Source organism: Pseudomonas sp. Irchel s3b5, assembly GCF_900187435.1.
GTDB lineage: Bacteria > Pseudomonadota > Gammaproteobacteria > Pseudomonadales > Pseudomonadaceae > Aquipseudomonas.
In genome coordinates this window covers 115,344-299,240 of sequence record NZ_FYDY01000005.1, presented here as the reverse complement: position 1 = coordinate 299,240, position 183,897 = coordinate 115,344, and the positions used below count along the sequence as shown (strand labels likewise).

The following is a 183,897-nucleotide window of genomic DNA, read 5'->3' as shown; positions in this document are numbered from 1 at the left end:
GGTACAGATACACTTTTTCGACTTTGGCATCGGGTCGCATCATGGCGAGCTGGCTCCTGAAGGAATCGGGAGCACAGCATCCGGGATCAGCTAAGCGCTTTGAATGTGGGGTTTATGGAGCGCTTACGCTTTGTCCACCCTGGAGGCCTGGAGAAAGCAGGGCGACCCGACTGGCTACCTCTTCCCCAGCCAAGACGGTAAGCGCATGACCGATGTGAAGACCGCTTGGCTGGAACTGTTGAAGAATGCCGCCGTGGAGGACTTCCGCTGGCACGATATGCGCCACGACTTCGCGTCTCGCTTGGTGATGGCCGGCGTGCCATTGAACACCGTTCGGGAGTTGCTGGGACACACGGATATCAAGATGACCTTGCGCTATTCGCACCTAGCTCCTGATAGCAAAGCAGCGGCAGTTGAACTTATATAGCTTATTGAAACTCTGCCCCCTCGACCAACCTCCTCAGATTTTCCTTCTGATCTTCGAGAGCACCTAAAGAAGAGATATGCACTTTACCTAGAATTTGACCGTTCAAAGCCTTGAGAAGCAGATAACCATTTTTACCGGCAGCCCCCCTAAACTCAAATGCGCCATCCCTTCTGACATTTGTTCTTACCGACTCAACTCCATGTAATGCTGATTCTTTATTGGAGTATGTCTCACTAACCAGAACAACCTCTCCATTTGACGCCACCAGATCAAACTGATACTTACCGTCAGCTCGTTTATTTAACCTAAAAGACCCACCCCCTCCGTGCCTATAAGCATCTGCTTGCCCATCACCCAGCGAGTCTTCTCTAGGTAGCATCTCCTTATATTGAGAGTAACTGACAACAAGCGGTTTATTATTAAGAAGGAATTCCGCATAACCATTCAACTTGTCCCACTCCTCCTTGACCAACTCCAAATTCAAATTTCTTATCCTAAGTGCATCCGGACAATCTGCCGCCTGCCTTGTGTACTCAAAAATATCATCTTCACCGAGGAAATAATTGTTCTCCCACACTTCACTACACGCCAGAAAACCCGGTTCATCCAAGTAATCACTTCCCAACTGAGCAAGTCGTAATCGATAGATTATTGGATCATTCGACCAAACCAGGGACATCAGTCGATTGAGCGTTATCCGCTCATCTGCGTATTTTTTCTCTACCTTGCTTTCCCAAAATGGGTTCTCAACAAAGATTCCGTCAGCAGCTTCCTGAATCAGGATTTCCAACGTTTCGACAATCTTGCGGTTCTTCAGCCGTGCCAAGACATCTAGGGCGTCCTTTAGATAAGGCTCAACCCTGACTGATAGCACCACCTTTTTCGATCTGTTGGCCATGACGGACCCTCCTCAATGTGGCGAAGGGTAAGCCACCGACCAATTCACCGCAAGGAATGCTTGCAGAACGTGTTACTTACAACTAGTATCCTTACATACGCTACCGCACACAACTGGCCAGGAGAATCACGATGACCCAAGCAGCAACCACCGCACCGCTCGCTGTTGGCCCTGAAGAGGCTGGCCGCATGACCGGGCACACCCGTTCCGCAATCTATGAAGCGATCGCGAAGGGCGAACTGGATTCGTTCAAGTCCGGCAAGCGCCGATTGATCCTGGTTAAGCAGCTGGAAGCCTGGCTTAACCGCTTGGCCAAGGAGTAATCCCGATGAGCAATAGCACGCACACGATTCGACTGCCGGCCCACGCGACCCGAGCAATTGGGGCGCTGGTCATGGAGTGCAAAGCCGGTTGTAGGAATCGGGGACGGAAGAGAATGCGCAAGGAAGCAGCAAGAGAGAGTGCCCAAAGCGGAGGTGGAACTCCGCTTGGGCAAGACACATTGGCAAGCACCAAGTGAGATATGAACTATGACATCACATTCGTCTAATGAGCAAGACCGCAAGATGATGGAGGCGCTGCGCAGTGGCCCCATCACGACCCTCGAGGCGGCCAACGATCTGGATATCGTCCACCCGCCAAACACGATCCGCCGCCTTCGCAATCGTGGGCACGTGATCATTACGTACTGGACCTATCAGGCTACTGAACCGGGGCGTCCTTTCCATCGCGTGGCCAAATACGTTTTGCTGCGAGAAGCGTCCTGATCGTAACCTAGGAGCGGGCTCCGGCCCGCTTTTTAAAACCTGCGAGGTTATCCAGTGAGCCAAGGAAATTTCTTTGCCGTAGGGGCTGACGAGTTTATGGCGGCGTGTGAGATAGGGATAAACGCGGCCGTAACACTTTTGATTTTGGCAAGAGGCACTGGACGGGACAATGCTACGACCGCCTGGAGCGCTCTGTCTGTTTTCAAGTATTCGGGAATGGCACGCCGGCGTGCCAAAGATGCAATAACCGCTTTGGCCAATGCGAAACTCGTTGAAGTTCTCCAGACCGGAAAAAAACCACGCTACAAGCTTCAAAAGCCAGAAGACGATGCGTCGTTACTGTGGCTGCCGAATGAGCTGATTGATGGGGCAGATGAGGAAATCCCGCCGATTACCAAGCTGCGAGAGGCGGGGAAGCTGGAACTGTTGGAGAAGTTCATCCGGTTATACGGATTACAGGACCTGGATAACGAGGGGGGATTACCTCGAGCTATCGCGATAACAACGTTTGAGCGAAAAATTATCTGCCCCATTGCTCACTCCGTACTCTATGGATTCACTGAAACGAAAACTACGTCAATAGCCTCCGGCTTGTTCGCCGAGTATGCGGGGCGCATCGATGACAAGGGCAATAAAGGGGCATGGATGGTGCTCAGTCCACTCCTTAGGTTTGGGCTACTGGAGCAGGTCTATTACATGGCGGAGTCTGGCGACCACGATGCAGAATTGATCTATCCAATCAACGATGACGTAGAGCGCGCGCATCAGGGTTTGACTATCTGGCTCGAAGATCGTGACGGCAAAGGTTTCGCCATGGAAGCCCAATCTTCCGATCATATTGGCATAGCAGGGGAACACATCGAGAATGCCACCATGGTAGGTCTGCTGCGGCTACGATACCGGCCAAAAACCGGCAAGACCGCAAGATGGTGGGCATTAGATCGAGAAAAAACCGAAGCGATCGTAAAGACCATCAACACCATTTGTTTCCCGTACGAATCAGAGTTTGTTCATATCAAGGCATCTCAAGGCTTTTAAAGGCGTTTCAAGGTGCCTAAGTGTTCATATCAAGGTTCATCAAGGGACGTAAGTGCAGGTGCATTGCTCCGCAACGCACACGACACAATGCAACATTCGATCATGAAATCACTGATTCATTACTAAGCAAGTCTCAAAGCTCGATAACCAAAAAAAGCCGCCGATCAGGACGAGCACCCTACCGCCCCTTCACAATGATCGGCGAGCTGATGATTCATACCGAAGTCTTGGTTGAAGCCGAAATACGATGGCCTGACTCGAAGTTCGAGTGACGCTGAGCCCGGATAACTACTGGGATTTATACTTTTTACACAGTTGATTTTCTCCCTGAAGTATTTGCTGCTAGCCACGACCTCAACGCGAGAGTTCATTGCCAGCGGCAGGTAGGGCTTGACTCAGTGCATCGCCCAGCCCTACCTGATTGCGCCTAGGTGGATGCCGCGCACCTCGCCGTGGAGCATGCGCACCTTGGTGCTCGGCGCTACGGCGTAGCGGGCGATGGGTACGTTGTCGTACCCTCTGATTATGTACTGTTCGGCACCCAGCTCGGCTAGGTAATCCGCGAGGCCCTGGTACTGGGCGAAGAGTCCGCGCGTGGTTGCCTCCTGACTACTTGATCACTGCTTTTGTTTTGGCGTAGATTTGCTCTTGTCGTTTCCCTGAGGGGCGATGTTGGGCCAGTTCGAGTAAGTCGACTGGTACCGTTTCCTGCCTTTAGGCACAGCGGACTTCCTTATTCATACAGGAGGCTGCTATGGCCCATAAATCTTTTATCAAACTTCGTTCCGCTGCCTTCGATCGCCAAGATGGCCGCTGCTATTACTGCGGCTATCAGATGTGGCGCGATACTCCTGAGACCTTCGCCCATCTCCACGGCCTTTCCCTTCGCCATGCTAAGCGTTTTCAGTGCACAGCCGAGCATCTGGTCGCTAGGCAGGATGGCGGGAGAGATACCCAATCCAACATTGCTGCCGCCTGCCGGCTGTGCAATCAGCGCCGTCATAAGCGCAAGGAAGCGCCTGAGCCGCAGGAGTACAAAGATCTAGTGCAGAAGCGGCTGAGCAAAGGTGGCTGGCACCCGCTCCCGGCAGGTATCCATTTGTCACCCTGATTACCAAGGCAGCCCTGGCTGGCCTGGAACGCGTCTATCTGGAAGGAAACGCCTACAGCAAAGCCGTGGTGCTACTACTCAGCGTATACCCGTACAACGAATGCACCCGCCCCCTCGCCCCAGTGCAACCTGCGAGGTTAGCCGGGTGATGGGTGGACTCGACCAGATCAACAGCGAGTGGGTTAGAGGAACAATCCGCCCGGACCGGTTACAGATCGCGCCGGGCAGGAGGATGCGCGGGAACTAATGAGCCAAAGCCATACGACGAGGCAGGACCAGCTATGGCTGGTCGGGGCGCGCCAGGTAGAAAACGGCCAATAACTGCCATTCGTGATCGGCAGCTATCGGCTAAAAGCAGTTCGAGGAGGAGAAGGTTTTAATCACACTTACCTGCTGGAGTCACGAGCGACTTCAGTACCAGTGGAATCAAAAACAACGCCGTTGACCTGTTTCATTAGCTTCCCTTGTTCGATCAGCAAATTGATCGCTTTACTTACTCGCACTGGCTTGACTTCGAGCAGACTTGCTAACTCTACATGGATATTTGACTTCCAAGGCTGAGCGGGAAGCTTTTCTAGGACAGAAAGCAAAAAATCTTCGCTTTCGCGGTAAACTTCGACCTCTGCTTTCAAAGGTCTTTGAATTTCACGCCTACCATCAGATAGCAGCCCACCTACGTTCCAGCTTGAGCTTACCGCATCAATAACCTTGAGCATAACAGCTTCACTTATCTTGACGGATTTTTGACGTCCGGGAACTAAAGCAATACAGTTCCAACACTCATCCATAAAAGTGTCGCTAAGAATAGATAACTCTATTGAAATAAGATTACGATGTTCAAAAGCAAACGTTCCCAGCGCCCGAGACGCAGCAACATAAGCTAAGGGGCCTCGCCAAGCTGATATGACTCCCGTATGAGCGCCACGCTTTCTCTGACCCCTTATTATTGCTAGCTCAGCACTCCTCATTAACACTGCTATGACGGGCCAAGCATTAAGTGGGAAGGACTCAGAGTAAACTGACTGATAGGCTTCAGGGCGTCGAATGGCTTTTTGTTTCAATTTCGATGCGCTAACAGGGTTTTTTAGTAGTAGGGCTACAGCCCCTGCAGCCATTAAGAGAGGAGAAACTATTCGACCCTCAGGCTTCCCTTCATTTTTATAAAAATTGGTTCGACGCTCATAGAACCAGTCATGTTGAAGCAATATCTCTTCGATGCTACGTTGAATCCTCTCTGTCGCATGAAGAGCTGCGGGTTCAACGGCGCTTTGATTGTTAGTGGCGCGAATCACTTGGTCGCGAACATTCTCGTCTTGGGACACAATCACTTTTACCAGCAGGGTTCTTGCGTCACCCTCTGACTCTGCTGTTGAAGAAAAATGCTTATATATTGATTCTGTGGTTTGTAGGCCATTAACGATCTGAATGTCACGTAATTTTAGCGTTTTCCCTACAAGAGAAGCGCTCGTCGCAAGAATCGTAACTCCATTGTTTAACCACCAAAAATTAGGACCTGAATTATCATCTAGGGTATTGCGAATATCAGCATTTACAAGGTTTTTTCCCAAGTAAGCCCTTACATTTGAATCGAAAAGATATCGTCGAAGATTTTTGCTTTCATCTTTAACAAAAGTACTGTAATCCCTTAATTTGGCGAGGACGACATACCCTTCCTGTCCAGCAGTCAGACATTCTTGCACAGGTAAATCTAATGCAAAGCTGCGCACTTGGCGGTAGTGCTCAACCAGCTCTGCCGCGCCCAGCGCATTGAATACTGACGTTGAAGCACTGAAGTAAGAATTTAATAGAGTAGTAAGCTGCTGCGCCCGCGCCTTTATGCTCGCACCGAGCAGCTCAGTATTTCCCCGGGACGCATAGACAACTTCAAATGAAATTGTTGGCCTATAAAGTGATAGTTGCTTAAATGCAGCAATAAATAAATCGCGACACTGCTTAATTTTCGCTGAGTACTTTCCAGAAAGCTCAGAATTTGACAGCGAAAGATCGAAAATATCTTGGGCTGTTGCGAGCAGCGAATCCAGCGGGGCTTGCTGGAATGTTTCGTGATGCTTGCAGGTTATTATGAAAACCTTTATCTCCGCTCCAGTTCTTGGCCAGGAAAAATCTGTGGAGTCGGTTAGTAAACGCCCATTTATGAGAATGTAAAAACCATCGATTCCACCATCCAGCGAACCGTCAGTCCATCCAAAATCCATTTCTTCTGTTGAAAGATCGAAACTCTTGAGTATCTGATCTAAAGCAAATCTCTCAAAAATATCACCAATTTCACCAGGCGTTTCTTTTTGCATTTGCTGTAGTAACGAGTCCACAAGGATGGTGTCGTTCTTAGCCATGGTCAAAAGTCTCGATTTTAATAGAATTAACCTCTTGGCTTTGGTAGCGCCTCTCGAAAATAGTCCCCATCACACATCTAATTCGGTTTCAAAGGGAACGGTGTACTGTATCGCGGATTTGGTGGGAGGGTGTCAACTAGCCATTATCCAATTTTTACCTCAGCTCGCTCTTCTCTGTGAGCGTCCGCTTTTGGCTGAAGCGGCCGTTCACGGTTGACCCTTTACGGCCGGAAGCGGTCAATAACATGCGAATACCTACCTTCGCTTAAGCGAGCAGTTTCAGCGACACGGTACCCAACCGCAATCACACTACGCAGAAGCAGGGTATAGCGTCAGTCAGCAGAACTGGCCGATGGACGGCGAAGGATTGTGCGGTTAGAACGTCTTCATTGGTTCGTCGATGGAGCGAATGCGAAAACAGTCGTCGCAGAGTCGAAGCGTCCCTGGTCCAGCCGCTGGAATACTCAAGAGGACAAAATCGCGGACTGGCTCATCTGCACAGACAGTGCATACACCCAAACTTCCCGTTGCCCTAATGGCCGCTTCCGTCATTGCAGCCTGCTTGGGATTCCATTCGCGCAGCGAAGCAAACCATTCCGGCGTGTGCGGACGGAGCAACGTGGGAGGTGCGGGCTCGAGCAGTCCCTTACGCTCAAGCCAAGTAGTTGCCGCCCTAATGCGCCGAGCATGAAACTGCGTCAGAAGCTCGTACAGCTCTATCTTCAGGGCGAAGTATTGGCGAGGGTGCAACGCGTTAACAGTCACGTAGCCCGCGTGGTTCAGGATAAAACGGTTTTGGCCCAACTTCTCGCTCGCTAGCAGCTCTTCGCAGTACCTCTGCTTGCGTTTCGACGAGCGATTGTGCCCCTCCATGAAGGCGACGTGGTATTGCCAGGCATTCCTTTCGAACTCATCTTTCCACAACTCCAGATACCTCGAAGTTCGCAGAGCTTGCACTAGGTGAGCGTCTGCCTCCTGATGCTCCACCAGGTAGGCATCTATGTCATTGAGTGACTCAATCTCAGACGACAGCTTGCGGGCCTCCCGAAGCAAGACGTTGGTTGAGTCGCGCATAGCCTGAACGTTGTCAATATCCTCACGCCAGTCAGCCTCTTCTTCTGTACTGAGATTTCTAAGCACATTAGGGACCTCAACTAGCGCCGCGCTCTTCAGGAACTCCCCGGGATGGCAGAAGTCCGCATCCGACACGAGGTTCACGCCGGCATGACGATAAGCCTGCGCGACCAAACGCGAGCAGAACTGCCTCCGGCCGGCCACGAAACCAGCTAACACACTCTTGGCGGCACCGGTTTTAGAGTATCGAGTACCGACCGCAGCTCTGGCGAAGGAGATGGCGGAGTGCAGTTGGTCAGTCGTCAATGGCTTCGCAGGTCGAAGCACATAACCAGCGCAGCCCGGCTCAAGAATGAGCCGCTCGAGGTTGCGCGCATGAACCCCGTCGCCGGTTGATTCGATCACACTCGACTTACCCACACAAATCATAGCGTGAGAGATATCCGCGCCGATGACCTTACGAATCGTTTGGCTCATTGGGTCGGGCGTGGTTGTCAGTACAATATCGCCGAGCTGGATGAGGTCGGAGACGAATACCCGAGGCCGCAGTTCCGATTCATTCATCTCTGCTTCCATATTGATCACTTCTCCGGTTTGTGTTCTGAACGATGAGGTCGATTGCTATCTGCCCTAAAGGCCAGCCTTCGACGCATAGCTAGCGTTTTCCAGCGACTGCTTTCGGCCCAGAGTGTGTAAAAACGCAGACACCGTTTGGAAATCTGCGTTGCTCCGTAAAATCTGCCAGCGCTTGGCTAGTCAGCCAGACCTGAAATTTGCGCAGGAACGCGATTTTCGTTCTGGTTCTGTCAGTCAAACCTGCTCTAAAACGTTTTTACACAGCCTCGGCCAGATGCGGACGCTCGAACAAGGGCCGATTTCGGCCAGAAGCAGACCGTAGACAATATGACTGGTACTCAGTAATGTCATTTTGTTTCATGTCGCTTCCTCCCCCGCAGCATTCCGCTTCTAGCACGATACACAGCCGATCAAGAGGTTATGCATAAACAAGGAACGTTATCAGACACAAATGGCGAAAAACGTTGCTCCGTTTGCGTCTTCTACTCAATTGGTTGGCAGAACATTAATGCAGCTCAGTCCGAAAATCCGACGCTTCTTCATTCTCGCTTGGGCCGTAGTAAAAGGCTTTTTTTTGCCAGTTGCGCTGGCGGTTTGCATCGTTGCCTATGGTGCGTTTGCGCCTTGGCAGCCACCGGCAGAAATAAAAGGCGCCTTAAGCACTTTCTTTGCCGTTTTGTTCTTCATCATGTTCTTTTTTGGCCAATACAAACGGGTCGAAAAACAATCAGATGACAAGGACTCGTTTAAGGCTGTCAACGATCAGCTTCTATCGCTGCACGACTTAGTCCTCAAGATACGGCCTACCCATAGCGCTGCGGCGCCTACACGGGTGGCTGTTAGTGACTCAGGAACACTCATGGAAGAGTCGAGAACGCTGCTGAAATCAGGACATCCGCTCGCGGCGCTGCTGCAAGGCGGCGTAGCTTTCGAGCACGCTGTACGCGCTTTCGCTCGTCATTTTAAAGGTGATGAAACAGCAAATGCACCTCTGCATGCTCTCATAAGCCGTATTGCCCCGGACGGATTGGAGGGCGAATTGCATGCACTCCGACAGATCAGAAATCGAGTGACACACATTTCAGAGGCGGAGCTATCTGACCTTCCAGATGCCGACAGAGTGCTAGCGGGATACCAATGGGCAGTGGAAACACTTACAGGCATTGTGAAGCGCGACAGTGCTGCTGAACCCAGCGTGATCAGCTGAATTGGAAAATTGCAGTAGATTGGTATACGTTCCAGCTTAACTTTGGGATACGCCGCCCTCGGCTTTTACCTGTCAGTTCGCTTAAATATTATTTTCCTATAGAGCTAAACACATGAAATTAATTTTTTTGCTATTGGCACTAATTGCCTCCAGCACGTCATTTGCAGCTGACCTTCCACTCAATTCACACCCTAATATTCTTGGGAACGGTTGGGATTGTGATCGAGGATTTTACAAGGCCGGACAGGCGTGCGCGAAAGTCGTCATTCCTGAGAACGCAAGCATCGACGTTTACGGTAGTGGATGGGCATGCAATAGAGGGTATTTCAAGGCCGGACAAGCGTGCACGAAAGTCGTCATTCCTGAGAACGCAAGCATCGACGTTTACGGTAGTGGATGGGCATGCAATAGAGGGTATTTCAAGGCCGGACAAGCGTGCACGAAAGTCGTCATTCCTGAGAACGCGAGCATCGACATTTACGGTAGTGGATGGGCATGCAATAGAGGGTATTTCAAGGCCGGACAAGTCTGCACGAAAGTTGTCGTTCCTGAGAACGCGAGCATCGACATTTACGGTAGTGGATGGGCATGCAATAGAGGATATTACAAAGCCGGGCAAGCGTGCGCGAAAGTTGTCGTTCCTGAGAACGCAAGCATCGACGTTTATGGAAGCGGATGGACGTGTAATAGTGGATTCAAGAAAAACGGTTCATCTTGCACCCCTATGACTCAACAGGAGGTCAGCAAACAAAAAGAGCTTAACAAAGCCATAGCCGCTGAAGTCCAACGCCGAAAAGACCAAAGAGCAAGCGAAGCAGTTTGTGAAACGGAATATAAAACTAATGCTAAAGTTTGCGTTTCAATTTCACAAGCAAGCCTGGATTGCAATCAGAGCTATTCAGGGGACTATTACCGTGATTGCGATGCAACGTTGAGTTATGATCTTACTACGAACTATAGTGGAGGCGCATTCCTTGATGTGGAAGTAGAGTGTACCTTAGACATCGAATACAAAGGACGACAAACATTTTCGACACAGACAGACTCCGAATCTTCAGACGAATCACACAACCTCTACGCTAACGGTAGCGATAGCAACTCAATGGAGTTTAATTTTTCTTTCACTTCATATCAAGAAGTGGTAAGTGTAAAAGCAAGTTCCGCTCGCTGTGAAATAAATAATGTAAACCTGTACTAAGCCATCACAAAGTGTGATGGGCAGAATTACAGCTATACGCATTTGAAAAATGCAGGTTAATTTCACCTTCATCGCCAACGACTCGATTGCTGCACTTCTCTAGAGGCAGCAACTGGCCGATTCTGTTGAAAAAGTCGACCATGGTTTTCGCAGCAGAAAAGTATGCGTCCGAGATTGAAATCTTTACTTTCGGCAGAGGCTTCCGGACTCAGATTTCACGTAGCAGCGTGCAAAAAAGGCGTTTTAACCAGTCAATGACCAGGCCGTTTGGGCGAACCGACTTTTTCAACAGAATCGGCCAAAAGCAGACAGTGAAATGGAGGGTTTTGGCATGCGTGCCGATGGGGCGGCCATAATGACAAGCGCATCTTCGAGTCAGTTTATCGATCAATCGGCGAGATCGTCTGAACCCATTCGATGAATCAAAGATGCAGATTAAACTTAGCCCCCCATTATGAATATCTTATTCATAACACCTAAGCATCGTCTGACTTTTAACTGGATATCCACAAAGCCGACATCTTTGTCATTAAGATACTTATCTAGTTCGGCCAACTTTCGCTCAAGCTCCGCCAGGTTCTCCATGCCATCTTTCACTATATCGGCAGCCCTATGCTTATTCTTTACATGGAGCACGCCATTGGGTGGAAAATCCAAACCCAATACCTGCAGATTAATCCCATTAATGAGAGTCATTGCAGACAAAACTATAATCTGCCGAAGGTGAGCAGAGTTATCACCAACACCAATCTTACTTCTAAAAATAGAAGCCATTCTCGGGATGATGTACTCGACAAATCCAAAGACCTCAGAGTTGTCATTGTAATGCGTTTCCATGCCGTCAAAGTAAGCGTAGGAATCTGTATACGCATCCATCAGCACCGTCATAAATACGAGGCACTCATCATCTAAAAACAACTGATGCTCATGGAACAACGATACCAACTCATGATACTCATCTCGCGGAACAGAGCTATACAACCCCTCTTGCGGATCATAACCTTCAGTCCACTTGTCATTCACCTCAACTGTTTTTTTAATGATTGCTGCAAACGCATTCCTCTGGTGATCAAAAAATAGAGACGTTCTAAGCTGACTAACTTGGTTGTAATGCTTTGCTCTCTCAAGTTGTACATTAAGTTCCGACCTGAGCCTTTCTAGCTCTTGGGAGTACTCATGCTTATGCTGCTCTAGCTTCCGAGAGTACTCATGGCCAATTGATTGTTTCAAACGTTCTGAGATCCAGCTTTTGGAGAGCCATACCAATACTGCCCCACTGACCCCGCCTGATAACAAACTCAAAAGATATTCCATCATTCTCTCCCTGTTAAACCCATCTTAGCTTTATCACCGATAGCCATCCGCTCGTATGCCGCTCCAGGTAGAACCGGATAAACAAGTTTATCAAAGTCCAGGCGTTCGGGAGCCAGACCGTGGATGCTTTCGGTTCTGCTTCTCATCCCCAGGCAATACTGGGTTGAGTCGCCCCTAATTTAGTAGATCGATCTGATTGGCTGTTTCTTGTCGATTGTAGGCCTTCATGATCGGCAGAAAACCGCTAATTTCTATCGATACCGACCGGCAGCTATGGGTCGATTTTAGCCTTTCGCGATAGGCAGAAATCGGCCAGAAGTGGACACTCGCGCCTGCTGTGAATAGTTAGATTTTTGGCGCAATAAATCTATACTTATTTGCCACGTATTTCGCTGAACTTTCGATGTAAGGAAAGACAGTGCTTTCATTAATGTTAAGTCGATCGAGCTCAGCCAATATCCCAGCTTTATTTGAAACAGATATTCTTATTACCTTAATATCTTCTGACCCACTCTCATCCAAGACCGCATCCAAGCCAAACAACAAAAAAGCCCCTGATTGCGAGTGAATACGCGCATTGTTTTTCTTGCTCTTAACGCACACAATGTCCTTCAGGTGAGAAGGCACAATTTCTGGTTCAAAGAACGGCTTCTCCCCTCTGATAAAATGCGTAAGGCGCTTTATAGATAGCTGCTCATTAAAGGTGACACTATCAGAAACACTGAAGTCGATAGCGTCTTTTTCTGTCTTCGGAAGGCGAGCCAAATTCGCAATGCAACTTGCCTTATCAGAGTCGAAGTATTTGATGTAGTTCGCAGAAACTGAAAACACGACAACCTCGCCTTCAACCTCCCCCTCATACTTCCCACTTTTCAACTCTCCATATTTCGACTTGCACGCGAAATACAGCGCAATAAGCGGATTTGATGTTATATCCAGCAGGCGCGTCGGAAGGGAATAATGCTGCATTCTAACTAGACGATCTAGTGTGTGGTGATCTGCGTCAAAATCATCTGCGTTGGATACGATTAACTCTCGATAAAGAATATGCTCATTGTGAAGATAGGTGTAGTTTCCGCGATCATCCTTCCGAAACAGAGACGGCTCTAGCTTGTACTTTCTCCTATCGGAGTGCCCTCTATAGAAGACCTCTGCTCCGTTGCTTTCAATTTCCGTAAGGACTTTTTTGATGAAGCCAGCGACTGTGCTTACCCGAGATGTTTGGCTTTTTGTTTCCGATGGCTGCCGCTTTGATAACGCGCTTTGCGGCCAATCCTGAGTGTTTCTGTGAGCCAATCCTGACGACCTCAGGCGTTCAAAAAGATTCTCATCTTTAATTGCCCAGTGTGTACGATTCATCTCCCACTTTCGGATATCAAGAAGCGCGGATATTTGCTCAATTCGCTCATGCGTGATGGCCTGAATCCGTGGATGAAATTCGTATCCGATGACGATGGTCTTTCCTCGCTCACGGATATCCGTTAGGCGCCCTATCTTCACGCCGCCCCTAAAACCCTCGTACGTAAATAGGCAGGGAATATTTTTCAGATATTCAATTTGCTCTGCGCCAAGAGTCTTGAACTTCTCAGCTAGCGATTCGTTCGTGTATTCAAGAAACCTACTACGGTCGTACTCGTAGCTTGGCGACTCCCACGCACCATCTTGCGCTGTAACAAACAGGTTGTACATCTGCCTGCCCTCCAAAAATCAAACGTTTGAATTGAGCCGAGCCTCGAAGCAGCGTTGGCTTGAATGAATTGTTATGCGCCGCCGTCAATCGTGACCGTAATCATGCTTCTGATCTGATTGACGATATAGGTAGGCGCCAGCATGAATAGCAACATCTCAAGTTTATAAGGGCGTCGCGAGTCTTCAAATACAGCTATGTTGAGCTGGCGAATGAGGTCGCAGTAGCTGTGGTAGGCCGTCTTAAACGAATGATACTGAACCTTCGGATTGTGCAGTTCGAAGATCGTTTTGCAGTCGATGCTAGCAACCTCAGAGTTTCGCCCGCTCGGCTGTGGATATAAAGGCAAGTGGTTGGCATACAGATAGATCAGCCAATTCAGGCTGTAAATGGCACGCGAGTCGTAGATTACGTAGTTGGTTGGCTCAAGGAAGGAGGCAACCTTTGAGAGCGATGAGATACGTTCAAAACTAGCTTTGCGAAATCTTCCCTCGCCAAGCTGACCTTTGAGCACTTTGAGTAAGGCATCGTTCTTTTCTGTTCGCTTGAACGAGCCTATTCCTCCCCACTGGTTTATTACCCAGTAGAGATGGTCATTGTTTAGATGACCCAAGCTGGACGCAAAATTGTCCTTCAAGTACTCGTTCCGATTGTAACTTCCTGTGATTTCGGCAGGAATTTTAACTGGACAGTTATCAGGTATTTCCCAAGTGAAATTTTCGAGCGGCGTTGCAGTGGCGAGCGCTTTGAGATTTTCGATAAGGACGTTCATGGAGCTTCCTTACGATGCATAATTTTACTTGTCCATGTATAAGCCCTTTAGCCAATTGAGTCGAATGCTAGAAACGCGACATGGGCCAAGGAGAAAAAGCGACAAGACCTGCCCCGAGGTTACGAAGTTGTCGGCAGATTGTCTATGGTCTGTTATGGGTTAAGCGCTCGCGCCCGTGAGTGCCAGCTTTCGGGCGGAGGGACCTTACACGAGCGTCTGCTTTTGGCTGTTTTTCTGCCTGTCGCGAATGATCGGTCTGGGTTGTGGATTCAACCGGTCGTTTTCGAGCCACATTTGATTCCTGCACTTTGATTGGATCAGTAGCTTAGTTTTCCAATGATTTCGCGTACAAGCAAACGGCCTCGCACAGCGCCTTCAGCCGCTCCAATGTGCCGTCATTGAGCGACACCTGACCGGCCGACTCCTTTACCGAAGGACCACCACCAGGTCCAACGGTGGGCATCTCTAATATGGGGTCAAACTCAGCACATAGCTCGCTGCGCTTACTCTTGCGCTCCTGCCAAAATCCTTTCGGAAAGGAGACTACGCGAATCGGTTCGCGCCGGAAGGCAAGCAAGTTGTGCTGTTCGCCGCCAGTCCCGGCATACTTGTACAACAGGGTCTTTGAGTTAGCCGAACCGTGAGGCTTGAGGCCATGCTTATCAAGGATGCTGAACAGCGCTGCATAGAGTTTTCCACCTGGCCTGGCCTTGAACTCCGCCACTAATTTCTCTGCGTAAACCACGTCATCCATTGCGTTTCCTCGGTATTCCAACCTGCAATTTTCGAAACGCCTCACAGCGCGAATGCATCATAGGCTAGCCGAATCGGGGGCTCCCAGCCGATTGACCAAGCTCATTTTTCACCTTGGCGACTTACCACTTCACGTACCGTACCGCCCTTGAGCATAGCGCTCGACCCAAAGAAAAAAGCGGTATTAGAGCTCATCAACGCGATGGTGGAGATGTCCTATGACCAAGGCGTGGCCGATGGCTTTGCGGCTGGCCAAAACGTCGGCTTCGTTGCTGGCGTAAACGCTTGAAAGGGGCATTAGCGTGCGGGCTGCGGCATGGAGCGCCTGAATGCGGCAAGGCCTTGGAAAGCTTCAAACGGCTTGGCCGGGAAGAGTAACCAACTGATAGGCCAAAGGACTGGCCTATCAGCGGTGTGAAATTGCACTCCACTTGACCACTCGCGTTTGGCTTCAAGTACGACGCGGCAGCGCTACGGCTCAACACAGATGGCATCTCTGGGCCATTCCAGCTCAGCCTCTAAAAAAAGTCGCTAATGTGAAAATGTATTTGCGCCTCGTTATTGTCGCTTTCTAATGCAGAAAGGTAACCCTCTATCCGCTCTAGAAGGCCGGTCTCCTTCACTGCTGAAAATGCAAGTACGTCCATGTGTGGCCTCATAAATTATGAGTTGGTCATGTCTTTTGGAGGGTTTTTTGTCAGCTGTGGTTCGCTGTTCTACTGGAGGGACGGACGCGCTGATCGAACCTTACCCAGCTGGCGCCCTTAAAGCGTAGCTTGGGTAATGATCGGTATTGAAATGCTTTGCGCTGTTTACTCACCCAAAGCCATAGTAGGGCAATGCAGTATGCAAACCGCTTCTAACGTTCTCGTTCAATAAAAATCTGACTCTGACCACGGACGACAATCGTCCCTATGCGGGTAATTCGAGGCTCGGCGCTGGGGCACTTACGCCAGGGCGTAGCGGATTGTTTGTTGATCCGTAACTCGCCATCGAGCAACGTGACCAGGACAGTTGATACTGCTTGATGAAGCCATATAGGGAGGGGGAAGGTCAAAAGTCTGGAGCCTTTGCCTCAATGACCGGTCCCGATTAACGCTTTAGATAAAAACGAACTTTTTAGGTAAATCGCCATGGAAGCACGCGGACAAAAGTCGGCTGCCTCGCTGGCGGTCGCTTCCCCGGCCTCTCTCTCAGTCCGAATCGCACCACCGGCCACGTTAACCCCAGCTCAAAAATCGGTTTGGGTGTCGGTCGTTAACGCCATGCCGGCCGACTGGTTCGGTGAAGAGCATGCGCCAATGCTCACTCAATGCTGCCGGCACAAGGTCACGTCTGACCTGATAGCACAGCAACAGGAAGCTTTCGACCCCGTCTGGTTCGCCGACGACGATGGGCTCAAGCGATTCGGCTTGCTTGCAACGGCGGCGGAGCGTGAAGCACGCTGCATCATCGCGCTGAGGCGCTCGATGCGGCTCACACATCAGTGCCTTATCCGCAAGGACAAGGTAGTTAAAAACCAAGGGAAAGGCCTGAAGCCGTGACAGATCGAAAACGACTGGCACACGGGGAGCGTAATTGCACGTGGATTGAAGGGCACTGCCGCATTTCCGAGGGCCGATTAGTTGGGCGCGCGGTCAAGTTGAGCAAGCATCAGCGCCGCTGGATGAAACGGCTTTACGATTCGCCGACGCGCACATTCATTTTTTCGATGGCGCGCAAGAATGCGAAGACCACATTCTCGGGGGTTCATCGTCCTGCTTCACTTGTACGACCCCGAGGCGCGCCCAAATTCGAAACTCTACGGCGCCGCGCAATCAAGCGATCAGGCCGCCGTGCTGCTGATGGCCGACTTGTACCTGAACCGCGATCGCCAAGCTGACCGCGTGCTGAGCGAAAAACCCGCCTATGTGCTGCTGCTCAACCCTTACCGTTCCATGATCGTGACGGCATGAACGCGGATCGCCTGCGCCACTCGCTGATCTTGCAGCGGCAGGAGTTGACTCTGGACGAGTTCGGCCAAATGAACGGTCAATGGATGGACGTGAGCCCGGAGTGGGCGAGCATTGAGGGCACGAGTTCCTGGCCGCCGGTACCGAGCATGCCGAAACTACCTACCGCTTCACCATTCGCCACCTTGACGAGATAGATCTAAGTTGGCGCCTAGTAGCTTGCAGCACCATCTATGCCATCGAGGCCATACTGCCGGGCAATCAGCCCGTGTGGCTGGTGCTGATGTGCAAGACGATATGCCCCCTGCCTAACACCGGGAACAAAAAAGCCCCTGCCAGTATGTATCTGCGCAGGGGCTTTCTGTTTGCTGGTGCTGTCACCTTGCTGTCACGGACGCTACTCGCTGTCACTATGAAAAGGCCAGAACCCTTTATTTGTATGGTGTCCCAGGGCAGGTTCGAACTGCCAACCTTCCCCTTAGGAGGGGGATGCTCTATCCAATTGAGCTACTGAGACACAGGTCGACCGCGGTGCGAAGCGTTGCGATAGACGGCGTGCATGTTAACGGGCAGGCCTGCTTTTGTCATGTCGTCCGTTGGCTTTTTAAGTGTAGGCAGGCGCCACTTTGGGGGGGCGAGTTGTTTACCGTGCAAATTGCATCAGCGCAAAAAGCCATCATTGCAAAATGCAAGATCGACACTTGGCAAAAATAACTTAATCCATTGTTTTTTAAGAAATTAATAACAGATAGACTCTGGCATGCGAGCTGCTTCAGCTGTTCTCACAGAACAATCGAGGCCAGCGTCATGAACCGCGCCCTTTTAATCTTGAATGCGATCGCGCTGACAATCTTGCTGGGTGGTCATTTTTTCACCCAGGACAGTGAGCCACAGGTGGCCGAGCGCATGCCGTATTACCTTCAGCTGCAAAAGTCGCCGCAACTGGCAGTGATCAACGATCAGCACGGATTTGTCGGCCAGGACGTTAGCCAGGAAAACATCGTGTTGCCGGCACCCTCTTCCGAACGCCTGGTCTTTTGAATGTCCCCCCTTGAGGAGCACAGCATGTCCAAATCAGCCGCAGGATTTTTTATCCTCGCCTTACTGAGCGGCATTCTTCATTTGTCGATGAGCCAGGACATGTCCTTCACCCTGCCGTTGATTGCCTGCGGAATATTCACCGCGCTATTCGTGCTGGCACTGATCGTCGGACGCAAGATCAAGTTTGACCCGGTACTGCGTTAACGCTGGTGGAAGGGACAGGCATCCATCCTGAACTTGCCCTGTAGAGACAACGCCCCTAGTAAATCGGCCATTTGCCACTATTCTGTATAAGCAAGGAACGTTGATCGAATTCGCATGTTCATTCCTTCAGGCACCGTTTGTCGGTCAGTGAGTGCAATCAGCGAATCGGGCGTGTCGAAGTTTTCAAACCAGTCCGCATTTCTGATAATTGGTGCTGGCAGAACGCCTTTATCCAGTTCAATATTTGTCACAGAATTGACGCCAAGGATCCGGCTCATTTGAGGCATGATGCGCGCCTCCATCAATTCAGGTTGAACATTTGGCCAGAGCGCTTGTCCTACCAGACATCCTGCGGCCGATCCCGAAAACCGCTCCCCTGAACTAAACCGGTTAAATATATGCGCCCATTGAAACAGGCAATTTATTCCAGCCGTACGGCTGACAAGTTCGTCGTACGTCTGCCAGACGGAATGCGTGAACGCATTGCCGAGGTGGCTCGCAATCATCATCGCAGCATGAACTCCGAAATCATTGCACGCCTTGAACAGAGTCTTATTCAGGAAGGCGCACTGGGCGAAGAGCTGAGCATGCGCCTGGACAGCCCGGAGCTTTCGTTGCACGAACGCGAGTTGCTGCAACGCTTCCGCCAACTTTCTCACCGTCAGCAGAACGCTCTTGTTTCGCTGATCGCTCATGACGCAGAAATGGCCTCCGACGCGTCCTGATACGCTCCGAAAGCCCAAGCCAGCCTGATCGCTGGCTTTTTTTTGCCTGAAATCCGGGCACAAAAAACCCGCCGGGCGGCGGGTTTCAGTGAACGTTGACTCAGAGCAGGAAAATGGTCGCCAGCCCCAGGAAGATGAAAAAACCACCGCTGTCGGTCATCGCGGTAATCATCACGCTGGCACCCATCGCAGGGTCTCGCCCAAGCCGCGCCAGCGTCATCGGGATCAAGACACCCATCAATGCCGCCAGCAACAGGTTAAGGATCATTGCAGCGGTCATCACCACGCCAAGCGACCAGCTGCCGTACAGCAGAAACGCGACGACACCGATCACACCACCCCAGATCACGCCATTGATCAAGGCAACCGCCAGCTCCTTGCGCATCAGCCGTGAGGTATTGCCGGTGCTGACCTGGTCCAGCGCCATGGCCCGCACAATCATGGTGATGGTCTGGTTGCCCGAGTTACCACCAATGCCCGCCACGATGGGCATCAATGCCGCGAGCGCCACGAGCTTCTCGATCGAACCCTCGAACAGACCGATCACCCGGGACGCCACAAACGCGGTAATCAGGTTGATCGCCAGCCAGGCCCAACGGTTACGCAGGGATTTCCAGACCGATGCGAAGATATCTTCTTCTTCGCGCAGACCCGCCATGTTGAGAACTTCGTTTTCACTCTCTTCACGAATGAGGTCGACCATCTCGTCGATGGTCAGACGGCCGATCAGCTTGCCGTTCTTGTCGACCACCGGCGCGGAGATCAAGTCATAACGCTCGAAGGCCTGGGCGGCGTCGTAGGCGTCTTCGTCCGGGTGAAAACTCACCGGATCGCTGGCCATCACTTCGGAAACCTGTTTGTCCGGGTCGTTGACCAACAAACGCTTGATCGGCAACACGCCCTTGAGGACGCCGTCGTAATCGACCACAAACAGTTTGTCGGTATGACTCGGCAGCTCCTTGAGACGACGAAGGTAACGCAAGACCACTTCAAGGCTGACATCCTCGCGGATCGTCACCATCTCGAAGTCCATCAGTGCGCCGACCTGCTCCTCGTCGTAGGACAGCGCCGAACGCACACGCTCGCGTTGTTGCTGGTCGAGGGTCTCCATCAGCTCGTGGACGACGTCTCGCGGCAGCTCGGAGGCCAGGTCAGCGAGTTCGTCGGCGTCCATGTCCTTGGCCGCAGCCAGGAGCTCGTGATCGTCCATGTCGGCGATCAGGGTTTCACGAACCGAATCGGATACTTCAAGCAGGATGTCGCCGTCACGATCGGCCTTGACCAGCTGCCAGAGCGTCAGACGATCGTCCACCGGCAAGGCTTCTAGGATGTAGGCAACGTCGGCGGAGTGCAGATCATCGAGCTTGCGTTGCAACTCGACGAGGTTCTGCCGGTGAACCAGGTTCTCGACCCGGTCATGATGCGGGCCTTCCTGGCGGTGAGTCAGGTCTTCGACAACTCGCTGGCGCTGCAGCAATTCAACCACCTGAGCCAGGCGGTCCTGCAAGCTTTCCTGCGTTTTCTTTACTTCAACTTCAGACATAGGCGAACTCCACTCCCAGCAGCGGGGCGCGCCGGAAGGATCAATCAGTCAATTCATGATTGGAAAAACGGGGTGCTGAGTAACTACTGGGTAAGTCCATGGAGGTAATCCAAAAGCCCCGGCGGGGCTGACGGGCGCAATGATACACCGCCTGACGGTTTAAAACGTTAAAAAATCGCGGCTGAAACAAGCGCTTGCGAAACAAACTTGAGCAGTGTCCTGACCCATGAAATTGCGACGACGCATCCTGAAAAGAAAACACACCGCCCTCGGAAATTGTTCCGGCTAACCTTCAGGCCAACCGTCATGGAGGACAATTGATGCGATCGAATGTGTCGTGCTTTTTACTGCTCGCCCTGCTCTGCCCGCCACCCCTGGCGCTCGCTACGACCGTGAACCGCTGCGAAGCCGTCGACGGACGCATTACCTTCACGACGCTGAGTTGCGCGAATGGAGAACAGCTTTCGCTACAGGATATCCGCACGTTTACACCAGGCAGCATCACGGCACTCATGCCGGAATCCGAAACGCGCGACACATCCAGTATGAAATCCACAAGGAGAGAACCGGTCGTGGTCGGTCAGCAGGAAGACAAGTGTGGAAACCTGCTCAATGCCAGGGAGCGTCGCGAAGCGATCATCAATCAGCGTGTGATCGCCGGCATGAGCCAACAAGACGTCGAAAGCACCCTCGGCAAGCCAGACAAGATCAGCATTCGAAACTCAGCCACGCGTTACCGTTACGACACCCAGCGAGGTCGCAGCGCACACATTGAATTCGACGAGAAGGGATGCACGAAAGGAAAAGCCAAATCCCAGACGGCAAAAAGCCCGCATTAAATGCGGGCTTTCTGTTGTATGGTGCACTCGACAGGATTCGAACCTGTGACCGCTCGGTTCGTAGCCGAGTACTCTATCCAGCTGAGCTACGAGTGCATTTTGTGTTTTTAGACCAGATCACAACTGGCTGAAGCTGAGTTACCTACATTACTGCAAATAACTCTTAAATGGTGCACTCGACAGGATTCGAACCTGTGACCGCTCGGTTCGTAGCCGAGTACTCTATCCAGCTGAGCTACGAGTGCATTTGTTGCCGCGCATTATAGGCCGTCTAATCTCTATGTCAAACACTTTTTCTAGTAATTTCAACAACTTACCGAAGAAGCCAGATTACAACGTACTACGCAAATAATGGCGGAGAACGGGGGATTCGAACCCCCGACACCCTTGTGAGGTGTACTCCCTTAGCAGGGGAGCGCCTTCGGCCACTCGGCCAGCTCTCCGCAACACGGGGCGTATATTAACCAGCTTCTTCCCCGTTTGCAAACATAAAAAACGATAAAAATTAATGGCTTGGTTCTTCGTCCTTCTCTTTCTTGATACGCAGGTAAATTTCTTCCCGGTGAACCGCCACCTCTTTGGGGGCGTTGACACCGATGCGCACTTGATTTCCTTTGACGCCGAGCACAGTCACGGTGATTTCGCCATCACCGATAATCAGGCTTTCTGCACACCGACGAGTCAGAATCAGCATACCTTTCTCCTCACGCAATTCATTTCAGGGACAACAGTCTGCAAAAAAAAGGCACTCGACCCACAACCGGAGCGGTCACAGCCCTACATGCCTGAGTATTGACCAGCGCGAGCAAAAGAACAGGCTCGGGTCTCGCCATTCAAAAAAACAAAAGGCGCGGTCAGACCGCGCCCTTTGGCAAACGCATCACTCGCCCTGTCGGGCCGGTGCGTCCAGTTCGAAAGCCGTGTGCAGCGCGCGCACAGCCAGTTCCAGGTACTTCTCTTCGATCACTACGGAGACTTTGATTTCCGAAGTCGAGATCATCTGGATGTTGATGCTTTCCTTGGCCAGGGATTCGAACATGCGGCTGGCGACGCCTGCGTGCGAACGCATGCCAACACCCACGATCGAGACCTTGGCGATCTTGGTGTCGCCAACCACTTCACGGGCACCCAGCTCGGCAGCGGTCTTTTCCAGCACCGCTTGCGCAGCCTGGTAGTCGTTGCGGTGCACGGTGAAGGTGAAGTCGGTGGTGTTATCGTGCGCAACGTTCTGCACGATCATGTCGACTTCGATGTTCGCGGCACTGATCGGGCCGAGAATCTTGAAGGCAACGCCCGGGATGTCTGGCACGCCACGGATGGTCAGCTTGGCTTCATCGCGGTTGAAAGCGATACCGGAAATGATCGGCTGCTCCATGGTTTCCTCTTCATCAATAGTAATGAGGGTGCCCGGACCCTCTTTGAAGCTGTGCAGAACGCGCAGCGGAACGTTGTACTTGCCGGCGAATTCGACCGCACGGATCTGCAACACCTTGGAACCGAGGCTGGCCATTTCCAGCATCTCTTCGAAGGTGATCTTGTCCAGGCGCTGCGCCACGGAGACCACACGCGGGTCGGTGGTGTAGACACCATCGACGTCGGTGTAGATCTGGCATTCGTCAGCCTTCAGGGCTGCCGCCAACGCCACGCCGGTGGTGTCGGAACCGCCACGACCGAGGGTGGTGATGTTGCCGTGCTCGTCGACGCCCTGGAAACCGGCGACAACCACCACGCGACCGGCCTTCAGGTCACCACGAATCTTCTGGTCGTCGATCTGCAAGATACGCGCTTTATTGTGCGCGCTGTCCGTCAGAATCCGCACCTGGTTGCCGGTGTAGGACACCGCTGGCACGCCACGCTTAATCAGCGCCATGGCCAACAGGGCAATCGTCACCTGCTCACCGGTGGAAACGATCACGTCCAGTTCACGGGGAACCGGTTGATCTTCGCCACTGATTTGCTTGGCCAGATCGATCAGACGGTTGGTTTCGCCGCTCATTGCAGACAGCACAACCACCAGGTCATCGCCGGCCTCGCGGAATTTCTTAACCTTGTCGGCGACCTGCTCGATTCTCTCGACAGTACCGACCGAGGTGCCTCCAAATTTCTGTACGATCAAAGCCATTTCAAAGCCGCCTCTGCCCATGAAGGGCGCCCAAATAATCACTCAAACAGCGTTCCGGCCCGCCACTAGACTGCGGACCGGAGGCGTTGCCTTATAAACCCTGCTCTACAAACGGAACGGTCAGGGCCAGTGCCGCGTCCAGTGCGCCAGCGTCGGTACCGCCGCCTTGCGCCATGTCTGGACGACCACCGCCCTTCCCGCCCACTGCCGCAGCGGCTTGCTTCATCAAATCACCGGCTTTGAGTTGGCCAGTCAGGTCTTTGGTTACGCCTGCAACCAGAACGACCTTTTCCTCATGGACACTGCCGAGCAGGATCACTGCGCGGCCGAGTTTGTTTTTCAGTTGATCGACCAGCGCCAGCAGCGCCTTGCCATCCTGACCGTCCAGACGCACGGCCAGCACTTTCACGCCTTTGACGTCCTGTGCCTGCGCCGACAGATCGTCGCCCGCCGCACTGGCTGCCTTGGCTTGCAACTGCTCGAGTTGCTTCTCCAGCAGACGGTTGCGCTCCAGCACAGCCGACAGCTTGTCGATCAGGTTGTCACGGCTGCCCTTGACCAGGCTGGCCGCTTCCTTGAGTTGTTCTTCCGCCGCGTTCAAGTACGCCAGCGCGGCTGCGCCGGTGACGGCTTCGATACGACGCACGCCCGACGCCACACCGCCTTCGCTGATGATTTTCAGCAGGCCGATGTCGCCGGTACGGTTGGCGTGGATGCCGCCGCACAGCTCGACGGAGAAATCGCCGCCCATGCTCAGCACGCGCACGTTGTCGCCGTACTTCTCGCCGAACAGCGCCATGGCGCCCTTTTGCTTGGCGGTTTCGATATCGGTTTCTTCGGTTTCAACGGCGGAGTTCTTGCGAATCTCGGCGTTGACGATGTCTTCCAGCGCTTTGATCTGCTCAGGCTTGATCGCTTCGAAGTGGCTGAAGTCGAAGCGCAGGCGCTGACTGTCGACCAACGAACCTTTCTGCTGCACGTGATCGCCCAACACTTTGCGCAATGCCGCGTGCAGCAAGTGCGTGGCCGAGTGGTTCAGCGAAGTGGCATGACGCACGTCAGCCTCGACGTGGGTCTCAACCGGCGCGCCAACGATCAGGCTGCCCGACGCCAGCACGCCGTGGTGCAGGAACGCGCCGCCGGTCTTGGTGGTGTCGCGTACGTCGAAACGGGCATTGCCGGCCTGCAGGTAACCGCAGTCGCCCACCTGGCCACCGGATTCGGCGTAGAACGGGGTCTTGTCGAGAACGATCACGCCCTCGTCGCCTTCGCTCAATACGTCGACCGACTGGCCGTTTTTGTACAGGGCAACGATTTTTGCCGAACCACGGGTGTCGGTGTAACCGGTGAACTCGGTCGCCACGTCAACCTTGACCAGGGTGTTGTAGTCCAGGCCGAACGAACTGGCCGAACGTGCACGCACGCGCTGGGCTTCCATCTCGCGCTCGAAACCGGCTTCGTCGATGGTCAGCTCGCGCTCACGGGCGATGTCGGCGGTCAGGTCCATCGGGAAACCGTAAGTGTCATACAGCTTGAACACTACGTCGCCCGGCACAACGGTGCCTTTGAGTTCCAGCAGATCCTGCTCGAGAATCTTCAGGCCGTGCTCCAGCGTCTTGGAGAACTGCTCTTCTTCGCCCTTGAGGACGCGCTCGATGTTGCTCTGCTGCGTTTTCAGTTCCGGGAAGGCTTCGCCCATCTCGGCGACCAGCGCCGCGACGATCTTGTAGAAGAAGCTACCGGTGGCGCCCAGCTTGTTACCGTGACGGCAGGCGCGACGGATGATCCGGCGCAGCACGTAACCACGGCCTTCGTTGGATGGCAGCACGCCGTCGGCGATCAGGAAACCGCACGAACGGATGTGGTCGGAAACCACTTTCAGCGAAGACTGATCGCCATTTTCGCAGCCGATCGCTTCGGCCGACGCGCTCAGCAGGTTCTTGAACAGGTCGATTTCGTAGTTGGAATTGACGTGCTGCATCACCGCACTGATCCGCTCCAGGCCCATGCCGGTGTCGACCGACGGTGCTGGCAACGGATGCAACACGCCATCGGCGGTGCGGTTGAACTGCATGAACACGTTGTTCCAGATCTCGATGTAGCGGTCGCCGTCTTCTTCCGGCGAGCCCGGTGGGCCGCCCCAGATGTGGTCGCCGTGATCGTAGAAAATTTCGGTGCATGGGCCGCACGGGCCGGTATCGCCCATGGTCCAGAAGTTGTCGGAAGCGTAAGGCGCGCCCTTGTTGTCGCCGATGCGGATCATGCGCTCGGCCGGGACGCCGATGTCCTGGGTCCAGATGTCGTATGCCTCGTCATCGGAGGCATAGACGGTCACCCAGAGCTTTTCCTTCGGCAGCATCAGCACGCCGGTCAGGAAGGTCCAGGCGTAGGTGATGGCATCACGCTTGAAGTAATCACCGAAGCTGAAGTTACCCAGCATTTCGAAAAAAGTGTGGTGACGAGCGGTATAACCGACGTTTTCCAGGTCGCTGTTCTTGCCGCCGGCGCGTACGCACTTCTGGCTGCTGGTGGCGCGGGTGTATGCGCGCTTTTCCTGGCCCAGGAAGCAGTCCTTGAACTGGTTCATCCCCGCGTTAGTGAACAGCAGGGTTGGGTCGTTGCCCGGAATCAAAGAGCTGGAGGCTACACGGGTGTGGCCTTGCTCTTCGAAGAAGCGAAGGAAGGCTTCACGGATTTCTGCGCTTTTCATTAGGTTCTTCCACGGAGGCTGTGGCCAAAGGCCTGTTCGAAACGTCAACAGACGAAACGACGGCAAAGGGCCGCATTATATCGGCCCTGCGCGCGCGGTACAGCGTGTTTATACGATAGAAACGGTCAAATGGACCGCTAACCCTATCACTTGCGAGAAAAGTCGACGAATGTCGCGACGACCTGCTCGATTTGCCCGCGGCTGACGTCCATGTGCGTGACCATGCGCAGACGAGCGGCAGCGCTGAGCTTGATACCACGTTCGGCGGCAAATGCCTTGATCGCCTCGGCTTTATCACCCATCGCCACGTAAACCATGTTGGTCTGCACCGGCTCGACCTCAAAACCCGCTGCGCGCAGGCCTTCGGCCAACAACTGTGCATTGGCGTGGTCGTCGGCCAGGCGCTGGACGTTGTGATCCAGTGCATACAAGCCTGCCGCCGCCAGAATCCCGGCCTGACGCATGCCGCCACCGACCATCTTGCGCAAACGGCGTGCCTTGCCGATCAACGCCTCGGAACCGCACAGCACCGAACCGATCGGCGCGCCCAGGCCTTTGGACAGGCACACCGAGACCGAATCGAAATACTGGGTGATTTCCCGGGCATCGACACCCAGCTTGACCGCTGCGTTGTACAACCGAGCGCCGTCCAGATGCAGCTGCAGGCCATGTTCGCGGGTAAAGCTGCGCGCCCGCGCCAGGTACTCCAGCGGCAGGACCTTGCCCTGCATGGTGTTTTCCAGCGCCAGCAAACGCGTGCGAGCGAAGTGGAAGTCATCCGGTTTGATCGCGGCGGCAACCTGCGCCAGGTCAAGCGAACCGTCCGCCTGCACGTCCAGTGGTTGCGGCTGGATCGAACCGAGCACCGCCGCCCCGCCACCTTCATATTTATAGGTGTGAGCCTGTTGACCGACGATGTACTCATCACCGCGCTCGCAATGAGCCATCAGCCCCAGCAAGTTGCTCATGGTGCCGGTCGGCACGAACAGCGCGGCGGCAAAGCCCAGGCGCTTGGCCAGTTCGGCTTCCAGGTGATTGACCGTCGGGTCTTCGCCATACACATCGTCACCCGTGGCGGCTTTGGCCATCGCGTCGAGCATTGCGGCGGAGGGTTGGGTGACGGTGTCGCTGCGAAGATCGATAACGCTCATGAATCTGGCCTCGGTAAGCAGGGGGAAATCCCTTTCGGAAGATTTACTGCGGGCATGGCGATGAATATTCAACCCTTGAGCCCGGATAATGCCCGCTAATACAACGAAATACTCGATAACAATCATCCAAAAGCAACGATGCGAACGCAGGAAATATGTGGTAAAAACGCTGCGCCGCCACACTTTTAAGGCGGCAAAAACGTTCTCAGGGCGGGGTGCAACTCCCCACCGGCGGTAATTGCGCGCAATGCGCATAGCCCGCGAGCGCTTGGTGGCAGCACGGCTTCGGCGGTGACTGGCGACAAGGTCAGCAGACCCGGTGTGATCCCGGGGCCGACGGTCATAGTCCGGATGAAGAGAGAACGGGATTGGCACCAAAGGGCCGTCCGCAGGCATTCGTGCAGGCGCGTACCCTTAAATCCCCTTCGATTCATAACGCCCTGTTTTTCACACAAACAGGAGTCAGAACATGCAACCCACCGCAATCGACAGCAAAAGCAAACACCATCATGGCGAGCGCGTAGCGTTCATCCAGGCCTGCTGGCACAAGGATATAGTCGATCAAAGCCGTAAAGGCTTCCTCGCTGAAATGATTGCCCAGGGTTATCAGGAATCCGACATCGATTTCTTTGAAGTCGGCGGTGCCTTTGAAATGCCCCTGCACGCCAAGCTGCTGGCCAAGACCGGTCGTTATTCCGGCATCGTCGCGGCAGCCCTGGTGGTGGACGGCGGCATCTACCGTCACGACTTCGTCGCCCAGTCGGTGGTCAGCGGCCTGATGCAGGTTCAGCTGGAAACTGAAGTGCCGGTGTTCTCAGTGTCCCTGACCCCGCACCACTTCCATGCGGGCGAAGAACTGCATCACAAGTTCTTCTTCGATCACTTCGTGCACAAAGGCCAGGAAGCGGCGAAGACGTGTGCCGATACGCTGCACAAAATCCGCGCCCTGCGCCGCTCGGAGCCGCGTGCACTAGCGGTCTAAACACCGCAAAACCTGTAGGAGCCGGCTTGCTGGCGATAGCGGTGGGTCAGTCAACAGTTCGTTAACTGGCAGTACGCAATCGCCAGCAAGCCGGCTCCTACAGGGGTTGTGTCAGGCCAGGTTTTCGTCGGTGGTCGGCACGACCAGGATGCCGGCGCGCAGGCCGTTCTTCACCTTGGGGTTCGGGAAGATGATCCGGGCGCCCTCCTCCTCGATGATCCAGCGGGTATTGGCGATGTCTTCCGCCAACAGATAACCCACTTCCAGCTCCGAAAAATTCTCGATGTCCACTGGCAGGTTCAGGCGGAAGCTGTCGCTGTGCTTGATGATTTCCCGTGCCACGCTATACAACTGCAAACCGTCCAGCGCCGCATCGGTCATTTCCGGCTCGGTGCCTTCGATGATCTGCTTGAGTCGGGTTTCCAGCAGGGACACATTGACCCCGTCGTTCTGCCCGAACGGCCGCGCCTTGCCCAGCTCCAGGGTGAAGGCCTCGGCGCCGAGTTTGTCGTAGGTGTACGAACTGAACACGATGGACGGCTTGTTCTGCAGCAGCACCGCCTCCATGCCCGCAGCACGCAAACGAGCCAGTTCCTGGCGCGAGTGCTGGCGGCCTTCCTTCCACGGGTACAAGGCGAACTGTTCGATTTTCGAACCGCGAATCGCGGTGTGCAGGTCGTAATGCAGACGCTGACGATCCGGCAGGCTGAAGAAACTCGCGGCCAGCCGCTCCAGCTCACAAGCACGCAGGGCTTCGGAACCGCTGCTTTGTTCGTGACGGCCGTTGAACAGCCGATTGACGTCCTGCTCGACGAAACGCTCGCCTTTGCGAATCGCTTCGGGGTTGCCGAACAGGAACAGAATACGGGCGCGCGGTTTCAGGTCACCGCGAGCGATGTCATGCAACAGGCGATCGAGCAGCTCGATCGGCGCTGTTTCGTTGCCGTGGATACCGGCCGAGAGCAGCAGGTCCAGGCCATTGTCGCGAGCTTCAGGTGGCCGGACTTCCAGCGCACCTTCGCTCAACCAGCGCATGCGCACGCCTTCGACAGTCAGTTGAGTCTTCTCCGCCGGTTCACGGCCGGCGAGGGTCAGTTCAAGCAGTTTGCCGAGGGCGAGCATAGAGCGGTTTCCTTAGTGGTCGTGGTTGCAGTCCGGACCGTGGACGTGATCCTCGTCGTCGAGGTCAGCCGGTTCCATCTCCAGTTGCAGACTTACCAGATTAGTCGCCAATGGGCGCAACAGCAGGTTGGCGTACTCGGCGTCACCTTCTTCGACGTCCACGCCGATCAACAGTTGGCCGCGGCCGTCCTGCTGGATCCACAGCTCTTTGCCTTGCCACAGGACCGCGACGCGGGTGCAGGTAGTTTCCAGTTGCGTGCCGTCGGTGTCTTCAAGGATCAGCTGCAGGGAATCGCTCATGTTTTACGCTCTCATTTGAGATGAAGCGGTGCGCCGTCTTCTTGGACAGCGCACCGTCGATCAATTGATCTGGAATGGATAAACCGCGCCCAGTTTAAGGATTTGCGTCAGTTCATCCAGTGCCGTCCGGCACTCAAGCAGCAACTGCGGGTCCGCCAGATCGTTTTCGGTCATGCGGTCGCGGTAGTGCTTGTCGACCCATTCGGTCAGTGAGCCGTACAACGGTGCGGTCATGATAACCCCTGGGTTGACCGCCGCCAGTTCGGTTTCGTTGAGCGCGACGCGTAGTCGCAGGCAAGCCGGGCCACCGCCGTTCTGCATGCTCTGCTTGAGATCGAAAACCTTCACTTCGCGGATCAGGCCGCCGGAGCTGGTCAAACCTTGCAGGTAGTTCCAGACACGTTCGTTACCACGGCACTCTTCCGGCACGATCAACAGCATGGAGCCGTCAGGGCGCGACAGAAGCTGGCTATTGAACAGGTAGGAGCGAACCGCGTCCTCCACGGAGACCGCGGAACGCGGCACACACACCGACTGAAATTTCCCACCGACCTTGGCGAGTTTGCTCTGCAACTCAGCGAGCATCTTCTCGGTCTCGAGGAACGCGTCCTCGTGATAGAACAGCACTTCGCCATTGCCCACGGCGATCACGTCATTGTGGAAAACGCCCTGGTCGATCACTGACGGATTCTGCTGGGCGTAGACCACGCCGTCATCGCTCAAGCCGTGCAGACGGGCGACCGCCTGGGACGCTTCGAGAGTCTGGCGCGCCGGGTATTTCTGCGGTGCCGGGTAGCGGGTGTCGAACGCGCTGCGACCGAACACGAAGAACTCGACACCGGCTTCGCCGTACTCACGGCAGAAACGCGTGTGGTTGGCCGCGCCTTCATCGCCGAACTGCGCCACGGCCGGCAACGCGGCGTGGTGGGCGAAGTGTTGCTGGTCAGCGAACATCGCGCCCAGCACACGGCTGGTGGTCGGGTGTTCAATGCTGCGGTGGTATTTGCAGTTGAGGTTGGCGGCGGTGAAATGCACGCGGCCATCCGCGGTGTCGGCGCTCGGGCTGACGGTGGCAGCGTTGGCCACCCACATGCTCGACGCCGAGCAACTGGCGACCAGCAGCGGCATCGCTTCCTTGGCGGCGCGCTCGATCACTTGAGCGTCGGTGCCGCTGAAGCCCAGACGACGCAGGGCTGCCACGTCCGGGCGCTCTTGCGGTGCCAGCACGCCTTGCTGGAAACCCATTTCCATCAGCGCTTTCATCTTCGCCAGGCCTTGTAGCGCGGCTTCCTTCGGGTTGGAAGACTGCTGACTGTTGCTCTGGGACGCGACGTTGCCGTAGGACAGACCGCCGTAGTTATGGGTCGGCCCCACTAGACCGTCAAAATTGACTTCATAGGATTTCATCAGCGAGGCTCCACGAGAATCTGTTGTTATAGGCTTCAGTAACCAATTTTTGAGACCGCAGCGCGGCCATCGCCAGCAGGCTGGCTCCCACAGTGATTGAGTCTTGCGAACTCAGCCGAACCTGTGGGAGCTGGCTTGCCAGCGATGGGCATCACGCCATCTTCACGCCAGGCGTCAAGGTGGCAGGCATCACCAGGCTCGGTGTTTCCAGCGAGGCCACCGGGTACGCGCAGTAATCCGCCGCGTAGTAAGCGCTGGCGCGATGGTTACCCGAGGCGCCCACACCGCCGAATGGCGCGCTGCTCGCGGCGCCCGTCAGTTGCTTGTTCCAGTTGACGATACCCGCGCGACTCTCAAGCCAGAACTGCTGGTAACGCGCCTCGGAATCCGACAGCAGACCGGCCGCGAGACCGTAAGCGGTGTCATTGGCTTCAGCGATAGCCGCTTCAAAATCAGCGTAGCGGATCACTTGCAGCAACGGGCCGAAGAGTTCTTCGTCAGGACGATTGGCCACGGCCGTCACGTCCAGAATGCCGGGGGTCAGCAAGGCCGATTGAGCCTGAGGCTGCGTCATATCCAACAGCGCCACAGCGCCATTGGCCAGCAGATGTTCTTGCGCATCCATCAACGCTTTCGCAGCGCCAAGGGAAACCACCGAGCCCATGAACGGCGCCGGTTGCTGATCGAAAGCACCGACTTCAATCGTCGAGCTGACGGCCACCAGACGCGCCAGCAACGAGTCGCCCCACGCACCTTGCGGCACCAACAAGCGACGGGCGCAAGTGCAGCGCTGACCGGCCGAAATGAACGCCGATTGAATGATGGTGTAAACCGCGGCATCAAGATCAGCGACTTGATCGACCACCAGCGGGTTGTTGCCGCCCATTTCCAGCGCAAGGATCTTGTCCGGACGACCGGCGAATTGCTGATGCAGGTGATTGCCGGTGCGGCTGGAACCGGTGAAGAACAGACCGTCGATGCCCGGGTTCGCCGCAAGGGCGATACCGGTTTCGCGAGCGCCTTGCAGCAGGTTCAACACACCGGCCGGCAGCCCCGCCTCGATCCAGCACTTGACCGTCAGCTCGGCGACTTTCGGCGTCAGTTCGCTTGGCTTGAACAGCACGCTATTACCGGCCAGCAGCGCCGGCACGATGTGGCCGTTCGGCAGGTGACCCGGGAAGTTGTAAGGGCCGAACACCGCCACCACACCGTGAGGTTTGTGGCGCAGTACGGCGGTGGCGTCGCCCAGCGGGCCGCTCTTCTCGCCGGTACGTTCGCGGTAGCTCTGCACCGAGATCGCAATCTTGTTGACCATGCTGGTGACTTCGGTCGCGGCTTCCCACAGGGGTTTGCCGGTTTCTTCGCCGATGGTATGCGCCAGTTCGTCAGCATGGCTCTTCAGCGCAGCGGCAAAGGCTTCCAGAATCGAAATACGTTCTTCCAGGGTCCGACGAGCCCAACCCGGGAACGCCTGACGTGCAGCTTGCACCGCCGACTCAACCTGATCAGTGGTGGCACCGGTCCCGGACCACAGCACTTGCTGGGTCACCGGGTTCAGCGATTCAAAGGCTTCGCCCTGACCGGCCAGCCATTCACCTGCAACGTATAGCGACTTCATTATTTCGACTCCCGGGCAGCGGACAACGCGACGGCGCGCACTTGGTCGCCAGCGTTGAGTTGAAGACGTTTGGCGGTCAGCGGGTCGACCACCAGCGTACCGGCGGCCAGACGTGCCGGTGCAGCAGTGATGCGGCAGTCATCGCGTTTACGGTTATGAATGATGAATGGCGTTGCGTCGTCGCCCGGAGTGCCAACGGCCAGCACCAGTGCCTGACTGTCGCGCACGGCGCGGATCTTGCCGGTTTCACACTCGATGGCCGGACCGGCGTCGAAGATGTCGACGTAACCCTGATAGCTGAAGCCTTCGCTTTTGAGCATGGCCAGCGCCGGTTCGGTGTCCGGGTGTACCTGACCGATCACGTTGCGCGCATCCGGCGACAGGAAGCAGGTGTACAGCGGGAATTTCGGCATCAGCTCGGCGATGAAGGCCTTGTTGCCTACACCGGTCAGGTAGTCAGCCTGGCTGAATTCCATTTTGAAGAAGTGCCGACCCAGGCTTTCCCAGAACGGCGAACGCCCGGCTTCGTCGGAGACACCGCGCATTTCGGCAATGATCTTGTTACCGAACAGCTGCGGGAACTCGGCGATGAAGAGCATCCGCGCCTTGGACAGCATGCGACCGTTGAGACCGGTACGGTAATCGGCGTGCAGGAACAACGAGCAAAGCTCGGAGTTGCCAGTCAGGTCGTTGGCCAGGAACAGCGTCGGGATTTCGCGATAGATGTTCAGCTCTTGCGAGGCACTGACGGTCAGACCGACGCGGAAGTTGTACCACGGCTCACGCAGGCCGACAGCACCGGCAATGGCGGAAATACCGACCACGCGACCGTCGTCGTCTTCGAGCACGAACAGGTAGTCCGCATCGCCCCGCCCGGCTTCGCCGCGAAAGGTCTTCTCAGCCCAGCCGACCCGATGGGCCAGACGTTCTTCGTTGGCCGGCAAGGTGGTCAGGCCGGTGCCGGTGCTGCGGGCCAGGTCGATCAGAGCGGGTAAATCGCTGCTGCGTACGGGACGAACGATCATGCTATCTCCTCAAACGGGCCGCTTGCGCCACCCGTGAAACTTCGCTGCTTACTAGGCATCAATTGCGACGTTAAACCGCTACCAGGCGCACGCTTGCACCTTCACCGACGCCCAGGGCTTCGGCTGTTTCCAGATCCAGGGTCACGGGTTTGCCCGGCGCGTAGTCGAGTTCGAGCATGACCGCGCGGTAATCCTGCAACTGGGCATTGGCCACCAGGTATTGACGACCGACGCCTTTGACCGGCTCGCCGATTTTCACCGGCACCACGCGGCTCTGGGCGATCGAACGGATCCCCGAGACGCGGGCGTGCAAGGTCGGGCCGCCGTCGAAGATGTCAATGTAATGATCGGTCTCGAAGCCTTCGCGCATCAGGATGTCGAAGGTGATCTGCGCACGCGGATGCACCTGGCCCATCGCTTCTTGCGCGGAGTCCGGCAGCAACGGCACGTAGATCGGGTAATGCGGCATCAGTTCGGCGAGGAACGTACGGCTCTTGAGCCCGCACAGGCGCTCGGCCTCAGCGTAGTTGAGGTCGAAGAAGTTGCGGCCGATGGCATCCCAGAATGGCGAGTCGCCGTTTTCATCGCTGTAACCGACGATCTCGGTCACCACGGAATCAGCGAAGCGTTCCGGATGGCTGGCGACGAACAGCAAGCGGCCACGGGAATTCAGTTCAGCCCAAGGCGAACCCACCAGCTCGCGCTGCACGTAGAAACTGGTCAGCAAGCTGTTGCCGGTCAGGTCATGGCACTGCGAGAGCACGTGGATCTTGTTGTGAATCTTCAGCTCGCGGGAGGCGTGCACGAAGGTTTCGTTGCGGAAACTGTAGAACGGCTCGGAATAACCGGCCGAGGCCACGATGGCCGAGCAGCCCACCAGTTTGCCGGTGGTCGAGTCTTCAAGAACGAAGAAATAGCTCTCTTCACCGTTGAAGCTCACTTCGGCGGCGAACGAAGCTTCGCTCGCGGCGATCTTGTCGCTCAGGCGTTCAACGTCATCCGGCAAGGAAGTGACACCAATCGGGCTGTCCGCAGCCAGACGCTGTACCTCGCCCAGATCAGCCATTTGCGCGGGGCGCATCACCAGCATGGTGTCACTCCTTATCGTAAAACTCTTATAGGAAAAAACACCGGATTCAACTTGAAACACCCTTTGTAGGAGCCGGCTTGCTGGCGATGGCGGCAGGTTGATCGCCGCAAGGCTTGAGGGCCTCATCGCCAGCAAGCCGGCTCCTACAGGTGTGGTGAGTCAGAGCGGATCCGGCATCAAAATTGGGTTCGACACCTGAAAGCTCAGGCGTCGAAGGGTCTATCAGGCTTGTGTCAGTTTTGCAGCAGCACGCTCGAAGCGGTCCAGACCGGCGTCGATATCGGCATCTTCCACCACCAGGCTCGGGGCGAAACGCACCACGTCCGGGCCGGCTTGCAGAACCATCAGGCCTTCTTGCTCAGCGGCGTTGAAGATGTCCTTGGCCTTGCCTTTCCAGGCATCGCTCAGCACGCAACCGATCAGCAGGCCCATACCGCGAACCTTGGTGAACAGGCCGTACTTCTCGCCGATCTGCTCAAGGCGCGCCTTGAACTTGTCGTGCTTGGCGTTGACGCCGGCCAGCACTTCAGGGGTGTTGATCACATCGATCACGGCTTCGGCGACAGCACACGCCAGCGGGTTGCCGCCGTAAGTGGTGCCGTGGGTGCCGACGACCAGGTGCTTGGCCAGGTCTTCGGTGGTCAGCATCGCCGCGATCGGGAAACCTCCGCCCAGGCTCTTGGCGCTGGTCAGGATGTCCGGGATCACCCCGTAATGCTGGTAGGCGAACAGATGACCGGTACGGCCCATGCCGGTTTGCACTTCGTCGAAGACCAGCAGCGCGTTGTTCGCGGTGCAGAGCTCGCGAGCGCCTTGCAGGTATTCGAGTTCAGCCGGGATCACACCGCTTTCGCCCTGGATCGGTTCCAGCACCACAGCGCACGTCTTGTCGGAAATGGCGGCTTTCAGCGCGGCCAGATCGTTGTACGGCACGTGGGTGATACCGGTGATTTTCGGACCGAAGCCGTCGGAGTACTTCGACTGGCCACCGACGTTCACGGTGAACAGGGTGCGGCCGTGGAAGCTGTTGAGCGCGGCGATGATCTCGTACTTCTCGCTGCCGAAACGGTCGAACGCGACACGACGGGCCAGCTTGAAGGCGGCCTCGTTGGCTTCGGCGCCGGAGTTGCAGAAGAAGGCGCGGTCGGCAAACGTGGCGTCGATCAGCTTATGGGCCAGGCGCAGGGCCGGCTCATTGGTGAACACGTTGGACACGTGCCACAGCTTGTTCGCCTGCTCGGTCAAGGCACCGACCAGCGCCGGGTGCGCGTGGCCCAATACGTTGACGGCAATCCCGCCGGCGAAGTCGATCAGCTCGCGGCCAGACTGGTCCCAAACGCGGGAACCGGCGCCACGCACAGGAATGAATGCGGCAGGCGCATAGTTGGGAACCATTACCTGATCGAAATCGGCGCGTTGTACCGCAGCGTGCTCAACGGACATCGGAGTCTCCTGAAGAGAAAACACTCGCCTGAAACTGGCGAGCTTGGTGAGGATTGTAAGGACAGTTTTCAGCCCGGCCTTGCCGCCAAGCGACAACTTCTTATAGCGCAAACCCCGGATTTTCCCGGGTTTACGGCAATGCGACATATAGGGTCGCAAAGGCGCAGTTTAACTGGCGGAGGACGTTTGCGGCAGGCTTGCTCAGTTGTATCGCATGCCGAATTGCCGAGTGCGGTAACTATGTACCGCACGTCGCCCTCCTTGCCGGGTTTTTCTAGGGCTTTCAATAGCCGACGAACACCCTTCGCCATGAACACCGAACCTACCGACATAGTTGCATCCGATGCTTTGCGGCCGGACATCCATTATCAGCCACTGATCGACGGCATTCCGGCCTGGCTCCGCCATTCGTCCGCCCAACGGCGTGAAGCGCTGGGTAACATCAAACCGATCATGCCCGCGACGCTCAAAGACGCGCCGGCGCATCATCACGCAGAACTGGGCAAACTGATCGCTCGCCACACCGTCAGCCAGAATCGAGTCGATCAGGTCCTGGCGCAGTTGAAAAATCCCGCTGACTTCGCAGCACCATTGCTCAAGGCTGAACTCAAGACACGTTTCGGGCTGGACCTGGACGTTCGCAACACCTTTCTACGCCTTTACATTCCAGCCCATATTCCCTGGCTGCGGCTGAAGTCCGGGGCTGCACGTACGTGGAGCGTGTCATTGCTGGACGCGGCGCTGCATAACTTCGAAAGTTCGGAAACCGAAACCGACGCCTTCGAGCCCGCCTCAACCTACATCACAACGCCTTCTGCCGACGGGCTATTCAATGTCCTGCCGAACATCCTGGAAAAAATGCCCATTACCGCGTTCACCGGTCTGTGCCGGGAACTGGACATCGGCGAGCGCTACAAATCCTATCTGCACGATAATCTGGGGATCAGCAATCCGCTGGTTGCAGCGACCCTTCGAACCAACGTCAGTGAAAGTCAGAAAGCGGCAATGACCGCTGCCTTGCAAATGGCGCAGATGCAAAAACTGCTGAGCGCCGACGTCCATCGCCTGATCCTCGGCCTGCTCGACAACCTGCCCTATCTACGCTTGCGCGGTCAGCCGTGGGGCTATCACGACCTGACGATCATGAACGCCCGCCTGACCGGCATCGTGCTGTTCGCCCCGGACCTGGAAGCGGCGCGGGAAGCGGTCAGGGTGGTCGCCTACATTCCCGACGACCCCGAGCACCCGATAAAAGAGTACGCCTCGTCGGCAGCATTCGCCGAGGAGCTGGGGCGGCGCTTGCGAAAACCTGACTATCAGCAGTTTTTCAGTCGATTTATCGACCATGAGGATCGCGGTCACTTTTTCGCTCAATTGAACAACCAGCTCGCGCCCATTACCTGGCAACCGATTCAACCGGGAGATTCAAGACCGACATGGCGAGAATCACCCAACCAGCGCCCCGAACTACGCATCGCCTGCATGCCGATCAAGGGCGAACTGCTGCCCCATCTCTATCAGAGCAAACTGAACAAGATCCTGAATGATGCGCGAGTGATTGCAGTCCCCACCGCGACGGTCGATCAGCGAGCCCGTTGGGCGCTGTGGGATTCCTTCGCCGAAATAGCATCGACGCTGCTGAACATTGCGGCTTTTATCGCCCTGCCCTTCGTGCCGTTCCTCGGCGAGTTGATGCTCGCCTACATGGCTTACCAGTTACTCGACGAAACCTTCGAAGGCGTGATCGACTGGGCCGAAGGCAAGGCAACCGAAGCTTTGGAGCACCTCATGGGTGTGGTTGAATCCGCCCTGCTACTGGGCGGCTTTGCAGTGGGTGGAGTGATCGCGGCGAGTGAGTTTCGGGCAATTTTGCCCAAGGAGATTGTGCAATTCATCGACCGCTTGAATGCAGTGAAAACGCCTCGTGGGCCAACCCGCTACTGGCAGCCCGATCTGAGACCCTACGAACACCCCGTCGTACTGCCCAAGGACCTCAAACCGGATGCGCTCGGACTTTACCCGCATGAAGGCAAAACCCTGCTGGCACTGGAAAACAATCGCTACGCGGTCAGCAAAGACGCGCGGACAGGCCAGTATCGAATTGACCATCCTTCGCGAGCCGACGCTTACAAGCCTGCGTTAAAACACAATGACGAGGGCGCCTGGCAGACCGAACTGGATCAACCGTTGAGCTGGGATCAAGCCACGCTGCTCCAACGCATCGGTCCGCAGATGGAGGAGTTTTCCCCAAGCGAGCGCGAACGCATGCTCACCGTCAGCGGCTGTCACGAAAATGTGCTGCGCAAAATGCACGTCCATAACGAGCAACTTCCACCGTTGCTGTCCGACACCCTCAAGCGCTTCAAGATAGAACAGGACATTCAAACGTTCATCGAGCGCATCGGCAGCGAGCATGCACACGACTATCTCAAGGCCGACCCCGTTACGCAGTTCGAACTGCTATACGAAACTCGCGGCTGGCCAGATCACAAAGTGCTGCAATTGATTGATGGCGATGGGCAGGTCCTCTGGAGCCAGCCCGACGCCAAGGGTCAAGCCGTGACCATTGATATCACTGGACACGACGGAGACGTAATCAAGACGTTGCTGCTGACACTCGATGAAGGGGAAATCAAAGCGATATTGGGGGAAGCCTTCGGCGAGCCACCTTCAAGCATGGACAGTCGCGCACGCAAACTGCGCCAAACATTGGCGGGTATTGCCGAGCGCAAAAGAACCACACTGTTCGGCGAACGCTACCGCCAACTCGAACGCGCCAATCGTCCACTGGCACAAACCATTATCGATGCTGAACCGGGACTGCCGAAGGTCTTGGCTGAAGCCATACTCGACACCACCAGCGAAAAGGAGCTGCAACAACTGCAACGCGGCACGCTCTCCCAACGTCTTGCAGACCTGACGCAAGAAGCTCGGCTACAAGTGCGGATTTCACGCGCCTACGAAGGCCTTGATCTGATATCCACCGCCGAAAACCCTGACACCCACCGCCTTGCCCTGCATACGCTGGAAAGCCTGCCCGGCTGGTCCGGACGCGTGCGCGTGGAGATTCGCCAGTATTCCCACGAAGGTCCTGTGTTCGACAGCATCGGAGGTGCCGAGGCCCCGGAACAGAAAGTCCTTGTGCTGGATGAAGAGGGATCGTTTCAAGCCTTCGACCAAACGGGCCTTGAGCTCGGCGGCACAGGTTCTTTTTATCGTTGCTTGCTGCAGGCCCTGCCAGACAGTGAACGTCGCGGCATGAACCTGCAAATCAGCGACCAGACAAAGCTGCATCAATCGATACGCCAGCATGCCATCCACCGCCAGGACCTGCGTTCCATACTGGTACAAAACCCGACCTCAAAGCCTGCTTACGATCCGGCCGTCATGCGCCTGCTGGGCGGAACGGACGGTTACCTTCGCACCCCACCCGCCGCATCGACCCTTCAGGTCCGAACCCATGCGCTATTTCCGCATCTGTCGCCGGAGCAATTGGAACGTTTTGTCGAGCAATTGCAGCGGCACCCCAACGGGCCGCGCGCAGAACTGACCCGGTTGTATGCCGAACACACACAATTGTTCGAAGACCTGCAAAGCTGGATCGCCGACGTACCGCAGTTTGCGCCGCAGACCTTACGCCGATACAGCCCCGAACAATTAGCGATTCAACGACGCAACCGGATAAATCTGGCGGGCGAGTTACAGAACTGCTGGCGCCGAGAAATGACTTTTTCGATTGCTGACCAAACACCCATGGAGCTGTATTCGTCGCCCATTGCAGGGCACCTTCCACAGTTGAATCACTCATTTTCCAATGTGAGTCGACTCGCATTCGAGGGGCATCCTGCCTCCAGCGGCATGAATGATTTTCTGAGCCACTTTCCCGGATTGCGACGCTTGGCGCTGCGCGATTTCAGGCTCGACAGTTTCCCGGAGGCCATCGCCCGGTGTACCGACATCGACGAGTTGATCCTCAGCGATTGCGGTATCACCCTGACGCCCGAAAGCCACACAACACTGTCGTCATTTCAAAAGCTCAAGATCCTGGATCTGTACAAAAACCCGCTCGGCCTAATCCCTGATCTCGGCAATATGCCGGACCTGAACTATATAGATCTGTCTGAAACAGGTATCTCAGCGTTCCCGAGCGGGTTGTGGTCCCGACCGAAGCTGCGAACCACCTTGCTCAATGGCAACCAGATACGAGAGCTGCCAAGGGATTTGTTCCTCTTGCCGGAGGACGTTCAGGCGGGAATCGATTTGGGAGAAAACCCGATTAACCAAGCTGATCGCGAGCGCATAAAACAACATTACGCCAGCACGAATCACGACCTCGGCATCTATGCCGAGCAAGCGGATATCCAACGAGCGCAACGACTCTATCCCCTGCTCGATCAAGAGCAAGCCAGCCAATTCATCTATCGCTTGCCCGGCACCCTGATTGAAGGCAAAGCAGAATTGACGCGCCTGGAAAACGAGCTCGAAAGCCTGACCAATAATCTTGCAACCTGGACGGCTGACATCCCACCGATCCACCCAATGACCGGTGCTCCATTCACTGATCAGCAACTGACGCTGGAACAATGGACCCGGGATGAATTCAAGAATCTCGTGGAACGTTGCTGGCGGCGGACCACCGTTCCGTATGAATACGATGAGGATCTTCAACCCGGTTATGAACTGGTGCTATCGATGACCATCACCGGCGATCTGCCAACCCTGAACGCCGACTTCAGCCATGTGAGCCTTTTACATCTACAGAGCAACGGCGGCCTGACTTCAGGCGCCGGGCGTTTCATCGAGAGTTTCCCTCGCCTGAAAAGCCTGGCCATCCATGACTTCCGACTGGGCAGCATTCCTGACGCGGTGTTTAGAATGGAGGACCTGTCGGTTCTGGCGCTTGAGCATTGCAACGTCACACTCACGCCGCAATCCGCCCTTCAACTGGCCCAAATGGAGAAACTCGATTACTTGAATCTGAGCAATAACCCGCTGGGACAATCGCCCGACCTCAGTCAGATGCCAAACATAGCGACACTCATGTTGAGCAACACAGGCATCACCGAATTACCCGCAGGTTTGTTGCAGCTCAGGCAGTTGGATTTGGCGGACTTAAGCGCAAATGCGATCACCCACATCCCCCACGACTTATTGGAACTCCCCATGGAGATCGGGGAAAGCATCATTCTGAGAGGAAATCCGGTATCCGAAGAAAGCCTGCAAATTCTGCTCGCCTACTTTGATCGGACCACCGTCGACTTTGGGCTGCAACAGGTGATCGAGCGAGCAGAACTGCAGGCTTCCGATTCCGAGGACTCAGCCATCGAAGACTGATCGAACTTAACCGCGTTCGGAAGGCACCGACGACAATTCGAACGGGCTGCTGCTGCGTCGCTGATTGCGATCTTCCCGCGGCGTGGCGCCGAAGAAGTTGCGGTAAGCGCTGGAGAAATGCGGCCCCGAGGAGAAGCCACACGACAGGCCGATCTGGATGATCGACTTGCTGGTTTGCATCAACATCTGCCGGGCCTTGTTCAGGCGCAGTTCCAGGTAGTACTGGCTCGGCACGCGGTTGAGGTATTGCTTGAAAATGCGCTCCAGCTGCCGACGGGACACGCACACGTGCTGGGCGATTTCGTCGGTGGTCAGCGGCTCTTCGATGTTGGCTTCCATCAACAACACCGCTTGGGTGAGTTTTGGGTGGCTGGAACCGAGGCGGTTTTGCAGTGGAATGCGCTGGCGCTCGCCGCCTTCACGAATACGCTCGACCACCAGCTCTTCGGACACGGCTCCGGCCAGCTCGGCGCCGTGATCACGGGCCAGCACGGCCAGCAGCAAGTCGAGTACCGACATGCCGCCGCACGCGGTCAGGCGATCGCGGTCCCAGTCGAACAGATGGCTGGTGGCGATGACTTTCGGGAAGCGCTCGGCGAAATCGTCCTGCCAGCGCCAGTGCACGGCAGCGCGATAGCCGTCGAGCAAACCAAGCTGAGCCAACGGATACACACCGGCCGACAGACCACCGATCACGCAACCGGCGCGCACCAGTTGCTTGAGCGCACTGCTGAGTGCCGGCGTAATGGCCGTCGGTGGCTCGTCGGCGAGCAGGAACAGTTTCTGGAAGTTTTCGAGCTTGCCGGTCCACGCCTCACCAGGTAATTGCCAGGCGCCTTCGGTCGACGGTTCGGCCTGCAAGAACGTCAGTTCGTAGACCACGTCCGGATGCACACGCTGAGCAACACGCAAGGCCTCCTCAGCCAGCGCAAGCGTCAGTGCTTTAGTGCTGGGCCAAATCAGGAAACCAATTCGATGGGCAGTCATTGTGGGCTATCCGAAGCGAAAAACAGTGATGAAGGCATGGGCCAATGCTAGCCCCTAAATGAACGCAAATCTTAAAACCAGCAACGATCAAACCTGGGACCTGACCTGCTCGCCCCCCCCCTGTAGGAGCTGTCGAGTGAAACGAGGCTGCGATCTTTTGATTTGAACAATCAAGATCAAAAGATCGCAGCCAGCGACAGCGCCTACAGGGGATTGGGGCCGGCCTCTAAGTTGCGAAGCATGCACGATCCCGGTGCACAACGGCAGTCTTGATTATTTCAAGCTGCCGGACAGGAATTGCTGCAAACGCTCGGACTGCGGGTTCACCAGCACTTCACGCGGGTTGCCGCTTTCTTCGACAATACCTTTGTGCAGGAACACCAATTGGTTCGACACTTCACGGGCGAAGCCCATTTCGTGGGTCACCACGACCATGGTCCGGCCTTCCTGAGCCAGGGCCTGCATGACTTTCAGCACGTCGCCGACCAGCTCCGGATCGAGGGCCGAGGTCGGTTCGTCGAACAGCATCACTTCAGGTTCCATCGCCAGCGCACGGGCAATCGCCACACGCTGTTGTTCGCCACCGGACATATGGCCCGGGTACGCGTCTTTGCGATGGGCCACACCGACCTTGTTCAGGTAGTGCTCGGCTTTCTCACGCGCCTCAGCTTTCGATATGCCGAGCACGTGAACCGGCGCTTCCATGATGTTTTCCAGCGCGGTCATGTGCGACCACAGGTTGAAATGCTGGAACACCATCGACAGGCGCGAGCGCATGCGTTGCAGCTGTTTCGGGTCGGCAGCCTTCAGCGCGCCGTCCTTGTTCGCCACCAGCTTCAACTCTTCGTTGTTGAGCAGGATCTTGCCCGCGTGCGGCTGCTCCAGCAGGTTGATGCAGCGCAGGAAAGTACTTTTGCCAGAGCCACTGGAGCCGATGATGCTGATCACATCGCCGGCCGCCGCTTTCAGGGACACGCCCTTGAGCACTTCGTGACTGCCGTAGCGTTTATGCAGGTCTTGGACTTCAAGTTTGTACATGCGGTCGGTTCTCACAAAAACAGTCAGTCAGTCGTTGAGCAAGCGCCCGTGACGCAGCGCTTCGCGCCCCGCCACCTTGGCCAGCCAGAAACCGGGTTGGGCATAACGCAGCCGTTCAATGGCAAACAGCACCCCGGACGTACCAGCACACACCGTGCTGACCCGATCCGCCAGCGGATCGATCACTTCAAAAATCTCGTCACCCGCCTCAACCCATTCGCCGGGTTTACGCAGGAAACTCACCACACCGGGGTGCGGCGCGAACAGCAATTCAGTGCCCTCGAACGGCAGGCCTTCGCAAGGGTCTTGCGCAGGTTTTGGCCATTCGCCGCTGATCAGGCCTTGCTCGGCAAGGAACGCCAGAATGCCCTCGGCGTACGCTTGGGCCTCGGCACGACCGGTATCGGCCTGACCGCCTAATTCAATGGTAGTCGCCAGGCACGCCAGTGGAATCTGTGCATCGGGGAACAGACGCGACAGACGCAACCACGGCAGCGAACAGGCTTCGTCAAACGAACTGCCGCCAGAATCTTCCGCCAGCAAACCGACCCGCACGTTCAGGTGCGCGGCCAGCGAGCGCCACTGCGGCCAATGCTGCGGCAAGGCATACATGTGCAGCGCCGCCTCGGCGTCGCAATGCAGATCCAGCACGACATCAGCGGTGCAGGCGTGACTGAGCAGCACGCGCTGCATGCCCTGCAACTGGCTGCTCGCCGGTGGCAACGCGGCCAGATGATCGCTCATGGCCTGGCGGATCAATCGAACATTGGCGTGCGGGTCATCGCCCAGATGTCCATCAAGCTGCGCGGCAATCGGCCCGCTCAGCTCGACGAAATCACGGTTGAAGTTCTTACCGCTGCCCGCCTCGAAACGCCCTTGATGATTACCCTGAAGCAATTGACTGAGGCCCAGCGGGTTCGCCACCGGCACCAGTTCGATCACACCGTTGAGCAAGCCTTGGGCTTCAAGTTCGGTCAGGCGCTTTTTCAGCTCGAACGCCGTGCGCATGCCCGGCAGTTCATCGGCGTGGAGGCTGGCCTGGATGTAAGCCTTGCGCTCACCACTGCCGAAACGGAACACCGAAATCTGGCGCTCGCTGCCCAGGTGGCTCCACGGCAAAGCATGATCGATGCGTTCCATATCAGTGCTTCCGCGGAGCCAGGTAGCCCAGCCAACGACGCTCGGCCAGCTTGAACAGCTTCACCAGAATAAAGGTCAGGCACAGGTAGAAAACGCCCGCGGTGATGTACGCCTCGAACGGCAAGTAGTATTGCGCGTTGACCGTACGCGCCGCGCCGGTGATGTCGATCAGGGTCACGATGGACGCCAGACTGGTGGTCTGCAGCATCATGATCACTTCGTTGCTGTACTGCGGCAGCGCCCGGCGCAGGGCCGACGGCAGCAAAATGCGCTTGTACAATTTGAAGCGCGACATGCCCATGGCTTTCGCCGCTTCAATCTCGCCATTCGGCGTGGCCCGCAGGCTGCCGGCGATGATCTCGGCGGTGTAGGCGCTGGTATTGATCGCGAACGCCAGACACGCACAGAACGTGGCGCTGGACAGCCACGGCCAGAGGAAGCTTTCACGCACCGCTTCGAATTGCGCCAGACCGTAGTAAATCAGGAACAACTGCACCAGCATCGGCGTGCCGCGAATCACGTAGGTGTAGAGCCAGGCCGAAATGTTGACGACGGCGTTTTTCGAAACGCGCATCAAGCCCAGGGGCAACGCGCACAGCAGGCCGAAAAACAACGACAGCCCGAGCAATTTGAGGGTAGTCAGCAGACCGCCGAGGTACAGCGGCAACGACTCCCAAATGACGTTGTAGTCGAAGATCATAGATCAGCCGCCCTTACGCCTACCGAGTAGCGCTTCTCAAGGTGACGCAATGCCAACAACGAGACGCTGGTGATCACCAGGTACATCGCCGCCACTGCGAGGAAGAAGGTGAAAGGTTCGCGGGTAGCATCCGCCGCCTGCTTGGCCTTGAACATCATGTCTTGCAGGCCCACCACCGAAATCAGCGCGGTGGCCTTGGTCAGTACCAGCCAGTTGTTGGTGAAGCCCGGAATCGCCAGACGAATCATCTGCGGCACCAACACCCGGAAGAACACCTGAAAACTGCTCATGCCGTACGCCATGCCCGCCTCAGCCTGACCTTTGGGGATCGCCATGAACGCGCCACGGAAGGTTTCCGACAGGTACGCACCGAAGATGAAACCCAGGGTGCCGATACCGGCGGCCAATGGATTCAGGTCGATGTACTCGTCGAAACCGAGCAGCGGTGCGACACGGTTGAGCAGGTCCTGACCACCGTAGAAAATCAGCAGGATCAGCACCAGGTCGGGAATACCGCGGATCACCGTGGAGTACAGATCGCCCAGCCACGCCAGCCAACGCACTGGCGAAAGACGCAGTGCCACGCCGATCAGGCCCAGAACAATGGCCAGGACCATGGACGACAAGGCGAGCTGAAGCGTCAGCCAAGCGCCATCGAGGATGACAGCCCCGTAGCCTTTCAACATGATTCAGGTCCTCGAAAGTTGGGATGAAAAAATGGCGCAAACCTCAGAGATCCTGTTGCTTGCGCCATTTCGGACTTGTCGCTTGGACGTGTTACTTGCCGTAGATATCGAAGGCGAAGTACTTGTCCTGGATTTGCTTGTATTTGCCGTTCTCGCGAATGGCCGCGATCGCGGTGTTGATCTTGTCTTTCAGCGCGTCACCCTTGCGAACTGCGATACCTACGCCGTCGCCGAAGTATTTGACGTCGGTGAATGCCGGGCCGACGAACGCGAAGCCTTTACCGGCGTCGGTCTTCAGGAAGCCGTCATCCAAAAGCGTAGCGTCTGCCACGGTGCCGTCGAGACGGCCGGCAGCCACGTCGAGGTAAATTTCGTTCTGCGAACCGTATGGCTTGATCTCGGCACCCAGCGGGGCCAGGACTTCGCGGGCGAAACGCTCGTGGATCGAACCGCGCTGCACGCCGATGTTCTTGCCCTTGAGCTCGGTCAGGCCATCGCTGACCTGGGTGCCGGCCTTCATGACCAGACGCGCCGGGGTGTTGTAGTACTTGTTGGTGAAGTCCACGGACTTCTTGCGATCTTCAGTGATCGACATGGACGACAGGACCGCGTCGATCTTGCGCACTTTGAGTGCCGGGATCAGACCGTCGAACTCTTGCTCGACCCATACGCACTTGACCTTCATCTCTTCACACAGCGCGTTGCCGATGTCGTAGTCGAAACCGACGATGCTGCCGTCCGGCGCTTTGGACGCGAACGGAGGGTAAGCCGCTTCGATACCGATTTTCAGAGGCTTTTCATCGGCAAAGGTTGGCAGGGACAGCACGGACAGTGCCAGGGCGCCAAGCAGCACGAGTTTCTTCATCTTGGGACTCCATCGGTAAAGGGCTAAAACGGCAGAGTGAGCAGGAGCCCAATATGCGAATGAGTGAACCGGAAAGCGTTGCTGCGTCCTAGGAAGCGAGCGTTGAAATTCAACACGGGCAACGACGAGCGAGTGATCGGCATTCTAACGACAGGCCGTAAGCCGATATTTCTTCAATGCGACAACTAATTACAGAAGCACCGAGAAAGCCGTTTGAGCGCGTTGACAGCCCTGCAAAATCATGCAAGAGCAAAAGACATTGAACCGATCTATGTAGCAAATTGCGGGCCTATTATTGGCAAACCCTTCTAATCCGGCAAGCGCAGTGTAATGGCTTATTTTTTTGAGGTGTATTTTTGGCCCGGATTTGAGCCCCAGCGTTTCCCAATGCCCCGTCTTGGCGCGATGCGGTTACACATTCAGTAACCTGAAAGATCTCAGGTAACAGTAGGAAACCTCCTTCAGAGGAAGCCGATAATTATTGGTTGAAATTCCAAAGATCGCAGCCTTCGGCAGCTCCTACAGTGGAACGCGACTCATGTAGGAGCTGCCGAAGGCTGCGATCTTTTGATCTTCAAAAACAAAAAGCCCCGCCAGGCTCAACACCTGACGGGGCTTTCAGTGACTCAGAATCAGCGCTTACGCCACATTCATCGTCTTGTGCGTATCAATCAAATGCTGCACCACGCTCGGATCGGCCAGGGTGGAAATGTCGCCCAACCCATCGTACTCAGCCGTCGCGATCTTGCGCAGAATCCGGCGCATGATCTTGCCCGAACGCGTCTTCGGCAGCCCCGGCGCCCACTGGATCACATCCGGCGAAGCAATCGGACCGATCTCTTTGCGCACCCAGTTTTTCAGTTCCAGGCGCAGTTGCTCGTTCGGCTCTTCGCCATTCTTGAGGGTGACGTAGACATAAATGCCCTGCCCCTTGATGTCGTGCGGCACACCGACCACAGCCGCTTCGGCGACTTTCGGGTGGGCGACCATCGCGCTTTCGATCTCGGCGGTGCCCATGCGGTGGCCGGACACGTTGAGCACGTCGTCCACGCGACCGGTGATCCAGTAGTAACCATCGGCATCGCGACGGGCGCCGTCACCGGTGAAGTACATGCCACGGAAAGTCTTGAAGTAGGTATCAACGAAGCGGTCGTGGTCGCCAAACAGCGTCCGCGCCTGGCCTGGCCACGAATCGAGAATCACCAGGTTGCCCTCGGCCTCGCCCTCGATGATGTTGCCCAGATTGTCCACCAGGGCCGGCACCACGCCGAAGAACGGACGCGCCGCAGAACCCGGCTTGAGCGCATGAGCGCCCGGCAGCGGGCTCATCATGTTGCCGCCGGTTTCGGTCTGCCACCAGGTATCGACGATCGGGCAACGGGACTTGCCGACATTCTTGTAGTACCAATCCCACGCTTCCGGGTTGATCGGCTCGCCGACCGAACCCAACAGACGCAGGCTGCTGCCATCGGCGCCTTCCACAGCGGCTTGGCCCGAAGCCATCATTGCGCGGATCGCGGTCGGTGCGGTGTAGAGGATGTTGACCTTGTGCTTGTCGACGATCTTCGCCACCCGGGTGATGTCCGGATAGTTCGGCACGCCTTCGAACAGCAACGTGGTCGCGCCGTTGGCCAGCGGGCCGTAGACGATGTAACTGTGGCCGGTGACCCAGCCGACGTCGGCGGTGCACCAGTAGACCTCACCCGGACGGTAGTCGAACACGCGCTCGTGGGTCATGGCGGCGTACAGCAAGTAGCCGCCAGTGGTGTGCTGCACGCCCTTCGGCTTGCCGGTCGAGCCCGAGGTATAAAGGATGAACAGCGCTTCTTCGGCGCCCATCTCTTTCGGCGCACACACGGTGCCCGCCACTTTCATCAGGTCTTCAAACCAGATATCGCGATGCTGGTTCCACTTGATCTCGCCACCGGTGCGCTGGCACACAATGACTTTCTGGATGCTGCTGGTTTCCGGGTTGGTCAGCGCGTCGTCGACGTTGGCCTTGAGCGGGATCTTCTTGCCAGCACGAATGCCTTCGTCAGCGGTGATCACCACTTTGGATTTGCAGTCGATGATGCGACCGGCCAGGGCTTCCGGCGAGAACCCACCGAACACCACCGAGTGAATCGCGCCGATCCGGGTACAGGCCAGCATGGCGACCACGGCTTCGGGGATCATCGGCATATAGATAGTCACCACGTCGCCGCGGTGCACGTCCTGACCACGCAGGGCGTTGGCGAATTTGCACACTTGTTCGTGCAGTTCGCGGTAGGTGATGTTGCGGCTTTCGGCAGGGTCATCGCCCTCCCAGATGATTGCCACTTGATCGCCGCGCTCGGCCAGATGACGGTCGAGGCAGTTGTAAGAAACGTTCAGCGTGCCGTCGGCGAACCATTTGATGTCGACATGGTGATCGTCGAAAGACGTCTGTTTCACCGTGGTGAAAGGCTTGATCCAGTCGAGGCGCTTGGCTTGCTCGCGCCAGAAGCCGTCGGGGTTGACGACCGACTGCTGGTACATCGCCTTGTAGGTCGCCTCGTCGGTCAGCGTGTTAGCCAGAACCTCGGGACGAACGGGATACAGGGAAGCCGCACTCATCTTTCTTACCTCGGTGGAATAGTTGTTTTTGTATGGCCCCAGTTGTAGCCGGGCCGGCCCTATAGAACCATTCGACGATGGTAGTAACAAGTCCCTACAAATTGCCCTGATAAGCCCTCAAACCCTCTAACACCGCGGTACCTGCAGGAGCGAGCCTGCTCGCGATGGTCGTCAACGATAACGCGCCCAATCTGAAACCCCACGGTGCTCTCTGGCTCATCGCGAGCAAGCTCGCTCCTACAAAAGAAGAGGCTATTCAGGGATTGTTACAGGATCTGTCAAAAGTGTTTATCAAAACCACGGCTATATGGACGAGTCGCGCCCACCTAAAATCCACCTCGCCAACAAGGCAACCTGATTAACCCAGTTGCAGCCCCCACGAAGGCAGTTAATCAAAACCCCTGATACCGAAGCTCCACACGCAATCCCAAAAAGATTGCGTGCTCCCTTTCGACCTCCAAAAGGTAAATCCGAAATGAAAGCTTTATTAGTTCTGGCCCTCAGCAGTCTGTGCGCAACCGCCATGGCCAACGAGGTCCCGACTGATGTCGCGCAGCAACAACCGGCCATAGAGGAATACACCTACTCCACCCACCTGGATATCGCCAAAGTGATCTCCATGAGCGAAGCGCCAAATGTGTGTGAAGTGGTCCCGATGAAAATGGAATACGAAGACTCCCAAGGCCAACGGCATATCCTGCGTTACAGCATGATGGGCAACGGTTGCTCCAACGGCTGATCTCCCGCTTCACCCCTCCCTCCAAAAGGTTCGACCCACCTGCCGCGATCAGACAGATGCAGTGTCGAACCTTAACGATCGATTTTGTCGATTGCTTTAAGCATTTATTTGCGCTTTTTAATCGAATTAGTCGGCGTAGTATCAACTGCAACCCAACACAAACAACGCTTACGAAACTGGAGCAACGACCATGAAAACCCAACTGATCCTCGCCCTGACCCTCTCCGTCCTGGCTGCCAACACCTTCGCTGCCGATGGATACGACCGCACCGGCTCGGCTGCTTACACCACTGAAGCGGCTGTCGCTTCCGACGGTTCTGACCATACCGGCGCCGCCCGCCTCGCTGCCGATGGTGCTGATCACGTCGGTGCAGGCAAACTCGCCTCCGACGGCTCTGACCACACCGGCGCCGCCCGCCTCGCCGCCGATGGCGCTGATCACGTCGGTGCCGCTCGCCTGAGCTGATCCGCCGGCGTGACTTCACAGCCCGACTTCGGTCGGGCTTAGTTGTGTCTGGAGCCTGAGAAAACCCCACCGAAACACAAGATGTAGTGAAAAATGCCTTTTTTGGTTATTTCTTGAACAAAAATTATCCGCGGCAAAAAATTAAGAAAAAAAATCTTCCCCCACCAACCTCGTGCAAAGCCCTGTAAACCCTCACTCCGATCGAAAAACCGTCCTCGTCAACCGTTTTGTGAGCCATTTCGCCGCACCACAGCCGGCAAAACTTCCCTATAATGCGGCCTTAAACGGGCCTGCAATATCCCCTTACAGGGATGAATAGCCAGTCTGAAGCCCCGCACAAGCGATCAACGCTTGCTGCGCCCATCAGAGGCTCTCGGAACCCCGTACAAAATTCTGTTTGATGCCTGCGTATAGCTGCCGCAAAAAACGATTCCTTTAGATCCAACGCGGCCAGTACGGCCGTGTGAAAAACCAACCATCCATTTTCACACGGGCACACTGGCCCTCACGCAGGAGACGACACGTCATGCTGAGCTGGGACGAATTCGACAAAGAAGACACGGAAGTAGCAATCAAGGGCACTAACGCTGGCCACGCCACCGAAGCCAACATGGACCGTCTCGACAGCGCCGGCGGTGCCGCCGCCCTGGAAGCCCGCGCCGTAACCGCGTCTGACTCCGCCGCCGTTGCCCGCGCCAAAGCTGCACTGGATTCCCTCGACGTCGCCGAAGGTCTGGCCGAACTCGAAGGCGCCTCCGCCCGTGTCGCCGTTGACGAAAAGCGCATGATCAACTGCCGCGCCGACCTCAACCAACTCGTGCCCTTCAAGTACGACTGGGCCTGGCAGAAGTACCTGGACGGTTGCGCAAACCACTGGATGCCGCAAGAAGTCAACATGACCGCCGACATCGCCCTCTGGAAAAACCCGGAAGGCCTGACCGACGACGAGCGCCGCATCGTGATGCGCAACCTCGGCTTCTTCTCCACCGCCGACTCCCTGGTTGCCAACAACCTGGTCCTGGCCGTGTACCGCCTGATCACCAACCCGGAATGCCGCCAGTACATCCTGCGCCAGGCCTTCGAAGAGGCGATCCACACCCACGCCTACCAGTACTGCATCGAATCGTTGGCCATGGATGAAGGCGAAATCTTCAACATGTACCACGAGATCCCATCGGTCGCGAAAAAAGCCACCTGGGGCCTGAAATACACCCGCTCGATCTCCGATCCGAAGTTCGAAACCGGCACCGTCGAAACCGACAAAGAACTGCTGCGCAACCTGATCGCCTACTACTGCGTTCTGGAAGGCATCTTCTTCTACTGCGGCTTCACCCAGATCCTCTCCATGGGCCGCCGCAACAAAATGACCGGCGTCGCCGAGCAGTTCCAATACATCCTGCGCGACGAATCCATGCACCTGAACTTCGGCATCGACGTGATCAACCAGATCAAAATCGAAAACCCACACCTGTGGGATGCCGAAATGAAGGAAGAAGCTTCGCAGATGATCCTGCAGGGCACTCAACTGGAAATCGAATACGCCCGCGACACCATGCCTCGCGGCGTGCTGGGCATGAACGCGGCGATGATGGAGGACTACCTCAAGTTCATCGCTAACCGGCGTTTGTCGCAGATTGGTCTTAAAGAAGAGTATCCTGGGACGACTAACCCGTTCCCTTGGATGAGTGAGATCATGGACTTGAAGAAAGAGAAGAATTTCTTTGAGACGCGAGTGATTGAGTATCAGACTGGTGGTGCGCTTAGCTGGGATTGATTCCCGAGCATGCCGAGATTTGACGACTTGAGTCGACGAATCGAAAACCGAAAAGCCCCGATCTGATCGGGGCTTTTTTGTGGAGTAGGAAAGCTCTTACTCGCCATTTCAGTAGTAACTAAATCTCCTACATGTATTTCAGCACGTTCTGTATTGAGAGCCATTCCAAACGGCCCTAAGCTCTACTGCAGGTGCCTAAGAAACGCCCAACGTAGAAAGCTAGCCAATTACTCAGACGAGGAGTCACCCTTGGTGATTTATCGTACGGCTGTGTGAGGCTTTTGCTCGTTGGAGCTTCTTATGTCCGATCTACGTTGGGGTCAGTGCCCACCAAAGTCCAAACGTAGAGGTAATGGATATGCCTGAACGCAAGCTTCTCGTCACTCTCCGCCCCCTGGAGATCGGCCATGTCTGATCTCTTCTCTGTAACAGTCTTCACCCGCCACAACCTCCCTCTCCACGCCCTCCTCCTAGAAAACCAGCCATGGTTCTGCGCCCGCGATATCGGCCGCTTGATGGGTTTCCATTTGAGTGAACGCATGGTCAACAAGCTAGACAAAGACCAACACCGCACGTTGTGGATTGAGTATTACCGACAACCGGAATGAACGAGCCCCATGAAAGACAGGACACCGTTTGCAGCATCACTTACATCCGCGACCCTGAAGTCAGAGCCTGGATTCGACAGAATGCCAAAGGCATCTGTGAAGGCTGTGATCAGCCCGCACCGTTTGAAAAGGACGGCTCGCCGTTTCTTGAGGTTCACCACGTTAAGCATTTGGCGCATAAAGGTTCTGATCGGACGAGCAATGCCGTTGCGCTGTGCCCGAACTGTCATCGTCGCTGTCATCATTCGGGTGATAAAGATGCGTTCACCGTGTTTTTGTATGAGAAGGTGAAACGGCTGGAACGTGAGAAATAGCAGTCTGTTGCTAGGCGTAACTCCGTTCGTTGAGATCGTTGGAGCCAAGGCTGGCGCCATCGCTAGCAGGCTCGCTCCTACAGGGGGTAGCGGTGGGTTTGAAAAACCTCAGTGCCCTCACAACTTTGCCGAAACCACCCGAACCCCATACTGCGGAATAATCCCGTCCGCTGTGACCAGCTCCAGCCCTTCCGCCTGGGCTTGGGCAATCAACATCCGATCAAACGGGTCGCGATGAATCTCTGGTAACTTGCCCGCCTGCTGTCCATGAAACAGCGAAATCGGCAGTTTGGTAAAACCTTCGTCCTCAACGAGCACTTCAAGATCCGCTGGAGCCTCCAGCATTCCTTTAGCCTGTTTGATCGATATCTCCCAGATCGAAGCGGCGCTTACCAGTACCTGATTACGCGGCTCACTCATAATCTGTCGAGCTTCTGCACCCAGTGCTGGGTCATCGGACAACCACCAAAGAAACGCATGGGTATCCAACAGCAAGCGCCTCATAGGCTGCCCTCGAATCCATCAATGATGTCCTCAGGGGTTTTGTCGAAATCAGCTGACATCCGGATTTTCCCTTTCAAACGCCCAGGCTTGCGCGCCCGAGGCGTTTCGACATGAGGAAGAAGATCCAGATAAGGTTTACCTGCCTTGGCAATTACCACTTTGTCACCACGCCATACACGTTCGGCGAGTTGCGAAAGCTGGGACTTGGCCTCGTGCATATTTACCTGCACCACTTCATTCATAGGACACCTCCAAAAGATTAGCTAAGCTAGCCTAAGCTGGCGATTTTCGATAGGCAAGGTAACGAGATGACCGTCTGTCAAAAATGGCCTTTCAAAAGTGGTACAAGTGATTTCGTAGGTCTCCAGACAACCATCCCTCAACGCCCCTCCTCCCCCTCCTCATAACCCACCCCATAATTCGCCACATAACTATCCACCGCCGTCCCAATCGTAGGAAAAAACGCCGTCTCCCCCAACCGTGCAAACAACCCGAACCGCTTCAGCTTGTCCTTCACCGGGTCTTTCATTTCGGCAATACACAACTCAATACCCGCCGCATGCAACGTGTCGTCCAGCTCAGCCAGCATGTCGGCGGAGGTGACGTCGACGCTGGTGACCGGTTCGGCGGCGACTACCAGCCAGCGTACGGGTGTGGGGGATGCGGCGACGGCGTCCAGGACTCGGTCGTTGAATTGTTCGGCGTTGGCGAAAAACAGTGGGGCGTCCCAGCGGAACAGGACCAGGCCGGGGATTCGGCGGGCGTCGGGGTAGCGTTTGATGTCGTGGTAGCCCTTTACGCCATCGGCGCGGCCCAGTACGGCGGAGTACGGGCGCCAGGCGTCCCAGAGGAATTCGATGATCGCGATCACGATGGCCAGGCCGATGCCTTCGATGGCGCCGAACACGGCCACGCCGACGGTGCAGACGATCGACAGCCAGCATTCCCAGCGCTGAATGCGGTAGATCCGGCGCAGGTCGCTGATCTCGATCAGGCCGATGGCCGAGGCGATCACCACGGCGGCCAGTGCGCTGGACGGTAGATGTTGCAGCAGGTCCGGGGCGACCACCAACAGCAAGGCAACCGCCAGTGCGCCGACCACGCCGGTCAGTTGGGTTTTGGCGCCAGCGGCTTCGGCCACGGGGGTTCGGGACGAGCTGCTGCTGATGGGGAAGCCCTGGAACAAACCGGCGGCGAGGTTCGCGACGCCGAGGCCCACCATTTCCTGATTCGGGTTGACGTAGGTGCGGGTCCGCGCCGCATAAACGCGGGAGAGCACGCTGGTGTCGGCGAACGAGACGAGGGCGACGGCGCAACCGCCGATCAACACCGGGACGATGTCGGCGCGGGTGATCCAGGGGATGGCGAACCCGGGCAAGCCTTGCGGAAGTGAGCCGAGAACCGACACACCGGCGCGCGTCGCCAGGTCGAGGACGCCCACGGCGATGGTGGCGCCAACGACGGCGATCAGGATGCCCGGTAGTCGCGGCCAGCGTTTGAGTAGCAGGATGACCGCGAGGGTGAGCGCGCCCACAATAAAGGTGGTCCAGTTGGTTTTTCCGTCCATCACCGCTGTCACGATGGCCCAGATGTTTCTCAATGGGCCGTCGGACTCAATCGAGAAACCGAACATTTTCGGCATTTGGCTGATCAATACGGTCAGCGCGATGCCGTTCATGTAGCCATAGCGGATCGGTTTGGAGAGCAGCTCGGTGATGAATCCCAGACGCGCCAGACCGGCCAGGATGCACACCGCTCCCGAGACCAGCGCCATCATGCCCGCCAAGGCAACGGCGCGCTGCGGGTCGCCCCCGGAGAGTGGAATGATGACCGCCAGGATGACCGCAACGAGGGAGGAATCCGGCCCCATCACCAGAATGCGGCTGGGGCCGAACAAGGCGTAGGCCAGCAGCGGAACGATGGTCGCGTACAGGCCATAAATGCCGGGCACGCCCGAGGCTACCGCATAGGCGATGCCGACGGGCACCAGCATCGTGGTCAGCACCAGACCGGCCACGATGTCGTAACGCAACCAACTCAATTGGTATTCGCGCAGCATGATCAGCCCCGGCAGCCAACGGCGCCAACCGGTCTGTTCATCCCTGCGGGCTATCCGGCCCGGTTCCGGGAGTGGAGGCGAATCATCTGTCTGGCTCATGGTTTCGCCCTTAATAATCAGTGTGTGATGCCGCAACCGTGCACAGCGGCGGCGAAATGACCTGAGTGTAGCTATTGCCCGGAGCGCGCCATATATCTGATCACTTAAAGGACAAAGAACCCCACCATGAAACTCGACCTCGCCTACTGCCTCAGCCTCAACGACAAGCTGTCGATCTATGACGTACGTGATCTGAATTTTGACGAAACGGTGGCGTTCGACTCGGCCAAGGAACACTTCCAGTGCCCCAATGATACCTGTCGCTCAGCCTTCGATGCGGCGAATACGTTGGGGACGTTCAACGCCAAGAATGTGAATTACGTGCGCACGCCACACTTCAAGAACCTGCCGAGTACGCGGCATGTCGAGGGCTGTCCTTATGTCAGCCTGAAGGCGCCGGCGTCGGGTGTGGAGGCGGAAACGGATGACAGTCGCGAGGAACATTTCCCGTCGGAATTGTTACTGACTCGGCGTGAATATGTACGTAAGCCGTCCAGTCCGGTGGAAGGTGCAGACGCTCAACGGGATAAGCCAGTGGTTCCTTCGGCGATCAGCAACGCCGATCAGCCAAGCCGCGACTCAGCCCCCGACAAGACCAGCGTCTTCGCCCACCCGGTGGAATGCTTCGTGTCGAATTTCGAAGACAAGGAACTGCTCAAGCGCATGCCGCTGAAGATTGGTGAGCACACAGCGCCCTATGCCTCGTTCTTCAAGAAAATCGAGTATCTGCAAGACAACAAGGGCCTGATTTACTGGGGCAAGATCAAGCAGATCAAGGACTACACCCAAAGCTTTCGCATCGATTTCGAGAAGAAGGTCTGGTTCGAGAAGAAGCCCTATTCGGTCAATGTTTACCTGAGCAAGAAGCTGATCGACACCTACCGCAAGCGCAAGGCGTTCCTCGAGGAGATCAAGCACGCGATCGAGAGCGGGCAGGCGTTGTATTGCTTTTTCTATGGGGTAACACCGGAGTTGAAGCAGGTGCCGAGCAAGAAAAACCCCGAGCAGACGTTCGGGGTGTTCAGCGCCAATATCGAGAATCTGGATCACTTTATCGTGCGGGAGGCGCAGGGGTTGGCGGACAAATAAGCGCCGTGCCGTTTGTCTGGCTGAAAAGACAAATCAAAAATTGCATTTGATTCGGGCTCAAAACAACTGTACAAAAACACAGTATATTTTGAATCAACACTCTCGAGCCCGGAGAACACCATGGCCTCTCAAGCGATGAAAATCACCCTGGAACGTATCGCCCTCTTCCAATTCACCCCGGCCCACTGCGCCCAGGCCCGAGCGATGCTGGGCTGGAGCGTGGAAACGTTGTCGCGGGAGTCCGGGGTTTCGGCGGATGCGATTGAGCGTTTCGAGGCGCGTCAGGACGTGCTGGATGTCACGCGGTTGACGCTGGCCTATCGGTTTGAATCGGAGGGGTTGGTGTTCTTCCCGGGGTTTGCACCGGGGCGCGGGATGAATGTGAGAGGGTCTACGCCGAACCCGGTTGGGCGGGCGGATTTTGCGATGGTGGAATGAGCGCGTTGCGCGGGCCGCTAAACAGCAAGCGGCCCGATGCAGTACCTCACGTGTTCTGCACCACCACCCGTTCACTCTCCTCTTCCATCGCTAACCACCAAGCCTCACCACGCTTTGGATGCATCAGGTTGAACGCCTCGCCCATCTGCGGTGTGGTGATTGATACGTTGCGTTCCCAGGCCAAAGCCAGGATGCGGTCGAAGGGTTCGTACCAGGCGTGGGTCGACAGGTCGAACGTGCCGTTGTGGATCGGAAACAGCCAGCGGCCCTTGAGGTCGAGGTGGGCTTGCAGGGTTTGTTCGGGTTGCATGTGCACGTGCGGCCAGTCGACGTTGTAGGCGCCGGTTTCCATCAGGGTCAGGTCGAACGGGCCGTACTGTTCACCGATGCGTTTGAAGCCATCGAAGTAGCCGCTGTCGCCGCTGAAGAAAATACGCGTGTCGTCGTCGATCATTACCCACGACGCCCAGAGGGTGCTGTTGCCATCGAACAGGCCACGGCCGGAAAAGTGTTGTGACGGCGTGGCGATGAATTGGATGCCATCGATTTCTGTGCCTTGCCACCAATCGAATTGACGGACTTTGCTGGCGTCGATGCCCCATTTGATCAAGGTGTCGCCCACGCCCAGCGGTGTCAGGAAGTGTTGGGTCTTGTCCGCCAGTTTCAACACGGCCGCATGATCCAGGTGATCGTAGTGGTCGTGGGACAGGATCACCGCTTCGATCGGTGGTAAGTCTTCCAGGCTGATGGGCGGCTGGTGGAAACGCTTGGGGCCGGCCCATTGAATCGGTGAGGCGCGCTCAGCGAAGACCGGGTCGGTGATCCAGAACTTGTCGCGCAGCTTGAGCAATACCGTGGAATGGCCGAGTCGGTAGACGCTGTGGTTTGGCGCAGCGATCAGTGCCGCTTGAGTCAGGGGTTGTACCGGCACCGGCGCGCTCGGGCGAGTGTTGCGCGGTTTGTTGAAAATGGCGTTCCACAGGATGCTCATGGTTTTGCCGAAACTCAAACGCCGAATCGGCGTGTGGTTTTGGTATTGCCCTTGAGCCTGTCGGGAGGCTTCTGGTGGGGAGGCGTTTTCCGCCGGGGACGTTGAATTGGCCATGACTGAATGACTCCAGAAAAACCGCACGCAACACGATTTTCCGTTTGGGACGATAAATGGCCAAAGCACGCACGCATCAGCCGAACACTCTATTTTTGCTGGGCTGGATTAACAAAACATTACACTGCCCAGTGTAGTTTCAAGGTTGCATCAAAGCCGATGCCAAGTAAACTTCCGAGTGTAATTTTCATGTTCCTCCTGCCGAAGCGTATTTATGACAGCTCCACAGCGCCTCACTGACCGAAAACGCGAAGCCATCATTCAGGCGGCGATTGCCGAGTTCCGCGACAACGGTTTCGAAACCACCAGCATGGACAAGATTGCTGCCACGGCCGGCGTGTCGAAGCGCACGGTGTACAACCACTTCCCCAGCAAGGAAGAGTTGTTTGCCGAAATCCTCAATCAGTTATGGATACGGGTGACAGCAAAACAGGAGACGTCCTACCGCCCGGACGTGCCACTGCGCGACCAGTTACGCCAACGGCTGATGGAAAAGCTGCAGATGTTGAGCGACGACAACTTTCTCGATCTGGCACGGGTAGCGATTGCGGCGACGATCCATTCCCCTGAACGTGCCCAGAACATGGTGGCGCGCATGGGCGAGCGGGAAGAAGGCCTGACCGTATGGATTCGCGCCGCCCAAGCCGATGGGCGCTTGAAAGCGATTGCCCCCGAATTTGCTGCGCAGCAAGTTCAGGGGCTGCTCAAATCCTTTGCATTCTGGCCACAGATTTCCATGGGAATGCCCAGCTTGTCGGCTGAGATGCAAAGCACGGTGGTGGAGTCGGCGCTGGATATGTTTCTGGCCTGTTACCAGCAGTGATAAATGACAAGTTCGCAGCTGAATAAAGCGGCCGTGACTCTCAAGTTTACCGTTGCAATGTATTTCAGAGCGGGCCGCCATCGCTAGCAGGCTAGCTTCCACAGGGGATATATGAGCGCCACAGATCCAGTGTGGGAGCTAGCCTGCTAGCGATGAGGCCCGTCCAATTACCACAAAACCTCAGCCCCGCACCAAACTCCGCACCGCTGAAATCTCCGGCACATCCCGACGATTCATGTACACGCGTAAAGGTTCGGTGATGTTGATCCGGTCATCGATGTTCTGGTCCAGCAGCAGTTGAATCAAATCGCGTTTGAGGGTCATCGACTGCGACGGGCCGGCAGCCCAGACAAATTCGCTGGTGGGGATGATGCCGTCATCCGCCACGTCCATGCCGAACGAATCTTCGCTGAAGCGCACGATGTAATGGCCGGTCTTGCGGTTGAGGCCGACGAAACCTTTGAGTTCGTCGGCAGCCTGGCAGATGAGCTGGGAAGTGATGCGCATGGTAAACCTCACAGGGGTGATCGTTGGTTTACACGCAGAGCAGGCATGGCGATGTCCCTCTGCCGGGGACGTTGCGCACAAGCGTACTGCAAACAAGCGCACAAAAGCGCTGACGAAAATCAGCTTTAAGCACGTTTATGTCAGTCTCGCGATAGCGCCCGCAACACTCAGTTGTTAAAAGGGACGTCTTTGAAAATCATCGCGAAAGGATCTCGACCATGTCTGCAACCTTCACTAAAAGCGCCCTGTTCCTGGGTTTGCTGCTTGGCCTCAGTCAGGCTCAGGCGGCCAGCGAGCCAAGTCCTACGGCTCTGGCCTCTGGTTTGGGCATCCCGCACCCGGCGGTGATCGCCCACCGTGGCGCGTCTTTCGATGCACCGGAATCCACCGCCGCCGCATACAAACTCGCACGCGACCTGGGTGCCGATTACCTGGAACTGGACCTGCAACGCAGCAAGGACGGCGTGCTGTTCGCCCTGCACGATAACAACCTGCAACGTACCACTGACGTCGCCAGCAAATTCCCCGAGCGCAAGGACAGCCCGGCCAACGCGTTTACCATGGCCGAGCTGAAAACCCTCGATGCTGGCAGTTGGTTCAACACCGCGTACCCGGATCGCGCTCGCCCGTCCTACGCCGGCCTGAAAATTCTGACCCTCGATGAAATTATCGACATCGCCCAAGGCAACTCGCAGCACAAGCCCGGCCTGTACATCGAAACCAAGGAGCCTAAGCAATTTCCTGGCATCGAACATGATCTGAAACAGAAACTGCAAACCCGTGGCTGGCTCAGCCCGGCAGGTTCGAAGCTGGCGAAAAGCGAGCTTGCAGTCGGTCAAGGCAAAGGCAAGGTGATCCTGCAAACCTTCGAGAAAAACAGCCTCGAACTGCTGCAAAAGGAAATGCCGCAAGTGCCGAAAATCCTGTTGTTGTGGGTCGGCGAAGGCAGCATCGAACCGCAATCGACGGTCTCGTTTGCCCAGTCCGGCGAGAAAGACAAAGCCGCCTACTACGCCAAACAGCAACCCAAGGACAAAGCCGAGTTCCAGCGCTGGGTCGATTACGCCAAGACCCAGGGCGCCATCGGCACCGGCCCGTCCGCTGCGCTCACCCAAGGTGGCGATCAGAGTTACTCGGACCTGGTGCAACCGTGGATGAACCAGTACACCCACGATCAGGGCCTGCTGGTGCACGTCTACACCATCGACGAGGTGGTTGATTATCAGAAAGTCATGGACGCCGGTGTCGACGGCATCTTCACCAACCGCGCCAGCGAACTGCTGAAGTTCTACAAACGCTCGGCCCCCGCCAGCGTGGCGCAAGTCCTGCAGAACAACGGTTTCTAAACGCAGACGTAAAACCTGTGAGCGTGGCTTGCCCGCGATAGCGCAATGTCAGTCAACATTGATGTTGGAGCTGACGGCCTCTTCGCGGGCAGCCACGTTCCCACAGAAGTTGATGCAAGACATGTAGAAGAATTTAAGGGTGGATTAAGTTACACCGGCTAACCTGATTTCACTTAAACAGCTCAACAAGGAAAGACATCATGAAGACTCTGACTGCCCTGTTCACCGCCGCTGCCCTGACCCTCACCACTGGTTTGGCCCAGGCCGATGTTCCTGTCGACCAGATTCCTCAGTTGGTCAAGGACGGCAAGATCAAGCCGCTGGAAGAGCTGAACCAGATCGTCCTGAAGCTGCACCCGGGCGCCACCATTACCGACAGCGACCTGGACAACCACTTCAACGGTTTCGAGTACGAAGTCGAACTCAAAGACGCCAAAGGCGTTGAATGGGACGTTGATCTGAACGCCGCCACCGGCGAAGTTCTGAAGAACAAAAAAGACGACTGATGCACAGCGCTTTGTAGGAGCCTGCTTGCTGGCGATGAACGATGACGCGATCAACTTGAAGACCGCGTTGCCTGGATCGCCAGCAAGCCGGCTCCTACAAGGTCTGGAAGATGTGATTTTGTCACACAACAAAAAGCCGCACGATTTTCGGATCCTGCGGCTTTTTTGCGCCTGCGCGATCGTTCAGCTCATCACGCGCTCAGTCGTGCCGTCACTTCATTCAACTGCCCCGACAAGCCATGCAGATTATGGCTCGCCGCTTCGGTGCGCTGCACGTTGTCCAGGTTGGTGCTGGCGATGCTGCCAGAGCGGTTCTTGAGGAATAACCGACGTCCCTACCGCAACCGTTCGCAGTTATTTTTCAGTCACAAAAACGTCATCCTCGCTTGCGATGATGCCGCTCACGTGAACCTGTAAATCCTGCGACAGGCGTTTCCCTTTGCGAGCTCTCATGAACCACAGCATCGATCAAAGCCATCGCGACCCGGATCTGTTCGGCCTGCTTTACGGGTTCAGTTTTCGCCCCGGCGAACGCGGCCGGGAGATCGATTCGGCCGAGGCGTTGCGATGCCTGCAACATCCGGAAGACGACGAGCAATTTCTGTGGCTGCACCTGAACCTCGCCCATGCCGCGTGCGAGCGCTGGATGAAGAGTCATCTGGAGTTACCCAATGAGTTTTTCGAAGCGCTGCATGAGGGCTCGCGTTCGACGCGCATCGAGCACGTCGACTCGACGCTGCTGGCGGTGGTCAACGACGTGGTGTTCAACCTCAGCAGCATGGTCTCCTCCGACGTCTCGACGTTGTGGGTGTGCGCCCGTCGTCGGCTGATCATCAGCGCCCGCCTGCAACCGCTGCACTCGGTGGACAAATTGCGCTCGTCGGTGAAGGCCGGTGAACGCTTTCGTTCGCCGCTGGAATTGCTGGTGCATCTGCTGCGCGACCAGGGCGAGGTGCTGACCCAGATCGTGCGCAAGACCAGCCTGAGCGTGGATCAGATCGAAGACGAATTGCTGTCCTCGCGACTGTCGAACAACCGCGCAGAGCTAGGCGCCAATCGACGGGTGTTGGTGCGCCTGCAACGCCTGCTGGCGCTGGAGCCGGGCTCGTTGCTGCGCCTGCTCAACCGTCCACCGCAATGGCTGCAAAAAGAGGACGTGAAGGAGTTGCGCAAATCTACCGAGGAGTTTGCGCTGATCATCAACGACCTCACGGCGCTGGGTGAGCGGATCAAGCTGTTGCAGGAAGAAATCGCCGCCAACCTCAACGAACAAAGTAACCGCACACTGTTTACCCTGACAGTGGTGACGGTGCTGGCCTTGCCGATTAACATCATCGCCGGTTTCTTCGGCATGAACGTCGGCGGCGTACCGCTTTCCCAGGATCCGGAAGGCTTTTGGATTCTGGTGGCGCTGGTGGCGACGTTCACCGTGATTGCCGGACGCTGGGCATTTCGCAAGCGACAGGATTACTAAACGCCGGAGTATTCTGTAGGAGCGAGCTTGCTCCCATAGGGCTCCATGTCACACGGCAGATCTAATCACCTCCCCCAACCAAACCATGAACACCCTTACCCGCAGCGGCAAATGCCGTTGCCGGGCATAAAGCAACGACACCCCCAATGACGGTGCGTTGAACTGCGGCAACACCTCCACCAACTCACCGCGGCGCAAATACTTTTGCATGCCCATCCTCGGCGCCTGGATCAAACCGAATCCCCCCAGACACGCTGACTCATAGGCATCGGTGCTGTTGACCGTGACGCTGCCAATCATCGGCACTCGCTGCACCTGGCTTTCGTCCACGTAGACAAAACCTTCCGAGCGCGAGCCCAGCACGCCGACGTAATGCACCAGTCGATGCTGCGCCAGGTCTTCAAGTCGTTGCGGCATGCCATGACGCCGCAAGTATTCCGGGCTGGCGCAATTGATCATGCCCAAGTCACACAGATGCCGCGCCACCACCGATTGATCCGGTTGCGCACCGATCCGCAGCACGCAATCAAACCCTTCGGCGAGCAAGTCGACCCGGCGATCGGTGCTGCTGATTTCCAGCTCAAGCAGCGGATGACGCTCCATGAATTCCGGCAGGCGCGGCATCACCAAACGACGGGCCAGAATATTCGGCAGGTCGATACGAATCCGACCAACCAGCGACGCCTCGTCCTGACGAAACAGGCCCTCGATTTCATCCATGTGCGACAGCAGATCCTTGCTGCGCTCGTACAACACCAGACCATCCTGCGTCGCCTGGACCTTGCGCGTGGTGCGTTGCAGCAGACGGGCACCGAGCAACGCTTCCAGCGCCTGCACATGCTCTGAGACCGTTGACCGAGGCAAGCCAAGACTTTCTCCAGCCAACGTGAAACTCGACATTTCGCTGACCCGGACAAAGGTGCGCAACAGTTCCAGTTTGTTCATGGTTCGCCCTGCAATTGTTCGGATTATCCGACCAGTGATTCCGATTTCACCCTGTTTATCACCCCTCAGCGGATAAATAAACTTCCTCACATCAACCGCCCACTGCAAAAGAGGAAGCCCCATGAACCGTAAAATCGCACTGATCACCGGCGCCAGCCGCGGCCTCGGCAAGAATGCCGCCCTGCACCTGGTCACCCAGGGCATCGACATCATCGGCACCTACAACAGCCGTGCCGATGAAGCACGGGCGCTGGTGGCGGAAGTTGAAAGCCTTGGTGGTCGCGCCGTGATGCTGCAACTGGATGTCGGCCAGAGTGAAAGCTTCGCGGCCTTCAGCAGCGAGGTCGCGCAGGTCTTGCGCAATCATTTCGACCGCAAGCACTTCGATTTCCTGATCAACAACGCCGGGATCGGACTGCATGCGAACTTCGTCGACACCACCGTCGAACAGTTCGATTTGCTGGTGAACATCCAATTCAAGGGACCGTTCTTCCTCACGCAAAATTTGTTGCCATTGATCAATGACGGTGGACGCATCATCAACATTTCCAGCGGCCTCGCCCGTTTCAGCCTGCCGGGTCATAGCGCCTATGCAGCGATGAAGGGTGCGATGGAAGTGCTGACGCGTTACCAGGCCAAGGAACTCGGTGCCCGCAACATCACGGCGAACATCCTGGCACCCGGTGCGATCGAAACGGATTTCGGTGGTGGAGCGGTTCGGGACAACTCCGCGCTGAACACCCTCGTGGCGAACAACACCGCGCTGGGTCGCGCCGGTTTGCCGGATGACATTGGTGCCGCGATTGCGCTGCTGTTGGCGCCGGGAAGCCAGTGGATCAATGGGCAGCGCGTGGAAGCGTCAGGCGGGATGTTTTTGTAAACATGAACACGGCATAAAACCCTGTGGCGAGGGAGCTTGCTCCCGCTGGAGCGCAAAGCGGTCCCTTTTCCCGACTACTTTGCAATCGAACGGGAGCAAGCTCCCTCGCCACAAACATACAACTCAGCAAACTTCGCGAACCACCAACATCCGCTCCCGCACCACGTCATACACCCAGTGATAGATGTAGGTGTACGGCAGGAAGAACAGCAACACGCCGATGTCCAGCAAAAATGCCTGCCACAGGCTGACACTCAGCCACCAGGCAATCAGCGGCACACCCATCGCCACCAAGCCGCCTTCAAATAGCAATGCATGCACAACGCGGGTCCAGGCGTTATGGGCAATGGCAAAGCGTTTGAGCGCACGGTCGAACATCCCGTTGAACACCACGTTCCAGCCCAGTGCCAGGGCGGCAATGAGGACGGTCACCATTCCCATTTCCAGCATGGGTTTGTCCATGATCCACGCCAGCAGCGGCGTACAAATGAGGATGGCCAGCAGTTCAAAGCCGATGGCCTGGAAAATTCGTTCGGTGATGGATTTGTTGGCGCTCATGGCCTGACTCCTTGAACAACTTGATGACTGACTGTGGTTGTCATGATCCGTCATCACACCGATACTTCATAACCAATAACCATCGATCAAGGCGATAGTTCATGGCCTCCCACGAAGTACTGCTGGCGTTTGTCGAAGCCGCGACCCAAGGCTCGTTCTCCGCTGCGGCGCGCAAACTGGGCCGCAGTCAGTCGACCATCAGCGCGGCAGTTGCCAGCCTGGAGATCGATCTGAACCTGACCCTGTTCGACCGCAGCAGCCGCAAGCCCAGCCTGACACCGGCCGGGCACGTCATGTTGCAACGGGCCGAAGAGATTCTTGCGGCCACCAGCCGGCTGGAAATGACCGCCAGCCAACTGTCCCAAGGGGTCGAGCCCAAATTGACCGTGGCACTTTCCGACACCTATCAGTCGGACCGCTTCGAAGACGCGCTCAGTGCTTTCGAGCAGCGTTACCCGGACCTTGAACTCGAATGCCTGATCGCTGAATGCGAGGACCTTGTGGCCCTTGTGCAAAGCGGCCGGGCGCACGTGGCATTCGCCGAAATGCAGGACAGTTATCCACCGGACCTGGTCAGCTCGACGGTAGACGAGCGCACTGAATTTGCCTTGTTCGCGTCTCCCCGGCACCCGCTGGCGACGCAGAAAAACATCAATCAGGACCTGCTGTATCAGCACCGCGAGTTGCGTCTGGCGACCATCGTCAATCCGTATGAAAGTCGGGCGAAGGGCCGCGTCTGGTCGGCGCCAAGTTATCTGATGCTGCTGGAAATGGCCCAGGGCGGGTTCGGCTGGGCGCCATTGCCGCGCTGGCTGGTGGAGCGCTTCGGCCCGGGCACGTTGCAGGAACTGGACGTCCGCGGCTGGCCGAAAACGGTGTCGGTCGGGGCGCTGTGGTCGCGCTTGAACCCGCCAGGCCCGGCGGGGAGCTGGTTGCTCGGCAAAATGCTGGAATAACGCTGCAGCCAATCGCGGGTTATCATGCCCGCCTCCGTCCCGCCGCGATTCCAGACCATGACTTACAGCGTTTCCCCCATCGGCTTCGTGCACTCCTGCTTCAAGGAAAAGTTTGCGATTCCGCGCCAGCCGCAACTGGCACCGGCCGCACGTGGCGTCCTGGAATTGGTGGCGCCTTTTGATCAGGGGGATGCAGTGCAGGGGCTGGAACAGGTCAGCCATGTCTGGCTGTTGTTTCTGTTCCATCAGGCTCTGGAAGAAAAACCACGCTTGAAGGTGCGCCCACCTCGCCTCGGCGGCAACAAATCCATGGGGGTGTTCGCTACGCGCGCGACGCATCGCCCCAATGGCATCGGGCAGTCTGTGGTCAAACTGGACAAGGTCGAAGCCAATCGTCTGTGGATTTCCGGGATCGACCTGTTGGACGGCACTCCCGTGCTCGACATCAAACCCTACGTGCCCTACGCCGACATCATCGATTCGGCCTCCAACAGCATCGCCAGCGCGGCACCGCAGTTGATTACCGTGCATTGGGCAGACTCAGCGCTGCAACAGGCTCACGAACACGCTCAGCGTCTTGGTGAACCATTGGTTGAGCTGATTGAACAATGCCTGGCGCAAGACCCGCGGCCGGCGTACCAGACACCCGCACCGGAAAGAGAATACGGCGCGCAACTCTGGGACGTGGATGTGCGGTGGCATTACCCGACACCGGAGTTGATTAGGGTGCTTGAGGTCATCCCCGCAAACGCATAATCCGCAAAAACGAAAAAGCCCGCGCTGCCTTCTCAGGCTGCGCGGGCTTTCTTGTTGTGTCCTGTAGGAGCGCGATAACGGTCTGATTTCAGCACCGATGTCGACGGAACGAACGCCATCGCTGGCAAGCCAGCGCCTACAGGTGACCTTCGGTCACTTCTCGACGAACGCACGCTCGATCAGGTAATCACCCGGCTCGCGCATCCGCGGCGAGACTTTCAGACCGAAGCTGTTCAGTACTTCGCTGGTCTCGTCGAGCATGCTCGGGCTGCCGCACAACATGGCGCGGTCGTCCTGCGGGTTGATCGGCGGCAGGCCGATGTCGCTGAACAGCTTGCCACTGCGCATCAGGTCGGTCAGGCGACCTTCGTTCTCGAACGGCTCACGGGTAACGGTCGGGTAGTAGATCAACTTGTCACGCAGCGCATCACCGAAGAACTCGTTCTGCGGCAGGTGCTCGGTGATGAACTCGCGGTAGGCGACTTCGTTGACGTAACGCACGCCGTGGCACAGGATCACTTTTTCGAAACGCTCGTAGGTTTCCGGATCCTGGATGACGCTCATGAACGGCGCCAGACCGGTACCGGTGCTGAGCAGGTACAAGTGTTTGCCAGGCTTCAAGTCATCCAGCACCAGCGTGCCGGTAGGCTTCTTGCTGATGATGATCTCGTCGCCTTCCTTCAGGTGCTGCAACTGGGAAGTCAGCGGACCATCCGGCACCTTAATGCTGAAGAACTCGAGATGCTCTTCCCAGTTCGGGCTGGCAATCGAGTAAGCGCGCATAAGCGGGCGGCCGTTGGGCTGTTGCAGGCCGATCATCACGAACTGACCGTTCTCGAAGCGCAGGCCCGGATCGCGGGTGCACTTGAAGCTGAACAGAGTGTCGTTCCAGTGATGAACACTGAGGACACGCTCGTGGTTCATGTTGCTCATGTACGTGGGACTCCTGGAGATTAGGTCTGCGCTAGCTCATTCGGACGAGCGCTGCGGCGCGCAATTGCATCGCATTCTAATAGCGACGACAATATCTGTTAACTGGATTATTAAGATAAGGGTTATCGGTTATATCGATATGCGATTTACTCTTCGTCAACTACAAGTCTTCGTCGCCGTCGCCCAGCAGGAGAGCGTATCCCGTGCTGCGGGCCTGCTCAACCTCTCGCAATCGGCGGCGAGCACCTCGATCACCGAACTGGAGCGCCAATGCAGCTGCCAGTTGTTCGACCGTGCCGGCAAACGACTGAGCCTCAACGCGCTGGGCAAGCAATTGCTGCCGCAAGCTGTCGCCCTGCTGGACCAGGCCAAGGAAATCGAGGACCTGCTCAATGGCAAATCGGGTTTCGGCTCACTGGCGGTGGGCGCGACGCTGACCATCGGCAACTACCTGGCGACCCTGCTGATCGGCAGCTTCATGCAGCGCCATCCGGAAAGCCAGGTAAAGCTGCACGTGCAGAACACTGCCAATATCGTGCAACAAGTGGCTCACTATGAAATTGATCTGGGTCTAATCGAGGGCGATTGCAGCCACCCGGACATCGAAGTACAGAGCTGGGTCGAAGACGAATTGGTGGTGTTTTGCGCCCCGCAGCATCCGCTGGCCAAGCGTGGCACGGCGACCATGGACGAACTGAGCCACGAAGCATGGATTTTGCGAGAGCAAGGTTCGGGCACGCGGCTGACTTTCGACCAAGCCATGCGCCACCATCGCAGCGCGTTGAATGTCCGCCTGGAGCTGGAGCACACCGAAGCGATCAAGCGCGCGGTGGAGTCTGGTTTGGGGATTGGCTGTATTTCGCGGCTGGCGTTACGCGATGCATTCCGCCGCGGCAGTCTCGTCGCGGTGGAAACGCCGGATCTGGACCTGTCGCGGCAGTTCTACTTCATCTGGCACAAACAGAAATACCAGACCTCGGCGATGCGCGAGTTCCTCGATCTGTGCCGCGCCTTCACCGCCGGGGTCCAGCGCAGCGACGAGATCGTGTTGCCGACCATCGCTTAAAGCAGAATAACGGCCCACACCAGCGCGATCATGCTCAACGCCACGAATTGGGCGGCACTGCCCATGTCCTTGGCATTCTTGGACAGCGGGTGCAATTCAAGGGAAATACGGTCGATGGCCGCTTCCACTGCCGAATTAAGCAACTCGACGATCAACGCCAGCAGACAGACCGCAATCAGCAACGCCTGCTCGACTCGACTGACGTTCAGGAAGAACGACAACGGAATCAGGATGGCATTGAGCAACACCAGTTGCCGAAAAGCGGCTTCACCGGTGAAAGCGGCGCGCAGGCCGTCCAGCGAGTAGCCGGAAGCGTTGAGAATACGTTTAAGGCCGGTCTGGCCTTTGAAAGGTGACATAGAGTAGGCAACTGACTTAGAGAAGTGGGAAAGCTAGATTAACCAAAGTCAAAAAAGCGTGAAGCCGCCAACCATCAATGGCTGGAAATTGACTCAAGTTGTTGCAAGAGCAGCGCGGCCTGGGTACGGGTCCGCACATTCAGCTTACGGAAAATCGCAGTCACGTGCGCCTTGATGGTCGCCTCGGAAACACTCAATTCATAAGCAATCTGTTTGTTCAGCAAGCCTTCGCAAACCATGGTCAGCACCCGGAATTGCTGGGGTGTCAGGCTGGCAAGCCCTTCACTGGCAGCCTTGGCTTCATCGGAAACGCTGACCGCTTCGAACGCCTGCGGAGGCCAGAAAACGTCGCCGTCGAGTACGGCACGCACGGCTTTCTGAATGACCCCAAGATCGCTGGATTTTGGAATAAAACCGCTGGCGCCGAACTCACGGGATTTGACCATGATGGTCGCCTCTTCCTGAGCCGAGACCATGACCACCGGAATCTGTGGGTACTGACCACGCAACAGGACCAGCCCGGAAAAACCGTAGGCGCCCGGCATGTTCAGGTCCAGCAGCACCAGATCCCAATCGGCTTTTTCGGTGAGGCGGGTTTCCAGTTCGGCAATGCTCGCCACCTCCACCAGACGGACATCCGGCCCAAGGCCCAACGTCAGCGCTTGATGCAAGGCACTTCGAAAAAGTGGGTGGTCATCGGCAATCAGGATTTCGTATGTGGCCATTGTTCAAATGATCCTGTTTTTCATGGAAAGCCCGATGCATTCGGGCCTCGCCAAAGCAACGCCAGGCACAGCCACGCAGCTGCACTGACAAGGCACGCTCAACGCCAAAAACGGCGTTGAAAACTCTGGTCGTACCTAATCGGCGCCAAGCATGCCCAGCGAAGCCGGGGTGGTCAAGCAGCATGGCCACTACACTTTATTGCAGTATGCGCGACAATCAGTCCAGCACTGGGGTTGTCGACTGAACATAGGGCATCAACTCGGCATGGGCCGGGGTCGAGACGTTCATTTCAAGCTGATGCTTGGCATCGAGATAATGCTGGCTGAACACGTCGAAATAGGCGTCCAGCGCTGAAGCCGCGTCCGTATCGCCGGCAAGATCAAGGCACAACGCCGCGACTTCCGCCGTACACAGGTGCTCGCTTCGCGTGGACCGGCGCAACCGGTAGCGGGACAGTTTTTCGGGCAGCAGACTGAGTATCGGCAATCCATCGAAATACGGACTTTTTCGGAAAATCTTCCGTGCTTCAGTCCAGGTCGCATCCAACAGGATGAAGAGCGGGCGTTTATCACTGTCAACATCAACGCTGTTGGTCACGCGCTCCGGCGCAACATACTCACCCGGGAACACCAGATAAGGCTGCCATTGCGGATCGGACAATAACGCCAGCAATTGCGGATCGATTTCGGTGCGAGACCAGATGAACGCATGGTTGTCAGCGACCACATCAGCGATCAGCCAACCGGTATTGCTCGGCTTGAACACTTCCTTGTTGGTCATGATCAGGCAAACCCCGGAGCGAGACTGGACCTTGGGGCGCCAGGCACACAGGCAATGGCTGAGGATGACCCGACAGTCGTGGCAACGCGGTGCCCGCCAGCCACGGGCCTGAATCGGCTTGATCCCTTCTTCTTCGCGCTGGTCACGCAGGCGGGCTACGGCGTTGGGGGCATGACTCATCGCAGGCAACACCGGCGGGGAAGGAAAATCGACACGAAAAACACTCGGCAGGGTAAATAGAGTGGGCAGTTTACCAGACCGTTTAGCGCAAGCCTGTACCGTCCGGGCCTGCTCTCCTATAATTCGCCGCCACTGAACGCACAGTCACGTGATAGGTCAAACCACCCATCACCGCCCCAGGAGAGTTTCATGCTGCGCCTTATCGTTCCCACCGCTGCCATTCTGCTGGCGTCGTCCTTCAACGCTCAGGCCGCATCCTTGAGTGAGCAGAATCTGAACAGAGAGCTGCGAAACGTTGCCGCACAAAGCAGCGTCGGCACTCCACGGGCCATCAATGAAGACATTCTCGATCAGGGCTACACCGTCGAAGGCAACACATTGATCAACCACTTGAGCGTACAAAGCAGCCACGCCGACAAGATGCGCGCCGACCCGAAGGCCGTGTACTTCCAGCTTGGCGCTTCTGTCTGCAACAACCCGTCCTACCGCAAGTTGATGGCCAAGGGCGCAGTGATGCGTTACGACTTCACCGAGGTCAAGACCAACCGTGCGGTCGGTTCGGCCAGCTACCAGGAATCGGATTGCCCGAAAGCGGCGCCGAAGAAAAAGTAGTCAATTGGAATTGGCGCGTCGCTGTTCATCCTCGGCGCGCAGTTCTGCCAGCAATGCCTGCAAGTAATGCGATCGATGCTCACTGCTCTGCAAACGTCGGTAGCACTCCTCTTCGAGGCTCAAATGATGGGTCTCGGCTGATGACTTCAGCAATTGATACAGCTGTGTATCAATTTCCAGAATGACTCTGGTCATGGCTTCCCGCCTCCCTGCACGTTCACTCGTATCGAGCGATAAATCCTTGAACCACTTGTGTCGTGCGCCCTGCCGTTGACGCAAAGTTGTCGCGTGACACTTGTAACTTAGTAAACCAGAGTGGCAGACACCCGCCGCGGGTTCAGACGAGCGGTGAAACCACGTTGCAAATAGTCATTAAGCGGTTGCCAGGAAAGACTTTGTGGCGCAATGATCAAGGCAGCGAAAATCACTGCAAGGGTCTAGTTTTCAGAGTGTCCCGTTCACTTTTCGAGACCGGAAAGAGTCCCTCTAACGCAACATGTTGTGCGAACGTTTCTTTCATTCCAGGGAATAACAGAGCCTGTATGGATGACCCGACGTGCCATTCGGGTCGAGTGGATCGCCCAGGCATGGGCCTGGGCAGACAGCGACACATGAAGTGTCGTGGCATCGACGCAGCTTGTCGGGGCCAAAGGTTCTGTGCAGAAGGAGAAGTTGAATGCCTTACCAACCAAATGACCTCCTGAGCCGTCATTTCGAAGAAAGCGGCCACGACCTCATCAGCAAGGTTGAAGAGCAACTCAACCTTGTTTCACCCAACAGCCCGAACATTCCGATTTACCGCGACATGATCCTGACCGTGCTGCGCATGGCCCAGGAAGACCATAACCGCTGGAACGCCAAGATCACCCTGCAAGCCCTGCGCGAACTGGAGCATGCGTTTCGTGTACTCGAACAGTTCAGGGGGCGACGCAAAGTGACTGTTTTCGGTTCGGCACGCACCCCGGTCGAACATCCGTTGTACGCGATGGCCCGAGAGCTTGGCGCCGCCCTGGCACGCTCCGACCTGATGGTCATTACCGGTGCCGGTGGCGGCATCATGGCCGCAGCACATGAAGGAGCCGGCCTGACCCACAGCCTGGGATTCAACATCACCTTGCCCTTCGAACAACACGCCAACCCGACCGTCAACGGCACGACCAACCTGCTGCCCTTCCACTTCTTCTTTACCCGCAAGCTGTTCTTCGTCAAGGAAGCCGATGCGCTGGTGCTGTGTCCCGGAGGTTTCGGCACACTGGATGAAGCGCTGGAAGTGCTGACACTGATCCAGACCGGCAAGAGCCCGCTGGTACCGGTGGTTTTGCTGGACGCACCCGGCGGCAAATTCTGGCAAGGGGCGCTGGACTTCATTCACCAGCAACTGGAGGAAAACAGTTACATCCTGCCAACCGACATGAAGCTGGTCAGACTGGTCTACAGCGTGGAAGAAGCGGTTGATCACATCAATCAGTTCTACAGTAACTTCCACTCCAGCCGCTGGCTCAAGCATCAGTACTTGATTCGCATGAACCACACACTCAGCGAGCGCGCACTCGAACACATGCAGGAAGCGTTTGCCGACCTGTGCCTGAGCGAGCATTTCCATCAGCATGCCTACAACGGCGAAGAACACGACGAAGCGCAGTTCAGTCACCTGGTGCGCCTGGCCTTCAACTTCAATGCTCGTAACCATGGTCGACTGCGTGAACTGGTGGACTACATCAACCTGCCGGAAAACTGGGTACAAACCAAACCCCAGGGGCAAGAACGTACACGGGAGTCATCGAAAGTTACGTGAAGGCATAAAAAAACGGCCCGCTATCAAGTAGCGAGCCGTTTCATTCAATCGTCCATCCCTCGACCGCTGAGTAGGCGGCTGATCATTTCCATGGAATATCCCCGATACGCCAGAAACCTGCCTTGTTTGGCGCGTTCTCGCACGTCTACCGGTATTTCACCGGAAAACTTGCGTCGCCAGGTATCCGTCAGTTGCGCCTGCCAGTCGATACCGCTTTCGCGCAAGGCGAGTTCGATGTCGCTACGTTGCAGGCCGCGCTGGCTCAACTCTTCACGAATACGCAAAGGGCCGTAACCAGAACGGGCGCGGTAGGAAACAAAGCTTTCGAGATAACGGGTTTCGGACAACAGGCCCTCTTCCGTCAAGCGGTCGAGTGCTGTTTCGATCATTTCAGGGAGGGCGCCGCGCTGACGCAGTTTACGCGTCAGCTCGACTCGACCGTGCTCGCGTCGCGCGAGCAGGTCCATTGCGGTTCGCCGCACCGCGACGAGTGTATCCAGTACGGCGGTCATCGCTTCGATCAGATATCAGCGTCAGCCAGATCGACTTCGGTCTCTTTGACCGCAGAGGCTTTAGCGTCTGCTACCGACGAAGGGGACAGCAGCTTGTCACGCAGTTGCTTCTCGAGGGTGGCCGCGATATCCGGGTTATCCGCCAGGTACTTGGCCGAGTTGGCCTTGCCCTGACCGATCTTGGTGCCGTTGTAGGCATACCAGGCACCGGACTTCTCGACGAAACCGTGCAGAACACCCAGGTCGATCATCTCACCGTTGAGATAGATACCCTTGCCGTAAAGAATCTGGAACTCGGCCTGACGGAACGGCGAAGCGACCTTGTTCTTCACAACCTTGACGCGGGTTTCGCTACCGACGACTTCATCACCTTCTTTCACCGCGCCAGTGCGGCGGATGTCCAGACGAACCGATGCATAGAACTTCAGCGCGTTACCACCGGTGGTGGTTTCCGGGCTGCCGAACATCACGCCGATTTTCATACGGATCTGGTTGATGAAGATCACCAGGCAGTTGGCGTTCTTGATGTTACCGGTGATTTTACGCAGCGCCTGGGACATCAGACGGGCTTGCAGGCCCACGTGCATGTCACCCATTTCGCCTTCGATTTCAGCCTTTGGCACCAGGGCGGCCACGGAGTCGACGATGATCACGTCGACCGCGTTGGAACGCACCAGCATGTCGGTGATTTCGAGGGCCTGTTCGCCGGTGTCCGGCTGGGACACCAGCAGGTCGTCGACGTTGACGCCCAGCTTGCCGGCGTATTCAGGGTCGAGGGCGTGTTCGGCGTCGACGAATGCGCAAGTCGCGCCGGCTTTTTGAGCCTGGGCGATCACGGACAAGGTCAGTGTGGTTTTACCGGAAGATTCAGGACCGTAGATTTCAACAATACGGCCTTTTGGCAGACCGCCGATGCCGAGAGCAATGTCCAGCCCCAGAGAGCCAGTGGAAATGGCCGGGATCGCCTGACGGTCCTGATCGCCCATACGCATTACGGCACCCTTGCCGAATTGACGTTCGATCTGACCCAGGGCCGCAGCCAAGGCTTTCTTCTTGTTGTCGTCCATTAAAGTCCTCACGTAATCAATAAGGCCTTACGGCCAACACCTGTATAAGTAGCCAGTATTATTCCACAGCGATTCGGTATCGCCTACCCCTGATTTGAGATTTCTGCCGCGGCATAGCGAAGCAACCCCTCTAGCGCGGCCTTCACCGTTTGTCGGCGGACATCATCACGGTTACCGGGGAAGTGCTGCCTCTCGCTGAACACCTCATCCCCCACGCCCCAGGCCAGCCACACCGTGCCGACCGGCTTGTTCGCCGTTCCACCATCCGGCCCGGCGATGCCACTGACGGCCACGGAAAAATACGCGCTGTTTTTTTTCTGCGCCCCCCGGACCATGGCCTCGACCACTTCACGACTGACCGCCCCGACCGTGGTGAACAACTCCACCGGGACATCGAGTTGCAGGGTTTTCTGTCGGTTGGAGTAGGTGACATAACCGGCCTCGAACCATGCCGAACTCCCCGGTATACGGGTGATTGCCTCAGCAATGCCGCCACCGGTGCAAGACTCGGCCGTGGTGACGTGAGCATTGAGAACCTGCAGGTGTCGGCCGAGTTCAGCGGCCAGTTGGGTGATCTCTTTCACAGTCATCTCCTGATCGGGCGGAATGAGGTTAACCGTACACGAGCAAACCGCACTTGCAAGCTGCAGGGTCAATCAAAATGTGAGGAATCGGAGGCTCTGGCAAAAGGTCTCGCGGGTGATCAATCCGCCGTGTCACGGGATGAACGATCAGGAACACCTATACGCTTGGCGGCCCAACGCTCATAAAGCCCGATAACGACGTCCGTTCCGGCCATTGCGGTCAGACAGCCGCCCGCACAAACGGCCCAGATCGAGACATTCGCGGCGTGCAGCAACATGATCGCAGACACGCCGCAAATCATACTGGAGCCCGACCGCAAGGTCAGGCGACGGACAAGGGGCCAACCCCTCACACCTTCTTTATCGGCACGCCACATTTCACCGGCGACGCCACCAAGAAGTGGCAGAGTGATGACCAGCCAAAGAGGCATATCCAACAACGCATACTGCTCTGCGGTCATTTCGAGCCTCCCTGGATAACCGGTGAAAAATCAGATCTGTCGTCGCCAACTCTCGTCAGACAGGCAACAAGAATATGCACCAATGCATACTCAGTCAATGCGCAAGCGCATATAACCGATAAGCCAATGCTTTCCCCAGACGAAAAAAAACCGCACAAGCGGCGGTTTTATCCAAGCATCTGCACAGGCTAGCGGGCGTACATACCCCACCAGAAAACGTGGCCGAGGATGACGATTGGCTCCTCCTGGATATCCTGAAACGTGTAATCCTCGTCGGGATGCTCATCCCGATTGAAGCTGCGCAGTCGAATCCCGGTCGGCAGGCGGTACAGCTGTTTCACCCGCAATTGACCATTGTGATTGATCGCATACAGGTCGCCGTCAACGATATCGCCAATGCCACACTTGCCGGCATTCACACCGACCGTGGCGCCATCGCGCAGGACAGGCAGCATGCTGTTACCGCGCACCGTCACGCATTTGGCCTGATCGAACTGCACACCGTTATGACGCAGGCTGCGCTTGCCGAAACGCAGACTAGAGCGCTCGCTCTCTTCAATGACGAAGCGTCCGGACCCTGCGGCCAATTCAACCTCACGAAGAAAGGGCACCGATACCTCGTCGTCATCGACCGGGGTGTCGTCGTCCCACAGGCTTATGTCCTTGAGCTCCGAGTGCAGCTGACTGCGCCCGGCAGTGTTGGCCGCCGTGATATCCACCCGCCCCCGCAATTGGTCGGTGCTCACACAAAAATACTCGGCGATCTTCGAGATGTGTTTATCCGACGGATCGACAATCTTCCCGCCGAGAATCCGCGAGAGCGTGGATTGAGGCACGCCGGTGCGACGGTGAAGCTCCGTGGGGGAGATCCCGTGCTGATCGAGCAGCGCTCTCAGGACAGTAGAAACATTGCGTTTTTGCATAAACGAATAGTGCGTGTTCTCTTCAGAGAAGACAAATGCTCAATTGCATAACAATGCATAAAGCCGTTGAAACACACCACAGGGCGTTCGCGCCTGCGTCCGGCAGACCGCCCATGGTAATCTTGCGTCCATTGCGCAAAAGCCGGGCCGATGTCCCTCCTTTGCCCTACACCTTTCAACGAGTTTTCCAGATTACCAATGAATAAAGCCCTCTCCGACCTGTCCTCCCACACCCCGATGATGCAGCAGTACTGGCGCCTGAAGAACCAGCACCCGGACCAGCTGATGTTCTACCGCATGGGTGACTTCTACGAGATCTTCTACGAGGACGCGAAGAAGGCCGCCAAGTTGCTGGACATCACCCTGACCGCCCGTGGGCAGTCGGCAGGTCAGGCGATTCCGATGTGCGGGATTCCTTATCACGCCGCCGAAGGCTACCTGGCGAAACTGGTGAAGCTCGGTGAGTCGGTGGTGATCTGCGAACAAGTCGGCGACCCGGCCACCAGTAAAGGGCCGGTCGAGCGGCAGGTCGTGCGGATCATCACACCGGGGACAGTGAGTGACGAAGCGCTGCTGGATGAACGCCGGGACAACCTGATCGCCGCGGTACTGGGCGATGAGCGCCTGTTCGGTCTGGCAGTGCTGGACATCACCAGCGGCAACTTCAGCGTGCTGGAAATCAAGGGCTGGGAAAACCTGCTGGCAGAGCTGGAGCGGGTCAACCCGGTTGAGTTGTTGATCCCGGACGATTGGCCGAAGGATCTACCAGCGGAAAAACGCCGTGGGGTTCGTCGCCGTGCGCCGTGGGATTTTGAGCGCGATTCGGCGCTGAAAAGTCTTTGTCAGCAATTCTCCACCCAGGACCTCAAAGGTTTTGGCTGCGAAAACCTGACCCTGGCCATCGGTGCCGCCGGTTGCCTGCTGGCTTATGCGAAGGAAACCCAGCGCACCGCCCTGCCGCACTTGCGCAGCCTGCGCCATGAACGCCTGGACGATACGGTGGTGCTGGACGGCGCCAGCCGTCGTAACCTGGAACTCGATACCAACCTGGCGGGCGGTCGCGACAACACGCTGCAATCGGTGGTTGATCGTTGCCAGACGGCCATGGGCAGCCGCCTGCTGACCCGCTGGTTGAATCGCCCACTGCGAGACTTGACCGTTCTGCTGGCTCGTCAGACCTCGATCACGTGCCTGCTCGACCGCTATCGCTTCGAGCAACTGCAACCCCAGCTCAAGGAAATCGGCGATATCGAGCGGATTCTCGCGCGAATCGGCCTGCGCAATGCACGTCCGCGCGACCTTGCACGCCTGCGAGATGCCCTCGGCGCCCTGCCACAACTGCAAGTGGCAATGACCGAGCTCGAGGCGCCGCACCTCCAGCAATTGGCAACCACCACCAGCACCTACCCGGAACTGGCGGCGCTGCTGGAAAAAGCCATCGTCGACAATCCACCGGCGGTCATCCGTGACGGCGGCGTGCTGAAGACCGGTTACGACAGCGAACTCGATGAACTGCAATCGCTCAGCGAAAACGCCGGGCAATTCCTGATCGACCTCGAAGCACGGGAGAAGGCCCGCACTGGCCTGTCCCATCTGAAGGTCGGTTACAACCGCATCCACGGTTACTTCATCGAATTGCCAAGCAAGCAGGCCGAATCAGCACCGGCCGACTATATCCGCCGTCAGACCCTCAAGGGTGCCGAGCGCTTTATCACCCCGGAACTCAAGGCGTTCGAAGACAAGGCGCTGTCCGCCAAGAGTCGTGCCCTGGCCCGCGAAAAGATGCTGTACGAGGCATTGCTCGAAGACTTGATCAGCCAACTTCCACCGCTGCAAGACACGGCTGGCGCGCTGGCTGAGCTGGACGTGCTGAGCAACCTGGCCGAACGCGCGCTGAACCTCGACCTGAACTGCCCGCGCTTCGTCAGCGAGCCGTGCATGCGCATCAGTCAAGGTCGTCACCCAGTGGTTGAGCAGGTATTGACCACGCCGTTCGTGGCCAACGACCTGAGCCTGGACGACAACACGCGCATGCTGGTCATTACCGGTCCGAACATGGGCGGTAAATCCACCTACATGCGCCAGACTGCGCTGATCGTGTTGTTGGCACATATCGGCAGCTTTGTACCGGCCGCCAGTTGCGAACTGTCGCTGGTCGACCGGATCTTCACCCGCATCGGCTCCAGCGATGACCTGGCCGGTGGGCGATCGACCTTCATGGTCGAGATGAGCGAAACCGCGAACATTCTGCACAACGCCACCGAGCGCAGCCTGGTGCTGATGGACGAAGTCGGTCGCGGCACCAGCACCTTCGACGGCCTCTCCCTGGCGTGGGCTGCCGCCGAACGCCTGGCGTATCTGCGCGCTTACACGCTGTTCGCCACCCACTACTTCGAACTGACCGTGTTGCCTGAGGCTCAACCGCTGGTGGCCAACGTGCATCTCAATGCCACCGAGCACAACGAACGCATCGTGTTCCTCCACCACGTATTGCCGGGGCCGGCCAGTCAGAGCTACGGCCTGGCTGTTGCCCAGCTGGCTGGCGTGCCAACTGAAGTGATTGCGCGCGCCCGTGAGCATTTGAGCCGCCTGGAAGATACCGCCCTGCCCCACGAAGCGCCCCAGCCAGCCAAAGGCAAACCGGCCGCGCCGCAGCAAAGCGATCTGTTCGCCAGCCTGCCGCATCCGGTGCTGGACGATCTCGCCAAGCTGGATCTGGACGATATGACGCCCCGTCGTGCTCTCGAAATGCTCTATACACTAAAGACACGGATCTAACGCACACGCTTGCAAGCTGTTAGAATCTCGCGCGGTTTGGGATGCTGTGGGCTATTAGCCTGACCTGCAGACTATCGCTCCCAAACCTGGCGACCCCTACGTGAAGGGGCGCAGCAAGCCGCGCCTGAGGAGAAAATTAGAAATGACCTTCGTCGTCACCGACAACTGCATCAAGTGCAAGTACACCGACTGCGTAGAAGTGTGTCCGGTGGACTGCTTTTACGAAGGCCCGAATTTCCTGGTGATTCACCCGGATGAGTGCATCGACTGCGCACTGTGCGAACCTGAATGCCCGGCTGTGGCCATCTTCTCCGAAGATGAAGTGCCTGCTGGAATGGAACACTTCATTGCGTTGAACACGGAGTTGGCCGAGATCTGGCCGAACATCACTGAACGCAAAGATCCACTGCCAGACTCCGAAGAGTGGGATGGCAAGAAAGACAAGTTCGAACACCTCGAACGCTGATTACCCCCGCGTTCTCTGAAAAGGCCCCACAAGGGCCTTTTTGCTTTTCTGCAGGCAAAAAAAGGGGCGGTTTGACCCGCCCACATTTTTTCCCTATTCCCTGTGTTCCTTTTCATCGTCCTGATGAATCGCATCCTGCGATATCCCTTTCCCTCATCCTTGAAAGACGTGCCTGTCCGTCGGCACACGCTGAATACTAGAGCTTTCTTCACCTGGATCAATCGACCTACTAATGGCGGCGACGACTGCCACATGCAGTTAACTTTTATTTTTATCCTTATAAATCAAGTAGATAAAAATACAACCCACTCAAAATAGTCGCCTGACCAGGTTAAAAAATACGAACACTTACGCAAGAGTAAGCCAGGGCTTACAACGCAAAACAAAAAACCAAAATCAGACTTCGTCAAAAAGCGGGCAATAAAAACCCCGAGCCAGTCGGGGTTTTTTAACGCCATCGCAACGAATGCCTTATTGAAACAGCGATTCGCTCGACAGGCCGTTTTTCTCCAGGATTTCGCGTAGTCGCTTCAATCCTTCCACCTGAATCTGTCTGACCCGTTCCCGGGTCAGGCCAATTTCCAGGCCTACGTCTTCGAGGGTACTGCTTTCATGACCGCGCAGGCCGAAGCGGCGAATGACCACCTCGCGTTGCTTGTCGGTCAGCTCCGAGAGCCATTGATCGATGCTTTGCGACAGGTCATCGTCCTGCAGCAGCTCGCATGGATCGGTAGGTCGGTCGTCGGTAAGGGTGTCCAGCAGGGTTTTATCCGAATCCGGCCCCAGCGAGACATCGACTGAAGATACCCGCTCGTTCAGGCCGAGCATGCGCTTGACCTCTCCCACCGGTTTTTCCAGCAGGTTGGCGATTTCTTCGGGTGAGGGTTCGTGGTCGAGTTTTTGCGTCAGCTCCCGTGCAGCCCGCAGGTACACGTTCAGCTCTTTGACCACATGAATCGGCAACCGGATGGTGCGGGTCTGATTCATGATTGCGCGTTCGATGGTCTGACGAATCCACCAGGTCGCGTAGGTCGAAAAGCGGAAACCGCGCTCGGGGTCGAACTTCTCCACTGCCCGGATCAAGCCGAGGTTGCCCTCTTCAATCAGATCGAGCAGCGACAAGCCACGATTGACATAGCGCCGGGCGATTTTCACCACCAGCCGCAGGTTGCTTTCAATCATGCGTTTGCGCCCGGCCGGATCGCCACTTTGCGACAAGCGCGCAAAATGAACTTCTTCTTCGGGGGATAACAGGGGGGAAAAGCCGATTTCATTGAGATACAGCTGCGTGGCATCAAGCGCCCGCGTGTAGTCAATGTACTTGTGTTGCTTCAACGAAGCGGAGTGTTTGGATTTCGCGCGAACGGAAGGTGGAGCCGCCCCTTCATCATTCGACATCGAATCCGTATCGATAACGGCCTCCATAAGGAGAACCTCATCGTCGATGTCAAACTCCGGCACTTCTTTACTGAGAGCCATTGTTATAGTCCTTTGGTGAGTTCGACCTCAAGCTCAAGCGACGCCTTTATCCTTGGCAACGCTGGAGCCTGTCCCCTCTACGCGACGGAACAGGCTGGTAGCGATCAACGGCGTGGCAGGAATTGCAGCGGATCTACTGGTTTACCTTGGCGGCGAATCTCAAAATGCAGTTTCACCCGGTCTGTCCCCGTTGACCCCATTTCCGCAATTGTCTGTCCGACCTTGACCTGCTGCCCCTCCCGGACCAACAGCCTGCGGTTATGTCCGTAGGCACTGACGTAGGTTTCGCTGTGTTTGATGATGACTAATTCGCCGTAGCCCCTTAAGCCACTCCCGGCGTATACCACCGTCCCATCAGACGCAGCTAAAACAGGCTGTCCCAAATCTCCGGCGATATCAATTCCTTTATTCAAACTGCCGTTTGAAGAGAATTTTCCAATAAGAATGCCATTAGAAGGCCATCCCCAGCCGGTCGGGGCTGGGCCTGCTGGAGGCATCGGCGCGGGGGCTGGTTTGCTCGCGACGGACGGTACAGCCGTCGTTGTGGTCGTGGTCGAACCGTTTGCCGCTCGACGTACAACCGTGGTTTTGCTCGACGACGAAGGCGATGAACCGGACGAACTTGCCACGTTTGTCGATGTTGAACCGGTGCGCCCATCGAAGCGAATCGTCTGACCCGGCCGGATCGTGTAAGGCGCTGGAATGTTGTTTCGTGCCGCGAGGGCCTTGTAGTCCCAGCCGTAGCGAAAAGCGATGGAGAACAGGGTGTCTTTTGGCCGAACGACGTATTGCCCCGTTGTCACTGCCGGGCGCTGCGCGGCGGCATTTCGGTCAACAACACGTGCGTCGCTGGATTTGTTGCTGGAGCAACCGACCAGCAAGGTGCTCAAGACAAGGCCAGTCACCAGGCGCTGAAAGCTCGTTTTACCCATACGCTGCGCAATGACTGTGAGACTCACCCGCCGCTCCCTCTGTGGTGGCTGAAAATGTGAAATACCGGATTCCGGCGCGAAATGTCGCAAGTATAACGGGCCGTGCAGGCTTTACCCTTAATGAAGCGAAATAGCTTGGCGCACACGTTTGCGGTCTGGCAAAACAACCCGTTTAACCATTCGATGCCGCTGTAAGACAGAGGCAATCGAAGAGAATTCAGCGGACTGAAACAAATGCTCAGGCCAGTGGCCCATTGAGCAGTGGAACGAAGCGCACATTGCCCAGAACACGCCGGGAAAACCCTTGCTCTTCACGGATGATCAACATCAATTGCTGGACTTCACCGGCGCCGACCGGAATCACCAGACGCCCGCCTGGCGCCAGCTGATCCAGCAATGCCTGTGGCACATCTGTCGCCACGGCGGTCACGATGATGCCGTTGTACGGAGCCAGTGCAGGCCAGCCTTCCCAGCCATCACCCCAGCGGAACACCACGTTGCGCAGGTTGAGTTCGACCAGGCGTTCCTTGGCCCGATCCTGCAAGACCTTGATGCGCTCGACCGAAAATACCCGCTCGACCAGTTGCGACAGCACCGCCGTTTGATAGCCCGAGCCGGTGCCGATCTCCATCACTTTGTCCAGCGGCCCTGCTTCCAGCAGCAACTCGCTCATGCGAGCCACCATATACGGCTGGGAGATGGTCTGGTTGTTCCCGATCGGCAACGCGGTGTCTTCGTAGGCACGGTGTGCCAGCGCCTCATCGACAAACAGGTGTCGCGGTGTACGGCGAATGACTTCCAGCACCTTGGCGTTGGAGATGCCTTCTTCATACAGGCGCTGAATGAGGCGTTCGCGGGTGCGTTGAGAAGTCATTCCGATGCCGCGACGCAGCATATCGTCTTGTTCACGCCCCATTAGCGCAGCCCCTCCAGCCAGCCTTCGAGACTTGCGAAGGCATCGTTGAAGGTACGATCCAGTTGCAACGGAGTGATCGAAACATAACCTTGCATCACCGCATGAAAATCGGTGCCCGGGCCGCCGTCCTCGGCATCCCCCGCCGCCGCAATCCAGTATCCGGACTTGCCTCGTGGATCTACCACCTTCACCGGCGCAGCCGCGCGGGCGCGATGACCGAGACGGGTCAGTTGGATACCGCGGATGCGGTCAAGCGGCAGATTGGGAATGTTCACGTTCAGCACCGTACGCGGTGGCAAGTCGAGACCGGCGTGCGCCTCGACCAGCTTGCGTGCGAAATAGGCTGCTGTAGGAAGATTCTCGACCTGTCGAGAGACCAACGAAAAAGCAAACGAAGGACACTTCAGGAAACGCCCTTCAAGGGCTGCCGCCACCGTGCCGGAATACAAAACATCGTCCCCCAGGTTCGCGCCCAGGTTGATGCCGGAAACCACCATGTCCACTTCATGCTCCAGCAAGCCGTTAAGGCCCAGGTGCACGCAATCGGTGGGCGTGCCATTGATGCTGATAAAGCCATTGGCAAGGGTTTGCGGGTGCAACGGACGGTCGAGCGTCAGCGAACTGCTGGCGCCGCTTTTGTCCTGGTCCGGGGCGATAACCACGCATTCGGTGTAATCCGCCAGCGCAGCATAAAGCGCGGCAAGACCGGGTGCGGTTACCCCATCATCGTTCGAAATCAGAATACGCATGGGCTGTCCGTCTGCCCCACCGGCACCAGATCAACAAGCTCGCGCACTAATACAGTGGCAAAGCATCCGGCCGGCAGGACGAATTCCAGTTGCAGAATGTCAGGCTCGGGATAATGCCACGTCAACCCGCCAATGGGCAGCCGCAGGATGCGACGTTCGTGGCTCATTCCGGCGTTAATCAACCAATCGCGCAAATCTGCTTCGCGCGCGGCGATTGCCTGCTCCAGTTCATGGACTGCGCCCGCGGTCGGCGAGTCACCTTCGCCCCACTGCGGCCCGGTCGGGTGCAGATCAAGAATCGCCAGACGCGGGTCGCTGCACTCGGCCTCACCGGCTGGAAAGAAACTGCGGCTGTCAGTGAACGCGAGCAAATCACCGACCTGGGCACGTTGCCAGGTGCCATCGGCAACCCGCGCCGCCAGCACCTGGTTGAACAGAAAACTGCGGGCCGTGGAAAGCAGGCGCGAACGCACGTTGCGCTGCTCCGGCAGTGCCTTGCGTGCGGCCCAGGCGCGGGCGTCGACCACGTTGCCGCCGTCATGCCCGAAACGCTGGGTACCGAAGTAATTCGGAATGCCTTGTTTAACGATCTGCTGCAGGCGTTCGTCGATGGCGGCCTTGTCACCCGCGAATTGCGTCAGGCGCAAAGTGAACCCGTTGGCCGAGTGGGCACCGCGTTGCAGCTTGCGCTTGTGACGGCTGGTCTTGAGGATTTTCAGCGTGTCGTTTTCTGCGGCCGACAGATCCGGATCGGCCTTGCCCGGCAGTTGCACGCTGAACCACTGACGCGTCAACGCCTGACGGTCCTTGAGCCCGGCATAACTGACGGTACGCAAGGGGACGCCTGCCGCTTTGGCGATTCGCCGTGCCGCTTCTTCCGTGTTCAAGCCACGCTTTTCCACCCAGATCCACAGGTGCTCGCCGTCGCCACTGAGCGGAATATCCAGGACTTCATCGACCTGAAAATCTTCCGCGATGGCTTTCAGTACCGCGCAGCCCAGGGGCTCGCCGTATGCACGGGGGCCAAGCAATTGCAGTTCGTTCATGCGCGCAACAACAAGGCAACGGAATGCACGGCGATGCCTTCTTCGCGACCGACAAAGCCGAGCTTTTCGGTGGTGGTAGCTTTAACGTTCACTTGATCCAACTCAACTTGAAGATCCGCGGCAATCAGCGCGCGCATCGATTCGATATGCGGGGCCATTTTCGGCGCCTGGGCGACGATGGTGTTGTCGACGTTGCCGACCTTCCAGCCTTTGGCGTGGATCAGGGCAACGACATGACGCAACAGCACACGGCTGTCGGCGCCTTTGAATTGTGGATCGGTATCCGGAAAATGCTTGCCGATATCACCCAGCGCAGCAGCGCCGAGCAAGGCATCGCTCAAGGCGTGCAGCAGGACGTCACCGTCGGAATGAGCGAGCAGCCCGAAGCTGTGTGCGATACGCACGCCGCCCAGAGTAATGAAATCGCCTTCAGCGAAACGGTGCACATCATAGCCGTGGCCAATACGCATAAAAAAACGCCCCGATTTTTGTCAGGGCGTGATTCTACCTGCATTAGGCACCTAGAGCATGCGCGTGATGCCGCAAGTGGTCCTCGATGAAACTGGCGATGAAGAAATAGCTGTGGTCGTAGCCCGGTTGCAGGCGCAACGTCAGCGGATAACCGGCCAGTTTGCTGGCCTGTTGCAAGGCTTCCGGCTTGAGCTGGGTGGCAAGGAAGTCATCGCGATCGCCTTGATCGACCAGTAACGGCAACTTCTCGTCAGCCTCGGCGATCAACGCACAGGCATCCCATTCACGCCATTTCGAACGGTCTTCTCCCAGGTAACGAGAGAAAGCCTTATGCCCCCATGGGCAATCCATCGGATTGTTGATCGGCGAGAGCGCCGACACCGAGCGATAACGCCCCGGATTGCGCAGCGCACAGACCAATGCACCGTGACCGCCCATGGAATGTCCGCTGATGCCGCGCTTGTCCGATGCGGGGAAATGGGCTTCGACCAATGCCGGCAATTCCTGCACGACATAGTCATGCATCCGATAATGCCGCGACCAGGGTTCCTGAGTGGCATTCAAATAGAAACCGGCGCCGAGACCGAAGTCCCAGGCACCCTCCGGATCACCCGGCACATCAGGACCGCGCGGGCTGGTGTCCGGCGCGACGATGATCAGCCCCAGTTCGGCGGCCATGCGCAGGGCACCGGCCTTGTGCATGAAGTTCTCGTCGGTGCAGGTCAGGCCGGACAGCCAGTACAGCACCGGCAACGTGCCACCCTGCTCCGCTTGCGGCGGCAGGTACACGGCGAACACCATGTCGCAGCCGAGCACTTCGGACCGATGACGGTAGCGTTTGTGCCAGCCGCCGAAGCTTTTCTGGCAGGAGATGTTTTCCAGGCTCATGGCGGACCTCAGAAATGGATGACGGAGCGGATGCTTTTTCCTTCGTGCATCAGGTCAAACGCCTTGTTGATATCTTCCAGGCCCATGGTGTGGGTGATGAAAGTATCCAGCGGGATTTCGCCGGTCTCGGCCATTTCCACATAGCTTGGCAACTCGGTACGGCCGCGCACGCCACCGAACGCCGAACCGCGCCAGACGCGACCGGTGACCAGCTGGAACGGACGGGTCGAGATTTCCTGGCCGGCACCGGCAACGCCGATAATGACCGACTCGCCCCAACCCTTGTGGCAGCATTCCAGCGCCGCGCGCATCAGTTGCACATTACCGATGCACTCGAAGGAAAAGTCGACGCCGCCATCGGTCATGTCGACGATGACTTCCTGGATCGGGCGATCGAAGTCTTTCGGGTTCACACAATCGGTTGCACCCAGTTGCTTGGCGATCTCGAATTTGGCCGGGTTGATGTCGATGGCAATGATGCGCGCAGCCTTGGCTTTCACCGCGCCGATGACCGCGGACAAACCGATGCCGCCGAGGCCGAAAATGGCCACGGTGTCACCCGGTTTTACCTTGGCAGTGTTAAGCACCGCACCGATGCCGGTGGTGACACCGCAGCCCAGCAGGCAGACTTTTTCCAGCGGTGCTTCTTTGGCAATTTTGGCGACGGAGATTTCCGGCAACACGGTGTACTCGGAGAACGTCGAGGTCCCCATGTAGTGGAAAATCGGTTGGCCTTTGTAGGAAAAACGCGAAGTGCCGTCAGGCATCAGGCCTTTACCCTGGGTCGCACGAATCGCCTGACACAGGTTGGTCTTGCCCGACAGGCAGAATTTGCACTGGCGGCATTCCGGGGTGTACAGCGGGATTACATGATCACCGACCGCAACAGACGTCACGCCCTCGCCAATTGCCTCGACAATCGCCCCGCCTTCGTGACCGAGAATCGACGGGAAGATGCCTTCCGGGTCGGCGCCCGACAGGGTGTAGGCATCGGTATGGCAGACACCGGAAGCCACCACGCGCAACAACACTTCACCGGCCTTGGGCATGGCGACATCGACTTCAACGATCTCCAGAGGCTTCTTGGCCTCGAAGGCAACGGCGGCGCGCGACTTGATCATGGTGACTCTCCAGTGAATTAAAACGAGACCGTGAGTGTAATACAGCGCCACACAGTGAATAATCCGGACAAAAGCAAAACATTATTGCCATGCAGGGATAATCATCGATGTCCGACAATCGCTGGGAAGGCATTGACGAGTTCGTCGCCGTTGCCGAATGCAGCCAGTTCACCGCGGCGGCGGAGCGACTGGGGGTTTCTTCCTCCCATGTCAGTCGACAAATCGTACGCCTTGAAGAACGTTTGCAGACTCGTCTGCTCTACCGCAGTACCCGCCGGGTCACGCTGACCGAAGCCGGGCAAACCTTCCTGCAACATTGCCAGCGCTTGCAGGATGGCCGGGAAGAAGCGCTGCGTGCAGTCGGCGACTTGACCAGCGAACCCAAGGGCATGCTGCGCATGACCTGCGCCGTGGCCTACGGCGAGCGCTTCATCGTGCCGCTGGTGACCCGTTTCATGGGGCTGTATCCGCAACTGCGCATCGACATCGAACTGACCAATCGCCAACTCGACCTGGTGCACGAGGGCTTGGACCTGGCGATCCGCCTCGGCCGTTTGCAGGACTCGAGACTGGTCGCCACACGCCTCGCGCCGCGTCGGATGTTTCTCTGCGCATCCCCTTCCTACATAGAACGCTATGGTCGGCCACACAGTCTGTCGGAACTCAATCGGCACAATTGCCTGATCGGTAGCTCGGACGTCTGGCAGCTGGAACAGAACGGGCGGGAGTTTTCGCAACGGGTGCAGGGAAACTGGCGTTGCAACAGTGGGCAAGCGGTGCTGGACGCGGCGCTGCAAGGTGTCGGGCTGTGTCAGTTGCCGGATTATTACGTACTGGAGCATTTGAACAGCGGCGGGTTGATTTCACTGCTGGAGGCGCATCAACCACCGAATACCGCCGTGTGGGCGCTGTATCCGCAGCAGCGGCATCTGTCACCGAAGGTGCGCAAGTTGGTGGATTACTTGAAGGAGGGGTTGGCTGAAAGGCCGGAGTACAGGATTTAAGATCAAAAGATCGCAGCCTGCGGCAGCTCCTACAGGACCTCAGGTGATACGCAATCGATCTTTTAGCGGCGATTAGCCCAACGCTGTCTCAACCATTCAAGATCCTCAGGACGCGTCACCTTGAGGTTATCGGATCGCCCTTCGATCAGGCGTGGCGCCAAGCCGGCCCACTCCATCGCCGAGGCTTCATCGGTGACCACGGCATCTGCCACCAGGCTGTCAGCCAATGCCCGATGCAATGCGCCAAGGCGAAACATCTGCGGTGTGTAGGCCTGCCAGATCACACTACGATCAACGGTTTCTACCACACGACCGTGCTTGTCGACCCGTTTGAGGGTATCCCGCGCCGGAACCGCCAGCAGTCCACCGACAGGATCGTCAGCCAGCTCAGCCAGCAATTTGTCCAGATCGTCACGACTGAGGTTCGGCCGTGCGGCATCGTGGACCAGTACCCAATCCTCATCGTCGGCACCCTGCGCATGCAGATGCAACAACGCATTGAGCACCGAGCCGGACCGCTCGGAGCCGCCCTCGACCCGCGCAATACGTGTATCGCCGGCACACGCCAGGTTCGGCCAATAAGGATCATCAACAGCAAGACTGACCACCAGGCCTTTCAGGCAAGGATGATCAAGGAAACAGCCGAGGCTGTGTTCGAGAATTGTGCGCCCGCCCAGTTGCAAGTATTGCTTGGGACGGTCCGCGGCCATACGGGCACCGACGCCCGCGGCAGGAATCACGGCCCAGAAGGCCGGTAACGTCTGGTTCATTGCGCTAACTGGTAAAGTGTTTCACCGTCCTTGACCATGCCCAACTCGTGGCGAGCCCGTTCTTCGACGGTCTCCATGCCCTTCTTCAACTCGCTGACTTCAGCGTCCATCACCCGATTGCGTTCCAGCAAGATCTGGTTCTCAGCTTGCTGATCGGCAATCTGCTGAGTCAACTCGGCCACTTGCGCCAGACTGCCATTTCCCACCCACAGGCGGTACTGCAGGCCAGCCAGCAGCAGGAGCAAGACGAGGAACAACCAATTGGGACTGCGCATCGAATATCAGGTATCCAGTGAAAAAAAACAGCCACACCAAAACATGAAGCTACTGATAGCACGAAGCCTGGAAGAACCAGGCTTGTGCTCATAAGGCATCAGATTAGTGGCAAAAACGTCGCTGTAGCGATTTTTCCGACACAATCCGGTGTCTTTTTTACCACGTACTGCTTAGCCGCGGAATTCGCTGCGGCCGTTGTACTTGGCTTTGCCGTTCAACTGCTCTTCGATACGCAGCAGTTGGTTGTACTTGGACACGCGGTCGGAACGGCACAGGGAGCCGGTCTTGATCTGGCCAGCCGCAGTACCCACAGCCAGGTCGGCAATGGTCGAATCTTCGGTTTCGCCGGAGCGGTGCGAGATCACGGCGGTGTAACCGGCAGCCTTGGCCATCTGGATGGCTTCCAGGGTTTCGGTCAGGGTGCCGATCTGGTTGAACTTGATCAGGATCGAGTTGGCGATCTTTTTATCGATGCCTTCTTTCAGAATCTTGGTGTTGGTCACGAACAGGTCGTCGCCTACCAGTTGGGTCTTCTCGCCGATCTTGTCGGTGAGGATTTTCCAGCCAGCCCAGTCGGACTCGTCCAGGCCATCTTCAATGGAGATGATCGGGTAACGCTCGGTCAGACCTTTCAGGTAATCGGCGAAACCTTCAGCGGTGAACACCTGGCCTTCGCCGGACAGGTTGTACTTGCCGTCTTCGTAGAATTCGCTGGCGGCGCAGTCCAGTGCTAGGGTCACGTCGGTGCCCAGCTTGTAGCCAGCGTTGGCCACGGCTTCGGAGATCACTTTCAGTGCATCTTCGTTGGACGCCAGGTTCGGTGCGAAACCACCTTCGTCACCCACGGCAGTGCTCAGGCCACGGGCCTTCAACACAGCTTTGAGGTGATGGAAAATCTCGGTGCCCATGCGCAGACCTTCCGAGAAAGACTTGGCGCCAACCGGCTGAACCATGAATTCCTGGATGTCGACGTTGTTATCGGCGTGCTCGCCACCGTTGATGATGTTCATCATCGGAACCGGCATCGAGTAAACACCCGGGGTGCCGTTCAGGTTGGCGATGTGAGCGTACAGCGGCAGGTCCTGGTCCTGTGCTGCTGCCTTGGCCGCGGCCAGGGAAACGGCGAGGATCGCGTTGGCGCCCAGGGAACCTTTGTTTTCAGTACCGTCGAGCTTGATCATTGCCAGATCGAGCGCTTTCTGGTCGCTTGGGTCCATGCCTTTCAACAGGTCGCGGATCGGACCGTTGATGTTGGCGACGGCCTTCAGAACACCTTTGCCCAGGTAACGGCTCTTGTCGCCATCACGCAGCTCGAGCGCTTCACGCGAGCCAGTGGAAGCACCGGACGGCGCGCAGGCACTGCCGATGATGCCGTTGTCGAGAAGCACATCCGCTTCCACGGTGGGATTGCCCCGGGAGTCGAGAACTTCACGACCTTTGATGTCGACGATTTTAGCCATTGCTGTAAACACTCCAAAGTTGACGAAAAAGCTTTGTACCGCTCGATTTATAACTTGTAGGTCACATCTGCAGGAGCCGGCTTGCTGGCGATAGCACCCTCAGGGCACCCATCGCCAGCAAGCCGGCTCCTCCAACCGGATTCAAATGTTACGCGGTTTCTACCGTCGGAAAACTCTTCACCAGATCGTCCAGAGCTTTGAGCTGGGCCAGGAATGGCTCGAGCTTGTCCAGACGCAAGGCGCAAGGGCCATCGCACTTGGCATTGTCCGGATCCGGGTGAGCTTCGAGGAACAAGCCCGCCAAGGACTGGCTCATGCCAGCTTTTGCCAGGTCGAGGACCTGGGCGCGACGACCGCCCGCGGAATCGGAGCGACCGCCTGGCATTTGCAGCGCATGGGTCACGTCGAAGAACACCGGGTATTCGAACTGCTTCATGATGCCGAAGCCGAGCATGTCCACAACCAGGTTGTTGTAGCCGAAGCTCGAACCGCGCTCGCAGAGGATCAACTGATCGTTACCCGCTTCCACGCATTTGTTCAGGATGTGTTTCATTTCCTGAGGCGCGAGGAACTGGGCTTTCTTGATGTTGATCACCGCGCCGGTCTTGGCCATCGCGACCACGAGGTCGGTCTGGCGCGACAGGAAGGCCGGCAACTGGATGATGTCGCAGACTTCAGCAACGACCACGGCCTGATCCGGCTCGTGGACGTCGGTGATGATCGGCACGCCGAAGGCTTGCTTGATGTCCTGGAAAATCCGCATGCCTTCTTCCAGGCCCGGGCCACGGTAAGAGGTCACGGAGGAGCGGTTGGCCTTGTCGAAGCTGGCCTTGAACACATAAGGGATACCGAGTTTCTCGGTAACCTTGACGTACTCTTCGCAGACCTGCATCGCCATGTCACGGCTTTCCAGCACGTTCATGCCACCAAACAGCACCATTGGCTTGTCGTTGGCAATCTCGATATCGCCGACGCGGATAATCTTCTGGGCCATCAGGTTTTATGCCTTCTTCTGGTGTTGAGCCAAAGCCGCTTTAACAAAACCGCTGAACAACGGGTGACCGTCGCGAGGCGTCGAGGTGAACTCCGGGTGGAACTGGCAAGCCACGAACCATGGATGATCCGGCGCTTCAACCACTTCAACCAGCGCGCCATCACCGGAACGACCGGAGATCTTCAGGCCGGCTTCCATGATTTGCGGCAGCAGGTTGTTGTTCACTTCATAGCGATGACGGTGACGCTCGACGATCACGTCCTTGCCGTAGCAGCCATGAACCAGGGAACCCGGCTCCAGCAGGCAATCCTGCGCGCCGAGGCGCATGGTGCCGCCCAGGTCGGAGGTTTCGGTACGGGTTTCGACGGCGCCGGTGGCATCTTCCCACTCGGTGATCAGACCCACGACCGGGTGACCGCTTGCACGATCGAACTCGGTGGAGTTGGCGTCTTTCCAGCCCAGCACGTTACGAGCGAACTCGATCACGGCCACTTGCATGCCCAGGCAGATGCCCAGGTATGGAACCTTGTTTTCACGAGCGAATTGAACGGCAGTGATCTTGCCTTCCACGCCGCGCAGACCGAAACCACCAGGAACCAGAATCGCGTCCACACCTTCCAGCAGCGCGGTGCCCTGGTTTTCGATGTCTTCGGAATCGATGTAGCGCAGGTTGACCTTGGTGCGGTTGCTGATGCCGGCGTGACTCATCGCTTCGATCAGCGACTTGTAGGCGTCCAGCAGTTCCATGTACTTGCCGACCATGGCGATGGTGACTTCGTGCTCAGGGTTGAGCTTGGCGTCGACAACGGCTTCCCACTCGGACAGGTCGGCACCGCCGCACTGCAAGCCGAAGCGCTCGACCACAAAATCGTCCAGACCCTGGGAGTGCAGGATGCCCGGGATCTTGTAGATGGTGTCGGCGTCTTCCAGCGCGATCACCGCACGTTCTTCAACGTTGGTGAACTGGGCGATCTTGCGACGCGAGGAAATATCGATCGGGTGATCGGAGCGGCACACCAGCACGTCAGGTTGCAGACCGATGGAACGCAGTTCCTTCACCGAATGCTGGGTTGGCTTGGTTTTGGTTTCACCGGCAGTGGCGATGTACGGCACCAGCGTCAGGTGCATCAGCATCGCGCGCTTGGCGCCAACTTCGAAACGCAGCTGGCGGATGGCCTCGAGGAACGGTTGCGATTCGATGTCACCCACGGTGCCACCGATTTCGACCATCGCCACGTCGGCATCGCCTGCACCCTTGATGATGCGGCGCTTGATTTCGTCGGTGATATGCGGGATCACCTGGATGGTTGCACCCAGGTAGTCACCACGGCGCTCTTTGCGCAGCACGTGCTCGTAGACACGCCCCGTGGTGAAGTTGTTGTTCTGGGTCATGGTCGTGCGGATGAACCGCTCGTAGTGGCCCAGGTCCAGGTCGGTCTCGGCGCCGTCATGGGTGACGAACACCTCACCGTGCTGGAACGGGCTCATGGTGCCCGGGTCGACGTTGATGTACGGGTCCAGCTTCAGCATGGTGACCTTAAGTCCCCGCGCCTCCAGGATGGCCGCCAATGATGCCGATGCAATGCCTTTCCCCAAAGAAGAAACAACACCGCCCGTGACGAATATGTAGCGCGTCATGAAAAACCCTAGAAGTCTGCGTTAAAGCGGTCCGAGCCGCCGGGGGAAGCGAAGGAAGGCCGAAGCCCCCGATCACCTGCATTAATCACAGTGCACCTTTCAAAAAAACCGCCGCGTTGGGACAGACCGGGAGATGAAACACCGGTACGTTGCTCGCTACACATTTTTTGGAATCGCCCAGCAAAGACTGCTTGGTAATCGGCAACTCCTGCAATTCAGGCGAATCCACAGAAGTTGTATCAAGAAGGGAGCGTAGTCTACCGGAAAGCCCCTTTCAGCTCAAACCTTGATCTTCGATCGATGGCCGCCAATGCAAATGCCAGCCGCCGATCTCATCGCCGTCCAGCCCCCGAAGGTTCGCCACCGCCAGCAATTGCCCGTCTTTGTAGAGCAGCGGCAATCTGCCGCGCACGAATGACGGTACCCCGCGCTCATTAAGCAAACGCTTCAGGTCCCGATGGCCACGCCCCGGCAACGTCATCACCTCTCCCCCTTCACGATAGCGGATCTGCAACGGGCCATCGGGGATTTGTCCATTGAAGGTGAGCACACCGTTGTCCGCCAGAACCAGCGGCGCAGCAGGATTCAACCAGGCTCCAGCGGCAGGCACGGCGCGCAGCCAGCAACCGGACAGCCACCAGATGCGCCCGCCCGCCCGATGCAATTCTCCATCAGCCAACCGCCACACCGGGGAGGCATCACTGGTGGCATCACGTAAATTCGCCCAACCCGACCAATGGTCAGTGTCCGGCAGGCGAGTCAGCGGTTCGAGCCAGTGACTCAAGGCATTTCGCTGCCGGGCAGCGGAGAGTGCCGCGAGGGGAGCCAATGCCAGCGAGGGCAATCGCAACCAATCGAAGTCACTCGCCGAACCGGAGCAAGCCAGATCGATTTGCGCCAACTCATCGAGCAGTTCCTGCGCTTCACGCAGATGCGCAGCACTGCGGGCCATGGTCATCACCGCTTGGGGCCAACGCGCAGTCAGTAGCGGAAACACCTGATGACGCAGATAGTTGCGCGAGTGTTGTCGATCCTGATTCGAAGGATCTTCGATCCAGCTCAAACCCTGCTCGGTGGCGTAGGCCTCCAGTTCGGCCCGGGTGATGTCGAGTAATGGCCTTGAAAGGTATCCCTGCCCCAACACACGCTGATGCGGCATCCCCGACATCCCGCGCACGCCGGCACCCCGCAACAGTCGAAACAACAGGGTTTCTGCCTGATCGTCACGGTGCTGGGCAGTCAACAGCACTTCGTTGCACTGAAGGGCTTCTGTGAAGGCCTGATAACGCGCCTCCCGGGCCGCCCGCTCAAGACTGGCGCCCGACTGGACCTGCACCCGCACGACTTGCAGCGGCACACCCAACGCCGCACACACCGAATGGCAATGTTCAGGCCACGCATCCGCAGCGGCTTGAAGGCCGTGATGGACATGGATGGCGTTGAGCGCCGGCAGGGATTCGGTTTTGCAGAGTGTTGCCAGAAGGTGCAGCAGGACGGTGGAGTCGAGGCCACCGGAGAGGGCGATGTGCCAGGCTGTGGCGTTGCGCCAAGGCTCAAGATTCAACAAAAGCCGGGAACACAGATCACTCTTCGAAGGAGTCATAGAGATTGATCGTCCCTCATAAACCACTGCAGGCGCTGCCGCAGACTGCGGCAGCGCCTACAAGGGTATTGCGTTCAGTCGACTTACAGACCGTAGCTCATCAGTCGATCGTAACGGCGCTTGAGCAACGCTTCGTTGTCGAACTTCTTCAGCATCTTCAGTTGCGAGCTCAGCTCGGCACGGATCGACGCTGCGGCTGCGGCCGGATCACGGTGCGCGCCACCCAGTGGCTCGCCGATCACTTTATCCACAATACCCAGGCCTTTGAGGCGCTCGGCGGTGATGCCCATGGCTTCAGCGGCATCCGGCGCTTTCTCGGCGGTTTTCCACAGAATCGAAGCGCAACCTTCCGGCGAAATCACCGCGTAGGTCGAGTACTCCAGCATGTTCAGCTGATCGCAAACGCCAATGGCCAACGCACCACCGGAACCACCCTCACCGATCACGGTGGCGATGATTGGGGTTTTCAGGCGGGCCATGACACGCAGGTTCCAGGCAATCGCTTCGCTTTGGTTACGCTCTTCAGCGTCGATGCCAGGGTAGGCGCCCGGGGTATCGATGAAGGTCAGGATCGGCATCTTGAAGCGTTCGGCCATTTCCATCAGGCGGCACGCCTTGCGGTAGCCTTCCGGACGAGGCATGCCGAAGTTGCGGCGAACTTTTTCGCGCACTTCACGGCCTTTCTGGTGACCGATGATCATCACCGGCTGGTTGTCCAGGCGGGCAATACCGCCGACGATGGCAGCGTCGTCGGAGAAGTGACGGTCACCGTGCAATTCATCGAACTCGGTGAAGATGTGTTCGATGTAGTCCAGGGTGTACGGACGCTTCGGGTGGCGCGCCAGACGTGCGATCTGCCAGCTGGTCAGCTTGCCGAAAATGTCTTCGGTCAGCGTCTTGCTCTTGTCCTGCAGGCGGGAGATCTCATCGCCGATATTCAGCGAATTGTCATTACCGACCAAGCGCAACTCTTCGATCTTGGCTTGCAGGTCGGCGATCGGCTGTTCGAAATCTAGAAAATTCGGGTTCATAGGCGTCCGTCTTGGGTCGAGTCCCAAGTGATCTTGGGCCGGCCGGTTGTCTATTCGCGCCCTACCTTAAGGGAGAGGCGCGTTGAGGTCGAGATTAAAAATTCTGGTCATGCTCAGGATGCGTGATGGCACCCTGACCGTTAACGGTATTGGAGGAAGACGTTGTCTCGCCCGAACTGGTCACGCAAGGCTTGAATCAACGCATCCGCCGGATCGATTCTCCAGCCTTCGCCGAACTGCAGCATGGCCTTCGCATCGGGGCTGGTGTAGTCCATGGTGATCGGACAGGCACCGCGATGACGCTTCAACAAATCACCCAGCCAGCGAAGCTGATCGCCCTTGAGGTCCTTGGCGTGCAGCTTCAAACGCAGACTCTCGGCCAGGTTGGTGCGCGCATCCTCCATGCTCATCACTCGCTTGACTCGAAGGCGCAGCCCACCGGAGAAGTCGTCATTACTGACCTCGCCTTCGACCACCACCATCGCATCGGTCTGCAAGAGTGACTGCGCGGAGTGGAACGCATCGGCAAACAGCGACGCCTCGATCCGGCCAGAGCGGTCGTCAAGGGTGATGAACCCCATCTTGTCGCCTTTTTTATTCTTCATGACCCGCAGGGCGATGATCATGCCCGCAACGGTCTGCGTATCGCGGGCCGGTTTCAGGTCGATGATGCGCTGACGGGCGAAACGGCGGATTTCGCCTTCATATTCGTCGATCGGGTGACCGGTCAGATACAGGCCAAGCGTGTCTTTCTCGCCCTTGAGCCGTTCCTTGAGCGTCAGCTCCTTGGCTTTGCGATGGTTGCCGTAGACATCGGCGTCTTCCTCAACGAACAGGCCACCAAACAGGTCGGCGTGGCCGCTGTCGTGGGTGCGGGCGGTTTGTTCGGCGGCCTTGATCGCTTCTTCCATCGCGGTCAGCAGGACGGCGCGGTTGCGGTCGATGTTGGCCTGATAGGCTTTTTGTTCATCGTGGAAGTAAGGGCCGAGACGGTCCAGCGCGCCGCTGCGGATCAAGCCGTCGAGGGTCCGCTTGTTGATGCGCTTGAGGTCGACCCGGGCGCAGAAGTCGAACAGATCCTTGAACGGACCGTCCTGACGCGCCTCGGTGATCGCCTCGACCGGCCCCTCGCCGACGCCCTTGATGGCACCCAGACCGTAAATGATCCGGCCTTCGTCGTTCACCGTGAACTTGAACTCCGAGGTGTTCACATCCGGCGCGTCGAGGCGCAGCTTCATGGTGCGAATTTCTTCGATCAAGGTCACGACCTTGTCGGTGTTGTGCATGTCCGCCGACAGTACCGCAGCCATGAATGGCGCCGGGTAATGGGTTTTCAACCAGGCGGTCTGGTAGGAAACCAGACCGTATGCGGCGGAGTGAGACTTGTTAAAGCCGTAACCGGCGAATTTTTCTACCAGGTCGAAAATGTTACCGGCAAGGTCGGCGTCGATATTGTTGGTCTTGCAACCGTCAATGAAACCGCCGCGTTGCTTGGCCATTTCTTCGGGTTTTTTCTTACCCATGGCTCGACGCAACATGTCCGCGCCGCCGAGGGTGTAACCGGCCATCACCTGGGCAATCTGCATCACCTGTTCCTGATACAGGATGATGCCGTAAGTCGGCGCCAATACAGGTTTCAAGCCTTCGTACTGGTAGTCCGAGTGCGGGTACGCCAATTCGGCGCGACCATGCTTACGGTTGATAAAGTCGTCAACCATGCCGGACTGCAGCGGGCCCGGGCGGAACAGAGCTACCAGTGCGATCAAGTCTTCCAGGCAGTCGGGCTTGAGCTTTTTGATCAGCTCTTTCATGCCGCGCGATTCAAGCTGGAACACCGCCGTGGTTTCAGCTTTTTGCAGCAACGTGTACGTCGGTTTGTCGTCGAGCGGGATGAACGCGATGTCCAGCGGTGGCTCGTCGACCTTGGCGCGGTCGCGATTGATGGTCTTCAGCGCCCAGTCGATCACCGTCAACGTCCGCAGACCGAGGAAGTCGAACTTCACCAGACCGGCCGCTTCAACGTCATCCTTGTCGAACTGGGTTACCAGACCGTCACCGGCTTCGTCGCAATAAATCGGCGAGAAGTCGGTCAATTTGGTCGGCGCGATGACCACACCACCGGCGTGCTTGCCGACGTTACGCACAACACCTTCGAGCTTGCGGGCCATCTCCCAGATTTCCGCAGCCTCTTCATCGACCTTGATGAAGTCGCGCAGGATCTCTTCCTGCTCGTAGGCTTTTTCCAGGGTCATGCCGACTTCGAACGGAATCATCTTCGACAGACGATCCGCCAGGCCATAAGACTTGCCCTGCACCCGCGCCACGTCACGCACCACGGCTTTTGCCGCCATGGAACCGAAGGTGATGATCTGGCTTACCGCGTTGCGGCCATACTTCTCGGCCACGTAGTCGATCACCCGGTCACGACCATCCATGCAGAAGTCGACGTCGAAGTCGGGCATCGATACCCGTTCCGGGTTGAGGAAACGTTCGAACAGCAGGTCATATTCCAGCGGGTCGAGGTCGGTGATCTTCTGTACGTAGGCCACCAGCGATCCGGCACCCGACCCCCGGCCAGGACCAACCGGCACGCCGTTGCTCTTGGCCCACTGGATGAAGTCCATCACGATCAGGAAGTAACCCGGGAAGCCCATCTGGATGATGATATCCAGTTCGAAATTCAGCCGGTCGACATAGACCTGACGCTTGGCTTCGTAGTCTTCGGTGGTGTCCTTGGGCAGCAGAACGCTAAGCCGCTCCTCCAGACCATCAAAGGACACCTTGCGGAAATACTCGTCGATGGTCATGCCATCGGGGATCGGGAAGTTGGGCAGGAAGTGCGTACCCAGCTTCACTTCGATATTGCAGCGCTTGGCGATCTCGACGGTGTTTTCCAGCGCTTCGGGAATATCGCTGAACAGCTCAGCCATTTCATCGGCGCTTTTGAGGTACTGCTGATCGCTGTAGTTCTTCGAGCGTCGCGGATCGTCGAGGGCGCGGCCCTCACCGATGCACACGCGGGTTTCGTGGGCGGCGAAGTCTTCCTGCTTGATGAAGCGCACATCGTTGGTGGCCACGAGCGGCGCACCGAGCTTCTCGGCCAGGGCCACGGCGCCGTGCAGTTGCTCTTCATCGTTAGGGCGGTTGGTGCGCTGGATTTCCAGATAAAAACGATCCGGGAACACGGCCATCCACTCGCGAGCCAGGGTTTCGGCTTCGTCCGGATTGCCGCTGAGCATGGCCTGGCCGATTTCGCCCTCTTTGGCCGCCGACAGCATGATCAAGCCTGCGCTGGCTTCGGCCACCCACTCGCGCTCGATGATGACCGCGCCATTGCGCTGACCGTCGATAAAGCCGCGGGAAATCAGTTCGGTGAGGTTGCGATAGCCTTCGGCGTTCATCACCAGCAGGCTGATCCGGCTCAGTGCGTTGTCCGGATCCTTGTTCGACAGCCACAGGTCGGCGCCGCAGATCGGCTTGATCCCGGCACCCATGGCGTTTTTATAGAATTTGACCAGGGAACACATGTTGTTCTGATCGGTGACCGCTACGGCAGGCATGTTCATGCCGACCAGGGTCTTGACCAGCGGTTTGATCCGCACCAGACCGTCGACCAGGGAGTATTCAGTGTGCAGGCGTAGATGAACGAATGAAGCCGGCATAGTGATCCTGTCTGTGAACGTGAAGACAACAAGGCCCGGATTGTACCGGGCCTTGGTAGAAAAAATCAGCCTTGCAACTAACTCTCGATGAGACCTTCTCGCGCTTCATACGCCAGCCGCACCGGGGCAAACGAACGCCGGTGAATCGGGGTTGGGCCGAGACGGGCGAGCGCTTCCAGATGAACGGGTGTCGGATAGCCTTTGTGACCGCCAATGCCGTAACCCGGGTAGATCAATTCGAACGCGGCCATTTCCCGGTCTCGACTGACCTTGGCCAGAATCGATGCGGCGGCGATGGCTGGAACCTTGCTATCGCCCTTGACCACGGCCTCGGAGCGCATCGGCAGTTTCGGGCAACGGTTGCCGTCAATCATCGCCAGCTTCGGCTGAATGTGCAGACCGGCGATCGCGCGCTGCATGGCCAGCATGGTGGCGTGCAGGATATTCAGCTCGTCGATTTCTTCGACTTCGGCACGGGCGATACACCAGCTCAGGGCTTTTTCGCAGATTTCGTCGTAGAGCTTTTCGCGACGGGCTTCGGTGAGTTTTTTCGAGTCGTTCAAGCCAAGAATCGGACGGTTCGGATCAAGAATCACCGCCGCCGTGACCACGGCGCCACAGAGTGGGCCCCGCCCCACTTCATCAACACCGGCAACCAACTCTTCGACTTCGGCGACCAAGGTGAAATCCAGCCCCATCTGCATGCTTGTTTTACTCATTGTACTTGGCCGATCAAGTTCAGCACTGCGTCCGCAGCCTGGTTGGAGGCATCCCGACGCAAGGTCCGGTGAATTTCATCAAAGCCGCGGGTCTGCTCTTCACCACCATCAATCAGGGGCGACAGGGTCTGGGCCAACGCTTCGACCGTCGCATCATCCTGTAGCAACTCAGGCACCAGCAGGCGCTGGGCCAACAGGTTCGGCAAGGAGACGTAGGGGCTTTTCACCATGCGCTTGAGAATCCAGAACGTCAGTGGCGCCAGACGGTAGGCAACCACCATCGGCCGCTTGTACAGCAATGCCTCAAGCGTTGCGGTTCCGGAGGCAATCAGCACGGCATCGCAAGCGGCCAGGGCCAGATGGGACTTGCCATCGAGCAAGGTCAGCGGCAGATCACGGCCGGCCAACAACTCTTCAAGCTGCGCCCGCCGCTGAGGGCTGGCGCAAGGCATGACGAACCGCACACCGGGGCGCATGGCTCGCAAGCGCTGGGCAGTATCGAGAAACAATGCGCCGAGTCGACTGACTTCGCCGCCACGACTGCCCGGCATTAGCGCCACCAACGGTCCGTCGGGCAAGCCCAGTTCTGCCCGTGCAGCGCAGCGATCAGCTTCGAGCGGTATCGTATCGGCCAACGAGTGCCCGACGAACCGTACCGGCACGCCTTTCTCTTCGTAGAATTTCGCTTCGAACGGCAGCAGCGTCAGCATCAAGTCGCAACCCTCGCGAATCTTCAGCACCCGCTTCTGCCGCCAGGCCCATACCGACGGGCTGACGTAATGCACGGTTTTGATTCCGGCCTGACGCAGCTTGAGTTCGATATTGAGGTTGAAGTCCGGCGCGTCGATACCGATGAACACATCGGGTTTCGCGGCGATCAGGTCGGCGACCAGCTTCTTGCGCCGCGCGAGCAGTTCGCGCAACCGGCCCAGCACTTCCACCAGGCCCATGACGGACAGACGCTCCATCGGAAAATAAGACGTCAGGCCCTCGGCCTGCATCAACGGACCACCGACACCGATGAATTCGACAGCCGGGTGGCGAGCCTTGAGCGCGCGCATGAGACCCGCGCCAAGGATGTCGCCGGAAGCCTCGCCCGCTACCAGCGCTATACGCAGACTGGCCATGATTAGCGGGTGATGCCGCGGGTCGAAGACAGGATGGAGTCGCGGAATACGGCCACTTCCGGAAACTGCGCAGAAGGTTCGACCAGTTCGTTGAGCGCCTGCTCGACGGTCAGACCCTGGCGGTAAACCACCTTGTAGGCTCGACGCAACGCATGGATGGCGTCCTCACTGAAACCACGACGACGCATGCCTTCGAAGTTCATGCTGCGGGCTTCGGCAGGGTTTCCGAACACCGTGACATACGCAGGGACGTCCTTGCCAATGGCCGTGCCCATGCCGGAAAAGCTGTGGGCGCCAATGTTGCAGTACTGGTGAACCAGGGTGAAACCGGACAGGATCGCCCAGTCTTCCACGTGCACATGGCCAGCCAGCGCAGTGTTGTTGACCAGAATGCAATGGTTGCCAATGACGCTGTCGTGACCGATATGGGCATAGGCCATGATCAGGTTGTGATCGCCAAGGGTAGTTTCCGAGCGATCCTGAACGGTGCCACGGTGGATGGTCACGCCTTCGCGGATGACGTTGTGATCACCAATGACCAGGCGGGTTTCTTCGCCTTTGTATTTCAAGTCAGGTGTGTCTTCGCCCACCGAGGAAAACTGGTAGATGCGATTATGCTTACCGATTCGGGTCGGGCCTTTGAGGATCACGTGCGGCCCGATGACTGTACCCTCGCCGATTTCCACACCTGCGCCGATGATCGACCAAGGGCCGACCTCGACGCCGTCGGCCAGAACGGCCGTCGGATCGATGATTGCGCGAGAGTCAATCAAACTCATAGCTTGCGTTCCGCACAGATGATTTCAGCCGAGCAGACCGGTTTGCCATCGACCGAAGCCTGGCATTCGAACTTCCAGATCTGGCGCTTGCAGCTCAGGAACTTGGCTTCGAGAATCAACTGATCACCCGGCAGTACCGGCTGACGGAAGCGCAGCTTGTCGGAGCCTACGAAGTAGTAGAGCGTGCCATCGGCCGGCTTTACGTCGAGCATTTTGAATCCAAGGATCCCGGCAGCCTGAGCCATCGCCTCGATGATCAACACGCCCGGCATGATTGGATGCGCAGGGAAGTGACCATTGAAGAATGGTTCGTTGATGCTGACATTCTTGTAGGCGCGAATGCGCTTGCCTTCCACATCCAGATCCACGACCCGGTCCACCAGCAGGAACGGGTAACGGTGAGGCAGGTATTCGCGAATCTCGTTGATGTCCATCATTTCGGGGGGAAGCCTATGTAAAGATTGGGAGCGCGCGACTGATGCGCACTCCTCTAGCAAATCAAGGGAGGCAGTCTAGCGGCTGTGCACACTTGATATGGAAATGGTATCAGCCATCTGATGAAGCATTACCGTCAGGGGTCACTTCCCCTACTTGCTTTTCCAGCTGTCGCAGACGTCGCGCGATATCATCGAGCTGACGAAGGCGGGCCGCGCTTTTGCGCCACTCGGCTGCCGGCTGCATGGCCGTACCGGATGAGTAAGCGCCCGCCTCGGTAATCGAATGGGTCACCATGGTCATGCCGGTGATGAAAACGTTGTCGCAAACTTCGATGTGCCCTACCAGCCCGACACCACCGGCCAGCATGCAGTGCTTGCCGATTTTGGTACTGCCGGAGATGCCCACGCACGCCGCCATGGCAGTGTGGTCACCCACCTGAACGTTGTGGGCAATCTGGATCTGGTTGTCGAGCTTCACGCCATTGCCAATGATGGTATCGGCCAATGCACCGCGGTCAATGGCGGTGTTCACGCCAATTTCCACATCATCGCCAATCAATACACCACCGATCTGGGCGATTTTCTGCCAGATACCTTTCTCGTTGGCAAAACCGAAACCTTCGCCACCGAGTACTGCACCCGACTGAATCACCACACGCTTGCCGACACGAACGTCGTGATACAGCGTGACACGCGGCGCAAGCCAACCACCTTCACCGATTTCACTCCGCGCGCCGATAAAGCAGTGCGCGCCTACAGTGACACCGGCTGCAATACGCGCCGAACCTTCAATGACCGCAAAGGCCCCGACGCTCGCCGTTGGGTCAACCACCGCATCCGCCGCAATCACCGCTGACGGGTGAATACCCGCAGCTGCCTTGGGCTTGGGATCGAACAGATGAGAAACACGGGCGTAGGCTGCGTACGGATCAGGCACCACCAGCGCATTACCGGCAAATCCTTCGGCATCAGCGGCTTTCAGCAACAAAGCTGCGGCCTGACTGCCTGCCAGGTATTTACGGTACTGGGGGTTTGCAAGAAAGCTCAACTGAGCTGGGCCAGCCTCCTGCAAGGTGGCTAGCCCAGTGATTTCTTTCTCCGGGTCACCACGCAATGTGGCGCCGAGGAACTCGGCCAACTGGCCGAGTTTAATAGTCGCGGTCATGGATTACTTCAGCTGATTCATGCGCTCGATAACCTGGCGCGTGATGTCGTATTGAGGCTTGACATCAATTACTGCGCCACGCTCGAAGACCAGGTCAAAAGCACCTTTCTTGATGACTTCTTCCACAGCGCTGTCCAGTTTCGGCTTGAGCTGCTTCAGCATTTCACGGTCGGCAACGGCTTTTGCTTCGTTCAATTCTTTGGACTGGAACTGGAAGTCACGGGCCTTTTGCTTGAACTCAAGCTCCAGACGCTCGCGCTCGCCTTGCTGCATTTTGTCACCGCCAGCCATCAGACGATCCTGAATACCCTTGGCGCTGCTTTCCAGCGTCTTGAGTTTGGTCAGTTGAGGACCGAACTTCTTCTCGGCATCCACGGCGTACTTCTTGGCTGCGTCGGACTCCAGCAACGCCATCTGATAGTTCAGAACGGCGATTTTCATGTCGGCAAATGCCGGACCTGCTACCAGTACGGAAGCGAGGAGAACCAATTGAGTCAACTTACGCACGATGCACTCCTACAAAATCCATTGTCGTTATCTTGGGTCAGACGCTTAGAACGTCTGGCCGAGGGAGAATTGGAACACTTGAGTTTCAGCGTCATCCGGTTCCTTGACTGGCATTGCCAGGGCGAAACTCAGAGGACCCAGTGCGGTGACCCAGGTCACACCCACACCGACGGAACTGGCCATATTACTCAGGCTGATGTCATTGCATTGGGTGTTGGACTTCGTGCCATCCGCTCTGACGGTATCCGAGCAAGATGAATCGAATACGTTACCCACATCCCAGAACAGCGAGGTACGCAGCGAACGCTGATCCTTGATGAACGGCAGCGGGAACAGAACCTCCACACCCCCCTGGATCAGGACATTACCGCCGAACGGCAGCGGATCCTGGTCCGGGTCGAGCTGCGTGCCAGGGTTCTTGCCGGTACTTGGCGTACTGCGCGGCCCCAGGGTGCTGTCCTTGAAGCCACGTACCGAGTTGAAACCACCAGCATAGTAGTTTTCGTAGAATGGCAAGCCATCGGTCGAACCGTAACCGTCGCCATACCCCAGCTCAGTGTGCAGGCGCATGGTGTAGTTCTCGCTCAATGGCTGGAACAACTGGCCACGGTAATCGAGCTTGAAGAATGACAGGTCGCTGCCTGGTGTAGTCGTTTCCAGCACCAGGCTTTGGGAGTGACCGCGCGTTGCGAGCACGCCCTTGTTCAGGGTGGACTCGGACCAACCGGCCGAGGCCTTGAAGTTCAGGTACTTGTCGCCTTCCTGCTCAACGAAGTCGAAGATCTCGTCAACGGTGTACACACCCGTCTTGATCTCGTCCTGCTGCGCGGTCAGACCGAAGGTCAGACGCGAAGTCTCGCTGATCGGGTAACCAACGCTCACACCCGCGCCCAAGCTGTCTACGGAGTAGCTCGCTACGTCGACATCGAGGTCGTCATAGTCGGTGGTGCGGTAGAACACGTTGTAACCCAGGCTCACGCCATCAGCGGTCCAGTAGGGGTCGACATAACCGAAGTTATAGCGGCTCTGGTATTCGCTTTTGGTCAAGCCGACGCTGACCTTGTTACCGGTACCCAGGAAGTTGTTCTGAGTGATCGAACCACCCAGGATCAAACCGGCGCTCTGGGCAAAACCGACGCTCGCGGTGATCGAACCGGAAGCCTGCTCTTCAACGCTGTAGTTAACGTCAACCTGGTCATCGACACCCGGTACGGCCGGGGTTTCGACGTTGACTTCCTTGAAGAAGCCCAGACGCTCCAGACGGGTCTTGGACTGGTCGATCAGGTAGGTCGAAGCCCAGCCGCCTTCCATTTGACGCATTTCACGACGCAGCACTTCGTCTTCGGACTTGGTGTTGCCACGGAAGTTGATGCGATTCACATAAGCACGCTTGCCAGGATCGACTGCAAACGTGATGTCTACCGTATGGTCGTCATCGTGCGGTTGAGGTACACCGTTGACGTTGGCGAAGGTATAGCCTTCGTTACCCAGTCGACGAGTGATCAGCTCGGAGGTCGTGGTCATCAGCTTGCGCGAGAACACCTGACCCTTTTGCACCAGCAGCAAGGACTTGACCTGGTCTTCAGGGACTTTCAGGTCGCCACTCAGCTTCACGTCACGAACGGTGTATTTCTCGCCTTCGTTGACGTTGACGGTGATGTAGACGTGTTTCTTGTCCGGCGTGATGGACACCTGGGTCGAAGCGATATCCATGTTGATATAGCCACGGTCCAGGTAGTAGGAACGCAGACGCTCCAGGTCACCGGACAGCTTTTCACGTGCGTACTTGTCATCGTTCTTGAAGAACGACAACCAGTTGGTGGTCTTGAGTTCGAACAGGTCGATCAGGTCTTCGTCGGGGAAGACGGTGTTGCCCACCACGTTGATGTGCTGGATCGCGGCAACGGTACCTTCGTTGATATTGACCTTCAGCGCGACGCGGTTGCGCGGCTGCGGTACCACTTCGGTATCGACGGTAGCCGAGTAGCGGCCCTGAGCGACGTACTGACGTTGCAGTTCGTTACGCACACCTTCAAGCGTCGCGCGCTGGAAGATCTCGCCTTCGGCCAGACCGGATTGTTTGAGGCCTTTCATCAGGTCTTCGGTAGAGATCGCCTTGTTACCTTCGATCTCGATACTGGCGACCGACGGGCGCTCGACTACCGTGATGACAAGGACATTGCCGTCACGGCCCAGCTGGATATCTTGAAAGAAACCGGTTTTGAACAACGCACGAGTGGATTCCACCAGGCGACGATCATCCGCCTGTTCACCGACGTTCAACGGCAAAGCACCAAAGACACTACCCGCGGAGACCCGCTGGAGGCCATTGACGCGAATATCAGAGATAGTGAAGGACTCGGCGTGAACTTCGGCGATCATCAATACGGTGAGAACCGCAGTTAGCAGCAGACGTTTCATGAAGTCCTTTCTTATTCCAACTGGCAATAAACAAACTGCCGCAAAATGCGGCAGATTCGCAATTCAGCGAAGCGTTACAGTCGACCCAGATCATTGACCAGAGCAAGCAACATCACCCCGATCACCAAACTGATACCGATCTGTATCCCCCAACCCTGCACCCGATCTGACAAGGGACGACCACGCGCCCACTCGATCAGATAAAACAACAAATGTCCCCCATCCAGTACCGGAATGGGCAACAGATTCAGAACCCCCAGGCTAATACTCAGATAAGCAAGGAAATTCAGGAAATCAGCAACACCCGACTGGGCCGAAGCGCCCGCCACTTTAGCAATGGTTATCGGTCCACTCAAGTTTTTTACCGAGAGCTCACCGAACAACATTTTCTTGAGCGAATCAAGGGTCAGCACACTCATGGTCCAAGTGCGTCGAGCGCCTTCGCCGATTGCGGCCAATGGGCCGTAGCTGACTTCGCGAATCATCTCCGGCGGCCACTCAACCGCTTTTACTCCAGCCCCCAGATAGCCACTGGGTGCTTTGCTCTGACCACGAGAAGCCAATGTCACCGGGACGTCGATTTGAGCACCGTCACGCTCGACCCGCAGCATGATCTTGCTATCAGGCTGTTTGCGGACGGTATCCACCACCTGCTGCCAATCATCCAGCGAGCGACCATCGAGAGCCAGCAAACGGTCACCGGTTTTCAGCCCGGCAGCCTGAGCAGGGCCCTTTGGATCGAGCTCAGCCAACACGGGCGGCAATGCCGGACGCCATGGGCGGATACCCAACGAATGGATCGGATCAGGCTCATCAGCGCCCTTGAGCCATTTATTCAGCACCAGCTCACGGGGCGTGTCGACCGTAGAACCTTGCTCGCGAACCACAATTTGCAGCGAACCGCTTTCCCCCAGACGGCGGACCAACTGCAAATTCACCGCTCCCCAGCCGGAAGTCGCCTCACCATCAATGGCCACGATTTCCTGGCCCGGGTTCAACCCTGCCTTGGCCGCAATGCTGCCAGACTCGACAGCACCAATGACCGGACGCACCTGGTCGCTGCCAAGCATTGCCAACACCCAGAAAAACACCAGGGCCAGCAGGAAGTTGGCAATCGGCCCCGCCGCTACGATAGCGATGCGCTGACGGACGGTTTTGCGGTTGAAGGATTGATCGATCTGATCGAGCGGCACTTCGCCTTCGCGCTCGTCGAGCATCTTCACGTAGCCACCCAGAGGGATGGCTGCCACCACAAACTCGGTGCCTTGCTTGTCATGCCAGCGCAGAAGCGGCATGCCAAAGCCTACGGAGAAACGCAGCACTTTGACCCCACAGCGACGCGCGACCCAAAAATGGCCGAACTCGTGGAAGGTAACCAGCACACCCAGTGCGACCAGGGTGCCGACAATCATATAGAGCGCGCTCATCTACTTTCTCCGCAATCCTATCCGCTGCTGCCTCGCCCAATGCATACGGGCATTTACCGCCCGTGACGGCTCAGCCATTGCCCGGCCAACTGTCGCGCCCTCGCGTCGGCGATGAACACCGCCTCAAGATCGTCGACCGCGACTACGGCTTCCAGATTCAATACTTCCTCGATAATACTCGCGATTTCCGGGTAACGAACCCGTCCATCGAGAAATGCTGTCACCGCCACTTCATTCGCTGCATTGAGCATGGCGGGAGCACTATTACCGGCTTCAGCCGCTTGTCGCGCTAATCGCAGGCACGGGAAGCGCTCTTCGTCGGGCGTCTGGAAATCCAGGCGCGCAATGGCAAACAGGTCCAGCGGCGCAACCCCCGAATCAATTCGTTCGGGCCAGGCCAGCGCGTTGGCAATGGGTGTACGCATGTCCGGATTGCCCAACTGCGCCAATACCGAACCGTCGATATAGTCGACCAGCGAGTGAATCACGCTCTGCGGATGAATCACCACTTCTACCTGCGACGGCTTGGCATCGAACAACCAGCAGGCTTCGATCAACTCAAGGCCCTTGTTCATCATGCTGGCCGAATCCACGGAAATCTTGCGACCCATGGACCAGTTCGGGTGCGCACACGCCTGCTCAGGGGAAACATGCGCCAACTCGGCCAGGGGTGTCTGTCGGAACGGACCACCGGAGGCTGTCAGCAAAATACGACGCACGCCCACATTGCTTAGACCACGAGAAAAATCCAGCGGCATGCACTGGAAAATCGCGTTGTGCTCACTGTCGATCGGCAGCAACACCGATCCACTTTTGCGTACGGCCTGCATGAACAAAGCGCCGGACATGACCAGCGCTTCTTTGTTGGCCAGAAGAATTTTCTTGCCAGCCTCGACCGCCGCCAGGGTCGGGCGCAACCCCGCCGCACCGACAATAGCCGCCATGACTGCATCGACTTCAGGATCGGAAGCCACCTGACACAGCCCTTCCTCGCCGACCAGCACACGGGTCGAAAGGCCCGCAGCAAGCAGATCATCCTGCAAGCGCCGAGCAGCACCGGCCTCGGGCACCACGGCAAACCGTGGCGAGTGACGCACACAAAGCGCAAGCAGTTCACTCAAACGAGTGAACCCACTCAGGGCAAACACTTGATAACGCGCTGGATGCCGCGCAATAACGTCGAGGGTGCTCAGGCCAATCGAACCCGTAGCCCCCAAAACGGTAATCTGCTGTGGGCAACTCATGGCGCCGCCATCCACAGCAGCACGGCAAACACCGGAATGGCTGCTGTCAGGCTATCGATCCGATCCAGCACACCACCGTGACCCGGCAGCAGGTTACTGCTGTCCTTGATCCCGGACTGGCGCTTGAACATGCTTTCCGTGAGGTCGCCCACCACCGAAACAAACACGATGACGGCCGCGCCGACCAGCCCCATCAGCAGCTCTGCGAAACTCCAGTCACGTGAAACACCGACGATTGCAGTGATGACCAGGCTCAACAACAAGCCGCCATACACCCCTTCCCAGCTTTTGCCGGGACTGACTTGCGGGGCCAGCTTGCGCTTACCGAAGGCCCGGCCGGAAAAGTACGCACCGATATCGGCGCCCCAGACCAGTACCATCACCGCCATGATCAACCAGTTACCCAACGGTTCCTGCTTGATCTGCACCAGCCCTTGCCAGGCCGGCAGTAAAATCAGCAGCCCGATGACCAGCTTGCACGCTGCACTGGCCCAGTGCTCGCTGCTGCGGGGGTACGTCAGCACCAGATACGTCGCCACACCCCACCAGAGCACCGACGCGCCCAACACCCAAGGTGCCAGGCCCGGCAAGATATGCATGACAAACAGTATTGCCGCGACAACCACAGCGTACGCGACCCGAATCGGCTGAGCGGTAAAGCCTGCCAAACGAGCCCATTCCCAGGCACCAAGGGTCACGACCAGACCGATAAACAGCGCAAAACCGGACCCCTCCAGCAGGAAAAACCCGCAGAGGGCAATCGGCAGCAGGATCAGCGCGGTGATGATTCGTTGTTTAAGCATTAAACCCGGGCTCCAGCCTCGACCTGCTCGCTCGTTTTACCGAAGCGACGCTGGCGGGATGCGAAATCGGCCAGCGCGTTACGCATGGCATCGTGTTTGAAGTCCGGCCAGAACAGGTCGGAAAAGTACAACTCGGCGTAGGCCAGCTGCCACAGCAGGAAGTTGCTGATGCGGTGCTCGCCACCGGTGCGGATGCACAGATCCGGCAACGGCAGGTCGCCGGTTGCCAGGCAGGTCTGCAGCAACTCCGGCGTGATGTCTTCCGGACGCAGGTGCCCAGCCTGAACTTCTCGAGCCAGTCGCTGCGCGGCTTGCGCGATATCCCACTGACCGCCGTAGTTGGCGGCGATCTGCAGAACGAAACGATTGGCACCGGCCGTCATGGTCTCGGCCTCACGCATGGCTGCCTGAAGCTCGGGATGGAAGCGCGAACGATCACCAATGATGCGTAAACTGATGTTGTTGTCGTTGAGGCGCTTGGCCTCACGACGCAACGCCTTGAAGAACAAATCCATCAATGCACTGACTTCATCGGCCGGGCGCTGCCAGTTCTCACTGGAAAACGCGAACAGGGTCAATACTTCGACCCCGGACTCAGCACACACCTCAATGACCGCGCGAACCGCGTCCACGCCCGCCTTATGCCCGGCAACGCCTGGCATAAAGCGTTTTTTTGCCCAGCGATTATTACCATCCATGATGATCGCGACATGACGCGGCACTGATGCCGGCGCAGTCTTCTTGGTCTTTTCCATGAAAGCTCGACCCTTATACGGCCATCAGGTCTTTTTCTTTCTGCGCCAAATCCGCGTCGATTTTTGCCACGAATTTCTTGGTCAGATCGTCGATTTCGCCCGTAGCGCGACGCTCTTCGTCTTCACTGATGGCCTTTTCCTTGACCAGATCCTTGAGCTGGCTGTTCGCATCGCGACGGATGTTGCGCACGGCAACACGAGCGTCTTCAGCAACATCACGGGCCTGCTTGGTGAAGCCCTTGCGGGTTTCTTCGGTCAGGGCCGGCATGGAGATCAGCAGCAGTTCGCCAAGGTTGGTCGGGTTCAGGTTCAAACCTGCGCTACCGATGGCCTTGTCGACGGCACCCAGCATGTTGCGTTCAAAGGCAACCACTTGCAGGGTACGGGCGTCCTTAACGGTGATGTTGGCCACTTGCTTGATCGGGGTGTCGGAGCCGTAGTACGGCACCATCACACCTTCCAGAATGCTTGGGTGCGCCTGGCCGGTACGAATACGGCCGAAGTTGTGCGCCAGCGATTCGACGGATTTCTGCATGCGCTCTTGAGCGTCTTTCTTGATTTCGTTGATCATTGTTGGCCTTCCTCGATCAGGGTCCCTTCAGCGCCGCCATGCACGATGTTCAGCAGGGCGCCGGGCTTGTTCATGTTAAATACGCGCAGCGGCATCTTGTGGTCGCGGCACAGACAAATGGCCGTCAGATCCATCACGCCCAGCTTGCGATCCAGCACTTCATCGTAGGTCAGATGATCGAACTTCTCGGCATGCGGGTCTTTGAATGGGTCCGCGGTGTAAACGCCATCGACCTTGGTCGCCTTGAGCACGACATCGGCATCGATTTCGATTGCACGCAGGCAAGCTGCCGAATCCGTGGTGAAGAACGGATTACCGGTACCCGCCGCGAAAATCACGACTTCCTTGGCGTTCAGGTGACGCATGGCTTTGCGACGATCATAGTGATCGGTCACACCCACCATGGAAATGGCCGACATCACGATGGCCGAGATATTGGCACGTTCCAGCGCGTCGCGCATGGCCAGGGCGTTCATCACAGTGGCCAGCATGCCCATGTGGTCGCCTGTCACCCGATCCATGCCTGCTGCGCTCAGCGCTGCACCACGGAACAGGTTGCCGCCGCCGATGACCAGACCGACCTGAACGCCGATACCGACCAACTGGCCAACTTCCAGTGCCATGCGATCCAGAACTTTCGGGTCGATCCCGAACTCTTCCGAGCCCATCAGGGCCTCGCCGCTAAGCTTGAGTAGAATGCGTTTATAGCGAGCCTGATAACCACTGCCCTGCTGAGCCATTGCGAATCTCTCCTGCGGCGTATTTTAAAAATTCTTTGCGAGCTGTTTACAGCTGGCGTTCACTCTAACTGGCGCTGCGTCAGCGCCATCGGAACATGGCTTTGTAAGCCAGTTCCCAACGGAAACCAATAAAAAACTGGTCCCCATCTGAAAAGAGGCTGCGCGCGTGAGCGGGCAGCCTCTTCAGGGCGACAGTTAAAAAACCGTCTTATTGCTTGGCAGCAGCCAGTTGAGCAGCAACTTCTTCAGCGAAGTTATCAACTGGTTTCTCGATGCCTTCGCCTACTTTGAAGTAGGTGAAGGATACGATTTCAGCGCCGGCTTTCTTGGCCAATGCACCCACGGTGATTTCCGGGTTCATGACGAAAGCTTGCTCAACCAGGCTGGCTTCAGCCAGGAACTTGGTGATACGGCCAGCGATCATCTTCTCGACGATTTCAGCTGGCTTGCCTTTCATCTTGTCTTCGTTCAGCGACAGGAAAACGGCTTTCTCACGCTCGATGGCTTCTGGCGAAACCTGCGATGGCAGCAGGAACTCAGGGTTGCTTGCAGCCACGTGCATGGCGATCTCTTTGGCCAGCTGAACATCGCCGCCCTTGAGAACAACAGCAACACCGATCTTGTTACCGTGCAGGTAGGTGCCGACAACGTCGCCCTCTACGCGTACCAGGCGACGAATGTTGACGTTTTCGCCAACTTTGGCCACCAGGGCTTCACGAGCCGATTCCTGAGCGGCGATCAGCGGAGCTGCGTCGGTCAGTTTTTCGTCGAAAGCTTTTTCTACGCTGGCAGCAACGAAGTTTTTGAAGTCGTCTTGCAGGGCCAGGAAGTCGGTCTGCGAGTTGACTTCCAGCAGCACGGCTACCTTGTCGTCAGCCTTGATGGCGATAGCGCCTTCAGCGGCAACGTTGCCCGCCTTCTTGGCAGCCTTGATGGCGCCCGAAGCACGCATGTCATCAATGGCTTTCTCGATGTCGCCGCCGGCCTTGGTCAAGGCCTTTTTGCAATCCATCATGCCTTCGCCGGTACGCTCGCGCAGTTCTTTGACCAACGCTGCAGTAATCTCTGCCATTTCAAAATCCTCTTGGATAGGTTTTCAACCATTCCACCCGATCGAACGGGCGTTCAATTCTTCCCGAACCACCCTTGTTAGCTGCCACACGTTACAAATAGAACAGTGGGCGCCGACAAATGGTTTTCGAGGTGGCAAAAAGGGGGCCAAGCCCCCTTTTTGCTTACTGAGTCAACGCCAAGGCGTCAATTACTCAGCTGCAGCCTGAGTTTCTTCAGCTGCGAACTCTACAGTGCCGCCGGAAACATTGTTGCGACCACGGATAACAGCGTCAGCCATCGAACCCATGTACAGCTGGATAGCGCGGATTGCGTCATCGTTGCCTGGGATGATGTAGTCAACGCCTTCCGGGCTGCTGTTGGTATCGACTACGCCGATAACCGGGATGCCCAGCTTGTTGGCTTCGGTGATCGCGATGCGCTCGTGATCAACGTCGATAACGAACAGAGCGTCTGGCAGACCGCCCATGTCCTTGATACCACCCAGGGAACGATCCAGCTTTTCCAGGTCACGGGAGCGCATCAGCGCTTCTTTCTTGGTCAGCTTGGCGAAAGTACCGTCTTCGGCTTGTACTTCAAGGTCACGCAGACGCTTGATGGAAGCACGGATGGTTTTGAAGTTGGTCAGCATGCCGCCCAACCAGCGGTGATCGACGTACGGCGAACCGCAACGTGCTGCTTCTTCAGCAACGATCTTGCCAGCGGAACGCTTGGTGCCGACGAACAGAATCTTGTTTTTGCCCTGGGCCAGACGCTCTACGAAAGTCAAAGCTTCGTTGAACATTGGCAGGGTTTTTTCAAGGTTGATGATGTGGATCTTGTTACGCGCGCCGAAAATGTATTTACCCATTTTCGGGTTCCAGTAACGGGTCTGGTGACCGAAGTGCACACCGGCCTTCAGCATATCGCGCATGTTGACTTGGGACATGATAGTTCCTTAATAAGTCGGGTTTGGCCTCCACGTATCCCAATGACCAACCAGCAGCTTCAGCTGAAGGCACCCAGGTCATCGTGTCGACACGTGTGTGGATTTAGGCTTTTCGGGGCATCCCCGGAAAGCGGCGCATTTTATATCATAAGACAGGGGAAAACGGAACCCGGATTCTGAAATCCCGGCAGGCGCTTTGCGCAGTCCCTTGGAATCAGCCAAGAATGCACCATTCTATAGAGAGAAGCGATGCACTCAGGCGCAGATTTGCGCTGATCGTCTGGTAGAATCGCATTTTTCAGGGCTGCGAAGTTCGATCGCGCAACGCCCTTTCCGTTTAAAAAGCGCCATTGAGCGCAGAGAGAGCCTGTATGACCGTCAACCTCAAAACCCCCGAGGACATCGCAAAAATGCGTGTCGCCGGCAAACTGGCCGCCGATGTGCTGGAAATGATTGCTGAATACGTCAAGCCCGGCATAACCACTGATCAGTTGAACCAGATCTGCCATGACTACATCGTCAACGAGCAGAAGGCCATCCCTGCCCCGCTCAACTACAAGGGCTACCCAAAGTCGATCTGCACGTCGATCAACCATGTGGTCTGCCACGGCATCCCGAACGACAAGCCGTTGAAGGATGGCGACACCCTGAACATCGACGTCACGGTCATCAAGGATGGCTACCACGGCGATACCAGCCGCATGTTCCACGTCGGCAGCGTGCCGGTCTGGGCCGAGCGCCTGTCCCAAGTGACCCAGGAATGCATGTACAAGGCGATTGAAATCGTCAAACCCGGCTGCCGCCTGGGTGACATCGGCGAAATCATTCAGAAGCACGCTGAAAAGAACGGTTTCTCGGTGGTTCGCGAATTCTGCGGCCATGGCATTGGCAAGGTGTTCCACGAAGAGCCGCAAATCCTGCATTACGGTCGTGCCGGCACCGGTATGGAGCTGAAAGCGGGCATGACCTTCACCATCGAACCGATGATCAACCAGGGCCGCGCCGACACCAAAGTGCTGGGCGACGGTTGGACCGCGATCACCAAGGACCGCAAGCTGTCGGCCCAATGGGAACACACCCTGCTGGTCACCGAAACCGGCTACGAGATCTTCACCCTGCGCAGCGATGACACCATCCCCCGCGTTTCGGCCTGATCCCGACACCGACTACAGCCTATAGAAAGGAAAGCCAATCGATGCCGCAGGTGGATCCCGAACTCTTCGACCGCGGCCAGTTCCAGGCTGAACTGGCTCTGAAGGCAAGCCCCATCGCTGCCTTCAAGAAGGCGATCCGCCAGGCCCGCGAAGTGCTCGACGCACGCTTTCGCAGCGGCCGGGATATTCGTCGGCTGATCGAGGATCGCGCCTGGTTCGTCGATAACATCCTGCAAAAGGCCTGGGATCAGTTCAACTGGAGCGAGGACGCCGACATTGCGCTGGTCGCGGTCGGCGGCTACGGTCGCGGTGAATTGCACCCTTATTCCGACATCGATTTGCTGATCCTGCTGGACAGCGCCGACCACGAAGTTTTCCGCGATTCCATCGAGCGTTTTCTGACGCTGTTGTGGGACATTGGTCTGGAAGTCGGCCAGAGCGTTCGCTCGGTCGATGAATGCGCCGTCGAGGCCCGTGCCGACCTGACAGTCGTCACCAACCTGATGGAAAGCCGCACCATCGCCGGCCCCGAACGCTTGCGCCAGCGCATGCTGGATGTCACCAACACCGGCCACATGTGGCCAAGCAAGGACTTTTTTCTGGCCAAACGCGCCGAGCAGAAGGCCCGCCACCACAAATACAACGACACCGAGTACAACCTGGAACCCAACGTCAAAGGCTCGCCCGGCGGACTGCGGGATATCCAGACGATTTTGTGGGTGGCCCGTCGCGAATACGGCACCTTGAACCTGCGCGCACTGGCTGGCGAAGGCTTTCTGGTCGAGAGCGAAAACGCTTTGCTGGCGTCCTCACAGGAGTTTCTGTGGAAGGTTCGTTACGCCCTGCACATGCTCGCCGGGCGCTCCGAAGACCGCCTGCTGTTCGATCACCAGCGCACCATCGCCGGGCTGCTGGGTTTTGTTGGCGATGACGCCAAGCAAGCCATCGAAAACTTCATGCAGCAGTATTACCGGGTGGTGATGAGCATTGCCCAGCTCAGCGACCTGATCATCCAGCACTTCGAGGAAGTCATCCTCGCGCCGGAAGACGAAGCGCCGCCACAGCCGATCAACGCACGGTTCCAGCTGCATGACGGTTATATCGAGGCGCGCAACGACAACGTGTTCCGCCGCACGCCATTCGCCATGCTCGAAATTTTCGTGCTGATGGCCCAGCAGCCGGAAATCAAAGGCGTGCGCGCCGACACCATTCGCTTGCTGCGCGAGAACCGTCACCTGATCGATGACGACTTCCGCAATGACATACGCAACACCAGCCTGTTCATCGAACTGTTCAAATGCAAGTTCGGCATCCACCGCAACCTGCGTCGAATGAACCGTTACGGCATCCTCGGGCGTTATCTGCCGGAGTTCGGCTTTATTGTCGGGCAGATGCAACACGACCTGTTTCATATCTATACGGTCGATGCCCACACCCTGAACCTGATCAAACACCTGCGTAAGTTGCAGTACACCCAGGTGTCGGAAAAATTCCCGCTGGCCAGCAAAACCATGGGCAAGCTGCCCAAGCCCGAGCTGATTTACATGGCCGGCCTGTACCACGACATCGGCAAGGGACGGCACGGTGACCACTCGGACATCGGCGCAGTGGACGCCGAGGCCTTTTGCCAGCGTCATCAGCTACCCGCCTGGGATAGCCGCCTGATCGTGTGGCTGGTGCAAAACCACCTGATGATGTCGACCACCGCCCAGCGCAAGGACTTGTCCGACCCGCAGGTGATTCACGATTTCGCGCAGATTGTCGGCGATGAAGTCCATCTCGATTACCTGTACGTGCTGACTGTCTCCGATATCAACGCCACCAACCCGACGCTGTGGAATTCCTGGCGCGCCAGCCTGTTGCGCCAGCTCTACACCGAGACCAAGCGTGCATTGCGTCGCGGCCTGGAAAACCCTGTGGACCGCGAAGAGCAGATCCGTCAGACCCAGAGCGCCGCCCTGGACATCCTGGTGCGCGGCGGTACCGATCCGGACGATGTCGAGCAGTTGTGGGCGCAGCTGGGCGATGATTATTTCTTGCGCCACACCGCCGGTGACGTCGCCTGGCACACGGATGCGATCCTCCAGCAGCCGACCGACGGCGGGCCACTGGTGCTGATTAAGGAAACCACCCAGCGCGAGTTCGAGGGTGGCACACAGATTTTCATTTACGCACCGGACCAGCACGACTTTTTCGCCGTGACCGTGGCCGCGATGGATCAGCTCAACCTGAACATTCACGACGCCCGGGTCATCACGTCCAGCAGCCAGTTCACACTCGACACCTACATCGTGCTCGACACCGACGGCGACTCGATTGGCGACAACCCGGCGCGGGTCAAACAGATCCGCGAGGGCCTGACTGAAGCCCTGCGCAACCCGGATGACTACCCGACGATCATCCAGCGCCGGGTTCCGCGTCAGCTCAAGCATTTCGCCTTTGCACCCCAAGTGACGATCCACAACGACGCCCAGCGCCCGGTGACGGTCCTCGAACTTACTGCTCCCGACCGCCCGGGGTTGTTGGCGCGCATTGGCACGATCTTCCTGGAGTTCGACCTGTCGCTGCAGAACGCCAAGATCGCCACCCTCGGCGAACGGGTGGAAGACGTGTTCTTCATCACCGACGCGCATAACCAGCCGCTGTCCGATCCATTGCTGTGCAGTCGTTTGCAGGATGCGATCGTCGAGCAGCTGAGCGTCAACCACGAACCCAATATCAAACTGTCGCGCATCAGCATCTGAATCAATCCGGGGGGCGAACCTGCCCTTTGTAGGAGCTGGCTTGCCAGCGAAGGAATCAAAAGCGCCACGTTTACCCGGTAAGCAAGCGTTTTCGTTGACGCCCATCGCTGGCAAGCCAGCTCCTACAGGAACCAGGGCTTGCCCGCTCCTACACCGAACGAGATACATCGATGAACAACGCTCTGTCCCAGCTCCAGCCCTACCCTTTCGAGAAACTCCGCGCCCTGCTCGGCAGCGTGACGCCGAGCCCGGACAAGCGCCCGATTGCGCTGTCCATCGGCGAGCCGAAACACCGCTCCCCGAGCTTCGTCGCCGAAGCCCTGGCCAGCAATCTGGAAAAAATGGCGGTGTACCCGACCACCCTCGGCATCCCGGAGCTGCGTGAATCTATTGCGGCTTGGTGCGAGCGTCGTTTCGGCGTGCCGAACGGCTGGATCGACCCGGCGCGTAATGTGCTACCGGTCAACGGCACCCGCGAGGCGCTGTTCGCCTTCACCCAGACCGTGGTCAACCGTGGCGACGACGCGTTGGTGGTCAGCCCGAACCCGTTCTATCAGATCTACGAAGGTGCGGCGTTTCTGGCCGGGGCCAAGCCGCATTACCTGCCATGCCTGGACGAAAACGGTTTCAACCCGGATTTCGATGCCGTTTCACCGGACATCTGGAAGCGCTGCCAAATTCTTTTCCTGTGTTCACCAGGCAACCCGACCGGCGCCTTGATCCCGGTCGACACCCTGAAAAAGCTGATCGCCCTGGCCGACGAATACGACTTCGTGATTGCCGCCGATGAGTGCTACAGCGAATTGTATTTCGACGAACAAACCCCACCGCCGGGCCTGCTCAGCGCCTGTGTCGAACTGGGCCGCAAGGACTTCAAGCGTTGCGTGGTGTTCCACAGTCTGTCCAAGCGTTCCAACCTGCCAGGCTTGCGTTCAGGTTTTGTCGCGGGCGATGCCGACATCCTCAAAGGCTTCCTGCTTTACCGCACCTACCACGGCTGCGCGATGCCGGTTCAGACTCAACTGGCCAGCGTTGCCGCGTGGAACGACGAAGTGCATGTACGCGCCAACCGTGCGCTGTATCGCGAGAAGTTTGATGCCGTGCTGGAAATCCTCAGCCCGGTGCTGGACGTACAGCGCCCCGATGGCAGCTTCTACCTGTGGCCGAACGTAGCCGGGGACGACGCTGCGTTCTGCCGCGATCTGTTCGAGCAAGAGCATGTGACGGTGGTGCCGGGCTCTTATCTGTCGCGGGATGTTGATGGTGTTAATCCAGGCGCCGGCCGCATTCGCATGGCGCTGGTTGCGCCGTTGGCGGAGTGTGTTGAGGCTGCCGAGCGCATCCGTTCGTTCATCCAGCGCCGCCAGGGCTGAGGCCTATTTTACCTGGCCCAGCTTGGCTTCACTCAGATCCAGCTCCGCCAACACCTCTCGCAACACGTCATCACCAATCTGGTGATGACGGCTGAGGCTGTACAACTCCAGCCGCTGTGCCTTCAACGCCTTCAACCGCAAACGTCGCTCCAGCAAGTCCATCTGAAACGCCAACGCCTGGGCCTCTGCGGAATCGTTGAACACCTCCAGCTGATGGCGATATTCGGACATGATCCGCGCCTTCAGTTCGGCGGCCAATGCTGCCTCGGCCGCATCCTGGGCGCTGGCCTCTTCAACTTCCAGTGCATGAATAGCCGCTTCGGCGGTCTTGCGCCACGCCTCGCGCACTTCGTGGCGACGCTTGTTGTCCGGGCTGATATCGATACCGCGCAGCAACAGCGGCAAGGCGATACAGGCGGCGATCAGCGACAACAGGATCACGCCGGCGGCGATAAAGATCAGCAGGTCGCGCTCCGGAAATACTACCCCGCCCATCAGCAGCGGCACCGACATCACACCCGCCAGCGTCACCGCTCCGCGAACGCCGCCCACGGTCAGCAACCAGCAGGACCGCGCGGTCGGTACTTGCGTCATTTCGCCCTTGCCACGCAAGCGGCGCAGGAAAACCGACAACCGCCAGGTGCTCTGCACCCAAACGAACCGCAATAGCAGCAGCACCAGGAAGATGGCCACAACATCAAAACAGCGATACAACAGCGTCGGCCATAGCGACGTTTCATGACTGGCCACGGCCTTGATGATGTCCGGCAACTGCAAGCCCAACAGCAGAAAAATCAGACCGTTGAAAGCAAATTCCAGCAACGACCAGACGCTACGATTAAGCAGTCGGGTGCTGGTCTGACGCGGCAGCAGGTCGAGCCAGCTTTGCATCATCCCCGCCGCCACCGCCGACAGAATGCCCGATGCCCCAAGCCGTTCGGCCAGTACATACGCCGCAAACGGCAGCAACAACATGAAGACGACATGGGTGGCCGGATCATCCCAACCGCGATTGATCATCCACGCCCGCAGACGGCCGACCAGCCAGCTCAAGGCCACGCCGACAGCCAACCCTCCGACGGCGACCAGCACGAACGTGAGGCTGGCATTGGCCAGGGAGAACACACCGGTGACAGCCGCTACCAGCGCAAACTTGAATGTCACCAGGCCTGAGGCGTCGTTCATCAGCGCTTCGCCCTGCAACATGTGCATCAATGGCATCGGCAGCCGATTGCGCGCAATGGCCGAGACCGCCACCGCGTCCGTCGGTGACAACACCGCCGCCAGCGCGAACGCCACGGGCAGCGGCACACTGGGCAACAACCAGTGAATGAAGTAACCGGCGCCGACCACCGTAAACAACACCAGCCCCACCGCCAGGGTCAGGATCGGCCCGCGCAAGCGCCAGAGTTCACGCTTGGGCATGCGCCAGCCATCGGAAAACAACAGCGGCGGCAGGAACAGAAACAGGAACAACTCGGGATCGAGCGCCACATGCAGCCCCAATGTCGGCCAGGCGAGCAACGCACCGGCGGCAATTTGGACCAGCGGCAACGGCAGCGGGATCACCCGTCCGATCAGGCGTGACAAGCCGACCAGCATCAGCAGGATCAGAACGGTGTAAGCGGTTTGCATAAAGCGCGGTTCCCGGACAAGCGACAGCATTGAAGTGCCATATTAGCCGCTTAGACTATCGGTGGCCCTTGCACCTATGTCGCACCTGCAAACACCCCAGCCCTGTAGGCGCCGAGCTTGCTTGCGATGGCGACAGGTCAGTCGACATAGGTTTCGACTGCGATGCCCTCATCGCGAGCAAGCTTGCTCCCACAGGTTTTGGGTTTTAACTGAAAGGCCATGGCATAATCCGTCACCTTTTATTTACAGCACCTGCAAAAGGGGCAATTCCTTGACCGTTTCAAGCAAAACGTTGCACCTTTTTGGCATCAAAGCCTGCGACACCATGAAAAAGGCGCGCACCTGGCTCGATGAACACGCAGTCAGCTACGACTTCCATGATTACAAAACGGCCGGAATCGACCGTGAACACCTGACCCAATGGTGCAACGAGCACGGCTGGGAAGTGGTGTTGAACCGTGCAGGCACGACCTTTCGCAAACTCGATGACGAACGCAAAGCCGATCTCGACCAGTCGAAAGCCATCGAACTGATGCTCGCACAACCCTCGATGATCAAGCGCCCGGTGCTCGATCTCGGTGACCGAACCCTGATTGGCTTCAAGCCAGATATCTACGCGGCCGCACTCCAGTAAGCAGCCCGTACCATTTTAGAGGTATCAACATGTCTACTACCCTGTTCAGCCTGGCCTTCGGCGTCGGCACTCAAAACCGTCAAGGCGCGTGGCTGGAAGTGTTCTACGCGCAGCCATTGCTCAACCCTTCGGCCGAACTGGTCGCTGCCATCGCGCCGGTTTTGGGCTACACCGACGGTAACCAGGCCATCGCGTTCAGCACTGCCCAGGCCTCGCAACTGGCTGAAGCGCTCAAAGGCGTCGACGCTGCCCAGGCAGCCCTGCTGACCCGTCTGGCCGAGAGCCACAAGCCGCTGGTCGCGACCCTGTTGGCTGAAGATGCCCAGCTGTCGTCCACCCCCGAGGCTTACCTCAAGCTGCACCTGCTGTCCCATCGTCTGGTCAAGCCACACGGCCTGAACCTGGCGGGCATTTTCCCGTTGCTGCCGAACGTGGCCTGGACCAGCCAGGGCGCCATCGACCTGAGCGAACTGGCCGAGCATCAACTGGAAGCGCGCCTGCGTGGCGAGCTGCTGGAAGTGTTCTCGGTGGACAAGTTCCCGAAAATGACCGACTACGTGGTTCCGGCCGGCGTACGTATCGCTGACGCGGCGCGCATTCGTCTGGGTGCTTACGTCGGTGAAGGCACCACCGTGATGCACGAAGGTTTCGTCAACTTCAACGCCGGCACCGAAGGCCCGGGCATGATCGAAGGTCGCGTATCGGCTGGCGTGTTCGTCGGCAAAGGTTCGGACCTGGGCGGCGGTTGCTCGACCATGGGCACCCTGTCGGGCGGCGGTAACATCGTGATCAAGGTCGGCGAAGGCTGCCTGATCGGCGCCAACGCCGGTATCGGTATTCCGTTGGGCGACCGCAACACCGTTGAGTCCGGTCTGTACGTCACCGCTGGCACCAAAGTGGCGCTGCTGGACGAGAACAACAAGCTGGTCAAAGTCGTGAAAGCCCGTGAACTGGCCGGTCAGCCTGACCTGTTGTTCCGTCGCAATTCGGAAACCGGCGCCGTGGAATGCAAAACCCACAAATCGGCCATCGAACTGAACGAAGCACTGCACGCTCACAACTAAGCCACACGACCACCCGCACCTCTGTAGGAGCGAGCTTGCTCGCGATGGACGTCAACGATAACGCGCGGCATCAGACAGCCCGTGTTGTCCACGCGTCCATCGCGAGCAAGCTCGCTCCTACAAGGGGCAGGCGTACAGGCGAACAACATGATGATTCTCTCCCCCTGGCGCGCCGATTTTCCGGCCATCGCCGCGCTGCAACGGCAAGGCCAGACCTATCTGGACAACGCCGCCACCACGCAAAAACCTCAAGCCTTGCTGGATGCGCTGGCGCATTACTACGCCAACGGCGCGGCCAACGTGCATCGGGCGCAACACTTGCCCGGCGCCCATGCCACCCAGGCGTTCGAGGACAGCCGCCGCAAAGTCGCGCAATGGCTGAATGTTGGCGATAGCGGTCAGATCATCTTCACCCACGGCGCGACCTCCGCGCTGAATCTCCTGGCCTATGGCCTGGAACACCTATTCCAACCGGGCGATGAGATTGTCATCAGCGCCCTGGAGCATCACGCCAACCTGCTGCCGTGGCAGCAACTGGCACACCGTCGCGACGTGAAACTGGTGATTTTGCCGCTGGACGCCGACGGCGTGATCGACCTTGAAGTAGCCGCAGGCTTGATCGGTCCGCGTACGCGCCTGCTGGCTGTCAGTCAGCTGTCCAACGTGATGGGTGCCTGGCAACCGTTGCCCGAGCTGTTGACGATGGCCAAGGCACATAACGCTTTGACCGTGATCGACGGCGCCCAAGGCGTGGTCCATGGCCGCCACGACGTGCAAGCGCTGGGCTGCGATTTCTATGTATTTTCCAGCCATAAACTCTACGGCCCCGATGGGCTGGGCGTGCTGTTCGGGCGCAATGACGCGCTGCAACAGCTGCGTCCCTGGCAGTTCGGTGGCGAGATGGTGCTGGACGCCAATTATCACGACGCACGCTTCCGCCCGGCGCCACTGGGTTTTGAGGCCGGCACGCCGCCGATTGCCAGCGTGATTGGTCTGGGCGCGACCCTGGACTATCTCTCGGGACTCGACCAGAACGCCGTGTCCACTCACGAAGCCGCGTTGCATGACTGTCTGCTCAAAGGTCTTGCGGCCCGCAACGGCATTCGCCTGCTGGGCAAGCCGCAACTGGCGCTGGCCAGTTTTACCGTCGAGGGTGTGCATAACTCGGATCTGGCGCATTTGCTGACCGAACAAGGGATCGCGGTACGTGCCGGTCATCACTGCGCCATGCCGCTGCTCAAAAGCTTCGAACTGGCCGGGGCGATTCGCGTGTCGTTGGCGTTGTACAACGACTCCGAAGACCTGGAACGGTTCTTTAAAGCCCTGGACCAGGCGCTGGAGTTATTGCGATGAGCTTGCCTGCCGACGCCGTCAACGCGCTTGAAGTCTTTCAGGCAGCCGCTGGCTGGGAACAACGCGCACGACTGTTGATGCAGTGGGGCGAGCGCTTGCCAGCCTTGGATGATGCGCAAATGTGCGACGCCAACCGGGTGCACGGCTGTGAAAGCCAGGTGTGGCTGGTGGGTGAGTTGCGCGATGGCCATTGGCAGTTCCACGCCAACAGCGATGCGCGGTTGATTCGCGGATTGGTGGCGCTGTTGCTGGCGCGGGTCAACGGGTTGTCGGCGGCCGAGTTGCAGCAGGTGGACTTGGCGGATTGGTTCAATCAGTTGGGATTGGGGCGGCAGTTATCCGAGTCGCGCAGTAATGGCTTGAATGCGGTGCTTCAGCGGATGCGGGAAATATCCTTGTAGGAGCCGGCTTGCTGGCGATCCGCGCACCGCGGGGTATCAGGACTGCCGCCATCGCTGGCAAGCCAGCTCCTACAGGGGATACATTTTAAACCTGCGGCTTGACCCGCTCCGCCGGCCGCCGAACGCCCGCCACAATCTTATCCACAGCCTTGGTCGCAGCGACCATGCCGAACGTCGCCGTCACCATCATCACCGCGCCAAACCCACCGGCGCAGTCGAGCTTCACACCGTCCCCGACAAAACTCTTCTGCAAGCAAATGCTCCCATCCGGTTTCGGGTAGCGCAGTTGTTCGGTGGAAAACACGCACGGCACGCTGTAATGACGGGTCACTGTGCGGGAGAAGCCGTAATCACGGCGCAGCGTCGAGCGCACTTTCGAAGCCAGCGGGTCGTTGAACGTACGGTTCAAATCGCACACTTGAATCAGCGTCGGATCAATCTGCCCTCCCGCCCCGCCCGTGGTGATGATCTGGATCTTGCGGCGTTTGCACCAAGCGATCAGTGCCGCTTTCGCGTTGACGCTGTCGATGCAGTCAATCACGCAATCGATGTTCGGCGTGATGTACTCGGCCATGGTGTCGCGGGTGACGAAGTCCGGCACCGCATGCACCGTGCAATCCGGGTTGATACCGCGCAGACGCTCGGCCATCACCTCGACCTTGGGCTTGCCGACCGTACTGTCCAGCGCGTGCAGTTGACGGTTGGCGTTGCTGACACAGACGTCGTCGAGGTCGAACAGCGAAATCTCGCCCACGCCGCAACGGGCCATGGCTTCCGCCGCCCAGGAACCGACGCCGCCCACGCCGACGATGGCCACATGAGCGGCTTTCAAGCGCTCAAGGCCTTCGATGCCATACAAACGGGCGATGCCAGCAAACCGGGGATCTTCTGTACTCATGACCAACACCTCAAAAACCGGCGCGCATTATAGGGCCGTCAGCGGCCAAGAGCATCATTACGCTATGAACGGGCATCTACCACGAAAACTACATCGAACGAAGATTTGCCCTACACGCTCTAACGAAAGAACTTAAATCGACTTGGATTGCCCAACGTCCGGCAATTCCCTGTCCGCTGTACGTTCAGAGAATGCCCGGTGTAGGATGCGCGCCCCTTGGCGACGGCCAACCGTTCCTCCGTTCCACAGTCTTTGGAACCCGAAATAACTATGTCATCGCGTAAATTTGGACTCAACCTGGTGGTGGTGCTCGCCATCTCTGCCTTGTTTACCGGCTTCTGGGCGCTGATCAATCGCCCGGTCACCGCCCCCAACTGGCCTGAACAGATCTCCGGATTCTCGTACTCGCCATTCCAGCAGGGGCAATTCCCACAAAAAGAACAGTACCCAACCGACGATCAAATGCGTCGCGACCTGGAGATCATGAGCAAGCTGACGGACAACATCCGTACTTACTCGGTCGACGGCACGCTGGAGAACATCCCCAAACTGGCGGAAGAGTTCGGCCTGCGGGTGACGCTGGGGATCTGGATCAGCCCGGATCAGGAACGCAACGAACGGGAAATCACCCGCGCCATCGAAATCGCCAATTCCTCGCGCAGCGTGGTTCGCGTAGTCGTAGGCAACGAGGCAATCTTCCGTAAGGAAATTACCGCCCAGGAACTCAGCGTCTTGCTGGACCGAGTTCGTGCCGCCGTGAAGGTGCCCGTGACCACGTCCGAGCAATGGCACGTCTGGGAAGAACACCCGGAACTGGCCAAGCACGTCGACCTGATCGCCGCGCACGTACTGCCGTACTGGGAATTCATCCCGATGGACAAGGCCGGGCAGTTCGTCCTCGACCGCGCCCGCGACCTGAAAAAAATGTTCCCGAAAAAACCGCTGCTGCTGTCCGAAGTGGGCTGGCCGAGCAACGGTCGCATGCGCGGTGGCGCCGATGCGTCGCCGGCAGACCAGGCAATCTACCTGCGCACACTGGTCAACAAGCTCAACCGCCAGGGCTTCAACTACTTCGTGATCGAAGCGTTTGACCAGCCATGGAAAGTCAGTGACGAAGGTTCGGTGGGCGCGTATTGGGGCGTGTTCAACGCTGCGCGCCAGCAGAAATTCAACTTCGAAGGCCCGGTGGTGGCGATTCCGCAATGGCGCGTATTGGCCATCGGTTCGGTCGTGTTGGCATTACTGTCGCTGACCTTGCTGATGATCGACGGCTCGGCCCTGCGCCAGCGTGGCCGTACCTTCCTGACGTTCATCGCCTTCCTGTGTGGTTCGGTGCTGGTGTGGATCGGTTACGACTACAGCCAGCAATACAGCACCTGGTTCAGCCTCACGGTCGGCTTTTTGCTCGCCCTCGGCGCGCTCGGGGTGTTTATCGTATTGCTGACCGAAGCCCACGAACTGGCCGAAGCCGTGTGGGTACACAAGCGTCGTCGTGAATTCCTGCCCGTAGTGGGCGATTCTACGTACCGCCCGAAAGTGTCGATCCACGTGCCTTGCTACAACGAGCCGCCGGAGATGGTCAAACAGACCCTCAACGCCCTGGCCAACCTCGACTATCCGGATTTCGAAGTCCTGATCATCGACAACAACACCAAGGACCCGGCCGTGTGGGAACCGGTGCGCGACTACTGCGAAACCCTCGGCCCGCGCTTCAAGTTCTTCCACGTCGCACCGCTCGCCGGTTTCAAGGGTGGCGCGCTGAACTACCTGATTCCGCACACCGCCAAGGACGCCGAAGTGATCGCGGTGATCGACTCGGACTACTGCGTACACCCGAACTGGCTCAAGCACATGGTCCCGCACTTCGCCGACCCGAAAATCGCCGTGGTGCAGTCGCCGCAGGATTACCGCGACCAGAACGAAAGCACCTTCAAGAAGCTCTGCTACGCGGAATACAAAGGCTTCTTCCACATCGGCATGGTCACCCGCAACGACCGCGATGCGATCATCCAGCACGGCACCATGACCATGACCCGCCGTTCGGTGCTCGAAGAACTGGGCTGGGCCGACTGGTGCATCTGTGAAGACGCCGAACTGGGTCTGCGCGTGTTCGAAAAAGGCCTGTCGGCGGCGTATTACCACGACAGCTACGGCAAAGGCCTGATGCCCGATACCTTTATCGACTTCAAGAAGCAGCGTTTCCGCTGGGCCTACGGGGCGATTCAGATCATCAAGCGTCACACCGCCAGCCTGCTGCGCGGCAAGGACACCGAACTGACCCGCGGCCAGCGTTACCACTTCCTCGCGGGCTGGCTGCCATGGGTCGCGGACGGCATGAACATCTTCTTCACCGTCGGCGCCCTGCTGTGGTCGGCGGCCATGATCATCGTGCCGCAACGGGTCGATCCGCCGCTGCTGATCTTCGCAATCCCGCCGTTGGCGCTGTTCGTGTTCAAGGTCGGCAAGATCATCTTCCTGTACCGCCGCGCAGTGGGCGTGAACCTGAAAGATGCGTTCTGCGCGGCTCTGGCCGGGCTGGCGCTGTCGCACACCATCGCCAAAGCGGTGCTGTACGGTTTCTTCACCAGCAACATTCCGTTCTTCCGCACGCCGAAAAACGCCGATAACCACGGCTTCTGGGTGGCGATTTCGGAGGCCCGTGAAGAGATGTTCATCATGCTGCTGTTGTGGAGCGCCGCGCTGGGGATCTACCTGGTGAATGGCCTGCCGAGCAACGACATGCGCTTCTGGGTCACCATGCTGCTGGTGCAGTCGCTGCCGTACGTCGCGGCGCTGATCATGGCGTTCCTGTCGTCGCTGCCTAAACCTTCGGTCGAGACTGAAACGGCACCAGCGGTCTAAATCTTTGCCGATGCACTAAACGGCGGCCAATGGTCGCCGTTTTGCTTTAAGATAACCGCCATTTTGCGCGCGCCACCCCAACACTGTAGGAGCTGGCTTGCCAGCGATCAAAACCACGCGGTTCGCCTGATACACCGCTATCGCCGGCAAGCCGGCTCCTACAAAATGCCTTGCACCGGAGTTTTCCCATGACGGCCTACGCCGACCTTTCGCCGACCCTCCAACTCGCCATCGACCTGATCCGCCGTCCGTCCGTGACGCCGATCGACGCCGATTGCCAGAAGCAGATGATGCAGCGCCTGGGCGATGCCGGTTTCACACTGGAGCCGATGCGCATCGAAGATGTGGATAACTTCTGGGCGACCCACGGCAAACACGACGGCCCGGTGCTGTGCTTCGCCGGTCACACCGACGTGGTCCCGACCGGTCCGGTCGCCGCCTGGCAGATCGAGCCGTTCAACGCGCTGATTGACGAGCACGGCATGCTCTGTGGTCGTGGCGCCGCCGACATGAAAGGCAGCCTCGCCTCCATGACCGTCGCCGCCGAACGCTTCGTCGCTGACTACCCGGATCACAAGGGCAAGGTCGCGTTCCTGATCACCAGTGACGAAGAAGGTCCGGCGCATCACGGGACCAAGGCTGTGGTTGAGCGCCTCGTCGCGCGCAAGGAACGTCTGGACTGGTGCATCGTCGGCGAACCGTCGAGCACCACGCTGGTGGGTGACGTGGTCAAGAACGGCCGTCGCGGCTCCCTCGGCGCCAAGCTGACCGTCAAAGGTGTGCAAGGTCATGTGGCCTACCCGCACCTGGCCAAGAACCCGATCCACCTCGCCGCCCCGGCCCTGGCCGAATTGGCCGCCGAGCATTGGGACCACGGCAACGATTTCTTCCCGCCGACCAGCTTCCAGATTTCCAACGTGAACTCCGGCACTGGCGCGACCAACGTCATCCCCGGTGACCTGGTGGCGGTGTTCAACTTCCGTTTCTCCACCGAGTCCACCGTCGAAGGCCTGCAAAAGCGCGTCGCCGACATCCTCGACAAGCATGGCCTGGACTGGCACGTCGATTGGGCGTTGTCCGGCCTGCCGTTCCTCACCGAGCCGGGCGCATTGCTCGATGCGGTGTCGTCGAGCATCAAGGACATCACCGGCCGCGAAACCAAGGCGTCCACCAGCGGTGGCACGTCCGACGGCCGCTTTATTGCGACCATGGGCACGCAAGTGGTTGAGCTGGGGCCGGTCAACGCGACCATCCACCAGGTCAACGAGCGCGTGCTGGCCGCTGACCTCGATGTGCTGACCGAAATCTACTACCAGACCCTGATCAAGTTGCTCGCCTGATGCTTTCTTGCCCAATCTGCAGCGAGCCGCTCAATGCGGTGGACAACGGCGTGGTGTGCCCCGCCGGGCATCGCTTCGACCGTGCACGTCAGGGTTACCTGAACCTGTTGCCGGTGCAGCACAAGAACAGCCGTGACCCTGGGGATAACCAGGCGATGGTCGAGGCTCGCCGTGACTTCCTGAACGCCGGCCACTATGCGCCGGTGGCCAAGCGTCTGGCGGAGCTGGCCGCTGATTACGCGCCGCAGCGTTGGCTCGACATCGGTTGTGGCGAGGGTTACTACACCGCGCAAATCGCCGAAGCCCTGCCAAATGCCGAAGGCTATGCGCTGGACATATCCCGGGAAGCGGTCAAACGCGCCTGCAAACGCAACCCGCAACTGACCTGGTTGATCGCCAGCATGGCGCGGGTGCCGCTGGCTTCGGGCAGTTGCCAGTTCCTGGCCAGCGTGTTCAGCCCTCTGGATTGGGCAGAAGCCAAACGCCTGCTCAGCCCTGGCGGCGGCCTGATGAAAGTCGGCCCGACCAGCGGCCACCTGATGGAATTGCGCGAACGGCTGTACGACGAAGTCCGCGAGTACATTGACGATAAGCATCTGGACTTGGTGCCGGAAGGCATGACGCTCGCCCACAGCGAAACCCTGGAATTCAAGCTGACGCTGGTCAGCGGTCAAGACCGGGCGAACCTGTTGGCGATGACACCCCACGGCTGGCGCGCCAGTGCCGAACGCCGGGCGGCAGTCATCGAACAGGCCGAGCCGTTCGAGACCACCGTGTCGATGCGCTACGATTACTTCGTTCTTCAATAACTTTTTGGTTCCGGGCGAGTGCCCGAGGCCGGCTAAATCCGCGAATGGATTTTTCAGACACGCAGTGAGGACATCCATGCGCCAACCCGATATCGAGATTTACCTCAAAGACGCCGACGTCGACCACAAGGCCATCTCGGCCTGGCTGGGCGCGGCATTGGGCCCATGCACCGACTGGGTGCAAAAGGGCCAGACCTACAAGTGCAAGGCCGGCAACGTGCCGGTGACCTGGTTACCCAAAGCCGTAGGCAAATGGAACAGCCTGTACCTGGAAAGTGACCAGACGCCGTGGGAAGACGACATCGCCTGCGCCCGCGCCGCATTTGCCGCGCTGAACGTCGAAGTGCGTTGCGCACCGGGTACGTGGGTCGAGGAAGAAGGCGAAGAAACGGCGGATCGCTGGATTCGCATCAGCGTCGACGGTGAAGAAGAAATCACCTGGAAAACCGCCTGACATTGCTGGATGTAACGTGAACCTGTAGGAGCCGGCTTGCTGGCGATCCATGCACCTCGGTGCATCAGGATTGTCGCCTTCGCTGGCAAGCCAGCTCCTACAGGACCGTATTACAGACCTACCACATCCTCAGCCTGCAACCCCTTCTGCCCTTCCACCACCGCATATTCGACCTGCTGCCCTTCAGCCAGCGAGCGGTGTCCTTCGCCGCGAATCGCGCGGTAATGCACGAACACATCCACCCCGTCTTCGCGCTGAATAAAGCCATAACCCTTGGCGTCGTTGAACCACTTCACGTTGCCGGTTTCACGTGTTGCCATTTGTTCATACTCCCTTTTTATTATTGGTCGGGCTTTTCGCAGGAAAGCCTCGGGAACGTCAATCTGCACCCGGCGTCCCCTTGAAGGGCTCCGGCAACAGACGGCCGAGTATATGACAGGTAACAAAACTCTCAACTCAAGATTACTTCGCCGCTTTTTTGCCGATTTTCGATGAATCCGGCACACTATCGGCCTCCCGAGCAAACGCTCGGTTTTATTCACTCATGCAGAAGCCGTATGACCCGCTCCCCGTTCCGCCGTCTTGTGTTTGGCACCCTGCGCCGACTGTTGTATCTCTGGGTTCGCTCCGAAACGATCAACCAGTCGTCGTTCACCCTCAACCTCGACCGCAGTCGCCCGGTGTTCTACGTCCTGCAAAACCCTTCGCTGACCGACCTCGCCGTGGTCGACACCGAATGCAGCAAGGCCGGCCTGCCGCGCCCGGTGCTGCCGGTCTCGGTGGGCAATCTGCTGGAACCTGCCGCGTTCTTCTACCTGACGCCGGAACCGGACTGGCTCGGCCGCCAGGACAAGCGCGGTGCGCCGCCCACTTTGACCCGCTTGGTCAGCGCCTTGAGCCAGAACGCCGCTGAGGATGCGCAGATCATTCCGGTCAGCGTGTTTTGGGGTCAGTCGCCGGACAGCGAAAACAGCCCATGGAAATTGTTGTTCGCCGACAGCTGGGCCGTCACCGGTCGCTTGCGCCGACTGCTGAGCGTCATAGTGCTGGGACGCAAGACCCGCGTTCAATTCTCCGCGCCGATCCACCTGCGCGAGCTGATCGATCACAACAAGGGCCACGAACGCACCGTGCGCATGGCCCAGCGCATCCTGCGGGTGCACTTCCGCAACCTCAAGGCGGCAGTGATCGGCCCGGACATTTCCCACCGGCGCAATCTGGTCAAAGGCTTGCTCAATCAGCCGATGGTCAAGCAAGCGATCCTCGACGAAGCCGAGCGCGAGAACATCTCGCCGGAGAAAGCCAAGGCTCAAGCGCTGCGCTACGGCAACGAAATCGCCTCGGACTACACCTACACTGCGATCCGCTTTATGGAAGTGGTGCTGAGCTGGTTCTGGAACAAGATTTACGACGGCGTCAAGGTCAACCACATCGAGGGCGTGCAGAAGGTTGCCCAGGGTCACGAAGTGATCTACGTGCCGTGCCACCGCAGCCACATCGACTACCTGCTGCTCTCCTATCTGCTGTTTCGCAACGGACTGACCCCGCCGCACATTGCCGCGGGCATCAACCTCAACATGCCGGTGATCGGCGGTCTGCTGCGTCGCGGCGGCGCCTTTTTCATGCGCCGCACGTTCAAGGGCAATCCGCTGTACACCTCGGTGTTCAACGAATATCTGCACACCCTGTTCACCAAGGGCTTCCCGGTGGAGTACTTCGTCGAGGGTGGCCGCTCGCGCACCGGGCGCATGCTGCAACCGAAAACCGGGATGCTGGCGATCACCCTGCGCAGTTTCCTGCGCTCGTCGCGCATGCCCATCGTCTTCGTGCCGGTGTACATCGGTTACGAGCGCGTGCTGGAAGGCCGCACCTACCTCGGCGAACTGCGCGGCGCGGCCAAGAAGAAAGAGTCGATCTTCGATATTTTCAAAGTGATTGGTGCACTCAAGCAGCGCTTCGGCCAAGTGGCGGTGAACTTCGGTGAGCCGATCAAACTGGCGGAATTCCTCGACGGCGAACAGCCGGACTGGCGCAAACAGGAACTCGGCCCGCAGTTCCGACCGGCCTGGCTCAACGAAACCACCAACCGCCTCGGCGAGAAAGTCGCCCGGCATCTGAACGAAGCGGCGGCGATCAACCCGGTCAACCTGGTCGCACTGGCGCTGCTGTCGACCACCCGACTGGCGCTGGACGACCGGGCGATGGCGCGGGTGCTGGATCTGTACCTGGCGCTGCTGCGCAAGGTCCCGTATTCGCCGCACACCACCCTGCCGGAAGGTGACGGTCGAGCGTTGATTGACCATGTAAAAGATATGGACCTGCTGTCAGAGCAGAGCGATGCCTTGGGCAAGATCCTGTATCTGGACGAACAGAACGCCGTCCTGATGACCTACTACCGCAACAACGTCCTGCACATCTTCGCGCTGCCGGCACTGTTGGCGAGTTTCTTCCAAAGCGCCTCACGCATGAGTCGCGAACAGATCCTGCGCTACACCCGCGCACTGTATCCGTACCTGCAATCGGAACTGTTCATTCGCTGGTCGATGGACGAACTGGACGCCGTGATCGATCAATGGCTGGAGGCCTTCGTCGAGCAAGGCCTGCTGCGTTTCGAAAACGACGTGTACCTGCGTCCGGCGCCGAGCTCGCGGCATTTCGTGCTGCTGACCTTGCTGTCAAAAAGCATCGCCCAGACGTTGCAGCGCTTCTACATGACCGTGTCCCTGCTGCTCAACAGCGGTCAGAACAGCATCAGCGCCGAAGAACTGGAAGACCTGTGCACGGTCATGGCCCAGCGCCTGTCGATCCTCCATGGCCTGAACGCCCCGGAATTCTTCGACAAGAGCCTGTTCCGCCACTTCATCCAGACCCTGCTCGACCTCGAGGTGCTCAAGCGCGATGAAGCGGGCAAACTGAGCTATCACGAACTGCTCGGCGAACTGGCTGAAGGCGCAGCCAAACGGGTATTGCCGGCGGATATTCGTCTGTCGATCCGTCAGGTAGCGGTGCATCGCAGTGAAGATGCGGCGGATCAGATCGCGCCCCCACCACAAGCCTGATGCAAAAACTGAGGGAGCGAGCCTGCGATCGTGCTCGATGAACAGAAAGGCCCGGTCAAAGGCCAGGTGCCCCTGCCATTCCATCTGAGTTACGATCCGGCCCAGGACAAACCGGGTCATCGCTACTCTTTCAGCACGCGTATTGAAGTCGACGGCAGTCCGCTAAATTCATCCTTCGAACAAGGAAGCTCTCATGCTCCGCCCTACCCTTCGCTTTGCCGGCCTGTGCGCAGGCTTGATGATCAGTGCCAACGCCATGGCATTGGCACTGACCGACCTGTCACAGAAAGACGCCACCGGCGGACTCAAGGACGCCCTGACCCAAGGCGCGCAACTGGCTGTTAAACAACTGGGTACGCCAGGTGGTTTCAGCAACAACCCGGATGTAAAAATCGAACTGCCGGGCAAGTTGGGCAAAGTCGCCAGCAAAATGAAACAGTTCGGCATGGGTGATCAGGTCGATGAGCTGGAAGCCAGCATGAACAAAGCGGCGGAAACCGCCGTGATCCAGGCCCAGCCGATCCTCGTGGACGCCGTGAAGAAAATGACCGTGGAAGATGCCAAGGGCCTCCTCAGCGGTGGCAACGATTCGGCCACCCAGTACCTGAACAAGACCAGCCGCGAACAGATCCGCGCCAAATTCCTGCCCATCGTCAAACAAGCCACCGACCAGGTGGGCCTCGTCCAGCAGTACAACTCGTTCGCAGGGCAAGCGGCGACCATGGGCGTGGTAGATGCGAAGAGCGCCAACGTCGAAAACTACGTCACCGAGCAGGCGTTGAATGGCTTGTTTGAAATGATCGGTAAACAGGAAGAAACCATCCGCCAGAACCCGGCGGCTGCGGCGACCAGTTTGGCGAAGAAGGTGTTTGGTACGCTCTAAACACGCCCCCATGTAGGAGCGAGCTTGCTCGCGATGAGGCCTCATGCGTCAGCATTGATGTTGGCTCATGTATGTACCGCAATCGCGAGCAGGCTCGCTCCTACGGGCATCAGGTTGCCTGCTGCGGACGTAAAAAGAACACCCATTCGCGCCCCATCTTGCGCCTCTCGAACAACTTCAACGCGACCAGCCCATTCAGGGTGGCCGACGCCATGCGGTAAGAACAGCCCAGATTCTCGCTCGCATTGACCGCCGTGAACTCCTTGGCCATTCCGCTCCTGGCCACTTGAAACAAGGTTCGCTGTTTCTCTGTGAGTCGGTCGAGAAAACCACTGGCCCGCAACCAGCAATCAAACTGCTGCGCATCGTCGAGACTTTTCCGATACGCCTCGGTAAAACTGCCCACAGCCCGCAGCACCACCGAACACTGGAACTCGATGAAATAGGTCAGGTCCAGGTCATCCGCTTCGGTATTCAAATACGATCGTCCGTACTTCAACGGCGCATTGCGCAACAGAACACTGATGGCGATGTAGCGGAACGCCGAAAAGTCATTCTTGAACATGAACCAGTAAAACAACGCCCGCGCCACCCGACCATTGCCGTCGCGAAAAGGATGCTCGTAACCCAATACAAAATGCAGCGCGATGGCTTTGATCAACGGATGAAGGTAGTCCGCTTGATGGGGGTTGTTGTGGGACTGGTTCATCCACTTCGCCAGCGCCTGCAAACGTGACACGAGCCCTGCCGCAGGTGGCGGTGAATGCACGGTGTTGCCCTCGCCATCCTGGACCACGACATCATCGTTGCTCCTGAAGGCGCCAGGCGAGTACTGCGAATCATCGATACCCTCGACACCCACTCGGTGCAGGGTTGCGATCAGCTCAACGCTCAGCGGCTCGTAACGCTGCTCCCAGGCAACGTTCATCATCTTGAAGTTGCCGATGACCATTCGCTCATCCGGCGTACGCGGCAAACGATGGCGCTTAAGCATGTCCTTGGCCACCCGCGTCGTTGTGGCTGCGCCTTCGAGCTGGCTGCTGCTGATGGCCTCGTCTTCGATCAGGTCATTGAGCCAATAACTGAAATGCGCGCGCTCGCCGATCTGGCCGGCTATGTATTCCAACACTGCGGTGGTGGCCTGACGATCAATGGCTTTTTGCGCCAACGGCGTCAGCAGCAATTGCAGCCAGCGCTCCGGCTCACCCAGTGGCAACAGTCTCGAATACTGTGCAGCTCGCGCTTTCTTGACCAAGGCCCAGCACAACGTCGAATCCAGACCCGGCGCCCAGCGACGACGCAAAGCATCAAAAGGCAGATAACGCCCTTGAACGTCCAGTGGCTTGAGCAAAGCCAGGTAGTCCGAAAGTCGTTCCTTGTGGGGCGAGCGCAACAGCCGATCGAACACCGGATCGGACCGGCCCAACAAGGTGGGTGGAGTTTTCATGGTGCTGTCTCAAACGGGTGTGGAACCGGGGTCTGAGTACAACACCTGAGCTTTGCAGCCTCAATATCAGACCGGTCCGAGATCAATGTAGGAACAAAGAATGCCCGCTGGCCGGTCCAGGTTCAGCGGGCTTTTTGTGGTGCTACTGCTTTTCTTCCAATTGGTCCAACACGCCGTTCACCGACAACTGCGCCAGGACAATCATCTGCTGAATGCCGAGCGCCAGATTGCACGTCGGGCCATTCAGGAAGGACGACAGCTCAGTTGCCATCACATTCGCCGAGGCGAGGGTTTCGTAGGCATGGACAAGGAGGGTTTCAGAATCGACACCTGGGCGGATGGTGAAGATTGGGCAGGGGCGAACGGTAGTGTCTTCGGACTGCTCAGGATTTTTTTCTGGGGGATTTGGGCTGGGCTTTATCATTGTGAAGCTCCTAACGAAAGTTGGAGCAGCCAGCATCACTTGCAGATGATGGGTGGCAGCTGTGTGCAGGTCTGCAAGACCGAGTCGTTAGGCAACCTCGGCAGACCCGAAGATCTCCCGCACACAGCCACCATAAATCGGTGGTCGCTAAAAAGCGCCACGATTATAGGTGCGCCTGTAGGCGCCTAACAAACTATTGGCGGGCTTGCAGTCCCGGTCACTGAATTGGCAGCGACGGTCACAGGCTAGAGATCGTGTTTCTGACGGGCAAGCTGAAAGTCTTGTGGGGAGGGTCTGATTATTTGATCTGGATCGACGAACATCGTTGACTGTCAGGCCGCCATCGCGAGCAAGCTTGCTCCTATGGGGATGCGCGGTGTACATGCAAAACCTGTAGGAGCGAGCCTGCTCGCGATGGTCGTTAACGATGACGCGGGCTGACTGACGGAGCGCGCTGCTCTTACGTTTTTCGCGAGCAGGCTCGCTCCTACAGAAGAGCAAAGCAGGGCAGCGTACACCCAAGCTCCTCACCACTTATCAGGCCGAGCGTTAGCTCGCCTGCAGCTTTTGATCCTGATCCACCCGCCCCCTCGAGAGGCCGAGAGGAGGTTCTGCGTAGTGGGTCACAGGCTAGAGATCATGTTTCTGACGGGCAAGTTGAACGTCTTGTGGGAAGGGTCTGAATGTTTGATCTGGATCGACGAACATCGTTGACTGTCAGGCCGCCATCGCGAGCAAGCTTGCTCCTACGGGGATGCGCGGTGTACATGCGATTCTGGCCACACCACAAAAACCTGTAGGAGCGCGTTGCTCTTACATTTTTCGCGAGCAGGCTCGCTCCTACAGAAGAGCAAAGCAGAGCAGCGTACACCCAAGCTCCTCACCACTCATCAGGCCGAGCGTTAGCTCGCCTGCAGCTTTTGATCCTGATCCACCCGCCCCCTCGAGAGGCCGAGAGGAGGTTCTGCGTAGTGGGCAACCCGGCATGGATGCCGGGTTAGCCGCCCCCGGCCATGGATGGCCGATGGCGGCGGGCCCACGGAGCAGGACCGGAGCGAGGGCATGCCGAGCCTGGGCGAGGCACCGAACGTCAGGGGCGAGACCTTTTGGTTCCTTTTGGGGCGTTCCCTCAGTGTCAGGCTACCTGTCGCCCTTGTTGATTGACTCAATCATTCAAGAGGGCGAAGGTGCACAACAATGTCCAACCTAGGCAAACGCTACGACAACGACTTCAAAGACTGGGTCGTTTTGCAAATGATGCCGCCCCTCAATCGATCAGTGGCAGAACTTGCCGTCGCGCTCAATCTCACGCCACAGTCGCTGCGAAACTGGAGACAAATGGCTAGAGATAAAGGCTTGATCGTTCCGGGAAACGGCAAGACCAGTGACCAATGGACTAGCACTGATAAGTTCAATGCTGTCATGGAAACGGCGCCGTTGAGCGAGGTGGAGATCTCTCAGTATTGCCGAATCAAGGGAATTTACCCTGAGCAAATCCAGCAGTGGCGAATGGCATGCCAGAACGCCAATCCGGTCGTTGACCTCAACTCTCGAACCTCTAAGACGGCTGAGCAGCGGCGTATCAAAATACTTGAACGTCAATTGATCCAGTCTGATGCCGGACGTGCGGAGGCGGAGGCCTTGCTGGATCTCAGAAAAAAAGCCAATGCGATCTGGGGCAAGGACAAGGAAGACTGATCGACGCCTCTGATCGTACGCAAGCCATGAAGTTGATAGCAGACGCGGTGCTAAATGGCGCTCGTCGATACCGAGCCTGCAATGAGCTGGGGCTGAGCCTGCGCACAGTTCAACGCTGGCGACACGCTGACTGTGACGGACGACAACTGGCTCAGCGGGCAGCTCCGGCTAACAAGCTCAGTGATACGGAGCGCCAAGCGGTGCTTGCCGCTGCCAATCAGGCTGGCTACGCCAGCCTCACCCCGCACCAAATCGTCCCGAAACTGGCCGATGAAGGTATCTATCTGGCGTCGGAGTCGACGTTTTACCGTGTGTTAAAAGCCGCTAACCAAAACGTGCGTCGCGGCCGAACCAAAGCCCCGAAACGCAGGGTACTGACGACGCATCGCGCTGACGCTCCCAATCAGGTGTGGTGTTGGGACATCACTTGGTTGCCCAGCACTGTCAGAGGTCGTTTTTTCTACTGGTATATGGTCAAGGATGTCTACAGCCGCAAGCTCGTCGCCAATGAAGTGCATGAGGTGGAATGTGCCGAACACGCCTGTGAGCTGCTTAGAAAGGGATGTTTGCGTGAGCATACTGCGGGTCGTCCGTTTGTGTTGCACTCGGATAACGGCCACGTTATGAGAGGCTCCTTGTTACGTGAAAGCATGGTGGCCCTGGGCGTAGAGCCGTCTTTTAGCCGGCCAAGGGTGAGCAATGATAACGCCTATGCGGAGGCACTTTTCCGCACTGCAAAATACTGCCCGCTTTGGCCGGATCAACCATTTGATACGGTCACTGATGCAAGGCTTTGGGTGCAGAAATTTATCGAGTGGTACAACGAAGATCACCGACACAGCGCCTTGAAATACGTGACGCCAAACGAGCGACACGAAGGCAAAGCGACGGCTCTATTACAAGCTAGAGCAGCACTTTATGAGGATGCCAGGGAAGCTAATCCGAGTCGCTGGAGTACTCGGACACGCAACTGGAAACTGGCAGATGCGGTGTATTTAAACCCAGAACGCCCTGCAATTAAGGGCGCAACGGGCTAACAACTGTAGGAGCAAGGCGACAGGTACCTTGACACGTACCGCGTTTGCCAAAAGGAACTCGCCGTAAGGGCGAAACCATAAGTGGCCATTACCGCAGAAATGGATATGTACTCAATCAACCAAGAACCTGGTCGGCCCGAAGGCCGCCAAGGTCAAACCCTCAAACCGACTCGTTGCGAACCCGAAACCACGCAGCATAAAGCGCTGGCAAAAACAGCAGGGTCAACGCCGTAGCCACAATCAACCCCCCCATGATCGCCACCGCCATCGGCCCGAAAAACACACTGCGCGACAACGGAATCATCGCCAGCACCGCCGCCAGCGCCGTCAACACAATCGGCCGGAACCGCCGCACCGTCGCCTCGATAATCGCCTGCCAAGGCTTCAGCCCCGCAGCAATATCCTGCTCGATCTGATCCACCAGAATCACCGAGTTACGCATGATCATCCCCGACAACGCGATCGTCCCGAGCATGGCCACAAACCCGAACGGCTGACGGAACACCAGCAAGAACAGCGTCACCCCGATCAACCCCAACGGCGCCGTCAGAAACACCATCGCCGTGCGTGAGAAACTGCGCAGTTGCAGCATCAGCAACGTCAACACCACCACGATGAACAGCGGCACCCCGGCCTTCACCGAGTTCTGTCCGCGCTCGGAATCCTCTACGGTGCCACCGACATCCAGCAAATACCCGTCCGGCAATTCGGCGCGAATCGGATCAAGCGTCGGCATGATCTGCTGCACCAACGTTGCAGGCTGTTCCTTGTCATAAATGTCGGCGCGCACCGTCACGTTAGGCAGGCGATTACGGTGCCAGATCACGCCCTCCTCGAAGCCGTACTCCAGCGTGGCGATCTGCGACAACGCTACACTGCGACCGTTGTCCGTCGGTATGGCCAGGCTCGGCAGCAACGACAGCTCCGTACGTTCATGCACGGTGCCGCGCAGCAGGATCTCGATCAACTCGTTGTCTTCACGGTACTGACTGACACTGGAACCGGTCAGCGAGCTTTGCAAAAACTTCGACAGGTTCGCCGTGCTCACGCCCAATGCCCGGGCGCGGTCCTGATCGATGTTCAGATACACGACTTTGCTCGGTTCTTCCCAATCGAGGTGAACGTTGACCACATGCGGGTTTTCCCGAACCTTGGCCGCGACTTTGCGCGCCAAGGCCCGAACTTCCTCGATGTGCTCACCCGTGACACGGAACTGCACCGGATAGCCAACCGGCGGGCCGTTTTCCAGACGCGTGACCCGCGAGCGCAGCGTCGGGAATTGTTCGTTGAGCGTCGAGATCAACCACGCACGCAGGGGTTCGCGGTCCTCGATGGTCTTGGCCAGCACCACAACCTGGGCGAAGCTCGCAGCAGGCAGTTGCTGATCCAGCGGCAGGTAAAAACGCGGCGAACCGGTACCGACGTAAGCCACGTAGTTATCGATCCCGGCCTTGTCCTTGAGCAAGGCTTCAAGGCGTTTGACCTCCTCGGCGGTGTTGCTCAAGGAAGCGCCTTCGGCGAGTTTCAGGTCGACCATCAACTCCAGTCGGCCGGACGCGGGGAAGAACTGTTGCGGCACAAAACGGAACAGCACGATGGAGGCAATGAACAACACCACGGTCGCCGCGATCACGGTTTTACGCCAGCGCACACACCATTCCACCACACGCCGGACGCGCTGATAGAACGGTGTTCCGTAAGGGTCTGGCTGACCAGGACCATGTTTCGCCGCATGAATTTTCGCCAGGTCCGGCAGGAGTTTTTCCCCCAGGTAAGGCACGAACAGCACCGCGGCCACCCACGACGCCAGCAGCGCGATGGTCACCACTTCAAAGATCGAACGGGTGTACTCCCCCGTGCCCGATTGCGCCGTGGCAATCGGCAGGAAACCGGCGGCGGTGATCAGCGTGCCGGTAAGCATCGGGAACGCGGTGCTGGTCCAGGCATAGCTCGCCGCTTTGACCCGGTCGAAGCCCTGCTCCATTTTGATCGCCATCATTTCCACGGCGATGATCGCGTCATCCACCAGCAGTCCCAGCGCCAAAACCAACGCGCCGAGGGATATCTTGTGCAGGCCGATGCCAAGGTAATACATGCAGGCAAACGTCATCGCCAACACCAGAGGAATCGCCAGGGCGACCACCATGCCGGTGCGCACGCCGAGTGAGAAGAAACTCACCAACAGCACGATGGCCAATGCTTCGACCAACACCTGAATGAACTCACCAACGCCGGTTTTCACCGCCGCCGGTTGATCGGATACTTTGCGCAACTGCATGCCGATCGGGAGGTTTTTCTGGATACGGGCGAACTCGCCTTCCAGCGCCTTGCCCAGCACCAGAATGTCGCCGCCCTCCTTCATGGCGACAGCCAGACCAATCGCATTTTCCCCCATGAAGCGCATACGCGGCGCCGGTGGATCGTTGAACCCACGGCGCACATCCGCCACATCGGAGATGCGGAACGTACGATCACCTACGCGGATCGGGAAGTTCTTGATCTCGTCGACCGTACGAAAATTCCCCGTCACCCGTAGCTGCAATCGCTCGCTGCTGGTTTCGAAGAAGCCCGCCGTGGACACCGCGTTCTGTTCTTCAAGCGCCTGCTGCACCGTCCCCAATGGCAAGCCGAGGGTGGCGAGCTTGACGTTCGACAGCTCGATCCAGATTTTCTCGTCCTGCAAGCCGAGCAGGTCGACCTTGCCCACGTCCTTGACCCGTTGCAGCTGGATCTGGATGCGGTCGGCGTAATCCTTGAGCACGGCGTAGTCAAAACCTTCGCCGGTCAGGGCGTAGATGTTGCCGAAGGTGGTGCCGAATTCATCGTTGAAGAACGGCCCCTGAATCCCTGGCGGCAAGGTGTGGCGAATGTCGTTGACCTTCTTGCGCACCTGATACCAGAGCTCCGGGATCTCCACCGAGTGCATGGAGTCACGGGCGATGAAGGTGACCTGGGATTCTCCGGGGCGAGAGAACGAAGCGATGCGCTCGTACTCGCCAGTTTCCATCAGTTTCTTTTCAATGCGTTCGGTGACCTGGCGCGAGACTTCCTCGGCAGTCGCCCCCGGCCAATTGGTGCGGATCACCATGGCCTTGAACGTGAATGGCGGATCCTCGCTCTGGCCAAGCTTGGTGTAGGAAAGTGCGCCAACGATCGCCAGCAAGAGCATCAGGAACAGGACGATCTGGCGATTGCGCAGCGCCCAGGCAGAAAGATTGAAGCCCATCGGGGATTACTCCTTGTCGGCCAGATTGACCACGCGGTTGGAGCGATCCACCGGGCGCACGGATTGTCCGTCCAGAAGCACATGAACACCCGCGGCCACGACCCAGTCGCTGGCGTTGAGGCCTTCGAGCACCGGTACGTTTTTCTCGCCAAAGGCACCGATCCGCACCGGGGTCTTCTTCAAGGTGTTGTTGGCGCTGACGACCCAGACGTAGGTCACACCGCCTTCTGCGGTCAGCGCGGACAATGGCACCGACAGGGCCACGGTTTCGGCGGTCGGCACAAAGACACGGGCGCTCTGGCCGAGTTCGGCGGGCACTTTGGCGCTACTGAAAGCGATGCGCGCCGCGAAGGTGCGGGACTTGGGATCGGCAGCCGGCGACAGTTCGCGGATACGTCCGTCGAAACGCTGGTCCGGTTGCGTCCACAGCTCCACTGATACTGGCTGACCGACCTTGAAGCGACCGAAGCTTTGCTCTGGCAGGCTGATCAAGACTTCACGCTCGCCGTCGGTGGCCAGGGTAAACACGGTTTGCCCGGCCGCGACGACTTGCCCGACTTCCACCGCACGCTTGGCGACCACGCCATCCTGCGGCGCACGCAGCACGGCGTAGCTGGCCTGATTGGTCGAGACGTTGAATTCGGCTTTGATTTGTTTGAGACGCGCGTCACCGGAACGGTAAAGGTTTTCGTGATTGTCGTACTGCGAGCGGCTGACCAGCTGACGCTCCATCAGCGTTTTATAGCGATCACGCTCGGCGCGCACCATGCTCAGGTTGGCCTCGGCGGCCGCGACCTGGGCGCGCGTGGCTTCCAGTTGCAGGCGCACGTCCTGGGGATCAAGTTCCGCCAGAGGCTGATCGGCCTTGACCCGCTGCCCTTCGTCGACCAATCGTCGGCTGACCTTGCCGCCGATACGGAACGCCAGGTCCGGCTCATAGCGGGCGCGGACTTCACCGGGATAGCTTTCCATCGCCTGCGCCGACGGCTCTGGCTGAACCACCATGGCCGGACGGATGCTGACTTGCGGCGCTTCTTCGTGACCGCACGCCGTCAATAGAAATGCCAGGCTGACCGGCAACGCGAGGGGCAAGGCATAGCGGAACATGGTGAAGGACCTTTCGCTAATGGTGCTTGGAATAATTATACTGGCGAGTATGTTATTAATAGCAAACTCACCAGTCCAGTAATAAAAGCGAATATGCCGAACAATCTTTCAGCACCCAATGGCCCAGGCCGCCCCAAGGATCTGGCCAAGCGCCAGGCGATCCTCGACGCAGCGAAAACGCTGTTTTTGACCAAGGGTTATGCCAACACCAGCATGGATGCTGTCGCAGCAGAGGCCGGTGTGTCGAAGCTGACGGTCTACAGCCACTTCAACGACAAGGAGACGCTGTTCTCCGCCGCCGTGGTGGCCAAGTGCGAAGAACAACTGCCACCGCTGTTTTTCGAATTATCGGAAGGCGTGGCGGTGGAAACGGTGCTGCTGAACATCGCGCGCGGCTTCCATCAGTTGATCAACAGCGATGAGTCGGTGAACCTGCACCGCTTGATGATGACCCTGGGCAGCCTGGACCCGAAACTCTCGCAGATCTTCTTCGAGGCCGGGCCCCAGCGCATGGTGCATGGCATGGAGCGCTTGCTGAGCAAGATCGACGAAAGCGGCGCGTTGAGCATCGACAAACCGCACAACGCAGCCGAGCACTTCTTCTGCCTGCTCAAGGGCGCGGGGAATTTTCGTTTGCTGTACGGCTGCGGCGAGCCGCCGGTGGGTGAGGCGGCGGAGAGCCATGTGCGGGAAGTGGTGGGGTTGTTTATGCGGGCTTATCGGCCTGAGCGAACCTGATGGTTTGAGGGTGTCCGGGCTGACGCCTTCGCTGGCAAGCCAGCTCCTACAGGGTCCGAGGTGTTCCAAAATCCCGGGGCCGACACAAAACCTGTAGGAGCTGGCTTGCCAGCGATGAAGGCGACTCGGTCCTAAGGCTTGAGCGCCTTCTTCGGATAAATGTCATACCGACTGGACTTGCCATCCAGCGCATGACTCGGCTTCGGCCCTTCAATGCAGGGCGCCTTGCGCGGCCGCTTGACCACCACCCGGTGACTGGCCAGCGCGAGTGCCGCTTCGAGCAATGCCGGTGCATCCGGATCATCGCCCACCAGCGGCCGGAACAGGCGCATTTCTTTCTTCACCAGCGCGGTTTTCTCACGGTGCGGAAACATCGGATCGAGGTAGATCACCTGCGGCGGCTCCCCCTCCCAATTGCGCATCACCTCAATCGAATTGCCCTTGAGCAACCGCATGCGCGCCACGATCGGCGCCACGTCGAAATCTTCTGCACCCCGCGCGAGGCCATCCTCCAGCAAGGCGCCAATCAACGGCTGACGCTCGATCAGGCTCATCTCGCAGCCTAGGCTGGCCAGCACGAACGCATCCTTGCCAAGCCCCGCCGTGGCGTCCAGCACGCGCGGACGCACGCCTTGGGCGACGCCAACAGCCTTGGCGATCATCTGCCCGCTGCCGCCACCGTACAAACGGCGATGGGCCGCACCGCCCTCGACGAAGTCCACCCGCACCGGCCCCGGCGCATCCGGCCCAAGCTGTTGCAGTTGCAAACCCTGCTCGCCCACCTGCAAGGCAAACTCGCCGTCAGCCACTTGCAGCGGCAAGCCCAGGCGCTCGGCCCATTGTTCGGCTTGTGGCGCGAAGGCAGGGTTCAGCGCCTCGACATGGATGCGGCACACCGCGGGTTGATCAATCATCGGAAAACACGCTCAAAAAATTAATGATCGGCAAAAACGGCCGATAACAAAACTATCGAGCATTTTGCCAGAGCTGAGCGTCGACCGAGAGAAATGTCAGACTTTCAACCCACAATCACAGGTTTTATCTCGCCCTACGGCGATTACAACCTGCGAAACACCCAGGCACTGAGCGGTGTCAGTCACATCTGGCAAGATTTCTTTGCCCGTGCGCTGGCCGAACAGTCGGGTGAAGTGCTACCTGAATCTCTGAATTTTCCACCGGTCGATCTGGAAAGCCCGGTCGAACCCACCGTCGGCAGCGACTTGCTGGCGCACATCGTGTCCCAGCGTGAATGCGATGTGCAGGACAACGAAGTCCGCCCGCCCGAGCCGCTGTTCCTGCCGATTGCCGAATTCGAAATGGACCTGGCCGACAAGCCTTTCCCACCGTTCCCGGCGGATGAAATCGTCGCTCAGCAGAAGCAACAAAACTTCGAAAGCGGCTGGGTTCGCCCGATCGTCCTGAACGCCGGCCAACCTGTGCCGCACATCACCCCGGCGCCGCAACCCCGTCCACTGCACTTGCCGATTGCCGAATTTGAACTCGATTTGCTCGACAAGCCGTTCCCGCCGTTCTCGTCGGAAGAACGGGTGGAGCAACAGAAACAACTCGACTTCGACAACGGCTGGGCACGCCCGATTGTCCTGCAGAACCTGCGCATCGCCGCCTGATCCTCGTCCCCCCGCTACACACTCTATGTTCAACCCTTGAACAATTGATTGGCTTGGGCAAACGGCATGGAACGTGAAGTGAACCCGAACGTACCCGACGTCTGGATTTCTTCGGCGGCGCGGAAGAATTCGCCATACGCCGCCAGCGCGAGCGCCGAGCCCACGCTGATGCGCTTGACGCCCATTTCACTCAACTGCGCGACCGTCAGCTTCAGACCGCCCGACATCAAAATGTTCACCGGCTTGGGCGCCACCGCACGCACCACCGCCAGTACATCCTCGGCGTTGCGCAGGCCCGGTGCGTAAAGCACGTCGGCGCCCGCCTCGGCGAATGCCTGCAAGCGGCGGATGGTGTCTGGCAAATCCGGATTACCGTGCAGAAAGTTCTCCGCCCGGGCCGTCAGGGTGAAAGGAAACGCCAAGCTGCGAGCAGCAGCGACGGCAGCTTCGATGCGCGCCACTGCATGTTCAAAGCAGTAGATCGGGCCCTCTTCGCGGCCGGTGGCATCTTCAATCGAACCACCGACGGCGCCCGCCTCTGCCGCGCGCAAAATACTCTTGGCGCAATCGGCGGGGTTGTCGGCAAAACCGTTTTCCAGGTCCACCGCCACCGGCAAGTCCGTGGCGCCGACAATCGCCCGGACGTTTGCCAGCGTGTCGTCCAGGGTCAGGCCGCCATCGGGACGAGCCTGGGAAAAGGCATAGCCGGCACTGGTGGTCGCCAGCGCCTCGAAGCCCAGACTGGCGAGCATTTTCGCCGAGCCGGCATCCCACGGGTTGGGAATCACAAAAGCACCGCTGCGTTCGTGCAAGGCTTTAAACGCTTGGGCTCGAAGGGTTTGCGCATCCATTGGCAGGCTCCTGAAAGGGGAACGAATCCGCCTTCAGAGCAGGCCAAGTTGCTCGGCGGCGGGTTCTCTGTATAGCTCAGGCAGCGCCGACAAGCCAGGCAAACGTAGCATCAATCTGGCGTGAAAACGTTGCGCCAGTTTGGCTGCGAGCAGGTTGTCGGCAGTGTGCAGGAAGATGTAAGGCGCGCGGCCCTCTTCGATCCACAGGGCGATTTTCTCCACCCACGGCAGCAGGAAGGGATCGTTGGCCTCAAGTTCGGGATGACCGATGAAGCGCACCTGCGGGAACTGCGTGAACGCTGCCGGGCGCGTTGGGACTCGGGGTTTCTTGGATTGAGCATGCAGCACCGAAGGTTCGGTCGAGGTGCAGCTGAACAGCGCACGCGGATCGAGGCAGATGCGTTCGACACCGCGATCCAGCAACAGGCGATTGAGCATGCGCTCGCTATCGCCCTTGGCGAAGAAGTCGTCATGCCGCACTTCCACGGCCAGAGGCCGTTCCAGGGCATCGATAAATCCAGCCAGTTCCGGCAAGCGTTGCGGCGTGAAGCTTTTCGACAACTGCAACCACAGGGGCGACACACGTTCGCCGAGCGGGCTGAGCAACTGCAGAAAGGTTTCGGCGGCAGTGAGCTGTTCGCGCAGGTCACCGCCGTGGCTGATCTCGCCGGGAAATTTGGCGGTGAACCGAAAATGTTCGGGCATGGTGTCGGCCCAGCGCTGCACCGTCGTGGCAGCCGGACTCGCGTAGAAGGTCGTGTTGCCTTCCACGGCGTTGAATACTTGGGAGTAGAGATTCAGAAATTCAGCGGGTCTGGCGTCTGGCGGATACAGATAGTCACGCCAGGCGTTTTCACTCCAGGAGGGGCAGCCGAGGTAGTAAGGCAGATCCATCAGATGTACAGGTCGAGACCCAGCACTTCCGCATCCCAATCGACGAACCCGGCGGTGCTCAGGTAGCTGGCCAACGCCATGGCCACACTTTTGCTCATCGCACGGTGATAAAGCATGTCCTGCTGGCGGGCCGGGAGATTGCTGAGCTTTTGCGCAGAGGCTTTGGCGGCACGGGCAGCCAGTTGCTCTTGAGTCGGAAATTCCAGCTCGCCGTCGATATCGACGGACTCGTCTTCCACCACATGGCCTTTGCGAGGCTTGCGCTTGATCGGGTAGGACTGAGAGGAAACGCCGTCTATACGCATAAAGGTATGCTCGGGATCAGTGATGGCAGTTTAGTGGCGCGGAATCCACTTCGCAAACGGCCGAGTGATCACTAGAACACATAAAAGGGAAAAGGTTTAAAAGCTGGGGTTAGAAACCGATGATTGGTGGTGCCTGTAGAAGATCGCAGCCTGCGGCAGCTCCTACGGGGGAATGCGATCTCTGTAGGCGCCGCCGAAGGCTGCGATCTTTCAAGGTTTAACGCGCTTTAGGCGTCGCCACCTTATCGCGCAGATAAACCGGCTGAGCTTCATCGGCGACGATGGCCTCGCCGCGCTCCCAGGCAAACCGCGCCAGGGTCAGCAGGTCTTCAGCGTGAGGCAGCATGCCCGCGTCCTGCCCGCTCAGGCTGACAGCGATACGCTCGGCATACCCCCAACCCGTGCCCGCACCAAACCATTCGCCACTGGCATCGGCCGGCAATGCAGCCGACTCCGGAGGCAATACCGCTTCGGCGCCGACCAGTCGCATTTCCCCTGCCGTCTCGCGGTAGCAACCCCAATACACTTCGTCCATGCGCGCATCAATGGCCGCAGCGACCTGGCTGGCACCGTGTTCGCGATAGGCGCGCTGGGCCAAAACGGCGAGGTTCGACACCGGCAGCACCGGGCGCTCCAGCGCGAATGCCAAGCCTTGCACGACACCGATGGCAATGCGCACGCCGGTAAAGGCACCCGGCCCGCGACCGAACGCAATGGCATCGACCGCTTGCAGGGTGGTCCCGGCATCAGCCAGCAACTGCTGAATCATCGGCAACAGCTTCTGCGCATGCAGGCGCGGGATCACCTCGTAATGGCTCGTCACTTTGCCGTCATGCAGCAAGGCAACGGAGCAAGCTTCAGTCGCGGTGTCCAGGGCCAGCAAGGTGCTCATCGATGTATCCACAAGAGAGGTCGGAAAAAGTGCGTCAGTATAAACAACTACGGCCCGCAAGCGGGCCGTAGAAGGTGAAGCGATTCAGACTTTTCAGCTCAGCGCTGCAAGCACCTTGGCGGTGATGGCTTCAACCGAACCCACGCCTTCGATGTGGCTGTACTTCGGCTTGCCGTTGGCGGCCGACAGCTTCTGGTAGAAATCCACCAGCGGCTTGGTCTGCGAATGGTAGACCGACAGGCGATGACGCACGGTTTCTTCAGTGTCGTCCTTGCGCTGTACCAGCTCTTCGCCGGTGACGTCGTCTTTACCGGCAGCTTTCGGCGGGTTGTAGACGATGTGGTAAACGCGGCCGCTGGCCTCGTGAACACGGCGACCGGCGATACGCTGGACGATTTCTTCGTCTTCAACGGCGATTTCAACCACGGCATCCAGTTCAACGCCGGCAGTCACCAGAGCTTCAGCCTGAGGAATGGTGCGCGGGAAGCCGTCGAACAGGAAGCCGTTGGCGCAGTCGGACTGAGCGATACGGTCTTTGACCAGCGCGATGATCAGGTCGTCGGAGACCAGGCCGCCGGCATCCATGATGCTCTTGGCCTTGATGCCCAGCTCGGTGCCAGCCTTGACCGCGGCACGCAGCATGTCGCCGGTGGAGATTTGCGGAATGCCGAATTTTTCGGTGATGAACTGTGCCTGAGTACCTTTACCGGCCCCGGGAGCTCCCAGCAGAATGACGCGCATCGATGTGCTCCTCAATTTTTTATATAGATAACGTCAGATTCGCCTCGTGGGGCCAATCTCAAAATAGGGTCGTGACCGCCCAAACGGCCAAAGGCTGATCAAGATACACAGCAGGCTGCGACCACACAAGCCGCCGAAAGTCGGAGAAACCGCCGCCTCTTGCGACCATTGCGCGCAGTTCCCCAAGTCGCAACCCCATCATTAACTGTCGCTTGGCAGCACTTTTGGACCTGTCACACGACGGCATCCGACTCAAGCGCCGGATGCCTGATCCCACGACAAAATCGTTAGCCGGTGTTACGCAATCCGGCGGCAATCCCCGCTACAGACACCAGCAGCGCCTGTTCTACCGGGCTGCCCTGCGCCACGTCCTGTTGCCGCGAACGGGCCAGCAATTCGGCCTGCAATAGATGAAGCGGGTCGAGGTAGGTGTTGCGCAACCGGATGAACTCAAGGGTCGCTGGGCTATGTGCCAGCAGCTGTGACTGCCCGGTCAGGCCGAGGACGATGGTGCACGCCTGCGACAATAGGTCGCGTAAGTGCGCGCCCAACGGCAACAGATCCGGCGTGACCAGACGCAAATCATAGGATTGGGCAATCTCTGCGTCGGCTTTGGCCAGGACCATTTCCAGCATATCGATGCGGGTGCGGAAGAACGGCCACTGCTCGCGCATTTGCCCCAACAGCTCACCTTCGCCGCGTTCCAGTGCCTTGCTCAGGGCCGCTTCCCAGCCGAGCCAGGCCGGCAGCATCAAGCGCGTCTGGGTCCAGCCGAAGATCCACGGAATCGCCCGCAGGCTTTCAATCCCGCCGGCCCGACGCTTGGCCGGGCGACTGCCGAGCGGCAAGCGCCCCAGTTCCTGCTCTGGCGTTGACTGCCGGAAGTACTCGACGAACTGCGGGTTTTCCCGCACCACGGCGCGGTAAGCACTGACGCCGTCTGCGGCCAATTCATCCATCAAGTGCCGCCATTCAGGCGTCGGCGGCGGTGGCGGCAACAGCGTCGCTTCGAGCACCGCTGCCAGGTACAGATTGAGGTTCTGCTCGGCGATGTCCGGCAGACCGAATTTGAATCGAATCATTTCGCCCTGTTCGGTGGTGCGGAAGCGCCCCGCCACCGAACCCGGTGGCTGCGACAGAATCGCCGCATGCGCCGGGCCACCACCACGGCCCACGGTGCCGCCACGGCCATGGAACAACAGCAGTTCCACTTGTTGCTCGCGGCAGATATCCACCAGTCGCTCCTGCGCCCGATACTGCGCCCAGGCCGCCGCCGTGGTGCCGGCGTCCTTGGCCGAGTCGGAGTAGCCGATCATCACTTCCTGCGGTCCTTGCAGGCGCGCGCGATAGCCCGGCAACAGCAACAGCTTCTCGATCACCGGTCCGGCGTTGTCGAGGTCGGCGAGGGTCTCAAACAACGGCACCACACGCATCGGCCGCAACACGCCGGACTCTTTGAGCAGCAGTTGCACCGCCAGCACATCGGAAGCCGCCCCGGCCATAGAGATCACATAGGAACCGAGGGACGCCCCCGGCGCAGCGGCGATTTCGCGGCAGGTCGCCAACACTTCGGCCGTGTCGGCGGACGGTTTGAAGTACGTCGGCAACAACGGTCGACGGTTGTTCAGCTCACGCATCAGGAAGGCGATGCGCTCCTCTTCGCTCCAGTCTTCGTAGCGACCGAGGCCCAGGTAATCGGTGATTTCAGTCATCGCAGCGCTGTGCCGCGACGAATCCTGACGCACATCGAGCCGCACCAGGAACAGCCCGAACGTCACCGCCCGACGCAGGCAATCGAGCAGCGGCCCGTCGGCGATCACGCCCATGCCGCATTCGTGCAACGAGTGGTAACAGAGCTCCAGCGGATCGAGCAGTTCGCGATTGTTTTGCAGCACCTCGGCGGGGGCCGGCGTGAGTGTCGACAGCGACGTGTGCGCCCAGTTGCGAGTCGCACGCAGGCGTTCGCGCAATTGTTTGAGCACCGCCCGATACGGTTCGGCGCTGTCCCCGGCCTTGGCTTTCAATTCATCACTGGCTTGCTGCATCGACAGTTCAGCGGCCAGGTGATCGACATCGCGCAGGTACAAGTCAGCCGCCATCCAGCGCGCCAGCAACAGCACCTCGCGGGTCACGGCCGCTGTCACGTTGGGATTGCCGTCACGGTCGCCGCCCATCCATGAGGCAAAGCGAATCGGCGCGGCCTCCAGCGGTAAACGCAGGCCGGTGGCCGCATGCAGCGCCTGATCGGCCTTTCGCAGGTAGTTGGGAATCGCCTGCCACAGCGAATGCTCGATCACCGCGAAACCCCACTTTGCTTCGTCCACGGGCGTGGGGCGCGTGCGGCGGATTTCTTCGGTGTGCCAGGCTTCGGCGATCAGGCGTTGCAGCGTGGTTTTGATCTGATCGCGTTCGGCGCCGGTCAGATCGCGATGGTCCAGTGCGGCCAGTTGCGCGGCGATGGCGTCGTATTTCTGGATCAGCGTACGCCGCGCGACTTCGGTCGGGTGCGCGGTCAGCACCAGCTCAATCTCCAGCCGTCCCAACTGTCGGGCCAGGGCTTCGGCCCCGTGCCCTTCGGCGCGCAGGCGAGCGAGCAATTCCGGCAACACGCGAGATTCGAACGGTGCCTGTTGGGATTCTTCGCGCCGGTGAATCAACTGGTACTGCTCGGCGATGTTGGCCAGGTTGAGAAACTGGTTGAACGCCCGCGCCACCGGCAGCAATTCATCGTCGGTCAGCTGGTTGAGGCTGGCGCTGAGTTCGGCGTCCATGGAGCCGCGACGGTCAGCCTTGGCGCCCTTGCGGATCTGCTCGATCTTGTCGAGAAAGCCGTCGCCATACTGCTCACGAATGGTATTGCCCAGCAGCTCACCCAACAGGTGAACGTCTTCGCGCAAGCGTGCATCAATATCAGTCATCAGCAGTTCTCCAGCAGAAATCCGGGCGGCCAAGCCCTAGAGAGTGCCGCTCCAGACCGGTTCTTACAAGCCAGACGACGAAGGGCCTTTAAACCTTGCGCGTTGAAGCTAGTCTGAACAGTAGCCGTATAGCGGCTGTCGTCGGCCATGGCCGAACACTCTCCAGACCTGCCACGAGCAGGCGTGCATTGAGGTCTTTATGAAAATCCGTGAGCTCGCCCACCACTGGGAAGAAAACGCCAAAGGTCGCCTGACCGATACCGGTTATGCGATCCATCTGGACGTGGAAGCTGCCGCACGGTTGGCGGCGATTATCGAAATGTACCCCAAGCGGCAGCCTGAAGAACTGCTCGGCGACCTGATCGGCGCCGCGCTGGAAGAACTGGAAAGAAGCTTTCCATATGTGAAGGGCTCGACAGTGGTCGCCACCGATGAAGAAGGCGATCCGCTGTATGAGGACGTCGGGGCGACCCCGCGTTTCCTTGCGCTGTCCCGCCAGCATTTGCACGATTTGTCATCCGGTCACGACAAGCAGAAACACTGATTCCTTTCCCCGCCAAACTGCTCAAGGTGGGAGCGAGCCTGCTCGCGATGGTCGTCAACGAAAACTGCGTAGTGACTGAAAAACGCGGTGTCTTGAAGTCCATCGCGAGCAGGCTCGCTCCTACAGTTTTTCGGATGAGCTCCCCGCCCATCCAGCCGCATCTTTTTCGATAGCTAGCTAAATTCTCTGAACTTTCAAAAAACGCCTCGGGTCAACCCAAGTAACCACGCCTGGGACGAGCGTTTCAGAACGCCCCGCAAATGACGGTTCAAGCTCCTTGCCCAGGATGGATGTCGACGTTTTTCAGGAGCTGGCCCAATGGAGTTGAAGACCATGAAAACCCGAACTGGCACATCCTCGTTCACTCAACTGCGTAGCCTGAAACTGGCGGCGTTGGCCCTCGGCAGCAGCCTGGTACTGGCCGGTTGCGCCGGCAATCCGCCGACCGAGCAATACGCAGTGACCCAATCGGCCGTCAACGACGCCGTGAGTGCAGGCGGCACCGAATTCGCAGCCGTGGAAATGAAGTCCGCACAGGACAAACTCAAACAAGCCGAAATTGCCATGCACGACAAGCAATACGATCAGGCCCGCCTGCTCGCCGAGCAGGCCGAATGGGACGCTCGCGTGGCAGAGCGCAAGGCCCAGGCAATGAAGGCTGAACAATCAGTGAAGGACGCTCAGCAAGGCGTTCAGGAACTGCGTCAGGAAAGCCAGCGCACCGTTCAGTAGCCGCGCAGCGAGACGTCATTCCTAATCGACTAAAAAGGACGAAATCATGAAACCTAATCAACTGATGATCCCTGCCCTGCTGGCCGTCACCGTTGCGCTGGCAGCCTGTTCCACACCGCCCAACGCCAGCCTCGAACAGGCCCGCACCAATTACTCCGGCCTGCAAGCCGACCCGCAAGCAGCCAAGGTCGCGGCGCTGGAAACCAAGGAAGCCAGCGATTATCTGGCCAAGGCCGATCAGGCGTACAGGGAAAGGGAGGATGCCGCCAAGGTTGACCAACTTGCCTACTTGACCAACCAGCGGGTTGAAGTGGCCAAGCAAACCATCGCCCTGCGCACAGCTGAAGCAAACCTGAAAAACACCTCGGCGCAGCGGGCCGAAGCGCGTCTGGACGCTCGTGATCAGCAAATCAAACAGCTGCAAAACAGCCTCAACGCCAAGCAAACGGATCGCGGCACGCTGGTGACGTTCGGTGATGTGCTGTTTGCCACCGACAAGGCGGAACTCAAGTCCACCGGTCTGATGAACATCAACAAACTCGCGCAGTATCTTCAGGAAAACCCGGAGCGCAAAGCGATCGTCGAGGGGTATACCGACAGCACCGGCACGGCGTCGCACAACCAGTCGCTGTCGGAACGTCGCGCCGGTTCGGTGCGTGCGGCGCTGGTGAAAATGGGCGTGGACCCGACCCGCATCGTTGCCCAGGGTTACGGCAAGGAATACCCGGTGGCGGATAACACCAGCACCTCAGGCCGTGCGATGAATCGTCGGGTGGAAGTGACGATTTCCAATGACAATCAGCCGGTGATACCGCGCTCGGCGGTGAGTTCTTACACCCAATAAGCTGTCATCACACAAAAAACTGTGGGAGCCAGCCTGCTGGCTCCCACATTGGTTCTGGGCTGCTTTCAGGAATTGATTTACTGTTCCAGCTTCTGCGGCGTTTCCTGCCCCATGCAGCGCACAGCTTTTTTCTTGTTGTTGATCAGCACGCCGGTCAGGCCTTTCTGTTCCATGTCGAACAACACCAGCACGCCATCGATGCACTGCGCCACTTGGGCGGCCGGTTCCAGGGAGACTCGATAGTCTTCGCCCGGCACGGTCTTGAGCATGGTGAATTCGTTGAGCAGCAGCGCATCTTCGGGCTTGGCAAAGTGCAGGTAGCCGTACCACCACAGGGCACCGACGGTGCCGAGGATGGTGCAGATACCGGTGATGATCAGCGGGATGGCGTTACGTTCTTCACTCATTGCGGGCTCTCTGGTGGTTCATTTTCAGAATTCGGGGGGGCCGGGTAATTGGGGATTTCACCCAGGCGGCGCAGACCGTTGAAATGTTGCGGGTCTTCAAGATAACGCAGCATGACAGTGCGCCAGACCGGGTCGGCGAACGTCTGCACATGCCCGCCGCGAGTCAGTTGCAACACCCTCGGCGGCGGCGCAGCTTGATACAGACGGATGCCGTTGGAAAGAGGCACGATCGGATCGTCGATGCTGTGGTAGAGCAGTTTCGGCACGCCATTGAGTTGCGCCATGGAGTTGATCGCACTGTCGCCGTCCGGCACCAGCCACGACAAAGGCACCTGGAACGGCCAGGTCAGCCATGAAGTACTCAACGCAAACTGCCCGATGCTTCGATAGCTGGCGGGCACACCATCAAGGACAAACGCCTTCAGTTGTTTCTGTCGTTCCGGGTGCTGGACCAGGTAATGCACGGCCATCGAGCCACCGAGGCTCTGGCCGAGCAGGATCAGCGGCTTGCCTTTGACCTCCGGCGCCTGGTCGAGCCATTTGAAGGCCGCGTCGATGTCTTGATAGATCGCGGGCAGGCTCGGCTCGCCTTCGGACAAGCCATAACCGCGGTAGTCCACCAGCAACACCTGGTAACCCTCTTTCGGCAACCAATAGCTTCCGCCCAGGTGCATGGGCAGGTTTCCGCCATTGCCATGCAGGTGCAGCACCGTGCCTTTGACCTCGACACCTTGTTTCGCCGGCAGCCACCAGGCGTTCAGCTTGAGGCCGTCGGCAGTGGTCAGGGTGATGACTCGGTATTCGAGCCCGGCTTTTTCCGGGGTGAACAACTGGCCGGGTTCGGGGTAAAACAGCAGCGAACTGCAACCGCTCAAGGTCAGGAGAAGGCAGAGGGTGCCGAGGATTCTCATCCGGTGAAACCTCGCAGATAACGGGATTGGAATGCATCCCCTGTAGGAGCTGGCTTGCCAGCGAAAGCGGTTCAACATGCAACATGGTTGTTGTCTGATATGACGCATTCGCTGGCAAGCCAGCTCCTACAGGGAAGGTCGCCAGGATTACAGGATATTTGAGTAATCCGCTTCGATCCGGTCCAGGCTCAGGTGGTTGAGGAAGTTCGAGAAACACATCCACGCCGACAGCGCGTTCATGTCGCGGAACTGTTCCGGCAGGTACTTGGGCGGCACCACAAGGCCTTCATCCACCAACTGGCGCAAGGTGCGCATATCTTCCAGCGTGGTCTTGCCGCAGAACAGCAGCGGGATCTGCTCCAGCTTGCCTTTGCGCACGGCCAGCTGAATGTAGTTGTAAATCATGATGAAGCCCTTGAGGTAGGACAAGTCTTTGGTAAATGGCAGACCTGTCGGCACCGAACCACGGAAAACGCGGCTGGTGTTGCTGTAGCTCTCGGGCATTTCGAAACCTTGCTCGCGGAAGAACTCGAACACCTGCAGGAAGTCGGCCCCCTCCTCCACCATGTGAATCGCGCGGGTACGGTTGGTCAGTTTGCGCAGGCGGCTCGGGTAAGAGGCGAAGGTGATGATTTCCATCAGGATCGCCAGGCCTTCCTGGGTCACCGTCGACGAGGGCGGACCTTTAGCCAGGAAGGTGCAGATCGGCTGGTTCAAACCATTGAGCGTGGTGCCGACGTGCACCAGCCCTTCGTGGACTTCCAGGGCGCGCACATCACGGTTGTTGAACATCGCATCGGAACGGATCTTGATGTAGTCGGCGCCCGCCGCGGCATCCGCGACGATGCCGTCTGACTCGAACACCCGAATGGTTTCCTCGGCCTCGCCAAACACCTTGTTCAACCGATGCTGGAGCATCTCGACCGCTTCCTTGGCGGTCAGCGTCTTGGGCTCATCCTTGAGGTCGCCACGGCCGTCGATGTTATTCAGGTAATCGGAGAGCATCAGGCCCAGGTCGGACAGGGTCGGGTCGCCGGCATGGAACGCGTCGGACGCGGCGCCGTACAACTCTTGGGAGATCAGGCCGAAGTCCTCGGTGCCGCGCGCTTCGAGCATGCGGATCACCATGCGGTATTCCTTGCACATGCGTCGCATGATCTGGCCGACCGGGTTGAACTGACCGAGCTGGCGGGTGATATCGCGCTCGATGTTCTGGAATTCCAGCTTCACCTTGCTGGAGTCGAACGCCAGCGGCCGGTTGAGGTAATAGTCGCGATCGACCGCTGGCATTTCCTTGCCCTTGGCCTTGAGGAATCCCTGGCGAATGCTGTCGTCCCACTTGACCGCATCAAGGACGCGAATGGGCGTCTGCGCCAGCACAATGCGATCGGACAATATGCGTATCGACTGCTGGTAATCGTCCACCCGAAACTCCTGTAAGTACCTGTTGTGTGCTGGTTATTTGGCCTTGGCCTGGCGCTGATAGCGCACCGCCTCGATGAACACATCGGAATTGGCCGGGTCGTCGAGGTAAGCGGCGACTTTATCCATGGGGCTGTTGATCAACACGCCTGCGCCGTCCTCAGTCTGAAACGCTTCGCCGCTCAGGGCATTTTGCTTCAGCGCCTGGTTGATCTGTTCGAGGTCGAGGTTGTACAGCACCAGCTCACGCTTGTCGGTCAATTCAAAGCCGCCAATGATGAAATGCCCGCCGAACTGCGCCGGCACCTTCGCCGACAGGTACCAGCGGCTGCCATGGTGCGAGACCGTGAAGGGATAGGCTTCACGCTCCTTGGGTTTGGCCTTGAAATAGCTGACGGCCTGATAGCGGTTGTCAGCGATGCGCGTCAGTTCCAGATTGACGGGTTCGCCCCAGGCGCTGGTGCTGGTCCATTTGCCGAGCAATCCTTTGGGCGCGGGGTCGCTCGTGGGCAGCGGCTCCTTGAAGGTCACCAGACAGCCACTGAGCAACAGGAACGACAAGGCGATCACAACGACACGCCAGGCTTTCATTCAACACTCCCTTTGAACACATACCGCTTTTGCAGGGGATCAGACTGACGCCAACACCAGATGCATGTACCGCGTCAGATTGCCGAGCATTTCCTCTTCGGCGACCGGATCGGCGTCGTTGAGCAGGCCCTGATATTCCATCCGTCCGATTATGGCCGTCAACACTTTGGCATCTTGTTGCGGCTCATGCGAGCCCAAGACCTGGAAAAGCTGGCAGGATCCCTGCAACAGAATTTGCTGATGCGAGCGCACCAACTCAGCCAGGCGCGGGTTCAACAGCGCTTCCTGACGGAACGCCTGTTCGGCCATCAAATGCTCTCGGCGTGTGATCAGTTGCCGGTGAACATAGTCCGTCATCAGCCGCGCAATGTCGTCCGCCAGCGTTGAACGAGCCTGCGGGCTGCCATCGCCACTGGCGATCATGTCGCGCAGCAGGCCTTCGTTGTTCACCCACAGCTTGGCCATGTAGGCGGCGCTACGTTCCACGTATTGCGCGAAGGTATCGGTGAGCAGGTCATCGATATCCTTGAAATAGTAGGTGGTCGCCGACAACGGCACTTGCGCCTCGGCGGCCACTGCACGGTGCCGCACGGCGCGCACGCCATCGCGCACGACGATGCGCATGGCGGCGTCGAGAATGTCCTGTCGCCGCTGTTCACTGCCCTGTCGGCTGGCCTTGCGACCCTGGTACTGAACACTTTCAGCGACCGCAGTGGCGATATCCGCTGCACCTTCTTGAGCCATTGCACCGTTCACGACAGGAATCCTCTCTCTTCAAAAGTAACCAATTGATACGTTTGTACCAGACAGGCAATAAAAAGCCGCCCATTTCAGGCGGCTTTTTAATTGAAACACTTACGCTTGCGGTCGCATGTGCGGGAACAGGATCACGTCGCGGATCGACGGGGAGTTGGTCAGCAGCATCACCAGACGGTCAATACCGATGCCTTCACCCGCCGTTGGCGGCATGCCGTACTCCAGCGCACGAACGAAGTCGGCGTCGTAGTGCATGGCTTCGTCGTCACCGGCGTCCTTGTCGGCCACTTGAGCCATGAAGCGCTCGGCCTGGTCTTCCGCGTCGTTCAACTCGGAGTAGGCGTTGGCGATTTCGCGGCCACCGATGAACAACTCGAAGCGGTCGGTGACGTTCGGGTTGTCGTCGTTGCGACGGGCCAGCGGCGACACTTCGAACGGGTACTGGGTAATGAAGTGCGGCTGTTCCAGCTTGTGCTCGACCAGCTCTTCGAAAATCATCACCTGCAGCTTGCCCAGACCTTCGAAGCCCAGCACCTTGGCGCCGGCCTTCTTGGCGATGGCACGAGCCTTGTCGATGTCATTCAGGTCGTCAGCGGTCAGCTCAGGGTTGTACTTGAGGATCGAGTCGAACACCGACAGACGCACGAACGGCTCACCGAAGTGGAACACCTTGTCGCCGTACGGCACGTCGGTGCTGCCCAGAACCAGCTGCGCCAGTTCGCGGAACAATTCTTCGGTCAGGTCCATGTTGTCTTCGTAGTCGGCGTAAGCCTGGTAGAACTCCAACATGGTGAATTCAGGGTTGTGACGGGTCGAAACGCCTTCGTTACGGAAGTTGCGGTTGATCTCGAACACTTTCTCGAAGCCGCCAACCACCAGGCGCTTGAGGTACAGCTCCGGCGCGATACGCAGGAACATGCCCATGTCCAAGGCGTTGTGGTGGGTTTCGAACGGCTTGGCTGCCGCGCCGCCCGGAATGGTCTGCAGCATCGGCGTTTCCACTTCCAGGAAGTCACGCTGCATCAGGAAGCTGCGGATGTGGGCGATGACTTGCGAACGCACGCGGAACGTCTGGCGCACGTCTTCGTTGACGATCAGGTCAACGTAACGCTGACGGTAGCGCTGTTCGGTGTCGGTCAGGCCGTGGTGCTTGTCCGGCAGCGGGCGCAGGGATTTGGTCAGCAGGCGCACGTTGGTCATTTCGACGTACAGGTCGCCCTTGCCGGAACGGGCCAGGGTGCCTTCGGCGGCAATGATGTCGCCCATGTCCCAGGTTTTCACCGCGGCCAGGGTTTCTTCGGACAGGGTCTTGCGGTTGACGTAGACCTGGATACGACCGGTCATGTCCTGGATCACCATGAACGAGCCACGGTTGAGCATGATGCGACCGGCAACCTTGACCGGGATTGCAGCCTCTGCCAGCTCTTCCTTGGTCTTGTCCGCGTACTGTTTCTGCAGCGCATCGCAGTAGTTGTCGCGGCGGAAGTCGTTCGGGAAGGCATTGCCCTTGGCACGCTCGGCAGCAAGCTTTTCCTTGCGCAGGGCGATCAGGGAGTTTTCTTCCTGTTGCAGGGCTTGCGGGTCGAGTTCTAGGTCGCTCATGTCTTTAAATATTCCATCTGGTTCGTTGTCCCCGGCCTGCGGCCGGGGATCGCCGGCGAGCCGGCTCCTACAGGGGATCGCGGTGTGTCAGTAACTTACAGCCCGGATTTCAGGCTGGCTTCCAGGTATTCGTCGATGTCGCCGTCGAGCACCTTGTCGCAGTCGCTGCGTTCGATGTTAGTGCGCAGATCCTTGATGCGCGAGGCATCGAGTACATAAGAGCGGATCTGATGACCCCAGCCGATATCCGACTTGGTGTCTTCCAGCGCCTGGGACGCCGCGTTGCGCTTCTGCATTTCCTGCTCGTACAACTTGGCCCGCAGCATTTTCATGGCGGTGTCCTTGTTGGCGTGCTGGGAACGTTCGTTCTGGCAGCTGACCACGGTGTTGGTCGGTACGTGGGTGATACGTACGGCCGAGTCGGTGGTGTTTACGTGCTGACCACCGGCACCCGAGGAACGATAGGTGTCGATCCGCAAGTCTGCCGGGTTGATTTCGATTTCCACCTTGTCATCGATCTCTGGCGAGACAAACACTGCGCTGAACGAGGTGTGGCGACGGTTGCCGGAGTCGAACGGGCTCTTGCGCACCAGACGGTGGACGCCGATCTCGGTACGCAGCCAGCCAAAGGCGTATTCGCCCTTGATGTGCACGGTGGCACCTTTGATCCCGGCGACTTCACCGGCCGACAGCTCCATGATGGTCGCTTCGAAACCGCGTTTGTCGGCCCAGCGCAGGTACATGCGCAACAGGATGTTGGCCCAGTCCTGGGCTTCGGTGCCGCCGGAACCGGCCTGGATGTCCAGGTAGGCGTTGTTCGGGTCCATTTCATGGCTGAACATGCGCCGGAATTCCAGCTTGGCGAGGTTTTCCTCGAGACGGGCCAGCTCGGCGACGACATCGCCCACTGCGCCTTCGTCGTTTTCTTCGACGGCCATGTCCAGCAGGTCGCGGCAATCGGCCAGACCGGTGTTCAGTTCGTCGAGGGTCTCGACGATCTGCGCCAGCGCAGCGCGCTCGCGGCCCAGTTCCTGGGCGTATTCAGGTTTGTTCCAGACACTCGGATCTTCAAGCTCGCGATTGACTTCGGTCAGACGCTCATGCTTTTGATCGTAGTCAAAGATACCCCCGAATAGTTTCGGAGCGCTCGGACAGGTCCTTGATGGTGTTCAGGATCGGGTTGATTTCCATGACGGGCAGCACTCGTTGGCGAACTTTTGAAAGCCGGCGAGTATACCGGGAAACAGCTGAAAACGGCAGTCCGCTTGGCCGAAAAGGCACCTTTACAGGCGATCTCTGCAGCGACACGGAACCCTGTGGGAGCCGGGCTTGCCCGCGATGACGGTGTATCAGTCAAAGAAAGCATCGACTGTCAGGCCCTCATCGCGGGCAAGCCCGGCTCCCACAGGTTCTACGTCGCCTGGTAGATGGTGCAGATCACGCCACACCCACCTGATTACGCCCGTTTTTCTTTGCCGAATACAGCCCCTTGTCCGCCGCCGAGATCAGCTCACGGCAGTTGCTGCCCGCTTTGGGGATAATCGTCGACAGGCCGATGCTGACGGTCAGGCTCGAACCTTCGCCAGGCGAGTTGTGCGGAATTTTCAGGGCTGCGACGGTCTGGCGCAGCTTTTCCGCCACCAGTCGCGCGCCACCTGGCGAGGTGTTGGGCAGCACCAGCGAGAACTCTTCGCCGCCGTAGCGGGCCGGCAGGTCGGAAGGCCGGGAGCCGGCGTCCTTGATCGCCGCCGCCACCTTGCGCAGGGCTTCATCGCCTTCCAGGTGGCCGAAGCTGTCGTTGTAGGCTTTGAAGTAGTCGACATCGATCATCAGCAACGACAATTGGCTCTGCTCACGCAGCGAACGGCGCCATTCCAGTTCCATGTATTCATCGAAATGACGACGGTTCGACAGCCCGGTCAAGCCATCGGAGTTCATCAGGCGTTGCAGCACCAGGTTGGTGTCGAGCAACTGCTGCTGACTGACGCGCAGTGCACGATAAGCCGCGTCACGCTGCAACAGCGTCATGTAGGAACGCGAGTGATAGCGGATGCGCGCGACCAGTTCAATGTTGTCCGGCAGCTTGACCAGATAATCGTTGGCCCCGGCCGCGAACGCCGCGCTCTTGATCAGCGGGTCTTCTTTGGTCGACAGCACAATGATCGGGATGTCCTTGGTCGCCGGATGATTGCGGTACTCGCGCACCAGGCTCAGGCCGTCAAGGCCGGGCATGACCAGGTCCTGCAGGATCACTGTCGGCTTGATGCGCACCGCGTGGGCGATGGCCTGGTGCGGGTCGGCGCAGAAGTGGAAGTCGATATTCTCTTCGTTCGCCAACCCGCGGCGCACGGCTTCGCCGATCATGGCCTGATCGTCTACCAGCAACACCATGGCCGCGTTTTCGTCGGTCTTGAAGTCGTCGAGCTGTAAATCATTCATGGGCGTTCACCTGAATACTGCCTGGGCCAGGACTGCTGAAAAAACCATTCATTTAGTAAATATCTCCAGCAATCGTGGCGCTATCTTGTTCAGCGGACGAATCTCTGCCGCAGCGTCGATGGCCGCAGCCGCTTTCGGCATGCCATACACCGCACTGCTGTTCTGGTCTTGTGCGATGGTCAGGTAACCCTGTTGGCGCATGAGTTTAAGCCCCTGAGCGCCATCACGCCCCATGCCGGTGAGCAAAACACCGACGGCATCACCATTCCAGTAATTGGCCACACTCTCGAAGAAAACGTCGATGGAGGGTCGATAAATTTCATCGACCGGTTCAGCGGTATACGCCAGCGTGCCGTTTTTCAACAAGCGAATATGGTGATTGGTGCCGGCCAGCAACACCGTGCCGCTTTGCGGCGGCTCACCTTCCTGGGCCAGGCGCACATCAAGGCCACTGGTGCTGCCGAGCCATTCAGCCATGCCGGCGGCGAATACCTGATCAACGTGCTGCACCAGCACAATGGCCGGTGAAAAGTGGCGCGGCAGCCCCTTGAGCAGGACTTCCAACGCGGCCGGCCCGCCAGCGGACGAGCCGATGGCGATCAGGCTTTGGCACGACCCCGTACTGCGTAACGGGGCCGGAGCTTGATTCGGCCGGTTGCCTTTCTCGCCGATCAACCAGCCGATGTTGATGATTTTACGCAACAACGGCGCGGCGGCTTCCTGGGCATTGCCTGCGCCGAGGGCCGGGGTGTCGACCACATCCAGCGCGCCATGGCCCATGGCTTCGAAGACGCGGTGCACGTTCTGTTGACGATCCACGGTGACGATGACGATGGCGCAGGGGCTTTCCTCCATGATCCGGCGGGTTGCCTCGACGCCATCCATCACCGGCATGATCAGGTCCATCAGGATCAGGTCCGGCGTGTCCTGCGCGCACAAGTGCACCGCTTCGCTGCCATTGCCCGCCACCCAGACCACCTGATGCGACGGCTCGAACGCCAGGGCGCGGCGCAAGGCCTCTACCGCCATGGGCATATCGTTGACGATTGCAATCCTCATGCCCTTGCTCCTCCAATGAGCTCGACGACTGCATCGAGCAAGGCGTCATCATGAAAACTGGCCTTGGCCAAATAATAGTCGGCTCCGGCATCCAGTCCACGACGGCGATCTTCCTCGCGATCCTTGTAGGACACCACCATCACCGGCAGCGATTGCAGACGCGTATCCCGACGCAGCAAAGTGACCAGCTCGATGCCGTCCATGCGCGGCATATCAATGTCCGTGATCAACAGATCGAATGCCTCTGAACGCAGGGCGTTCCAGCCATCCATGCCGTCCACCGCGACGGCCACATCGTAGCCGCGATTGAGCAAGAGCTTGCGTTGCAACTCTCGCACGGTCAGGGAATCGTCGACCACCAGAATCCGTTTGCGAGCCGCTTCGACCACCTGACTGCTGTGACGCGCAATGCGCTCCAGGCGCCCGGTATTGAGCAGTTTGTCCACCGAGCGCAGCATGTCTTCGACGTCGACGATCAGCACCACCGAACCGTCATCGAGCAAGGCTCCGGCAGAAATGTCCTGCACCTTGCCCAGACGCTCATCCAGTGGCAGCACCACCAAGGTCCGCTCGCCGATAAAGCGCTCGACCGCCACGCCGTAGATCGCATCGCGCTCGCGAATCACCACGACTTTCAGGGTTTGCTGGTCGCTCTGGCTCGCCGGACGCTGCAACAATTGGCTGGCCGCCACGAGGCCGACATGCCGGCCTTCATGCCAGAAATGCTGACGCCCCTCGACCTGCACGATGTCCGAGGGTTCCAGGTCGCACATGCGTTCGATGTGAGCCAACGGGAAGGCGTAAGCCTCAGCGCCGACTTCCACCACCAGGCTGCGCACCACCGACAAGGTCAGCGGTACCTCGAGATGAAAACGGCTGCCCTCGCCCGCCGTTTGTTCCAGCTCCACCGCGCCGCGCAACTGGCGGACCATGTGTTGCACCGCGTCCAGCCCGACGCCGCGCCCGGAGACTTCCGTAACGGTGTCGCGCAGGCTGAAGCCCGGCAGGAACAGGAACGTCAGCAGCTCGTCTTCACTTAACTGAGCGGCCGTTTCAGACGGTGAGAGATTGCGTTCAACGATGCTGCGACGGACCTTTTCCAGATCGACGCCATTGCCGTCATCGCTCAATTCCAGCACCAACAGGCCGGCCTGATGGGAGGCACGCAAACGGATCACGCCTTCCGCCGGTTTGCCCGCCAGCAGGCGTTGTTCCGGGGTTTCGATGCCGTGATCGACTGCGTTGCGCAGCAAATGGGTCAGCGGCGCTTCGAGCTTTTCCAGCACGTCGCGATCGACCTGGGTTTTCTCGCCCTCGATCTCCAGCCGCACTTGCTTGCCCAAGTCGCGTCCCAGATCGCGGACCATGCGCGCTTGCCCGGTCAACACATCGGCGAACGGCCGCATGCGACAGGCCAGTGCCGTGTCATATAACACCTGCGCGCGCTGACTGGCCTGCCAGGCGAACTCATCGAGTTCGGCATTTTTCGCCACCAGCAATTGCTGGGATTCCGCCAGCAACCGCCGCGCATCTTCGAGCGATTCCCGTGCTTCCAGACTCAAGGCGTGATCCTTGAGGTGCACGTTGAGATTCTCCAGCGCGCGCAGGCCGTTGCTCTGCATGCGCTTGAGCCGCTGCATGGTTGCCAGGTGCGGTTTGAGCCGCAGGGTTTCCACCAGGGATTTGCTCGATAAATCGAGCAAACTGTTGAGGCGCTCGGCCGTGACGCGCAGGACCCGTTCGCCGTTTTCGGTGGCGCGTTTGGTTTTGCGCGGTGCAGGCGCTGGCGCGGGTTCTACGTCCGGCGCCGGGGCTTCGATCGTGGGCGCGGGCGCCTCGAGCTGTAACTCGGCCATCACCGAAGCGGCGACCGCCAGCGGGGCTGCCGGGTCCAGCAGCCGCGCCATCAACGCCACGTAGGCGTCGATGTTCAACGACGCCGGATTGTTGTTCGGCGTGGCGATGCGCATCAGCAAATCGGTGCCTTGCAGCAACGCATCAATGTGTTCGGGACTCAGCAGCAGACGCCCTTCCTGGGCACTGACCAGGCAGTCCTCCATCACATGAGCGACGCTGACGCCCGCATCGACGCCGACAATTCGTGCCGCGCCCTTGAGCGAGTGCGCCGCGCGCATGCACGATTCAAGGTGATCGGCCTGGGTCGGATCGCGCTCCAGTGCCAGCAGGCCGGTGCTCAGCACCTGGGTCTGGGCTTCGGCCTCCAGGCTGAACAGCTCCAGCAAAGAGGCGTCGCGCATTTGGTCGGGGGTCATGTGAGGCTCCGGGTCACGGCGGACAGCAGCTGTTCTTCATCCAGCCAGCGCAGGCTGCGACCTTTGAATGGCAACACGCCCCGGGTGTACTTGGCACTGGCCTGGGTCCCCGACTGCGACGCGGCATCAAGGATGCGCTCATCAATGGCGTGAATCCCGTCAACTTCGTCCACCGGCACCACGACCGGCCCGCCGTGAGCCGCGATGATCAGCATGCGCGGCATGACTCGCGCACCGCTTGCCACGCTGCCGGCGTCTTCGAGCCCGAGCAAATCCACCAACGACAGACACGCCACCAGCGCACCGCGCACATTCGCCACGCCGAGCAAGGCCCGGGAACGCTGGTGGGGCAAGGAATGAATCGCTTGCAGCGGCGCCACCTCCACCAGACTGCGCGTGGCCAGTCCGAGCCATTCATCGCCGAGGCGGAACATCAACAGCGACCGTGTTTTGACCTCACTCTCGAGCGCGACGGACACGTGCCCGCGATCTTCCTGCTGCAACGCATAACGATCCAGCAAACGCGTCGCCGCCGTCGAATACACCGCGCAGTTACGGCAATGGATATGCTCGCTCAATAGCGGGCAAGACGTGTCCCCATGGATACCGATGCGGTTCCAGCAGTCGTCGATGGCCTGGGCATCCCGGCTGACGCTAAAGGTGTCGGAGACAATCATCGTTTACGCTCACTGTCGGCGGCGCGTGTGCTGCGGGCGGCACGCTCCTGCAATCGTCTGGCACCCGCCGTGTCGCCCTGGGCTTGCAGCAACGCCGCCAGGTGCATCAACGCTTCGGGATGTTGCGGTTCGAGGTACAACGCCTTGCGGTAAAAACCCTGGGCTTCGAAGGCATTGCCGGCCACATCGCTGAGCAGCCCCAACCAGCAGAACACCTGGGCCACGGGTTCATGGCTGCGCAAATAACGTTCACAGGCGGCTCGCGCTTCGGCACTTTTGCCTTCGTTAGCCAGGGCTCCGATGTTCGCCAGCAATGCGACGGTGTCGGAGACCGACGTTTTGGGCGCAAAAACCGCGGGTTCGGCGCTGGCAAACGGACGGTTGCGCACCACGGTCGAGTGGCGACTGCGCGGCACCGATGGCACCGGTAACGGCGCGGGAACCAACGTCGGCAGCGGCAATGGCTCCGGCGCCCCTTGCCGACTGAAAGCAAAGGACTGCGCGATACCCATCGAACGCATACCAAAACGCCCCAGCAGACCGCCCTCGGCCGGCCCGATAAACAGCACACCGTCGACGTGGGTCAGGCGCTTGAGCACCTCGAATACCTGCTTCTGCGTCGTTTGATCGAAATAGATCAGCAGGTTGCGGCAGAACACGAAATCAAACGCCGGCTCATTGGCGAGCAAGACCGGGTCCAGCAAATTGCCGACCTGCAAACGCACTTGTTCGAGTACCCGTTGATTGAGGCGGTAGCCCTCACCTTCGGCGCTGAAATGGCGATCACGAAACTCGATATCCTGACCGCGAAAGGAGTTTCTCCCGTACACCGCCCGCCTGGCTTTTTCCACCGACAACGGGCTCACATCCATGCCGTCAACTTTGAACTGGTGCGGCTTGAGCCCGGCATCGAGCAGTGCCATGGCAATCGAATACGGCTCTTCACCAGTGGAACACGGCAGGCTGAGAATCCGCAGTGCGCGCAAGTTGTTGATCTCGACCAGGCGTTTGCTCGCCAGTTTGGCCAGGGTAGCGAAGGATTCCGGGTAACGAAAGAACCAGGTTTCCGGGACGATCACCGCTTCGATCAACGCGTGCTGTTCGTCACGCGATCCCTGCAACGTGAGCCAGTATTCATCGACTGTCTGCGCTTGCGCAGCCTGACTGCGCTGGCGTACGGCGCGCTCAATGATGGCCGGCCCCACCGACGTCACGTCGAGGCCGATGCGCTCCTTGAGGAAGTCGAAAAACCGCTGATCACTACTCATGACCGTCCCTCAAGCAGCGCCAGGTCCAACGGCGGCGACGGGAACAGCAGCGCGCGAACCTGATCGTCCAGCAAATCGGCGACCCGCACCCATTGCAGCAAGCCTTGCTCGTCCTTGCGAACCGGCCCCAGGTAAGGCGTCTGGCGATTGTCCAGGCCGTAGGGTTGAAAGTCCGCCGGATCGCAACGCAAGGTGTCGGTGGCTTGCTCCAGAATCAGCCCGAGCAATTGTGCTTCAGCGGTCTCATCGGGACGGTAATTGACCAACACCAGTCGCGTGCTGGTGCGTGCCAGGGCAGGCCTACCAAAGGTCAGCGCGCTCAGGTCGATCACCGGCACCACCGCCCCACGATAGGCGAACACCCCGGCGACCCAGTCGGGTGTATGGGGAATCGGTTTCAACGGCAGACACGGCAACACTTCCGCCACCTCGATGGCCTTCAGGGCATACCGTTCGCTACCGATGCGAAACACCAGGAACAACGCGTGCAACGCCTGCTTCACAGCAGGACGTTTAGCCGTGATTTCGCTCATCAGACTTTGAATCGCGAAACGCCGCTGCGCAGCCCGACGGCCACCTGACTCAGCTCATCGATGGCGAAGCTGGCCTGACGCAAGGACTCGACCGTCTGGCTGCTGGCATCACCCAATTGCACCAGCGCGTGATTGATCTGTTCGGCACCGGTGGCCTGGGCCTGCATGCCTTCGTTGACCATCAGCACGCGCGGCGCCAGCGCCTGCACCTGATGAATGATCTGCGACAGCTGCTCGCCGACCTGCTGCACTTCGGACATGCCGCGACGCACTTCTTCGGAGAACTTGTCCATGCCCATGACCCCGGCCGAAACCGCCGACTGAATCTCGCGCACCATCTGCTCGATGTCGTACGTGGCGACAGCCGTCTGGTCTGCCAGACGCCGCACTTCCGTGGCAACCACGGCAAAGCCACGACCGTATTCACCGGCCTTTTCAGCTTCGATGGCGGCGTTGAGCGACAACAGGTTGGTCTGGTCGGCCACCTTGACGATGGTCACGACCACCTGATTGATGTTGCCGGCCTTCTCATTGAGGATCGCCAGTTTGGCGTTGACCAGATCGGCCGCGCCCATCACCGAATGCATGGTTTCTTCCATGCGCGCCAGCCCTTGCTGGCCAGAACCGGCGGCCACCGAAGCCTGATCGGCGGCGGTGGACACTTCGGTCATGGTGCGCACCAGATCGCGGGAGGTGGCGGCGATTTCACGGGAGGTCGCACCGATCTCGGTGGTGGTCGCCGCGGTTTCGGTGGCAGTGGCCTGTTGTTGCTTGGAGGTGGCAGCAATCTCGGTGACGGACGTGGTGACCTGCACCGACGAGCGCTGGGCCTGGGACACCAGGGACGTGAGCTCGGTCATCATGTCGTTGAAGCCGGTTTCCACCGCGCCGAACTCGTCCTTGCGCTCCAGGTTCAGACGACCGCTGAGGTCGCCGGTACGCATGATTTCGAGGATAGTCACGATGCGATTCATCGGCGCCATGATCGCGCGCATCAACAACAGACCACAAAGCGCGGCGGCCAATACCGCCACCAGCAGGGAAACACCCATGCTGATTTTCGCCGCCGCCACCGCGTCATCAATGGCATCCATTGCGTTGTCGGCGACGACTTTGTTCTCGCGAATAATATCGTTGAGTTTCATGCGCCCCTTTGTCCAGGCAGGCGTCAGCCTTGTTTCGAACAGTTCAATTGCCTGATCGCCCTGGTTGCGCTGGTGCAGATCGAGGACAGCGGCCTGAATCTTGTTGAAGTCCAGCACGTCCTGCTCGAAGAGCGCGAACTCGGTCTTGTCCTCATCGGTGGTGACCGTACTGCGGTAGTTGGCAATCTGCTCTTGTAGACGCGTTTCAAATGCCTTGAAGTCCGCCGCATCCTCGGCGTTGATGCCCTGCCCCTTCTTGAGGCCAAGCAACTCCTGCGTCTGCACGTAACTGTCGACCCAGGCACTGCGGATCATGGAGCTGTGATACACCCCGGGAATCGCGTCGTCACGCACGCGCTCCTCGTCGGCTTCAATTTTCAACAACCGCGAATACGAGACGACGACCATCAGAAGCATGATGGCGATAATTACCGCAAAGCTCGCCAAAATGCGTTGGCGCAACGTCCAGTTCTTCACAGTCAGTCCTCGGGGCGGTTTCGAAATGCGAGGAGTATAGCCGAGGGCGGTGTTTCATTTATAAGCCGGTTGCGTGCCGCTTCTCATCCTGCTGAAAAAGCCTGGCACGCCAGTGGCGATACGGCAGAAACAGGCCGTGAATTGGCCGGCATAAAGCAAAAGATCGCAGCCTTCGGATGACGCGGATCCCGTAGGAGCTGCCGAAGGCTGCGATCTTTTAAGCAAACAAACTACATCGAAGCCTGGCGAACCTGCTTCTCTAGCTCGGCCTTCAGCCCCGGCTCCAGTTTGAGCTGGCGTGCCAGTTCGTCGAGATAGGATTTCTCCATGAAGCTCTCTTCATCCACCAGCATCACACTGGCGATGTACATCTCGGCGGCCATTTCCGGGGTCCTGGCAGCGCGGGCGACATCGCTGGGGTCCAGCGGTTTGTTGAGCTCGGCGTGCAGCCAGTGTTGCAGTTCCTGATCGTTATCCAGTTTGGTGAACGCGCCTTCGATCAGCTCGCGCTCACGCGCATCGATATGCCCGTCGGCCTTGGCCGCGGCCACCAGCGCCTTGAGAATCGCCTGACTGTGCTGCTCGACCTCGGCCATCGGCAACCGGTCAAGGGTTTGCGGTTCGGTCTTCGGTGCAATGCCTTGCTGGGTCTGCCAGTTACCGTAGGCCTTGTAGGCAATCACGCCCAACGCCGCGAGACCGCCATAGACCGCCACCTTGCCACCCACCTTGCGGGCTTTCTTGTTACCCAGCAGCAACCCCATTGCCCCCGCCGCCAATGCACCGCCGCTGGCACCGGAAAGCAAACTGCCAAGGCCACCAGAGCTACTGCTCGCCCCCTTGTTCTGCGCGCTGCCGGCCTTGTTTTGCAACATGTCCTGGCCAGACTTGAGTAACTGCTCGAGCAATCCACGGGTGATCATTTGCGCCTCCATAAAAAGGTTTAACCGGTCCTTCAGGCCACCAGACTAGATCGAAAGTGCCCGAAAACTGCCAGCGAGAGTGCTTCCAGATGTTGCTCGACAGCGCGTCAACGCTGACAGGTTGAATCCTCCTTCAGAATTATCGATATACACTGTAACAAATCGATAAAAACAGCCCACCGGGTACCCTCTCCATGATGACCCTGCGTCAAATCCGCCACTTCATCGCCGTTGCCGAGACCGGCTCGATCTCGGCTGCCGCACAAACGGCATTCATCTCCCAGTCGACATTGACCCTGGCGATCCAGCAGCTGGAAGAAGAAATCGGCGTCAGCCTGTTCAGCCGTCACGCCAAGGGCATGACGCTGACCCATCAGGGCCATCAATTCCTGCGCCAGGCACACCTGATTCTGGCCACGGTGGATAACGCCAAGCGCAGCCTGCAACAGAGTACCGACCAGGTCGCAGGACAGTTGATCATCGGCGTGACCAGCCTGGTGGCCGGTTATTACCTGGCGGACTTGCTCACCCGTTTTCAGCGCGCCTACCCCAACGTTGAAATTCGCGTGATGGAAGACGAGCGCCCCTACATCGAGCATTTGTTGGTCAGCGGCGAGATTGATGTCGGCGTGCTGATCCTCTCCAACCTCGAAGATCGCCACGCCTTGCAGACCGAAGTGTTGACTCATTCGCCCCATCGCTTGTGGCTGCCGGCCCAGCATCCCTTGCTTGAACACGACAGCATCAACCTCGCCGACGTGGTTCGCGAGCCGTTGATCCAGCTGAACGTCGATGAAATGGACCGCAACGCACAACGCATGTGGTCCGCCGCGTCGTTGCAGCCGCGCATCACGCTGCGCACCGCCTCGACCGAAGCGGTGCGAAGCCTGGTGGCTGCCGGCTTGGGCGTATCGATCCAGCCCGACATGACTTACCGCCCTTGGTCGCTGGAAGGCGACATCATTGAAGCGCGGCCGATTGCCGACCTGAACCAGACCCTCGATATCGGCTTGGCGTGGCGTCGCGGCACCGCCCGCCCGGCGTTGGTGGATCCGTTTCTCACCGTCGCGCGTGAACAACCCCACGGCAAACGCAAGCCATCTATTTAATCGAACGCCACCTTCAGTATTTAGTATTTGTCGACCTCGGGGCCGCGCACTAGTCTTGTTACATCTATATAAGACGGCCAGCCCCAGTCACAGGGAGCAGCATGGCCACACAAGAAAAGAGAACCCGAAAAATGGCTGGCGCGCAGACCCCGTTGTTCACCGCATTGTTGATCGATGGTGAATTAGTCGCCGGACAAGGCTGCGTCGAGCCGATTCTCAACCCCGCCACCGGGGAGGTTCTCACCCAGATCGCCGAAGCCAGCACCGAACAAGTCGAAGCGGCCATCCTCGCCGCCCACCGCGCCTTCACCGGTTGGTCACGGACCACGCCGCAGCAACGCTCGAACCTGTTGCTGGACATCGCCAACGCCATCGAAAAAAACGCCGACCTGCTCGCTCGCCTCGAATCCATGAACTGTGGCAAGCCGCTGCACCTGGCCCGTCAGGATGACCTGAGCGCTACGGTTGATGTGTTCCGTTTCTTTGCCGGTGCCGTGCGTTGCCAGACTGGCCAGCTCAGCGGTGAATACATGCCTGGCTACACCAGCATGGTCCGGCGCGATCCCATCGGGGTCGTGGCGTCGATTGCGCCATGGAACTACCCGATCATGATGGCCGCGTGGAAAATCGCCCCGGCCCTCGCCGCCGGCAATACGTTGGTGTTCAAGCCGTCGGAACACACGCCGCTGTCGATCCTGGCCCTGGCGCCGGCGCTGGCCGAGATCCTGCCGCGCGGTGTGATCAACATCATTTGTGGTGGCGGTGAAGGCGTCGGCAGCCATTTGGTCAGCCACCCTAAAGTGCGCATGGTGTCGCTGACCGGCGATATCGTCACCGGCCAGAAAATCCTCCAAGCCGCTTCGAAAACGCTCAAGCGCACCCACCTCGAACTCGGCGGCAAGGCCCCGGTGATTGTCTGCAACGATGCCGACATTCAAGCCGTGGTCGAAGGCGTGCGCGCCTACGGCTACTACAACGCTGGCCAGGACTGCACCGCCGCCTGCCGAATCTACGCCCAGGCCGGGATTCATGACCGATTGGTGGCCGAACTCGGCGCCGCCGTCAGCAGCCTGCGCTTTGCCGGCAAACGCGATGCCGACAATGAAATCGGCCCGCTGATCAGCACCCGCCAGCGCGACCGCGTGGCCAGTTTCGTCGAACGAGCCCTCGGCCAGCCGCACATTGAACGGGTAACCGGCGCCGCCGTGCATTCCGGCGCTGGCTTCTATTACCAGCCGACCTTGCTGGCCGGCTGCAAACAGAACGATGAAATCGTCCAGCGCGAAGTGTTCGGGCCGGTGGTTACCGTGACCCGTTTCGATCAACTCGAACAAGCGGTGGATTGGGCCAACGATTCGGAATACGGCCTGGCCTCGTCGGTCTGGACCCAGAACCTCGACAAGGCCATGCAGGTCGCTGCCCGGTTGCAGTACGGCTGCACCTGGATCAACAGCCATTTCATGCTGGTCAGCGAAATGCCCCACGGCGGTTTGAAACGCTCCGGCTACGGCAAAGACCTGTCCAGCGACTCGCTCCAGGACTACAGCGTGGTGCGGCACATCATGGCGCGCCACGGACAGCATTTGTAAAAGAGCACTACGCTAACAATTAGCCGTAAAGGCATTGATGTTGAAACGTTGGAACAAAGCGGTGCCCTTGTAGGCGCTGGCTTGCCAGCGATGGCGTCCATCAGGAGACCGCAAGGTTTGAGGGACTCATCGCCGGCGAGCCTGCTCCTGCAGGATCTTGTTTACGACGTTGAAAACCACGTTCAAAAACTGCCCCGACCATAATTTAAAGAAGAGGGATACCCCATGTTCGTGCACAAGACCGCACTGCTCAGTGCAATCACCACCGCGCTGCTGGCCAGCGTCAGTGTCCAGGCCGCCGAGCCGCTCAAAGCGGTCGGCGCCGGCGAAGGTCAGCTGGATATTGTGGCGTGGCCCGGCTACATCGAACGTGGCGAGAGCGACAAGGCCTACGACTGGGTCACCGGTTTCGAGAAGGAAACCGGCTGCAAGGTCAATGTGAAAACCGCCGCCACTTCCGATGAAATGGTCAGCCTGATGGCCAAGGGTGGGTACGACCTGGTGACGGCATCCGGCGACGCGTCCCTGCGCCTGATCGTCGGCAAGCGTGTGCAGCCGATCAACACCGCGCTGATCCCGAACTGGAAGAGCCTCGACCCTCGCCTCAAGGATGCGCCGTGGTACGTGGTCAACAATCAAACCTATGGCACCCCGTATCAGTGGGGCCCGAACGTGCTGATGTACAACACCAACGTATTCAAGACCCCGCCTACCACCTGGGGTGTGTTGTTCAACGCGGAAAACCTGCCGGACGGCAAGCCGAACAAGGGTCGTGTGCAGGCCTATGACGGCCCGATCTACATCGCCGACGCGGCGCTGTATCTCAAATCAACCAAACCGGAACTGGGTATCCAGAACCCCTACGAACTGACCGAGGCACAGTACAAGGCCGTGCTCGATCTGTTGCGCGCCCAGCAGCCGCTGATCCACCGCTACTGGCATGACACCACCGTGCAAATGAGCGACTTCAAGAACGAAGGCGTAGTCGCCTCCGGTGCCTGGCCTTATCAGGTCAACGGCCTGATGAACGAGAAGCAGCCGATCGCTTCGACCATCCCGAAAGAAGGCGCCACCGGATGGGCCGACACCACCATGCTGCACGCCGAAGCCAAGCACCCGAACTGCGCCTACAAGTGGATGGACTGGTCGCTGCAACCGAAAGTCCAGGGCGACGTAGCGGCGTGGTTCGGTTCGTTGCCAGCGGTGCCGGCAGCGTGCAAGGGCAGTGAACTGCTCGGCGCCGAAGGCTGCAAGACCAACGGTTTCGACCAGTTCGACAAGATCGCCTTCTGGAAAACCCCGCAGGCTGAAGGCGGCAAGTTTGTGCCGTACAGCCGCTGGACCCAGGACTACATCGCGATCATGGGCGGTCGTTAACGCCTCTTATCGCCAGCAAGCCGGCTCCTACACAGTCCACGTACCCCTGTAGGAGCTGGCTTGCCAGCGATAGAGCGCGAAGCGCTCTTCTCTACCGATTCAGCTTTTTCAGAAGTCCAGGCAGGGCCGCTGCGACGGCCTTCGTCTTTTTGGAGCACCGCACCATGAAGCTTGCAGTCCAATTCACCAACGTTTCCCGTCTATTCGGCGAAGTGAAAGCCGTAGACCGGGTTTCCATCGACATCCAGGACGGCGAGTTCTTCTCCATGCTGGGGCCTTCCGGCTCGGGCAAAACCACCTGTTTGCGCCTGATCGCCGGGTTTGAGCAACCGAGCGCAGGTTCCATCCGTATTCATGGCGAAGAGGCCGCCGGCCTGCCGCCGTACCAGCGCGACGTGAACACCGTGTTCCAGGATTACGCGCTGTTCCCGCACATGAACGTTCGCGACAACGTAGCCTACGGCCTGAAAGTCAAAGGCGTGGGCAAAGCTGAACGTCTGAAACGAGCCGAAGAAGCCCTCGACATGGTTGCCCTCGGCGGCTACGGCGAGCGCAAACCGGTACAGCTCTCCGGCGGCCAGCGCCAGCGTGTGGCCCTGGCCCGTGCCTTGGTTAATCGTCCACGGGTTTTGCTGCTCGATGAACCGCTCGGCGCGCTGGACCTGAAGCTGCGCGAGCAAATGCAAAGCGAATTGAAGAAGCTGCAACGCCAACTCGGCATCACCTTCATTTTCGTCACCCACGACCAGACCGAAGCGCTGTCGATGTCCGACCGCGTGGCGGTGTTCAACAAGGGCCGTATCGAACAAGTCGATACACCGCGCAACCTGTACATGAAACCGGCGACCACCTTCGTCGCCGAATTCGTCGGCACCTCGAATGTGATTCGCGGTGACCTGGCCAAGCAGCTCAGTGGCAATCCGCAGCCGTTCTCGATTCGTCCGGAACACGTGCGTTTCGCCGAGGGTCCGCTGGCCAGCCACGAAATCGAAGTCAGCGGTTTGCTGCACGACATCCAGTACCAGGGCAGCGCCACGCGCTATGAACTAAAACTGGAAAACGGCCAGACCCTGAACATCAGCCAGGCCAACAACCAGTGGCTGGACACCAGCGCGCAGCATCAGACCGGGCAACGCCTCAGCGCACGCTGGGCGCGGGAAGCGATGGTCCAGTTGCACGACACCGTTGTGGGTGGGGTGTGACATGAACACCTTGGCTGTTTCTCAATCCCCTTCGGGCGGCTCGCCGTTGCGCAGGTTTTCCAACCTGCTGTATCGCCGGCCGAACCTGTACCTGTCGATGCTGCTGGTGCCGCCGCTGCTATGGTTCGGCGCGATCTACCTGGGCTCGTTGCTGACTTTGCTGTGGCAAGGTTTCTACACCTTCGATGACTTCACCATGGCGGTCACGCCGGACCTGACGCTGGCGAACTTCGCCGCGCTGTTCCAGCCGTCGAACTTCGACATCATCCTGCGCACCTTGGGCATGGCGATTGTCGTGTCGATTGCCAGCGCCATCGTCGCGTTTCCGATTGCCTACTACATGGCGCGTTACACCACCGGCAAGACCAAGGCGTTTTTCTACATCGCCGTGATGATGCCGATGTGGGCCAGTTACATCGTCAAGGCCTACGCCTGGACGTTGCTGCTGGCCAAGGGCGGCGTGGCGCAGTGGTTCGTGCAGCACCTGGGGCTGGAGCCGGTTTTGCAGTTCGTGCTGGGCATTCCGGGCGTGGGCGGCAGCACCTTGTCGACCTCGCACTTGGGGCGCTTCATGGTGTTCGTCTACATCTGGCTGCCGTTCATGATCCTGCCGATCCAGGCCTCGCTGGAACGCCTGCCGCCGTCGCTGCTGCAAGCCTCCGCCGACCTCGGTGCCAAGCCGCGCCAGACCTTCATGCAAGTGATTCTGCCGCTGTCGATCCCGGGCATTGCCGCCGGTTCGATCTTCACGTTTTCACTGACCCTGGGCGATTTCATCGTGCCGCAACTGGTGGGCCCGCCCGGCTACTTCGTCGGCAGCATGGTGTACGCCCAGCAAGGTGCCATCGGCAACATGCCAATGGCTGCAGCCTTCACTCTGGTGCCGATCGTACTGATCGCCATTTACCTGTCCATCGTCAAACGTCTGGGGGCCTTCGATGCACTCTGAAAAGGCTTCACTGGGTCTGAAAATCGCCGCTTGGGGCGGGCTGGTGTTTCTGCACTTCCCGATCCTGATCATCTTCCTGTACGCCTTCAATACCGAAGACGCAGCGTTCAGCTTTCCGCCCAAGGGTTTCACTTGGAAGTGGATCGGCGTGGCGTTCTCGCGGCCGGACGTGCTGGAAGCGATCAAGCTGTCGTTGCAGATTGCCTCGATTGCCACGCTGATCGCCATGGTGCTCGGCACGTTGGCTTCGGCGGCGTTGTATCGCCGCGACTTCTTTGGCAAGCAAGGCATCTCGCTGATGCTGATCCTGCCGATTGCGCTGCCGGGGATCATCACCGGTATCGCGTTGCTGGCGACGTTCAAAACACTGGGGATCGAACCGGGGATGTTCACCATCATCGTCGGCCACGCGACCTTCTGTGTGGTGATCGTCTACAACAACGTCATCGCCCGCTTGCGTCGCACTTCCCACAGTTTGATCGAGGCCTCGATGGACCTCGGCGCCGACGGTTGGCAGACCTTCCGCTACATCATCCTGCCGAACCTCGGCTCGGCGTTGCTGGCCGGCGGCATGCTCGCGTTTGCGCTGTCGTTCGACGAAATCATTGTCACCACCTTCACCGCCGGCCATGAACGCACCCTGCCGCTGTGGCTGCTCAACCAGCTCAGCCGCCCACGGGACGTGCCGGTGACCAACGTCGTGGCAATGCTGGTGATGATGGTGACCATGCTGCCGATCCTTGGTGCTTATTACCTGACCCGCGGCGGCGAAAGCGTTGCGGGCAGTGGCGGCAAGTAACCGACAACCCTTTCCAACTGTGGAAAAAAAACCTTGTAGGAGCCGGCTTGCTGGCGATAGCGGTAGGTCAACCGGCTTAGATGCTGGATCTGATGACGCCATCGCTGGCAAGCCAGCTCCTACAGGAGAACCGGCTTCCACAGAAAAAAACAATCGTCTGTAAGAGGACACTTGCCATGCAAACCAAACTCTTGATCAACGGCCAACTGCTCAACGGCGAAGGCCCCGCCCAAGCGGTGTTCAACCCCGCGCTGGGCCGTGTGCTGGTGGAAATCAACGAAGCCAGCGAAGCCCAGGTCGATGCCGCCGTACGCGCCGCCGACGCCGCATTCGACAGTTGGTCGCAGACCCCGCCGAAAGAGCGTTCGCTGCTGCTGCTCAAACTCGCCGACGTCATCGAAGCCCACGGCGAAGAGCTGGCCAAACTGGAATCGGACAACTGCGGCAAGCCTTACAGTGCCGCGCTGAACGACGAGATCCCGGCGATTGCCGACGTGTTCCGTTTCTTCGCTGGCGCCAGCCGTTGCATGAGCGGTTCGGCCGGTGGCGAGTACCTGCCCGGCCACACCTCGATGATCCGCCGCGATCCGGTGGGCGTGATCGCATCCATCGCGCCGTGGAACTACCCGTTGATGATGGTCGCCTGGAAAATCGCCCCGGCCCTCGCCGCCGGTAATACCGTGGTGCTCAAGCCGTCGGAACAAACCCCGCTGACCGCCCTGCGTCTGGCCGAACTGGCGTCGGAGATTTTCCCGGCCGGCGTGCTCAACCTGGTGTTCGGCCGTGGTCCTACCGTCGGCAGCCCACTGGTCACTCACCCGAAAGTGCGCATGGTGTCGCTGACCGGTTCGATTGCCACCGGTTCGAACATCATTTCCAGCACCGCCGACAGCGTCAAACGCATGCACATGGAGTTGGGCGGCAAAGCCCCGGTGATCATCTTCGACGACGCCGACATCGACGCCGCCGTCGAAGGCATCCGTACCTTCGGGTTCTACAACGCCGGGCAAGACTGCACCGCCGCTTGCCGCATCTATGCGCAGGAAGGCATCTACGAGAAATTCGTCGAGAAGCTTGGCGCGGCCGTCAGCAGCATCAAGTACGGCTTGCAGGATGACCCGTCCACCGAACTCGGCCCACTGATCACCGCGCAACACCGCGACCGCGTGGCCGGTTTCGTCGAGCGCGCCATCGCTCAGCCGCACATTCGTTTGATCACTGGCGGCAAAGCGGTTGAGGGCAATGGATTCTTCTTCGAACCGACCGTGCTGGCCGATGCGCAACAGGACGACGAAATCGTCCGTCGCGAAGTGTTCGGGCCGGTGGTATCCGTCACCAAATTCACCGATGAAGCACAAGTGCTGGGCTGGGCCAACGATTCGGACTACGGTCTGGCCTCTTCCGTGTGGACCGCCGACGTCGGCCGCGCCCATCGCCTATCCGCCCGTTTGCAGTACGGCTGCACCTGGGTGAATACGCACTTCATGCTGGTCAGCGAAATGCCCCACGGCGGTCAGAAATTGTCCGGCTATGGCAAGGACATGTCCATGTATGGGCTGGAGGACTACACCGTCGTTCGGCATGTGATGTTCAAGCACTAAGAAAAAGCATCGCCAGCAAGCCGGCTCCTACACGTCCGCGTCGTTCCTGACTCACACAAAACCTGTAGGAGCTGGCTTGCCAGCGATAGGGGTCACCTCGGTTTCAAGGCAGAAACCGGCAGTACGCACCACCAGGCTCCACCCCAAAGAAAACAAAACAATAACCACCGATCCGGGCGGCGCCCCCAAGGCCCCGTCACCTCTGTAACCGCCGCCGATCGTAGGATTACGTATTCCCAATATTCGAATAGCTAACTGAAAAACTGCACCTCAGGTGCCGCTTCTCTGTAGCAAGTGCAAAAACAGGAAATTCCTACAGACGCAACCTTCCTGAAAAACCCTCGATTCCTACGACACGCGTCGCCAGAGTAGACTTGGCGCCGCGAGTGCCTGACCGATAGGCTTTGTTCCGTCGCTGCCAAATCAGCGGCCCGGAGTCGAAGCCGGAACAAGTCAAAACGGTGCTCGTGTGCCCCCATAGGACTGTGGCTGCTTTATGCCTTCAGTTCTGCATTATGGCGGGCCGTGTGGCGCGGGCCTTTCGGCTTCCGTTTTGACCTGGAAGTGTCCCGACTTCGAACGCCACTCGGTCCGCCACCCAACCCGTCGAAGGGTTGGGGGCGACTTTCCAAGTCAAAACGGAAAATCACGCCATGCCAATGCACTTTCAAGACTCGCCCCTTCCTTATTTCACTCCCACCGTCTTTACCCGCCACAACCGTTTCCTCCACGCCTTCATGCAAGACAACCAAGCCTGGTTCTGCGCCCAGGACCTTGGTCGCCTGATGGGCAAACCACTCAATGAACGCCTCACCTTGAAACTCGACCCCGATCAGCGTCGCAGCGTCTGGCTCCGCAAGGACGGCAAAACGGTCGAAACACTGATGATCAGTGAGTCAGGCATGTACGCCTTGCTGGTTCACCACTTCGTCCCGGAAAACCGCAACCTGCGCCAATGGCTGAGCAACGAAGTCATCCCCTCGCTACGTGATGCGAAATCAGCGCCTGTGGAAAACCTGCCAAGCCTGAGCTCTCTGAATTGGGCCGGAGTCTCGGTGCCTTTGCTGCATTACCAACATCACGCCTGGGTCAAATGGCGTGACATGCCTGAGTTGATGCAGGTGCAGCGTCCCTTCCCAATTGCTGGCACTTGTCGTTGAAGGAATAAAGCGAGCTGAAAAAAGGGACAGACTTCACAGTCCGTCCCTTAGGTTTGAATCCTTTCAATTGATTGTCCTGCTGAATGAGTTATATCCATATGAACGAAACTCGCAGCGTCAAGCGAGACATCGAAATGATTCCATGTGATACCTCGTTTGCAGAGACGTATCTCCATAAGCTCGACCAGCAAGCAGTCCTCCAGCAAGAAATTGACGCTGGCATAGCCGACGCTGACGCGGACAGGTTAACCAGCCTGGCCACCGTGAAGGCCAAATGGCTCTCACGGTGACCAGCTGAGATCAAAACCGCGAAACACTCCTCATCGCATCCACCAGATACCTCATCGCGATCCGGTCGCTTTCCGACAGTTCCCGATAGCGCTCCACCAGTTTCAACTCTTCGGAATTCAATCGGCGCCTTCGCCGTCCCATGGCCAGGCACGGAAAGATTCCCAACATTTCAGTGATGCCTTGTACTTTCGACATGGACGATGTCCTTCTCTACGTCAAAGAAAACTTAAGAAACCGCATCGCCCTCACCCTTTTTCAGCAGCGCCTCGTGCCAACTGAACCGCACCGGCCCGAAGGGCATAAACCGGTCATGTACACAGGATAGAAATAATCCGGGCGCTGAAAAGTGGTTTTTAGAGTAATTAGTCGAAAAAAGCAGAAATGCCCTGTAATTCAGAAGACGCTGTCGGAAATCTTTCCCGACACTTCTTGTTTCATTCCAGCGCCAGCGTCTTGCCACCAATCAATTTTGCTCTGCAATCGAACGGTTTAAGCTGTTGGGCATCTGTTTAAAAGTCCGTTGTGTTTGGCCGAAGGCATGTCCGAACCGATATTTCTGATCCAGCACGTGCCAGGAACGGCGCGGGATTGTTCACGACAGGTTGTATTTATGCATCGCAGGAATTTGCTCAAAGCGTCCATGGCCATTGCGGCTTACACCGGTCTTTCGGCCACCGGTCTGCTGGCCGCCCGGGCCTGGGCCGCGTCTGACACCGCCGATGGCGAGGCCAAGGCCTTTGATTTCGAAGCGCTGAAAGTGCAGGCCAAGCAACTGGCCAGCAATCGCTATCAGGACACCAAACAGGTGCTGCCGCCGACGCTGGCGACCATGACCCCGCAGAACTTCAATGCGATCCGCTACGACGGCAATCATTCGTTGTGGAAGGACCTCAAGGGCCAACTGGACGTGCAGTTCTTCCACGTCGGCATG

166 protein-coding genes, 4 tRNA genes, 5 pseudogenes and 1 riboswitch (1 of these 176 cut by a window edge) are annotated in these 183,897 nt (G+C 58.2%); of the genes and pseudogenes, 66 read left to right on the top strand and 109 right to left on the bottom strand.

Annotated features, from left to right (window positions below; genetic code table 11):
- Nucleotides 1-130: 130 nt before the first annotated feature.
- Nucleotides 131-427 (top strand): annotated as a pseudogene (locus tag CKW15_RS08620) (tyrosine-type recombinase/integrase); the annotation flags it as partial.
- A 1-nt stretch (nt 428) separates the two neighbouring features.
- On the opposite strand, the gene CKW15_RS08615 reads toward CKW15_RS08620, so the two are convergent.
- The gene (locus CKW15_RS08615; protein WP_095152064.1) at nt 429-1,325 is read right to left on the bottom strand and encodes a YegP family protein; all 897 of its coding nucleotides are present in this window, start codon (nt 1,323-1,325) and stop codon (nt 429-431) included.
- Nucleotides 1,326-1,456: 131 nt separating this feature from the next.
- Between CKW15_RS08615 and CKW15_RS08610 the strand changes: the two genes are divergently transcribed.
- The 4 genes from CKW15_RS08610 (at nt 1,457) to CKW15_RS08595 (ending at nt 4,241) form a co-directional block, all read left to right on the top strand.
- Entirely contained in the window at nt 1,457-1,648 is a 192-nt protein-coding gene (locus CKW15_RS08610; RefSeq protein ID WP_095152063.1) for a helix-turn-helix domain-containing protein, read from the top strand.
- Between the two features lie 207 nt (nt 1,649-1,855).
- A complete protein-coding gene (locus CKW15_RS08605; RefSeq protein ID WP_095152062.1) occupies nt 1,856-2,092 on the top strand; it encodes a helix-turn-helix domain-containing protein in 237 nt (78 codons plus the stop codon).
- A 54-nt stretch (nt 2,093-2,146) separates the two neighbouring features.
- On the top strand, nt 2,147-3,130 hold the full coding sequence (locus CKW15_RS08600) for a hypothetical protein (RefSeq protein WP_143498406.1): 984 nt from the start codon (nt 2,147-2,149) through the stop codon (nt 3,128-3,130).
- Between the two features lie 754 nt (nt 3,131-3,884).
- Nucleotides 3,885-4,241, top strand: a complete 357-nt coding sequence (locus tag CKW15_RS08595) for an HNH endonuclease (RefSeq protein ID WP_095152060.1) — start codon at nt 3,885-3,887, stop codon at nt 4,239-4,241.
- 386 nt (nt 4,242-4,627) lie between these two features.
- On the opposite strand, the gene CKW15_RS08590 is transcribed toward CKW15_RS08595, so the two are convergent.
- Both CKW15_RS08590 and CKW15_RS08585 read right to left on the bottom strand, forming a co-directional pair.
- Nucleotides 4,628-6,595 (bottom strand): AIPR family protein, encoded by a 1,968-nt coding sequence (locus CKW15_RS08590; protein ID WP_095152059.1) that lies wholly within the window; start codon nt 6,593-6,595, stop codon nt 4,628-4,630.
- 375 nt (nt 6,596-6,970) lie between these two features.
- On the bottom strand, nt 6,971-8,233 hold the full coding sequence (locus CKW15_RS08585; protein WP_256583133.1) for a YiiX/YebB-like N1pC/P60 family cysteine hydrolase: 1,263 nt from the start codon (nt 8,231-8,233) through the stop codon (nt 6,971-6,973).
- Between the two features lie 463 nt (nt 8,234-8,696).
- Between CKW15_RS08585 and CKW15_RS08580 the strand changes: the two genes are divergently transcribed.
- Nucleotides 8,697-9,452, top strand: coding sequence for a hypothetical protein (locus CKW15_RS08580; protein ID WP_095152057.1), 756 nt, complete (start codon nt 8,697-8,699; stop codon nt 9,450-9,452).
- A gap of 112 nt (nt 9,453-9,564) precedes the next feature.
- Entirely contained in the window at nt 9,565-10,650 is a 1,086-nt protein-coding gene (locus CKW15_RS27990) for a hypothetical protein (protein WP_143498403.1), read from the top strand.
- 441 nt (nt 10,651-11,091) lie between these two features.
- Here CKW15_RS27990 and CKW15_RS08570 read toward each other — a convergent pair whose 3' ends face one another.
- From CKW15_RS08570 to CKW15_RS08555, 4 genes are all read right to left on the bottom strand, one after another.
- The gene (locus tag CKW15_RS08570; RefSeq protein ID WP_095152055.1) at nt 11,092-11,964 is read right to left on the bottom strand and encodes a hypothetical protein; all 873 of its coding nucleotides are present in this window, start codon (nt 11,962-11,964) and stop codon (nt 11,092-11,094) included.
- Nucleotides 11,965-12,309: 345 nt separating this feature from the next.
- Nucleotides 12,310-13,653: an FRG domain-containing protein gene (locus CKW15_RS08565; RefSeq protein ID WP_177450560.1), complete on the bottom strand. Its 1,344-nt coding sequence runs from the start codon at nt 13,651-13,653 to the stop codon at nt 12,310-12,312.
- Between the two features lie 71 nt (nt 13,654-13,724).
- A complete protein-coding gene (locus tag CKW15_RS28710) occupies nt 13,725-14,423 on the bottom strand; it encodes a hypothetical protein (RefSeq protein WP_256583132.1) in 699 nt (232 codons plus the stop codon).
- Between the two features lie 325 nt (nt 14,424-14,748).
- Nucleotides 14,749-15,177, bottom strand: a complete 429-nt coding sequence (locus tag CKW15_RS08555; RefSeq protein WP_095152054.1) for a hypothetical protein — start codon at nt 15,175-15,177, stop codon at nt 14,749-14,751.
- Nucleotides 15,178-15,324: 147 nt separating this feature from the next.
- Between CKW15_RS08555 and CKW15_RS28460 the strand changes: the two genes are divergently transcribed.
- The 4 genes and pseudogenes from CKW15_RS28460 to CKW15_RS29040 all read left to right on the top strand — a co-directional run.
- On the top strand, nt 15,325-15,465 hold the full coding sequence (locus tag CKW15_RS28460; RefSeq protein ID WP_177450556.1) for a hypothetical protein: 141 nt from the start codon (nt 15,325-15,327) through the stop codon (nt 15,463-15,465).
- A gap of 844 nt (nt 15,466-16,309) precedes the next feature.
- Nucleotides 16,310-16,720 carry a hypothetical protein gene (locus CKW15_RS08550; protein ID WP_095152053.1) on the top strand — a complete coding sequence of 137 codons (411 nt, stop codon included), beginning with the start codon at nt 16,310-16,312 and terminating at the stop codon, nt 16,718-16,720.
- 180 nt (nt 16,721-16,900) lie between these two features.
- On the top strand, nt 16,901-17,131 hold the full coding sequence (locus CKW15_RS28555; protein ID WP_218239565.1) for a hypothetical protein: 231 nt from the start codon (nt 16,901-16,903) through the stop codon (nt 17,129-17,131).
- A 127-nt stretch (nt 17,132-17,258) separates the two neighbouring features.
- Nucleotides 17,259-17,405: pseudogene (locus CKW15_RS29040) on the top strand (head-tail adaptor protein); the annotation flags it as partial.
- A gap of 163 nt (nt 17,406-17,568) precedes the next feature.
- On the opposite strand, the gene CKW15_RS08530 reads toward CKW15_RS29040, so the two are convergent.
- A tRNA-Arg gene (locus tag CKW15_RS08530) sits at nt 17,569-17,645 on the bottom strand.
- Between the two features lie 290 nt (nt 17,646-17,935).
- Here CKW15_RS08530 and CKW15_RS08520 point away from each other — a divergent pair.
- Together CKW15_RS08520 and CKW15_RS08515 are read left to right on the top strand one after the other, a co-directional pair.
- The gene (locus CKW15_RS08520) at nt 17,936-18,169 is read left to right on the top strand and encodes a hypothetical protein (RefSeq protein ID WP_095152050.1); all 234 of its coding nucleotides are present in this window, start codon (nt 17,936-17,938) and stop codon (nt 18,167-18,169) included.
- A 24-nt stretch (nt 18,170-18,193) separates the two neighbouring features.
- The gene (locus tag CKW15_RS08515) at nt 18,194-18,373 is read left to right on the top strand and encodes a PA3371 family protein (protein ID WP_095058840.1); all 180 of its coding nucleotides are present in this window, start codon (nt 18,194-18,196) and stop codon (nt 18,371-18,373) included.
- Nucleotides 18,374-18,450: 77 nt separating this feature from the next.
- On the opposite strand, the gene CKW15_RS08510 is transcribed toward CKW15_RS08515, so the two are convergent.
- Complete coding sequence (locus CKW15_RS08510) at nt 18,451-18,660, bottom strand: hypothetical protein (protein WP_095058841.1); 210 nt, start codon at nt 18,658-18,660, stop codon at nt 18,451-18,453.
- A 111-nt stretch (nt 18,661-18,771) separates the two neighbouring features.
- Between CKW15_RS08510 and CKW15_RS08505 the strand changes: the two genes are divergently transcribed.
- Nucleotides 18,772-19,098 carry an Arc family DNA-binding protein gene (locus tag CKW15_RS08505; RefSeq protein ID WP_007992792.1) on the top strand — a complete coding sequence of 109 codons (327 nt, stop codon included), beginning with the start codon at nt 18,772-18,774 and terminating at the stop codon, nt 19,096-19,098.
- Between the two features lie 100 nt (nt 19,099-19,198).
- Here CKW15_RS08505 and mgtE read toward each other — a convergent pair whose 3' ends face one another.
- Nucleotides 19,199-20,641, bottom strand: a complete 1,443-nt coding sequence (mgtE, locus tag CKW15_RS08500) for a magnesium transporter (protein ID WP_095152049.1) — start codon at nt 20,639-20,641, stop codon at nt 19,199-19,201.
- A 320-nt stretch (nt 20,642-20,961) separates the two neighbouring features.
- Between mgtE and CKW15_RS08495 the strand changes: the two genes are divergently transcribed.
- Nucleotides 20,962-21,480 carry a cell envelope protein SmpA gene (locus CKW15_RS08495; protein WP_095152048.1) on the top strand — a complete coding sequence of 173 codons (519 nt, stop codon included), beginning with the start codon at nt 20,962-20,964 and terminating at the stop codon, nt 21,478-21,480.
- Between the two features lie 19 nt (nt 21,481-21,499).
- Here CKW15_RS08495 and CKW15_RS08490 read toward each other — a convergent pair.
- The 7 genes from CKW15_RS08490 to ltaE form a co-directional block, all read right to left on the bottom strand.
- Nucleotides 21,500-21,576 (bottom strand) — tRNA-Arg (locus CKW15_RS08490).
- A gap of 72 nt (nt 21,577-21,648) precedes the next feature.
- Nucleotides 21,649-21,725: transfer RNA gene (locus CKW15_RS08485), tRNA-Arg, on the bottom strand.
- 107 nt (nt 21,726-21,832) lie between these two features.
- Nucleotides 21,833-21,923, bottom strand: a tRNA-Ser gene (locus tag CKW15_RS08480).
- A gap of 62 nt (nt 21,924-21,985) precedes the next feature.
- Nucleotides 21,986-22,174, bottom strand: a complete 189-nt coding sequence (csrA, locus tag CKW15_RS08475; protein ID WP_002554426.1) for a carbon storage regulator CsrA — start codon at nt 22,172-22,174, stop codon at nt 21,986-21,988.
- Nucleotides 22,175-22,360: 186 nt separating this feature from the next.
- Nucleotides 22,361-23,602, bottom strand: a complete 1,242-nt coding sequence (locus CKW15_RS08470; RefSeq protein WP_095058939.1) for an aspartate kinase — start codon at nt 23,600-23,602, stop codon at nt 22,361-22,363.
- Nucleotides 23,603-23,693: 91 nt separating this feature from the next.
- Nucleotides 23,694-26,312 carry an alanine--tRNA ligase gene (gene alaS, locus CKW15_RS08465; RefSeq protein ID WP_095058844.1) on the bottom strand — a complete coding sequence of 873 codons (2,619 nt, stop codon included), beginning with the start codon at nt 26,310-26,312 and terminating at the stop codon, nt 23,694-23,696.
- Between the two features lie 146 nt (nt 26,313-26,458).
- On the bottom strand, nt 26,459-27,463 hold the full coding sequence (gene ltaE, locus CKW15_RS08460) for a low-specificity L-threonine aldolase (RefSeq protein ID WP_095058845.1): 1,005 nt from the start codon (nt 27,461-27,463) through the stop codon (nt 26,459-26,461).
- A gap of 197 nt (nt 27,464-27,660) precedes the next feature.
- Nucleotides 27,661-27,831: riboswitch (FMN riboswitch) on the top strand.
- A gap of 101 nt (nt 27,832-27,932) precedes the next feature.
- Between ltaE and CKW15_RS08455 the strand changes: the two genes are divergently transcribed.
- The gene (locus tag CKW15_RS08455; RefSeq protein ID WP_095058846.1) at nt 27,933-28,445 is read left to right on the top strand and encodes a 6,7-dimethyl-8-ribityllumazine synthase; all 513 of its coding nucleotides are present in this window, start codon (nt 27,933-27,935) and stop codon (nt 28,443-28,445) included.
- 111 nt (nt 28,446-28,556) lie between these two features.
- Here CKW15_RS08455 and astE read toward each other — a convergent pair whose 3' ends face one another.
- The 7 genes from astE to CKW15_RS08420 form a co-directional block, all read right to left on the bottom strand.
- A complete protein-coding gene (gene astE / locus CKW15_RS08450; protein WP_095152047.1) occupies nt 28,557-29,567 on the bottom strand; it encodes a succinylglutamate desuccinylase in 1,011 nt (336 codons plus the stop codon).
- 12 nt (nt 29,568-29,579) lie between these two features.
- Nucleotides 29,580-29,867, bottom strand: a complete 288-nt coding sequence (locus CKW15_RS08445; RefSeq protein WP_095152046.1) for a topoisomerase II — start codon at nt 29,865-29,867, stop codon at nt 29,580-29,582.
- A 60-nt stretch (nt 29,868-29,927) separates the two neighbouring features.
- Nucleotides 29,928-31,274, bottom strand: a complete 1,347-nt coding sequence (gene astB / locus CKW15_RS08440) for an N-succinylarginine dihydrolase (RefSeq protein ID WP_095058849.1) — start codon at nt 31,272-31,274, stop codon at nt 29,928-29,930.
- A gap of 151 nt (nt 31,275-31,425) precedes the next feature.
- Nucleotides 31,426-32,892, bottom strand: coding sequence for a succinylglutamate-semialdehyde dehydrogenase (gene astD, locus CKW15_RS08435; protein WP_095152045.1), 1,467 nt, complete (start codon nt 32,890-32,892; stop codon nt 31,426-31,428).
- Entirely contained in the window at nt 32,892-33,917 is a 1,026-nt protein-coding gene (astA, locus tag CKW15_RS08430) for an arginine N-succinyltransferase (RefSeq protein ID WP_095058851.1), read from the bottom strand. The genes astD and astA overlap by 1 nt, the downstream gene beginning before the upstream one ends.
- 70 nt (nt 33,918-33,987) lie before the next feature.
- Nucleotides 33,988-35,007, bottom strand: a complete 1,020-nt coding sequence (aruF, locus tag CKW15_RS08425; RefSeq protein ID WP_095058852.1) for an arginine/ornithine succinyltransferase subunit alpha — start codon at nt 35,005-35,007, stop codon at nt 33,988-33,990.
- A 222-nt stretch (nt 35,008-35,229) separates the two neighbouring features.
- The gene (locus CKW15_RS08420; RefSeq protein ID WP_095058853.1) at nt 35,230-36,450 is read right to left on the bottom strand and encodes an aspartate aminotransferase family protein; all 1,221 of its coding nucleotides are present in this window, start codon (nt 36,448-36,450) and stop codon (nt 35,230-35,232) included.
- Between CKW15_RS08420 and CKW15_RS08415 the strand changes: the two genes are divergently transcribed.
- Complete coding sequence (locus tag CKW15_RS08415; protein ID WP_371856291.1) at nt 36,424-41,784, top strand: dermonecrotic toxin domain-containing protein; 5,361 nt, start codon at nt 36,424-36,426, stop codon at nt 41,782-41,784. The genes CKW15_RS08420 and CKW15_RS08415 overlap by 27 nt on opposite strands.
- Nucleotides 41,785-41,790: 6 nt before the next feature.
- Here the strand turns inward: CKW15_RS08415 and argR are convergent, their stop codons facing one another.
- The 7 genes from argR to acs all read right to left on the bottom strand — a co-directional run bounded on the left by argR (nt 41,791) and on the right by acs (nt 49,795).
- On the bottom strand, nt 41,791-42,771 hold the full coding sequence (gene argR, locus CKW15_RS08410) for a transcriptional regulator ArgR (RefSeq protein WP_095058855.1): 981 nt from the start codon (nt 42,769-42,771) through the stop codon (nt 41,791-41,793).
- 273 nt (nt 42,772-43,044) lie between these two features.
- Complete coding sequence (locus CKW15_RS08405; protein WP_053156092.1) at nt 43,045-43,809, bottom strand: ABC transporter ATP-binding protein; 765 nt, start codon at nt 43,807-43,809, stop codon at nt 43,045-43,047.
- Nucleotides 43,810-43,836: 27 nt separating this feature from the next.
- Nucleotides 43,837-44,949 (bottom strand): M14 family metallopeptidase, encoded by a 1,113-nt coding sequence (locus tag CKW15_RS08400; protein ID WP_095152043.1) that lies wholly within the window; start codon nt 44,947-44,949, stop codon nt 43,837-43,839.
- 1 nt (nt 44,950) lies between these two features.
- The gene (locus CKW15_RS08395) at nt 44,951-45,649 is read right to left on the bottom strand and encodes an ABC transporter permease (RefSeq protein WP_095058857.1); all 699 of its coding nucleotides are present in this window, start codon (nt 45,647-45,649) and stop codon (nt 44,951-44,953) included.
- Nucleotides 45,646-46,335: an ABC transporter permease gene (locus CKW15_RS08390; protein WP_046819608.1), complete on the bottom strand. Its 690-nt coding sequence runs from the start codon at nt 46,333-46,335 to the stop codon at nt 45,646-45,648. The genes CKW15_RS08395 and CKW15_RS08390 overlap by 4 nt, the downstream gene beginning before the upstream one ends.
- Before the next feature lie 91 nt (nt 46,336-46,426).
- Entirely contained in the window at nt 46,427-47,200 is a 774-nt protein-coding gene (locus CKW15_RS08385; protein ID WP_095058858.1) for an ABC transporter substrate-binding protein, read from the bottom strand.
- Nucleotides 47,201-47,839: 639 nt separating this feature from the next.
- Complete coding sequence (gene acs, locus CKW15_RS08380; protein WP_095058859.1) at nt 47,840-49,795, bottom strand: acetate--CoA ligase; 1,956 nt, start codon at nt 49,793-49,795, stop codon at nt 47,840-47,842.
- 475 nt (nt 49,796-50,270) lie between these two features.
- Between acs and CKW15_RS08370 the strand changes: the two genes are divergently transcribed.
- The 5 genes and pseudogenes from CKW15_RS08370 to CKW15_RS08350 form a co-directional block, all read left to right on the top strand.
- A complete protein-coding gene (locus CKW15_RS08370) occupies nt 50,271-50,534 on the top strand; it encodes a DUF2790 domain-containing protein (protein WP_053156077.1) in 264 nt (87 codons plus the stop codon).
- A gap of 190 nt (nt 50,535-50,724) precedes the next feature.
- The gene (locus CKW15_RS08365; protein ID WP_056725862.1) at nt 50,725-51,000 is read left to right on the top strand and encodes a hypothetical protein; all 276 of its coding nucleotides are present in this window, start codon (nt 50,725-50,727) and stop codon (nt 50,998-51,000) included.
- A gap of 526 nt (nt 51,001-51,526) precedes the next feature.
- Nucleotides 51,527-52,774, top strand: coding sequence for a ribonucleotide-diphosphate reductase subunit beta (locus CKW15_RS08360; RefSeq protein WP_095152042.1), 1,248 nt, complete (start codon nt 51,527-51,529; stop codon nt 52,772-52,774).
- A gap of 407 nt (nt 52,775-53,181) precedes the next feature.
- Nucleotides 53,182-53,379, top strand: a pseudogene (locus CKW15_RS08355) (phage antirepressor protein); the annotation flags it as partial.
- A 44-nt stretch (nt 53,380-53,423) separates the two neighbouring features.
- A pseudogene (locus CKW15_RS08350) lies at nt 53,424-53,696 on the top strand (HNH endonuclease); the annotation flags it as partial.
- Nucleotides 53,697-53,813: 117 nt separating this feature from the next.
- Here the strand turns inward: CKW15_RS08350 and CKW15_RS08345 are convergent.
- The 3 genes from CKW15_RS08345 to CKW15_RS08335 all read right to left on the bottom strand — a co-directional run bounded on the left by CKW15_RS08345 (nt 53,814) and on the right by CKW15_RS08335 (nt 56,358).
- The gene (locus CKW15_RS08345) at nt 53,814-54,185 is read right to left on the bottom strand and encodes a type II toxin-antitoxin system VapC family toxin (RefSeq protein WP_256580349.1); all 372 of its coding nucleotides are present in this window, start codon (nt 54,183-54,185) and stop codon (nt 53,814-53,816) included.
- 11 nt (nt 54,186-54,196) lie between these two features.
- Nucleotides 54,197-54,442 (bottom strand): type II toxin-antitoxin system Phd/YefM family antitoxin, encoded by a 246-nt coding sequence (locus CKW15_RS08340; RefSeq protein WP_095058868.1) that lies wholly within the window; start codon nt 54,440-54,442, stop codon nt 54,197-54,199.
- Between the two features lie 137 nt (nt 54,443-54,579).
- A complete protein-coding gene (locus tag CKW15_RS08335) occupies nt 54,580-56,358 on the bottom strand; it encodes a SulP family inorganic anion transporter (RefSeq protein WP_095152040.1) in 1,779 nt (592 codons plus the stop codon).
- Between the two features lie 126 nt (nt 56,359-56,484).
- Between CKW15_RS08335 and CKW15_RS08330 the strand changes: the two genes are divergently transcribed.
- Entirely contained in the window at nt 56,485-57,447 is a 963-nt protein-coding gene (locus CKW15_RS08330; RefSeq protein WP_095152039.1) for a hypothetical protein, read from the top strand.
- Between the two features lie 120 nt (nt 57,448-57,567).
- Nucleotides 57,568-57,885 carry a hypothetical protein gene (locus tag CKW15_RS08325; protein WP_095152038.1) on the top strand — a complete coding sequence of 106 codons (318 nt, stop codon included), beginning with the start codon at nt 57,568-57,570 and terminating at the stop codon, nt 57,883-57,885.
- A 46-nt stretch (nt 57,886-57,931) separates the two neighbouring features.
- On the opposite strand, the gene CKW15_RS08320 is transcribed toward CKW15_RS08325, so the two are convergent.
- Nucleotides 57,932-58,990 (bottom strand): MBL fold metallo-hydrolase, encoded by a 1,059-nt coding sequence (locus tag CKW15_RS08320; protein WP_095152037.1) that lies wholly within the window; start codon nt 58,988-58,990, stop codon nt 57,932-57,934.
- 214 nt (nt 58,991-59,204) lie between these two features.
- Here CKW15_RS08320 and CKW15_RS08315 point away from each other — a divergent pair, with 214 nt between their 5' ends.
- Complete coding sequence (locus tag CKW15_RS08315) at nt 59,205-59,813, top strand: TetR/AcrR family transcriptional regulator (protein ID WP_095152036.1); 609 nt, start codon at nt 59,205-59,207, stop codon at nt 59,811-59,813.
- A gap of 180 nt (nt 59,814-59,993) precedes the next feature.
- On the opposite strand, the gene CKW15_RS08310 is transcribed toward CKW15_RS08315, so the two are convergent.
- The gene (locus tag CKW15_RS08310; RefSeq protein WP_095058876.1) at nt 59,994-60,320 is read right to left on the bottom strand and encodes a DUF2025 family protein; all 327 of its coding nucleotides are present in this window, start codon (nt 60,318-60,320) and stop codon (nt 59,994-59,996) included.
- Nucleotides 60,321-60,538: 218 nt separating this feature from the next.
- On the opposite strand from CKW15_RS08310, the gene CKW15_RS08305 reads away from it, so the two are divergent.
- The 3 genes from CKW15_RS08305 (at nt 60,539) to CKW15_RS08295 (ending at nt 63,646) form a co-directional block, all read left to right on the top strand.
- Nucleotides 60,539-61,666 carry a glycerophosphodiester phosphodiesterase gene (locus tag CKW15_RS08305; RefSeq protein ID WP_095152035.1) on the top strand — a complete coding sequence of 376 codons (1,128 nt, stop codon included), beginning with the start codon at nt 60,539-60,541 and terminating at the stop codon, nt 61,664-61,666.
- 200 nt (nt 61,667-61,866) lie between these two features.
- Entirely contained in the window at nt 61,867-62,172 is a 306-nt protein-coding gene (locus CKW15_RS08300) for a PepSY domain-containing protein (protein ID WP_095152034.1), read from the top strand.
- 451 nt (nt 62,173-62,623) lie between these two features.
- Nucleotides 62,624-63,646 (top strand): transporter, encoded by a 1,023-nt coding sequence (locus tag CKW15_RS08295; RefSeq protein ID WP_095058879.1) that lies wholly within the window; start codon nt 62,624-62,626, stop codon nt 63,644-63,646.
- 48 nt (nt 63,647-63,694) lie between these two features.
- On the opposite strand, the gene CKW15_RS08290 is transcribed toward CKW15_RS08295, so the two are convergent.
- Nucleotides 63,695-64,591 carry a LysR family transcriptional regulator gene (locus tag CKW15_RS08290; RefSeq protein ID WP_095152033.1) on the bottom strand — a complete coding sequence of 299 codons (897 nt, stop codon included), beginning with the start codon at nt 64,589-64,591 and terminating at the stop codon, nt 63,695-63,697.
- Nucleotides 64,592-64,712: 121 nt separating this feature from the next.
- Here CKW15_RS08290 and CKW15_RS08285 point away from each other — a divergent pair, with 121 nt between their 5' ends.
- Nucleotides 64,713-65,471, top strand: a complete 759-nt coding sequence (locus CKW15_RS08285) for an SDR family NAD(P)-dependent oxidoreductase (protein ID WP_095152032.1) — start codon at nt 64,713-64,715, stop codon at nt 65,469-65,471.
- A 123-nt stretch (nt 65,472-65,594) separates the two neighbouring features.
- Here CKW15_RS08285 and CKW15_RS08280 read toward each other — a convergent pair whose 3' ends face one another.
- Nucleotides 65,595-66,029, bottom strand: a complete 435-nt coding sequence (locus tag CKW15_RS08280; protein ID WP_095058882.1) for a multidrug/biocide efflux PACE transporter — start codon at nt 66,027-66,029, stop codon at nt 65,595-65,597.
- Between the two features lie 101 nt (nt 66,030-66,130).
- Here CKW15_RS08280 and CKW15_RS08275 point away from each other — a divergent pair, with 101 nt between their 5' ends.
- Together CKW15_RS08275 and tsaA are read left to right on the top strand one after the other, a co-directional pair.
- Nucleotides 66,131-66,985, top strand: coding sequence for a LysR family transcriptional regulator (locus tag CKW15_RS08275; protein WP_095152031.1), 855 nt, complete (start codon nt 66,131-66,133; stop codon nt 66,983-66,985).
- 57 nt (nt 66,986-67,042) lie between these two features.
- Nucleotides 67,043-67,741 (top strand): tRNA (N6-threonylcarbamoyladenosine(37)-N6)-methyltransferase TrmO, encoded by a 699-nt coding sequence (gene tsaA / locus CKW15_RS08270; protein WP_095152066.1) that lies wholly within the window; start codon nt 67,043-67,045, stop codon nt 67,739-67,741.
- A 153-nt stretch (nt 67,742-67,894) separates the two neighbouring features.
- On the opposite strand, the gene fpr is transcribed toward tsaA, so the two are convergent.
- Nucleotides 67,895-68,674: a ferredoxin-NADP reductase gene (gene fpr / locus CKW15_RS08265; RefSeq protein WP_008054100.1), complete on the bottom strand. Its 780-nt coding sequence runs from the start codon at nt 68,672-68,674 to the stop codon at nt 67,895-67,897.
- 139 nt (nt 68,675-68,813) lie between these two features.
- Between fpr and CKW15_RS08260 the strand changes: the two genes are divergently transcribed.
- Complete coding sequence (locus CKW15_RS08260) at nt 68,814-69,740, top strand: LysR family transcriptional regulator (protein ID WP_095152030.1); 927 nt, start codon at nt 68,814-68,816, stop codon at nt 69,738-69,740.
- On the opposite strand, the gene CKW15_RS08255 is transcribed toward CKW15_RS08260, so the two are convergent.
- From CKW15_RS08255 to CKW15_RS08245, 3 genes are all read right to left on the bottom strand, one after another.
- Nucleotides 69,737-70,099 carry a diacylglycerol kinase gene (locus tag CKW15_RS08255; protein ID WP_007907286.1) on the bottom strand — a complete coding sequence of 121 codons (363 nt, stop codon included), beginning with the start codon at nt 70,097-70,099 and terminating at the stop codon, nt 69,737-69,739. The genes CKW15_RS08260 and CKW15_RS08255 overlap by 4 nt on opposite strands.
- A 74-nt stretch (nt 70,100-70,173) precedes the next feature.
- Nucleotides 70,174-70,824 carry a response regulator transcription factor ErdR gene (gene erdR / locus CKW15_RS08250; RefSeq protein ID WP_095058885.1) on the bottom strand — a complete coding sequence of 217 codons (651 nt, stop codon included), beginning with the start codon at nt 70,822-70,824 and terminating at the stop codon, nt 70,174-70,176.
- Between the two features lie 217 nt (nt 70,825-71,041).
- Entirely contained in the window at nt 71,042-71,785 is a 744-nt protein-coding gene (locus CKW15_RS08245; protein WP_095152029.1) for a tRNA-uridine aminocarboxypropyltransferase, read from the bottom strand.
- A gap of 189 nt (nt 71,786-71,974) precedes the next feature.
- Between CKW15_RS08245 and CKW15_RS08240 the strand changes: the two genes are divergently transcribed.
- Nucleotides 71,975-72,397 (top strand): PA3611 family quorum-sensing-regulated virulence factor, encoded by a 423-nt coding sequence (locus CKW15_RS08240; RefSeq protein ID WP_095152028.1) that lies wholly within the window; start codon nt 71,975-71,977, stop codon nt 72,395-72,397.
- Here CKW15_RS08240 and CKW15_RS08235 read toward each other — a convergent pair whose 3' ends face one another.
- Nucleotides 72,398-72,592: a hypothetical protein gene (locus tag CKW15_RS08235; protein WP_095152027.1), complete on the bottom strand. Its 195-nt coding sequence runs from the start codon at nt 72,590-72,592 to the stop codon at nt 72,398-72,400.
- Nucleotides 72,593-73,073: 481 nt separating this feature from the next.
- On the opposite strand from CKW15_RS08235, the gene CKW15_RS08230 reads away from it, so the two are divergent.
- Nucleotides 73,074-74,192: a TIGR00730 family Rossman fold protein gene (locus tag CKW15_RS08230; RefSeq protein ID WP_095152026.1), complete on the top strand. Its 1,119-nt coding sequence runs from the start codon at nt 73,074-73,076 to the stop codon at nt 74,190-74,192.
- 44 nt (nt 74,193-74,236) lie between these two features.
- Here the strand turns inward: CKW15_RS08230 and recX are convergent, their stop codons facing one another.
- The 5 genes from recX to CKW15_RS08205 all read right to left on the bottom strand — a co-directional run bounded on the left by recX (nt 74,237) and on the right by CKW15_RS08205 (nt 77,739).
- On the bottom strand, nt 74,237-74,704 hold the full coding sequence (gene recX, locus CKW15_RS08225) for a recombination regulator RecX (protein ID WP_095152025.1): 468 nt from the start codon (nt 74,702-74,704) through the stop codon (nt 74,237-74,239).
- An 8-nt stretch (nt 74,705-74,712) separates the two neighbouring features.
- The gene (gene recA, locus CKW15_RS08220; RefSeq protein WP_095058891.1) at nt 74,713-75,771 is read right to left on the bottom strand and encodes a recombinase RecA; all 1,059 of its coding nucleotides are present in this window, start codon (nt 75,769-75,771) and stop codon (nt 74,713-74,715) included.
- A gap of 83 nt (nt 75,772-75,854) precedes the next feature.
- A complete protein-coding gene (locus CKW15_RS08215; RefSeq protein ID WP_095058892.1) occupies nt 75,855-76,355 on the bottom strand; it encodes a CinA family protein in 501 nt (166 codons plus the stop codon).
- Between the two features lie 119 nt (nt 76,356-76,474).
- Nucleotides 76,475-76,816 (bottom strand): phage holin family protein, encoded by a 342-nt coding sequence (locus CKW15_RS08210; RefSeq protein ID WP_095152024.1) that lies wholly within the window; start codon nt 76,814-76,816, stop codon nt 76,475-76,477.
- A gap of 188 nt (nt 76,817-77,004) precedes the next feature.
- Nucleotides 77,005-77,739, bottom strand: coding sequence for an XRE family transcriptional regulator (locus CKW15_RS08205; RefSeq protein WP_095152023.1), 735 nt, complete (start codon nt 77,737-77,739; stop codon nt 77,005-77,007).
- 198 nt (nt 77,740-77,937) lie between these two features.
- Here CKW15_RS08205 and mutS point away from each other — a divergent pair, with 198 nt between their 5' ends.
- Nucleotides 77,938-80,517, top strand: coding sequence for a DNA mismatch repair protein MutS (mutS, locus tag CKW15_RS08200; protein WP_095058895.1), 2,580 nt, complete (start codon nt 77,938-77,940; stop codon nt 80,515-80,517).
- 142 nt (nt 80,518-80,659) lie between these two features.
- Nucleotides 80,660-80,983, top strand: a complete 324-nt coding sequence (gene fdxA / locus CKW15_RS08195) for a ferredoxin FdxA (RefSeq protein WP_095152022.1) — start codon at nt 80,660-80,662, stop codon at nt 80,981-80,983.
- 471 nt (nt 80,984-81,454) lie between these two features.
- Here fdxA and rpoS read toward each other — a convergent pair whose 3' ends face one another.
- From rpoS to CKW15_RS08155, 8 genes are all read right to left on the bottom strand, one after another.
- Complete coding sequence (rpoS, locus tag CKW15_RS08190; RefSeq protein WP_095058897.1) at nt 81,455-82,462, bottom strand: RNA polymerase sigma factor RpoS; 1,008 nt, start codon at nt 82,460-82,462, stop codon at nt 81,455-81,457.
- A gap of 104 nt (nt 82,463-82,566) precedes the next feature.
- Entirely contained in the window at nt 82,567-83,421 is an 855-nt protein-coding gene (locus CKW15_RS08185; RefSeq protein ID WP_095152021.1) for a peptidoglycan DD-metalloendopeptidase family protein, read from the bottom strand.
- A 211-nt stretch (nt 83,422-83,632) separates the two neighbouring features.
- Nucleotides 83,633-84,268, bottom strand: coding sequence for a protein-L-isoaspartate(D-aspartate) O-methyltransferase (locus tag CKW15_RS08180; protein ID WP_177408824.1), 636 nt, complete (start codon nt 84,266-84,268; stop codon nt 83,633-83,635).
- 41 nt (nt 84,269-84,309) lie between these two features.
- Entirely contained in the window at nt 84,310-85,059 is a 750-nt protein-coding gene (surE, locus tag CKW15_RS08175) for a 5'/3'-nucleotidase SurE (protein WP_095152020.1), read from the bottom strand.
- The gene (gene truD, locus CKW15_RS08170; RefSeq protein WP_095152019.1) at nt 85,047-86,105 is read right to left on the bottom strand and encodes a tRNA pseudouridine(13) synthase TruD; all 1,059 of its coding nucleotides are present in this window, start codon (nt 86,103-86,105) and stop codon (nt 85,047-85,049) included. Before truD ends, surE begins: the two co-directional genes overlap by 13 nt.
- Nucleotides 86,102-86,575 (bottom strand): 2-C-methyl-D-erythritol 2,4-cyclodiphosphate synthase, encoded by a 474-nt coding sequence (gene ispF / locus CKW15_RS08165; RefSeq protein WP_038979164.1) that lies wholly within the window; start codon nt 86,573-86,575, stop codon nt 86,102-86,104. The genes truD and ispF overlap by 4 nt, the downstream gene beginning before the upstream one ends.
- A gap of 43 nt (nt 86,576-86,618) precedes the next feature.
- Complete coding sequence (gene fghA / locus CKW15_RS08160; protein WP_095152018.1) at nt 86,619-87,464, bottom strand: S-formylglutathione hydrolase; 846 nt, start codon at nt 87,462-87,464, stop codon at nt 86,619-86,621.
- 8 nt (nt 87,465-87,472) lie between these two features.
- The gene (locus CKW15_RS08155; protein WP_008054058.1) at nt 87,473-88,585 is read right to left on the bottom strand and encodes an S-(hydroxymethyl)glutathione dehydrogenase/class III alcohol dehydrogenase; all 1,113 of its coding nucleotides are present in this window, start codon (nt 88,583-88,585) and stop codon (nt 87,473-87,475) included.
- 107 nt (nt 88,586-88,692) lie between these two features.
- On the opposite strand from CKW15_RS08155, the gene CKW15_RS08150 reads away from it, so the two are divergent.
- The gene (locus CKW15_RS08150) at nt 88,693-89,589 is read left to right on the top strand and encodes a LysR substrate-binding domain-containing protein (protein WP_095152017.1); all 897 of its coding nucleotides are present in this window, start codon (nt 88,693-88,695) and stop codon (nt 89,587-89,589) included.
- Between the two features lie 62 nt (nt 89,590-89,651).
- Here the strand turns inward: CKW15_RS08150 and ispD are convergent, their stop codons facing one another.
- The 23 genes from ispD to rpsB all read right to left on the bottom strand — a co-directional run bounded on the left by ispD (nt 89,652) and on the right by rpsB (nt 115,717).
- Nucleotides 89,652-90,359 carry a 2-C-methyl-D-erythritol 4-phosphate cytidylyltransferase gene (gene ispD, locus CKW15_RS08145; protein WP_095058904.1) on the bottom strand — a complete coding sequence of 236 codons (708 nt, stop codon included), beginning with the start codon at nt 90,357-90,359 and terminating at the stop codon, nt 89,652-89,654.
- Complete coding sequence (gene ftsB, locus CKW15_RS08140) at nt 90,356-90,634, bottom strand: cell division protein FtsB (protein WP_095058905.1); 279 nt, start codon at nt 90,632-90,634, stop codon at nt 90,356-90,358. Before ftsB ends, ispD begins: the two co-directional genes overlap by 4 nt.
- A gap of 171 nt (nt 90,635-90,805) precedes the next feature.
- Nucleotides 90,806-92,095 (bottom strand): phosphopyruvate hydratase, encoded by a 1,290-nt coding sequence (gene eno / locus CKW15_RS08135; protein ID WP_095058906.1) that lies wholly within the window; start codon nt 92,093-92,095, stop codon nt 90,806-90,808.
- Nucleotides 92,096-92,243: 148 nt separating this feature from the next.
- On the bottom strand, nt 92,244-93,089 hold the full coding sequence (gene kdsA, locus CKW15_RS08130; RefSeq protein WP_095058907.1) for a 3-deoxy-8-phosphooctulonate synthase: 846 nt from the start codon (nt 93,087-93,089) through the stop codon (nt 92,244-92,246).
- A gap of 6 nt (nt 93,090-93,095) precedes the next feature.
- Entirely contained in the window at nt 93,096-94,727 is a 1,632-nt protein-coding gene (locus CKW15_RS08125) for a CTP synthase (protein ID WP_095058908.1), read from the bottom strand.
- 274 nt (nt 94,728-95,001) lie between these two features.
- Nucleotides 95,002-96,330 (bottom strand): tRNA lysidine(34) synthetase TilS, encoded by a 1,329-nt coding sequence (tilS, locus tag CKW15_RS08120; protein WP_095152016.1) that lies wholly within the window; start codon nt 96,328-96,330, stop codon nt 95,002-95,004.
- An 83-nt stretch (nt 96,331-96,413) separates the two neighbouring features.
- Nucleotides 96,414-97,361, bottom strand: coding sequence for an acetyl-CoA carboxylase carboxyltransferase subunit alpha (locus tag CKW15_RS08115; RefSeq protein WP_095058910.1), 948 nt, complete (start codon nt 97,359-97,361; stop codon nt 96,414-96,416).
- Nucleotides 97,362-97,501: 140 nt separating this feature from the next.
- Entirely contained in the window at nt 97,502-101,023 is a 3,522-nt protein-coding gene (gene dnaE, locus CKW15_RS08110) for a DNA polymerase III subunit alpha (protein ID WP_095058911.1), read from the bottom strand.
- A gap of 77 nt (nt 101,024-101,100) precedes the next feature.
- Nucleotides 101,101-101,727, bottom strand: coding sequence for a ribonuclease HII (gene rnhB, locus CKW15_RS08105; RefSeq protein ID WP_095058912.1), 627 nt, complete (start codon nt 101,725-101,727; stop codon nt 101,101-101,103).
- Between the two features lie 11 nt (nt 101,728-101,738).
- Nucleotides 101,739-102,869, bottom strand: coding sequence for a lipid-A-disaccharide synthase (gene lpxB, locus CKW15_RS08100; RefSeq protein ID WP_095058913.1), 1,131 nt, complete (start codon nt 102,867-102,869; stop codon nt 101,739-101,741).
- Between the two features lie 2 nt (nt 102,870-102,871).
- Complete coding sequence (gene lpxA / locus CKW15_RS08095; protein WP_095152015.1) at nt 102,872-103,648, bottom strand: acyl-ACP--UDP-N-acetylglucosamine O-acyltransferase; 777 nt, start codon at nt 103,646-103,648, stop codon at nt 102,872-102,874.
- Nucleotides 103,645-104,085: a 3-hydroxyacyl-ACP dehydratase FabZ gene (fabZ, locus tag CKW15_RS08090; RefSeq protein ID WP_007907157.1), complete on the bottom strand. Its 441-nt coding sequence runs from the start codon at nt 104,083-104,085 to the stop codon at nt 103,645-103,647. The genes lpxA and fabZ overlap by 4 nt, the downstream gene beginning before the upstream one ends.
- Before the next feature lie 109 nt (nt 104,086-104,194).
- Entirely contained in the window at nt 104,195-105,250 is a 1,056-nt protein-coding gene (gene lpxD, locus CKW15_RS08085; protein ID WP_095058915.1) for a UDP-3-O-(3-hydroxymyristoyl)glucosamine N-acyltransferase, read from the bottom strand.
- A gap of 3 nt (nt 105,251-105,253) precedes the next feature.
- Entirely contained in the window at nt 105,254-105,757 is a 504-nt protein-coding gene (locus CKW15_RS08080; protein WP_007990260.1) for an OmpH family outer membrane protein, read from the bottom strand.
- Nucleotides 105,758-105,802: 45 nt separating this feature from the next.
- The gene (gene bamA / locus CKW15_RS08075; RefSeq protein ID WP_095058916.1) at nt 105,803-108,178 is read right to left on the bottom strand and encodes an outer membrane protein assembly factor BamA; all 2,376 of its coding nucleotides are present in this window, start codon (nt 108,176-108,178) and stop codon (nt 105,803-105,805) included.
- 74 nt (nt 108,179-108,252) lie between these two features.
- Nucleotides 108,253-109,605 carry a sigma E protease regulator RseP gene (gene rseP, locus CKW15_RS08070; protein WP_095152014.1) on the bottom strand — a complete coding sequence of 451 codons (1,353 nt, stop codon included), beginning with the start codon at nt 109,603-109,605 and terminating at the stop codon, nt 108,253-108,255.
- A gap of 53 nt (nt 109,606-109,658) precedes the next feature.
- The gene (gene ispC / locus CKW15_RS08065; protein WP_095152013.1) at nt 109,659-110,849 is read right to left on the bottom strand and encodes a 1-deoxy-D-xylulose-5-phosphate reductoisomerase; all 1,191 of its coding nucleotides are present in this window, start codon (nt 110,847-110,849) and stop codon (nt 109,659-109,661) included.
- Nucleotides 110,846-111,652, bottom strand: coding sequence for a phosphatidate cytidylyltransferase (locus CKW15_RS08060; RefSeq protein ID WP_095152012.1), 807 nt, complete (start codon nt 111,650-111,652; stop codon nt 110,846-110,848). Before CKW15_RS08060 ends, ispC begins: the two co-directional genes overlap by 4 nt.
- The gene (gene uppS / locus CKW15_RS08055; protein WP_095058920.1) at nt 111,652-112,407 is read right to left on the bottom strand and encodes a polyprenyl diphosphate synthase; all 756 of its coding nucleotides are present in this window, start codon (nt 112,405-112,407) and stop codon (nt 111,652-111,654) included. Before uppS ends, CKW15_RS08060 begins: the two co-directional genes overlap by 1 nt.
- Before the next feature lie 13 nt (nt 112,408-112,420).
- On the bottom strand, nt 112,421-112,978 hold the full coding sequence (gene frr / locus CKW15_RS08050; protein WP_053159597.1) for a ribosome recycling factor: 558 nt from the start codon (nt 112,976-112,978) through the stop codon (nt 112,421-112,423).
- Nucleotides 112,975-113,718 (bottom strand): UMP kinase, encoded by a 744-nt coding sequence (gene pyrH / locus CKW15_RS08045; protein ID WP_003172271.1) that lies wholly within the window; start codon nt 113,716-113,718, stop codon nt 112,975-112,977. The genes frr and pyrH overlap by 4 nt, the downstream gene beginning before the upstream one ends.
- A 208-nt stretch (nt 113,719-113,926) precedes the next feature.
- Complete coding sequence (gene tsf, locus CKW15_RS08040; protein ID WP_095058921.1) at nt 113,927-114,790, bottom strand: translation elongation factor Ts; 864 nt, start codon at nt 114,788-114,790, stop codon at nt 113,927-113,929.
- A 189-nt stretch (nt 114,791-114,979) separates the two neighbouring features.
- Complete coding sequence (gene rpsB / locus CKW15_RS08035; RefSeq protein WP_064393191.1) at nt 114,980-115,717, bottom strand: 30S ribosomal protein S2; 738 nt, start codon at nt 115,715-115,717, stop codon at nt 114,980-114,982.
- A gap of 371 nt (nt 115,718-116,088) precedes the next feature.
- Between rpsB and map the strand changes: the two genes are divergently transcribed.
- The 3 genes from map (at nt 116,089) to dapC (ending at nt 120,988) form a co-directional block, all read left to right on the top strand.
- Nucleotides 116,089-116,871 carry a type I methionyl aminopeptidase gene (gene map / locus CKW15_RS08030; protein ID WP_095058922.1) on the top strand — a complete coding sequence of 261 codons (783 nt, stop codon included), beginning with the start codon at nt 116,089-116,091 and terminating at the stop codon, nt 116,869-116,871.
- 41 nt (nt 116,872-116,912) lie between these two features.
- On the top strand, nt 116,913-119,615 hold the full coding sequence (locus CKW15_RS08025; protein ID WP_095058923.1) for a [protein-PII] uridylyltransferase: 2,703 nt from the start codon (nt 116,913-116,915) through the stop codon (nt 119,613-119,615).
- Between the two features lie 170 nt (nt 119,616-119,785).
- Nucleotides 119,786-120,988: a succinyldiaminopimelate transaminase gene (dapC, locus tag CKW15_RS08020; RefSeq protein ID WP_095058924.1), complete on the top strand. Its 1,203-nt coding sequence runs from the start codon at nt 119,786-119,788 to the stop codon at nt 120,986-120,988.
- Nucleotides 120,989-120,991: 3 nt separating this feature from the next.
- Here dapC and CKW15_RS08015 read toward each other — a convergent pair whose 3' ends face one another.
- Nucleotides 120,992-122,623: a Na+/H+ antiporter gene (locus CKW15_RS08015; RefSeq protein WP_095152011.1), complete on the bottom strand. Its 1,632-nt coding sequence runs from the start codon at nt 122,621-122,623 to the stop codon at nt 120,992-120,994.
- 271 nt (nt 122,624-122,894) lie between these two features.
- Here CKW15_RS08015 and CKW15_RS08010 point away from each other — a divergent pair, with 271 nt between their 5' ends.
- From CKW15_RS08010 to CKW15_RS07995, 4 genes are all read left to right on the top strand, one after another.
- A complete protein-coding gene (locus CKW15_RS08010; protein ID WP_095152010.1) occupies nt 122,895-123,257 on the top strand; it encodes an ArsC family reductase in 363 nt (120 codons plus the stop codon).
- A gap of 29 nt (nt 123,258-123,286) precedes the next feature.
- Nucleotides 123,287-124,321 carry a 2,3,4,5-tetrahydropyridine-2,6-dicarboxylate N-succinyltransferase gene (dapD, locus tag CKW15_RS08005; RefSeq protein WP_095058927.1) on the top strand — a complete coding sequence of 345 codons (1,035 nt, stop codon included), beginning with the start codon at nt 123,287-123,289 and terminating at the stop codon, nt 124,319-124,321.
- A 147-nt stretch (nt 124,322-124,468) separates the two neighbouring features.
- Complete coding sequence (locus tag CKW15_RS08000; RefSeq protein WP_095152009.1) at nt 124,469-125,674, top strand: aminotransferase class V-fold PLP-dependent enzyme; 1,206 nt, start codon at nt 124,469-124,471, stop codon at nt 125,672-125,674.
- The gene (locus CKW15_RS07995; protein ID WP_095152008.1) at nt 125,671-126,075 is read left to right on the top strand and encodes a SufE family protein; all 405 of its coding nucleotides are present in this window, start codon (nt 125,671-125,673) and stop codon (nt 126,073-126,075) included. Before CKW15_RS08000 ends, CKW15_RS07995 begins: the two co-directional genes overlap by 4 nt.
- Nucleotides 126,076-126,160: 85 nt before the next feature.
- Here CKW15_RS07995 and tcdA read toward each other — a convergent pair whose 3' ends face one another.
- Nucleotides 126,161-126,979, bottom strand: a complete 819-nt coding sequence (gene tcdA, locus CKW15_RS07990; RefSeq protein WP_046041104.1) for a tRNA cyclic N6-threonylcarbamoyladenosine(37) synthase TcdA — start codon at nt 126,977-126,979, stop codon at nt 126,161-126,163.
- Between the two features lie 264 nt (nt 126,980-127,243).
- On the opposite strand from tcdA, the gene CKW15_RS07985 reads away from it, so the two are divergent.
- The 4 genes from CKW15_RS07985 (at nt 127,244) to CKW15_RS07970 (ending at nt 132,438) form a co-directional block, all read left to right on the top strand.
- Complete coding sequence (locus CKW15_RS07985; RefSeq protein ID WP_095152007.1) at nt 127,244-129,835, top strand: glycosyltransferase; 2,592 nt, start codon at nt 127,244-127,246, stop codon at nt 129,833-129,835.
- Between the two features lie 188 nt (nt 129,836-130,023).
- Nucleotides 130,024-131,175, top strand: a complete 1,152-nt coding sequence (gene dapE / locus CKW15_RS07980) for a succinyl-diaminopimelate desuccinylase (protein ID WP_095058931.1) — start codon at nt 130,024-130,026, stop codon at nt 131,173-131,175.
- Nucleotides 131,175-131,984 (top strand): putative RNA methyltransferase, encoded by an 810-nt coding sequence (locus tag CKW15_RS07975; protein WP_095058932.1) that lies wholly within the window; start codon nt 131,175-131,177, stop codon nt 131,982-131,984. The genes dapE and CKW15_RS07975 overlap by 1 nt, the downstream gene beginning before the upstream one ends.
- 76 nt (nt 131,985-132,060) lie before the next feature.
- On the top strand, nt 132,061-132,438 hold the full coding sequence (locus CKW15_RS07970) for a hypothetical protein (protein ID WP_095058933.1): 378 nt from the start codon (nt 132,061-132,063) through the stop codon (nt 132,436-132,438).
- Nucleotides 132,439-132,548: 110 nt separating this feature from the next.
- Here CKW15_RS07970 and CKW15_RS07965 read toward each other — a convergent pair whose 3' ends face one another.
- Nucleotides 132,549-132,758, bottom strand: a complete 210-nt coding sequence (locus CKW15_RS07965) for a cold shock domain-containing protein (RefSeq protein ID WP_053159625.1) — start codon at nt 132,756-132,758, stop codon at nt 132,549-132,551.
- 237 nt (nt 132,759-132,995) lie between these two features.
- Here CKW15_RS07965 and plsB point away from each other — a divergent pair, with 237 nt between their 5' ends.
- From plsB to CKW15_RS07950, 3 genes and pseudogenes are all read left to right on the top strand, one after another.
- Nucleotides 132,996-135,497, top strand: coding sequence for a glycerol-3-phosphate 1-O-acyltransferase PlsB (plsB, locus tag CKW15_RS07960; protein WP_095152006.1), 2,502 nt, complete (start codon nt 132,996-132,998; stop codon nt 135,495-135,497).
- Between the two features lie 21 nt (nt 135,498-135,518).
- Nucleotides 135,519-135,677, top strand: a pseudogene (locus CKW15_RS07955) (YbaY family lipoprotein); the annotation flags it as partial.
- Nucleotides 135,678-135,690: 13 nt separating this feature from the next.
- Nucleotides 135,691-136,380 carry a DUF4197 domain-containing protein gene (locus CKW15_RS07950; protein ID WP_095152005.1) on the top strand — a complete coding sequence of 230 codons (690 nt, stop codon included), beginning with the start codon at nt 135,691-135,693 and terminating at the stop codon, nt 136,378-136,380.
- Between the two features lie 109 nt (nt 136,381-136,489).
- Here the strand turns inward: CKW15_RS07950 and CKW15_RS07945 are convergent, their stop codons facing one another.
- Together CKW15_RS07945 and CKW15_RS07940 are read right to left on the bottom strand one after the other, a co-directional pair.
- Nucleotides 136,490-137,827 (bottom strand): Fic family protein, encoded by a 1,338-nt coding sequence (locus tag CKW15_RS07945; protein WP_095152004.1) that lies wholly within the window; start codon nt 137,825-137,827, stop codon nt 136,490-136,492.
- Nucleotides 137,828-137,969: 142 nt separating this feature from the next.
- Nucleotides 137,970-138,251 carry a DUF6124 family protein gene (locus CKW15_RS07940; RefSeq protein ID WP_095152003.1) on the bottom strand — a complete coding sequence of 94 codons (282 nt, stop codon included), beginning with the start codon at nt 138,249-138,251 and terminating at the stop codon, nt 137,970-137,972.
- A gap of 1,197 nt (nt 138,252-139,448) precedes the next feature.
- Between CKW15_RS07940 and CKW15_RS07935 the strand changes: the two genes are divergently transcribed.
- Nucleotides 139,449-140,986, top strand: a protein-coding gene (locus CKW15_RS07935; RefSeq protein ID WP_095152002.1) for an IS3 family transposase whose coding sequence is annotated in 2 segments (ribosomal slippage) — nt 139,449-139,917 and nt 139,917-140,986 — 1,539 coding nt in all. Because the reading frame shifts where the segments join, the coding sequence is not laid out codon by codon here.
- Between the two features lie 160 nt (nt 140,987-141,146).
- Here CKW15_RS07935 and CKW15_RS07930 read toward each other — a convergent pair.
- Both CKW15_RS07930 and CKW15_RS07925 read right to left on the bottom strand, forming a co-directional pair.
- Nucleotides 141,147-144,212, bottom strand: a complete 3,066-nt coding sequence (locus tag CKW15_RS07930; RefSeq protein ID WP_095152001.1) for an efflux RND transporter permease subunit — start codon at nt 144,210-144,212, stop codon at nt 141,147-141,149.
- 6 nt (nt 144,213-144,218) lie between these two features.
- On the bottom strand, nt 144,219-145,319 hold the full coding sequence (locus CKW15_RS07925) for an efflux RND transporter periplasmic adaptor subunit (RefSeq protein ID WP_095152000.1): 1,101 nt from the start codon (nt 145,317-145,319) through the stop codon (nt 144,219-144,221).
- Between the two features lie 93 nt (nt 145,320-145,412).
- Here CKW15_RS07925 and CKW15_RS07920 point away from each other — a divergent pair, with 93 nt between their 5' ends.
- Nucleotides 145,413-146,057, top strand: a complete 645-nt coding sequence (locus tag CKW15_RS07920) for a TetR/AcrR family transcriptional regulator (RefSeq protein ID WP_095151999.1) — start codon at nt 145,413-145,415, stop codon at nt 146,055-146,057.
- Between the two features lie 131 nt (nt 146,058-146,188).
- Here CKW15_RS07920 and CKW15_RS07915 read toward each other — a convergent pair whose 3' ends face one another.
- On the bottom strand, nt 146,189-146,971 hold the full coding sequence (locus tag CKW15_RS07915) for a class I SAM-dependent methyltransferase (protein ID WP_095061703.1): 783 nt from the start codon (nt 146,969-146,971) through the stop codon (nt 146,189-146,191).
- A gap of 93 nt (nt 146,972-147,064) precedes the next feature.
- Between CKW15_RS07915 and CKW15_RS07910 the strand changes: the two genes are divergently transcribed.
- Nucleotides 147,065-147,685: an energy transducer TonB gene (locus CKW15_RS07910; RefSeq protein WP_095061705.1), complete on the top strand. Its 621-nt coding sequence runs from the start codon at nt 147,065-147,067 to the stop codon at nt 147,683-147,685.
- A gap of 29 nt (nt 147,686-147,714) precedes the next feature.
- Here CKW15_RS07910 and CKW15_RS07905 read toward each other — a convergent pair whose 3' ends face one another.
- The 6 genes from CKW15_RS07905 to ppc all read right to left on the bottom strand — a co-directional run bounded on the left by CKW15_RS07905 (nt 147,715) and on the right by ppc (nt 154,286).
- The gene (locus tag CKW15_RS07905; protein ID WP_095151998.1) at nt 147,715-148,536 is read right to left on the bottom strand and encodes an oxaloacetate decarboxylase; all 822 of its coding nucleotides are present in this window, start codon (nt 148,534-148,536) and stop codon (nt 147,715-147,717) included.
- Nucleotides 148,537-148,569: 33 nt separating this feature from the next.
- Nucleotides 148,570-149,430, bottom strand: a complete 861-nt coding sequence (locus CKW15_RS07900) for a DUF72 domain-containing protein (RefSeq protein ID WP_095151997.1) — start codon at nt 149,428-149,430, stop codon at nt 148,570-148,572.
- Nucleotides 149,430-149,735, bottom strand: coding sequence for a hypothetical protein (locus tag CKW15_RS07895; protein WP_095061711.1), 306 nt, complete (start codon nt 149,733-149,735; stop codon nt 149,430-149,432). Before CKW15_RS07895 ends, CKW15_RS07900 begins: the two co-directional genes overlap by 1 nt.
- A gap of 217 nt (nt 149,736-149,952) precedes the next feature.
- Nucleotides 149,953-150,627: a tRNA (adenosine(37)-N6)-threonylcarbamoyltransferase complex dimerization subunit type 1 TsaB gene (gene tsaB, locus CKW15_RS07890; RefSeq protein ID WP_095058697.1), complete on the bottom strand. Its 675-nt coding sequence runs from the start codon at nt 150,625-150,627 to the stop codon at nt 149,953-149,955.
- 93 nt (nt 150,628-150,720) lie between these two features.
- A complete protein-coding gene (adk, locus tag CKW15_RS07885) occupies nt 150,721-151,368 on the bottom strand; it encodes an adenylate kinase (protein WP_095058696.1) in 648 nt (215 codons plus the stop codon).
- A gap of 287 nt (nt 151,369-151,655) precedes the next feature.
- Nucleotides 151,656-154,286 carry a phosphoenolpyruvate carboxylase gene (gene ppc, locus CKW15_RS07880; RefSeq protein WP_095151996.1) on the bottom strand — a complete coding sequence of 877 codons (2,631 nt, stop codon included), beginning with the start codon at nt 154,284-154,286 and terminating at the stop codon, nt 151,656-151,658.
- 199 nt (nt 154,287-154,485) lie between these two features.
- Between ppc and CKW15_RS07875 the strand changes: the two genes are divergently transcribed.
- The 3 genes from CKW15_RS07875 (at nt 154,486) to CKW15_RS07865 (ending at nt 156,406) form a co-directional block, all read left to right on the top strand.
- Complete coding sequence (locus CKW15_RS07875; RefSeq protein ID WP_095058694.1) at nt 154,486-154,830, top strand: pilin assembly protein; 345 nt, start codon at nt 154,486-154,488, stop codon at nt 154,828-154,830.
- A 318-nt stretch (nt 154,831-155,148) separates the two neighbouring features.
- Nucleotides 155,149-155,562: a DUF4398 domain-containing protein gene (locus CKW15_RS07870; protein ID WP_095151995.1), complete on the top strand. Its 414-nt coding sequence runs from the start codon at nt 155,149-155,151 to the stop codon at nt 155,560-155,562.
- A 46-nt stretch (nt 155,563-155,608) separates the two neighbouring features.
- Nucleotides 155,609-156,406 (top strand): OmpA family protein, encoded by a 798-nt coding sequence (locus CKW15_RS07865; RefSeq protein ID WP_095151994.1) that lies wholly within the window; start codon nt 155,609-155,611, stop codon nt 156,404-156,406.
- Nucleotides 156,407-156,483: 77 nt separating this feature from the next.
- Here CKW15_RS07865 and CKW15_RS07860 read toward each other — a convergent pair whose 3' ends face one another.
- The 15 genes from CKW15_RS07860 to CKW15_RS07785 form a co-directional block, all read right to left on the bottom strand.
- On the bottom strand, nt 156,484-156,813 hold the full coding sequence (locus CKW15_RS07860) for a hypothetical protein (protein WP_095058691.1): 330 nt from the start codon (nt 156,811-156,813) through the stop codon (nt 156,484-156,486).
- The gene (locus CKW15_RS07855) at nt 156,810-157,724 is read right to left on the bottom strand and encodes an alpha/beta hydrolase (RefSeq protein WP_095058690.1); all 915 of its coding nucleotides are present in this window, start codon (nt 157,722-157,724) and stop codon (nt 156,810-156,812) included. The genes CKW15_RS07860 and CKW15_RS07855 overlap by 4 nt, the downstream gene beginning before the upstream one ends.
- Before the next feature lie 147 nt (nt 157,725-157,871).
- Complete coding sequence (locus CKW15_RS07850; protein WP_095058689.1) at nt 157,872-159,149, bottom strand: flavohemoglobin expression-modulating QEGLA motif protein; 1,278 nt, start codon at nt 159,147-159,149, stop codon at nt 157,872-157,874.
- Nucleotides 159,150-159,182: 33 nt separating this feature from the next.
- Nucleotides 159,183-159,737 carry a hypothetical protein gene (locus CKW15_RS07845; protein ID WP_095151993.1) on the bottom strand — a complete coding sequence of 185 codons (555 nt, stop codon included), beginning with the start codon at nt 159,735-159,737 and terminating at the stop codon, nt 159,183-159,185.
- A gap of 39 nt (nt 159,738-159,776) precedes the next feature.
- Entirely contained in the window at nt 159,777-160,481 is a 705-nt protein-coding gene (locus CKW15_RS07840) for a TetR family transcriptional regulator (protein WP_095151992.1), read from the bottom strand.
- Nucleotides 160,482-160,592: 111 nt separating this feature from the next.
- Nucleotides 160,593-162,095: a lysine--tRNA ligase gene (gene lysS, locus CKW15_RS07835; RefSeq protein WP_095151991.1), complete on the bottom strand. Its 1,503-nt coding sequence runs from the start codon at nt 162,093-162,095 to the stop codon at nt 160,593-160,595.
- 95 nt (nt 162,096-162,190) lie between these two features.
- A protein-coding gene (prfB, locus tag CKW15_RS07830) for a peptide chain release factor 2 (protein ID WP_143498399.1) occupies nt 162,191-163,286 on the bottom strand; the annotation gives its coding sequence in 2 pieces (ribosomal slippage) (nt 162,191-163,213 and nt 163,215-163,286; 1,095 coding nt in all).
- Nucleotides 163,287-163,532: 246 nt separating this feature from the next.
- The gene (locus CKW15_RS07820) at nt 163,533-164,534 is read right to left on the bottom strand and encodes a PleD family two-component system response regulator (RefSeq protein WP_095058682.1); all 1,002 of its coding nucleotides are present in this window, start codon (nt 164,532-164,534) and stop codon (nt 163,533-163,535) included.
- Between the two features lie 48 nt (nt 164,535-164,582).
- Nucleotides 164,583-165,593, bottom strand: coding sequence for a chemotaxis response regulator protein-glutamate methylesterase (locus CKW15_RS07815; RefSeq protein ID WP_095058681.1), 1,011 nt, complete (start codon nt 165,591-165,593; stop codon nt 164,583-164,585).
- Nucleotides 165,590-167,866: a hybrid sensor histidine kinase/response regulator gene (locus CKW15_RS07810; RefSeq protein ID WP_095151989.1), complete on the bottom strand. Its 2,277-nt coding sequence runs from the start codon at nt 167,864-167,866 to the stop codon at nt 165,590-165,592. The genes CKW15_RS07815 and CKW15_RS07810 overlap by 4 nt, the downstream gene beginning before the upstream one ends.
- Nucleotides 167,863-168,543: a chemotaxis protein CheW gene (locus CKW15_RS07805; protein WP_095151988.1), complete on the bottom strand. Its 681-nt coding sequence runs from the start codon at nt 168,541-168,543 to the stop codon at nt 167,863-167,865. Before CKW15_RS07805 ends, CKW15_RS07810 begins: the two co-directional genes overlap by 4 nt.
- Nucleotides 168,540-169,811, bottom strand: a complete 1,272-nt coding sequence (locus CKW15_RS07800) for a protein-glutamate O-methyltransferase CheR (protein ID WP_095151987.1) — start codon at nt 169,809-169,811, stop codon at nt 168,540-168,542. Before CKW15_RS07800 ends, CKW15_RS07805 begins: the two co-directional genes overlap by 4 nt.
- On the bottom strand, nt 169,808-170,344 hold the full coding sequence (locus CKW15_RS07795) for a chemotaxis protein CheW (protein ID WP_095058677.1): 537 nt from the start codon (nt 170,342-170,344) through the stop codon (nt 169,808-169,810). Before CKW15_RS07795 ends, CKW15_RS07800 begins: the two co-directional genes overlap by 4 nt.
- A complete protein-coding gene (locus CKW15_RS07790; protein ID WP_095151986.1) occupies nt 170,344-171,966 on the bottom strand; it encodes a methyl-accepting chemotaxis protein in 1,623 nt (540 codons plus the stop codon). The genes CKW15_RS07795 and CKW15_RS07790 overlap by 1 nt, the downstream gene beginning before the upstream one ends.
- Before the next feature lie 230 nt (nt 171,967-172,196).
- On the bottom strand, nt 172,197-172,889 hold the full coding sequence (locus CKW15_RS07785; protein WP_095151985.1) for a tellurite resistance TerB family protein: 693 nt from the start codon (nt 172,887-172,889) through the stop codon (nt 172,197-172,199).
- A 194-nt stretch (nt 172,890-173,083) separates the two neighbouring features.
- Between CKW15_RS07785 and CKW15_RS07780 the strand changes: the two genes are divergently transcribed.
- The 8 genes from CKW15_RS07780 (at nt 173,084) to CKW15_RS07745 (ending at nt 182,675) form a co-directional block, all read left to right on the top strand.
- Nucleotides 173,084-173,998, top strand: a complete 915-nt coding sequence (locus tag CKW15_RS07780; RefSeq protein WP_095058674.1) for a LysR family transcriptional regulator — start codon at nt 173,084-173,086, stop codon at nt 173,996-173,998.
- Nucleotides 173,999-174,099: 101 nt separating this feature from the next.
- Nucleotides 174,100-175,587: a gamma-aminobutyraldehyde dehydrogenase gene (locus CKW15_RS07775; protein WP_095058673.1), complete on the top strand. Its 1,488-nt coding sequence runs from the start codon at nt 174,100-174,102 to the stop codon at nt 175,585-175,587.
- Nucleotides 175,588-175,812: 225 nt separating this feature from the next.
- On the top strand, nt 175,813-176,964 hold the full coding sequence (gene ydcS / locus CKW15_RS07770) for a putative ABC transporter substrate-binding protein YdcS (protein ID WP_095058672.1): 1,152 nt from the start codon (nt 175,813-175,815) through the stop codon (nt 176,962-176,964).
- Nucleotides 176,965-177,128: 164 nt separating this feature from the next.
- Complete coding sequence (locus CKW15_RS07765; protein ID WP_095151984.1) at nt 177,129-178,166, top strand: ABC transporter ATP-binding protein; 1,038 nt, start codon at nt 177,129-177,131, stop codon at nt 178,164-178,166.
- Between the two features lies 1 nt (nt 178,167).
- Nucleotides 178,168-179,115 carry an ABC transporter permease gene (locus tag CKW15_RS07760; protein ID WP_053162175.1) on the top strand — a complete coding sequence of 316 codons (948 nt, stop codon included), beginning with the start codon at nt 178,168-178,170 and terminating at the stop codon, nt 179,113-179,115.
- Complete coding sequence (locus CKW15_RS07755; protein ID WP_095151983.1) at nt 179,105-179,914, top strand: ABC transporter permease; 810 nt, start codon at nt 179,105-179,107, stop codon at nt 179,912-179,914. Before CKW15_RS07760 ends, CKW15_RS07755 begins: the two co-directional genes overlap by 11 nt.
- 176 nt (nt 179,915-180,090) lie before the next feature.
- Nucleotides 180,091-181,515, top strand: a complete 1,425-nt coding sequence (locus CKW15_RS07750; protein ID WP_095151982.1) for a gamma-aminobutyraldehyde dehydrogenase — start codon at nt 180,091-180,093, stop codon at nt 181,513-181,515.
- Nucleotides 181,516-182,168: 653 nt separating this feature from the next.
- Complete coding sequence (locus tag CKW15_RS07745) at nt 182,169-182,675, top strand: Bro-N domain-containing protein (protein WP_095151981.1); 507 nt, start codon at nt 182,169-182,171, stop codon at nt 182,673-182,675.
- Nucleotides 182,676-182,975: 300 nt separating this feature from the next.
- Here the strand turns inward: CKW15_RS07745 and CKW15_RS07735 are convergent, their stop codons facing one another.
- A complete protein-coding gene (locus CKW15_RS07735; RefSeq protein ID WP_095058665.1) occupies nt 182,976-183,161 on the bottom strand; it encodes a hypothetical protein in 186 nt (61 codons plus the stop codon).
- 415 nt (nt 183,162-183,576) lie between these two features.
- On the opposite strand from CKW15_RS07735, the gene CKW15_RS07730 reads away from it, so the two are divergent.
- Nucleotides 183,577-183,897, top strand: the beginning of a protein-coding gene (locus CKW15_RS07730; protein ID WP_095151979.1) for a glucan biosynthesis protein D. It continues 1,305 nt past the right edge of the window; 321 of the gene's 1,626 nt are visible here — the first part of the coding sequence; it begins with the start codon at nt 183,577-183,579; its stop codon lies beyond the right edge, outside the window.

What these genes read in the sequence shown, in the direction of transcription:
- CKW15_RS08615 (WP_095152064.1), bottom strand. Translation starts at nt 1,325, where the DNA reads ATGGCCAACAGATCGAAAAAGGTGGTGCTATCAGTCAGGGTTGAGCCT.
- CKW15_RS08610 (WP_095152063.1), top strand. Translation starts at nt 1,457, where the DNA reads ATGACCCAAGCAGCAACCACCGCACCGCTCGCTGTTGGCCCTGAAGAG.
- CKW15_RS08605 (WP_095152062.1), top strand. Translation starts at nt 1,856, where the DNA reads ATGACATCACATTCGTCTAATGAGCAAGACCGCAAGATGATGGAGGCG.
- CKW15_RS08595 (WP_095152060.1), top strand. Translation starts at nt 3,885, where the DNA reads ATGGCCCATAAATCTTTTATCAAACTTCGTTCCGCTGCCTTCGATCGC.
- CKW15_RS08590 (WP_095152059.1), bottom strand. Translation starts at nt 6,595, where the DNA reads ATGGCTAAGAACGACACCATCCTTGTGGACTCGTTACTACAGCAAATG.
- CKW15_RS08585 (WP_256583133.1), bottom strand. Translation starts at nt 8,233, where the DNA reads ATGAATGAATCGGAACTGCGGCCTCGGGTATTCGTCTCCGACCTCATC.
- CKW15_RS08580 (WP_095152057.1), top strand. Translation starts at nt 8,697, where the DNA reads ATGGCGAAAAACGTTGCTCCGTTTGCGTCTTCTACTCAATTGGTTGGC.
- CKW15_RS27990 (WP_143498403.1), top strand. Translation starts at nt 9,565, where the DNA reads ATGAAATTAATTTTTTTGCTATTGGCACTAATTGCCTCCAGCACGTCA.
- CKW15_RS08570 (WP_095152055.1), bottom strand. Translation starts at nt 11,964, where the DNA reads ATGGAATATCTTTTGAGTTTGTTATCAGGCGGGGTCAGTGGGGCAGTA.
- CKW15_RS08565 (WP_177450560.1), bottom strand. Translation starts at nt 13,653, where the DNA reads ATGTACAACCTGTTTGTTACAGCGCAAGATGGTGCGTGGGAGTCGCCA.
- CKW15_RS28710 (WP_256583132.1), bottom strand. Translation starts at nt 14,423, where the DNA reads ATGAACGTCCTTATCGAAAATCTCAAAGCGCTCGCCACTGCAACGCCG.
- CKW15_RS08555 (WP_095152054.1), bottom strand. Translation starts at nt 15,177, where the DNA reads ATGGATGACGTGGTTTACGCAGAGAAATTAGTGGCGGAGTTCAAGGCC.
- CKW15_RS08550 (WP_095152053.1), top strand. Translation starts at nt 16,310, where the DNA reads ATGGAAGCACGCGGACAAAAGTCGGCTGCCTCGCTGGCGGTCGCTTCC.
- CKW15_RS28555 (WP_218239565.1), top strand. Translation starts at nt 16,901, where the DNA reads ATGCGAAGACCACATTCTCGGGGGTTCATCGTCCTGCTTCACTTGTAC.
- CKW15_RS08520 (WP_095152050.1), top strand. Translation starts at nt 17,936, where the DNA reads ATGAACCGCGCCCTTTTAATCTTGAATGCGATCGCGCTGACAATCTTG.
- CKW15_RS08515 (WP_095058840.1), top strand. Translation starts at nt 18,194, where the DNA reads ATGTCCAAATCAGCCGCAGGATTTTTTATCCTCGCCTTACTGAGCGGC.
- CKW15_RS08510 (WP_095058841.1), bottom strand. Translation starts at nt 18,660, where the DNA reads ATGCCTCAAATGAGCCGGATCCTTGGCGTCAATTCTGTGACAAATATT.
- CKW15_RS08505 (WP_007992792.1), top strand. Translation starts at nt 18,772, where the DNA reads ATGCGCCCATTGAAACAGGCAATTTATTCCAGCCGTACGGCTGACAAG.
- mgtE (WP_095152049.1), bottom strand. Translation starts at nt 20,641, where the DNA reads ATGTCTGAAGTTGAAGTAAAGAAAACGCAGGAAAGCTTGCAGGACCGC.
- CKW15_RS08495 (WP_095152048.1), top strand. Translation starts at nt 20,962, where the DNA reads ATGCGATCGAATGTGTCGTGCTTTTTACTGCTCGCCCTGCTCTGCCCG.
- csrA (WP_002554426.1), bottom strand. Translation starts at nt 22,174, where the DNA reads ATGCTGATTCTGACTCGTCGGTGTGCAGAAAGCCTGATTATCGGTGAT.
- CKW15_RS08470 (WP_095058939.1), bottom strand. Translation starts at nt 23,602, where the DNA reads ATGGCTTTGATCGTACAGAAATTTGGAGGCACCTCGGTCGGTACTGTC.
- alaS (WP_095058844.1), bottom strand. Translation starts at nt 26,312, where the DNA reads ATGAAAAGCGCAGAAATCCGTGAAGCCTTCCTTCGCTTCTTCGAAGAG.
- ltaE (WP_095058845.1), bottom strand. Translation starts at nt 27,463, where the DNA reads ATGAGCGTTATCGATCTTCGCAGCGACACCGTCACCCAACCCTCCGCC.
- CKW15_RS08455 (WP_095058846.1), top strand. Translation starts at nt 27,933, where the DNA reads ATGCAACCCACCGCAATCGACAGCAAAAGCAAACACCATCATGGCGAG.
- astE (WP_095152047.1), bottom strand. Translation starts at nt 29,567, where the DNA reads ATGCTCGCCCTCGGCAAACTGCTTGAACTGACCCTCGCCGGCCGTGAA.
- CKW15_RS08445 (WP_095152046.1), bottom strand. Translation starts at nt 29,867, where the DNA reads ATGAGCGATTCCCTGCAGCTGATCCTTGAAGACACCGACGGCACGCAA.
- astB (WP_095058849.1), bottom strand. Translation starts at nt 31,274, where the DNA reads ATGAAATCCTATGAAGTCAATTTTGACGGTCTAGTGGGGCCGACCCAT.
- astD (WP_095152045.1), bottom strand. Translation starts at nt 32,892, where the DNA reads ATGAAGTCGCTATACGTTGCAGGTGAATGGCTGGCCGGTCAGGGCGAA.
- astA (WP_095058851.1), bottom strand. Translation starts at nt 33,917, where the DNA reads ATGATCGTTCGTCCCGTACGCAGCAGCGATTTACCCGCTCTGATCGAC.
- aruF (WP_095058852.1), bottom strand. Translation starts at nt 35,007, where the DNA reads ATGCTGGTGATGCGCCCCGCGCAAATGGCTGATCTGGGCGAGGTACAG.
- CKW15_RS08420 (WP_095058853.1), bottom strand. Translation starts at nt 36,450, where the DNA reads ATGTCCGTTGAGCACGCTGCGGTACAACGCGCCGATTTCGATCAGGTA.
- argR (WP_095058855.1), bottom strand. Translation starts at nt 42,771, where the DNA reads ATGACTGCCCATCGAATTGGTTTCCTGATTTGGCCCAGCACTAAAGCA.
- CKW15_RS08405 (WP_053156092.1), bottom strand. Translation starts at nt 43,809, where the DNA reads ATGTACAAACTTGAAGTCCAAGACCTGCATAAACGCTACGGCAGTCAC.
- CKW15_RS08400 (WP_095152043.1), bottom strand. Translation starts at nt 44,949, where the DNA reads ATGGAACGCATCGATCATGCTTTGCCGTGGAGCCACCTGGGCAGCGAG.
- CKW15_RS08395 (WP_095058857.1), bottom strand. Translation starts at nt 45,649, where the DNA reads ATGATCTTCGACTACAACGTCATTTGGGAGTCGTTGCCGCTGTACCTC.
- CKW15_RS08390 (WP_046819608.1), bottom strand. Translation starts at nt 46,335, where the DNA reads ATGTTGAAAGGCTACGGGGCTGTCATCCTCGATGGCGCTTGGCTGACG.
- CKW15_RS08385 (WP_095058858.1), bottom strand. Translation starts at nt 47,200, where the DNA reads ATGAAGAAACTCGTGCTGCTTGGCGCCCTGGCACTGTCCGTGCTGTCC.
- acs (WP_095058859.1), bottom strand. Translation starts at nt 49,795, where the DNA reads ATGAGTGCGGCTTCCCTGTATCCCGTTCGTCCCGAGGTTCTGGCTAAC.
- CKW15_RS08370 (WP_053156077.1), top strand. Translation starts at nt 50,271, where the DNA reads ATGAAAGCTTTATTAGTTCTGGCCCTCAGCAGTCTGTGCGCAACCGCC.
- CKW15_RS08365 (WP_056725862.1), top strand. Translation starts at nt 50,725, where the DNA reads ATGAAAACCCAACTGATCCTCGCCCTGACCCTCTCCGTCCTGGCTGCC.
- CKW15_RS08360 (WP_095152042.1), top strand. Translation starts at nt 51,527, where the DNA reads ATGCTGAGCTGGGACGAATTCGACAAAGAAGACACGGAAGTAGCAATC.
- CKW15_RS08340 (WP_095058868.1), bottom strand. Translation starts at nt 54,442, where the DNA reads ATGAATGAAGTGGTGCAGGTAAATATGCACGAGGCCAAGTCCCAGCTT.
- CKW15_RS08335 (WP_095152040.1), bottom strand. Translation starts at nt 56,358, where the DNA reads ATGAGCCAGACAGATGATTCGCCTCCACTCCCGGAACCGGGCCGGATA.
- CKW15_RS08330 (WP_095152039.1), top strand. Translation starts at nt 56,485, where the DNA reads ATGAAACTCGACCTCGCCTACTGCCTCAGCCTCAACGACAAGCTGTCG.
- CKW15_RS08325 (WP_095152038.1), top strand. Translation starts at nt 57,568, where the DNA reads ATGGCCTCTCAAGCGATGAAAATCACCCTGGAACGTATCGCCCTCTTC.
- CKW15_RS08320 (WP_095152037.1), bottom strand. Translation starts at nt 58,990, where the DNA reads ATGGCCAATTCAACGTCCCCGGCGGAAAACGCCTCCCCACCAGAAGCC.
- CKW15_RS08315 (WP_095152036.1), top strand. Translation starts at nt 59,205, where the DNA reads ATGACAGCTCCACAGCGCCTCACTGACCGAAAACGCGAAGCCATCATT.
- CKW15_RS08310 (WP_095058876.1), bottom strand. Translation starts at nt 60,320, where the DNA reads ATGCGCATCACTTCCCAGCTCATCTGCCAGGCTGCCGACGAACTCAAA.
- CKW15_RS08305 (WP_095152035.1), top strand. Translation starts at nt 60,539, where the DNA reads ATGTCTGCAACCTTCACTAAAAGCGCCCTGTTCCTGGGTTTGCTGCTT.
- CKW15_RS08300 (WP_095152034.1), top strand. Translation starts at nt 61,867, where the DNA reads ATGAAGACTCTGACTGCCCTGTTCACCGCCGCTGCCCTGACCCTCACC.
- CKW15_RS08295 (WP_095058879.1), top strand. Translation starts at nt 62,624, where the DNA reads ATGAACCACAGCATCGATCAAAGCCATCGCGACCCGGATCTGTTCGGC.
- CKW15_RS08290 (WP_095152033.1), bottom strand. Translation starts at nt 64,591, where the DNA reads ATGAACAAACTGGAACTGTTGCGCACCTTTGTCCGGGTCAGCGAAATG.
- CKW15_RS08285 (WP_095152032.1), top strand. Translation starts at nt 64,713, where the DNA reads ATGAACCGTAAAATCGCACTGATCACCGGCGCCAGCCGCGGCCTCGGC.
- CKW15_RS08280 (WP_095058882.1), bottom strand. Translation starts at nt 66,029, where the DNA reads ATGAGCGCCAACAAATCCATCACCGAACGAATTTTCCAGGCCATCGGC.
- CKW15_RS08275 (WP_095152031.1), top strand. Translation starts at nt 66,131, where the DNA reads ATGGCCTCCCACGAAGTACTGCTGGCGTTTGTCGAAGCCGCGACCCAA.
- tsaA (WP_095152066.1), top strand. Translation starts at nt 67,043, where the DNA reads ATGACTTACAGCGTTTCCCCCATCGGCTTCGTGCACTCCTGCTTCAAG.
- fpr (WP_008054100.1), bottom strand. Translation starts at nt 68,674, where the DNA reads ATGAGCAACATGAACCACGAGCGTGTCCTCAGTGTTCATCACTGGAAC.
- CKW15_RS08260 (WP_095152030.1), top strand. Translation starts at nt 68,814, where the DNA reads ATGCGATTTACTCTTCGTCAACTACAAGTCTTCGTCGCCGTCGCCCAG.
- CKW15_RS08255 (WP_007907286.1), bottom strand. Translation starts at nt 70,099, where the DNA reads ATGTCACCTTTCAAAGGCCAGACCGGCCTTAAACGTATTCTCAACGCT.
- erdR (WP_095058885.1), bottom strand. Translation starts at nt 70,824, where the DNA reads ATGGCCACATACGAAATCCTGATTGCCGATGACCACCCACTTTTTCGA.
- CKW15_RS08245 (WP_095152029.1), bottom strand. Translation starts at nt 71,785, where the DNA reads ATGAGTCATGCCCCCAACGCCGTAGCCCGCCTGCGTGACCAGCGCGAA.
- CKW15_RS08240 (WP_095152028.1), top strand. Translation starts at nt 71,975, where the DNA reads ATGCTGCGCCTTATCGTTCCCACCGCTGCCATTCTGCTGGCGTCGTCC.
- CKW15_RS08235 (WP_095152027.1), bottom strand. Translation starts at nt 72,592, where the DNA reads ATGACCAGAGTCATTCTGGAAATTGATACACAGCTGTATCAATTGCTG.
- CKW15_RS08230 (WP_095152026.1), top strand. Translation starts at nt 73,074, where the DNA reads ATGCCTTACCAACCAAATGACCTCCTGAGCCGTCATTTCGAAGAAAGC.
- recX (WP_095152025.1), bottom strand. Translation starts at nt 74,704, where the DNA reads ATGACCGCCGTACTGGATACACTCGTCGCGGTGCGGCGAACCGCAATG.
- recA (WP_095058891.1), bottom strand. Translation starts at nt 75,771, where the DNA reads ATGGACGACAACAAGAAGAAAGCCTTGGCTGCGGCCCTGGGTCAGATC.
- CKW15_RS08210 (WP_095152024.1), bottom strand. Translation starts at nt 76,816, where the DNA reads ATGACCGCAGAGCAGTATGCGTTGTTGGATATGCCTCTTTGGCTGGTC.
- CKW15_RS08205 (WP_095152023.1), bottom strand. Translation starts at nt 77,739, where the DNA reads ATGCAAAAACGCAATGTTTCTACTGTCCTGAGAGCGCTGCTCGATCAG.
- mutS (WP_095058895.1), top strand. Translation starts at nt 77,938, where the DNA reads ATGAATAAAGCCCTCTCCGACCTGTCCTCCCACACCCCGATGATGCAG.
- fdxA (WP_095152022.1), top strand. Translation starts at nt 80,660, where the DNA reads ATGACCTTCGTCGTCACCGACAACTGCATCAAGTGCAAGTACACCGAC.
- rpoS (WP_095058897.1), bottom strand. Translation starts at nt 82,462, where the DNA reads ATGGCTCTCAGTAAAGAAGTGCCGGAGTTTGACATCGACGATGAGGTT.
- CKW15_RS08180 (WP_177408824.1), bottom strand. Translation starts at nt 84,268, where the DNA reads ATGACTTCTCAACGCACCCGCGAACGCCTCATTCAGCGCCTGTATGAA.
- surE (WP_095152020.1), bottom strand. Translation starts at nt 85,059, where the DNA reads ATGCGTATTCTGATTTCGAACGATGATGGGGTAACCGCACCCGGTCTT.
- truD (WP_095152019.1), bottom strand. Translation starts at nt 86,105, where the DNA reads ATGAACGAACTGCAATTGCTTGGCCCCCGTGCATACGGCGAGCCCCTG.
- ispF (WP_038979164.1), bottom strand. Translation starts at nt 86,575, where the DNA reads ATGCGTATTGGCCACGGCTATGATGTGCACCGTTTCGCTGAAGGCGAT.
- fghA (WP_095152018.1), bottom strand. Translation starts at nt 87,464, where the DNA reads ATGAGCCTGGAAAACATCTCCTGCCAGAAAAGCTTCGGCGGCTGGCAC.
- CKW15_RS08155 (WP_008054058.1), bottom strand. Translation starts at nt 88,585, where the DNA reads ATGATCAAGTCGCGCGCCGCCGTTGCCTTCGAGGCCAAGAAGCCTCTG.
- CKW15_RS08150 (WP_095152017.1), top strand. Translation starts at nt 88,693, where the DNA reads ATGTCCGACAATCGCTGGGAAGGCATTGACGAGTTCGTCGCCGTTGCC.
- ispD (WP_095058904.1), bottom strand. Translation starts at nt 90,359, where the DNA reads ATGAACCAGACGTTACCGGCCTTCTGGGCCGTGATTCCTGCCGCGGGC.
- ftsB (WP_095058905.1), bottom strand. Translation starts at nt 90,634, where the DNA reads ATGCGCAGTCCCAATTGGTTGTTCCTCGTCTTGCTCCTGCTGCTGGCT.
- eno (WP_095058906.1), bottom strand. Translation starts at nt 92,095, where the DNA reads ATGGCTAAAATCGTCGACATCAAAGGTCGTGAAGTTCTCGACTCCCGG.
- kdsA (WP_095058907.1), bottom strand. Translation starts at nt 93,089, where the DNA reads ATGGCCCAGAAGATTATCCGCGTCGGCGATATCGAGATTGCCAACGAC.
- CKW15_RS08125 (WP_095058908.1), bottom strand. Translation starts at nt 94,727, where the DNA reads ATGACGCGCTACATATTCGTCACGGGCGGTGTTGTTTCTTCTTTGGGG.
- tilS (WP_095152016.1), bottom strand. Translation starts at nt 96,330, where the DNA reads ATGACTCCTTCGAAGAGTGATCTGTGTTCCCGGCTTTTGTTGAATCTT.
- CKW15_RS08115 (WP_095058910.1), bottom strand. Translation starts at nt 97,361, where the DNA reads ATGAACCCGAATTTTCTAGATTTCGAACAGCCGATCGCCGACCTGCAA.
- dnaE (WP_095058911.1), bottom strand. Translation starts at nt 101,023, where the DNA reads ATGCCGGCTTCATTCGTTCATCTACGCCTGCACACTGAATACTCCCTG.
- rnhB (WP_095058912.1), bottom strand. Translation starts at nt 101,727, where the DNA reads ATGCAGATGGGGCTGGATTTCACCTTGGTCGCCGAAGTCGAAGAGTTG.
- lpxB (WP_095058913.1), bottom strand. Translation starts at nt 102,869, where the DNA reads ATGGCCAGTCTGCGTATAGCGCTGGTAGCGGGCGAGGCTTCCGGCGAC.
- lpxA (WP_095152015.1), bottom strand. Translation starts at nt 103,648, where the DNA reads ATGAGTTTGATTGACTCTCGCGCAATCATCGATCCGACGGCCGTTCTG.
- fabZ (WP_007907157.1), bottom strand. Translation starts at nt 104,085, where the DNA reads ATGATGGACATCAACGAGATTCGCGAATACCTGCCTCACCGTTACCCG.
- lpxD (WP_095058915.1), bottom strand. Translation starts at nt 105,250, where the DNA reads ATGACCGCGACTATTAAACTCGGCCAGTTGGCCGAGTTCCTCGGCGCC.
- bamA (WP_095058916.1), bottom strand. Translation starts at nt 108,178, where the DNA reads ATGAAACGTCTGCTGCTAACTGCGGTTCTCACCGTATTGATGATCGCC.
- rseP (WP_095152014.1), bottom strand. Translation starts at nt 109,605, where the DNA reads ATGAGCGCGCTCTATATGATTGTCGGCACCCTGGTCGCACTGGGTGTG.
- ispC (WP_095152013.1), bottom strand. Translation starts at nt 110,849, where the DNA reads ATGAGTTGCCCACAGCAGATTACCGTTTTGGGGGCTACGGGTTCGATT.
- CKW15_RS08060 (WP_095152012.1), bottom strand. Translation starts at nt 111,652, where the DNA reads ATGCTTAAACAACGAATCATCACCGCGCTGATCCTGCTGCCGATTGCC.
- uppS (WP_095058920.1), bottom strand. Translation starts at nt 112,407, where the DNA reads ATGGAAAAGACCAAGAAGACTGCGCCGGCATCAGTGCCGCGTCATGTC.
- frr (WP_053159597.1), bottom strand. Translation starts at nt 112,978, where the DNA reads ATGATCAACGAAATCAAGAAAGACGCTCAAGAGCGCATGCAGAAATCC.
- pyrH (WP_003172271.1), bottom strand. Translation starts at nt 113,718, where the DNA reads ATGGCTCAGCAGGGCAGTGGTTATCAGGCTCGCTATAAACGCATTCTA.
- tsf (WP_095058921.1), bottom strand. Translation starts at nt 114,790, where the DNA reads ATGGCAGAGATTACTGCAGCGTTGGTCAAAGAACTGCGCGAGCGTACC.
- rpsB (WP_064393191.1), bottom strand. Translation starts at nt 115,717, where the DNA reads ATGTCCCAAGTCAACATGCGCGATATGCTGAAGGCCGGTGTGCACTTC.
- map (WP_095058922.1), top strand. Translation starts at nt 116,089, where the DNA reads ATGACCGTCAACCTCAAAACCCCCGAGGACATCGCAAAAATGCGTGTC.
- CKW15_RS08025 (WP_095058923.1), top strand. Translation starts at nt 116,913, where the DNA reads ATGCCGCAGGTGGATCCCGAACTCTTCGACCGCGGCCAGTTCCAGGCT.
- dapC (WP_095058924.1), top strand. Translation starts at nt 119,786, where the DNA reads ATGAACAACGCTCTGTCCCAGCTCCAGCCCTACCCTTTCGAGAAACTC.
- CKW15_RS08015 (WP_095152011.1), bottom strand. Translation starts at nt 122,623, where the DNA reads ATGCAAACCGCTTACACCGTTCTGATCCTGCTGATGCTGGTCGGCTTG.
- dapD (WP_095058927.1), top strand. Translation starts at nt 123,287, where the DNA reads ATGTCTACTACCCTGTTCAGCCTGGCCTTCGGCGTCGGCACTCAAAAC.
- CKW15_RS08000 (WP_095152009.1), top strand. Translation starts at nt 124,469, where the DNA reads ATGATGATTCTCTCCCCCTGGCGCGCCGATTTTCCGGCCATCGCCGCG.
- CKW15_RS07995 (WP_095152008.1), top strand. Translation starts at nt 125,671, where the DNA reads ATGAGCTTGCCTGCCGACGCCGTCAACGCGCTTGAAGTCTTTCAGGCA.
- CKW15_RS07985 (WP_095152007.1), top strand. Translation starts at nt 127,244, where the DNA reads ATGTCATCGCGTAAATTTGGACTCAACCTGGTGGTGGTGCTCGCCATC.
- dapE (WP_095058931.1), top strand. Translation starts at nt 130,024, where the DNA reads ATGACGGCCTACGCCGACCTTTCGCCGACCCTCCAACTCGCCATCGAC.
- CKW15_RS07975 (WP_095058932.1), top strand. Translation starts at nt 131,175, where the DNA reads ATGCTTTCTTGCCCAATCTGCAGCGAGCCGCTCAATGCGGTGGACAAC.
- CKW15_RS07970 (WP_095058933.1), top strand. Translation starts at nt 132,061, where the DNA reads ATGCGCCAACCCGATATCGAGATTTACCTCAAAGACGCCGACGTCGAC.
- CKW15_RS07965 (WP_053159625.1), bottom strand. Translation starts at nt 132,758, where the DNA reads ATGGCAACACGTGAAACCGGCAACGTGAAGTGGTTCAACGACGCCAAG.
- plsB (WP_095152006.1), top strand. Translation starts at nt 132,996, where the DNA reads ATGACCCGCTCCCCGTTCCGCCGTCTTGTGTTTGGCACCCTGCGCCGA.
- CKW15_RS07950 (WP_095152005.1), top strand. Translation starts at nt 135,691, where the DNA reads ATGCTCCGCCCTACCCTTCGCTTTGCCGGCCTGTGCGCAGGCTTGATG.
- CKW15_RS07945 (WP_095152004.1), bottom strand. Translation starts at nt 137,827, where the DNA reads ATGAAAACTCCACCCACCTTGTTGGGCCGGTCCGATCCGGTGTTCGAT.
- CKW15_RS07940 (WP_095152003.1), bottom strand. Translation starts at nt 138,251, where the DNA reads ATGATAAAGCCCAGCCCAAATCCCCCAGAAAAAAATCCTGAGCAGTCC.
- CKW15_RS07930 (WP_095152001.1), bottom strand. Translation starts at nt 144,212, where the DNA reads ATGGGCTTCAATCTTTCTGCCTGGGCGCTGCGCAATCGCCAGATCGTC.
- CKW15_RS07925 (WP_095152000.1), bottom strand. Translation starts at nt 145,319, where the DNA reads ATGTTCCGCTATGCCTTGCCCCTCGCGTTGCCGGTCAGCCTGGCATTT.
- CKW15_RS07920 (WP_095151999.1), top strand. Translation starts at nt 145,413, where the DNA reads ATGCCGAACAATCTTTCAGCACCCAATGGCCCAGGCCGCCCCAAGGAT.
- CKW15_RS07915 (WP_095061703.1), bottom strand. Translation starts at nt 146,971, where the DNA reads ATGATTGATCAACCCGCGGTGTGCCGCATCCATGTCGAGGCGCTGAAC.
- CKW15_RS07910 (WP_095061705.1), top strand. Translation starts at nt 147,065, where the DNA reads ATGTCAGACTTTCAACCCACAATCACAGGTTTTATCTCGCCCTACGGC.
- CKW15_RS07905 (WP_095151998.1), bottom strand. Translation starts at nt 148,536, where the DNA reads ATGGATGCGCAAACCCTTCGAGCCCAAGCGTTTAAAGCCTTGCACGAA.
- CKW15_RS07900 (WP_095151997.1), bottom strand. Translation starts at nt 149,430, where the DNA reads ATGGATCTGCCTTACTACCTCGGCTGCCCCTCCTGGAGTGAAAACGCC.
- CKW15_RS07895 (WP_095061711.1), bottom strand. Translation starts at nt 149,735, where the DNA reads ATGCGTATAGACGGCGTTTCCTCTCAGTCCTACCCGATCAAGCGCAAG.
- tsaB (WP_095058697.1), bottom strand. Translation starts at nt 150,627, where the DNA reads ATGAGCACCTTGCTGGCCCTGGACACCGCGACTGAAGCTTGCTCCGTT.
- adk (WP_095058696.1), bottom strand. Translation starts at nt 151,368, where the DNA reads ATGCGCGTCATTCTGCTGGGAGCTCCCGGGGCCGGTAAAGGTACTCAG.
- ppc (WP_095151996.1), bottom strand. Translation starts at nt 154,286, where the DNA reads ATGACTGATATTGATGCACGCTTGCGCGAAGACGTTCACCTGTTGGGT.
- CKW15_RS07875 (WP_095058694.1), top strand. Translation starts at nt 154,486, where the DNA reads ATGAAAATCCGTGAGCTCGCCCACCACTGGGAAGAAAACGCCAAAGGT.
- CKW15_RS07870 (WP_095151995.1), top strand. Translation starts at nt 155,149, where the DNA reads ATGGAGTTGAAGACCATGAAAACCCGAACTGGCACATCCTCGTTCACT.
- CKW15_RS07865 (WP_095151994.1), top strand. Translation starts at nt 155,609, where the DNA reads ATGAAACCTAATCAACTGATGATCCCTGCCCTGCTGGCCGTCACCGTT.
- CKW15_RS07860 (WP_095058691.1), bottom strand. Translation starts at nt 156,813, where the DNA reads ATGAGTGAAGAACGTAACGCCATCCCGCTGATCATCACCGGTATCTGC.
- CKW15_RS07855 (WP_095058690.1), bottom strand. Translation starts at nt 157,724, where the DNA reads ATGAGAATCCTCGGCACCCTCTGCCTTCTCCTGACCTTGAGCGGTTGC.
- CKW15_RS07845 (WP_095151993.1), bottom strand. Translation starts at nt 159,737, where the DNA reads ATGAAAGCCTGGCGTGTCGTTGTGATCGCCTTGTCGTTCCTGTTGCTC.
- CKW15_RS07840 (WP_095151992.1), bottom strand. Translation starts at nt 160,481, where the DNA reads ATGGCTCAAGAAGGTGCAGCGGATATCGCCACTGCGGTCGCTGAAAGT.
- lysS (WP_095151991.1), bottom strand. Translation starts at nt 162,095, where the DNA reads ATGAGCGACCTAGAACTCGACCCGCAAGCCCTGCAACAGGAAGAAAAC.
- CKW15_RS07820 (WP_095058682.1), bottom strand. Translation starts at nt 164,534, where the DNA reads ATGAATGATTTACAGCTCGACGACTTCAAGACCGACGAAAACGCGGCC.
- CKW15_RS07815 (WP_095058681.1), bottom strand. Translation starts at nt 165,593, where the DNA reads ATGAGGATTGCAATCGTCAACGATATGCCCATGGCGGTAGAGGCCTTG.
- CKW15_RS07810 (WP_095151989.1), bottom strand. Translation starts at nt 167,866, where the DNA reads ATGACCCCCGACCAAATGCGCGACGCCTCTTTGCTGGAGCTGTTCAGC.
- CKW15_RS07805 (WP_095151988.1), bottom strand. Translation starts at nt 168,543, where the DNA reads ATGATTGTCTCCGACACCTTTAGCGTCAGCCGGGATGCCCAGGCCATC.
- CKW15_RS07800 (WP_095151987.1), bottom strand. Translation starts at nt 169,811, where the DNA reads ATGAGTAGTGATCAGCGGTTTTTCGACTTCCTCAAGGAGCGCATCGGC.
- CKW15_RS07795 (WP_095058677.1), bottom strand. Translation starts at nt 170,344, where the DNA reads ATGAGCGAAATCACGGCTAAACGTCCTGCTGTGAAGCAGGCGTTGCAC.
- CKW15_RS07785 (WP_095151985.1), bottom strand. Translation starts at nt 172,889, where the DNA reads ATGATCACCCGTGGATTGCTCGAGCAGTTACTCAAGTCTGGCCAGGAC.
- CKW15_RS07780 (WP_095058674.1), top strand. Translation starts at nt 173,084, where the DNA reads ATGATGACCCTGCGTCAAATCCGCCACTTCATCGCCGTTGCCGAGACC.
- CKW15_RS07775 (WP_095058673.1), top strand. Translation starts at nt 174,100, where the DNA reads ATGGCCACACAAGAAAAGAGAACCCGAAAAATGGCTGGCGCGCAGACC.
- ydcS (WP_095058672.1), top strand. Translation starts at nt 175,813, where the DNA reads ATGTTCGTGCACAAGACCGCACTGCTCAGTGCAATCACCACCGCGCTG.
- CKW15_RS07765 (WP_095151984.1), top strand. Translation starts at nt 177,129, where the DNA reads ATGAAGCTTGCAGTCCAATTCACCAACGTTTCCCGTCTATTCGGCGAA.
- CKW15_RS07760 (WP_053162175.1), top strand. Translation starts at nt 178,168, where the DNA reads ATGAACACCTTGGCTGTTTCTCAATCCCCTTCGGGCGGCTCGCCGTTG.
- CKW15_RS07755 (WP_095151983.1), top strand. Translation starts at nt 179,105, where the DNA reads ATGCACTCTGAAAAGGCTTCACTGGGTCTGAAAATCGCCGCTTGGGGC.
- CKW15_RS07750 (WP_095151982.1), top strand. Translation starts at nt 180,091, where the DNA reads ATGCAAACCAAACTCTTGATCAACGGCCAACTGCTCAACGGCGAAGGC.
- CKW15_RS07745 (WP_095151981.1), top strand. Translation starts at nt 182,169, where the DNA reads ATGCCAATGCACTTTCAAGACTCGCCCCTTCCTTATTTCACTCCCACC.
- CKW15_RS07735 (WP_095058665.1), bottom strand. Translation starts at nt 183,161, where the DNA reads ATGTCGAAAGTACAAGGCATCACTGAAATGTTGGGAATCTTTCCGTGC.